This is a genomic window from Streptomyces fuscichromogenes (genome assembly GCF_014645815.1).
Lineage (GTDB): Bacteria > Actinomycetota > Actinomycetes > Streptomycetales > Streptomycetaceae > Streptomyces > Streptomyces fuscichromogenes.
Genome location: NZ_BMML01000024.1, coordinates 1 through 202769 on the forward strand (window position 1 = coordinate 1; position 202769 = coordinate 202769).

176 protein-coding genes, 2 tRNA genes, 1 pseudogene and 1 riboswitch are annotated in these 202769 nt (G+C 71.1%); of the genes and pseudogenes, 64 read left to right on the forward strand and 115 right to left on the reverse strand.

What is annotated here, in order from left to right:
• Positions 1 to 114 precede the first annotated feature (114 nt).
• Entirely contained in the window at positions 115 to 651 is a 537-nt protein-coding gene (locus IEZ11_RS38085; RefSeq protein ID WP_189267595.1) for a GNAT family N-acetyltransferase, read from the forward strand.
• A 36-nt stretch (positions 652 to 687) separates the two neighbouring features.
• Here IEZ11_RS38085 and IEZ11_RS38090 read toward each other — a convergent pair whose 3' ends face one another.
• From IEZ11_RS38090 to IEZ11_RS38105, 4 genes are all read right to left on the reverse strand, one after another.
• Positions 688 to 2178 (reverse strand): glycoside hydrolase family 3 protein, encoded by a 1491-nt coding sequence (locus IEZ11_RS38090; RefSeq protein WP_189267596.1) that lies wholly within the window; start codon positions 2176 to 2178, stop codon positions 688 to 690.
• A 9-nt stretch (positions 2179 to 2187) separates the two neighbouring features.
• On the reverse strand, positions 2188 to 3030 hold the full coding sequence (locus tag IEZ11_RS38095; RefSeq protein ID WP_189267597.1) for a carbohydrate ABC transporter permease: 843 nt from the start codon (positions 3028 to 3030) through the stop codon (positions 2188 to 2190).
• Positions 3027 to 4001, reverse strand: coding sequence for a carbohydrate ABC transporter permease (locus tag IEZ11_RS38100; protein ID WP_189267598.1), 975 nt, complete (start codon positions 3999 to 4001; stop codon positions 3027 to 3029). Before IEZ11_RS38100 ends, IEZ11_RS38095 begins: the two co-directional genes overlap by 4 nt.
• A gap of 173 nt (positions 4002 to 4174) precedes the next feature.
• Positions 4175 to 5461, reverse strand: coding sequence for an extracellular solute-binding protein (locus tag IEZ11_RS38105; protein ID WP_189267599.1), 1287 nt, complete (start codon positions 5459 to 5461; stop codon positions 4175 to 4177).
• Between the two features lie 359 nt (positions 5462 to 5820).
• Between IEZ11_RS38105 and IEZ11_RS38110 the strand changes: the two genes are divergently transcribed.
• From IEZ11_RS38110 to IEZ11_RS38135, 6 genes are all read left to right on the forward strand, one after another.
• The gene (locus IEZ11_RS38110; protein WP_089098851.1) at positions 5821 to 6585 is read left to right on the forward strand and encodes a GntR family transcriptional regulator; all 765 of its coding nucleotides are present in this window, start codon (positions 5821 to 5823) and stop codon (positions 6583 to 6585) included.
• A 174-nt stretch (positions 6586 to 6759) separates the two neighbouring features.
• Entirely contained in the window at positions 6760 to 7035 is a 276-nt protein-coding gene (locus IEZ11_RS38115) for a DUF3311 domain-containing protein (protein WP_189267600.1), read from the forward strand.
• A complete protein-coding gene (gene mctP / locus IEZ11_RS38120; RefSeq protein ID WP_189267601.1) occupies positions 7032 to 8654 on the forward strand; it encodes a monocarboxylate uptake permease MctP in 1623 nt (540 codons plus the stop codon). The genes IEZ11_RS38115 and mctP overlap by 4 nt, the downstream gene beginning before the upstream one ends.
• A 95-nt stretch (positions 8655 to 8749) precedes the next feature.
• On the forward strand, positions 8750 to 9256 hold the full coding sequence (locus IEZ11_RS38125; RefSeq protein WP_189267602.1) for a GNAT family N-acetyltransferase: 507 nt from the start codon (positions 8750 to 8752) through the stop codon (positions 9254 to 9256).
• Between the two features lie 52 nt (positions 9257 to 9308).
• Positions 9309 to 9433: riboswitch (cobalamin riboswitch) on the forward strand.
• A 125-nt stretch (positions 9434 to 9558) separates the two neighbouring features.
• A complete protein-coding gene (locus IEZ11_RS38130; RefSeq protein WP_189267603.1) occupies positions 9559 to 11913 on the forward strand; it encodes a ribonucleoside-diphosphate reductase subunit alpha in 2355 nt (784 codons plus the stop codon).
• On the forward strand, positions 11913 to 12926 hold the full coding sequence (locus tag IEZ11_RS38135; RefSeq protein WP_189267604.1) for a ribonucleotide-diphosphate reductase subunit beta: 1014 nt from the start codon (positions 11913 to 11915) through the stop codon (positions 12924 to 12926). The genes IEZ11_RS38130 and IEZ11_RS38135 overlap by 1 nt, the downstream gene beginning before the upstream one ends.
• Before the next feature lie 15 nt (positions 12927 to 12941).
• On the opposite strand, the gene IEZ11_RS38140 is transcribed toward IEZ11_RS38135, so the two are convergent.
• Both IEZ11_RS38140 and IEZ11_RS38145 read right to left on the reverse strand, forming a co-directional pair.
• Positions 12942 to 13721 (reverse strand): hypothetical protein, encoded by a 780-nt coding sequence (locus IEZ11_RS38140; RefSeq protein WP_189267605.1) that lies wholly within the window; start codon positions 13719 to 13721, stop codon positions 12942 to 12944.
• 34 nt (positions 13722 to 13755) lie between these two features.
• A complete protein-coding gene (locus IEZ11_RS38145; RefSeq protein ID WP_229713615.1) occupies positions 13756 to 13950 on the reverse strand; it encodes a hypothetical protein in 195 nt (64 codons plus the stop codon).
• A gap of 93 nt (positions 13951 to 14043) precedes the next feature.
• Between IEZ11_RS38145 and IEZ11_RS38150 the strand changes: the two genes are divergently transcribed.
• Positions 14044 to 15009 (forward strand): helix-turn-helix domain-containing protein, encoded by a 966-nt coding sequence (locus IEZ11_RS38150; RefSeq protein ID WP_189267607.1) that lies wholly within the window; start codon positions 14044 to 14046, stop codon positions 15007 to 15009.
• A 39-nt stretch (positions 15010 to 15048) separates the two neighbouring features.
• Here IEZ11_RS38150 and IEZ11_RS38155 read toward each other — a convergent pair whose 3' ends face one another.
• From IEZ11_RS38155 to IEZ11_RS38200, 10 genes and pseudogenes are all read right to left on the reverse strand, one after another.
• Positions 15049 to 16428: a bifunctional albaflavenone monooxygenase/terpene synthase gene (locus IEZ11_RS38155; RefSeq protein WP_189267608.1), complete on the reverse strand. Its 1380-nt coding sequence runs from the start codon at positions 16426 to 16428 to the stop codon at positions 15049 to 15051.
• Positions 16425 to 17510: an epi-isozizaene synthase gene (cyc1, locus tag IEZ11_RS38160; protein ID WP_189267609.1), complete on the reverse strand. Its 1086-nt coding sequence runs from the start codon at positions 17508 to 17510 to the stop codon at positions 16425 to 16427. The genes IEZ11_RS38155 and cyc1 overlap by 4 nt, the downstream gene beginning before the upstream one ends.
• Before the next feature lie 295 nt (positions 17511 to 17805).
• Positions 17806 to 18456: a peptide deformylase gene (def, locus tag IEZ11_RS38165; RefSeq protein ID WP_189267610.1), complete on the reverse strand. Its 651-nt coding sequence runs from the start codon at positions 18454 to 18456 to the stop codon at positions 17806 to 17808.
• 125 nt (positions 18457 to 18581) lie between these two features.
• On the reverse strand, positions 18582 to 19562 hold the full coding sequence (locus IEZ11_RS38170) for a hypothetical protein (RefSeq protein ID WP_189267749.1): 981 nt from the start codon (positions 19560 to 19562) through the stop codon (positions 18582 to 18584).
• A gap of 103 nt (positions 19563 to 19665) precedes the next feature.
• Positions 19666 to 20940 carry an HD-GYP domain-containing protein gene (locus IEZ11_RS38175; protein ID WP_189267750.1) on the reverse strand — a complete coding sequence of 425 codons (1275 nt, stop codon included), beginning with the start codon at positions 20938 to 20940 and terminating at the stop codon, positions 19666 to 19668.
• A gap of 377 nt (positions 20941 to 21317) precedes the next feature.
• Positions 21318 to 22601 (reverse strand): annotated as a pseudogene (locus IEZ11_RS38180) (HD-GYP domain-containing protein); the annotation flags it as partial.
• Between the two features lie 158 nt (positions 22602 to 22759).
• Positions 22760 to 23095 (reverse strand): mycothiol system anti-sigma-R factor, encoded by a 336-nt coding sequence (rsrA, locus tag IEZ11_RS38185; RefSeq protein ID WP_189267611.1) that lies wholly within the window; start codon positions 23093 to 23095, stop codon positions 22760 to 22762.
• The gene (sigR, locus tag IEZ11_RS38190) at positions 23092 to 23775 is read right to left on the reverse strand and encodes an RNA polymerase sigma factor SigR (protein WP_189267612.1); all 684 of its coding nucleotides are present in this window, start codon (positions 23773 to 23775) and stop codon (positions 23092 to 23094) included. The genes rsrA and sigR overlap by 4 nt, the downstream gene beginning before the upstream one ends.
• Positions 23776 to 24031: 256 nt before the next feature.
• Positions 24032 to 24700, reverse strand: a complete 669-nt coding sequence (locus IEZ11_RS38195; RefSeq protein WP_189267613.1) for an alpha/beta hydrolase family protein — start codon at positions 24698 to 24700, stop codon at positions 24032 to 24034.
• Positions 24701 to 24883: 183 nt separating this feature from the next.
• Entirely contained in the window at positions 24884 to 25699 is an 816-nt protein-coding gene (locus tag IEZ11_RS38200) for an SOS response-associated peptidase (protein WP_189267614.1), read from the reverse strand.
• Between the two features lie 51 nt (positions 25700 to 25750).
• Between IEZ11_RS38200 and IEZ11_RS38205 the strand changes: the two genes are divergently transcribed.
• From IEZ11_RS38205 to IEZ11_RS38220, 4 genes are all read left to right on the forward strand, one after another.
• Positions 25751 to 26473 (forward strand): M50 family metallopeptidase, encoded by a 723-nt coding sequence (locus IEZ11_RS38205; RefSeq protein ID WP_189267615.1) that lies wholly within the window; start codon positions 25751 to 25753, stop codon positions 26471 to 26473.
• 187 nt (positions 26474 to 26660) lie between these two features.
• Positions 26661 to 27989, forward strand: a complete 1329-nt coding sequence (aroA, locus tag IEZ11_RS38210; protein ID WP_189267616.1) for a 3-phosphoshikimate 1-carboxyvinyltransferase — start codon at positions 26661 to 26663, stop codon at positions 27987 to 27989.
• Between the two features lie 12 nt (positions 27990 to 28001).
• Positions 28002 to 29012 (forward strand): ribosome small subunit-dependent GTPase A, encoded by a 1011-nt coding sequence (gene rsgA, locus IEZ11_RS38215; RefSeq protein ID WP_189267617.1) that lies wholly within the window; start codon positions 28002 to 28004, stop codon positions 29010 to 29012.
• Positions 29013 to 29088: 76 nt separating this feature from the next.
• A complete protein-coding gene (locus IEZ11_RS38220; RefSeq protein ID WP_189267618.1) occupies positions 29089 to 29412 on the forward strand; it encodes a DMT family transporter in 324 nt (107 codons plus the stop codon).
• 107 nt (positions 29413 to 29519) lie between these two features.
• On the opposite strand, the gene IEZ11_RS38225 is transcribed toward IEZ11_RS38220, so the two are convergent.
• Positions 29520 to 30125: a TetR/AcrR family transcriptional regulator gene (locus IEZ11_RS38225; RefSeq protein WP_229713617.1), complete on the reverse strand. Its 606-nt coding sequence runs from the start codon at positions 30123 to 30125 to the stop codon at positions 29520 to 29522.
• A gap of 206 nt (positions 30126 to 30331) precedes the next feature.
• Here IEZ11_RS38225 and hisN point away from each other — a divergent pair, with 206 nt between their 5' ends.
• The 3 genes from hisN (at position 30332) to IEZ11_RS38240 (ending at position 32302) form a co-directional block, all read left to right on the forward strand.
• Positions 30332 to 31132 (forward strand): histidinol-phosphatase, encoded by an 801-nt coding sequence (hisN, locus tag IEZ11_RS38230; RefSeq protein ID WP_189267620.1) that lies wholly within the window; start codon positions 30332 to 30334, stop codon positions 31130 to 31132.
• Between the two features lie 192 nt (positions 31133 to 31324).
• A complete protein-coding gene (locus tag IEZ11_RS38235) occupies positions 31325 to 31717 on the forward strand; it encodes a CBS domain-containing protein (RefSeq protein ID WP_189267621.1) in 393 nt (130 codons plus the stop codon).
• A gap of 165 nt (positions 31718 to 31882) precedes the next feature.
• Complete coding sequence (locus IEZ11_RS38240; RefSeq protein ID WP_189267622.1) at positions 31883 to 32302, forward strand: Fur family transcriptional regulator; 420 nt, start codon at positions 31883 to 31885, stop codon at positions 32300 to 32302.
• 142 nt (positions 32303 to 32444) lie between these two features.
• On the opposite strand, the gene IEZ11_RS38245 is transcribed toward IEZ11_RS38240, so the two are convergent.
• The 4 genes from IEZ11_RS38245 to IEZ11_RS38260 form a co-directional block, all read right to left on the reverse strand.
• Positions 32445 to 32518, reverse strand: a tRNA-Met gene (locus tag IEZ11_RS38245).
• 95 nt (positions 32519 to 32613) lie between these two features.
• On the reverse strand, positions 32614 to 34455 hold the full coding sequence (locus IEZ11_RS38250) for a tetratricopeptide repeat protein (protein WP_189267623.1): 1842 nt from the start codon (positions 34453 to 34455) through the stop codon (positions 32614 to 32616).
• 258 nt (positions 34456 to 34713) lie between these two features.
• Positions 34714 to 34787: transfer RNA gene (locus IEZ11_RS38255), tRNA-Met, on the reverse strand.
• A gap of 122 nt (positions 34788 to 34909) precedes the next feature.
• Positions 34910 to 37876, reverse strand: a complete 2967-nt coding sequence (locus tag IEZ11_RS38260; RefSeq protein ID WP_189267751.1) for a UPF0182 family membrane protein — start codon at positions 37874 to 37876, stop codon at positions 34910 to 34912.
• Between the two features lie 206 nt (positions 37877 to 38082).
• On the opposite strand from IEZ11_RS38260, the gene IEZ11_RS38265 reads away from it, so the two are divergent.
• Entirely contained in the window at positions 38083 to 38625 is a 543-nt protein-coding gene (locus IEZ11_RS38265) for a PPA1309 family protein (protein ID WP_268239950.1), read from the forward strand.
• Positions 38626 to 38684: 59 nt separating this feature from the next.
• Here the strand turns inward: IEZ11_RS38265 and IEZ11_RS38270 are convergent, their stop codons facing one another.
• From IEZ11_RS38270 to IEZ11_RS38285, 4 genes are all read right to left on the reverse strand, one after another.
• Positions 38685 to 39782 (reverse strand): YlbL family protein, encoded by a 1098-nt coding sequence (locus IEZ11_RS38270; RefSeq protein ID WP_189267625.1) that lies wholly within the window; start codon positions 39780 to 39782, stop codon positions 38685 to 38687.
• A 60-nt stretch (positions 39783 to 39842) separates the two neighbouring features.
• Positions 39843 to 40061, reverse strand: coding sequence for a hypothetical protein (locus tag IEZ11_RS38275; RefSeq protein WP_189267761.1), 219 nt, complete (start codon positions 40059 to 40061; stop codon positions 39843 to 39845).
• A 62-nt stretch (positions 40062 to 40123) separates the two neighbouring features.
• A complete protein-coding gene (locus IEZ11_RS38280; protein WP_189267626.1) occupies positions 40124 to 40585 on the reverse strand; it encodes a molybdenum cofactor biosynthesis protein MoaE in 462 nt (153 codons plus the stop codon).
• 253 nt (positions 40586 to 40838) lie between these two features.
• Positions 40839 to 41951 (reverse strand): SDR family oxidoreductase, encoded by a 1113-nt coding sequence (locus tag IEZ11_RS38285; RefSeq protein WP_189267627.1) that lies wholly within the window; start codon positions 41949 to 41951, stop codon positions 40839 to 40841.
• Between the two features lie 192 nt (positions 41952 to 42143).
• On the opposite strand from IEZ11_RS38285, the gene IEZ11_RS38290 reads away from it, so the two are divergent.
• Positions 42144 to 43580, forward strand: coding sequence for a zinc-dependent metalloprotease (locus IEZ11_RS38290; RefSeq protein WP_189267628.1), 1437 nt, complete (start codon positions 42144 to 42146; stop codon positions 43578 to 43580).
• Complete coding sequence (locus tag IEZ11_RS38295) at positions 43577 to 44098, forward strand: NUDIX hydrolase (RefSeq protein WP_189267629.1); 522 nt, start codon at positions 43577 to 43579, stop codon at positions 44096 to 44098. Before IEZ11_RS38290 ends, IEZ11_RS38295 begins: the two co-directional genes overlap by 4 nt.
• Positions 44099 to 44173: 75 nt before the next feature.
• On the opposite strand, the gene IEZ11_RS38300 is transcribed toward IEZ11_RS38295, so the two are convergent.
• The 4 genes from IEZ11_RS38300 to IEZ11_RS38315 all read right to left on the reverse strand — a co-directional run bounded on the left by IEZ11_RS38300 (position 44174) and on the right by IEZ11_RS38315 (position 48025).
• Positions 44174 to 44929 carry an AIM24 family protein gene (locus tag IEZ11_RS38300; protein ID WP_189267630.1) on the reverse strand — a complete coding sequence of 252 codons (756 nt, stop codon included), beginning with the start codon at positions 44927 to 44929 and terminating at the stop codon, positions 44174 to 44176.
• Positions 44930 to 44946: 17 nt separating this feature from the next.
• Positions 44947 to 45627: an AIM24 family protein gene (locus tag IEZ11_RS38305; protein WP_067248146.1), complete on the reverse strand. Its 681-nt coding sequence runs from the start codon at positions 45625 to 45627 to the stop codon at positions 44947 to 44949.
• Between the two features lie 11 nt (positions 45628 to 45638).
• A complete protein-coding gene (locus IEZ11_RS38310) occupies positions 45639 to 47291 on the reverse strand; it encodes a TerD family protein (protein WP_189267631.1) in 1653 nt (550 codons plus the stop codon).
• A gap of 137 nt (positions 47292 to 47428) precedes the next feature.
• Complete coding sequence (locus IEZ11_RS38315; protein WP_189267632.1) at positions 47429 to 48025, reverse strand: M48 metallopeptidase family protein; 597 nt, start codon at positions 48023 to 48025, stop codon at positions 47429 to 47431.
• A gap of 226 nt (positions 48026 to 48251) precedes the next feature.
• On the opposite strand from IEZ11_RS38315, the gene IEZ11_RS38320 reads away from it, so the two are divergent.
• Entirely contained in the window at positions 48252 to 49457 is a 1206-nt protein-coding gene (locus IEZ11_RS38320) for a TOMM precursor leader peptide-binding protein (RefSeq protein WP_189267633.1), read from the forward strand.
• Positions 49450 to 50829, forward strand: coding sequence for an ABC1 kinase family protein (locus tag IEZ11_RS38325; RefSeq protein ID WP_189267634.1), 1380 nt, complete (start codon positions 49450 to 49452; stop codon positions 50827 to 50829). Before IEZ11_RS38320 ends, IEZ11_RS38325 begins: the two co-directional genes overlap by 8 nt.
• A 204-nt stretch (positions 50830 to 51033) precedes the next feature.
• On the opposite strand, the gene IEZ11_RS38330 is transcribed toward IEZ11_RS38325, so the two are convergent.
• From IEZ11_RS38330 to IEZ11_RS38345, 4 genes are all read right to left on the reverse strand, one after another.
• Positions 51034 to 51360 carry a putative WhiB-interacting protein gene (locus IEZ11_RS38330; RefSeq protein ID WP_189267635.1) on the reverse strand — a complete coding sequence of 109 codons (327 nt, stop codon included), beginning with the start codon at positions 51358 to 51360 and terminating at the stop codon, positions 51034 to 51036.
• Positions 51357 to 51725, reverse strand: a complete 369-nt coding sequence (locus tag IEZ11_RS38335; protein ID WP_020119791.1) for a WhiB family transcriptional regulator — start codon at positions 51723 to 51725, stop codon at positions 51357 to 51359. Before IEZ11_RS38335 ends, IEZ11_RS38330 begins: the two co-directional genes overlap by 4 nt.
• A 172-nt stretch (positions 51726 to 51897) precedes the next feature.
• On the reverse strand, positions 51898 to 52215 hold the full coding sequence (locus IEZ11_RS38340) for a hypothetical protein (protein ID WP_189267636.1): 318 nt from the start codon (positions 52213 to 52215) through the stop codon (positions 51898 to 51900).
• Between the two features lie 164 nt (positions 52216 to 52379).
• On the reverse strand, positions 52380 to 54575 hold the full coding sequence (locus tag IEZ11_RS38345) for an ATP-dependent DNA helicase UvrD2 (protein WP_189267637.1): 2196 nt from the start codon (positions 54573 to 54575) through the stop codon (positions 52380 to 52382).
• A gap of 207 nt (positions 54576 to 54782) precedes the next feature.
• Here IEZ11_RS38345 and IEZ11_RS38350 point away from each other — a divergent pair, with 207 nt between their 5' ends.
• The gene (locus IEZ11_RS38350) at positions 54783 to 55025 is read left to right on the forward strand and encodes a mycoredoxin (RefSeq protein WP_189267638.1); all 243 of its coding nucleotides are present in this window, start codon (positions 54783 to 54785) and stop codon (positions 55023 to 55025) included.
• Positions 55026 to 55058: 33 nt separating this feature from the next.
• Here IEZ11_RS38350 and IEZ11_RS38355 read toward each other — a convergent pair whose 3' ends face one another.
• The 6 genes from IEZ11_RS38355 to IEZ11_RS38380 all read right to left on the reverse strand — a co-directional run bounded on the left by IEZ11_RS38355 (position 55059) and on the right by IEZ11_RS38380 (position 65762).
• Positions 55059 to 55682 (reverse strand): class I SAM-dependent methyltransferase, encoded by a 624-nt coding sequence (locus IEZ11_RS38355; protein ID WP_189267639.1) that lies wholly within the window; start codon positions 55680 to 55682, stop codon positions 55059 to 55061.
• Positions 55683 to 55695: 13 nt separating this feature from the next.
• Positions 55696 to 56640, reverse strand: coding sequence for an NAD(+) diphosphatase (nudC, locus tag IEZ11_RS38360; protein ID WP_189267640.1), 945 nt, complete (start codon positions 56638 to 56640; stop codon positions 55696 to 55698).
• A 155-nt stretch (positions 56641 to 56795) separates the two neighbouring features.
• Positions 56796 to 58199 (reverse strand): dipeptidase, encoded by a 1404-nt coding sequence (locus tag IEZ11_RS38365; protein WP_189267641.1) that lies wholly within the window; start codon positions 58197 to 58199, stop codon positions 56796 to 56798.
• 10 nt (positions 58200 to 58209) lie between these two features.
• Entirely contained in the window at positions 58210 to 61746 is a 3537-nt protein-coding gene (locus tag IEZ11_RS38370; protein WP_189267642.1) for an ATP-dependent helicase, read from the reverse strand.
• A gap of 63 nt (positions 61747 to 61809) precedes the next feature.
• Positions 61810 to 65109, reverse strand: a complete 3300-nt coding sequence (locus tag IEZ11_RS38375; protein WP_189267643.1) for an ATP-dependent helicase — start codon at positions 65107 to 65109, stop codon at positions 61810 to 61812.
• Positions 65110 to 65375: 266 nt separating this feature from the next.
• Positions 65376 to 65762 carry an MGMT family protein gene (locus tag IEZ11_RS38380; RefSeq protein WP_189267644.1) on the reverse strand — a complete coding sequence of 129 codons (387 nt, stop codon included), beginning with the start codon at positions 65760 to 65762 and terminating at the stop codon, positions 65376 to 65378.
• A 161-nt stretch (positions 65763 to 65923) separates the two neighbouring features.
• Between IEZ11_RS38380 and IEZ11_RS38385 the strand changes: the two genes are divergently transcribed.
• The 3 genes from IEZ11_RS38385 (at position 65924) to IEZ11_RS38395 (ending at position 72079) form a co-directional block, all read left to right on the forward strand.
• On the forward strand, positions 65924 to 68713 hold the full coding sequence (locus IEZ11_RS38385) for a lysylphosphatidylglycerol synthase domain-containing protein (RefSeq protein WP_189267645.1): 2790 nt from the start codon (positions 65924 to 65926) through the stop codon (positions 68711 to 68713).
• A gap of 62 nt (positions 68714 to 68775) precedes the next feature.
• Positions 68776 to 70317 (forward strand): alpha/beta hydrolase, encoded by a 1542-nt coding sequence (locus IEZ11_RS38390; protein WP_189267646.1) that lies wholly within the window; start codon positions 68776 to 68778, stop codon positions 70315 to 70317.
• 205 nt (positions 70318 to 70522) lie between these two features.
• Complete coding sequence (locus IEZ11_RS38395) at positions 70523 to 72079, forward strand: alpha/beta hydrolase (protein ID WP_189267647.1); 1557 nt, start codon at positions 70523 to 70525, stop codon at positions 72077 to 72079.
• A 65-nt stretch (positions 72080 to 72144) separates the two neighbouring features.
• Here IEZ11_RS38395 and moeZ read toward each other — a convergent pair whose 3' ends face one another.
• From moeZ to IEZ11_RS38450, 12 genes are all read right to left on the reverse strand, one after another.
• The gene (gene moeZ, locus IEZ11_RS38400) at positions 72145 to 73323 is read right to left on the reverse strand and encodes an adenylyltransferase/sulfurtransferase MoeZ (protein ID WP_189267648.1); all 1179 of its coding nucleotides are present in this window, start codon (positions 73321 to 73323) and stop codon (positions 72145 to 72147) included.
• Positions 73324 to 73386: 63 nt separating this feature from the next.
• Positions 73387 to 74136 carry a spherulation-specific family 4 protein gene (locus tag IEZ11_RS38405; RefSeq protein ID WP_189267649.1) on the reverse strand — a complete coding sequence of 250 codons (750 nt, stop codon included), beginning with the start codon at positions 74134 to 74136 and terminating at the stop codon, positions 73387 to 73389.
• Entirely contained in the window at positions 74124 to 75083 is a 960-nt protein-coding gene (locus IEZ11_RS38410) for an NAD-dependent epimerase/dehydratase family protein (RefSeq protein WP_189267650.1), read from the reverse strand. The genes IEZ11_RS38405 and IEZ11_RS38410 overlap by 13 nt, the downstream gene beginning before the upstream one ends.
• A 199-nt stretch (positions 75084 to 75282) precedes the next feature.
• On the reverse strand, positions 75283 to 76611 hold the full coding sequence (locus IEZ11_RS38415) for a hypothetical protein (RefSeq protein ID WP_229713619.1): 1329 nt from the start codon (positions 76609 to 76611) through the stop codon (positions 75283 to 75285).
• The gene (locus IEZ11_RS38420) at positions 76608 to 78407 is read right to left on the reverse strand and encodes a glycosyltransferase (protein ID WP_229713620.1); all 1800 of its coding nucleotides are present in this window, start codon (positions 78405 to 78407) and stop codon (positions 76608 to 76610) included. Before IEZ11_RS38420 ends, IEZ11_RS38415 begins: the two co-directional genes overlap by 4 nt.
• Before the next feature lie 266 nt (positions 78408 to 78673).
• Entirely contained in the window at positions 78674 to 80266 is a 1593-nt protein-coding gene (locus IEZ11_RS38425; protein WP_189267652.1) for a dipeptide ABC transporter ATP-binding protein, read from the reverse strand.
• The gene (locus tag IEZ11_RS38430; RefSeq protein ID WP_189267653.1) at positions 80263 to 81261 is read right to left on the reverse strand and encodes an ABC transporter permease; all 999 of its coding nucleotides are present in this window, start codon (positions 81259 to 81261) and stop codon (positions 80263 to 80265) included. Before IEZ11_RS38430 ends, IEZ11_RS38425 begins: the two co-directional genes overlap by 4 nt.
• Positions 81258 to 82319, reverse strand: a complete 1062-nt coding sequence (locus IEZ11_RS38435) for an ABC transporter permease (RefSeq protein ID WP_189267654.1) — start codon at positions 82317 to 82319, stop codon at positions 81258 to 81260. The genes IEZ11_RS38430 and IEZ11_RS38435 overlap by 4 nt, the downstream gene beginning before the upstream one ends.
• Positions 82320 to 82323: 4 nt before the next feature.
• The gene (locus IEZ11_RS38440) at positions 82324 to 84042 is read right to left on the reverse strand and encodes an ABC transporter substrate-binding protein (protein WP_189267655.1); all 1719 of its coding nucleotides are present in this window, start codon (positions 84040 to 84042) and stop codon (positions 82324 to 82326) included.
• A 166-nt stretch (positions 84043 to 84208) separates the two neighbouring features.
• Entirely contained in the window at positions 84209 to 84301 is a 93-nt protein-coding gene (locus tag IEZ11_RS52610; protein ID WP_351321593.1) for an Ms4533A family Cys-rich leader peptide, read from the reverse strand.
• A 56-nt stretch (positions 84302 to 84357) separates the two neighbouring features.
• Complete coding sequence (locus IEZ11_RS38445) at positions 84358 to 85869, reverse strand: DUF3152 domain-containing protein (RefSeq protein WP_189267656.1); 1512 nt, start codon at positions 85867 to 85869, stop codon at positions 84358 to 84360.
• A 7-nt stretch (positions 85870 to 85876) separates the two neighbouring features.
• Complete coding sequence (locus tag IEZ11_RS38450) at positions 85877 to 86869, reverse strand: alpha/beta fold hydrolase (protein WP_189267657.1); 993 nt, start codon at positions 86867 to 86869, stop codon at positions 85877 to 85879.
• A gap of 228 nt (positions 86870 to 87097) precedes the next feature.
• Between IEZ11_RS38450 and IEZ11_RS38455 the strand changes: the two genes are divergently transcribed.
• The 4 genes from IEZ11_RS38455 to IEZ11_RS38470 all read left to right on the forward strand — a co-directional run bounded on the left by IEZ11_RS38455 (position 87098) and on the right by IEZ11_RS38470 (position 88973).
• Positions 87098 to 87322 (forward strand): Rv3202a family protein, encoded by a 225-nt coding sequence (locus IEZ11_RS38455; RefSeq protein WP_189267658.1) that lies wholly within the window; start codon positions 87098 to 87100, stop codon positions 87320 to 87322.
• Between the two features lie 170 nt (positions 87323 to 87492).
• Positions 87493 to 88137, forward strand: coding sequence for a TetR/AcrR family transcriptional regulator (locus IEZ11_RS38460; RefSeq protein WP_189267659.1), 645 nt, complete (start codon positions 87493 to 87495; stop codon positions 88135 to 88137).
• 139 nt (positions 88138 to 88276) lie between these two features.
• Positions 88277 to 88504, forward strand: a complete 228-nt coding sequence (locus tag IEZ11_RS38465; protein WP_046730492.1) for a DUF3107 domain-containing protein — start codon at positions 88277 to 88279, stop codon at positions 88502 to 88504.
• 196 nt (positions 88505 to 88700) lie between these two features.
• On the forward strand, positions 88701 to 88973 hold the full coding sequence (locus tag IEZ11_RS38470; RefSeq protein ID WP_189267660.1) for a hypothetical protein: 273 nt from the start codon (positions 88701 to 88703) through the stop codon (positions 88971 to 88973).
• Positions 88974 to 89102: 129 nt separating this feature from the next.
• Here IEZ11_RS38470 and IEZ11_RS38475 read toward each other — a convergent pair whose 3' ends face one another.
• Positions 89103 to 89849, reverse strand: coding sequence for a ferritin-like fold-containing protein (locus IEZ11_RS38475; protein ID WP_189267661.1), 747 nt, complete (start codon positions 89847 to 89849; stop codon positions 89103 to 89105).
• Positions 89850 to 90618: 769 nt separating this feature from the next.
• Here IEZ11_RS38475 and IEZ11_RS38480 point away from each other — a divergent pair.
• Both IEZ11_RS38480 and IEZ11_RS38485 read left to right on the forward strand, forming a co-directional pair.
• Positions 90619 to 93387 (forward strand): DEAD/DEAH box helicase, encoded by a 2769-nt coding sequence (locus IEZ11_RS38480; RefSeq protein WP_189267662.1) that lies wholly within the window; start codon positions 90619 to 90621, stop codon positions 93385 to 93387.
• Between the two features lie 242 nt (positions 93388 to 93629).
• Positions 93630 to 94508 carry an alpha/beta fold hydrolase gene (locus IEZ11_RS38485; protein ID WP_189267663.1) on the forward strand — a complete coding sequence of 293 codons (879 nt, stop codon included), beginning with the start codon at positions 93630 to 93632 and terminating at the stop codon, positions 94506 to 94508.
• On the opposite strand, the gene IEZ11_RS38490 is transcribed toward IEZ11_RS38485, so the two are convergent.
• Complete coding sequence (locus tag IEZ11_RS38490; RefSeq protein ID WP_229713621.1) at positions 94505 to 95398, reverse strand: NYN domain-containing protein; 894 nt, start codon at positions 95396 to 95398, stop codon at positions 94505 to 94507. The two genes, IEZ11_RS38485 and IEZ11_RS38490, sit on opposite strands and share 4 nt — an antisense overlap.
• A 170-nt stretch (positions 95399 to 95568) precedes the next feature.
• On the opposite strand from IEZ11_RS38490, the gene IEZ11_RS38495 reads away from it, so the two are divergent.
• Positions 95569 to 95721, forward strand: coding sequence for a DUF8834 family protein (locus tag IEZ11_RS38495; RefSeq protein ID WP_089098921.1), 153 nt, complete (start codon positions 95569 to 95571; stop codon positions 95719 to 95721).
• Between the two features lie 174 nt (positions 95722 to 95895).
• Here IEZ11_RS38495 and IEZ11_RS38500 read toward each other — a convergent pair whose 3' ends face one another.
• The 4 genes from IEZ11_RS38500 to IEZ11_RS38515 form a co-directional block, all read right to left on the reverse strand.
• Positions 95896 to 96501 carry a MarC family protein gene (locus tag IEZ11_RS38500; RefSeq protein ID WP_189267664.1) on the reverse strand — a complete coding sequence of 202 codons (606 nt, stop codon included), beginning with the start codon at positions 96499 to 96501 and terminating at the stop codon, positions 95896 to 95898.
• Positions 96502 to 96557: 56 nt separating this feature from the next.
• Positions 96558 to 97415, reverse strand: coding sequence for a PHP domain-containing protein (locus IEZ11_RS38505; RefSeq protein WP_189267665.1), 858 nt, complete (start codon positions 97413 to 97415; stop codon positions 96558 to 96560).
• Between the two features lie 196 nt (positions 97416 to 97611).
• Positions 97612 to 98253: a DUF6758 family protein gene (locus tag IEZ11_RS38510; protein ID WP_189267666.1), complete on the reverse strand. Its 642-nt coding sequence runs from the start codon at positions 98251 to 98253 to the stop codon at positions 97612 to 97614.
• A gap of 265 nt (positions 98254 to 98518) precedes the next feature.
• Positions 98519 to 99115 (reverse strand): suppressor of fused domain protein, encoded by a 597-nt coding sequence (locus tag IEZ11_RS38515; protein WP_189267667.1) that lies wholly within the window; start codon positions 99113 to 99115, stop codon positions 98519 to 98521.
• 487 nt (positions 99116 to 99602) lie between these two features.
• Here IEZ11_RS38515 and IEZ11_RS38520 point away from each other — a divergent pair, with 487 nt between their 5' ends.
• Both IEZ11_RS38520 and IEZ11_RS38525 read left to right on the forward strand, forming a co-directional pair.
• Positions 99603 to 100733 (forward strand): magnesium and cobalt transport protein CorA, encoded by a 1131-nt coding sequence (locus IEZ11_RS38520; protein WP_189267668.1) that lies wholly within the window; start codon positions 99603 to 99605, stop codon positions 100731 to 100733.
• A gap of 10 nt (positions 100734 to 100743) precedes the next feature.
• Entirely contained in the window at positions 100744 to 101256 is a 513-nt protein-coding gene (locus IEZ11_RS38525; RefSeq protein ID WP_189267669.1) for a hypothetical protein, read from the forward strand.
• Between the two features lie 426 nt (positions 101257 to 101682).
• Here the strand turns inward: IEZ11_RS38525 and IEZ11_RS38530 are convergent, their stop codons facing one another.
• Positions 101683 to 102408 carry a hypothetical protein gene (locus IEZ11_RS38530; protein ID WP_189267670.1) on the reverse strand — a complete coding sequence of 242 codons (726 nt, stop codon included), beginning with the start codon at positions 102406 to 102408 and terminating at the stop codon, positions 101683 to 101685.
• A 199-nt stretch (positions 102409 to 102607) separates the two neighbouring features.
• Here IEZ11_RS38530 and IEZ11_RS38535 point away from each other — a divergent pair, with 199 nt between their 5' ends.
• The 3 genes from IEZ11_RS38535 to IEZ11_RS38545 are packed head-to-tail and all read left to right on the forward strand — an operon-like array spanning position 102608 to position 105669.
• Complete coding sequence (locus IEZ11_RS38535; protein ID WP_189267671.1) at positions 102608 to 103912, forward strand: magnesium transporter MgtE N-terminal domain-containing protein; 1305 nt, start codon at positions 102608 to 102610, stop codon at positions 103910 to 103912.
• Entirely contained in the window at positions 103902 to 104492 is a 591-nt protein-coding gene (locus IEZ11_RS38540; protein WP_189267672.1) for a DUF1003 domain-containing protein, read from the forward strand. Before IEZ11_RS38535 ends, IEZ11_RS38540 begins: the two co-directional genes overlap by 11 nt.
• 43 nt (positions 104493 to 104535) lie before the next feature.
• On the forward strand, positions 104536 to 105669 hold the full coding sequence (locus IEZ11_RS38545) for an Mrp/NBP35 family ATP-binding protein (protein WP_189267673.1): 1134 nt from the start codon (positions 104536 to 104538) through the stop codon (positions 105667 to 105669).
• 129 nt (positions 105670 to 105798) lie between these two features.
• Here IEZ11_RS38545 and IEZ11_RS38550 read toward each other — a convergent pair whose 3' ends face one another.
• The 5 genes from IEZ11_RS38550 to sigE all read right to left on the reverse strand — a co-directional run bounded on the left by IEZ11_RS38550 (position 105799) and on the right by sigE (position 109714).
• Complete coding sequence (locus tag IEZ11_RS38550) at positions 105799 to 106470, reverse strand: hypothetical protein (RefSeq protein ID WP_189267674.1); 672 nt, start codon at positions 106468 to 106470, stop codon at positions 105799 to 105801.
• Positions 106471 to 106708: 238 nt separating this feature from the next.
• Positions 106709 to 107155 carry a sec-independent translocase gene (locus IEZ11_RS38555; protein WP_189267675.1) on the reverse strand — a complete coding sequence of 149 codons (447 nt, stop codon included), beginning with the start codon at positions 107153 to 107155 and terminating at the stop codon, positions 106709 to 106711.
• A 200-nt stretch (positions 107156 to 107355) separates the two neighbouring features.
• Positions 107356 to 107856: a trypsin-like peptidase domain-containing protein gene (locus tag IEZ11_RS38560; RefSeq protein ID WP_308426576.1), complete on the reverse strand. Its 501-nt coding sequence runs from the start codon at positions 107854 to 107856 to the stop codon at positions 107356 to 107358.
• Positions 107857 to 108026: 170 nt separating this feature from the next.
• Positions 108027 to 109001, reverse strand: a complete 975-nt coding sequence (locus tag IEZ11_RS38565; RefSeq protein WP_189267677.1) for a zf-HC2 domain-containing protein — start codon at positions 108999 to 109001, stop codon at positions 108027 to 108029.
• Positions 108998 to 109714, reverse strand: a complete 717-nt coding sequence (gene sigE / locus IEZ11_RS38570) for an RNA polymerase sigma factor SigE (protein ID WP_189267678.1) — start codon at positions 109712 to 109714, stop codon at positions 108998 to 109000. The genes IEZ11_RS38565 and sigE overlap by 4 nt, the downstream gene beginning before the upstream one ends.
• A 250-nt stretch (positions 109715 to 109964) precedes the next feature.
• On the opposite strand from sigE, the gene IEZ11_RS38575 reads away from it, so the two are divergent.
• Positions 109965 to 110648, forward strand: a complete 684-nt coding sequence (locus IEZ11_RS38575) for an O-methyltransferase (protein ID WP_308426577.1) — start codon at positions 109965 to 109967, stop codon at positions 110646 to 110648.
• Between the two features lie 129 nt (positions 110649 to 110777).
• Here the strand turns inward: IEZ11_RS38575 and IEZ11_RS38580 are convergent, their stop codons facing one another.
• The gene (locus IEZ11_RS38580; RefSeq protein WP_069751535.1) at positions 110778 to 110945 is read right to left on the reverse strand and encodes a DUF3117 domain-containing protein; all 168 of its coding nucleotides are present in this window, start codon (positions 110943 to 110945) and stop codon (positions 110778 to 110780) included.
• A 380-nt stretch (positions 110946 to 111325) separates the two neighbouring features.
• Between IEZ11_RS38580 and chcB the strand changes: the two genes are divergently transcribed.
• Positions 111326 to 112129 (forward strand): 2-cyclohexenylcarbonyl CoA isomerase, encoded by an 804-nt coding sequence (gene chcB / locus IEZ11_RS38585; protein ID WP_189267679.1) that lies wholly within the window; start codon positions 111326 to 111328, stop codon positions 112127 to 112129.
• A 55-nt stretch (positions 112130 to 112184) separates the two neighbouring features.
• On the opposite strand, the gene IEZ11_RS38590 is transcribed toward chcB, so the two are convergent.
• Both IEZ11_RS38590 and IEZ11_RS38595 read right to left on the reverse strand, forming a co-directional pair.
• Positions 112185 to 112790, reverse strand: a complete 606-nt coding sequence (locus tag IEZ11_RS38590; protein WP_189267680.1) for a DNA-3-methyladenine glycosylase I — start codon at positions 112788 to 112790, stop codon at positions 112185 to 112187.
• Positions 112787 to 113146 carry a DivIVA domain-containing protein gene (locus IEZ11_RS38595; protein WP_189267681.1) on the reverse strand — a complete coding sequence of 120 codons (360 nt, stop codon included), beginning with the start codon at positions 113144 to 113146 and terminating at the stop codon, positions 112787 to 112789. Before IEZ11_RS38595 ends, IEZ11_RS38590 begins: the two co-directional genes overlap by 4 nt.
• Positions 113147 to 113307: 161 nt before the next feature.
• Between IEZ11_RS38595 and folP the strand changes: the two genes are divergently transcribed.
• Positions 113308 to 114168 carry a dihydropteroate synthase gene (gene folP / locus IEZ11_RS38600; protein WP_189267682.1) on the forward strand — a complete coding sequence of 287 codons (861 nt, stop codon included), beginning with the start codon at positions 113308 to 113310 and terminating at the stop codon, positions 114166 to 114168.
• 272 nt (positions 114169 to 114440) lie between these two features.
• Here the strand turns inward: folP and IEZ11_RS38605 are convergent, their stop codons facing one another.
• On the reverse strand, positions 114441 to 115199 hold the full coding sequence (locus IEZ11_RS38605) for an LOG family protein (protein WP_189267683.1): 759 nt from the start codon (positions 115197 to 115199) through the stop codon (positions 114441 to 114443).
• Between the two features lie 104 nt (positions 115200 to 115303).
• Positions 115304 to 116383: a succinyl-diaminopimelate desuccinylase gene (gene dapE, locus IEZ11_RS38610; RefSeq protein ID WP_189267684.1), complete on the reverse strand. Its 1080-nt coding sequence runs from the start codon at positions 116381 to 116383 to the stop codon at positions 115304 to 115306.
• A 93-nt stretch (positions 116384 to 116476) separates the two neighbouring features.
• Here dapE and IEZ11_RS38615 point away from each other — a divergent pair, with 93 nt between their 5' ends.
• Entirely contained in the window at positions 116477 to 117505 is a 1029-nt protein-coding gene (locus tag IEZ11_RS38615; protein WP_189267685.1) for a heavy metal transporter, read from the forward strand.
• Positions 117506 to 117776: 271 nt separating this feature from the next.
• Positions 117777 to 118163, forward strand: a complete 387-nt coding sequence (locus tag IEZ11_RS38620) for an ATP-binding protein (RefSeq protein WP_189267686.1) — start codon at positions 117777 to 117779, stop codon at positions 118161 to 118163.
• Positions 118164 to 118291: 128 nt separating this feature from the next.
• On the opposite strand, the gene IEZ11_RS38625 is transcribed toward IEZ11_RS38620, so the two are convergent.
• Both IEZ11_RS38625 and fdxA read right to left on the reverse strand, forming a co-directional pair.
• Positions 118292 to 119386 (reverse strand): bifunctional succinyldiaminopimelate transaminase/glutamate-prephenate aminotransferase, encoded by a 1095-nt coding sequence (locus tag IEZ11_RS38625; protein WP_189267687.1) that lies wholly within the window; start codon positions 119384 to 119386, stop codon positions 118292 to 118294.
• 160 nt (positions 119387 to 119546) lie between these two features.
• Positions 119547 to 119873 carry a ferredoxin gene (gene fdxA / locus IEZ11_RS38630; RefSeq protein ID WP_046730523.1) on the reverse strand — a complete coding sequence of 109 codons (327 nt, stop codon included), beginning with the start codon at positions 119871 to 119873 and terminating at the stop codon, positions 119547 to 119549.
• A gap of 140 nt (positions 119874 to 120013) precedes the next feature.
• Between fdxA and IEZ11_RS38635 the strand changes: the two genes are divergently transcribed.
• Together IEZ11_RS38635 and IEZ11_RS38640 are read left to right on the forward strand one after the other, a co-directional pair.
• On the forward strand, positions 120014 to 121072 hold the full coding sequence (locus IEZ11_RS38635; protein ID WP_189267688.1) for a GNAT family N-acetyltransferase: 1059 nt from the start codon (positions 120014 to 120016) through the stop codon (positions 121070 to 121072).
• A 50-nt stretch (positions 121073 to 121122) separates the two neighbouring features.
• A complete protein-coding gene (locus tag IEZ11_RS38640; RefSeq protein WP_189267689.1) occupies positions 121123 to 121992 on the forward strand; it encodes a transglutaminase-like and tetratricopeptide repeat-containing protein in 870 nt (289 codons plus the stop codon).
• 286 nt (positions 121993 to 122278) lie between these two features.
• On the opposite strand, the gene IEZ11_RS38645 is transcribed toward IEZ11_RS38640, so the two are convergent.
• The 11 genes from IEZ11_RS38645 to IEZ11_RS38695 form a co-directional block, all read right to left on the reverse strand.
• Positions 122279 to 122893: a response regulator transcription factor gene (locus IEZ11_RS38645; RefSeq protein WP_189267690.1), complete on the reverse strand. Its 615-nt coding sequence runs from the start codon at positions 122891 to 122893 to the stop codon at positions 122279 to 122281.
• A complete protein-coding gene (locus IEZ11_RS38650) occupies positions 122890 to 124089 on the reverse strand; it encodes a sensor histidine kinase (RefSeq protein WP_189267755.1) in 1200 nt (399 codons plus the stop codon). Before IEZ11_RS38650 ends, IEZ11_RS38645 begins: the two co-directional genes overlap by 4 nt.
• A 5-nt stretch (positions 124090 to 124094) precedes the next feature.
• Positions 124095 to 124835: an ABC transporter permease gene (locus IEZ11_RS38655; protein ID WP_189267691.1), complete on the reverse strand. Its 741-nt coding sequence runs from the start codon at positions 124833 to 124835 to the stop codon at positions 124095 to 124097.
• On the reverse strand, positions 124832 to 125776 hold the full coding sequence (locus IEZ11_RS38660) for an ABC transporter ATP-binding protein (protein WP_189267692.1): 945 nt from the start codon (positions 125774 to 125776) through the stop codon (positions 124832 to 124834). The genes IEZ11_RS38655 and IEZ11_RS38660 overlap by 4 nt, the downstream gene beginning before the upstream one ends.
• 135 nt (positions 125777 to 125911) lie before the next feature.
• Positions 125912 to 128272 carry a peptidoglycan binding domain-containing protein gene (locus tag IEZ11_RS38665; RefSeq protein ID WP_189267693.1) on the reverse strand — a complete coding sequence of 787 codons (2361 nt, stop codon included), beginning with the start codon at positions 128270 to 128272 and terminating at the stop codon, positions 125912 to 125914.
• 156 nt (positions 128273 to 128428) lie between these two features.
• Positions 128429 to 128845, reverse strand: a complete 417-nt coding sequence (locus IEZ11_RS38670; protein WP_189267694.1) for a DUF6113 family protein — start codon at positions 128843 to 128845, stop codon at positions 128429 to 128431.
• Positions 128842 to 129708 carry an N-acetyl-1-D-myo-inositol-2-amino-2-deoxy-alpha-D-glucopyranoside deacetylase gene (mshB, locus tag IEZ11_RS38675; protein ID WP_189267695.1) on the reverse strand — a complete coding sequence of 289 codons (867 nt, stop codon included), beginning with the start codon at positions 129706 to 129708 and terminating at the stop codon, positions 128842 to 128844. Before mshB ends, IEZ11_RS38670 begins: the two co-directional genes overlap by 4 nt.
• Before the next feature lie 53 nt (positions 129709 to 129761).
• Positions 129762 to 130424, reverse strand: coding sequence for a hypothetical protein (locus IEZ11_RS38680; RefSeq protein WP_189267696.1), 663 nt, complete (start codon positions 130422 to 130424; stop codon positions 129762 to 129764).
• Between the two features lie 155 nt (positions 130425 to 130579).
• Positions 130580 to 130837 carry a hypothetical protein gene (locus IEZ11_RS38685; RefSeq protein ID WP_189267697.1) on the reverse strand — a complete coding sequence of 86 codons (258 nt, stop codon included), beginning with the start codon at positions 130835 to 130837 and terminating at the stop codon, positions 130580 to 130582.
• Positions 130834 to 131181 (reverse strand): hypothetical protein, encoded by a 348-nt coding sequence (locus tag IEZ11_RS38690; protein WP_189267698.1) that lies wholly within the window; start codon positions 131179 to 131181, stop codon positions 130834 to 130836. The genes IEZ11_RS38685 and IEZ11_RS38690 overlap by 4 nt, the downstream gene beginning before the upstream one ends.
• Before the next feature lie 76 nt (positions 131182 to 131257).
• Positions 131258 to 132226: a helix-turn-helix domain-containing protein gene (locus IEZ11_RS38695; RefSeq protein WP_189267699.1), complete on the reverse strand. Its 969-nt coding sequence runs from the start codon at positions 132224 to 132226 to the stop codon at positions 131258 to 131260.
• A 330-nt stretch (positions 132227 to 132556) separates the two neighbouring features.
• On the opposite strand from IEZ11_RS38695, the gene IEZ11_RS38700 reads away from it, so the two are divergent.
• Positions 132557 to 132856 carry an NIPSNAP family protein gene (locus IEZ11_RS38700; RefSeq protein ID WP_189267700.1) on the forward strand — a complete coding sequence of 100 codons (300 nt, stop codon included), beginning with the start codon at positions 132557 to 132559 and terminating at the stop codon, positions 132854 to 132856.
• 8 nt (positions 132857 to 132864) lie between these two features.
• Here IEZ11_RS38700 and IEZ11_RS38705 read toward each other — a convergent pair whose 3' ends face one another.
• Together IEZ11_RS38705 and IEZ11_RS38710 are read right to left on the reverse strand one after the other, a co-directional pair.
• A complete protein-coding gene (locus tag IEZ11_RS38705) occupies positions 132865 to 136410 on the reverse strand; it encodes an nSTAND1 domain-containing NTPase (RefSeq protein WP_189267701.1) in 3546 nt (1181 codons plus the stop codon).
• A gap of 133 nt (positions 136411 to 136543) precedes the next feature.
• The gene (locus tag IEZ11_RS38710; RefSeq protein ID WP_189267702.1) at positions 136544 to 136972 is read right to left on the reverse strand and encodes an ATP-binding protein; all 429 of its coding nucleotides are present in this window, start codon (positions 136970 to 136972) and stop codon (positions 136544 to 136546) included.
• Positions 136973 to 137124: 152 nt separating this feature from the next.
• On the opposite strand from IEZ11_RS38710, the gene IEZ11_RS38715 reads away from it, so the two are divergent.
• Both IEZ11_RS38715 and IEZ11_RS38720 read left to right on the forward strand, forming a co-directional pair.
• On the forward strand, positions 137125 to 137991 hold the full coding sequence (locus IEZ11_RS38715; protein ID WP_189267703.1) for a helix-turn-helix domain-containing protein: 867 nt from the start codon (positions 137125 to 137127) through the stop codon (positions 137989 to 137991).
• Positions 137988 to 138200, forward strand: coding sequence for a DUF397 domain-containing protein (locus tag IEZ11_RS38720; RefSeq protein ID WP_189267704.1), 213 nt, complete (start codon positions 137988 to 137990; stop codon positions 138198 to 138200). Before IEZ11_RS38715 ends, IEZ11_RS38720 begins: the two co-directional genes overlap by 4 nt.
• Before the next feature lie 6 nt (positions 138201 to 138206).
• Here IEZ11_RS38720 and IEZ11_RS38725 read toward each other — a convergent pair whose 3' ends face one another.
• The 4 genes from IEZ11_RS38725 to IEZ11_RS38740 all read right to left on the reverse strand — a co-directional run bounded on the left by IEZ11_RS38725 (position 138207) and on the right by IEZ11_RS38740 (position 145237).
• Positions 138207 to 139808, reverse strand: coding sequence for a type I restriction-modification system subunit M (locus IEZ11_RS38725; protein ID WP_189267705.1), 1602 nt, complete (start codon positions 139806 to 139808; stop codon positions 138207 to 138209).
• Entirely contained in the window at positions 139805 to 141208 is a 1404-nt protein-coding gene (locus IEZ11_RS38730) for a restriction endonuclease subunit S (protein WP_189267706.1), read from the reverse strand. Before IEZ11_RS38730 ends, IEZ11_RS38725 begins: the two co-directional genes overlap by 4 nt.
• A gap of 47 nt (positions 141209 to 141255) precedes the next feature.
• The gene (locus IEZ11_RS38735; RefSeq protein ID WP_229713623.1) at positions 141256 to 144909 is read right to left on the reverse strand and encodes a type I restriction endonuclease subunit R; all 3654 of its coding nucleotides are present in this window, start codon (positions 144907 to 144909) and stop codon (positions 141256 to 141258) included.
• A gap of 133 nt (positions 144910 to 145042) precedes the next feature.
• Positions 145043 to 145237, reverse strand: a complete 195-nt coding sequence (locus tag IEZ11_RS38740; protein WP_046733847.1) for a hypothetical protein — start codon at positions 145235 to 145237, stop codon at positions 145043 to 145045.
• 200 nt (positions 145238 to 145437) lie between these two features.
• Here IEZ11_RS38740 and IEZ11_RS38745 point away from each other — a divergent pair, with 200 nt between their 5' ends.
• Positions 145438 to 147558 carry a S9 family peptidase gene (locus IEZ11_RS38745; protein WP_189267707.1) on the forward strand — a complete coding sequence of 707 codons (2121 nt, stop codon included), beginning with the start codon at positions 145438 to 145440 and terminating at the stop codon, positions 147556 to 147558.
• A gap of 229 nt (positions 147559 to 147787) precedes the next feature.
• On the opposite strand, the gene IEZ11_RS38750 is transcribed toward IEZ11_RS38745, so the two are convergent.
• The 5 genes from IEZ11_RS38750 to IEZ11_RS38770 are packed head-to-tail and all read right to left on the reverse strand — an operon-like array spanning position 147788 to position 153359.
• The gene (locus tag IEZ11_RS38750) at positions 147788 to 148849 is read right to left on the reverse strand and encodes an ABC transporter ATP-binding protein (protein ID WP_189267708.1); all 1062 of its coding nucleotides are present in this window, start codon (positions 148847 to 148849) and stop codon (positions 147788 to 147790) included.
• Positions 148842 to 149816, reverse strand: a complete 975-nt coding sequence (locus tag IEZ11_RS38755; protein WP_189267709.1) for an ABC transporter ATP-binding protein — start codon at positions 149814 to 149816, stop codon at positions 148842 to 148844. The genes IEZ11_RS38750 and IEZ11_RS38755 overlap by 8 nt, the downstream gene beginning before the upstream one ends.
• A gap of 8 nt (positions 149817 to 149824) precedes the next feature.
• Positions 149825 to 150805, reverse strand: a complete 981-nt coding sequence (locus IEZ11_RS38760) for an ABC transporter permease (protein ID WP_189267710.1) — start codon at positions 150803 to 150805, stop codon at positions 149825 to 149827.
• A complete protein-coding gene (locus IEZ11_RS38765) occupies positions 150798 to 151721 on the reverse strand; it encodes an ABC transporter permease (protein ID WP_189267711.1) in 924 nt (307 codons plus the stop codon). Before IEZ11_RS38765 ends, IEZ11_RS38760 begins: the two co-directional genes overlap by 8 nt.
• A 6-nt stretch (positions 151722 to 151727) precedes the next feature.
• Complete coding sequence (locus tag IEZ11_RS38770; RefSeq protein WP_189267712.1) at positions 151728 to 153359, reverse strand: peptide ABC transporter substrate-binding protein; 1632 nt, start codon at positions 153357 to 153359, stop codon at positions 151728 to 151730.
• Positions 153360 to 153929: 570 nt separating this feature from the next.
• Here IEZ11_RS38770 and IEZ11_RS38775 point away from each other — a divergent pair.
• The 5 genes from IEZ11_RS38775 (at position 153930) to IEZ11_RS38795 (ending at position 160020) form a co-directional block, all read left to right on the forward strand.
• The gene (locus IEZ11_RS38775; RefSeq protein ID WP_229713624.1) at positions 153930 to 154919 is read left to right on the forward strand and encodes an ABC transporter permease; all 990 of its coding nucleotides are present in this window, start codon (positions 153930 to 153932) and stop codon (positions 154917 to 154919) included.
• A 77-nt stretch (positions 154920 to 154996) separates the two neighbouring features.
• A complete protein-coding gene (locus IEZ11_RS38780) occupies positions 154997 to 156760 on the forward strand; it encodes an ABC transporter substrate-binding protein (protein ID WP_189267714.1) in 1764 nt (587 codons plus the stop codon).
• A gap of 120 nt (positions 156761 to 156880) precedes the next feature.
• Positions 156881 to 157861 (forward strand): ABC transporter permease, encoded by a 981-nt coding sequence (locus tag IEZ11_RS38785; protein WP_189267715.1) that lies wholly within the window; start codon positions 156881 to 156883, stop codon positions 157859 to 157861.
• Between the two features lie 51 nt (positions 157862 to 157912).
• Positions 157913 to 158950, forward strand: coding sequence for an ABC transporter ATP-binding protein (locus tag IEZ11_RS38790; protein ID WP_189267716.1), 1038 nt, complete (start codon positions 157913 to 157915; stop codon positions 158948 to 158950).
• A gap of 26 nt (positions 158951 to 158976) precedes the next feature.
• A complete protein-coding gene (locus IEZ11_RS38795) occupies positions 158977 to 160020 on the forward strand; it encodes an ABC transporter ATP-binding protein (RefSeq protein ID WP_189267717.1) in 1044 nt (347 codons plus the stop codon).
• Positions 160021 to 160343: 323 nt separating this feature from the next.
• On the opposite strand, the gene IEZ11_RS38800 is transcribed toward IEZ11_RS38795, so the two are convergent.
• Positions 160344 to 161288: a hypothetical protein gene (locus tag IEZ11_RS38800; protein ID WP_189267757.1), complete on the reverse strand. Its 945-nt coding sequence runs from the start codon at positions 161286 to 161288 to the stop codon at positions 160344 to 160346.
• Positions 161288 to 161695: an ATP-binding protein gene (locus IEZ11_RS38805; RefSeq protein ID WP_189267718.1), complete on the reverse strand. Its 408-nt coding sequence runs from the start codon at positions 161693 to 161695 to the stop codon at positions 161288 to 161290. Before IEZ11_RS38805 ends, IEZ11_RS38800 begins: the two co-directional genes overlap by 1 nt.
• 198 nt (positions 161696 to 161893) lie before the next feature.
• Between IEZ11_RS38805 and IEZ11_RS38810 the strand changes: the two genes are divergently transcribed.
• From IEZ11_RS38810 to IEZ11_RS38820, 3 genes are all read left to right on the forward strand, one after another.
• Entirely contained in the window at positions 161894 to 162745 is an 852-nt protein-coding gene (locus IEZ11_RS38810) for a helix-turn-helix domain-containing protein (protein WP_189267719.1), read from the forward strand.
• A gap of 8 nt (positions 162746 to 162753) precedes the next feature.
• A complete protein-coding gene (locus IEZ11_RS38815; RefSeq protein WP_373295025.1) occupies positions 162754 to 162951 on the forward strand; it encodes a DUF397 domain-containing protein in 198 nt (65 codons plus the stop codon).
• Positions 162952 to 163014: 63 nt separating this feature from the next.
• Positions 163015 to 163755, forward strand: coding sequence for a class I SAM-dependent methyltransferase (locus tag IEZ11_RS38820; protein WP_189267721.1), 741 nt, complete (start codon positions 163015 to 163017; stop codon positions 163753 to 163755).
• A gap of 6 nt (positions 163756 to 163761) precedes the next feature.
• Here IEZ11_RS38820 and IEZ11_RS38825 read toward each other — a convergent pair whose 3' ends face one another.
• Positions 163762 to 164724: a helix-turn-helix transcriptional regulator gene (locus tag IEZ11_RS38825; protein ID WP_189267722.1), complete on the reverse strand. Its 963-nt coding sequence runs from the start codon at positions 164722 to 164724 to the stop codon at positions 163762 to 163764.
• A 233-nt stretch (positions 164725 to 164957) separates the two neighbouring features.
• On the opposite strand from IEZ11_RS38825, the gene IEZ11_RS38830 reads away from it, so the two are divergent.
• Positions 164958 to 165674, forward strand: a complete 717-nt coding sequence (locus IEZ11_RS38830) for an alpha/beta fold hydrolase (protein WP_189267723.1) — start codon at positions 164958 to 164960, stop codon at positions 165672 to 165674.
• A gap of 188 nt (positions 165675 to 165862) precedes the next feature.
• Here IEZ11_RS38830 and IEZ11_RS38835 read toward each other — a convergent pair whose 3' ends face one another.
• The 7 genes from IEZ11_RS38835 to IEZ11_RS38865 all read right to left on the reverse strand — a co-directional run bounded on the left by IEZ11_RS38835 (position 165863) and on the right by IEZ11_RS38865 (position 177133).
• Positions 165863 to 166975, reverse strand: coding sequence for an ABC transporter ATP-binding protein (locus IEZ11_RS38835; protein ID WP_189267724.1), 1113 nt, complete (start codon positions 166973 to 166975; stop codon positions 165863 to 165865).
• 17 nt (positions 166976 to 166992) lie between these two features.
• Entirely contained in the window at positions 166993 to 168057 is a 1065-nt protein-coding gene (locus IEZ11_RS38840) for an ABC transporter ATP-binding protein (RefSeq protein WP_189267725.1), read from the reverse strand.
• A 21-nt stretch (positions 168058 to 168078) separates the two neighbouring features.
• A complete protein-coding gene (locus IEZ11_RS38845; protein WP_189267726.1) occupies positions 168079 to 169059 on the reverse strand; it encodes an ABC transporter permease in 981 nt (326 codons plus the stop codon).
• A 93-nt stretch (positions 169060 to 169152) separates the two neighbouring features.
• The gene (locus IEZ11_RS38850; protein WP_189267727.1) at positions 169153 to 170964 is read right to left on the reverse strand and encodes an ABC transporter substrate-binding protein; all 1812 of its coding nucleotides are present in this window, start codon (positions 170962 to 170964) and stop codon (positions 169153 to 169155) included.
• Positions 170965 to 171051: 87 nt separating this feature from the next.
• Positions 171052 to 172086 carry an ABC transporter permease gene (locus IEZ11_RS38855; RefSeq protein ID WP_189267728.1) on the reverse strand — a complete coding sequence of 345 codons (1035 nt, stop codon included), beginning with the start codon at positions 172084 to 172086 and terminating at the stop codon, positions 171052 to 171054.
• A 695-nt stretch (positions 172087 to 172781) separates the two neighbouring features.
• Positions 172782 to 174689 carry a translational GTPase TypA gene (gene typA, locus IEZ11_RS38860; protein WP_189267729.1) on the reverse strand — a complete coding sequence of 636 codons (1908 nt, stop codon included), beginning with the start codon at positions 174687 to 174689 and terminating at the stop codon, positions 172782 to 172784.
• A 200-nt stretch (positions 174690 to 174889) separates the two neighbouring features.
• Positions 174890 to 177133 (reverse strand): ABC transporter family substrate-binding protein, encoded by a 2244-nt coding sequence (locus tag IEZ11_RS38865; RefSeq protein WP_189267730.1) that lies wholly within the window; start codon positions 177131 to 177133, stop codon positions 174890 to 174892.
• Between the two features lie 332 nt (positions 177134 to 177465).
• On the opposite strand from IEZ11_RS38865, the gene IEZ11_RS38870 reads away from it, so the two are divergent.
• From IEZ11_RS38870 to IEZ11_RS38885, 4 genes are read left to right on the forward strand one after another with little or no spacing between them, the layout of a single operon-like run.
• The gene (locus tag IEZ11_RS38870) at positions 177466 to 177756 is read left to right on the forward strand and encodes an Rv0250c family protein (protein ID WP_189267731.1); all 291 of its coding nucleotides are present in this window, start codon (positions 177466 to 177468) and stop codon (positions 177754 to 177756) included.
• 48 nt (positions 177757 to 177804) lie between these two features.
• The gene (sdhC, locus tag IEZ11_RS38875; RefSeq protein WP_189267732.1) at positions 177805 to 178626 is read left to right on the forward strand and encodes a succinate dehydrogenase subunit SdhC; all 822 of its coding nucleotides are present in this window, start codon (positions 177805 to 177807) and stop codon (positions 178624 to 178626) included.
• Positions 178627 to 178643: 17 nt separating this feature from the next.
• On the forward strand, positions 178644 to 180575 hold the full coding sequence (locus tag IEZ11_RS38880; RefSeq protein ID WP_189267733.1) for a fumarate reductase/succinate dehydrogenase flavoprotein subunit: 1932 nt from the start codon (positions 178644 to 178646) through the stop codon (positions 180573 to 180575).
• Positions 180572 to 181348: a succinate dehydrogenase/fumarate reductase iron-sulfur subunit gene (locus IEZ11_RS38885; RefSeq protein WP_189267734.1), complete on the forward strand. Its 777-nt coding sequence runs from the start codon at positions 180572 to 180574 to the stop codon at positions 181346 to 181348. Before IEZ11_RS38880 ends, IEZ11_RS38885 begins: the two co-directional genes overlap by 4 nt.
• Here IEZ11_RS38885 and IEZ11_RS38890 read toward each other — a convergent pair.
• Together IEZ11_RS38890 and IEZ11_RS38895 are read right to left on the reverse strand one after the other, a co-directional pair.
• Positions 181323 to 182312, reverse strand: coding sequence for a phosphotransferase family protein (locus tag IEZ11_RS38890; protein WP_189267735.1), 990 nt, complete (start codon positions 182310 to 182312; stop codon positions 181323 to 181325). The two genes, IEZ11_RS38885 and IEZ11_RS38890, sit on opposite strands and share 26 nt — an antisense overlap.
• Entirely contained in the window at positions 182309 to 183757 is a 1449-nt protein-coding gene (locus IEZ11_RS38895; RefSeq protein WP_373295026.1) for a glycoside hydrolase family 18 protein, read from the reverse strand. Before IEZ11_RS38895 ends, IEZ11_RS38890 begins: the two co-directional genes overlap by 4 nt.
• A 142-nt stretch (positions 183758 to 183899) precedes the next feature.
• Between IEZ11_RS38895 and IEZ11_RS38900 the strand changes: the two genes are divergently transcribed.
• On the forward strand, positions 183900 to 185321 hold the full coding sequence (locus IEZ11_RS38900; RefSeq protein WP_308426578.1) for a hypothetical protein: 1422 nt from the start codon (positions 183900 to 183902) through the stop codon (positions 185319 to 185321).
• A 138-nt stretch (positions 185322 to 185459) separates the two neighbouring features.
• Here IEZ11_RS38900 and IEZ11_RS38905 read toward each other — a convergent pair whose 3' ends face one another.
• From IEZ11_RS38905 to IEZ11_RS38930, 6 genes are all read right to left on the reverse strand, one after another.
• Entirely contained in the window at positions 185460 to 188054 is a 2595-nt protein-coding gene (locus IEZ11_RS38905) for a SpoIIE family protein phosphatase (protein WP_189267736.1), read from the reverse strand.
• A gap of 259 nt (positions 188055 to 188313) precedes the next feature.
• Positions 188314 to 188721 (reverse strand): ATP-binding protein, encoded by a 408-nt coding sequence (locus IEZ11_RS38910; protein ID WP_189267760.1) that lies wholly within the window; start codon positions 188719 to 188721, stop codon positions 188314 to 188316.
• Positions 188722 to 188942: 221 nt separating this feature from the next.
• Complete coding sequence (locus IEZ11_RS38915; protein WP_189267737.1) at positions 188943 to 189350, reverse strand: (deoxy)nucleoside triphosphate pyrophosphohydrolase; 408 nt, start codon at positions 189348 to 189350, stop codon at positions 188943 to 188945.
• 21 nt (positions 189351 to 189371) lie between these two features.
• Positions 189372 to 189575, reverse strand: coding sequence for an SPOR domain-containing protein (locus IEZ11_RS38920; protein ID WP_189267738.1), 204 nt, complete (start codon positions 189573 to 189575; stop codon positions 189372 to 189374).
• Between the two features lie 330 nt (positions 189576 to 189905).
• Positions 189906 to 190658: a GntR family transcriptional regulator gene (locus IEZ11_RS38925; RefSeq protein WP_189267739.1), complete on the reverse strand. Its 753-nt coding sequence runs from the start codon at positions 190656 to 190658 to the stop codon at positions 189906 to 189908.
• A 147-nt stretch (positions 190659 to 190805) separates the two neighbouring features.
• The gene (locus tag IEZ11_RS38930) at positions 190806 to 192023 is read right to left on the reverse strand and encodes a DUF4190 domain-containing protein (RefSeq protein ID WP_189267740.1); all 1218 of its coding nucleotides are present in this window, start codon (positions 192021 to 192023) and stop codon (positions 190806 to 190808) included.
• 100 nt (positions 192024 to 192123) lie between these two features.
• Here IEZ11_RS38930 and IEZ11_RS38935 point away from each other — a divergent pair, with 100 nt between their 5' ends.
• A complete protein-coding gene (locus IEZ11_RS38935) occupies positions 192124 to 193329 on the forward strand; it encodes a serpin family protein (RefSeq protein WP_189267741.1) in 1206 nt (401 codons plus the stop codon).
• Positions 193326 to 194498 carry a serpin family protein gene (locus IEZ11_RS38940; RefSeq protein WP_189267742.1) on the forward strand — a complete coding sequence of 391 codons (1173 nt, stop codon included), beginning with the start codon at positions 193326 to 193328 and terminating at the stop codon, positions 194496 to 194498. The genes IEZ11_RS38935 and IEZ11_RS38940 overlap by 4 nt, the downstream gene beginning before the upstream one ends.
• 228 nt (positions 194499 to 194726) lie before the next feature.
• Here the strand turns inward: IEZ11_RS38940 and IEZ11_RS52085 are convergent, their stop codons facing one another.
• The 3 genes from IEZ11_RS52085 to IEZ11_RS38955 form a co-directional block, all read right to left on the reverse strand.
• Positions 194727 to 196202 carry a sensor histidine kinase gene (locus IEZ11_RS52085; RefSeq protein ID WP_268239951.1) on the reverse strand — a complete coding sequence of 492 codons (1476 nt, stop codon included), beginning with the start codon at positions 196200 to 196202 and terminating at the stop codon, positions 194727 to 194729.
• Positions 196203 to 196240: 38 nt separating this feature from the next.
• Positions 196241 to 196948: a response regulator transcription factor gene (locus IEZ11_RS38950; RefSeq protein WP_189267744.1), complete on the reverse strand. Its 708-nt coding sequence runs from the start codon at positions 196946 to 196948 to the stop codon at positions 196241 to 196243.
• 97 nt (positions 196949 to 197045) lie between these two features.
• On the reverse strand, positions 197046 to 200024 hold the full coding sequence (locus IEZ11_RS38955) for a glycoside hydrolase family 2 TIM barrel-domain containing protein (RefSeq protein WP_189267745.1): 2979 nt from the start codon (positions 200022 to 200024) through the stop codon (positions 197046 to 197048).
• Positions 200025 to 200237: 213 nt separating this feature from the next.
• On the opposite strand from IEZ11_RS38955, the gene IEZ11_RS38960 reads away from it, so the two are divergent.
• Entirely contained in the window at positions 200238 to 201239 is a 1002-nt protein-coding gene (locus IEZ11_RS38960; RefSeq protein WP_189267746.1) for a LacI family DNA-binding transcriptional regulator, read from the forward strand.
• Positions 201240 to 201509: 270 nt separating this feature from the next.
• Here the strand turns inward: IEZ11_RS38960 and IEZ11_RS38965 are convergent, their stop codons facing one another.
• Positions 201510 to 201713, reverse strand: a complete 204-nt coding sequence (locus IEZ11_RS38965; RefSeq protein ID WP_189267747.1) for a hypothetical protein — start codon at positions 201711 to 201713, stop codon at positions 201510 to 201512.
• Positions 201710 to 202696 (reverse strand): carbohydrate kinase family protein, encoded by a 987-nt coding sequence (locus IEZ11_RS38970; protein WP_189267748.1) that lies wholly within the window; start codon positions 202694 to 202696, stop codon positions 201710 to 201712. The genes IEZ11_RS38965 and IEZ11_RS38970 overlap by 4 nt, the downstream gene beginning before the upstream one ends.
• Positions 202697 to 202769: the final 73 nt, after the last annotated feature.

Genomic DNA, 202769 nt, shown 5'->3' on the forward strand with positions numbered 1-202769 from the left:
TGCCTGGTCCGGTTCGATGCGGACTGACCGTCGTGGTGGGTTGCTCGCGCAGTTCCCCGCGCCCCGTTGGGGCGCGGGGCGTCAGGGCGTGGGGTGTCGGATAGGTTGCCCGGCATGACTGTGTTGGGAACCGACAGCTGGCCACCCGCCCCGATCAAGACCGAGCGGCTCGTCCTGCGCGAGTGCGAGGCACGGGACCGCGACGTGGTCATCGAGCTGGACGCCTCGCCGGAGGTGGGCACCTACCTCGGCGGCCCCCGGCCGCGTGCCGAGCTCGAACGCAGGGTGCCCGCGGTGCCCGGGCAGCGCCCCGGTTTCTTCGTGGTCGAGCTCGACGGAGCGGCGATCGGCACCCTCCAGCTCGACCCGCACGACCCCGAGCGGGCGCCCCGCCGCCGGGAGGCCGGGGAGACCGAGCTGGGCTACCTGTTCCTGCCGGAGGCATGGGGACACGGGTACGCCACCGAGGCGTGCGCGGCGGCACTCGGCTGGTTCTCCGGTGTGCTGCCGGGTGAGCCGGTGGTGCTCTACACCCAGACCGCCAACCTGCGCTCCATGCGCCTGGCGGCCAGACTCGGGTTCACCGAGCTGGAGCGATTCGAGGCCTACGACGCCGAGCAGTGGTTCGGCGTGTGGTCCCCGGCCCGGTGAGAACGCCGGGCCGGGGACCAGGCCCTCGGCACGTTCCTACGCGCTCACGCCCGCGATGAACTCGGCCGCCGCCGCTCCGCACACCCGCGCCGCGCCGTGCGTCGCGATGTGGACGGCGCCTCGCGGCGGGGCCTGGGGTACGCCCATCTCCACGACGATCGTGTCCGGGCGGGCCGTGAGCAGGACGTCCAGGGCCCTGGTCATCCAGGGATGGCGGTGTTCGTCGCGGACCACCGCGACGATGCGGCGCTCCCCCGCCGCCACGATCGCCGCGTGGCCGGCGTCCTCGCCCGCGAAGCTGCCGCTCTCGGTGCCGGGCAGGAGGCGGTTCAGTTCGGCGGACATGCCCCAGGGGGTCTCCGTGCCCACCGCGATGTTGGTCTCGGGGGTGAGGGAGGCCACGAAGGGGGGCTCGGCCGGTGGTGTGTAAGGGTCGACGCGCGTCACATGAAGCGCGCGGCGGGCGGCGACGAGGCCGATGTCGGCCAGGGCGGGGTCCGGCTGCACCGCCGGGGCCGTGGACGTCCAGTGCGCCAGCGCCCGCACCCGCTGTGCCGCGTCCGCCAGGCGCTCCTCGGGGAGTTCCCCGGAGCGGACCGCCGCGACCAGGGCGTCGCGCAGCCGTCGTACCGTCTCGTCGTCCGAGAGGCCGCCGCCCACGCAGATCGCGTCGGCTCCGGCGGCGAGCGCCAGGACGCTGCCGTGTTCGATGCCGTAGGTCCCGGCGATGGCCCGCATCTCCATGCCGTCGGTGACGATCAGGCCGTCGTAGCCGAGTTCGCCGCGGAGCAGTTCGGTGAGGACGCGGTGGGACAGTGTCCCGGGCCGGGTCCGGTCCAGGGCGGGGACCAGGATGTGCGCGCTCATCACGGCACGGGTGCCGGCGGCGATGGCGGCGCGGAAGGGCGCCAGCTCGCGGGCGTGCAGGAGCTCGGCGCTCGCGTCGATGCGGGGCAGGGCGAGGTGGGAGTCGACGGCGGTGTCGCCGTGGCCCGGGAAGTGCTTGGTGCAGGCCGCCACCCCGGCCGTCTGGAGGCCGGTGACGTAGGCCGCGGTGTGGCGGGCGACCAGGTCCTGGTCGGCGCCGAAGGAGCGGACTCCGATGACCGGGTTGGCTGAGTTGGAGTTGACGTCGGCGACCGGGGCCCAGCTGAAGTTCACCCCGCAGGCCGCGAGGCGGCGGCCCAGTTCGAGGGCGACCCGCCGGGTCAGCTCCGGGTCGTCGACGGCGCCGAGGGCGTGGTTGCCGGGGAAGGAGGAACCGGTGCGTACCTCAAGGCGGGTGACGTCACCGCCCTCCTCGTCGATCGCCACCAGGACGTCGTCGCGCTCGGCGCGCAGCTGGGCGGTGAGCGCCGAGAGCTGCTCGGCGGAGATGATGTTGCGGCCGAACACACCGACGGAGGCGAGGCCTTCGCCGAGGCGGCGGAGCAGCCAGTCGGGGGCGGTGGTGCCGGTGAAGCCCGGCTGGAGGACCGTCAGCGCGTCGCGCGTGAGTGTGTCCGTACCGCTGGCGAATGTCGTCATCGGATGGGGTTATCCCTTCACGGCGCCCGCGGTGAGGCCCGCGGCCATCTTGCGCTGGACGAGGAGGAACAGGACGACGATGGGCACGGCGAGCATGGTGGCGCCGGCCATCATCGGGGCGTATTCGGTGCCGTGCTGCGTGGTGAAGTTGGCCAGCCAGACGGTCGCCGTCTGGTGGTCCTGGCTGAGCAGCATCAGGGCGTAGAGGTACTCGTTCCAGGCCTGGATGAAGCCGTAGACCGAGGTGGCGACCAGACCGGGGGCGAGCAGCGGGAAGACCACCCGGACGAAGGCACCGGTGCGGGAGCAGCCGTCGACCATGGCGGCCTCCTCCAGCTCCTTGGGGATGTTGACGATGAAACCGCGCAGGGTCCACACCGTGAACGGCAGGATGAAGGTCAGATAGGTGATGATCAGGCCGCTGAGCTTGTCGTACTGGTCCAGGTCGTTGAGGAGCAGGAAGACCGGGATGATCATGGCGACCAGCGGGATCATCTGGACCGCGAGGATGCCGACGATCACGACCTTGCGGCCGCGGAAGGCGAACCGGGAGATGGCCAGGGCGGCCAGCAGTCCGATGACCATGCCGATCACCACGACGGAGAGGGACACGATCAGGCTGCGGCCGACCGGGCCCCAGAAGTCGGCGATGTCGAGCGCGCGGCTGAAGTTGGACAGGGTGATGCCGGTGGGCAGCAGGCTGGGGTCCGGGTCGATGGCGTCCTTCGCCGGCTTGAACGCCGTGTTCAGCATCCAGTAGACGGGGAAGCCGGAGACGACGAAGACGAGGAGGCCGAGCAGGTTCCAGCCGGCCTTCGACTTCCTGCGGCCGGGGGTGGCGACGGTACTCATTCGACCTCTCCGATCTTCAGCATCTGACGCATGTACACGGCGACGACGCCGAGCAGGAGGACCACGGTGAGCAGGGCGATCGCGGAGCCCTGCCCGTAGTCGTTGACCACGAAGGCGCGGTCGTAGGACCAGGTGGTCAGCAGTTGGAAGTCGGCCTCGGGGTGGCCGCCGCGCATCACGAAGACCTGCGGGAAGACGCCCATGTCCCAGATGACCGAGAGGGTCGTGAGCATCACGATGACCGGCTTGAGGATGGGCAGCGTGACGTAGCGGAAGACGCCCCAGGGACCGGCGCCGTCGAGCCGGGCGGCCTCCTCCAGTTCCTGCGGGACCTGGGTGAGTCCGGCGCTGAGCGTGATGACCACGAAGGGGACCGCTCCCCAGACCACCAGGAGCATGATCACCGCGAGTCCCTCGGGTCCGCTGGCGAACCAGTTGTGGCCGACCATCTCGACCCCGGGGAGCTTGCTGAGCACGGCGTTGAGGACGCCGTAGTCGGAGTCGAAGAGCCACTTGAAGACCGTGGTGGCGACGATGACCGGCATGCCCCAGCTGGCCACCAGCGCGATGTTGACCAGGGTCTTGACCCAGCCGGAGACGCGCTGGAGCAGGAGGGCGACGAGCATGCCGACGACCATGGTGAAGATGACGCAGCCGGCCGCGAAGATGATCGTGCGCAGCACGACCTGCCAGAACTCGCTGTCGTCGAGCACCTTGGAGAAGTTCCCGAACCCGGTCCACTCGGCCGGCTTGAACCCCCACAGCTGGGACTGCCCGAAGTCCTGGAAGGAGAGGGTGACCAGCCGGTAGAGGGGGTATCCGAGGACGAGTCCCAGGATCAGCAGGCAGGGGGCGAGCAGCAGCCAGGGAACGGCGGGCCCGCCCGAGCGCCGGTTCGCACGCGGTCTTTGCGGGGAGTCCGGTGGAGGTGCCGGCACCTTGGCGGGTGTGGTCGTGTCAACGGCACTCATCGTGCGCTCCTAAGCAGTTCAAGAAACGTCAGGTGCCGCGCCCCCGAAGGGGCGCGGGGAACGGCGCGACCAGCCACAACGCACCCGCAGCGGCCCCGCGACCCGACGCGGCACTGTCTTCTGAAATCCACCGGCCGGACCCGCCCCCGTCGGTCAGGCCCGGCCGCGGACCGTCACGGGGTGTTGATGACCTTGTCGATCGCCGCGTCGGCCTCCTTGGCCGCCGCCTGGACCGACTCCTTGCCGGTGCCGATGTTCTGCAGCATCGTCTGGAGCACCTGCGCCTTCTCCACCTGGCCCCAGCCCGGCGCCATCGGCACGAACCAGTTGGACTCGGCCGCCTCGGCGGGCACCGCGGTCGCCGGGTCGCTCTTCAGCGTGGCGAGGTCGGTCTTGTTGTTGGGCAGGTTGCCCTTGGCCATCAGGCCCTTCTGGCCGGAAGGGCCGGTGAACGCGTTGATCCACTCGGCGGCGACGGCCTGCGCCTTGGACTTCACCGGGATGGCGAGGTCGGAGCCGCCCAGGAACACCGGCATGTTCTTGCCGGACGGGCCGGGCATCACGAAGTTGACGAGGTTGTTCTTCAGCTTGCCGCCGGTCTTGTCGTTCTTCGGGTCGGCCGCGGTCGCGCCCTCCCAGGCGGCACCGAAGATCATGGCCGACTTGCCCTGGCCGTAGACGATGTAGCGGTCGGACTCGTCCTTGGTCTTGTCACCGTGCATGTACTTGTCGATGACGCTCTTGAACTCGGTGAGGCCCTTGATGGACTCGGCCGACTCGAGGTTGCCCTGCCACTTGCCGCCGTTCTCCACGGCGATGGAGCCGCCCGCGTCGTAGACGAAGGACATGGCCGCGTACCAGTCGCGGGTGGGCTGGTACCAGGCGCTGAACTTGTCGCCCTCCTTCTTCTGGATCTTGTTCAGGTCGGCGGTCAGCTCGGTGTAGGTCTTCGGGGTGGTCTTGATGCCGGCCGAGGCGGCGATGTCCTTGCGCCAGTTGGCGACGCGGCCACCGGCGTAGTAGGGCACGCCGTAGGTCTTGCCCTGGTAGGTGACGGAGGCCTTGAGGCCGTCGAGCCACTGGTCGGAGCTGCTGAACTGGGAGGCGTCGACGGGGGCGAAGGCACCCTTGACCATGTAGCTCAGCATCTCGGTGTTGCCCATCTCGACCACGTCGGGGGCCTTGTCCGTGGCGAGGACGGCGTCCAGCTTGGTGTTCTTGTCCGGCCAGCCGTAGTACTCGTGCTTGATCTTGATGCCGGGGTGCTTCTTCTGCACCGCGGCGTCGGCGGCCTTCACCAGGTCGGGCCAGTTGTTCTGCGCGTCCACCGTGAGCCAGACGGTCAGCGCCTTGGCGTCCGACCCCTGCGACTTGTTGTCGTCCTTGTTGTCGCTGCCACACGCCGCGATGGAGAAGACCATGCCCGCGATACCAATCGCGGCTATCAGCTTGCGCTTCACGCCACCCTCCTCAGGGATGCCACAAACCCCCCTGCCTCCCCGCACGAGCGTTGGGCCGGGACCTGGACCAATGGTGTAGACCAGTGCCGGAAGCTTGGCCCAGACCAGCAGGCCTGTCAAGGGTGGCCGAATAGGCCCCGACCAGCTGTTATGCGACCTACATATGCAGGAACCTTTAAGTAAGAACCCCTCGAAAATCGACGGCGCGGACGAGACAATTCCGGTAGACCACTCCAGCTATGGACTAGACCAGAAGAGCCGACGACGGTATACAGAAGGGATCACGCAGCGTGCAGGGGAAATCCCGGTACGCTGCCGAGCCGCGGGGCGAGCAGGACCAGAAGCCGGGAAGGCGGAGCATGAGCACCGACGTCAGCAGTGCGGAGAACGAGAGCGGGACAGCCGTCCGTACCGCGCGCGTGCCCAAGTACTACCGCCTGAAGAAGCACCTGCTCGAAATGACCGAGACACAGGCCCCCGGCACCCCGGTCCCGCCCGAGCGCACCCTGGCCGCCGAGTTCGACACCTCCCGCACCACCGTCCGCCAGGCCCTCCAGGAGCTGGTCGTCGAGGGCCGTCTGGAGCGCATCCAGGGCAAGGGCACCTTCGTCGCGAAGCCCAAGGTCTCGCAGGCGCTCCAGCTCACCTCGTACACCGAGGACATGCGCGCCCAGGGCCTGGAGCCGACCTCGCAGCTGCTGGACATCGGCTACATCACCGCCGACGACCGGCTGGCCGGCCTCCTCGACATAACGGCGGGCGGGCGCGTGCTGCGCATCGAGCGGCTGCGCATGGCCAACGGCGAGCCGATGGCGATCGAGACCACGCACCTCAGCGCGAAGCGCTTCCCGGCCCTGCGCCGCTCCCTCGTCAAGTACACGTCCCTCTACACCGCCCTCGCAGAGGTGTACGACGTGCATCTCGCCGAGGCCGAGGAGACCATCGAGACCTCCCTCGCGACCCCGCGCGAGGCCGGCCTGCTCGGCACCGACGTGGGCCTGCCGATGCTGATGCTCTCCCGGCACTCCCTGGACCGCGAGGGCCAGCCGGTGGAGTGGGTCCGCTCGGTGTACCGCGGCGACCGCTACAAGTTCGTCGCCCGGCTCAAGCGGCCCCAGGACTGAGGCTGTTCACGCCCCGTGCCGTCTGACGGTCCGTCACCCTTCTCCACGAAATCGACATGCCGATATGCGGATGAGGTCTTCCACTGACCTCACGGGTTCGCCATGATTGCCTGCGCATTACACAGGTGAACAACGGTGATCGCCGTGCGGTCAGTGAGGGGACGGAGCCGCGAGATGTCAGATGCGTCCGAAGTGACCAAAGCGGCGGTGGTGACGCCTCTGCGCGTCGCCATCGCCCTCTGCCTGATAGCGCCCTTCGTGGCGATGCTGTGGGTGGGCTCGTACGCCAAGACGGACCCGGTGTTCATCGGGATCCCGTTCTTCTACTGGTACCAGATGCTGTGGGTGCTGCTCTCCACCGCGCTCACCATGACCGCGTACCAGCTGTGGCAGCGTGACCAGCGCGGCCGCAAGGCCGCCGGCGGCACGGACGGGGGTGCGGCGAAGTGAAGGACGGTGTGAACGGCGTCGCGCTCGGCGTCTTCGTCTTCTTCTTCCTGGCCGTCACGGCCATCGGCTTCTGGGCCGCGCGCTGGCGCAAGGCCGAGAACGAGCACTCCCTGGACGAATGGGGCCTCGGCGGCCGGTCGTTCGGAACCTGGATCACCTGGTTCCTGCTCGGCGGCGACCTGTACACGGCCTACACCTTCGTCGCCGTACCGGCGGCGGTCTACGCGGCCGGCGCGGCCGGCTTCTTCGCGGTTCCGTACACGATCCTGGTCTACCCGCTGATCTTCACGTTCCTGCCCCGCCTGTGGTCGGTCTCGCACAAGCACGGCTATGTGACGACCTCGGACTTCGTGCGCGGCCGCTTCGGCTCCAAGGGGCTCTCGCTCGCCGTCGCCGTGACCGGCATCCTGGCAACGATGCCGTACATCGCGCTCCAGCTCGTGGGCATCCAGGCGGTGCTCGACGTGATGGGCGTCGGCGGCGGCGACGGCACCAACTGGTTCGTCAAGGACCTGCCGTTGCTCATCGCCTTCGGTGTGCTGGCGGCCTACACCTACTCCTCGGGCCTGCGTGCCCCCGCCCTGATCGCGTTCGTGAAGGACGCGCTGATCTACATCGTCATCGCGGTGGCGATCATCTACATCCCGATCAAGCTGGGCGGCTTCGACGACGTCTTCGCCAAGGCGGGCGCCGCGTTCACCCAGACCAACCCGGCGACCGGCAAACCGCGCGGCGCGCTGGTCCCGGCCCAGGCCGGTCAGTGGACGTACGCCACCCTGGCGCTGGGCTCCGCACTCGCCCTGTTCATGTACCCGCACTCGATCACCGCGACGCTCTCCTCCAAGAGCCGTGACGTGATCCGCCGCAACACCACGATCCTGCCGCTGTACTCCCTGATGCTGGGCCTGCTCGCCCTGCTGGGCTTCATGGCCATCGCGGCCGGCGTCAAGGTCACCAACGGCCAGCTGGCCATCCCGCAACTGTTCGAGAACATGTTCCCGGACTGGTTCGCGGGCGTCGCCTTCGCGGCGATCGGCATCGGCGCCCTGGTCCCGGCGGCCATCATGTCCATCGCGGCCGCGAACCTCTTCACCCGCAACATCTACCGGGACTTCATCAAGCCGGACGCCACGCCGAAGCAGGAGGCCCAGGTCTCCAAGCTCGTCTCCCTGCTGGTGAAGGTCGGCGCGCTGGTCTTCGTCCTCACCATGGACAAGACGGTCGCCATCAACTTCCAGCTCCTGGGCGGCATCTGGATCCTGCAGACCTTCCCGGCCCTGGTCGGCGGCCTGTTCACCCGCTGGTTCCACCGCTGGGCCCTGCTGGCGGGCTGGGCGGTCGGCATGGTCTACGGCACGGCCGCGGCGTACGGGGTGGCCTCCCCCACCCAGGCGCACTTCGGCGGCTCCTCGAAGGAGATCCCCGGCATCGGCGAGATCGGCTACATCGGCCTGACGGCGTTCGTGCTGAACGTGGTGGTCGCGGTGCTCCTGACCTTCGCTCTCAAGGCCCTGAAGGCCCCCGAGGGCATCGACCAGACCAGCCCGGAGGACTACACGGCAGACGCCGGCGACCCGGACGTCGAGGTGGAACTGCCCCCGGCCGTAGCGCCCCTTTAGGGCGCGGGGAACTGCACGAGCAACCCACCACAACCCGCAGCGGGCCGCCGAAAATCAAGCACAACGGCGGCCCGCTGTCGTACACACTCACCCGCATGGACATCGTCATCCGGGAAGCGAAGCCCGCCGAATACGATCCGCTCGGCGACATAACCGCGCTGGCCTACCTCCAGGACGGCCTCCTCGACTTCGGCGAGAGCGACTCATATCTCACCGAACTCAAGGACGTGGCAAAACGGGCAGCCGCGGCCACCGTTCTCGTCGCCGTCCGGGGCACCGCCCTCCTCGGCGGCGTCACCTTCGTCCCCGGCCCCGGCCCGATGGCCGACCTCGCCGCCCCCGGAGAGGCCGAGATCCGTATGCTCGCCGTCGGCCGGGCCGCCCGCGGCCACGGCACCGGCGAAGCCCTCGTCCGCGCCTGTATCGACCGCGCACGGGCCACGCAGGGCTGCACGGCCGTCGTCCTGTCGAGCCAGCGCAGCATGCACACCGCCCACCGCATCTACGAACGTCTGGGCTTCGTCCGCACACCCGACCGGGACTGGAGTCCCCTGCCGGAGCTGGCCGACATCACTCTCCTCACCTACGAGTTGACGCTCTGACACCGCCACGACACAACATCTGGGGGTGACGCGACAACCCGGCACTAGATGTATGCTCATGCTCGCTGTCGCCACAGGGGAATCCGGTGCGAATCCGGAACTGTCCCGCAACGGTGTACTTGTGCATGTTCGTGCACAGGAGTCAGTCCGAGGACCTGCCGACAGCACGCCCAGCCACCCGGCGAGGGCGTTCTGACGTCCGGGCCTCGTGGAGTGGGCCAGGGTCTCGACGCGTGCCCACGTGCACCCGCGCTGCCCGCTGCCCTCCGCCAGGCCCCGAGCCCAGCGAGGGAGAGCCCCACGTGACCATCGCGCCAGCCGACCCGGCCTCAGCGACCATCTCCGTGGCAGAGGACGGTCCCGGTACCGCGCTGCTGCGGACCCTGACCGAGCTGACCGCCGACCTCCCCGACGCCGACCCCGGCCGGGTCGCCGCCGCCGCGCTGCGCGGCCGGTCCGCGCGGGCCGACGAGTCGGAGTTGCGCGAACTGGCCACCGAGGCCGCCGCCGGCCTCATCTCCGAGGACCCCGCCTACTCCAGGCTCGCCGCCCGGCTGCTGACGGTCTCCGTCCGCGCCGAGGCCGCCTCGCAGGGCGTGACCACCTTCACCGAGTCCGTCGCCGTGGGGCACCGGGAGGGGCTGATCGCCGACCGGACCGCCGAGTTCGTACGGCTGCACGCCCACCGCCTCGACGCCCTCGTCGACCCGGCCGCCGACGACCGCTTCGGCTACTTCGGCCTGCGCACCCTGCACAGCCGCTACCTGCTCCGGCACCCGATCACCCGCAAGGTCATCGAGACCCCCCAGCACTTCATGCTCCGGGTCGCCGCCGGTCTCGCCGAGGACGACACCGCGCGGTCGGTGGACGAGGTCGCCGCGCTCCACGGGCTGATGAGCCGCCTGGACTACCTCCCGTCCTCCCCCACCCTCTTCAACTCCGGCACCCGGCACCCCCAGATGTCGTCCTGCTACCTCCTGGACTCCCCCAAGGACGAGCTGGACTCGCTCTACGACCGCTACCACCAGGTGGCCCGGCTCTCCAAGCACGCCGGCGGCATCGGACTGTCGTACTCCCGGATCCGCGGCCGGGGTTCGCTGATCCGCGGCACCAACGGGCACTCCAACGGCATCGTGCCGTTCTTGAAGACGCTGGACGCCTCGGTCGCCGCCGTGAACCAGGGCGGCCGGCGCAAGGGCGCGGCCGCGGTCTACCTGGAGACCTGGCACTCCGACATCGAGGAGTTCCTGGAGCTGCGCGACAACACCGGCGAGGACGCCCGCCGAACCCACAACCTGAACCTCGCGCACTGGATCCCGGACGAGTTCATGCGCCGGGTGAACGCGGACGCGCAGTGGTCGCTGTTCTCCCCCTCCGACGTGCCCGAACTGGTCGACCTGTGGGGCGAGGAGTTCGACGCCGCCTACCGCGAGGCCGAGGCGGCCGGGCTCGCGCGCAGGACCATCCCGGCCCGGGACCTGTACGGCCGGATGATGCGCACCCTCGCGCAGACCGGCAACGGCTGGATGACCTTCAAGGACGCGGCCAACCGCACCGCCAACCAGACGGCCGTGCCCGGCCATGTCGTCCACTCCTCCAACCTCTGCACGGAGATCCTGGAGGTCACGGACGACGGCGAGACGGCGGTCTGCAACCTCGGCTCGGTCAACCTCGGCGCGTTCGTCGACACCGCTACCGGCGACATCGACTGGGAGCGGCTGGACGAGACCGTCCGCATCGCCGTCACCTTCCTCGACCGGGTCGTGGACATCAACTTCTACCCGACCGAGCAGGCGGGCCGGTCGAACGCGAAGTGGCGGCCGGTCGGCCTCGGCGCGATGGGCCTCCAGGACGTCTTCTTCAAGCTGCGGCTGCCCTTCGACTCCCCGGAGGCCAGGGCGCTCTCCACCCGGATCGCCGAGCGGATCATGCTCGCCGCGTACGAGGCGTCCGCCGACCTCGCCGAGCGCGGCGGCCCGCTGCCCGCCTGGGAGAAGACCCGCACCGCGCAGGGCGTACTGCACCCCGACCACTACGGCGTGGAGTTCACCTGGCCGGAGCGCTGGGCGGCGCTGCGCGCGCGGATCGCGACCACCGGCCTGCGCAACAGCCTCCTGCTCGCCATCGCGCCCACCGCCACCATCGCGTCCATCGCGGGCGTGTACGAGTGCATCGAGCCGCAGGTCTCGAACCTCTTCAAGCGCGAGACGCTGTCCGGTGAGTTCCTCCAGGTCAACTCCTACCTGGTGCAGGACCTCAAGGACCTCGGCGTCTGGGACGCCCGCACCCGCGAGGCGCTGCGCGACGCGAGCGGCTCGGTGCAGGACTTCGTCTGGATCCCGGAGGACGTGCGGCGGCTCTACCGCACGGCGTGGGAGATCCCGCAGCGCGGCCTGATCGACATGGCCGCGGCCCGCACCCCGTACCTGGACCAGGCCCAGTCCCTGAACCTGTTCCTGGAGACGCCGACCATCGGCAAGCTCTCCTCGATGTACGCGTACGCCTGGAAGTCGGGCCTGAAGACGACGTACTACCTGCGCTCGCGCCCGGCGACCCGGATCGCCCGCGCCGCGCAGGCGACCCTGCCCGTACAGCAGACGACCGACGCCGTCGCCTGCTCCCTTGAGAACCCCGAGTCCTGCGAGGCCTGCCAGTGATGACCAGCGTGAACAAGAACCTGCTCGACCCGGGCTTCGAGCTGACCCTGCGCCCCATGCGCTACCCGGACTTCTACGAGCGCTACCGGGACGCCATCAAGAACACCTGGACCGTGGAGGAGGTCGACCTCCACTCGGACGTCGCCGACCTCGCCAAGCTCACGCCCGCCGAGCAGCACCTGATCGGCCGGCTGGTCGCGTTCTTCGCGACGGGCGACTCGATCGTGGCGAACAACCTGGTGCTGACGCTGTACAAGCACATCAACTCCCCCGAGGCGCGGCTCTACCTGAGCCGGCAGCTGTTCGAGGAGGCCGTGCACGTCCAGTTCTACCTGACCCTCCTGGACACCTACCTCCCCGACCCGGAGGACCGCGCCGCCGCGTTCGCCGCCGTGGAGAACATCCCCTCCATCCGTGAGAAGGCCGAGTTCTGCTTCAGGTGGATGGACTCGGTGGAGAACCTGGACCGGCTGGAGTCCAAGGCCGACCGCCGCCGCTTCCTGCTCAACCTGATCTGCTTCGCCGCGTGCATCGAGGGCCTGTTCTTCTACGGCGCCTTCGCGTACGTCTACTGGCTGCGCAGCCGGGGTCTGCTGCACGGTCTCGCCACCGGCACCAACTGGGTGTTCCGTGACGAGACGATGCACATGAGCTTCGCGTTCGACGTCGTGGACACCGTACGCAAGGAGGAGCCGGAGCTCTTCGACGACGAGCTCCGGCAGCAGGTCACCGACATGCTGCGGGAGGCCGTCGAGGCGGAGCTGCAGTTCGCCCGGGACCTGTGCGGTGACGGGCTGCCGGGCATGAACACGGACTCGATGCGCCAGTACCTGGAGTGCGTCGCCGACCAGCGGCTCGGCCGGCTGGGCTTCGCCCCGGTGTACGGCTCGGAGAACCCGTTCTCCTTCATGGAGCTGCAGGGCGTCCAGGAGCTGACGAACTTCTTCGAGCGGCGGCCGTCCGCGTACCAGGTGGCGGTGGAGGGCACCGTCGACCTGGACGAGGACTTCTGAGCCGCCGTCCGCCGGCTACTTCAGGCCGAGTGGTTCCCCGGCCGACACCTTCCGCGAGGTGGTCGTCGTGCCGGGGAAGTACCAGCGCCAGCTGCCCGCCGCGGTGACGGTCACCTTGGTGCTCAGCTTTCCGGCGTCGCCCGTCACCACGGTCCTGACCGTGCCGTAGTGGGCGGCGCCCTTCTTCCTGAACTGGAGCTTGACCTGCTGCCCGGTGAACCCGTGGTACTTCAGGTCCTCCCAGTCGGCCCGCGACAGCTTGCCGGTGACGGTCGCCGTGGCCCCCTTGGCGACCTTCTCGGGCGCGATCACCGTGGGGAGCTGGACGGCCCGCTTGACCTTGTAGTCGGCGATGTCGTCGGAGATCCAGTAGTCGCCGTCGTTCGCCTGGACGGTGGCGTCGACCCGCCAGACACCGGCGACCCGGTTGCTGTCGATGTCGTCGCTGTCGGCGATCCAGGCGGGGTCGATGGTCATCGTGGCCCGGCACACCGAGGTGGTCGCGCTCTTCTTCGTGCAGGACGAGTCGCCGTCCCAGGTCGCGAAGGTGTACGCGTTCGTCTTGTTGAAGGTGGAGACGTGCGTGAGCTTCTTCACCCCCGAGTCGTCCTTGACGGTGATGTCGACCGGGTACCGGATCGTCTTCGACGTCCCCACGATGACGTTGCCGCCGTTGTTGACGACCGTCTTCACCACCCGGATGTCGCCCCGTCCCTCCGCGTGCGCTCCGGTCGCCGTCGTCAGCACCAGGGCCGCCGCACCGCCGGCCGCGGCCCAGGCCGTTCTGCCTCTCATGTTCCTCCCCTTGTCGTGCGCATACCAGGAGAGGCTAAGCGATCAGGGACCTCCCGCCGGAGCGGGTTTCCCGGCCGCGCCCGGCTCCCTCGACCCGTCGCGCCTCCCTGATCTGCCGGTCGATGCGCCGGTCGCGCAGCACGCCGAGCGCGGACGGGAGAGCCATGAGGACCAGGATGCCGAGGACCAGGACCATTCCGATGAGACCTTCGAGCTGGTTTCCGTTCATGGACACCACTCTCGCGCCGGACGCCCCTTACCGTGAGTGGCAGCACTGCCATACACCCTCGAATTACTGCCAGCTCCGAGGCACACTGGCAGCATGCTGACGAACGTGGCCGCGGTGCTTCTCGACGGTGTGCATCCCTTCGAACTCGGGGTGGTCTGCGAGGTCTTCGGCCTGGACCGCTCCGACGAGGGGCTGCCGGTGTACGACTTCGCGGTGGTCTCGGCGGAGGGTCCGGCACTCGGCACCCATGTGCCCGGCCTCACCGTCTCCACGCCGTACGGCATCGACCGCCTGGAGGAGGCGGACCTGGTCGCGGTGCCGGCCTCGGACGCCAATGTCGCCCGGGACTATCCGCCCGAGCTGCTCGACGCGCTTCGCCGGGCGGTGGACCGGGGTGCCAGGGTGCTCAGCGTCTGTTCCGGCGTCTTCGTGCTCGGCGCGGCCGGGCTGCTGGACGGGCGCCGGTGCGCCGTCCACTGGCGGCACGCGGACCTGCTGGCCCGCCGCTTCCCGCGGACCCGGGTCGAGCCGGACGTGCTGTACATCGACGAGGACCCGGTGTTCACCTCGGCGGGCACCGCGGCCGGTATCGACGCCTGTCTGCACATCGTCCGCAAGGAGCAGGGCCCGGAGGTGGCCCGGAAGATCGCCCGGCGGATGGTGGTGCCCCCGCACCGGGACGGCGGCCAGGCCCAGTTCATCGAGCGGCCTCTGCCGGAGGGCCGCTGTGACACGGTGGGCGGGGTGCTGGCCTGGATGACGGAGCACCTGGACGAGGAGGTCACCGTCGAGCAGCTGGCCGCCCGCGCGCTGATGGCCCCGCGCACCTTCGCCCGCCGTTTCCAGCAGGAGACCGGCACCACGCCGTACCGCTGGATCCTGCGGCAGCGGGTGCTGCTCGCACAGGAGTTGCTGGAGGGGACGGACGAGACCATGGATTCCATCGCGGGCCGGGCCGGCTTCGGGACGGCGGCCGCGCTGCGGCACCAGTTCGTGAAGTCGCTGGGGACCACGCCGAACGCCTACCGGCGCGCGTTCCGGGGCCCTGAGGCCGCCTGAGCGCGCGCCGGTATCAGGCGTGACCCGCCGGTCGGCGGGTCACCAGGGCACGGGTGTGAGCAGCAGCCGGTGCGGGCGCAGGGTGATGCCCACCCGGGTGGTGTCGTTCGACCCGGCGACCTGTTCGAAGCGGTACCGGGCGCACAGGGCCGCGGTGATCAGGCTGAGCTGGGCCATGGAGAAGTGGTCGCTGGGGCACTTGCGGTTGCCGACGCTGAAGGGGCTCATGGCGTACTTGGGCACGTCCCTGGCCCGCTCCGGCAGCCAGCGGTCCGGGTCGAAGTCCAGGTGCCCCGGGTACGAGTCCGGGTCGCGCTGGACGGCGTAGGGGCTGTAGACGATGTCGGCCCCGGCCGGAATGCGATAGCCGCCGAGCTCGGTGTCGGCCTTGGCGCGCCGCGTCAATATCCATACGGCGGGCCGCAAACGCATCGCCTCGACGACGACATTGTTGGTGTGCGTGAGCCGCCGAACGTGGTCGAAACCAACCGGCTGACCGCCCGTCACCGATTCGACCTCGGTCCGTACCTTCTCGGCGTGTTCCGGGTGTTCGGCGAGCACCTGGAGCAGCCACATGATCGTGGAGGCGACTGTTTCGCTGCCGGGGGTGAGTATCGCGACCACCTGGTCGTGGATCTCCTGTTCCCCGATGGGCTCGTCATTCTCGTCCTTCGCCGCGAGCAATGCCGTCAGCAAATCGTCCGGCTTTTGACCAGATGACCGGCGCTCGGCGACGATCTCGTCGACGAGGAGATGCAAATCGGCCAGCGCCCGGTTGAATTCACGGTTGGCCGGCAACGGCAGCCGGTAGAGCGGGCCGAGTGGTATGACCATCCGCCGGTACATACCGCGGAAGACGCTGGCGAGGTCGACGCTGAGCCGCTCGGCGCGCTCGTCCATGTACTCACCGCGCAGCAGGCAGCGGGCGGCGATGCGGACCGCGACCCGGAAGGACTCCGCGGTGCAGTCGACCGTGGCGCCGGGCCGCCAGCGCTCGGTCAGCGCATGCGCCTCCTCCGCCATGACCGGCCCGTACTCCGGGATCGCGGAGAGGTTGAACGCGGGCTGGATGGTGCGGCGCTGGCGGCGGTGGCGGGGTCCGTTGGCGGTGGCCACCCCCTCCTTGCCGAGCAGCCCCTCCAGCGACTCCCACAGCGGACCGGCGATGATGAAGTCGGGGTTCAGGGCGAGGGCGCCGGTGAGCTCCGGGGTGGTGACGGCGTACACCTCCTTGGGGCCGAGCCTCAGGCGCACCATGTCGCCGTGGGCGCGCAGCCGGGACATGAAGGCCAGCGGGTCGCGGACCAGCCGCCAGCCGTGCCCCAGGACCGGCACCCCGCCGCCGGCGAGGGGCGGTTCGCGCAGTTCACCGTGTGCGGAAGCCTCCGCGGTCGCGGGCTTCACGGACTCGACGGTCATTTCTCACCTGCCGCTTCGTTGTTGACGTACGGGGGCGTGGACCGGTCGTCCCAGCTGTCGACCATGTAACGGCCGGATTCGTGGTGGAACCAGTAGACGGAACTGAACCAGTTCCGCATATTGCCGACGCAGGCCGTGACGGCGGCGCCGAGTTCTTTTCCGTGCACGGTGCCGTCGTCGAGTTCCCCGGCGAACCGCAGTGCGTTCCGCTCGGCGGCCGGGAATTCACTGACGCATTCCTCGACGCGTCGCCTGACTTCCTCGACCGCCTGTTCCAGACTCATCCCCTCATGGGTGACGAGGCTGATTCCGAGATTGTGCACCTCGTCGCCCGCTATTTCCTTCGGAAGCGAGCAGAGGTCGTTGTACCAGGCGGCGAACTCCTGACTCAGCAGGGCCGGCCTGCGGTACGCCGGGTCTTTCCTTACGGCGTCCGGGAGTTCGGCCCCGGCGCTCGCCTCCAGCAGGTCCGTCCATATCCAGTGGGCGAAGGTGAGGCGCCGCAGGGCCAGGTATTCCTCGACCCGGGGAACATATCCCGAGGTGCGGTTGCGGAACTCCCGGTCGTACGCCTCGACCACCTCGTGGAAGTGCCGGGCGAACCGCTGGTTCCAGGTCTGGGGCAGGAAGGAGTACAGCCGCGCGACACTGTCCGCGAACCCCGCGACCAGGGTGTCCGGATGGTGAAGATGGTGCAGGGGCGCGTCGAGGGCCGCGTGCAGCCGGAGCCTCAGTCGCCGCCAGTCGCCCGGCCTGCGGTGCACGACGTCCCGGTCGTGCCGGTCGTCCCAGACGAAGAACCAGGCGCTGTAGTCGCAGATCGCCTGGATGACCTCGTCGGACGCGCCCAGGTAGTACCCCGCCATGAGGTCGGTGTAGCAAAGGCCGTCGGCATATTCCTGTACCTTGTCCGCCGGCATCAGTCGCTTTTCCAGCAGCCAGAGGCGGGTCTTCTCCTGTAGCCGCGGCCAATACGGATGCAGTTGCCGGGGAAACTCGGCCTCGACCACCGGGAGCGCGAGTTGCGGTGGAACCCCGACCGCCGTCGGCGTCGATGCGGTGCTGCGTGAGAAAGCATGCACGAACAAACCCCTCTCAGCCGAGCCAGGTGCGCACGCCCCTCCCGCTGTGCCGGGCGTGCGCCGTTGCGTATCCCCGCAGTCCCCATTCAGCACCACAACTGACCAGTCTGGGAACGGATTTGCTTCACTCACTACCCCACAGTGCCGAGAATCTCCCCTTGTGTGACTGATTAAGGATCGCTAGGGGTGCACAAAGGATCGAATGTGCGACGCACAGATGAGCGAGTCTGACCGAATACGACGAACGCCTGGTCGGAAGGTTCCCGACCAGGCGTCACACCCGTGCTTCTGCGTCTCAGTCGTTGGCGACCACGGGGTAGCGTGGCTCGTTCTCGGCCATCTGTCGCAGCGCGTCCTTGCGCTCGCGCTTGGAGAGCCGGTCGATGTACAGATAGCCGTACAGGTGGTCGGTCTCGTGCTGCAAACACCGAGCGAAGTAGCCGGTGCCGCGCACCTTGACCGGGTTGCCCTTCTCGTCCTGCCCGGTGACCTCGGCGTAGTCGGGCCGCGCGAGCGGGGCGTAGGCGGTCGGCACTGACAGGCACCCCTCGTTGCTGTCGTCCAGCCGCCGCTTGTCCGCCGGCAGGTCGACCAGCTTCGGGTTGCAGACGACACCCACGTGCCGGGCGCCCGCGTCGTCCTGGCAGTCGTAGACGAAGACCTTCAGGTCGACGCCGATCTGGTTGGCGGCGAGCCCGACGCCCTCCGCGGTCCGCTGACTCGCGAACATGTCGGCGACGAGCTGGTCCAGCTCCGCGCCGAACTCGGTGACGTCCTTGCACTCCTTGTGCAGCACCGGGTTCCCGACGACGGTGATGGGCCGCGAGGTCCCCCGCTCACGCCAGGCGTTCTCGCGCTCCTCGGCCCCTTCGGTGTCGACGACGAACCCCTCGTCGTCCACGGGGAGCACGCCCGCGTGCTGCTGATCGGTGTCCTGCTGCGCCATGACCGCGGTAAGCCTTCCTAGGTAAAACAAGGGGTGATGTTGCAGGTACAGGGTACGTGTCGGTTTTTGGGGGCGCGGGGAACTGCGCGATCAGCCCCCACCGGCCCGCACCCGACGAACGACGCTCAGCAGACCTCTTCCAGATCACGCCAATCCCGAGAATCAGGGCTGTCCGCAACCCACCCGTCCAGCAACCCCCTGACCAGCGCGGCCGGCGCAGCCACCCCGCACTCCCGCTCCGGCACCCACAGCTGCCCGTCGGTCCGGTGCCCGAGCGGCCCGGGATGCCCCGGCTCACTGTGGTCGTGGGGATCGAGGTGCACCCCGTCCCCCTCGTCGGACGGCATCCGCGACTCTGAGCACATCCGGCACAGCAACCGCACCGAGGAGGACCAGTCCTCCGCCGCGAACCCGGCGTCCCCGGCCAGCTGCTCCAACGCGTCCCGGTCGGCTTCCGTCGCCGCCTCCAGGAGCACCACCCACGTCGGCACCGGCGACGGCGCCCACAGCTCGATCTCGTCGAAGACGGGGTACGCGTGCCCGGTCGCCGTGGTCCGCTCACCGTGCGGCACCCCGTCGTGCAGGACGACCTCGCCCCAGCGCCGCCCGGACGACGGCAGCGGAATGGACTGCACCTCGATCCGGGCCGGGTCCAGCCGTCGCCCCCACACCACCTCGGCCTCCCCCTCCGGAGACAGCCGTACCGCGGCACTGCCCAGGTCCATGCCGTCCGGTTCACCGGACACGGTGGCACCGCCCGGCACCCGCAGCCCGTACGCCTGCCAGGCCCGCCGGGCCAGCGGCCAGTCCTGCAGCGCGGTCGCGGCGATGCCCACGTTCCACCAGTCGGGCGCCCCGGTCTCCCGGTCCAGCAGGGCCACCGCCCGCAGCCCGGCCGCCCGCGCCTGCTCCCAGTCGTGCCGGAACTTGTGCAGCAGGGCGAGGTTGAACCAGGACTCCGACAGCCAGGGTTCCAGGTCGGCGGCGCGGGTCAGCAGTTCGCCCGCGTCCTCGTACCGGCCGTCGCCGATCAGCGTGAACGCGCGGTCGGTGGCCTGCCGCCAGGAGGCGGAGGGCCGGTGCCGTCCTTTGCCGAAGATCCTCACGATTCCCGCCTGCCAGTTCCATTTCCGCACAGTGGGCTGGCTTGTGCCCCCGGACATCACCCTCTCCTTCGCATCCAACCACGTACGCCGGGAGGGCCGCTCATTACCCATGGGTTACCCAGCCGCGCGCAAGGTCAGACAGTCCCGCCCGTCGGCCGTCACCACCCTGCCCGAGGCGCTCCGTGCCACACCCCTGGTTCCAGAGCACGCGTGCCAGCGACTCCACGACGTCGGGAGCGTAGTCCCCGGCAGTGGCCAGGCGTAACTCCTCGAGCGCGGTCAGCGGCCCGCCGGGCCCGGAATCCCGGGCCTTCTCCTCGTACGCGTTGACGGCCCGCACGATCCGGGCGGCGAGCGGCTGCTCCCGGTACGGGTCGGCCTGCCGTTCCACCACCACGGCGACCGCCGGGTCCACCCCGGTCTGCCGTACGACGGCCCCGCCGAGCAGCGCTATCCGGCGCTGCTCGGCCGCCGGCAGTCCGGCGGTGGCACCGGAGGGCACCGGGTCGACGAGGCTGAGCTGGCCGATGTCGTGCATGAGCGCCGCGTACTCCAGCACGGTGAGCTCCGCCTGGGACAGCCCCAGGTCCCGCCCGACGGCCTGGCTCAGCGTGGCCACCCGGCGGGCGTGCCCGGCCGGGGTGTACCCCGCTATCTCGGTGGCGCGGGCGAGCGAGGCGATGGTCTGCCGGTAGGTGGCCCGGACGGCGGCGTACCGGCGCAGGGACAGCTGGGTGAGGAGCAGGGGCAGGCAGAAGACGGGCAGCGCCCACAGGCCGGCCACGGCGACGGCCAGCGCCATCACCGCGCCGGTGGCGCAGACGGCGGACCCGATGCCGAGCAGCCCGCGCAGCTCGTCCCGCAGCAGCGGTCCGAACGGCCACCCGGTCCGCGCGTGGGCCTGCGCGGCGGCCAGCACGGCGTCGCACAGCGCGGTGAGCACGAGCAGCGCGACCAGCAGCAGCGCGTACGCCGATCCACCCCACCGTTCCAACACGCCCCTGCTGTAGAGGGGTTGGAAGCAGACGGCGGCGAAACCGACGGTCAGGACGCGGCGGGCGAGGTGGTCGAGGGTGGGCCGCCGCCCGGCGGCTATGTGCGGGACACTGCCGAGCAGCGAGGCCGCGCAGACGACGGTGACGACCTGGCAGGCCCCGTCGTGCGTGGCGGCCCCCGCGTCGGCGCCGAGCAGGGCGTAGGCGAGCCCGCCGGCGGCCCCGAGCGGGGCGGCCTCCCGTACCTCGGCGCCGGTCCACCGGGCCCACTCCCCGATGCCGACGAGCACTCCGAAGGCGAGGGCGGTGCCGCGGTCGTCGAGGCCCGCCCAGAGAGTGCCGGCGAGACAGCCGAGGGCGAGCAGCAGGGCCGCGAGGCGGATGCACCCGAGCGCGGCGGCGCGGCGGGAGCGAGGTGCCGGCGACGGGCCCGCGGAGCCACGGCCGGCCGGTCCCGCGGCGAACGCCGACGCGCCGAAGGTCACCGAGCACCCCGCCCGACGCTTTCACGCCCACCACCCGACGGCCCGGGAGCGGCGGGATCAGCGGGGCCAGCCGGGTCGACGGGACCCGCCGGACCGGCCAGGTCGACGGGACCCGCGGGACCGGCAGGACCTGCAAGGTCGGCCGAGTCGACGGAACCCGCGGGACCGGGCAGGACGGCAGGACCCACGGGACCGGCCAGGTCGACGGGACCCACGGAACCGGAAGGACCCGCAAGGTCGGCCAGGTGGGCGTGGTCGGCCAGGTGGGCGTGGTCGGCCGGGGCAGTCGCCGCGGCCAGGACGGCGGGCGGGTCGTCCGCGGTGACCGCGGGGTGCCAGCCGTGCCGGGTCAGGGCGCTCGCCAGGGCGTCGACCACCCCCGCGTCGAAGTGCCGGCCCGCGCACCGTCGTAGCTCCTCGACCGCGGCGGACACCGGCCGGGCCCGGCTGTAGGAGCGCGTCGACGTCATCGCGTCGAACGCGTCGGCGACGGCCACCACGCGGGCGGACTCCGGGATCTGACTGCCCGCCAGTCCGTAGGGGTAGCCGCTGCCGTCGATGCGCTCGTGGTGGTGGAGGATCGCCGCACGGGCCTCCCCGAGGAAGGAGATCCCGCGCACCATCTCGTGGCCGTACTCGGGGTGCAGTTCGATGATCCGCCGCTCCTCCGGGGTGAGCGGCCCGTTCTTGCGGAGCAGTCGCGTGGGCACACCGAGCTTTCCCACGTCGTGGAGGATGCCGGCGAAGCGCAGGACCTCCACCCGGTCGTCGTCCATGCCCAGCTCGCGCGCGATCATCACGGAGGCCTGTCCGACCCGCTCGCTGTGTCCGCGGGTGTACCCGTCCTTGATGTCGACGGCCTGGACGAGCGCGCGGATGGTGGCCTGGTGGGCGGCGCGCTCCCGGTGGTACTGGGCGAACACCCACCCGGACACGCACATCGGCAGCAGGACGAGCAGCCCGGCGACGGGACCGTAGGGGCTGCGCCAGAGCACGGCCATCATCAGCCCGGCCAGCCCGTGCACCCCGACCGGGGCGAGCGAGCGGGACAGCAGGCCCCGCCAGGCCCGTCGTACCGGAACACGTTCCGCGACCGCGAGGATCCCGCCGTCGAGGACGGCGAGAACCGCGCAGAAGGCCAGCACGGCCGCGGCGCAGGGCAGCAGCGCGTACGGGAAGTCGGAGTCCACCACCGCGTCCCGGCCGCCCAGCGCCCAGTGCACGCGTCCCGCGGCCCACACGGCGAGCGCCAGCTCGGCGGCCCGCCAGGTCCGGCGCAGCGCCTGCGGCCGCTGCTCGGCGCGTGAGAGCAGCGCGCCCGGCAGCGGTACGAGCGCCGCGGCCGGCGGCGGCAGCAGGAAGGCGCCCGCGAGCAGCACCGGGTAGAAGGTGCCGCCGAGACGGCGCCGTACGACGTGCTCGCAGGCCGCGTACAGCGCGGCCAGGAGGGCGACGGCCCACCAGGGTGTCCGCAGGCCGGGCAGCGGCAGCAGGCAGAGCAGCGCGGCGAGGGCGACACAGGTCACATACGCGCGCACCCGTGCCGGAACCGCATCCATCTCGCCCTCCCCCGACCATGCCTGTCCAGGCTCCGGAGCCTAGGGCGGAAACCGGAGGGTCTGAGGCTTATGACCGGAGGATTAGCACGTTCGGGTGACGGGGCACCGGGGCGGGAACCACTCGGCACCGAAGCGGGAACCGCTCGGCGCCGCCGCGGTCAGCTCTCCGGCGCGGCCGGTGCGACCGGTGCCGCCGAAGCGGTCTGGGCGGCCGTGACGTCGTGGTCCGGGACGACCTGCCCGGAGCGGATCAGATCCAGCCGCCCCAGCACCTTGGACCGCAGGTCGCTGGGCACGTCGTCATGCCCGCAGCACCGCTTGACCAGCTTCTTCACGGCCTGCTCCAGCCCGTACTTCTCCAGGCAGGGGGAGCACTCGTCGAAGTGCTGCTTGAACTTGACGCGATCGACGTCCGGCATCTCACTGTCGAGGAACTCGTACAGATGATCGAGTACCTCACTGCAGTCCGTCTCGTGCGGCTCTCCGCAGCTCATGAGCCCGAGCCTTTCGCTTCGTTCGACTCTCCGGCGCCCGCCGGGACGAGCCCGCGCTCACGCGCGTAGTCCTCCAGCATGCCGCGCAGCTGACGGCGGCCCCGGTGCAGCCGGGACATCACCGTGCCGATGGGTGTCCCCATGATGTCCGCGATCTCCTTGTAGGCAAAGCCCTCTACGTCGGCGAGGTAGACGGCGATGCGGAATTCCTCGGGGATCGCCTGCAGCGCTTCCTTCACGTCCGAGTCGGGCAGGTGGTCGAGCGCCTGCGACTCCGCGGAGCGCAGACCGGTCGACATGTGCGACTCGGCACGGGCGAGCTGCCAGTCCTCGATCTCCTCGGCCGCGGAGCGCTGGGGTTCGCGCTGCTTCTTGCGGTACGAGTTGATGAAGGTGTTCGTGAGAATGCGGTACAGCCACGCCTTGAGGTTGGTGCCCTCACGGAACTGGTGGAAGGACGCGTACGCCTTGGCGTAGGTCTCCTGCACCAGGTCCTCGGCGTCGGCCGGGTTGCGGGTCATGCGCAGCGCGGCCGAGTACATCTGGTCGAGGAATTCGAGCGCGTCCCGCTCGAAGCGCGCGGTGCGCTCCGAGGTCGACTCCGCGCTGACGCCCTGGCCCTCGGGCAGCTCCGCCTGGCCGTTGTCGGTCCCTGCGTCGGTACCGGTGACCGGACCCACCTCCTCAAGATCCCGGGCAGGACCGAAACCGATCCCACTCGTCTCGGAGGATAGAACACGACCCGTGCCTGCCGCCGCTCGAATAGGAGCGGTCTTGGCCGCGTGCAGCACTGCCCAGTCCAGGTCAGCACTGCTGCTGCGACTCGGGCAGATGGTCGAACCCATGCGGCGGACTTCCTCTCCTTCGGCGTCGGCGCTGGTGCCCCAGCACTTCTGTCCGCCACAACAGTGGTCGGTCGCGCGGCATTCCCGGGCGTCACCCGAGTGACGCGGTCCATGCGAGGACCGCGTCCGTGATGAGTCTCACTGCCTGTTCCGGGCCGGTCTCCGCCCTCGCCCCCGCCCGGCTTCGCTCCCGCGGGGGGACCCTCATGGGCACCGCGAACCCGTGATCGCCGCCCGGTACCTCGACGAGTTGGTACTCGCCCGCCGGGAACTCGGCCGGCTTCCCGAACGGGTCGTTCCCGCCCTGTACGACGAGCGTGGGCACCCCGGCGCCCAGCAGTTCCCCGGCCCGCGACTTCTCCGGCCTGCCGGGCGGGTGCAGCGGGAAGCTCAGAGCGAGGACGGCGGCGGCGCCCAGCTCCGTCGCCGTACGGCAGGCGACCCGGGCTCCGGCGCTGCGCCCGCCCGACACCACCGGCGGCCCCGGCGCGGTGAGCGCGGGCCACACGCCCCGCCAGCCGGTGTCCAGGGTCTTCGGCGCCGGCGCGATCTTCTTCCCGGCGACCCGCCAGGGCTGCTCGACGAGGGCGACGGTCACGCCGTGCTCCGGCAGGACCGCGGCGAGCGCCTGGAGGTCCCGCGCCTCGATGCCACCGCCCGCTCCGTGGCCGACGGCGAGCACCAGCCGCGCCTTCTCCGCCTCGTACCAGGTGATGCGGGCGTCCCCCGCCTCCGTACCGACGATCTTCGCTGTGGTCACGGGAGAAGACTAGAAAACGGCGCCCGCAGGGGCGCGGGGAACCGCGCGACCGGCCACGACGGCGCCACGGCCGGGAGACGACAGACCGCGGCACTTCAGATCACTGCACTCCAAGTCGCGACACTCCGGATCGCGGCACTCCACGTCGCGACACTCCGGATCACGGCAGGTCCGGCGGAGCGCTCAGAAGAGCGTGCCCTCCTCGGGCCCCTCCAGCTCCTTCAGCAGCTCCGGGCCGTTGTTGCGGACGTTGCTGACGGCCGTGGAGACCGGATAGGCCCGCATCAGGCCCTCCGGCGGCGGGGCGAGCAGCGACCGCAGGTCCTCGACGTCCGTCCGGGCCGGGTCGAGCCAGGCGTCCCAGCGGTCCGGCGTCAGCATCAGCGGCATCCGGGGGTGGATGTCGGACAGCGAGCCCGGCCCCTCGGCGGGCGCCACCGCCAGCGGCGCGGTCTCCGCCTCCGTGGTGATCACCGAGCAGGTCGCCCACCAGGCCAGCGGATGGTCGTCGGGCAGCGTGCGGTCCCGCCAGAACTCGTACAGCCCGGCCATCGCGAACACCGAGCCGTCGGCCGGGAGCACGAAGTACGGCTGCTTGCGCGGCCGCTTCTTCTTCCCCTCGACCTCCAGGTCCCGCTCCTCCTTGGCGGTGACCCACTCGTAGTAGCCGTCGGCGGGCACGATGCAGCGGCGGGCGGCGAAGGCGCGGCGGTACGACGCCTTCTCGTGCACGGTCTCGGCGCGCGCGTTGATCAACCGGGCGGCGCCCTCGGGCGACTTGGCCCAGGAGGGCACCAGCCCCCACTTGAGCCTGCGCAGCTGGCGAACCGGACGGCGGTCGTCGGCGTCCTTCAAGGGACGGTCCAGAACGGCGTAGACCTCCTTGGTCGGAGCCACGTTGTAGTCGGCCTCCAGGGTCTCCTCGGGCTCCCACTTCTCTATTTCAAAGACTCCTGCGAGATCCTCGGGCCCACGACTGGATGCATACCGTCCGCACATACGTGCAACACTGCCAGACTCCACGCCACCAGAGGGAGCAACCGCCGCACCATGGACAGCATCGCCGCCCTCGCGCTGCCCGACCTCTGGGACCGTCTGACGGGCACCCAGTCCGACCCCGACCTGTGGGTGGTCCTCGCGACTCTGGTCGCCGCGCTCGCGGTGATCGTCCCGCACGGCCTGTGGCGGATATCCCGCAACGCCATCACGATCGCCCACGAGGGCGGCCACGGTCTGGTCGCCCTGCTCACCGGCCGCCAGCTCACCGGCATCCGGCTGCACTCCGACACCAGCGGCCTCACGCTCAGCCGGGGCAAGCCGCACGGCATCGGCATGATCCTCACGGCGGCGGCGGGCTACACGGCTCCCCCGCTGCTCGGCCTGGGCGGCGCGGCCCTGCTCGGCGCCGGCCGCATCACCCTCCTGCTGTGGGCCGCCACGGCGCTGCTCGTCGTGATGCTGGTGATGATCCGCAACGCCTACGGCGTCCTGACGGTGTTCCTGACCGGCGGCACCTTCCTGCTGGTGTCGTGGCTGGCCGGACCCCAGGTACAGGCGGCGTTCGCGTACGCCGTGGTCTGGTTCCTGCTGCTGGGCGGGGTCCGCCCGGCCTTCGAACTCCAGGCGAAGCGCTCCCGCGGCGGCGCCGGCGACTCGGACGCCGACCAGCTGTCGAGGCTGACACATCTCCCGGCGGGCGTATGGCTGTTCCTGTTCCACACGGTGTCGCTGTGCTCGCTGATCGGCGGCGGCCGCTGGCTGCTCGGCATGTGATGCCCGCCCCGAAGGGGCGGCATCACAGGGGCGCGGGGCTGTACCGATATGCGGCTCCGCCGCGCGGGCGCGACAAGCCCCCACGGCGCCGCACCCGCCCACCGGCCCATCCTCGAAGCGGCACCGCACCCGCCCACCGGCCGCCCGTCCACCGGCTCACACCGCCCCCTGCCACTAAAGTGACCCCATGGCCGCAAACCCCACCGCACCAACCGCCCTCTGGCCCGCCCCCTACGCGCGCGGAGCCGTCGACGCCACGGTTCACGTGCCGGGGTCCAAGTCGGTCACCAACCGCGCCCTCGTCCTCGCCGCCCTCGCCTCCGAGCCGGGCTGGCTGCGCCGCCCCCTGCGCTCCCGCGACACCCTGCTGATGGCCGGTGCCCTGCGCACGATGGGCGTCGGCATCGAGGAGGGCGTGGGCCCGGACGGCTCCGGCGAGGCCTGGCGGGTCATCCCCGCCGGGTTCCGCGGCCCCGCCACCGTCGACGTCGGCAACGCCGGCACCGTGATGCGCTTCCTCCCGCCCGTCGCCACCCTCGCCGCCGGTGACATCCGCTTCGACGGCGACCCGCGCTCCTACGAGCGCCCCCTGCACGGCGTGATCGACGCGCTGCGCACCCTCGGCGCCCGCATCGACGACGACGGCCGGGGCGCGCTCCCGCTGACCGTGCACGGCGGCGGTGCCCTGGACGGCGGCCCGGTGTCGATCGACGCCTCGTCCTCCTCCCAGTTCGTGTCGGCCCTCCTGCTCTCCGGCCCGCGCTTCAACCAGGGCGTCGAGGTCCGTCACACCGGCGCGAGCCTCCCCTCGCTCCCGCACATCCGGATGACCGTCGACATGCTGCGCGCGGTCGGCGCCCAGGTGGACACCCCCGAGTCGGGCGGCGAGCCGAACGTCTGGCGGGTCACCCCGGGGGCCCTGCTGGGCCGGGACCTCACGGTCGAACCGGACCTCTCGAACGCCCAGCCGTTCCTCGCCGCGGCCCTGGTGACCGGCGGCAAGGTGCTGATCCCGGACTGGCCGTCCCGCACCACCCAGCCGGGCGACCGGCTGCGCGAGATCTTCACCGAGATGGGCGGTTCCTGCGAACTGACCGAGTACGGCCTGGAGTTCACCGGCTCGGGCCGGATCCACGGCATCGACGTCGACCTGGGTGACGTCGGCGAGCTCACCCCCGGCATCGCGGCGGTCGCCGCCCTCGCGGACACCCCCTCCACCCTGCGCGGGGTGTCCCATCTCCGACTGCACGAGACGGACCGGCTGGCCGCGCTCACCAAGGAGATCAACGAGCTCGGCGGTGACGTCACCGAGACCGCCGACGGGCTGCGCATCCGCCCGCGCGCGCTGCACGGCGGTGTCTTCCACACCTACGAGGACCACCGCATGGCGACCTCCGGTGCGATCATCGGCCTGGCGGTTGACGGCGTGCAGATCGAGAACGTGGCGACGACGGCGAAGACCCTGCCGGACTTCCCCGACCTGTGGACCGGGATGCTCGGGAGCGACGGAGCGTAGGGGCGTACGACGATGCGCCGCTACGGCAAGCACACCGACGAGGACGACATCCGCGCCCGCCCGAACCGCAAGGGCAACCGGCCGCGGACGCACATCCGCCCGAAGCACGAGGACGCGGCCGAGGGGATGGTCCTCACCGTCGACCGGGGCCGTCTGACCTGTCTGGTCGAGGACCGCACGATCCTCGCGATGAAGGCCCGCGAGCTGGGCCGCAAGGCGGCGGTGGTCGGCGACCGGGTGGCCCTGGTCGGCGATCTGTCCGGCCGGAAGGACACCCTCGCCCGGATCGTGCGCATCGAGGACCGCACGTCCGTGCTCCGCCGGACCGCCGACGACGACGATCCGTTCGAGCGGGTGGTCGTCGCCAACGCCGACCAGCTGGCGATCGTCACGGCCCTGGCCGATCCCGAGCCCCGCCCCCGCCTGATCGACCGCTGCCTGGTCGCCGCCTACGACGGCGGCCTCACCCCGCTCCTGGTCATGACCAAGTCGGACCTGGCCCCACCGGACAAGCTCCTGGAGCTGTACGGCGACCTGGAGATCCCGTACGTGGTCACGAGCCGCGAGGAACTGGCGGCGGGCGACGCGGCCCACCGGGTCCGGGAACAGCTCGACGGCAGGGTCACCGCGTTCGTCGGCCACTCCGGCGTCGGCAAGACCACGCTGGTGAACGCCTTGGTCCCCGAGGACCTCCGGCGTACGACCGGGCACGTGAACGCGGTGACCGGCCGCGGCCGCCACACCACGACCTCCGCGCTCGCCCTCCCGCTCTCCGGCGACGAGGGCTGGGTCATCGACACCCCGGGCGTCCGCTCCTTCGGTCTGGCCCACATCGACCCGTCCCGGGTGATCCACGCGTTCCCCGACCTGGAGCCCGGCACGGAGAACTGCCCGCGCGCGTGCAGCCACGACGAGCCGGACTGCGCGTTGGACGAGTGGGTCGCCGAGGGGCACGCGGACCCGGCCCGCCTCTATTCGCTGCGCCGGCTGCTGGCGACGCGGGAGCGCACGGAGGGCGACTGACCACCGGGGTGTTTGTCATGACCCGAGTTCGGTAAGTGCATAATCGCACCGAGCTGGACATACGGGAGGACAGCACATGGCGTGGCTGCTGGTGATCGTGGCCGGGATCCTGGAGACCGGGTTCGCCGTGTGCCTCAAGCTCTCCCACGGCTTCACCCGGCTATGGCCGACGGTGGCCTTCGCCTCCTTCGCCCTCGGCAGCTTCGGCCTCCTGACCCTCTCCCTGAAGAAGCTGGACGTGGGCCCGGCGTACGCGGTCTGGACCGGCATCGGCGCGGCCGGCACGGCCATCTACGGCATGGTCTTCCTGGGCGACCTGGTCTCGACCCTGAAGATCGTCTCCATCAGCCTGGTGATCGCAGGCGTGATCGGCCTCCAACTCTCGGGTTCCGCCCACTGAAGCGCCCCGTACTCAAGGAAGCGCCCGTACTCAAGCGCCCCAAAGGGGCGCGGGGAACTGCGCGACCAGCCCCCACCCACCCGCGGCCGGCACACAGCCCGCACCCCTCACACCGGCTGCCGATACAGCGCCCCGCGCACCAGCTCCGCCACCCCGCCCTCCCCCGGCGGTGCCGCGACACAGGACAGCGCGAGCCGTACCACCAGCTCGCACGACCGGGCCAGCTCACCGTTCCCCTTCCCGGCCCCCGCCCCGGACAGCACCGCCACCGCCCGGTCCCGCACGATCTGCACGAAGTCCCCGGGAGAGGGCAACGGCCCGTCCGCCCTCCGCTGGGCCGGCACCGCCGAGGAGGACGGCACCGCGGACAGCGTCGGCGACGGCAGCCGCTCGCTCCAGCACCCCGTGAGCATCGCCCGCACCAGCACGTTCTCCCGGCCCGCCACCGCCATCCACTCGGCGGTCGCGGTGAGCCGCTCGCGCGCCTCGGCATGGCTGCCCAACGCCCGCTCGACCCCCGCGAGATACCCGTCGGCCTCCCTGCGCACCAGCGCCCTCGCCAGGCCTTCCTTGCTGCCGAACTCGTTGTACAGCGTCTGCCGGGACACCCCGGCCGCCGCCGCCACGTCGACCATCCGCACGGCAGCCCACGGCCTGCGCGCAAGTGCCGCGTACGCGGCGTCCAGTAGGGACTCCCGGGCTGCCGGCATCATCGCCTCCCTGGGGCGAGCGACTCTGCGCCCAGATTTGACGCGCACGAATCGACTGTCAAGGGTTCGCGAAGGCATCGGGGGGCGCCCTTCGGCCAACACGCGCGGGCGCGCCACGGTCGTGCCGAGGTCACCGCCCGATCACTTACCGGCATCACCCGCCCTCCCCCGGTAGCCCCGCGCCCGCCCCTGCAGATACCGTTCGTCACATGCCGGACTACCTTGATGACCTGCGTCTCGCCCATGTGCTCGCGGACGCGGCCGACGCCGCGACCATGGGCCGCTTCAAGGCCCTCGACCTCAAGGTCGAGACCAAGCCGGACATGACCCCGGTGAGCGAGGCGGACAAGGCCGCCGAGGAACTGATCCGCGGCCAGTTGCAGCGTGCGCGCCCGCGGGACGCGGTCCTCGGCGAGGAGTACGGCATCGAGGGCACCGGCCCGCGCCGCTGGGTGATCGACCCGATCGACGGCACCAAGAACTACGTGCGCGGCGTCCCGGTCTGGGCGACCCTGATCTCCCTGATGGAGGCGGCCGAGGGCGGCTACCAGCCGGTCGTCGGCTTGGTCTCCGCGCCCGCGCTGGGCCGGCGCTGGTGGGCCGCGAAGGGACACGGCGCCTTCACCGGCCGCAGTCTGTCCTCGGCGAGCCGGCTGCGTGTCTCCAAGGTCTCGAAGCTGGCCGACGCGTCCTTCGCGTACTCCTCGCTGGGCGGCTGGGAGGAGCGGGGGCACCTGAACGGGTTCCTGGACCTCACCCGCGACGTGTGGCGCACGCGCGCGTACGGCGACTTCTGGCCGTACATGATGGTCGCCGAGGGGTCCGTGGACATCTGTGCCGAGCCGGAGCTGTCCCTGTGGGACATGGCGGCCAACGCCATCGTGGTGACGGAGGCCGGCGGCACCTTCACCGGCCTCGACGGCCGTCCGGGTCCGCACAGCGGCAACGCGGCCGCGTCCAACGGCCTGCTCCACGACGAGCTGCTGTCGTACCTCGCCCAGCGTTACTGAAACGGCCTTCTGGGGCGCGACGGGGCTGAGCGGGGTCACCGACCCCAGCACATATGAGCGCGTGCGCCCTCAATTGGATACGCGCACCCCCTTGTTGACCCTCGCTTTACCTGCCACCCTGAGAGAACCCTCACTTGTGCGTTTGTGAATCGTCGAACTATCCCGGCGATCTCCCAGGAGGTGGCACCTTCCATGCTCGTCCGTGACGCCATGAGCACGGTCGTCCTCACCGTCGGCCCCGCCCACACCCTCCGCCAGGCAGCCGCCCTGATGTCCGCGCGCCGCGTGGGCGCGGCGATCGTCCACGACCCGGACGCCGGCGGCATCGGCATCCTCACCGAACGCGACATCCTCAACTCCGTGGGCCTCGGCCAGAACCCGGACACCGAGCCCATCCACGCCCACACCACCAACGACGTCGTGTTCGCCACCCCGACCTGGACGCTGGAGGAGGCGGCCCGGGCGATGGCCCACGGCGGCTTCCGCCATCTGATCGTCCTGGACGGCGGCGAGCCGGCCGGCATCGTCTCGGTCCGCGACATCATCCGCTGCTGGGCCCCGGCCCGCGCACCGCAGCCCGCGTAACGGCCCGCACCGACCTGCCGAACGGGCCGGACCCCGCCCTCCCGGGGATCCGGCTCACTTCACCGGCCCCGAACTCGATCCCAAATTGGATTACGTCCAAGTCAAGCAGGGCTCCAAAGTCACACCTGTTCGGAAAAAGGTGCCCCGGCTGTTAGGCTGAATTCCATGAGTGACCTTCTGGAGCGGCTGCGTGGACGCGGATGGCGGATGACCGCGCAGCGTCGCGTCGTGGCCGAGGTACTCGACGGCGAACACGTCCATCTGACGGCCGACGAGGTGCACTCCAGGGCCGTCGTCAAGCTGCCCGAGATCTCCCGGGCGACCGTCTACAACACGCTGGGTGAGCTGGTCTCGCTCGGCGAGGTCCTAGAGGTCTCGACGGACAAGCGCGCCAAGCGGTACGACCCGAACGCGCACCGGCCGCACCACCACCTGGTCTGCGCCCGCTGCGGCTCGATCCGCGACGTCCACCCGACCGGCAACCCGCTGGCCGACCTCCCCAGCTCGGAGCGGTTCGGCTTCACGGTCTCCGACGTCGAGGTGACCTACCGCGGCCTGTGCCCGGACTGCGCGGCGGCCGCCTGACGAACGTCCCGAAGGCCCCGGCGCTCCTCACCCGCGAGGAGCGCCGGGGCCTTCGTCGTGCCCCGCGGGCCTCCACGGCGGACCCCGGAAACAAAAACCGAGGGCCGGAACCCGTTTCCGGATTCCGGCCCTCGGCCTTCAGTAGCGGGGACAGGATTTGAACCTGCGACCTCTGGGTTATGAGCCCAGCGAGCTACCGAGCTGCTCCACCCCGCGTCGATGAACAGAACACTACGTGAGGGACCCGGACGGAAGCAAATCAATACCCGGCAACCCACCTGACCTGCGGGAACGCATCGACCGGCAGCGGCTTACGCCGACAGCTCCTCGTGCAGCGCGTCCCGGAGCCGGCCCGCCCGCTCGCTCACCTCCGCCGGCCCCAGCGCCACCGCCCGGTCGGCCCACCGCTGCCCCTCCGCCAGCTCACCACGACGCGCGTAGACCAGGGCGAGCCGCAACGCCGCCCGCCCGTGCCCGGCGTCGGCGGCCCGCTCCCACCACACCGCCGCCTCCGGCTCGCTCCCCTCCCGGGCCAGCAGCAGCCCGAGGTTGAACGCGCCGTTGCGCGACCCGGCCTCGGCGGCCGCCCGGTACCAGCGCGCCGCCTCCACCACGTCCCCGCGCGCCGCGGCCAGCATCCCGACCCGGACCTGGGCGCGCCGGTGCCCCTGCGACGCGGCCCGCTCGTACCACTCCTCGCACTCGGTCTTCACGTTCAGGGACGACTCCCCGAGCTCGTGCTCGGACACCGCGGGCCGACGTGCGTCGAGGACGGCGGCGAGCCGGTAGGCGGCCTCGGCGCTGCCCCCGCCCGCCGCGCACCGCAGATGGCGCTCGGCGGCGGCCTCGTCGCCCTCGCGCAGCCGGGCGATGCCGACCTGGAGGGCCGCCTCCGTGTGCCCGGCGGCGGCCGCCCGCTCGTAGCACTGCAGCGCGACCCGGTCCTCGCCGCGCCCGGCGTAGAGGATCCCGAGGTTGAACGCGGCGTCCACGCTGCCCGCCTCCGCCGCCTTGGAGAACCACGGCTCGGCCCCGCTCGTGTCGCCGACCTGGAGCAGCAGGATGGCGAGCGCGTTCGCGGCCTCGCGGTGCCCCGCGTAGGCGGCCCGCCGGTACCACTGCTCGGCCTGCGCGGTCCGCCCCTGCTCGACGCAGAGCAGGGCGAGGTTGTACGCCCCGTTGTCGTCACCGGCGTCCATCGCCGCCCGGTACCAGCGCTCGGCGGTCTGTGTCTCACCGCGCTCGGCGTGCAGCGCGCCGAGCGCGTTCGCCGCGTTGCCGTCGCCGTCCTGGGCGGCCCGCAGCCACCACACCGCGGCGCTCTCGGTGTCCCCGGCGTCGCGCAGCAGGAAGCCGAGCGCGCAGGCGGCCCGGGCCTCGCCGTCCCTGGCGGAGGTCAGGTACCAGCGCCCGGCCTCCTTGAGCTCGCCGCGCTTCTCCAGGATCGCGCCGAGGTGCAGCGCGGCGCGCCGGTGCCCGCGCGCGGCGGCCTGCCGATACCACTGCTCGGCCTCGTCGGCGTCCTGGGCCCCGGCCGGGGTCTCCGTGTCGACGCCGGGGTCGGGCCCGATCTCGCCCTCGCCCACGGCGGCCCTGCGGTCGAGCGCGCGCGCCAGCCGGTACGCCGCCTCCCGGTGGCCGCGCTCGGCGGCGGCCCGCATCCACGGTGCGGCGTCCGCGTCGCCCCGGTGCTCCAGCAGGTCGGCCAGCGCGTAGGCGCCGAGCGCGTGACCCTGTTCGGCGGACTGGCACAGCCAGTACTCGGCGGCGGGTTCGTCGCCGCGTTCGCGGTGGTGGCGGCCGAGCGCATGGGCGGCGGCCGCGGATCCGGCGACAGCGGCGATCCGCCACCAGCCGGCGGCCTCCTCGGGGTAGCCGCGCTGGTGCAGCAGGACACCCAGGTTGTTGGCGGCCGCCCGGTCTCCGGCGGCGGTGGCCGCGCGCAGTTGCGGCTCGGCTCCGTCGAGGTCGCCACGGCGCAGCAGCATGGCGCCGAGCACACTCATCGACTCGACGTCACCGGCCTCGGCCCGGAGTCGACGGCGTGCCTCCTCAGCGGCCTCGGCGGCCTCGTCGCGGGTCGGCTCCTCGCCCGAAGGCTGCACAAATCGCCCTGTCTCGAACAGAGTTGCCTTGTCCCCCATAACGTTCATCGTCGCACCACCTGCAACCTGGGTACACCACGTATACCGCAGACCGTGAGGTCACTTCAGCGTTTTGTCGACATGCCCACAGAACGACAAGTCAAACACATCTCCGCCAACTCCCCACAGCGGCACGGCGACCCAGCTACCGGTACATGCGTTCGCCGCCCGTCCGGACACCGGGAGCCGTCCGGAGGGGCACCGCCGTCCGGCCGCGGACATGCGCGAAGGCCCGGATCCCAAGAGGATCCGGGCCTTCGACTTCAGTAGCGGGGACAGGATTTGAACCTGCGACCTCTGGGTTATGAGCCCAGCGAGCTACCGAGCTGCTCCACCCCGCGCCGTTGTGATGCAACCTTATCACGGGGCGGGGCGGCTTGATCACCAGTGCGGGATCACCCGTGCGGCATCACCGGCTCGGGACCACCCTGATCGGGGTCATCCCGCTCCGGCCGTGCCCCGGTCATCCGCTCGGACTGGCACTCGCGCCGGGGCTCGGGCTGCCGCTGGGACTCGGACTGCTGCTGGCGGCAGGGCTCGGGCTGCTGCTCGCCGTCGTGCCGCCGCCGGCCTTCCCCGCCTTGGACTGCGCCTCCTCGGCCCGCTTGAGCGCGTCCTGAAGCTCGTCCTGCGCCTTGCCGTACGCCGTCCAGTCGCCCTTCTTCAGGGCCTCCTGGCCCGCCTCGAAGGCCTTCTGGGCGTCGTCCAGCGCCTGTTGGACGGTGGGGTTCGCGGACGTCGGCGGTGTGGTGGTCCCGGTGTCCGAGGATCCGGTGTCCGTGCCGTCCGAGCCGAAGATCTTGTCGAGTGCCTGGTCGAGGGTGTTCTCGAACGCGGTCTTGCCCTCGTAGGTCACCAACACCTTGCGCAGCAAGGGGTACTTGACACCGGCACCGCGTACGTAGACGGGCTCCGCGTACAGCAGGCCGCCGTCCAGTGGCACGGTCAGCAGGTTCCCGTACTCCACCTCGGAGTCGCCGCCCTTGAGGAGTTTGATGGCGGCGGCGATCTCCTGTTCGGAGTTGAACTTGCTCTGGACCTGTTTGGGTCCGTCGACGGTCGTACTGGTCGGCAGTTTCAGGATTCTGATCTTGCCGTAGTCCTTGGAACCGGCCTCGGAGTCGACCGACATGAACGCGCTGAGGTTGTCCCGGCCGTTGGGGGTGAACGTCGTCGACAGCGAGAACGCCTGCGCGCTCTGGTCGGGCATCTTCATGCTCAGGTAGTACGGCGGCACCGCGTCGCCCGAGTTGTTGGTCGGGTCGTCCGGCACCTGCCACACCTCGCTGCCGGTCAGGAACGTCTGGGCGTCCGTCACGTGGTAGCGGGTGAGCAGCTCGCGCTGGACCTTGAACAGGTCCTGCGGATACCGGAGATGGTCCATCAGGTCCTGCGAGATCGCGCTCTTCGGCTGCACCGTGCCGGGGAAGGCCTTCATCCAGGTCTTCAGCACCGGGTCCTCGGTGTCCCACTGGTAGAGCTTGACCGCGCCGGTGTACGCGTCGACGGTCGCCTTCACCGAGTTGCGGATGTAGTTGACCTGGTTCTGCTGGGCGACCACCGCACGGGAGTTGTTGGTCGCGGTCAGCGAGTCGGCCGTCGTGTCACCGAGGGTCGTACGGGAGGCGTAGGGGTAGCCGTTCGACGTCGTGTAGGCGTCGACGATCCACTGGATACGGCCCTGCACCACGGCCGGGTAGGCGTCGCCGTCGATGGTCAGCCAGGGGGCGACCGCCTCCACGCGCTCTTTGGGCGTGCGGTTGTACAGGATCCGCGAACCCTCGCCGATCGCGCCGGAGTACAGGATCTGCGGCTCGTTGAACGCCACCGCGTACGCGGCCCGGTTGATCGGGCTGGAGAGGCTGACCCCGCTCTTGCCCTGGTAGCTGGTGGTCTTCTCGCCGTTGTCGTCGGAGTAGTCGATCTCCTTCTGGGGACCGCCGACGATCGAGTACGTGGTCGTCTTCTCGCCGTAGTAGACACGCTGCTGGAACGTGCCCAGGGAGCCCGTGGACGGCAGGTCGGACTCGGTGAAGACCGGCTGGCCCTGGTCGTCGGCCTCGGTGCCCTTGGCGGCGACCACGCCGTAGCCGTGGGTGTAGCGGAAGTGGTCGTTGATCCAGTTGTTCTTCGGGATGCCGGCCAGGTTCAGCTCGCGCAGCCCGAGGACGGTGTCCTGGACCTTCCCGTCCTTGGTGTAGCGGTCCACGTCCAGGTTGGTCGGGAACGCGTAGTAGTTCCGCATCTGCTGGAGCTGCTGGAACGTGGGCGACACGATGTTGGGGTCCATGATCCGGATGCTCGCCGTGTCGTCGACGTCGTCCCGGAGCTTGGTCTTGTCCGTGGTGGTGCTCTTGCCCGTGTACTCGCTGACCTGGGTGTCGTCGATGCCGTACGCCTCGCGGGTCGCCTTGAGGTTCTTCTGGACGTACGGGGCTTCCTTGGCCTGCTCGTTGGGCTGGACCTGGAACTTCTGGACGATCGCCGGATACAGGCCGCCGATGAGGATCGCGGACAGGACCATCAGGCCGAAGCCGATCACGGGCAGCTGCCAGGTGCGCCGCCACAGGGTGGCGAAGAACAGCAGCGCGCAGATGACGGCGATGCAGAACAGGATCGTCTTGGCCGGCAGGTACGCGTTCGCGTCGACGTACCTCAGGCCGGTCCAGTTGTCGGTGGCCTTGAAGTCGCTGGACTTCACCGCCAGTCCGTAACGGTCGAGCCAGTAGGCGACCGCCTTGAGCGCGACGAAGAGGCCGAGCAGCACCGAGAGGTGTCCGGTCGCGGCACCGGTGGCGCGCGCGCCGGGGCTGGTGACGCGCAGCCCGCCGTACAGGTAGTGGGTGAGCGCGGCGGCGATCAGGGAGAGGATCGCGGTGGCGAAGCCGAAGCCCAGCAGGAAGCGGTACCAGGGCAGGTCGAAGGCGTAGAAGGAGACGTCGAGGTGGAACTGCGGGTCCTGCTGGTGGAAGGGCACGCCGTTGACCCACATCAGCCAGGTACGCCACTGGCCGGCCGCGGACGCGCCGGCGATCAGCCCGACCAGCGCGGTGACCGCGAGCAGCAGCCACTTCTTGTACGGCGCGATGCCCATCCGGTAGCGGTCGAGGCTCTGCTGCTCCATGGACATGGCGCTCAGCGGGGGCCGCAACCGGTGCGCGAGCCAGATGTTGAAGCCCACAGCGGCCGCCATCAGCAGGCCGAAGACGGAGAACAGCCCGATCTTGGTCCACAGGGTGGTGGTGAACACCGAGGAGTAGTGCACCGACCGGTACCAGAGCCAGTCCGTCCAGAAGCCCGCGAACATGGTGAACGCCATGCCGAGCACGGCAAGGACGCCCAGTGTCAGGAGCAGGGTCCGGACACGCCGGGACGGTCGGCCCGCCGCTCTGATCCGTGGCCCCGTCGGGCCTCCGCCGCGGTCCGGCATCTGGAAAGCCAAGGTGCGCACCTCGAAGTCGCTGTTGTCGCCGTAGATCTGCTCACAGATCGGCTGTTGATCCGCTTTTGTTCCATCAGAACCCCGGGTCCCGGGGCCCTCCGTGGCCCCCCGTGATCGCGGGGCCACACCTATGCAACTTACTCACGGTTTACTCGGTTCCCGATTCCGGCCATGAACGAGGCAGGATTGTGACCATGTCCAACACTCCCATGGCAGCGAACCCGCTCACCCGGGCCGTACTCGAGATCGACGAGTACGCCTCCGGCCTCGGCTGGGACCAGCCCGCTCGCCTCTTCGCCCTCGTCGACACCGCGCGGCTGCGCACTCAGGAACCGGCTCTCGCCGCCCAGCTCGGTCTGGACGAGGAGTCCACGACCACCGGGCTCACTCCGATCGAGCAGGACGAAGTGCCAACGGACAAAGCGCTGGACGAGTTCCTGGGCACCATCGCCTGGCCGGACGCGGTGGTCGGCTGCGCGCTCACGGTGGAACGCCTGATGCTGCCGCCGTCCGCCGAGTCCCAGGTCCCCGAGGGACTGAGCGACGCCAGGCTGGCCAAGTGGGTGGCGAGCCACCCCGACCGCCAGGAGGTCCGGATGACGGTCGCGGTGCTGCGCGACGGCAGCCGCGACTCGGCGGTTCGCCTGCGCGAGAAGGACTCGCCGACGGAGGTCCTCACCGGCCCCGAGCTGGTCCCGGGCCTGGCGGACGCCCTGAAGGCGACGTTCGAGGACTGAGACCGCCGCCGCGGGCGTCCCTCGTCAGGAAGGGCGCCCCCGGCCTCGTACCCGCCCTCTCAGCCCTTGGTGGTGCACTTCGGCAGGGCGCCGGTGTCTCCGCTGCGGATGTCCTTGAGGGCACCGAGAGCGTCGTCGATGGTCTTGACCTTGATCAGGGTGAGCCCGCTCGGGGTGTCCTTGGCGGCCTCGGCGCAGTTGTCGGCCGGGGTGAGGAAGTACTGGGCGCCCTTGCTGCGCGCACCGATGGTCTTCAGCGAGATGCCGCCGATCGGACCGACGGTGCCGTCGTCGTCGATCGTGCCGGTACCCGCGACGAACTTGCCGCCGGTGAGGCTGCCCGGGGTGAGCTTGTCGTAGATCCCGAGCGAGAACATCAGCCCGGCGCTCGGCCCGCCGACGTCGGCGAGCTTGATGTCGATGGAGAACGGGAACGTGTGATCGGTCCCGGCGGAGATCCCGACGATGGCGCGCTTCGTGCCGCTGTCGTCCGACGTGGCCGTGGTGATGGTGACGTTCTGGGTCTTGGTGGCCGTCTTGTTCGCCTTCTCGGCGGCGGCCTGCTCCTTGGCCGGGACGACGGTGAAGACGACCTTCTCGCCGGGCTTGTGCTTGGTCACCAGGGTGGCGACGTCGGCCGGCTCCTTGATCGCCGTGCCGTCGACGGCCTTGATCACGTCACCGGCGTGCAGCCTGCCCTCGGACGGCGAGCCCTTGAGGACCGTGGAGACGATCACCCAGGACTTCACCGGGACGCCCAGCTCCTTCAGGGCGGCGACCTTCGCGCTCTCCTGGGACTCGCTGAATTCCTCGGCGTTCTCCTGGGTGGACTGCTGCTCCGTCTTGCCGTCCGGGTAGAGCGTGTCGTGCGGCACGACCTTGTTGTCGTGCGAGAGCCACCCGTAGACCGCCTCGACGAGGTTCATCTTGTAGTCGGCGCTGGTGACCCGCACCGTGGTCATGTTCAGATGCCCGGAGGTCGCGTAGGTCTTGTGACCGGAGATCTGCAGCACCGGCTCGCCGTCGTGGTCCCCGAGCGTGTTCACGGTCGGGCCGGGAGACATCTCCGAGTACGGCACGTTGATGAGCACTCCGGCGCACAGGAGCGCGATCAGCATCAGAGTGGAGGCGAGCATCGTCGCGGTGCGGCGTGGCATGCGAAGACAGTACGGGACGGGTCTGTCAGCGCACCGTCAGGGCCACCCCCCACACGCGGCTCAGCTGCCGGAGCGGGACTTCTCCATGGCCTCGCGGAAGCGCGCGTAGCCGTCGAGTTCCGGCCCGTCGCTGCGCGCTCTCCTGGTCCGGTTGGCCCAGCTGCCCCACAGACCGGCACCGACCGCCGCCAAAAGCGGAATCAGCAACCAGACGAGCGCTGCCATGCCGACCTCCAACCCCATGAGCATCCGCGACTGACCGATCAGCAGATTAATCACCCGCACTGACAACGCTCACGCGAGGGGTACGGTTACGCAAGCGGAGGCCGGACAGGGGTCATTCAGCAGGCCCCGACCCATTCCTCCGTCCCGTCCGAGAACTTCTGATGCTTCCAGATGGGCACCTCGTGCTTGAGGTCGTCGATCAGCTTCCGACAGGCTTCGAAGGCGTCGCCCCGATGCGGACACGACACGCCGACGACCACGGCGAGATCACCCACCCGCAGGTCGCCCACCCGATGCACGGCGGCCAGCGCCCGCACCGGGTACTCGGCGACGACCTTCTCGGCGATCCGCCGCATCTCGCTCTCGGCACTGGGATGGCACGAGTACCCGAGCGCGTCCACGTCGGCGCCGCCGTCATGGTTCCGCACGGTCCCCACGAACAGCGCGATCCCGCCCGCCGCGTCGTCCCCCACGGCCGCGAAGACCTCGTCCACGGAGAGCGCACCCTCCCGAATCCCGACCAACTTCACGGGATCGTCAGCGCCCCGCTCCCCAGGATGATCACTCACAGCAGCCATACCCCCATGGTGCCGCAAGCCCCCTTTGAGGACGACAGCCGGTCCGCACCGCTCTCCAGCCCGTCCGCCGTTCGAGGCTGTCTTTCAGCCCGTCCGGCGTTCGATGACATCTGTCAGCCCGTCCGGCGTTTGAGGACGAGGCCGAAGGCCGATGCGGGGGTCCGGGGGCGGCAGCCCCCGAATCGGGCGGTCGAAGGGGGCCCACCCCCTGGAGGACGGGACGGGTAGGGGCGGCGGGGGCGAGAACCCGCCCTCAGATCCGCCGCCGCGCCTTCCGAGCCCGCCGCACCACAGCCGCCGCCCCCAACAACGCCACCGTCGCCCCCGCCGCCCCCGCCGCCGTCGCGTCCTTCCGCCCCAGCCGCCGCCCGACCACCGTGTGCCGCCCCGCCACCTCCTCCAGCAACTCGGCCAGCACCTCCTCGTTCGTCCACCCCGGCCGCCACCCGGCGTCGTGCAACCGGCTCCCGCTCACCACCCACGGATACATCGTGTACGCGAGATCCCCGGCCGGCGACGGCGTCAGCCCGATCCGGTGCAGCCGAGCCGCGGCCCCCAGCGCCACCGCCGACGGCAGCTCCATCCGCCGGATCCCGCTGAGCTCCTCGACCTCCTCCTGCTCCAGCCACCCGTCGCACCCGACCGCGAGCTCCCCGTCGACCTTCTCCAGGACGGCGTACTCCAGCGCACTGCACAGATCCTCGACGTGACAGAACTGCCAGGCCGGCCGCGACCCGGCCACGACAAGGAGCCGAGGCGACTCGAAGTACCTGGTCAGCGCGGTGTCGGTACCCCCGACCAGCACCGCGGGGCGCACGACGGTGACATTGAGCCCAGGGTGCGCGCGAGGCGCCCGGCGCGCGAGCCGCTCGATCTCCAGCAGGTCGCCGACCCCGGTGGCCTCCGCCGTCGCCCGCAACTCCGCGTCCTCGGACAGCGGCAGCTCGTTCTCCGGAAGCGCGCCGTAGACCATCGCCGAGGTGCACAGCACCACGCGGTGCACACCGGCCGCGGCCGCCGCCGTCAGCACGGTCTGCGTCCCCCGCACGTTGTACGCCGTCCGGGCGGCCGAATCGGTCTCCAGATCCAGGTCGAGCGCGAGATGCACCACCACGTCGGCCCCGCGGAGCTTGTCCGCGATGGCCGGATCCCGCACGTCGAGGATGTGCCACTGGGCATCCGGGCACTCCCCGCGCCGCTCGTCGATGGCGATGACCTGCCTGATCTCCTCGGACGCGGCCAGCCGCTCGGTGAGCAGCGCGCCGACCCCGGTCGCGGCGCCGGTCACGGCGACGACGGGCCCGCGCACGGCGGCAGGGGTTGACGGGTTTCGCGCTGCGCGAACCTGCGGATCTGGGGAACTCACCGGGCGTCTCCAGCGGTTGTCTTCAGTACGAGCGTGAGTGACGCGTACGTACCAGGTGGCATCCATCCTGCCGCAGGCCGACTGTCGGCGAAGCACCGAGGCCCGATCGGGTCAGGGTGTCTACGCTGGGTGGTGTTGTCGGTCAGCCGCGCCGCCGGAGAGAACCGGTGGCCTTACCAGCCGAGGATTCCCGTGAGTGACACCCCATTCGGTTTCGGCCTTCCGCCGGAGGAGCCGGAAGACGGCGACGAGGGCAAGAAGAAGGACCAGCAGAGCGGTGGTGGGCAGGGACCGGCCAACCCGTTCGGTTTCGGCACACCCGGGGCCGGCGGCTTCGGCGGTCCCGGCGCCGACAATCCGTTCGCTGCCATGTTCGGTTCACTGAACCCCACCGACCTGGGCGCGGCGTTCCAGCAGCTGGGCCAGATGCTCTCGTACGAGGGCGGCCCGGTGAACTGGGACATGGCCAAGCAGATCGCCCGCCAGACGGTCTCCCAGGGCACTTCGGACGGCGTCAAGGACGCGAGCGTCGGTCCCGCCGAGCGCACCGCGGTCCAGGAGGCCGTCCGGCTGGCCGACCTGTGGCTGGACGACGCGACGTCGCTGCCGTCCGGTTCCGGCTCGGCCGTGGCCTGGTCGCGCGCGGAGTGGGTCGAGGCGACGCTGCCCGCCTGGCAGGAGCTGGTCGACCCGGTGGCCGAGCGGGTCGGCGCCGCGATGGGCGACGTCCTGCCGGAGGAGATGCAGGCCATGGCGGGCCCGCTGATCGGCATGATGCGCTCGATGGGCGGCGCCATGTTCGGCACCCAGATCGGGCAGGCCGTGGGCGTGCTCGCGGGCGAGGTCGTCGGTTCGACCGACATCGGCCTGCCGCTGACCCCGGCCGGCAAGGCCGCGCTGCTGCCGGTGAACATCGAGGCGTTCGGCAAGGACCTCGGCGTGCCCAAGGAGGAGGTGCGGCTCTACCTCGCGCTGCGCGAGGCGGCCCACCAGCGCCTCTTCTCGCACGTGCCGTGGCTGCGCTCGCACCTGTTCGGCGCGGTCGACGGGTACGCGCGCGGCATCAAGGTCGACACCGCCAAGCTGGAGGACGTGGTCGGCCAGTTCGACCCGCAGAACCCCGAGCAGCTCCAGGACGCCCTTCAGCAGGGCATGTTCCAGCCGGAGGACACGCCCGAGCAGAAGGCCGCCCTGGCCCGTCTGGAGACCGCTCTGGCGCTCGTCGAGGGCTGGGTCGACGCGGTGGTCCACGCGGCCGCGAAACCGCGTCTGGCGACCGCCGACGCGCTGCGCGAGACCCTGCGCCGCCGCCGTGCCACGGGCGGCCCCGCGGAGCAGACCTTCGCCACGCTGATCGGCCTGGAGCTGCGCCCGCGCCGGCTGCGCGACGCCTCCCGCCTGTGGGCCTCGCTCACGGACGCGCGCGGTGTCGACGGCCGTGACGCCCTCTGGGCGCACCCGGACATGCTGCCGACGGCCGGCGACCTGGACGACCCGGACGGCTTCGTGCACCGCGAGCAGCTGGACTTCTCCGAGCTGGACAAGATGCTCGGCGAGGCCGCGCAGAGGCCCGACCTGCACAAGAAGGACGGCCAGGAGGACCAGGCAAAGGGCGACGACACCGAGTGAGCCTGTACGACGACGTGGTCCTCGTCCTCAAGGGGCACGAGGGCCAGGACGAGCTGCGCCAGGCCTACCTGGACCACCTCGCGGAGCACTCGGACGGCGTCTGGAAGGCCTGTCACGCAGGTCATGTCACGGCGAGCGCGCTGGTCGTCGACCCCGAGCACGGCCGGGTGCTGCTGACCCTCCACAGGAAGCTGCGGATGTGGCTGCAGATGGGCGGCCACTGCGAGCCCGGCGACGCCACCCTGGCGGCAGCGGCCCTGCGGGAGGCGACCGAGGAGTCCGGCATCTCCGGGCTGACGCTGCTGCCGGGCGGCCCCGTCCGCCTGGACCGGCACGCGATCCCGGCGCCGTGCCACTGGCACTTCGACGTCCAGTACGCGGCCCTCGCCCCGCGGGGCGCCGCCCACGCGATCAGCGACGAGTCCCTCGACCTGCGCTGGTTCGGCTACGACGAGGTACCGAAGGTCGCCGACGACTCGGTCGTACGGTTGCTGGAAGGGACCCGCGCACGGATCTGACCTGCGGTTTCCAAGAATCTCCGCGCATGTGTAAGGGGCGCCCGCACGGGCAGGCGCCCCTTACCGCTCGGCCGGTCAGCTCCAGACGTTGCCCTGGTTCATCCCACGCGCGCCCTGCTGGCCCATGCCGAACTGGGCGGCGACGCCCTGGCCGATCTGGGCGTGCTGCGGCGGCAGCAGTTCACTCGGCTGGACCAACGCGAAGCCACTTCCCATGAAACTCAGCTCCCAGCCCTCCCCGGTGTTGCCCCGGCGCCGCCACACGCCCGAGGAGTGCGTCTGGGCCTGCATCTGGACCCGCAGCCCGGTGGACCAGGCGACGATCGCGTCCGCGTCGCAGTTGACGTACTTGTCGGGCGTGACCTGCATCAGCAGCGGCGCGCCCGAGGTCATCAGGGCGACCTTGCCGTGTCCGGTGATGTTCAGCTGGTACTTCCCGGACCCGGAGATGCCGTAGAGGCTGTCCACGGCGACGACCTCGTGGTGCAGCGACGAGTCCATGGCGAGGACGTAGCTGCTGTCCACGGTCAGGCCGTCCTGGTCGACGTCCAGGACGTGGATGTGCTGGGCGAGGTTGGCGAAGTAGACCGTGCCCTGCCCGTGGCAGCGCATCAGGTCCAGGCCCTCGCCGGTGTAGGCACGCGCGCGTGCCTGGTTGCCGCCCTGGTACTCGGCGTCGAACTCTACGAGCCCCTGGTAGGCGACCATGGTGCCCTTGCGGGCGAGGATGTCGTCGTGGCCCTCCAGGACGACCCGCAGCATCTGCTTGTTCTGGAGGCTGTAGCGGCCTGGGGCCTGGGAGTCGTTGAAGGCGAAAAGCGGGCTCTGCATGATTTCCTGACTCCCCCTCAGCCCCGGAACCGGAGGCGGTCGGTGCTGTCCTCGCTGGGCTGGACGACGACGATGCCCTGCCCGGAGAAGGCCATCTGGAAGGCCTCTCCGCTGCCCCGGCCGATCAGCGACTGCGCCTTGAAGCTGCGCTTGCCCTTCACCTTGAGGTTCGGGGACCAGGCGACCAGGGCGTCCGGGTCGACGTACGTCTCGTCCTCGCCGCCGCCGCAGTCGACGACGATCGGCTTGCCCCGGGAGGTCAGCGCGACCCAGCCCTGCCCGGAGATCTTGGTGTTCCACAGGCCCTGCCCGGCGAACTTGGCAAGACCCTTCACCCGCTCCACACCCCACGTGAGGTGGGCGTCGAAGGCGAGCAGGTTGGTGGCGTTGACGGAGATGCCGTCGCCGTTGAGGTTGATGACGACGACGTTCGCGCCGTAGTCGGCGAGGTACAGCAGTCCGTCCCCGGAGCACTTCATCAGCGGGGCGCCCTCGCCGGTCATCCAGTCCCGGGCGATCTGGCGGACGGCCGGCGGGTTGGGCTCGTACTGCACGAAGCCCTCGTAGGCGACCATCGACCCCACGCGCGCGAGGAGGTCGTTCCCGGTCTGCATGGCGACCTTCAGCATGTGGTCGCCGTGGTTCTCCATACGGGCGGTGACGGGTGCGGGGGCATAGCCCGCGAGCGGCTGGTTCATGACGGGCTCCCTCAGACCTCGTACGGCTGGACGACGATGAAGTTGCCGGGCGCGCCCCGGAACTGGAGGTTGACGCTCTCGCCGGTGTCGCCGGGGTAGGCGTTGCGCCGCATCCGGACCTGGCTGGAGACGATCACCTGCGAGGCCGCCGACCAGGCGACGATCGCGTTGCAGTCGGCGAAGGTCGTCGGGGTCACGGGCAGCACCACGGGGGTGCCGTGTGTCTTGACCACGATCGTGCCGGTGCCCTGGAACTGCATCGTGAACAGCGCGCCGCCGGGGATGCCGTGCCCCTCGATGCGGCGGACCTCGTACTGAAGGCTCTCGTCGAAGGCGAGGACGCTCTCGGCGGAGACGCAGATCGCGTCGCCCTGGAGTTCGACGGGGTGCAGGTTCGCGGAGTTCTCGGCGAAGAACACCTGGCCGTTGCCGGTGCAGCGCATCAGCTGCATCTCCTGGCCGGTGGCGTTGCCGACGATCCGGCCGGCGAATCCGGCGCCCTTGTAGCTGAAGTCGACCTTGCCCTGGTAGAGCACCATGCTGCCCTGCCGGGCCAGCACCGGCTGGCCGCCGACACCGAGGTCGGCGCGGATCAGCTTGCTGTTCTGCGGTGTCCAGCGCTGCCCGGTGGGCGTCTCCTTGAACTTCTGGAGCGCGGCGCCGACTCCGGCACCACCTTGGGGAGCACCCTGCGGAACCGCGTAGCTCTGCTGGCCGGGGACCTGCCCGAACGGCGGCTGCTGGCCGTAGCCCGGGGGCGGGGGTGGAGCCTGGGGGTATCCGGGCGGCGAGCCCGGGGCCTGGGGAGGCGCCGGGGGCTGGCCGTAGCCGGGGGGCATGGGCGCGCCCGGGGCGGGCGGCTGGCCGTAGGGCGCGGGCGCCGGGCCCGGGGGCGGCACGGTACCGGCGGCGGGCGGGGTCATCGGGGCGATGAGGGTGGGCGCGGCATGCACGTTCGGAGCCGACCCGGGACCGGGGGCCGGGGGCGGGGTGAAGCCTTGGGAGGCCGGCACGGGCGCGGGAGCTGCCGGGGCGGCAGGGGCCGGCGCGGACGGGGCGGCGAAGGCGGGCGGCGCGAATCCGGGCGCGGCCCCGGTCTGCGGCTGCTGAGGCGTGGGCGCGGCGGGCGCCTCCTCCTCGGCCACCTCGCCGCCGAAGTTCTTCAGCAGCGCCTCCAGACCACCGTCGAAGCCCTGGCCGACGGCGGCGAAGCGCCACACGTCCTTCAGGTAGAAGTCGCCGAGCATCACAGCGCGCTCGGTGGAGAACTCCGAGCCGTTGAAGGAGTACCGGGCCACCTCCTCGCCGCCCGCGACGATCCGGATGTATCCGGGCGCGACCTGCGACATCTGCCCGGCGCCGTCGACGGTCGCCGTGAACGCCAGCTTCTGGATCTGCGGCGGGATCCGGTCCAGCGTGACCCGGAAGGACTCCGTGTCGCCCGCCTGCTCACCCAGCAGCTGGATGGACTCCTCGGGCGACTTCGGCTGGTTGAAGAAGACGAAGTACCGGTCGTCCGACAGCCGCTCGTCGGCGTCGAGGCCGAAGCAGCTGATGTCGAAGGTCAGTCCGGGGCCGGTGATCTGCACACCTACGTACAGATCCGTGCCCGCCGTGAGGTCACTGATCCTGGCCTTGTGGCCGCGTTGGAATTCCCTGGCCATGCGTTACGACCGTCCCCCATCCCGAATGCGAGTGCGTCGCGCCAGGCTAACGGCTAACTCGGACATCGGAAGAAGTCGGTACAGACCCGGTACACAACGGCGCTCAGCGGTCCCGGAGGGAGCGCTCCCGGAGTGTGTCACTCATCACGCGCGCCGGGGGCGTGGGGCAACCGGTCTGCCGCGACCACCCCTTCGAGGTAGCCGCGGGCCCGCTCGGTCCGCGGATACGCCTCCAGCAGCCGCCAGAACCGGGGGCCGTGCCCCGGCACCAGCAGATGCGCCAGTTCATGGCAGAGCACATAGTCGACGACGTACTCGGGCATACCCTGGAGCCGGTGCGAGAGGCGGATGCTGCCCTCGGACGGGGTGCACGAGCCCCATCGGGTGTTCTGGTTGGTGACCCAGCGCACCGAGGCGGGGCGCGCCCGGCCGCCGAAGTACTGGGCCGACAGCCGCTCGGCGCGCTCGGCCAGTTCGGCGTCGCCCAGCACTCGCTTGCTCTCCTGGGCGGCGAGTTTGTTGAGCATGACGGTCACCCAGCGTTTCTCCTCCGCCTCGGACATCCGGGCAGGGATCAGCACGACGGTGCGATCGCCCTCGCGGTACGCGGAAACGGTCCGGCGGCGCCGGGCGCTTCTGCGAACCTCGATCGCGCTCGCCCCCGAGCCGCTGGGCGGCTGGCTCGTCGTGCTGCGCTGTGGCTTTCCGGCGCGGTGCAGTGGGTCGGCGGGCACGCCCCGACGTTACCCGCTGCACATGCGGGAAGTCCCGGGTCCGGGACGGTTCGGTGCCGATCCCCCACCATGCGTTTGATTTGTACGACGAATACCCACTGCCTGTGGACAACTTTCGGCGCCCGCCGGGCAGGCCGGGCATGCTGGCACTCGTCGGCGGAGCGTGACCGGCTCCACCGGCACACGGGGACGTTGTGTGACCTTTCGACAGCTACGGGGGCCCGTCATGCATCCGTTGGTGAAGCCCGCGCTGCGGCGCGGCTGGCGCGATCTCAACACCGTTCAGTTCGGGATGACTCCCGCGCACGCGATGACACTGGGACCGATGGACACGGCGACCGGGAGCTTCCTGGACCTGCTCAACGGCACCCGGGGCCTCGCGCTGCTGCGTGAGGAGGCGCGCCGCATGGACCTGCCGGACGGGCATGTCGACGCGCTGGTGGAGCGGCTGTCCCGCGCCGGGCTCGTCGACGACGCACGCGGCGGCGGGCCACCGGCGCAGGCGCTGCGCGAGAAGCAGGAGGTGCTGGAGCGGCTGCGCCCCGATCTCGCCTCGCTCTCCCTGATCACTCCGGAGCCGGGCGGCGCGATCGGCCGGCTGGCGGCCCGGCGTGCGCTGCGGGTGCGGGTGCAGGGCGCGGGCCGGGTCGGTGTCACGCTGGCCGCGCTGCTGTCGGGCGCGGGCGTCGGCGAGGTCGACGTACGGGACGTGGGCCGCGTTCAGCCATGGGACGTGGCGCCGGGCGGGCTGACCACGGAGGCGATCGGCGAGCGCCGCGACGAGGCCGCGCGCAGAGTCGTCCGCCGGGCGGCCCCGGACCGTCCGCCCCGCCGCCCGGACCCTTCGGCGCAGGAGCCCGGCCTCGCACTGGTGATCATCGCCCCGCGCGACGACGTGCTGGTGCACGCCCCGGACGCGCGCGCCGCCGAACCGCTCATGGCCTCGGGGACCCCGCATCTCTACACGGGTGTCGTGGAGGGGACGGGAGTGGTCGGCCCCCTCGTCCTGCCGGGCGGGACGGGCTGCGCCCGCTGTCTGCACGAGCACCGCACGGACCGGGATCCGGCCTGGCCGCGCCTGATCGCCCAGTGGCGGTCCGGGCAGGCCCGTCGGGTGGGCGCCTGCGATCTGACACTGGCGGCGGCCGTGGCCGGGCTGGCCGCCGCGCACGCCCTGGCCTTTCTCGACGGGGAGTCGCCGGCCGGTGCGGGAGTGCGCTGGGAGGCGTCCGTGCCGGTTCTGCACTGGCACGCGCGGCCGGTCTGGCCGCACCCCGCATGCCCGTGCGGAGCGGCGGAGAAAGCTGAGAGGGAACACTCCTCAACCAACGGGGATCCACACGCGACAATGGTGGTGCAACGGCCGTCGGCGGAGCGACGAGAGCACGCGGACGCGGCACGGCCGACTGGGACTTGGAGGGCGCATGTCTGATCTTCCCCGGAAGGCGGTCACCCGTACCGCCAAGCTCGCCGCGCTCCCGCTCGGCTTCGCCGGCCGGGCGACCTGGGGTCTGGGCAAGCGCATCGTGGGCGAGTCCGCGGAGATCGTCGGCCGGGAGTTGCAACAGCGCACGGCGGAGCAACTGTTCAAGGTCCTCGGCGAGCTGAAGGGAGGGGCGATGAAGTTCGGGCAGGCGCTGTCCGTCTTCGAGTCGGCCCTCCCCGAGGAGGTCGCCGGCCCCTACCGGGCGGCTCTCACCAAGCTCCAGGACGCCGCGCCGCCGATGCCGACCCGCACCGTGCACTCGGTGCTCGCCGCGCGCCTCGGGGAGAACTGGCGTGAGCTGTTCACGGAGTTCGAGGACAAGCCCTCGGCGGCGGCCTCGATCGGCCAGGTGCACCGGGCGGTGTGGCAGGACGGCCGGGTGGTGGCAGTCAAGGTGCAGTACCCGGGAGCGGGCGAGGCCCTGCTGTCCGACCTGGGGCAACTGAGCCGTTTCGCACGCCTCTTGGGGCCGCTGATCCCCGGTATGGACATCAAGCCGCTGATCGCTGAGCTGCGCGACCGGGTCTCCGAGGAGCTGGACTACTCCCTGGAGGCGCAGGCCCAGGCGGCACACGCGGAGGAGTTCGCGGACGATCCCGATGTGGTGGTGCCCGCGGTGGTGCACCAGTGCGACCAGGTCCTGGTCACGGAGTGGATCGACGGGATACCGCTCTCCGAGATCATCTCGGGAGGTACCCAGGAGCAGCGCGACCGGGCCGGTCAGCTCCTGGCCCGGTTCCTGTTCTCGGGCCCGGCCCGCACCGGCCTGCTGCACGCCGACCCGCACCCCGGCAATTTCCGTCTGCTGCCCGGTGCGCCGGAGGACGAGGAGGAGTGGCGCCTGGGCGTGCTGGACTTCGGCACCGTCGACCGTCTCTCCGGTGGCCTGCCCGGTCCGATCGGTGACTCCCTGCGGATGACGCTGGACGGTGACGCCGAGGCGGTCTACGAGCTGCTGTGCACGGAGGGGTTCGTCAAGGAGTCCATAGAGCTGGACCCCGACGCCGTCCTGGACTATCTGCTGCCGATCATCGAACCGGCCCAGGTCGACGAGTTCACGTTCACCCGCAACTGGATGCGCAGCCAGGCGGCCCGCATCGCCGACCCCCGCAACCCCGCCCACCAGCTGGGCAAGCAGCTCAACCTGCCGCCGTCCTACCTCCTGATACACCGGGTGACCCTGAGCACCATCGGGGTGCTGTGCCAGCTGGGCGCGACGGTACGGCTGCGGGAGGAACTGGAGGCATGGCTGCCCGGGTTCGTGCCCGAGGAGGTCGAAGAGGCCGAAGAGGTCGAAGAGGCTGTCGAGGCTCAGTAGGGGGCGTGTCGCAGCGGCTGGGGCTCCTTGCCGGAGCCGCCGTGATCACTGCCTCCGGGAGGACTCGTCACGGCCGACGACAACTCCACGGCGCGGATCCGACGGTACAACGCACCGCGGGGACCGGTCCGTTCGGCCGGACCGGCCCCCGCGGGGAGCTTTCGCCTCCCAGGGTCGGGAGGCCACCGCTTCAGGTGTACTGGGTTACTGCATCACGGCCATGGCGAGTGCACGGCGGGCACGCATCGAGGCGCGCTCGGCCCTGCGCTGCATCCGGCGGGCGGTCGCCAGGCGCATGGCCCGGCGTTCCCGCTCGGCCTCGTGCAGTCGGTCGTGCATATGCGCACGAGCCAAGGCTTCTGGGATGAGTTGCATCTCTCGGGTCCTGTTCTGACGCACGCCGGTGGCGGTACCGGCGGTGGTGAAGTCTGGGATCGCGGAGCCCACTGGCTCGCTGGTGGTCGGCTTCATCGGGGCCTGCTTCTTGGGATCGTGCGTGAGGGGGCGGTCGATCGTTCCGTGGATGTTCATGCCGTGACCGGGTTCTTGCGCGGGCGGCCACGCGGCCGCTTGCGGGCGACGACGACACCCTGGACGAAGAGCTCCCCACCCCAGACGCCCCAGGGCTCACGGCGCTCCTTGGCGCCGGCGAGGCAGGCCTCCATCAGCGGGCAGGTGCGGCAGAGGGACTTGGCGTACTCGACGTCGGCCGGCGACTCGGCGAAGAAGACCTCCGGGTCGTAGGAGCGGCAGGGGACGGGTACGCCGAGGTTCTCGATGGCGTCGTCGAGCGCGGTGAGCGCGGTGAGCGGGATCAAGGTGGAGTCCTCCGTGAGGCCGGGCGGGGGGATCGTTTCGGAAGGCGGTACGGACGGGGCGTGCGCTTCGAGTTGCACGGTTGGTCTTCCTCGTCTGGTCGTGCCGGTCGGGTTGGACCGGTTGGCGGCTGGTACCGGGTTCTGCTCTTGCCCCGAGGCCCCTTCGCTCCGCTCTCCCTGTCGAGGGAAAACAGAAGGGCCGCGGATCCCGGATGGGGTTCCGCGGCCCTGAAGGCGCCGGCCTGATCAATCAGGCTGGATCACTCCAGGGTTCTGGCCCACGGAAGGCCCACATCAGGTGGTGCTGCGTCGTCTGCTGCCGGTTTCCGGCACCGGTCGCGGTAAAGGCATAGGCCTTGGCCTCTGCTGCTACTGCTTCCAGTGCCTTCGTCGGTCGCTCATTGCGCTCACGGACAGGAAGACCCGCGAGAGAAACGGAGGACGCCGGACGCACGGCGGAAATGCCGGACAGACCGGTGCCCAGGTTCGAGACGCCGAGCAGGCACACGGAGACGGCCGAGAGATCGGTCATTTTGGCCGCGCTGATGTTGGTCTTGATGCTGATCACTGGACTCGCCTCCTCTCGGCGTCTAGGGGACCGGTGTTGAGCCGATCCGCTTGGATATGCAAGTACAACACGGAACCGGGCCTTCGAGAAGGCCGCCGCTTCCGTGCCTAGAACCTATGGGGATTGCTGGGGCATGCGCAAACTATTTTTTCGACGAGTTCGCCTCAGTCCCCCTTTTCTTCTCCCTCGGGGTGCTGGCCTGCGCAGATGGCCAGAACATCGGCTCCGTAACGGTTGAGCTTGCGCATCCCGACACCGGGGATGCGGGCCAGCTCGCGGTCGTCGCCCGGGGCGCTCTCGGCGATGGCCATCAGCGTCCTGTCGGTGAAGACGCAGAAGGCGGGCTGACCGCTGAGCCGGGCCTGGTCCGCACGCCACTCGCGTAGCCGTTCGTAGAGTCCCTCGTCCATGTCGGACGGGCAGCCGTCACAGCGCATCAGTTTCATCTCGCCGGCGTCGGTCAGCGTGCGCCCGCAGACCCGGCAGCGGGCGGGGGTGCGCTGGGTGCGCCGGGGCGCGGCCGCGGGGCCGCCGGTGAAGCCGCGTTCGACGCCTCCGCCACCGGCGTTGCCGGCCCGGCCGACGGTGCCGGTGGAACCGGGGCGCAGACCGTCCAGGAAGCGGCTGGGTCTGCGGCCGGGTCTGCCGCCGGGGGTGCGGGAGAGGGACCAGGAGACATGGAGCCGTTCCCTGGCGCGGGTCACGCCCACATAGAGGAGACGGCGCTCCTCCTCGATCTGTTCGTCGGTCTTCGCATAGGTGATCGGCATCATGCCCTCGGCGACGCCGACCAGGAAGACGACGTCCCACTCCAGGCCCTTCGCCGAGTGCAGGGAGGCGAGGGTGACGCCCTGGACGGTCGGGGCGTGCTGGGCCCCCGCGCGCTCGTCGAGTTCGGCGACGAAGTCGGCGAGGGTGGCGGCGGGTCGGCCCACGGCGACGTCATGGGCCAGGTTGACCAGAGCGGCCAGCGACTCCCAGCGTTCCCGGACCGCTCCGGAGCCGGCCGGGGGCTCGGTGGTCCAGCCCTCCCCGGAGAGGACCGCGCGTACCTGGGAGGGCAGGTCCACGGTGTCGTCGAGCAGCGCGTCGTTGCCGCCGAAGCGGGCGGCGGCGCGCAGGGCGACGCCCGCCTTGCGGACCTCGGGCCGGTCGAAGAACCGCTCGGCACCGCGCAGCTGGTAGGGCACTCCGGCGTCGGCGAGGGCCTGCTCGTACGTCTCTGACTGGGCGTTGGTGCGGAACAGCACGGCGATCTCGGCGGCCGGCACCCCGGCGCCGACCAGCTCCCGGATGCGGCGGGCGGCGCCCTCGGCCTCGGCGGGCTCGTCGGTGAACTCGGTGTACACGGGCTCGGGTCCGGCGGGGCGTTGGGAGACCAGCTCCAGACGGTGGTCCGCGGCGCGGCCGCTGGCCTGGGCCAGCAGACCGTTGGCGAGGCGGACGACCTGGGGTGTGGAGCGGTAGTCGCGGACCAGCTTGACGACGGTGGCCCCGGGGTGGCGGGTGCGGAAGTCCAGCAGATGGTCGGGGGTTGCTCCCGTGAACGAGTAGATGGTCTGGCTGGCGTCGCCGACGACGCACAGGCTGTCGCGGTCGCCGAGCCACAGCTCCAGCAGCCGCTGCTGGAGCGGGCTGACGTCCTGGTACTCGTCGACGACGAAGTGCTGGTACTGGGCGCGGACCTGTTCGGCGATGTCGTGCCGGTCCTGGAGGATGCCGACGGTCAGCAGCAGGACGTCCTCGAAGTCGATCACGGAGCGGTCGCGCTTGAGATCCTCGTAGACCGAGTAGAGCTGGGCGATCTCTGCGGGGTCGCGGGGGGCCTCCCGGCCGGCCTTCACGGCTGCGAGGGGATAGTCGGCGGGGACGGTCCGGGTGACCTTGGACCACTCGATCTCGGCGGTGACGTCCCGCAGCTCGCCCCGGTCGAGGCGGATGCGGCAGGCGGCGGCCGCGTCGGCGACGAGCTGGATCTTGCGGTCGACGAGCCGAGGCAGGGATCCACCGATCGCTTTCGGCCAGAAGAACTGGAGCTGGCGCAGCGCGGCCGAGTGGAAGGTACGGGCCTGCACGCCCTGGGCGCCGAGCTGGCGCAGCCGGCCGCGCATCTCCCCGGCGGCGCGGTTGGTGAAGGTGACGGCGAGCACGCTGGACGGCTGGAGGATGCCTGCCCGCACCCCGTAGGCGATCCGGTGGGTGATCGCCCGGGTCTTGCCGGTACCGGCTCCGGCCAGCACGCACACGGGACCGCGCAGGGCGGTCGCCACCGCGCGCTGCTCGGGGTCGAGCCCTTCGAGCACCGCGTCGGCAGAGTCCGGTACCGGCGGGAAGAGGGAGGAGTGCGTTGCTGCTGTCACATGGCCATGCTGCCAGGTCGCCGGAGACGGCTGCGCCGGTTGTCCACAGGCAGCCCCACGCAGTCGTACTTATGCGGCAGGCGTCCCTCGGGGCCGGCTTGCGCGGCAGGCGTCCCTCGGGGCCGGTGCCGCGGGAATGGCGGACGGGTCCGCTACGTTCCCTTCCTGGACGACCTTCCCCCGACCTGCCGAAGGAGTGCGAGCGAGATGCAGGGCACTGTGACGATGTACAGCACCACGTGGTGCGGCTACTGCCGCCGGCTGAAGAGCCAGATGGACCGCGAGGGCATCGCGTACACCGAGATCAACATCGAGCAGGACCCGGAGTCGGCCGCGTTCGTGGAGAAGGCGAATGGCGGAAACCAGACGGTCCCCACGGTGCTCTTCGCCGACGGCTCGACGCTGACGAACCCGTCGCTGGCCCAGGTGAAGCAGAAGGTCAGCGCGTAGGTCTCGCTCGCACGAGGCGGTTCCTGATCCTGTTCAGGGACCGCCTTCGCGCGTTCCGCCCGGCTTGTCCCACACCAGGGTGTAGCGCCACAGCAGCCGGCGCCGGAACCGGCGGCCGGGGAGCAGGTGCGCGGTGGCCCGCCGGACCTCTCCCCAGTGCATGGCGGAGTCCTCGACGGGCATCCCCCGCGGAGCCCGCTTGCCGCCCCGCAGACGTGTGTTCCACCGGCTCGCGGGGACTCCGCAGCCGCTGATCACCCAGTCCAGCGGGGTGTGGTTGTAGGCCATGCCGACGACGACCAGCCGGCCGCCGGGCGCGAGCAGCGCCACCAGTCGGTCGATCGCGTCGTCGAAGGGGGCGTGGTGGATGACGGCGACCGCGCTGACGAAGTCGTAGCCCTCCTGGTCGAGGGCGGTGCCGTCGAGGTAGTCGGCCTCCAGGAAGGTGACGCTCCCGGCGGCCCGCCTGCGTGCCTGCCTGATCATCTCCGCCGACCGGTCCACGCCGGTCACCGACTCCGCCCTGGTCGCGAGCTTGGCGGCCAGCACGCCGTCGCCGCAGCCGACGTCCAGGGCGGTGCGGCAGCCTTCCGGTACCGCGTCCAGCACCACGGGGTGGTAGTGGACGTTGTGGTTCCAGTACTCCTCCGCGGTCATGACGGCCGTCTTCTCAGACGAAGCTCCTCGTCGGCAGCGGCTTGCCGTACCACATCTCGATCAGCCGGGCCGCGATCGAGATGCCGTACGGCGGCAGGACGTCGCCGGACTCGAAGGCGGCACCCAGCTCGTCGCGGGAGAACCAGCGGGCCTCGTGGATCTCGTCGCCGTCGACGTCGATCTCGGTCGAGGTCGCGCGGGCCATGAAGCCGAGCATCAGGCTGGACGGGAACGGCCAGGGCTGGCTGGCGACGTACTCGACCGGGCCGACGGTGATCCCGGCCTCCTCGAAGACCTCGCGGCGCACCGCCTGCTCGATGGACTCTCCGGGCTCCACGAAACCGGCGAGCGTGGAGAAGCGGCCTTCGGGCCAGTGCACCTGGCGGCCGAGCAGGATGCGGTCGTCCTCGTCGGTGACGGCCATGATCACGGCGGGGTCGGTGCGCGGGTAGTGCTCGGCGCCGCAGGCCGGGCAGCGGCGGATGTGGCCGGCGGCGGCGATGACCGTGCGCTCGCCGCAGCGGGAGCAGAAGCGGTGGGTGCGCTGCCAGTTCTCCAGGCCGACCGCGTGCACCATGAGGCCCACGTCGCGCGGTGACAGCAGCAGTCCGGCCTCGCGCAGGCCCGCGGGGCGTGCGGACTGGTCGATGCGGCCGGGCAGGGCGTCCTTCTGGAGCGCGAAGTAGCTGACTCCGTCCTCGTCGGTGCCGAGGAAGTAGCGGTGTGCCTCGGTGAGGGGGGCCTCGAACGAGGGCGTCATGACGAGTTCGGTGCGGCCGTCGGGCGTCTCGTCGATGAGGACCTGGCCGCCGGAGACCACGAAACAGCGGGTGTCGGGGTGGCTCCACGCCGCCGCGAGCCAGGCCTCGTCGAGCCGGTGGTGGGCGGCGCGGTCGATGCCGCTCGGGGCGGTGAGCGAAATCGGGCGGTCGGCGGTGTGGTCGGTCCAGGTGGTCACGGGTGCTTCCAACTCCCCCAGTGCAACGGATGTTTCAACGGGCGGTTCAGCGGGACGTAGGGCGGCAGGAGACCGGGTCGGACGGGGGCGGGGCGGACGGGGCGGTCCTTCCAGTGTGCCCCGTCGGCGATGGCGCCCCGGACGACGTCGGTGGCTCAGGGCGCACGGCGCCAGTTCTCGGCGAGGTCGCCCCACAGGTAGGCGCTGGTCTCGACGCCTTTGAGGAGGAGGTCCAGCTCGACCTTCTCGTTCGGGGCGTGCCAGCCGTCGGAGGGGACGGAGATGCCCAGGAAGAGGACGGGTGCGCCCAGGACGTCCTGGAGGTCCGCGGCGGGCCCCGAGCCACCCGAACGGGTGAACCGGACCGGTCCCTCGAAGGCCCGGCCCATGGCTCGGGCCAGCGACTGGAGACCTGGGTGGTCGAGCGGGGTCAGGCACGGGCGGGTGGCCGGCAGGAAGGTGATCTCGGCGCGGATCCCGGCGGGGATCCGCTCGGCGGCCCAGGCGCGGACGATCTTCTCCACGTGGTCGGGGTCCTGCCCGGCGACCAGCCGGAACGACAGCTTCAGCAGCGCCGAGGACGGAATGATCGTCTTGCTGCCGGGGCCCTGGTAGCCGCCGCCGATGCCGTTGACCTCGGCGGTGGGGCGGGCCCAGACGCGCTCCAGGGTGGTGTGCCCGGCCTCGCCCTCGGTGGCGTACGAGTGCGCTTCGCGCAGCCAGCTCTCCTCGTCGAAGGGCAGCTCGGCCCAGAGCTGCCGCTCGCGGTCGCTCAGCTCCACGATGCCGTCGTAGAAGCCGGGGATCGCCACGCGCGCGTGCTCGTCGTGCAGCGCGGCGACGAGACGGGCGGCGACGGTGGCCGGGTTGGGGACGGCGCCGCCGAAGGCACCGGAGTGGATGTCCTGGTCGGGGCCGTGCAGGACGATCTGGCACTCGGCGAGCCCGCGCATGCCGGTGCACACCGTGGGGGTGTCCTCGGACCACATACCGGTGTCGGAGACGATCACGGCGTCGGCGGCGAGCCGGTCCGCGCGGTCCTCGACGAGGGCACGGAAGTGCGGGGAGCCGGACTCCTCCTCGCCCTCGATCAGCAGCTTCAGGTTGACCGCGGGGGCGGTGCGGCCGGTGGCGGCGAGGTGGGCGCGGACGCCGAGTGTGTGGAAGAACACCTGGCCCTTGTCGTCGGCCGCCCCGCGCGCGTAGAGGCGGTTCTCCCGGACGACGGGCTCGAAGGGGTCGGTGTCCCAGCCGTCCTCGCGGGCGGCGGGCTGGACGTCGTGGTGGCCGTAGACGAGGACCGTGGGTGCCTCGGGGTCGTCGGCGGGCCACTCGGCGAAGACGGCCGGGGCGCCCGGTGTCTCCCAGACCTCGGCGGTCGGGAAGCCGGTCTCCGTGAGTCTGGCGGCGAGCCAGTCGGCGCTGCGGCGTACATCGGCGGCGTGGTCGGGCTGGGCCGACACGGAGGGGATGCGCAGCCATTCGGCGAGGTCGTCGAGGAAGGCGGCGCGATGCTGCTCGATGTACGTACGGACGGCGCTGTCCGGGGTCTGGCTCATGGTCACGAGCCTATCGGCCCGGACCGACATCCTCGGCGGGCGATTCGTCACACTCGGTTTGTCCGACGATCAGTCTTTCCAGGCCGGCCCGGTCCGGCAGACTGTCGGGTCGTTCGACCTCGCCGGTGCGCACGTGCACGAACGCGACCGTGACCGACTCGGGCGGCACGCCCTGCTGCTCGGCCCAGCCGATCCGGTAGATCGCCAGCTGGAGCGGGTCCGCGGCGCGGGTGCGGCTGGTCTTCCAGTCGACGATCTCGTAGGTCGCGCCGTCCTCGTGGTCCGTCCGGTAGACGGCGTCGATACGGCCTCTGACGACCCGGCCCGCGAGGGCGAGCTGGAAGGGGGCCTCGACACGGTAGGGCGTGCGGTGCGCGTACTCGGTGCGTTCGAAGGCCTCCTTGAGTGCTTCGAGGTCGCGTTCGTCGGCGATCTCGGCGTCACTGCCGGGCAGTTCGTCGGGCTCCAGCATGGGCAGCATGAGTTCCTCGAAGCGCGCCTCGACCCAGGCGTGGAACCGGGTGCCCCGGCGCGCGGCCGGTTGCGGAGGGCGTGGCATGGGGCGCGCGAGTTCCTGTGCGAGCCCGTCCGGGTCCTCGGCCAGCCGCATCAGCTGGGTGGCGGAGAGGGTGGCCGGCAGCGGGACGTCGGTGACGTTCCGGCGGGCGCGCAGCAGTTCGCCGGTGAGCGCGTCGAGGTCGCGGTCCCAGGACGCGACCGCGCGGGCCTCCTCGGGGGTGAGGAGGGTGCCCTCGGCGTCCGGCACGCGCGCGCGTCCGGGTCCGGGTACGGATTCGGCGTCGGGTTCCGGGATGTGCTCGTGCGCCGGCGTGCGTGGGGGCGTGCGCTCGGCGGGCGTGAGCTGGTGCGGGACCGTGGGGCGGTCGCTGCTCCAGGAGTCCCAGTCGGCGGAGTCCGTGTCCGGCAGGGCGTCCTCGTAGGGGTCGGGTTCCTCGTCCTCGGGCGGCGGGGGCCAGTCCGGGTCCTCGACGACGGCCGGGTCGTGTGCGGCGGGAGCGTCTCCCCCGGTTCCGGCCGTGAGCGCGTCCAGGTGGGCGAGCACGGTCTCGGCGGCCGCGCGGCGGCGGGCCAGGGCGGCCGCGTCCAGGGGCAGCGGCCACACCTGGTCGGCGCCCGCCGTGTGCAGGGCGGGGTTCTCCTCGCCGTCCTCCGGTTCGTCGGCCCAGGCCTCGATCTCGCCGTAGCCGGCGGCACAGTGGCCGTACAGGTCCTTGAGGAAGTCGGACGGGCCGCGCGGCTTCTTCTGGTTGGGGCCCCACCAGTGACCGGAGCCGAGGAGCAGCGAGCGGGGGCGGGTGAAGGTGACGTAGCCGAGGCGGAGTTCCTCGGTGTGCTGGTGGTCCTTCATGGCCTCGTGGAAGGCCTTCATGCCGCGCGAGTCCCAGGCCTCGACGTCGGGCAGGGTGGCGGTGTCGCCGCGCAGGGCGTGCGGGAGCACCTTGGCCTGGGCGGTCCACTTCTCGCGCCCCTGGCTGCTCGGGAAGGTGCCCTTGACCAGTCCGGGGACGGCGACGACGTCCCACTCCAGGCCCTTGGACTTGTGCGCGGTGAGGACCTTGACGGTGTTCTCGCCGCCGGGCAGGGCGTTGTCGAGGCCCTTCTCGTACTGGGCGGCGGTGCGCAGGAAGCCGAGGAAGGCGAGCAGCGTCGCCTCCTGGTCGCCGGCCGCGAAGGAGGCGGCGACGTCCAGGAAGTTGGACAGGGTCTCGCGGCGGCGGGCGGCCAGCGCGTGCGGGGAGGCCGACAGCTCCACCTCCAGGCCGGTGACCGCGAGGACCCGGTGCAGGACGTCCATCAGCGGGTCGGACAGGGAGCGGCGCAGCTCGCGCAGCTCGGTGGCGAGGCGGGCGAACCGCACGCGCGCGTCCGGGGAGAACGGCAGCCCGTCGTCCCCCTGTCCGAGCCGGTCGCCGTCGAACGGCAGCTCCAGGAACGTGTCCAGGGCGTCCGCGAGGGATATCACCTCGGCGGGGTCGACCCCTTCGACGGCCTCGGCGAGCCTGCGGTCCGGGGCGTCGGCGTCGCCCACGCGCGCGTGGGTCACCAGCAGCCGGGCGCGGCGGCCGAGGAGGGCGAGGTCACGCGGGCCGATGCGCCAGCGCGGGCCGGTCAGCAGCCGGACCAGGGAGGCGTTGGCGCCCGGGTCCTGGAGCACCTCGCAGACGGCGACGAGGTCGGCGACCTCTGGCAGGTGCAGCAGCCCGGAGAGGCCGACCACCTCGACCGGGACGTCACGGGCGACGAGGGCGCCCTGGATCTCCGCGAAGTCGGTCGCCGTACGGCACAGGACCGCGATCTCGGCGGGCGCCGTGCCGGTGCGGACGAGGTGGGCGACCGAGTCGGCGATCCACTCCATCTCCTCGGCGTGGGTGCGCAGCAGGGCGCAGCGGACCATGCCGTCGCGTTCCGCGCCCGGGGCGGGGCGGAGGGCCTCCACGCCCGCGTGCATGGCGCGCAGCGGCTCGGCGAGGCCGTTGGCGAGGTCGAGGAGGCGGCCGCCGCTGCGGCGGTTCTCGCTGAGCGCCTGGCGGGTGGCCGGGCGCCCGTCGGCGTGCGCGAAGTGCTCGGGGAAGTCGTCCAGGTTGGCGACGGAGGCGCCGCGCCAGCCGTAGATGGCCTGGCAGGGGTCGCCGACCGCGGTCACCGGGTGCCCGGTGCCGGCGCCGAACAGGCCCGCCAGCAGCACCCGCTGGGCCACCGAGGTGTCCTGGTACTCGTCGAGGAGCACGACCCGGAACTCGTCGCGCAGCAGCCGGCCCACCTCGGCGATGCCGGCCAGCGCCGCGGACAGCGCGATCTGGTCGCCGAAGTCGAGCAGGTCCCGCTCGCGCTTGGCGGCCCGGTAACGGACGACGAGTTCGGCCAGTTCGCGGCGGGCGGCGGCCGCCTCGGGGACCTTGCGCAGGTCGGCGTTGCCGAGCTTGACCGCTGCCAGGGTGTTCAGCAGACCGGCGTCCCAGGCCCGCAGGTCCTCGGGGCTCACCAGGTGTTCGGCGAGCTCGGAGTCGAGAGTGAGCAGGTCGCTGACCAGGTCGGCGAAGGAGCGGGTGAGGGCCGGGTAGGGGCCGGGGGCCTCGCGCAGCACGCGCGCGGCGAGCTGGTAGCGGGTGGCGTCGGCGAGCAGCCGGGAGGTCGGCTCCAGGCCGATGCGCAGGCCGTGGTCGGTCAGCAGCCGCCCCGCGAAGGCGTGGTAGGTGGAGATGACCGGCTCGCCGGGCGGGTTGTCCGGATCGATGACGTCGGGGTCGGTGACACCGGCCCTGACGAGCGCCTTGCGGACGCGTTCGGCCAGCTCACCGGCCGCCTTGTTGGTGAAGGTCAGGCCGAGGACCTGTTCCGGGGCCACCTGTCCGGTGCCGACCAGCCAGACCACGCGGGCCGCCATCACCGTCGTCTTGCCCGATCCGGCCCCGGCCACGATCACCTGCGGGGCGGGCGGCGCGGTGATGCAGGCCGTCTGCTCCGGGGTGAACGGGATGCCCAGGAGCTCCTTGAGCTGCTCGGGGTCGGTGATACGGGCGGACATGAGGAGAGAGGCTAGCGGCGGGCACTGACAATCGGCGAAACGGCGCAATCGATGACACAGCGCTCACTCCACCACGTGCCGCCCCTCCGGCCGCGCGCTGCACGAGGCGCGGAAGGCGCAGTGGGTGCAGTGCTGGCCGGTGGTCGGCGCGAAGCGTTCGTCGAGGACCTTGCCGGCGGCGTCGGCCAGCAGTTCTCCGACCCACTCCCCCTCCAGCGGCTCCTGTGCCTGCACCTTGGGCAGGGTCTCGCCGCCGTCGCGCTGGGCGGCGCCCTGTCTGAGGTGGACCAGTTCGGCGCCGCCGGGCTCGGGCCGTACGCCGTCGAAGGCTTCGTCGACGGCGCCCTCGCGGACCGCGAGCTGGTAGACGGCGAGCTGGGGGTGGCGGGCCACCTCGGCCGCGCTGGGCGCCTGTTTGCCGGTCTTGAAGTCGACGACGTACGCGCGGCCCTCGCCGTCCGCCTCCACACGGTCCATCTGGCCGCGGATGCGTACCTCGTAGTCGCCTGCTTCGAGGGTGACGTCGAAGTCCTGCTCGCTGGCCACCGGGGTGCGTGCGGTGCCGTCCAGGACGTGCCACTTCAGGAAGCGTTCGAGCGCCACGCGCGCGTTGTCCTTCTCCTGCGCCGACTTCCAGGGCGCGTCGAAGGCGAGCGCGTTCCACACCGACTCCAGCCGCTCCATGAGGACGGCGAGGTCGGCGGGGGTGCGTCCGGAGGCGACCTCGTCGGCGAGGACGTGCACCACGTTTCCGAAACCCTGGGCGGTGGTGGCGGGCGCGTCGGCCTTCACCTCGCGGCCCAGGAACCACTGGAGTGAGCAGGTGTTGGCGAGCTGGTCGAGGGCGCTGCCGGAGAGCACCACGGGCTGGTCGCGGTCGCGCAGCGGCACCTTGCTCTCGGTCGGTTCGAACATGCCCCACCAGCGGTAGGGGTGGGCGGACGGCACCAGGGGGCGGCCGTCCTCGTCGGCGAGCGCGGCCAGCCGGGCCAGGCGGCGGGCGGCGGCCTCCCGCAGCGCGTCGGACGCGCGCGGGTCGACGGTGGTCGCGCGCAGCTCGGCGACCAGGGCGGCCACCGCGAGCGGGCGGCGGGGCCGGCCGGTGACGTCCTGGGGTTCGACGCCCAGTTCGTTGAGGAACCGGGAGGGCTGGTCGCCGTCGTCCGCGGGGGCCTTCACGGCGGTGACGACGAGGCGTTCACGCGCGCGCGTGGCGGCGACGTAGAACAGGCGGCGCTCCTCGGCGAGCAGCGCGCCCGGGGTGAGCGGTTCGGCCAGTCCGTCGCGGCCGATGCGGTCGGCCTCCAGGAGCGAGCCGCGGCGGCGCAGGTCCGGCCACCGGCCCTCCTGGACGCCCGCCACGACGACCAGCCGCCACTCCAGCCCCTTGGCGCGGTGCGCGGTCAGCAGACGGACGGCGTCGGGGCGTACCGCGCGGCCGGCGAGGGTGTCGGCGGCGATGTCCTCGGCCTCGATCTCCGCCAGGAAGTTCAGCGCGCCCCGGCCGCCGCTGCGCTCCTCCGCGCGGGCGGCGGTGGCGAACAGGGCGCACACGGCGTCCAGGTCACGGTCGGCGTTGCGGCCGGCCGCGCCGCCGCGGCGGGCCGCCCGCTCCAGGCGCGAGGGCCAGGGCGTGCCGTTCCACAGGACCCACAGCGCCTCCTCGGCCGTACCGCCGTCCGTCAGGCGCTCCCGGGCCCGGCCGAGCAGCGCGCCGAGCCGCTGCGCCCCGCGCGCGTACCCGGGGTCGTGGACGGCCAGGCGCTCGGGCTCGGCGAGCGCCCGCGCGAGCAGTTCGTCGGACGGGGGCGGGAGCGCGTTGCCGGCCGTCCGCTCCTCGTCGCGCAGGGCGCGGCCCAGGCGGCGCAGATCGGCCGCGTCCATGCCGGCGAGGGGGGAGCCGAGCAGGGTGAGCGCGGTCTCGGTGCCGAGCCAGCAGGCACCCTCCGCCGCGTCCCCGTCGCGCGCGGCTTCCGCCTCCGCGACCGCCCGCAGCGCGGTCAGCAGGGGCGCGACCGCCGGTTCGTGGCGCAGCGGCATGTCGTCGCCGTCGATGTCCAGGGGCACGCCGGCCGCGGTGAGGGCACGGCGGACCGTCGGGATGGTGTGGGACCCGGCGCGCACCAGGACGGCCATGTCGCTCCAGCGGACGCCGTCCTCCAGGTGCGCCCGGCGCAGGATGTCGGCGATGTTGTCCAGCTCGGTGCCGGACGTCGGGTACGTGTACGCCTCGACACGGCCGCCGTCCCGCGCGGCGGTCAGCTCGCGGTGCGCGCGCACCTTGTCGGCGGGCAGCCGGGTCAGCGGCATCCGCTGGGTCAGCAGGCGGGTCGCGGCCAGCAGGCCGGCCCCGGAGCGGCGGGCCGTACGCAGCACCTGCACCGGGGCCGGGCGGCCGTCCACGCGCGCGAAGGCCGACGGGAAGTCCAGGATGCCGTTCAGGTCGGCCCCCCGGAACGTGTAGATCGACTGGTCCGGGTCGCCGAACGCGACCAGCGTGCGGCCGCCGCCGGCCAGGGCATGCAGCAGACGTACCTGGGCCGGGTCGGTGTCCTGGTACTCGTCGACGTACACGGCGTCGTAGCGGCCCGCCAGGTCAAGGGCGACCTCGGGGCGGTGGGCGAGCAGCACCGCGCGGTGGACGAGTTCGGCGTAGTCGAGGACGCCCTGGAGGTCGAGGACGTCGAGGTACTCGGCGAGGAAGGCGGCCGCCGCCCGCCAGTCGGGGCGGCCGATACGGCGGGCGAAGGCGTCCAGGGCGGCCGGGTCCAGGCCCAGTTCACGGCTGCGGGCGAGGACCGCGCGGACCTCGTCGGCGAAGCCGCGGGTGGTGAGGCAGGCGCGCAGGTCGTCGGGCCAGCGCAGGTGGTCCAGCCCGAGCCGCTCCAGGTCGGGCTGACCGGCCAGCAGGTCGCGGACGGCCACGTCCTGCTCGGGGCCGGACAGCAGCCGCAGCGGGTCCACGAACAGCCCGCTGTCCTGGTGGGCGCGGACCAGGGCGTAGCAGTACGAGTGGAAGGTGGTCGCGCGCGGCGCGCGGGCCGCGCCCACCCGCAGGGCCATCCGGTCGCGCAGTTCGACGGCGGCCTTGCGGCTGAACGTCAGCACCAGGATCCGCTCGGGGTCCTCGCCGCGGGCGATCCTCGCGGCCACGGACTCCACCAGAGTGGTGGTCTTGCCGGTGCCGGGGCCCGCGAGGACGAGCAGCGGGCCGGATCCGTGGTCAACCACGGCGCGCTGTGCGGCGTCCAGACGAGGGGGATCCACGTCGGCCGGCGGGGTACGGACCAGGCGGTAAGCGCCACGGGTCCCCTGCCGCACCTGGGGGTGCGGCAGGCGCCTGGTGGAGGAAGAGGAGCTCACGTGGTTCGCCGGTCCTGGTGGGTGTGCTGGTCGGTTCGCGGTCGCGCGTGCGCAGAGGTGGCCACGGGGTGAGCGGGACACGCGCAGCCGACGCTACGCCCACGAACCGGACGGAAGCAGGGCTTCCGATTCTTCCCGTCCGCCCCTGGCGGCACGTGCGGCACGCGCACCGCACATCTCACGAACGTACGTCATGCCACGGACGTCCCCGATGTCGCTCGTACGGGCCACAGGTTCCCCCCGAGGGCCTCCGATGGCGGAAGCTGTCAGGTGTGAGCCCCCGCGTCCGCGTCGCCGTCCCACCGCGCCCGCCTCATGTCGAGCCGCGGCAGATGGCCCTCCGCGGCCCTGCTCGCCTCCTTCAGCGGGGTGCCCTCGGCGCGGTAGTGCTCCAGCGCGCCCAGCTCGTGCCCCGGGAGCAGCGCCCCGTCGGCGCGCACCACCCGCCACCACGGGACCGCACCGCCGTAGAGGGACATCACCCGCCCGACCTGGCGCGGCCCTCCCTCCTCCAGCCACTCCGCGACGTCGCCGTACGTCATCACGCGACCGGGCGGGATCCGCTCGGCGACCTCCAGGACCCGCTCGGCGTACTCGGGCAACTCGTCCGCGTACCCCTCTCGGGTGTCCTCGGGAAGGCTCTGCTCGCTCATTCGCCTCATCCTGCCGCACCTCACCGACAGTCCGCGCGGTCCGCGGCAGGGCTCCGCCTCGCCCTCTCGCGGTGCTTGGGGCAGACTGTGCGCCCCCGCATCTGCACCCTGATGCCCCCGGGTGTCGGTGGGGCATGCCACCATCGTGCGGGCGGTGACTGGTGATACGAGATCAAGAAGAGACGACCGAGCAGCAGGGCGTGCCCCCCGAGAGCGGGGCGGGCACCTCTGGCGCCGCCGCACGCCCGGACCCGCCCGAGTCCGACACCGCACGCCCGGAAACCGGACGCACGGACACCCCGCAGCCGGCCGTCGCCGCCCCTGACGCCGTCGAAGCGGAAGCGGAGCCGGAGACCGAGGCAGAACACGTGTGCGACGAAACGCACACCGACGAGGTGGAGGGCGACGAACCGCTGCTCCCCGCGCGCGTGCACCGCCCCTCCGACCTCATGCGGCTCCTGGTCGGGGTGCTCGGCATCGCCGTGCTGCTCGGCATCGCCGCGTTCGCGCACGGCACCACCTCCGGACTCGAACAGGACATCAACAAGGGCACCGGACAGGCCCCCGACCTGCTGATCAGGTTCGCGGGACTGGCCTCCAGCATCGCGATCCTGCTGGTCCCGGTGGCGTTCGCGATCGAGCGGCTGATCAAGCGGGACGGACTGCGCATCGCCGACGGCGTGCTCGCGGCCGTCCTCGCGCACGGCGTGACCCTCGCCACCGACCTGTGGGTGGCCAGAGCCGCCCCGGGCTCCATCCAGGAGGCGCTGACCCAGCCCTCCCCCGGCGACATCCACGCCCTCACCGACCCGGTGCACGGCTATCTCGCGCCCGTCATCGCCTACATGACGGCCGTCGGCATGTCCCGGCGGCCGAGATGGCGCTCGGTGCTGTGGATCGTGCTGCTGCTCGACGCGTTCTCCATGCTCGTCACCGGCTACACGACACCGTTCTCGATCATCCTCACGGTGCTGATCGGCTGGACCGTCGCCTACGGCACCCTGTACGCCGTCGGCTCCCCCAACGTCCGCCCCACCGGACGGACCCTGCTGGCCGGCCTCAGGCACGTCGGCTTCCACCCGGTCGGCGCGGCCCGCGAGGAGGCCCTGGACACCGAGAACGGCGACCGGGGCCGACGCTACTTCGTCACCCTGGAGGACGGCCCGCCGCTGGACGTCACGGTCGTCGACCGGGAACAGCAGGCCCAGGGCTTCTTCTACCGCGCGTGGCGCAACCTGACCCTGCGCGGCTTCGCCACCCGCTCCAGCCTGCAGTCCCTGCGCCAGGCCCTGGAGCAGGAGGCACTGCTGGCGTACGCGGCGATCGCGGCCGGCGCCAACGCGCCCAAGCTGATCGCCACCTCCGAGCTGGGCCCCGACGCCGTGATGCTCGTCTACGAGCACACCGGTGGCCGCACGCTCGACTCGCTGGCCGACGAGGAGATCACCGACGAACTGCTGCGCCACACCTGGCACCAGGTGCAGGCGCTGCAGTCGCGCCGGATCGCGCACCGAAGGCTCGCGGGCGACGCCATCCTGGTGGATCGTTCCGGCACGGTGATCCTCACCGACCTGCGCGGCGGCGAGATCGCGGCCGGTGAACTGCTGCTGCGCATGGACATCGCCCAGCTGGTCACCACGCTCGGTCTGCGGGTGGGCGCCGAGCGGGCGGTGGCCTCGGCGGTCGGCGTCCTCGGACCCGACGCCGTCGCCGACTGTCTGCCGATGCTCCAGCCGATCGCGCTGACCCGCTCCACGCGCGCGACACTGCGCAGACTGGCCAGGGAGCGTGCCCAGCGCGAGCGGGACGCGGTCCTGGAGGCGTCCCGGCAGGCCAAGCAGGCCCGCGCGGAGGAGGCCGAGAAGCCCGACAAGAAGACGGTGCGCGCCGAGCAGCGGGCCGAGAAGCGCGCCCTGGACGACGCGCTGGAGGAAGCCCGCGAGGAGGACCTGCTCACCCAGATCCGGCACCAGGTGCTGCGGATCAGACCGCAGGCGCCCGTCGAGCCGGCCCGGCTGGAGCGGGTGCGACCGCGCACGCTGATCAGCGTCTTCGCCGGCGCGATCGGCGGGTACTACCTGCTGACCCAGCTCACCCACATCGAGTTCGGCCCCCTGGTCGCGAACGCCCAGTGGGGCTGGGTGATCGCCGCGGTGCTGTTCTCGGCGCTCAGCTACGTCGCCGCGGCGATGGCGCTACTCGGGTTCGTGCCCGAGCGGGTGCCCTTCGTACGGACCGTGGCGGCGCAGGTCGCCGGGTCGTTCGTGAAGATCGTGGCACCCGCCGCGGTCGGCGGGGTGGCCCTCAACACGCGCTTCCTGCAACGCGCGGGCGTGCGCCCCGGGCTCGCGGTGGCGAGCGTCGGCGCCTCACAGCTGTTCGGGCTGGGCTGTCACATCCTCATGCTGCTGTCGTTCGGCTATCTGACGGGCACCGAGAAGACGCCTTCGCTGTCGCCGTCCCGCACGGTCATCGCGGGCCTGCTGACCGTCGCCGTCCTGGTCCTCGTGGTGACCTCGGTGCCGTTCCTGCGGAAGTTCGTCAGCACGCGCGTGCGGTCGCTCTTCGCGGGTGTCGTGCCGCGCATGCTGGACGTGCTCCAGCGGCCGCAGAAGCTCGTCACCGGCATCGGCGGCATGCTGCTGCTGACCGCCTGCTTCGTGATGTGCCTGGACGCCTCCATCCGCGCGTTCGGCGACCAGTCGACCTCGCTCAGCATCGCCAGCGTCGCCGTCGTCTTCCTCGCCGGCAACGCGCTCGGCTCCGCGGCGCCGACCCCGGGCGGCGTCGGCGCGGTCGAGGCGACCCTGACCGTCGGCCTGATCGCCATCGGCCTCCCCAAGGAGGTCGCGGCGCCCGCCGTCCTGCTGTACCGGCTGCTGACCCTGTGGCTGCCGGTCCTGCCGGGCTGGCTGGCCTTCAACCACCTCTCCCGCAAGGGCGCGCTCTAGAGCCGTACCTCGGACGGCTCGCGCCCCGCGCGCGTGACCGTGCGCGACCTCAGGATGGGATCATGCCGAACCCCTTCCGGATCCGTTTCGCAGCCCTGGCCGCCGCTCTGGCACTGTCCTGCCTGCCGACCGGGTGCGGCGACGGCTCCAAGGACGGGGATCTGACGGCGCAGAAGCTGGACTGGAAGAACTGCCCGGCGCCCGACGAGGCCGAGGGCGGCGGCGACTCGCCGTCACCGCTGCCCGGTGGCGCCACCTGGCAGTGCGCGACCATGAGGGCGCCCCTGGACTGGTCGAAGCCGAAGGGCGCCACCATCGGCCTCGCCCTGATCCGGGCCAGGGCCAGCGGCGACGCGAGCAGGCGGATCGGCTCGCTGATCTTCAACTTCGGCGGGCCCGGCGGCAGCGGCGTCACCACGCTCCCCGCGTTCGGCGACGACTACGCGGCCCTGCGCACCCGCTACGACCTGGTCAGCTTCGACCCACGCGGTGTCGGCCGCAGCGATCCGGTGGAGTGCGAGAACGACACCCAGCTCGACGACTACTTCCAGCAGGACGCGACGCCCGAGACCAGCGCCGAGCGCACCCAGCTGATCAACCGCACCAAGCAGTTCAACGCCGCCTGCGAGAAGAACTCCAGGACGATCCTGCCGCACGTCCGCACCACCGACGCGGCCCGCGACATGGACCTGATGCGCCAGGTCCTCGGCGACAGCAAGATGCACTACTTCGGCATCTCCTACGGCACCGAACTCGGCGGCGTCTACGCCCACCTGTTCCCGAAGAACGTGGGCCGGGCCGTCTTCGACGGCGTCGTCGACCCCACCCAGGACCCGGAGCAGAGCTCGCTCGGGCAGGCGAAGGGCTTCCAGCTCGCGCTCGACAACTTCGCCGAGGACTGCACGTCGAAGACGACGGAGTGCCCGATCGGCGACACCCCGCAGGACGTGAAGGACCGTATCGCCAAGCTCCTCGCGGACCTCGGCAAGAAGCCGATCCCGGGCATCCTGCCCCGCCAGCTCACCGAGTCCGCCGCCACCAACGGCATCGCGCAGTCCCTGTACTCCAAGGACTTCTGGGAGTACCTCACCGAGGGGCTCGAAGAGGCGTACGACGGCGACGGGAAGATCCTGATGCTGCTGTCCGACTCGATGAACGGCCGCAGCCAGAACGGCGAGTACAGCAACATCACGGCGGCGAACATCGCCATCAACTGCGCCGACGAGAAGCAGCGGTACACCGCCGACTACGTCCAGCAGAAACTGCCCGAGTTCCGCGCCGCCTCCCCGCTGTTCGGCGACTACCTCGCCTGGTCCATGGTCAGCTGCACGGACTGGGCGGTGCCGGGCGCCGCCGACCATCCCGACGTCAGCGCGCCCGGGTCGGCGCCGATCCTGGTCGTGGGCAACACGGGTGATCCGGCCACGCCGTACGAGGGCGCGCAGAAGATGGTGGAGGCGCTCGGGAACGGCGTCGGGGTCGAGCTGACGTACAAGGGCCAGGGGCATGGGGCGTACGACAGCAAGGACAAGTGCGTGCAGGGTGCCGTGAACGGCTATCTGCTGGAGGGGACGGTGCCGAAGGCGGGGACGGTCTGTGCGTAGTCGCCTGCGGCTTCGTCGTAGCTGGTCGCGCCCCGCGGCGGAGCCGCATGTCGAACACAGCCCCGCGCCCCTGACGGGGCACTGTAAACACGCAGGTCAGCAGGTTATCCACAGGCTGAAACGGCCTCGGCCCGATCCGCCTACTATGGCCTGACCGCTCTCCCGCAACGAATGCGCGGAGAGCCTGTGTGGGGGGTGTGCGCGCATGTCGCGATATGTACGGTGGGCGGCCGCTGTTGCCGCGGGGCTGCTCGTGGCCGGGTGCAGCAGCGGTTCGTCGGGCGGGGGCCAGGACGAGGGGAAGGCCTCGGCCGGGCAGCCCTCGGCCGCCACGTCCACCGCGACGGGCTCGGCGGCCCTGCCGGCCTCCCTCACCTCCCAGAAGCTCGACTGGAGCCGCTGCAAGGCCACTTCGGACTCCGCCGCGCCCGGGGACGAGTGGCGCTGCGCGACGCTCAGGGTGCCGTTGGACTGGTCGAAGCCGGACGGGCGGACGATCGGGCTGGCGCTGATCCGGGAGCAGGCGAGCGGGGGTTCGGGAAAGCGGATCGGCTCACTGCTGTTCAACTTCGGCGGACCGGGCGGCTCCGGCGTCTCGACGATGCCGTACTACGCCTCCACCGTCTCCGCACTGCGCGAGCGGTACGACCTGGTGAGCTGGGACCCGCGCGGGGTGGGGGCCAGCGAGGGGATCCGCTGCCGCAGCGACAAGGACATCCAGAGCGCCGAGTCGATCGACGCGACACCGGACACCGCGGCCGAGGAGACGGCGTACCTCCAGGACGCCGCCGACTTCGGCAAGGGCTGCGAGAAGGCCGCCGGCACACTCATCGCGCATGTCTCGACGACCGACACGGCCCGCGACATGGACCTGATGCGCCAGGTCCTCGGCGACAGCAGGATGCACTACTTCGGCATCTCCTACGGCACCGAACTCGGCGGCGTCTACGCCCACCTGTTCCCGAAGAACGTGGGGCGGCTGATCCTGGACGCGGTGGTGGACCCCACGGCCGACTCGGTCGGCCAGGAGAAGAACCAGGCCGCCGGCTTCCAGCGGGCCCTGGACGACTACCTCAAGTCCACCGGCCAGGACCCGGAGCAGGGCTCGCAGAAGATCGTCGACCTGCTGACCCGGCTCGACGCCACGCCGCTGCCCACGTCGTCCGGGCGGAAGCTGACCCAGACCCTCGCCATCACCGGCATCGTCCTGCCGCTGTACAGCCAGGACAGCTGGCCGACGCTGACCAGCGCGCTCAAGGCGGCCGAGGAGGGCGACGGCTCGGAGCTGCTGTCACTCGCCGACCAGTACAACGAGCGGGACTCCTCGGGGCACTACGGCACGACCACGCACTCCCAACGGGTCATATCGTGCCTCGACGACAAGGAGCGGCCGACGCTCGCGCAGACGAAGAAGCGGCTGGCGGAATTCGAGAAGATCTCGCCCGTCTTCGGGGACTTCCTCGGCTGGGACTCGGCGGGCTGGTGCCACGACTGGCCGGTGGCGGGGCAGTGGGACACCCCGGACGCGAGCGCACCGGGCGCGGCCCCGATCCTGCTGGTCGGCAACACCGGCGACCCGGCCACCCCGTACGAGGGCGCCCGGAAGATGGCCGACGAACTGGGCAAGGGGGTCGGCGTCGAGCTGACCTGGAAGGGCGAGGGCCACGGCGCGTACGGCAGCGGCAGCGACTGCGTGGACTCGACGGTGAACGCGTACCTGTTGGACGGCACGGTCCCGAAGGACGGCAAGGTCTGCTCATGACGCAGGGCGGGGGTCCGGGCGCGTGTCGTGCCGCCCGGAGCCCCCGCCCTGCGCGGAGCCTGTGCTCAGTAGACCGGCTTCTCGGGCTCGATCTGGTTGACCCAGCCGATCACGCCGCCGCCGACGTGAACCGCGTCCGCGAAGCCCGCGGACTTCAGGACCGCGAGGACCTCCGCGCTGCGGACACCCGTCTTGCAGTGCAGGACGATCTTCTTGTCCTGGGGCAGGCCCTCCAGGGCGGTGCCGAGCAGGAACTCGTTCTTCGGGATCAGCTTGGCGCCGGGGATGGAGACGATCTCGTACTCGTTCGGCTCGCGGACGTCGATGATCTCGATGTTCTCGCCCTCGTCGATCCACTCCTTGAGCTGCTTGGGAGTGATCGTCGAGCCGGCGGCCGCCTGCTGGGCCTCCTCGGAGACGACGCCGCAGAAGGCCTCGTAGTCGATGAGCTCGGTGACGGTCGGGTTCTCGCCGCACACCGCGCAGTTCGGGTCCTTGCGGACCTTGACCTGGCGGTACTGCATCTCCAGGGCGTCGTAGATCATCAGACGGCCGACGAGGGGCTCACCGGTGCCGGTGAGGACCTTGATGGCCTCGGTGACCTGGATGGAGCCGATGGACGCGCACAGCACGCCCAGGACGCCGCCCTCGGCACAGGAGGGGACCATGCCCGGCGGCGGGGGCTCCGGGTAGAGGCAGCGGTAGCAGGGGCCGTACTCGGACCAGAAGACCGAGGCCTGGCCGTCGAAGCGGTAGATGGAGCCCCAGACGTACGGCTTGTTCAGCAGCACGCAGGCGTCGTTCACCAGGTAGCGGGTGGCGAAGTTGTCCGTGCCGTCGACGATCAGGTCGTACTGGCTGAAGATGTCCATCACGTTCTCGGCCTCGAGCCGCTCTTCGTGCAGGATCACGTTCACGTACGGGTTGATGCCGAGGACGGAGTCGCGGGCGGACTCGGCCTTGGAGCGGCCGATGTCGGCCTGGCTGTGGATGATCTGGCGTTGCAGGTTCGACTCGTCGACCTCGTCGAACTCCACGATGCCAAGGGTGCCGACGCCCGCGGCGGCCAGGTACATCAGCGCCGGCGAGCCCAGGCCGCCGGCGCCCACACAGAGCACCTTGGCGTTCTTCAGCCGCTTCTGCCCGTCCATCCCCACGTCGGGGATGATCAGGTGGCGGGAGTACCTGCGGACCTCGTCTACGGTGAGCTCAGCAGCTGGCTCGACCAGGGGTGGCAGCGACACGGGGACTCCGTTGATCGGTCAATCACTACAGTCTTTCTTCCCGTAACACTGCCACGCGCTTCTTCATTCCGAGACACCTGTTCCGATCCGCGAGACGATCTCGTCCCAGTAGCCGGGCATGGTCTCCCAGGGGTTCGCCCGGCCCCAGCGATCGGTCCGGTCGGTGAAGTAGATCGTGGCCGCGCCCTGCCAGCGGGCGGTGCGCAGCGCCTCGTCGAGGTGGCCGAGGGGCACTCCGTGCACGAAGTGGCAGAAGCGGTCGGGCGGGTAGTCGGCGGTCCACTCGGCGGCCTGCGACCAGCGGTAGTCGCTCCAGGGCCCGGCGAAGGTCACCAGCTGATCGGCGTTCTCGGCATAGCCCGGATGGGGGTGGGTGCCATGGCCGAGGACGATGTGGGGGTCGTCGCCGATGGTGCGGAGCGCGGCGACCGCGCGGCGGATCTCGGGCAGCGCGGTGCGCTCGGTGGGGCAGCGGTCCAGCAGGAAGCCGTCGACGCGGTACCAGTCGTGGAAGTGGCGGGCGTCCGTGACCAGGTCGCCGTGAGAGCGGGCGCCGTAGGTGGTGTCCAGGTGGCCGAGGACGCGGACGCCCGCGTTGCGGAGCCGCCCGGCCGCCTCCAGGCAGTGCGGGTCGGGGCGGCTGCCGGGGCCGTTCGCCACGTCGAGGACGACCCAGTGCAGGGGGGTGCCGGGGCGGGTGAGTTCGGCCCACTGGGCGGGGGCGAGCAGCGGGTGGACATAGCCGGGGACGCCGACGGCGGTGCGGACGCCGGTGGTCGCGGCGCCCGCCCGGCTGCTGGTCAGATGCGGCACGCCGCCTCCATCCAGATGTCCGCGAGGGACTCTTCGAGGTTGATGCGCGGCCGCCAGCCGAGCCGGTCGCGGGCGCAGCGCACGTCGGCCTGCTGCCAGCTGCCGCAGCCGTCCGGGTACGGGTACGCGACCGGTCCGGTGTGCTCGCCGTCGATCCGGGGGTGGCCGATGGCGCCGCGCAGCGGGCCGGGCGGGCCGTCCAGTTCGTGCAGGGCGCCGCCGTATCCGGCGACCCGGGCGAGGACGCCGGCGGCGTCGCGGAGCCGGACGGCGCGGCCGGAGCCGATGTTGATGACGCCCTGGGCAGCGGAGAGCGAGGCCGCGTGGACGGCGCGGGCGACGTCGCGTACGTCGACGAAGTCGCGCTGGGCGCCGAGGCCGCCGAGTTTGAGTTCGCCGTCGCCGGACTGCATGGCGCGGCGCATCGCCTCGGCGAGGCGGCCGAGCGGTGAGCCGGCCGGGGTGCCCGGTCCGGCGGGCGAGAAGACGCGCAGGACGACGGCGTCCAGGCCGGAGCCGAGGACGAGTTCGGTGGCGGCGAGCTTGCTGACGCCGTACGGGCCGCCGGGGCGCGGCACGGCGTCCTCGGCGGTGGAGGAGCCGGGCTGGCTCGGGCCGTACTCGGCGCTGCACCCGACCTGTACCAGGCGGGCGCCGCAGCCGCTGCGGCGCAGGGCCTCGCAGACGGTGGCGACGGCGACGGTGTTGTGCCGGGTGAGTTCCCGGGCGCCGCCGCGGGTGGCGCCGGCGCAGTTCACGATGACGCCCGGGTGGACCGCGTCGAGGAAGCGGGTGAGCGCGCCCGGGCTGCCGGTGGCGAGGTCGAAGCGGACGTCGGCGTCGTCGCCGCGGCCGAGCGCGGTGAGCTGGACGGCCGGGTCGGCGAGCAGCCGGTCGGCGACGAAGCGGCCGAGGTATCCGTTGGCTCCGATCAGCAGGACCCTCATCGCGCGGCTCCCGGGGTGTGCGCTCCGGCGACTCCGGCGGTTCCGGCGCTTCCGGTGGTTCCGGACGCTCCGGGTCCGGGTCGGGAGGTGGTCATCTGGTGGTCTCCTTCGGGGAATCGTGCGGTTGCCTCCGGCGGGGTGCCGGGCGCCTGCCGCCGGGACGGCTCGGCGAGGTAGGCGAGGACATCGGCGGTTCTGCTCACTGCGGGTCTCCGGGCGGCGCGTGGGCCGAGGCCCGGGTGAGGGTGCGGGTGGCCCGGAACAGCAGCGCCAGGGCTGCGGCGGCGCAGCCGAGGGCCGGGACGCTGCTCGCGCCCCAGGCGTCGACCAGGGCGTCGACGGGGGCGGCGAGGACGGCGCAGCCGGGCAGTCGGCCCGCCAGGACGAGGGCCGTGGCCGCCGCTTCGGTGAGGGCCGCGGCGGCGAGGGCGGGTCCCTGCGGGACGTGGTGGACGGCGAGGAGGCGGGCGAGCAGAAGGAGGGCGCCGAGGGTGAGGGCCGCCGGGTAGCCGACGGGCTCGCCGAGGGCCGCGCCGCACAGGGCGAGCAGGGCGGTGAGGGCGCCGAGAAAGAGGGCGAGCGTGCCGAGCAGCAACGGCCGCAGGGCGCCGGTGAACTCCTCCAGCGCCCTGCTGCCCACGAGCCTGCGGCGGGCGCCGACCGTGAGGAGGTGGGCGCTCCAGGCCGCCGGGGCGAAGGCCAGGGTGAGGGCGAGGACGGGGACGGTGGTCACCGGCCAGGGGCCGTGGGCGGCGCCGGTCGGGGGGCCGTCGGGGCCGCCGGCCACGACGGCCCGCAGCAGGCCGTCGCCGAGCACGGCGTAGCCGAGGAGCCAGCAGGTCCACGCGCGCGTGCCGGAGGCGGGGCGCCGGCCGGGCGTACGGGCCGGCATGGCCAGGGGGCCGTGGTGCAGGGCCGGGCGGGCGGCCAGGGCGACGGCGAGCACGCCGACGGCTGCCACCACGAGGCGTGGGCGGCCCTCGGTGAGCCGTACGCCGGTCACGACCGCCGCGCACACGGCTCCCGGGAGGAGCGTGAGCAGCGCTCGGTCGGCGCGCATGCGGGGCGCGGGCGCCGGTTCGGCGGGCGGGTGCCGGTCGCCGTCGCGGGGCACGCGCGCATAGAGCTCTTCGGCGAGGGAGAAGACGTCACGGTGCCGGAAGCGGGCGGCGGTGCGGTCGGTGACGCCGTGCGCTTCGAGGCCGGCCGCGATCTCCAGCGGATCCACGGCCTGCTCGCAGAGCGCGCGGTGGCGGTGCATCAGCGCTTTCACGGGGTCGGCGGCGCCCCGGCGGGGGGCGGATCCGGGCCGGCCCGCGGTGTCCCCGGCGGCGGTCCGGGCGCCCGGCGAGGCCCCGCCCGATGTCGTCGGCCCGTCTTCGGGGAAGACGTCTGCCGCACCGGGCTCGTCCGTTCCCAGGAGCCACTCCTGCGACCGCGTGTCCCAGGCGTCGGCCGCGCCGGGCCGGCCGGGCCGGTCCAGCTCCCCCAGGCCGCCGTTCACCGGGCCGCCCTCGTCGCTGTTCACCGCGCCCCCTCGGGGGCGGCGAGCGGGGTGGCGCGTACCGGGGTGGGTCGCGTCGAGCCGCCCGGGGCCCAGCCGGGCCCGGCGCGATGCGCGACGCGGGCCGCGGGGCCGGTCCAGCGGCCGGGCATATGGGCCTCGGCCGGGACGGCGAACGGCAGGGGCTCGCCCGCCTGGTCGAGGACAACCCTGCGTACCGGGCAGTGCGAGACGATCTCCAGGTAAATGGAGTCAAACGCCGCGACGTTCTGCTCGACGGTGAACAGTTCGAGTGCCCGGGCGCGCGCCGCGGCCCCGAGGCGCTCACGGCGCTCGGGGTCGCGCAGCAGCGTCACGCACGCCTGCGCGAGCGCCCGCGGATTGCGCGGGGGTACGACCAGTCCGGTGCCGCCGATGACCTCCACCACGGCGCCGACGTCCGTGGAGACGGTCGCCCGGCCGCAGAACATCGCCTCGACGAGTCCCACCGGGAAGCCCTCGACGACGCTGGAGAGGACGACTACCGCGCCGGACGCGTAGGCGTCGGCGAGGGTCGGTGCCTCCGGGCCGCCTATCTCCTCGAAGGCGACCGGGTTGTCACCGACCGCGTGCACGCCCTCGGCCTCGTCCGGGAAGAGCTGTGCGGCGAGCGCCCGGCAGTGCCCCAGGTAGGCCGCGCCCTCCGGCCCCGCCGGGGCGCCCACGATCCGCAGTCGCGCCTTGGGCTCCTCCTTGCGGATCTCGGCGAAGGCGTGCAGCAAGGACATCAGGTCCTTGGTCGGCTCGATTCGGCCGACCCACACGAGCATGTCCGGGTCGGCACGGTCCGGGGCCTCGCCCACCTCGGTGAAACGGTCCGCCGCCATGCCGGGGTGCACGGTGCGGATACGGGCCCGGTCGGCGCCGCAGCGCTCCTGCCAGCGGCGGGCGTGCGCGTTGCCCGGGGTGATGATCGCGGCGCGGCGGTAGACCTCGGCGGCCAGCCGGCCGTGGAAGGCGGCCAGCGGCGCACGCACCGCCGGGTTGGCGACGTCGGGGCCGGAGGCGAGGTAGTGCGAGCGCAGCTGCACGCCGTACTCGGTGACCAGCAGCGGCACGCCGAAGAAGTGCCCGGCGAGCAGGCCGGCCAGGGCCGCCGGGCCGCCGGCGGTGGCGTGGCAGAGGTCGGCCGCACCGAGGCCGTCGCCCCCGTACCAGTCCAGGGAGAGGGGGCGCAGGGCGCGTTCGAGGTGTGCGGCGACGACGAGCAGATCGGGTACGCGCGCCCCGCGCGCCGTAGCGAGCGCGCCGGGTGCGCGACAGGCGCGCTCCAGTGCGCGTACGGCGGTGTCGGAGCGGAGTGCGCCGACCAGGCCGCCCTCGTCACGGGCGAGTTCGGCGAGTGCGCGGAGGGCGGTGCCGAAACGGTCCGCCAGAGATCCGGACCCGGCACCGGAGCCGCCCGCGGCTTCTTCACCGCCCGCACCGGTCGGGCCGCCCACGCCGTCAGCTCCCCCGGCACCGGTCGAGCGGTGCGGGCCCTCCGCGCCGGTCGCGCCGGTCGAGCCCTCCGCGCCGGTCGCGCCCGGACCGGCGTACAGCACCGCCGCGAGCTCGCCGTAGCTCTCGGCGAAGCGCCGGCGCGCGCGCCGTCCGTACGTGGTCCCGTTCTCCTCGGCGGTCCACAGGGGAGCCGTCCGTACCCGGCTGACGTGGGGCGGCAGCGGCAGCAGGCCCTCGTCCTCCTGGCGCCGGGTGCGGCTGAGCGCGTAGAGGTCGAACTCATGCTGCCCGAGCCCGCGCACGAGCCGGTCGCACCAGAGTCTGGCGTCACCGCTCACATACGGATAACCACCCTCCGTAAGCAGTCCGATGCGCACGCGTGCACCCCCGATCGATCTCCCGTATGGGAGCCACCGTGGCTCGGTGGCTCGCAGCGGGACGAACGTATGCGGACAAGGCGGTGGCGCGATGGACGGTTGTCCATCGCGCCACCAAAAGGGGTGAACGGTCGTAACTTTCCCGTGCAGGACGCGTTCGGTCGCGCTAGGCAATCATGTGACGGCGGAACGTCACGCCCGGATCGGCGCGCAGATCTGCGGAAACGTCACGCCGACGCCAGTTCCCGGCGCGCCGCCCGCCGCCGGGCCGCGGCCTCGGGGTCGAGGGCGGGTACGGCGGCCAGGAGTTGCCTGGTGTACGGGTCCCGCGGATGGTCGTAGACCTCGTCGGCGGGCCCGGTCTCGATGATCCGGCCGCGGCGCATGACCGCGACCCGGTCGCTGACCTGGCGTACGACGGCGAGGTCGTGGGCGACGAAGACGAGCGCGAGCCCGAGTTCACGCTGGAGTTCGCCGAGCAGGGCGACGACCTGGGCCTGGGTGGTGACGTCCAGCGCGGAGACCGGCTCGTCGCAGACGATGACGCGCGGGTCGGCCGCGAGCGCCCGCGCGATGCCCACGCGCTGGCGCTGGCCACCACTGAACTCGTGCGGATAGCGCTGGTAGTGCGCCCCTTCGAGCCCCACGCGCTCCAGCAGTTCTGTCACGCGCTCCCGGATGCGCCCCTCGTCGCGTTCACCCCGCGCGCGCAGCGGGTCGGCGATCGACTCGCCGACGCTGCGCCGCGGGTTGAGGGAGGACACCGGGTCCTGGAAGACCATCTGGACGGCCGGGTTCACGCCCACGCGCGCGTGTCCGTCGTGACGGACCTCCCCCGCCGTCGGCTCCAGCAGTCCGACCAGCATCCGGCCGAGGGTGGTCTTGCCGCTGCCGCTCTCGCCGACGACACCGAGGGTCTCGCCCCGGTGCACGGTCAGCGTCACGTCGTCCACGGCCGTGACCGCGCGCTTCCCGCGCCCGAACTCGCGGCGCAGGCCGGACGCCTCCAGGACGACCTCGTCGGACACCTGTGAGGGCGCGCGCACCGCGTCCACGCGCGGGACGGCGGAGAGCAGTTCCCGGGTGTACGGCTGCGCGGGCGCGCCGAGCACGCCGACGACCGGCCCCTGTTCGACCACGCGCCCGTGCCGCATGACGAGCACATCGTCGACGCTCTCGGCGGCGACGCCCACGTCGTGGGTGACGAGCAGCAGGCCCATGCCGGTCTCCTCGCGCAGGGTGTGCAGCAGGTCGAGGATCTGGGCCTGGACGGTCACGTCGAGAGCGGTGGTGGGCTCGTCGGCGATGAGCAGCTCGGGCTCGCAGGCGAGCGCCATGGCGATCAGCGCGCGCTGGCGCATGCCGCCGCTGAACTCGTGCGGGCGGGACCGGGACCGGCGCGGGGAATCCGGGATGCCGACCCGGTCGAGCACCTCCACGGCACGCGCGCGTGCGGCTCTGCGCGACCCGCGCGTGTGCACGCGGTACACCTCGGCGATCTGGTCGCCGATCGCGTAGTACGGGTCGAGGGACGACAGCGGGTCCTGGAAGACCATCGCCGCCTTCGCGCCGCGCAGCCGCCGCAGTTCGCCGTCGGAGGCGGCCTGTACGTCGGTGCCGGCGACCTCGATCGAGCCGCCGACCCGCGCCCCGGTGCCGTGGTGCAGGCCCAGCAGCGCCGAGGCGACCGTGGACTTGCCGGAGCCGGACTCACCGACCAGCGCGAGGGCGGCGCCGCGCTCCAGGGTGAACGACAGCCCGTCCACGGCCCGCAGGCCGCCGAACTCGACGGTCAGATCAGTGACTCGGACGAGACTCACGTCAGTACCACCCGTCGGTCGGCCACCGCGTACAGCACGTCGGCGACGGCGTTGGCGAGGACCACGAAGAACCCGATGACCAGGACCATGCCGACGACGACGGGCAGGTCGACCACGCTGACGGCGTGGACGAGTTCCTGGCCGAGGCCGGGCAGTCCGAACAGCGTCTCGGTGAGCACGGCACCGCCGACGGCCGAGCCGAAGTTGTTGGCGTTCAGCGCGATGACCGGCGCGAGCGCCCCGCGCAGGGCGTGCCGCCCGACGATCGAACGCTCGCCGACGCCATAGGCGCGGAAGGTGCGGATGTGGTCCTCGGCCAGGGTCTCCAGCATCGACGCGCGGGTCATCCGGGCGAACGAGGCGGACTCGATGAGGGCGAGGGAGAGCCAGGGCAGCAGCAGGTTCCACGCCCACTGTTCGGGGTCGTCGGTGAACTTCACGTACTGCGGGAAGGGCAGCAGTTGCAGTTCGCCGCAGACGACGATCATCAGGACCAGGCCGATGACGAAGACCGGCGTGGCCCAGCCGGCCAGCGTGAGGCCGGTCAGCACCCGCTCGGTGAGCCGGCCGCGCCGCCAGACGGAGAGCACGCCCGTGCCGACGCCCAGGACCAGCCACAGCACCATCGCGCCGAACACCAGCGAGAGGCTGACCGGAAGCCTGGTCAGGATGATGCTCAGGACCTGCTGGTCGGTCTGGTAGGAGAGGCCGAGGCAGGGCGCCGAGCAGTGCTCGACGGAGGTGCCGGTGGAGTAGTCCTGGCCGGCGACCAGGCCCTGGAGGAAGTGCCAGTAGCGCACGTACAGGGGGTCGTCGAGGTGCAGTTGCTGGGCCACCTGGTGCACCTGCTCCGGGGAGCAGCGCGGGCCGCAGGTGATCTGGGCGACGTTGCCCGGGGTGACGTAGAAGACGACGTAGACGATGACCGAGATGGCCAGCAGGGTCGCGAGGGTGCCGATGGTGCGGCGCATCAGGAAGCCGCCGAAGCCGTTCACTCGGACTCCTCCTTGGCCGCCGCGGTCGCCGTCGCCGTCGATGTCGACGTCGCGGTCGACGTCGCGGTCGACGTCGTCACGGCCGCGCGCGTGCGGCCGGTGCCGACGCCGAGCCGGGAGGCGGCGCGCGGGTCCAGGGCGGTGCGGACGCCGTCGCCGAGGACGGTCAGCGCGAGCACGGTCACGAACAGCGCGCCGGCCGGCAGCAGCAGGTACTGCGGGGCCGCCTGGTACCAGACGTCGGCGGCGGTGAGCATCTGGCCCCAGGAGGGCGTCGGCGGCTTCACCCCGATGCCGAGGAAGGACAGGGCCGCCTCGACGCTGATGTTGACCGGGATGAGGATCGAGGCGTACGTGATGACCGGCGCGGCCAGCCCGGGCAGCAGTTCACGGCGGGCGATGCGCCAGGCACCCCAGCCGCTGAGCCGCGCGGCGGCGACGTAGTCGAGCCCCTTCAGGGTGAGCGTCTGGGCGCGCACGATCTTCGCGATGTTGCCCCAGGAGATGAGTCCGATGACGAGGGTGACCAGGACGGGCCGGGGGAAGCTCTGCGGCACGATCGCGAGCAGCGCCAGCGACATGATCATCAGGGGCAGCGCGACGAAGATGTCCGTGATCCGGCTCAACACTTGATCAATCCATCCACCACCGAGCGCGGCCGCCACCCCGACGACCAACCCGATGACGACCTGGAGCACGGTCGCCGAGAACGCGACGCCCAGGGAGACCCGCGCGCCGTACACCAGCCGCGCGAACAGGTCACGCCCGGTCTGCGGCTCCACGCCCAGCCAGTGCCGGCCGGAGATGCCGCCGAGGGAGCCCGTCGGCACACCGCCGCGCGCGGAGTCGATGAGCGACGGGTGGTACGTGGTCGGGTCCTGGCCCTCGAGGGTGGTGAGCAGGGGCGCGGCGAGCGCGACCAGGACGAGCAGCGCGACGATGCCCGCTGCGACCGTGGCGGCCCGCTGCGTGCGCAGCCGGCGCCAGAACCGACGAGCCCCCGAAGCCCCCGAGGCGGACGCCTCGGGGGCCTGGGTGGCGACAAGTGCCTCGCTCACGGCGCTACTTCACCGCGACCTGGGAGATGTCCAGGACACCGGTCCAGTCGCTGATCACGACGTTCTTGATGTCCTTGCCGACGAGCCGCTTGTAGACCGGGTGGAACAGCGGCACGGTCAGGGCCTGCGCGCCGATCTTCCTGTCCAGCGCGCCCCACCGCTTGGCGGCCGCGTCAAGGTCGGTCAACTTGTTGATCGCGTCAATCTCGGAGTTGACCGAAGCATCGTTGAGCTGGGAGGCGTTGAAGTTGGCGCCGTCCTTGACGATCTGCCGGCCGTCGAAGATCGGGGCGAGGAAGGGACCGCCGGAGGGCCAGTCGGCACCCCACGCGGCGAGGAAGAAGCCCGGCTCGGTCTTCACGCTGTGGACCGTGTCGGAGTAGTTGTTGTCCTCCAGGCCCTGGAGCTTGACCGTGATGCCGGCCTTCTTCAGAGCGTCCTGGATCGCGGTGGCGATCTCGGGGCTCGTCTTGAAGTTCTGCGCGTTGTCGTGGGTCAGCGTGACGGTGAGCCCGTTCGGGTAACCGGCCTCCTTCAGCAGCTCCTTGGCCTTGGCCGCGTTGCCGGTGGCACCCGCCGGGAAGAGGTCGTACGGCGTGTAGCCGAAGGACTTCTGGTCGGGCAGGAAGGTGGTCGCGGCCTCGGCGAGGGCGCTGCCGCCCGCCGCGTTGATCACGGACGACCGGTCGACGGCGTACGAGATCGCCTGCCGCACCTTGGGGTTGTCGAACGGCTTGACCTTCGGGTTGAACGCTATGTAGTTCGTGTAGCCGAAGTGGCCGGTGCCGACGCGTGCGGCGAGTTCCTTGTCGCCGGTGACCTTGGCGAGCTCGGCCGGACCGAGGTTGGTGTCCGTCGTCACCGCGGCGGCGTCCGTGCCCTGGGACGCCGACAACCGCTGGTTGATGACGGACGAGTCGAGACCGGACTGCACGTCGATCTTGTCGGGGTACGCCTTGCGCTGGTCGTCGACGGAGGCGGACCAGTACTTGTTGCGCTCCAGGACCAGGTGCTCGCCGTCGTTCTCGTTCTTCACGACCTTGTAGGGGCCGGACGAGACCGGGTGCTCCTCGTACTTGGTGCCGGTGTCCTTGGCCTGCGGGACCGGCGTGAACTGCGTCTGCGTGGCCAGGAACGGGAACTCGCCCTCGGGCTTGTTCAGGTGGAAGACGATGGTGCGGTCGTCCGGCGTCTCGATCGCCGACAGGCCCTTCTTGTCCTTGTACGGCCCCTGGTAGTCGGCGGCGCCGACCAGCCAGTCCCGCAGGTAGGGCGCGCCGCCGGAGAGCTCGGGGGCGAAGGAACGCTCGATGCCGTACTTGATGTCGGCGGACGTGATCGGCGTCCCGTCCTCGTACTTGAGGCCCGTCTTCAAGGTGTACGTCCACACGGTCGCGTTCTTGCTGGCCCGCCCGGTGTCGGTGGCCAGGTCGGGGACGACCTTGGTGCCGGCGGCGCCGTCCGCGCGGTTGCGGGTGGTGAGCGTACGGAAGACCAGGGAGGGCACGTTGCCGCCGCCGGAGGTGTACAGGCGGGCCGGGTCGAAGTCCGTCTGGGGGTCGGAGTTCAGGACGGTGAGCGTGCCGCCCTTGTGCGGCGTGGAGTCGCCACTGGAGCCGTTGGCATCGTTGTCCTTCGGCCCGCAGGCGGCGGCGCCCGCCGCCACGACCAGGGCGAGCGAAACGTACGCCGCGCGGGCGCTGTTCACGGACGGGTGACGCATCGGAATGACGACCTCTCGGAAGGCAAGTCTCGACTGATGAGACAGATTGACGAGGAGTGAGACGAAAGTGAACAGACGTCTGCCCTGGCGTCAGGTCGTCGAAAGAGCCGTGACCCAAGTCACGGCAACAGAAGGAGATCGCGACGCGAACGCCTGAGGGCGGGCGTCAGCGACAGTGGATGTCGGCCACGCAGAGCGCGGTCACGCCGATGAGCGCCAGCTCGATGGCGGCGCGCGCGGAGGCGTGAAGGGACGACATGCCCAGAAATATGTACGAACTTTCTGCCCATGTCAATGTGATGTATGAGCCACCTGTCAACTCTTGGGGTAGGGCCACGGGTTGGGCAGACAGTGGATTCCGTCGTGGTCGAGGAACTTCGTCTGCTGCTGCATGACCGGCGCCAGCTCGCCGTCCTTGTCGCAGGTCACATGGCCGTAGCCGAGCCGGTGGCCGACCTCGTGGTTGATCAGCATCTGCCGGTAGGCGTGGATCTTGTCACCGTAGGTCTTGCTGCCCTGGGCCCACCGGTACGCGTTGATCATGACGCGTTCCGTGGACGCCGAGTCGCAGGACACGTTGTCCTCGGTCGTGTCGAGACCGGACTTGGCGCACCACTTCGCGGTGGTGCCGGGGCTGGCGAGCGTGATCACGAAGTCGGGCTTGCCGGAGGAGACGCGTTCGAAGGTACGGGCGCCGTCGTGGGCCCAGCTGCGCTCGTCGTTGAGCGTCTTCTGCACGGCTTCGGCGAACAGTTTCCCGTCCAGTCCGAGCCCCTGCTCCACGTCGACGCGGTAGGTGTACTTGCGCCCCTTGCCCGGCGCCTTCGCGCTCCCTGGCACGGTGGTGAACTTCCCGGATCCGGCCAGCTTGGCGCTGAGCGGGTACTTCTCGCCCATCGCCTGCTCGTACGACAGCGTGGCCACGCTCGGCGAGGCGGCGGCGGAGGAGGCGGACGGTGTCGTCCGGCTGTTTCCGCGGGAGGCGGCGCCCTCGGTGGCCCGGGTCCCGCCCGCGGCGGACTGCGACCCCGCGGCGCCGCCGTCACGGCCGTCGACGACCTGCCCGGCGACGATCACCGCGAGCACGGTGGTGACGGCGGCGGCCGCGATCCCGGCGAAGGTCCGGCCCTTGCCGCCCTTGGGCTGCGCGGGCCCGCCGACGGGCGCGGCGGCGCCGTCGGCAGTACCGCCGACGGCGCCGGACGCGAGCGCGGACGTGTGCGGACCAGGGCCGGGCGGATACGTTTCCGCCCGCTGGGCGCCGATACCGGGGCGCGGCGCGAAGACGTCGACGTCCTCGTCGAAGGCGTCGACGTAGTCCTGTCGCGGCCTTCCGGGCCCACCCTGCCGCTGCCGCGGTACGGCAGGACCGGCAGCCCCGTCCGACCCACCCAGGCCGCCCCAGCCACCGCCCGCTTCACGCTGCTGGGGGTGCCCGCCACGAACTCGGGGAACGCCGTGCGCGGGGGTCCCGTCGGGGAGGCGGGGGACGCCGTGGGCAGGGGTTCCGTCCGGGAGGCGGGGGACGCCGTGGGCAGGGGTTCCGTCCGCGAAACGGGGAGCGCCGTGCGCAGAGGTCCCGTCCGGGAAACGGGGAACGCCGTGCGCAGGGGTTCCGTCCGGGTGGTGAGGTACGCCGCGGGCCGGTGTGTCGTTCGTGAGCCGCGGGGACCCGCCCGTGGGTGTCCCGTCGGCCGGACGCGGCACCGCGGGCACCGCAGGCCCGCGCTGCGCGTCTCCCGGGGCCCGCTGCCGGGCCGCGGGCACGTTGGCTATGTCCGCGGGGTCGTCCTTGGGTGCCGGACCGCGGCGGCTGTGACGCCCCACCCGCCCCTCAGCTCCCCGCGCCCGGTACGACCGGGCCGCCGCCCGACGCGTCGGCAGACGCGAGGAGTTCACGGAACGCCCCGGCCACCGCCTCCGGGTACTCCATCATCGCCACGTGCCCGGCGTCCGGCATCGACAGCAGCCGGGAGTGGCGGAAGCTGCGCGCGGCCTTGTGGGCCATGCGGTAGCCGACGAGCTGGTCGCGGCCGCCGTAGATCAGCAGGGTCGGGGCGAGGACGCGCTCGGCCTGGCGCCAGAGCCCGTGCTGGCCGCCCAGCGTGTACGCGTTGACGATCCCGCGCGCGGAGCGCGCCATCGCGTCCCAGAAGTACGGCAGTCGCAGCCGCCGTTCCAGCTCCTCCACGGCGTGCTCGAACGCCTCGGGCGTCACCCGGCCGGGATCTCCGTAGCAGAGGGCCAGCACGCCCCGTACCCGCTGTTCGGCGGTCCACTTGCCGGTCGTGCGGGTGAGGAGCCCGGCGATGCCGGGGACGCCGAGGATGACCGTCGGCACGGCAGTGCGCTGGACGCGCAGCTCCGGCAGGGCCGGCGAGACCAGCGTCAGGGTGCGGACCAGATCCGGGCGGACGGCGGCGACGCGGGTGGCGACGGCACCGCCGAGGGAGTTGCCGAAGAGGTGGACGGGTCCGCGGCCGGCCGCGTCGAGATAGCGGATCACCGCGCGCGCGTGCCCGGTGACGGAGTAGTCGCCGTCGTCCGGCGGCGGCGAGTCGCCGAAGCCCGGCAGGTCGACCGCCTCGCCGTCCACGACGCCTTCGAGCCGTTCCATCAGCTGCGACCAGTTCTGGGAGGAACCGCCGAGCCCGTGGATGAACAGCGCGGGCGGCAGGCCCGCGCGCGCGGGCGGCCGCGAACGGACCGAGAGAGTGACGCCGGGCAGTCCCACCGACCGCAGCCGCTCGCCCTCCGCGACTCTGACTGCCGCCGCCTCGGGGAGCACGCTGGTGGGCGGCACGGCGGGCAGCTCGGTCGAAGACATGCGCCAATGTTACGAGACGATCACACAGTGATTCATGTGTTCGCCATCACAGGATCGCCCGGCGAGCCGCGGCTGAGCGAGCCGAAGGGCGGGGCGAGGGGCGGGGCGAAGGGTGGACCGCGCCGGACGGCATAGCGTCCGCTTCCGGTGTCTCCTACGCTCGTAGGCAGGGCACCCGTTTGTGGCCCCCCGCTTCCGCCGGGGATGTTCGAAGGAAGGGAGCCCACCATGAGCCATGACCCCACCGACCCCGACGTACTCGGCTATCTGGAGGCGGAGGACGCCCCGGAGATCGGTGTCGAGGCCCCTGAGGGCGACGCGGCCGAGCAGCACACGGACGTCACGCCGTCCCACGACGACCCGCTCACCGGGGTGGACGCGGACCGCGCGAACGAGGCCGATCTCATCGAACAGGCACGGGTGGTCTCCCTCGACGAGGACGACTACCGCTGACCGCGACGGCCTCCGGCGGGCCCACCTGGCCTGTCCGCGTTTACCGGTGCGGCTTTCGCCGTCGTCCGGTACGTGAAATTCTGCGCTCGCACCGCGCACAGCACGGTTACCGAAAAGTACGATGGCCGCGCGGAGCGATCCGCACGTGGACAAACTTTGGGAGGCGCGGCGTGACAGCCATCGAGCAGACAGAGGCGGCACGCCCGCGGGGCACTCGCCTGCCGCGCCGTGCCCGACGGAACCAGTTGCTGGGCGCTGCCCAGGAGGTGTTCGTCGCGCAGGGGTACCACGCGGCGGCGATGGACGACATCGCCGAGCGGGCCGGCGTCAGCAAGCCGGTCCTCTACCAGCACTTCCCGGGCAAGCTCGACCTCTACCTGGCCCTGCTGGACCAGCACTGCGAGGCGCTGATCCAGGCGGTGCGCGGCGCGCTCGCGTCGACGACGGACAACAAGCAGCGGGTGCGGGCCACCATGGACGCGTACTTCGCGTACGTCGAGGACGACGGCGGGGCGTTCCGCCTGGTCTTCGAGTCCGACCTGACGAACGAGCCCGCGGTGCGCGAGCGCGTCGACAAGGTCACCAACGAGTGCGCCGAGGCGATCTGCGAGGTGATCGCCGAGGACACCGGCCTGCCGAGCGCCGAGTCGATGCTGCTGGCCTCCGGCCTCGGCGGCCTCGCCCAGGTGGTGGCCCGTTCCTGGCTGCACAGCGACCGCACCGTCCCGCGCGACCAGGCGGTACAGCTGCTGACCTCGCTGGCGTGGCGCGGCATCGCGGGCTTCCCGCTGCACGCGCTCGACTCCTCGCACTGACGGCACCGCGGGGAATTCCCGTTCGCTGTTCGCTCCTGGCGTGCACGCGCGCAGCGTGTACGTCCCCTCACCGGGCTAATGTGTGCAGCGTACGGCGCGGAAGGTCGCGCACTTCAATGACCGTCGGAGGGACATAGCCGTGGAGGTCAAGATCGGCGTGCAGCACGCGCCCCGCGAGATCGTTCTGGAGAGCGGTCTGAACGCCGAGGAGGTCGAGCGCCTCGTCGCCGACGCGCTGGCCGGCAAGTCACAGGTGCTGTCCCTGGAGGACGAGCGCGGCCGCAAGGTCCTGGTCCCGACGGACCGCCTGGCGTACATCGAGCTCGGTGAGCCGACGGTGCGCAAGGTCGGCTTCAGCGCGGTCTGACCGCAGCGGCGCAGCAGCACGGAGGGGCCGGGTGGACATGTGTCCGCCCGGCCCCTCCGGCTTGCCGGGCCCGCCGGAGGGGCCCTCCACATGTGGCCCACAAGTCGTCCACAGAGGAGGATTGCATTCCGCAGGTCACGGGTATGACGGGCTACGACCGTGAAGCACCGGCAGGCCGTGGGAGGGACCCCTCGTGATGCTCCTGGAAGTACTCGGATCCGCCCTGCTCGGCGTGGTCCTGTCGTGGGCCGCGACCAGTCGCCTGTCCCACCGGCTCCCGGCCCGCCCCCTGGTGTTCTCCACGGGCGTCGCGGGAGCCCTCTTCGGCGACTTCGTCACCCACAGCGCACTCGGCCCCGGCGCGGTCCTGGTCACTCTGCTGGGCGCGGCGATCGTCTCGGCGGCGTCGCTCTCCCTGCTGCTCCGCCCGGCGGGCCGCCGACTCCGGCGACGATCGATCCCGGCGTAGTCGGTCAGGCGCCTTCGAATTTTGCGAGACCCCGGCTGAAGCGCCCCGTAAGGGGCGCGGGGAACTGCGCGACCAGCCCCACCGGCCTGAAACCGCGCAGCGCAACTCCCGAACCGCCCCCGCAGAGCGCTACGCCGCCAGCCCCAGCGCAGCCATCCGCTTGGTGTGCGCCTCGGTGATCCGCGAGAACATCCGCCCCACCTCGGCGAGGTCGAACCCGTCGGCCACGCCTCCGACCAGCATGGTCGACAGCGCGTCCCGGTCCGCGACCACCCGCTGCGACTGCGACAGCGCCTCGCCCATCAACCGCCGCGCCCACAGGGCCAGTCGGCCTCCCACCCGCGGGTCGGCGTCGATGGCCGCCCGCACCTTCTCCACCGCGAACCCGGCATGCCCGGTGTCGTCGAGGACGGCCAGCACCAGTTCGCGTGTGTCGGAGTCGAGGCGGGCCGCGACCTCCCGGTAGAAGTCACTGGCGATCGAGTCGCCGACGTACGCCTTGACCAGGCCCTCCAGCCAGTCCGACGGCGCCGTCTGCCGGTGGAAGCCGTCGAGGGCCGCGACGAACGGCTCCATCGCCTGCGTCGCGTCCTCGCCGATCTCCGTCAGCCGGCCCCGCAGCCGCTCGAAGTGGTGGAACTCCGCCGACGCCATCTTCGCCAGCTCGGCCTTGTCCACCAGTGAGGGCGCCAGCTTGGCGTCCTCCGCGAGCCGCTCGAACGCCGCGAGCTCGCCGTACGCGAGCGCGCCGAGCAGGTCCACGACCGCGGCACGGTAGTGCGGGTCGGCGGCCGCCTGCGCCCAGTCCTGGGCGGCGACACCGGTCGGTTCGGCGGAGGCGGTCTCAGGCTTGTCAGAGCTCGTCATGAAGCGCACAATAGCCCGCCCGCCGTCCCGGGGAAGCCCTGGGCAACCCCTGGGGCATACCCTGAGCAGACCCTGAGCAGACACTGGAGGAGCGCAGGGAAAGCCCGAGGGATTCCGGGAGAAACCCCGCAGAAGCTCTCCGAAACCCCGCGGAAGCCCTCGGAAACCCCGGGGGAGCCCTCCGAAACCCTGGGGAAAGTCCCGCCGGAGCCTCGCCTGGGCCCCGCCGACGCCCGACCGGAGCCCCGCCAGAGCCCACCGGAGCCTTGAGAAGTCCCGGAGAAGCCGAGGGAAGTCTCCGCGAAGCCCCTGGTCAACCACTGTGACTACCACGACGTGACCAAATCGGCCATCGCATGTGCACGATTCCGGGGTATGGTGGTAATGCGCCTGCTGGTACGCCGTCGATTTTCGACGTACCTCGACAGGCTGCACGTATGAGGATGCCCGGTCGGTGGCCCGATCGGCTCCGACCCGACAGCCCTCCCGGCTCGTACGGCACTGTGCGTACGACGACCGGAGGGACACACCCTCAGCGGTACGAGCGCTAGAGCGTCGGCAGAGGTCCCGTGCACTACGGCGTGCCCCCCACGGCCCGCACGTAAGGCAGCCGACGTCCCCCGGCACGGTCCGTCAAAGACCCCCGCGCTCGCCTCGCGCCGCGACACACAGAAGAGGCAGCACCCTGACTACGACGTTTCGTGAACTCGGAATCCTTCCCGAGACCGCCGAGGCCCTGGAAGCCGTCGGCATCATCAACCCCTTCCCCATCCAGGAGATGACGCTCCCGGTCGCCCTGTCCGGCACCGACGTCATCGGCCAGGCCAAGACCGGCACCGGCAAGACCCTCGGTTTCGGTCTGCCGCTCCTGGAGCGCGTCACCGTCCCCGCCGACGTGGAGGCCGGCCGCGCCGCCCCCGAGGCCCTCACCGAGGCCCCGCAGGCGCTCGTCGTCGTCCCCACGCGCGAGCTCTGCACGCAGGTCACCAACGACCTGCTGACGGCCGGCAAGGTCCGTAACGTACGCGTTCTCGCCATCTACGGCGGCCGCGCCTACGAGCCGCAGGTCGAGGCCCTGAAGAAGGGCGTCGACGTGGTCGTCGGCACCCCGGGCCGCCTGCTCGACCTCGCGGGCCAGAAGAAGCTCAACCTCAAGCACATCAAGTCGCTCGTCCTCGACGAGGCCGACGAGATGCTCGACCTGGGCTTCCTGCCCGACGTCGAGAAGATCATCGGCATGCTTCCGGCCAAGCGCCAGACCATGCTGTTCTCGGCGACCATGCCGGGCGCGGTCATCGGTCTCGCGCGCCGGTACATGAGCCAGCCCACCCACATCCGCGCCACCGCGCCGGACGACGAGGGCGCGACCGTCGCGAACATCGCGCAGTTCGTCTACCGCGCGCACTCCATGGACAAGCCGGAGATGATCGCGCGCATACTGCAGGCCGAGGGCCGCGGGCTCGCGATGATCTTCTGCCGCACCAAGCGCACCGCCGCCGACATCGCCGAGCAGCTCGAACGCCGCGGCTTCGCCTCCGGGGCCGTCCACGGCGACCTGGGCCAGGGCGCCCGCGAGCAGGCGCTGCGCGCGTTCCGCAACGGCAAGGTGGACGTCCTCGTCTGCACCGACGTCGCCGCGCGCGGCATCGACGTCGAGGGCGTCACGCACGTCATCAACTACCAGTCCCCCGAGGACGAGAAGACGTACCTGCACCGGGTCGGCCGTACCGGCCGCGCCGGCGCGTCGGGTACGGCGATCACCTTCGTCGACTGGGACGACATCCCGCGCTGGCAGCTCATCAACAAGGCGCTGGACCTGAAGTTCCCGGACCCGGTGGAGACTTACTCGACCTCCCCGCACTTCTTCGAGGACCTCAAGATCCCCGCGGGCACCAAGGGTGTCCTGCCGCGCTCGGAGCGCACCCGCGCCGGGCTGGAGGCGGAGGAGCTGGAGGACCTGGGCGAGACCGGTGGCCGCGGTGGCCGCGGTCGCGGTGGCCGGGGCGGTCGCCCCGAGCCCCGCGCCGAGGCCCGTTCCGAGGAGCGCGAGCGCCCGGCCCGCACCCCGCGCCGCCGCCGTCGCACGCGCGGCGGTACGGCCCTGGAGCAGGCGTCCGGTACGGCGTCCACGGCGCCGTCCGCCGGATCCGCGGCGCCCGTCTCCGCCGACGACGCGGTCGCGGCGTCGGAGCCGACGGCCACCAGGACCCCGCGCCGCCGTCGCCGTACGCGCAACGGGGCGTCCCAGGAGCCGGTGGCGGCCGCCGCCCCGGTGACCGTGACGCCGCAGGCCGTCGTCGAGACGGTCGAGGCCGTGATCGAACCGGCCGCGCCGGAGCAGCCGCGCCGTCGTCGCACCCGCGGGTCCGCGGAGACCGCGCCGGTGGCGGAGGTGGCCGCGCCGGTGGTCGAGGCCCCGGTGGCCGAGGAGGCACCGGCGGCCCCGGCCCGCCGTCGCACCCGTAAGACGGCCGCTGCTCCCGAGGCGGCAGCCGTCGAGGCGGTCGTCGAAGCGGTCGTCGAGACCGTGGCCGAGCCGAAGCCGCGCCGCACGCGGAAGACGGCGGCAGCCACAGCCGCCGAGGCCGCGCTGGACACCGTCGAGGCCGTCGAGGCCCCGGTGGCGCCGACCCGCCGCCGCACCCGCAAGACGGCCGAGCCGGTGACCGAAGCCGCGGAGGCCACCGCCGAGACCGCCGAAGCCCCGGTGGCGCCGGCCCGCCGCCGCACCCGCAAGACAGCCGAGCCGGTGACCGAGGCGGCCGCCCCCGCGGCGGTCGTCGAAGCGGTCGTCGAGACCGTGGCCGAGCCGAAGCCGCGCCGCACGCGGAAGACGGCGGCAGCCACAGCCGCCGAGGCCGCGCTGGACACCGTCGAAGCCGTCGAAGCCGTCGAGGCCCCGGTGGCGCCGACCCGCCGCCGCACCCGCAAGACAGCCGAGCCGGTGACCGAGGCGGCCGCCCCCGCGGCGGTCGTCGAAGCGGTCGTCGAGACCGTGGCCGAGCCGAAGCCGCGCCGCACGCGGAAGACGGCGGCAGCCACAGCCGCCGAGGCCGCGCTGGACACCGTCGAGGCGGTCGAGGCCAAACCGCGCCGCACCCGCAAGACGGCAGCCGCCGCCGAGACGGAGGCGACCGAGGCAGTGGCCGAGGCGAAGCCCCGCCGGACCCGGAAGACGGCAGCCGCCGCCCCCGAGGCCGACGAGACCGAGGCCACGCCCAAGCCCCGCCGGACCCGGAAGACGGCTGCGGCCGCTCCGGAGGCCGCCGAGGCCGAGGCCGCGCCCAAGCCGCGCCGGACCCGGAAGGTGGCCGAGGCCGCCGTCGACACCGCCGAGGGCACCGAGGCCAAGCCCCGCCGCACCCGCAAGACGGCGGCCGCCGTCACCGCGGAGATCCCGGCGCAGGCCACCGAGGAGCCGGAGGCCAAGCCGAGGCGTCGTACCACCCGCAAGGCGGCCGAGTCCGTCGAGACGGCGGCCGACGCGGAGGCGAAGCCGAAGACCCGCCGCACCCGGAAGGCGACCGCCGCGGCCCCCGAGGCCTGAGCACGCCACGCCGACGGCCCGGACCACCTCGTGTGGTCCGGGCCGTCGGCGTTTCCGCGGGGCTCCCCCCGTCGCCCGCCGTCGCACCGCCCGTCGTCTCGCCCTCCCGGCAGCCCCGCCGCGCCCCTCCCCACCTGGCACAACCCGAGCCGACGCCCCTGGGCGGCGCTCGGCTCGTCCCGGTGCCGGGATTCACCCACCGGCTCCCGGTCGGTCACCTCGCTGCGGATACCCTCTCCCCCATGAGCAGGCCTCGTACCTTCGTCCCGCCCGCCGGTGCCCGTGCGTATGCGCTCGCCACCGACCGGGGTGAGTTCGCCGTCGTCGACGCGCCCGTGGCCGACGGGGTCGGGTCCAGGGGCGTCGCGCTGCTGCTGCCCGGGTTCACCGGGAGCAAGGAGGACTTCAACCCGCTGCACGAGGCGCTGGGCCGGCGCGGGTACCGGACGGTGGCCGTGGACGGCCGCGGGCAGTTCGAGTCGGACGGGCCCGCGGACGACGAATCGGCGTACGCCCAGGAGGAGTTGGCGCGGGACGTGCTCGCACAGGCGGCGGTGGTCGGCGCGGGCCGTCCGGTGCACCTGCTGGGGCACTCCCTCGGCGGCCAGATCGCGCGCGCGGCCGTGCTCCTGGACCGCACACCGTTCCGCTCACTGACGCTGATGTCCTCAGGCCCGGCGCAGATCTCCTCCTCGCAGCAGCAGCGCGTGAAGCTGCTGCGGGACGGGCTCGCCGTGATGTCGATGGCCGAGGTGTGGGAGGCCATACAGGCCATGGAGGCGCCGGAGGAGTTGGAGGAGCCCGACGCGCCGGACGGGGGCGCGGAGGACGGCGAGGATCTGCGGCGCCGCTGGCTGGGCAACAAGCCGGCCCAACTCATCGCCACCGGCCGCCAGTTGTGCACCGAGCCGGACCGGGTCGCGGAACTCGCCGCCGTACCGCTGCCGTTCCACGTCCTGTCGGGCGCCCGGGACGACACCTGGCCGGTACCGCTGCTGGACGACATGGCGTCGCGGCTGCGGGCCCGCCGGACCGTCATCGAGGGGGCGGAGCACTCGCCCAACACCGACCGGCCGGCCCCCACCGCCGAGGCGATCGCCACCTTCTGGGACAGTCACTAGTACTGCGTCTGAAGGTGCTCCCAGAAGCCGTCCCGCAGGGCGCGGCGCAGGTCGGCCTGGCCGCGCAGGGAGTACTGGAGCATCCCCTCGGCCTCGACGAGGAGGTCCTGGTCGACGGGTCCCGGCAGGTAGGGGTGGCCGGGCAGCAGTTCGACGAGCGCCTCGCGGCCCCGTGCGGACAGCCATTTCGCCGCGATCTGCGCGCCGATGAAACGGACGTCCTCGCGGGTGGGTCTGGTGGTGCCGGCCTCGTAGGCGGGGGCGGCGCGCCTGGAGACGTACGGCTTGAAGAACTCGAGGTCGAGGGTGCGCTGGCTGTCGACCTCCCAGAGCAGCGGCTCGGCCTGGTTGCGGCCTTCGGGGGCCTCGATGCCCCACAGGTGGACGCGGGCGCCGTAGCCCTGGGCGGCCTCGACCGCCGAGACCAGGTCCTCGTCGCCGCCGAGCAGGGCCGCGTCGCTGATGGCGCGGTGCCGGGCGAGTGACTCCAGGTCCGTGCGGATCAGGGAGTCGACGCCCTTCTGCTGGTTGTTGGCGTTGAGGTTGCCGAGGCGGACCTTGACGTCGGGGAGTTCGGCGATGGTCTGCTGCTCGGCGGTGTGGATGCGGCGGCGGGCGCCGTCGTACCAGTAGACGCGCAGCAGCCGGCTGTCGGCGAAGATCTGGCGCGCCTTGTCGATGAGCGCCTCGATCAGTCCCTCGGCGTCGAGGTCGAAGGCACGGCGGTCCTCCGTCCCGGCGACGAGCCGGCCCGTGGCCGCGTAGAGGTAGCCCGCGTCGACGAAGATCGCATGGGTCGAGGGCGTCTTCGCCACTTCGGCGAGCATGCGGGTGAGCAGCTCGTTCGTGCGGTCGATACGGGCTTGGAGGGGAGCGAGGTCGTCGTTCATCGCCTCCATTGTCCCGGCGGTCACGCTGCGAACACAACCGGTCCCGGTCAGTCTCCCTGAGACTGGTACCAGTCGGTAATTAGACGTTCGAAAAATTTCTTTAGCGTAGGGAATGTTTGTAACACGCAAGTCGTTGACTCAGACGGAACACGACGACGAAGGGAGAGGCCATGCGCTTCGAAATCATGCGACTCGACGAGGTCGACGGCACCACCGTGGACAGCACTGTCGTGGACGCCGCCTCCGTCAGCAGGATCGTCCAGCAGGCCGCCGCCGTGGGGCAGCGCCTGTGGATCCGACCGGCCGAGACCCAGGCTTCGTGACGAGAGCCGCGTGACGCGGGCTTCACGAGGCTTCGCAACAGGACGACGCGACACGAGAAGACGGACAGCAACCACGACGACATGACACGCGGAGCACCGCACAGTCTTCAGAGCCCCCGTACGGCACCGATGCCGTACGGGGGCTCTGCGTTGCGGGACCCGCGCCCGCGCCCGTCACGTGCCCTTGATCACCTGGGTGACACCGTTGATGATCTGCTGCACGGCGATCGCGGAGAGCATCATGCCCGCGAGTCGTGTCACCAGGACCACGCCGCCGTCCTTGATGACCCGGATGATCAGCAGCGAGTAGCGCATCACCAGCCACAGCACGGCGTGGATGGCGAGGATCGCGGTCCACACGGACACCTGCATGGCCACGCTGTCGGCCTTCTGCACGGCGAGGATGACCGACACGATCGCGCCGGGACCGGCCAGCAGCGGCATGCCCAGCGGCACCAGCGCCACGTTGACGTCCTTGGTCTGCTTCGGCTCGTCGTTCTTGCCGGTGAGCAGGTCAAGGGCGATGAGCAGGAGCAGCAGCCCGCCCGCGATCATCAGCGCGGGCACGGAGACGTGCAGGTAGTCGAGGATCTGGTGGCCGAGGAGCCCGAAGACCGTGATCACACCGGCCGCCACGCACACGGCCTGGAAGGCCATCCGCTTCTGCACCTTGCCGGGCCGGCCGGCGGTGAGGGCGAGGAAGATCGGGGTGATCCCGGGGGGATCCATGATGACGAAGAGGGTCAGGAAGAGGGAGCCGAAGACGGCGAGATCGAACATGGGTGTGCTACTGGCCTTGCGGGAGAAAGCGGAGGTGGGCGTGCGAGGTCGGAGCCTCAGATCCCGCCGGTCCCCGGCACCGGGAACGCGCCCGTCGCCCGGCGCGTGATCTCGCCGTACACCTCGGGGTCGGTGGTGTACTCGCCCAGCGTCACCGTCTTGCGGCTGCCGTGGTAGTCGGACGAGCCCGTGACCAGCAGCCCCAGGTCCCCGGCGAGCCCCCGCAGCCGTACCCGGGTGTCCTCGTCGTGGTCCATGTGGTCGACCTCGATGCCGTCGAGCCCGGCCGCGGCCAGCTCGGCGATCGCCGACTCGGGCACCGTACGCCCGCGCTTGGCGGCCGCGGGGTGCGCGAACACGCACACTCCACCGGCGGCCTTGACCAGCCGGATCGCCTCGAAGGGATCGGTCTCGTGCTTCTCCACGAAGGCCCGGCCGCCGTCGGCCAGCCACTCCTCGGTGAAGGCGTCGCTCACGGTCGGCACGACGCCGAGCTCGACGAGCGCGGAGGCGACATGCGGCCGCCCGACCGAACCGTCCCCGGCGATCCGCTTCACCTGCTCCCAGGTGACCGGCACCCCCAGCGCGTCCAGCTTGGCGATCATGCCCTGGGCGCGCGGCACCCGGTCGTCCCGGACCAGCTCGCGCTCGGCGAGCAGAGCGGGCTCCTCGGGGTCGAAGAGGTAGGCCAGCATGTGCATGGAGACACCGTCGACACGGCAGGACAGCTCGGCCCCGGTGACCAGGGTGAGCCCCTCGGGCAGCGCGGCGACGGCCTCGGCGTACCCCCGGGTGGTGTCGTGGTCGGTCAGCGCGACGACGTCAAGACCGGCGGCGGCGGCGTTGCGCACCAGCTCGGCCGGGGTGTCCGTACCGTCGGAGGCGGTGGAGTGGCAGTGCAGATCGATGCGCACGACACGGACTCCAGCGGGACGCGACGGAAGGGGACGCGTCAAGGATAACGGCCGGCAGGGGGTGCCCTTGTCACACCCCAAAGCGGGGGGTGCCCCATACAGGCACAGCACAGGTCCCACCCAGGTGCGCGGGGAACTGCGCGACCAGCCCCCACGGCGCCGCAGCCGCCCAAGCCGCCCACGTACGGCACACCCCCTACGGCTCCAGCAGACGCGGCGACAGCGCCCCGCAGGGCACCAGGTCCACCTCGGCCCCCGCGTCCCGCAGATCCGTCAGCACCAGTTCGTCGTACATCAGCAAGCCGGTCTGCTCGGGCCAGACCACCGCCCACAGCCACAGCCCCCGGGCCTCGCCCGCGAAGACGGCCCGGTCGTCGGGCGCACCGGAGACATGCCACAGCGGTGTGGGCCGCCCGGCGGCCAGCACCTTCGCCTGCGGCGGCTTCTCCACGCTCATGTACGGTCCCGGATCCGGCCCGTCGATCCCCGCGTACCGGGCCCCGAGTCCGACCCCCAGCTCCTCGGCGACCAGGATCATCTCCCCTATGCCGCCGAGCGGCGCGGGTCCGGAGCAGGCGACGGCGGTCGCGCGCCCCCCGCTGCGGTCGTCACCGGCGCACGCCACACCCGTGAACAGCCAGCCGACCGGCAACGGCCAGGGCATCCACACCGGGACCTGGGTGCGGTGCACCACCACACCGAGGGCCTCGACGCTGGGCGGGATCACGGGCTGTACCGGATGCACGGTCCCGTGCACGTCGCACTGCCAGGTGTCGGCGAAGAGTCCGGGAGCCCTGACCCGGCCACCACACTTCGGGCAACTGGGTTCGCCCCTCATAGAGCCCCACGGTCCTACCCTGAATCGCCCACGTCAAGGACGATCACCCGTCCAGCGCACGTGATCTCCCGGATGCACAGCCATCCGTGCGAGACCTTCCGCGCCGGCGGGCGCCCCTCCCGCACGGATCCCGTACGGGTCCCGCACGGATCCCGTACGCGGGCGCCGCCACCGCCCACGTTCCGCCGGTGCGACGCCCGCCCCGGGGGACTTTGCCAACTGACGTCCTCCGCGCGGCGCTTGGTGAGCTTGCTCACCTGCCCGGTCAGTCCAGCGGGACGGAACCGCGGTGCGGGTCCCGGAGGTCCGTCCCGTTCACGAGCCAGCGCTCCTGGAGCGCCCCGGCGCCGTGCACCCGCTTCCAGGCGGCCTCGTTCGGCGTCATCGGCAGCAGCGGCAGGAACCGCACGGGATCGAGGGGCTCGTCCAGTTGCAGATCCTCGACGAGACCGCCCGGCTCGCCGACCAGGACCGAGGTGAAGGGCGCGCCCGGCCACAGCGGGCCGCCGACGTCCAGCGACCCGCCCGGCGTCACGACCAGGCCCTCCACCTGCGGGGACGCGGCGAGTACGGCGAGCGCGCGGAGCACCTTGTCGGTCTCGGCGAGCCCGGCCCGGACCGACAGGACCAGTTCGGCACGCGGTCCCTCGACGGGGTCCGCGACCATCGCGGTGGGGTCGGCCATGGGGTGCGCGGACATGCCGAGCGTCGCGTAGCGGACGACGTTCTCGCCCTGGAGGTCCTCGTGGAACCGGAGCACCTCGATGCGGTCCGTACCGAGGAAGGTGACCGCCGCGCGCGCGTCCGGTTCACCCAGTGCGGTGGTCAACCGGGCCTCGACCAGAGGAAGAACTTCAGCCATGTCGTGAGCATAGAACTCGTCAGTACCGGGCAAAGCGGCGCCTTGACACTGAGGGCTACTGCTACTCTGGCCGCGGCGGTTCGGGGCAGCACGCAGTGCGTCGCGGTCAGACCCCGACGCCGACAGGACTCCCTTACGAGGGACCGGCTGGAGGAGGTGGGGCTGTCATGGATCGAAGTCACCCGTGCAGTACCACTCGCTCTTCCGGCCTCTGAAATTTCTTCTCTGGCTGGCTGCCGCCTTCTTGTGCGCGTTGTCGTTCGGAAGAGCACTTCGTTTCGCTTGCCTGATCCCTTTGACCGGTCCGTTCCGGATCTGTCGGGATCCGTTCGTCTGATCTGAATCAGTAGCGAAGTCACCACCGCAACGGTGCGGTGCTCCCCGCTTTGTGGACGTGCCAAACATCCGCAGTCAGGACGTCCCCATTCCGGGTAGTTCCACCCGTTCGCCCGCGGTCTTCCGCTGCCTGTCGCGAAGGAGCCTGCCCATGTCGATGATCCGCGACCTCCGTGCCGTGGTCCGCCCCTCCCGCCCCTCGCTGCGCAAGAGCCTGCGTCCGGACAACGGCGCGTACGACACCACTCGCGACCCCGGTACGCCGTCGGCCGTCGTCGACTGCGCCGTCTACCGCGACGGCGCCCGGATCCAGACCGGCAAGCCGCTCACCCCGCACGAGGCGATGCGGCTGGTGCGCCGGGACGGCGGCTTCGTGTGGATCGGCCTGCACGAGCCGACCGAGGCCGAATTCGCCGGTATCGCGAGCGAGTTCGGGCTCCACCCGCTGGCCGTGGAGGACGCGGTCCAGGCCCACCAGCGCCCCAAGCTGGAGCGGTACGACGACTCCCTCTTCACCGTCTTCAAGACCATCCACTACGTGGAGCACGACCAGCTCACCGCCAACAGCGAGGTCGTGGAGACCGGCGAGGTCATGTGCTTCACCGGCCGGGACTTCTTCATCACCGTCCGGCACGGCGGACAGGGTTCGCTGCGGGCGCTGCGGCACCGGCTCCAGGACGACCCCGAGCTGCTCGCCAAGGGCCCCTCGGCCGTGCTGCACGCCATCGCCGACCACGTCGTGGACGGTTACGTCGCGGTCGCCGACGCGGTGCAGGACGACATCGACGAGGTGGAGACCGAGGTCTTCACGCCGGGCCGCAGGGGCGGCGTCTCCCGAGGCGTCGACTCGGCACGGATCTACCAACTCAAGCGCGAGGTGCTGGAGTTCAAGCGCGCGGTCTCTCCGCTCCTGCGCCCCATGCAGCTGTTGAGCGAACGCCCCATGCGGCTGGTCGACCCCGACATCCAGAAGTACTTCCGGGACGTCGCCGACCACCTCGCCCGGGTCCAGGAGCAGGTCGTCGGCTTCGACGAACTCCTCAACTCCATCCTCCAGGCCAACCTCGCGCAGGCGTCCGTCGCGCAGAACGAGGACATGCGGAAGATCACGGCATGGGCCGCGATCATCGCCGTACCGACGATGGTCTGCGGTGTGTACGGGATGAACTTCAGGTACATGCCGGAGCTGCACTGGAAGTACGGCTACCCGGTGATCATGGGCATCACGGTCTGCATCTGCCTCGGCATCCACCGCACCCTGAAGCGCAACGGCTGGCTCTAGGGTGGGCGCCATGACAAGCGAGCTGCTCGACCAGGCCCTCGTCGAGGAGGCCACGAAGAAGTCCGGCCTCATCTGGGTGCGGGGCGCTGGGGCGGCGACCGCGCGTGCGGTGTGGCACGCGTGGGCCGACGGAGGCGTGTGCCTGGTCGGCGACGGCGCCGAGCAGCCGTTGGGCGGCCTGGCCGACGGGGGGTCGGCGGAGGTCACCGTCCGCAGCAAGGACAAGGGCGGCCGGCTGGTCACCTGGACGGCGACGGTCGCGGAACTGGCCGCCGGCACCCCGGAGTGGGACGCGGCGGTGGCGGAACTGAAGGGCAAACGCCTCAACGCCCCCGACGGCGAGGCGATGACGGCCCGCTGGGCGAGGGAGTCCAGAGTGCTGCGCCTGACCCCGACGGGAGTGACATCGCCGTTGCCGGAGGAGAACCTGGCAGCGGCCCCGCTCCCCTCCCCGGCAACGACCCGGCGCCCGGTCCCGGCCGCCCTGCCACGGTTGCTTTCGAGACGCCGGAAGCACAAGTAGCGGACAGCCGGGCCAGGTTCGGCACCGCCGGGCAGGACCGTCATGGCGGATCACCGTTGCGGCGGAATCGGGGATCACCGGTCGGCTTCCCGAACGGCCGGTTCGCTGAGCCCGCTGCCGGAGGTCCGACGGATCCGTGAGACCGACAAGCCCCGCGGGATCGGTGGATCGATCCATCGGATCTGCGGGCTCGCCGGAACCGACAGACCGATCGGGTCGGTGCGCGCCTGTGGGCCGGTGGCCTCGCAGGCTACCCACTGGACCTCCGGACCCGCCGGACCTCCGGACCCGCCGGACCTCTGGACCGACCGGGCCTCCAAGACCCGCCGGGCCTCCGAATCGGCCGAACAACGGTGTTAGGCCGTCGCGGCGCTCGTCGGGGGTGCCGAACTCGCCGAAGGCGTCACGACCCCACCCCGCCGACTCCTACGACGTCGGCAGCTGCTTCCCGTAGTCCACCGTCTCGTTCTTCTCCGGTTCGGCGACCGAGAAGCCCTTGCCCCAGTCGGAGAACGTGAGGGTGCCGGCGCCGCCGCCGCGTTCCAGGCGGAGGGGGTACGGCTTGCCTTCGAGGGAGACGTCGAGGGTGCCGCCCGAGCCGTCGTCGCCGGTGATGCGGATCGTGCGGGTGCCCGACTGCTCGTGGTGCCCGTCCGCCGAGAGCGTGCCGTGCAGGGTCAGCAGGCCCGACAGAAGGAGGTCCTTGTCCGTGAAGCCGCTGAACTTCTTGTACGCGGGGTCCGTCCGCGGCACCTTGACGTACTTGCCGTCGAGCGTGGTCGCGGCGCTCGTGTCACTGCCGTCGGCGTGGTTCCAGAACCCCGCGTCGGCCTGCAGATACAGCGTGCCGCCGACCCGGACGAGCTGGAACGTCGAGCCCTTCGACGTCACCGACCCGGTCCCGCCGTCCTTGTTCAGGCGCATGTCCAGCTGGTACGTACGCCCGCTCGTGACCACGGTCCCCTCCATCCGCACGGTCGCCACGGACGACGCCGCCGTCCGCGTCCTCGACTGGATCTCGGCCGGCGAGAGCTTGCCCACCCCGTTCGTGCCGGCGTCCGGATCCTCACTGCATCCGGTGAGAACGGCCAGTGCGCACACGGTGGTGACCAGTGCGGCGCGGCGAGTACGGCCCGGCGCGATCAAGGTCACGGACAGAGCCACCTTTCTGACGGGTCCGGCACGGCGTACCGCAGCGTACCGGTGCCCCGGCCGCCCGGCGGAGCCGGTCCGTCCGGACCGCTCACCAGGGCGTATCCGATCGGTACGGGCTAGCCTGAAGCCCACCGAGCGGGCAAAAGGGACCGAGAACCACGCAAGCAGCACTTCGGCAGGCAAAGGAAGCAACCCCATGGCAGCCGGCGCTCCCCGCATCTTCGTCTCGCACCTCGCCGGTGTCCCCGTCTTCGATCCCAACGGCGACCAGGTGGGCCGCGTCCGGGACCTCGTCGTCATGCTGCGCGTCGGCCGCAAACCCCCGCGGCTGCTCGGCCTGGTCGTCGAACTGTCCACCCGGCGCCGGATCTTCCTGCCCATGACCCGGGTGACCGGCATCGAGTCCGGCCAGGTCATCACCACCGGCGTGGTCAACGTCCGGCGTTTCGAGCAGCGCCCCACCGAGCGCCTGGTCTTCGGCGAACTCCTCGACCGCCGGGTCCAGCTGGTCGAGACCGACGAGGAGGTCACCGTCCTGGACCTGGCCGTGCAGCAGCTGCCGGCCCGCCGGGACTGGGAGGTCGACCGGGTCTTCGTCCGCAAGGGCCGCACCGGCACCTTCCGACGGACCAGGGGCGAGACGCTCACCGTCGAGTGGTCCCAGGTCACCGGGTTCTCCCTGGAGGAGCACGGCCAGGGTGCCGAGAGCCTGCTCGCCACCTTCGAGCAGCTGCGCCCCGCCGACCTCGCCAACGTGCTGCACCACCTCTCCCCCAAGCGCCGCGCCGAGGTGGCCGCGGCCCTCGACGACGACCGCCTGGCCGACGTGCTGGAGGAACTCCCCGAGGACGACCAGATCGAGATCCTCGGCAAGCTGAAGGAGGAGCGGGCGGCGGACATCCTGGAGGCGATGGACCCGGACGACGCGGCCGACCTGCTCGCCGAACTCCCCGAACAGGACAAGGAACGGCTGCTGAGCCTGATGCAGCCGGCGGACGCGGCCGAGATGCGGCGCCTGATGTCGTACGAGGAACACACGGCGGGCGGTCTGATGACCACCGAGCCGATCGTCCTGCGTCCCGACGCCACCGTCGCCGACGCCCTCGCCCGGGTCCGCAACGCCGACCTCTCCCCGGCCCTCGCCGCCCAGGTCTACGTCTGCCGGCCGCCCGACGAGACCCCGACCGGCAAGTACCTGGGCACCGTCCACTTCCAGCGGCTGCTCCGCGATCCCCCGTACACCCTGGTCAGTTCGCTGGTCGCCGACGACGATCTGCAGCCCCTCGACCCGGACGCCACGCTCCCGGTCATCGCCGGGTTCTTCGCGACCTACGACATGGTCGCGGCGCCCGTGGTGGACGAGGCGGGATCGCTCCTCGGCGCGGTGACCGTGGACGACGTGCTCGACCACATGCTGCCGGAGGACTGGCGGGAGACCGAGTTCCACCTGGACGACGAGGAGCAGGCGGAGAAGAAGGGGGCGGGGACCCATGGCGCCTGAACGTGAGAGCGGCCGTGAGCGGACGCCGTCGGGCGCCACCGCGGCCACCCGGTCCCGGAGCACCCGGCTGGACCAGCCGCGCCCGCCCCGGCGGCGGATCGTGCCCGAGTGGGACCCGGAGGCCTTCGGACGGCTGTCCGAGCGCATCGCCCGCTTCCTGGGCACCGGACGGTTCATCGTCTGGATGACGTTCGTGATCATCCTCTGGGTGATCTGGAACATCGCGGTACCCGGCAGGTTCCGCTTCGACGAGTACCCGTTCATCTTCCTGACCCTGGCCCTGTCCCTCCAGGCCTCCTACGCGGCCCCGCTGATCCTGCTCGCCCAGAACAGGCAGGACGACCGTGACCGGGTCAACCTCGAACAGGACCGCAAGCAGAACGAGCGGTCCATCGCCGACACCGAGTACCTGACCCGGGAGATCGCCGCCCTGCGCATGGGCCTGGGCGAGGTGGCGACCCGGGACTGGATCCGCTCCGAGCTCCAGGACCTGCTCAGGGAGATGACGGACGAGCGGCGGGACGGTCAGGTCGTATTCCCGGCAGAACGGTCGGCCCGGCGTGACGTAGACGACCGCTGAGGGGCGTTATAGGGGGCCTGTGCCTCGCCGTACCATCGTCTGTATGGCTAGCGAAGACGCGGTGCGCGAGGCACTGGCGACGGTGAACGACCCCGAGATCAACCGGCCCATCACCGAGCTCGGGATGGTCAAATCGGTGGAGATCGGTGCGGACGGGGCGGTCGCGGTCACCGTGTACCTGACCGTCTCCGGCTGCCCCATGCGGGACACGATCACCCAGCGGGTCACCGATGCGGTCTCCCGGGTCGAGGGTGTCACCCGCGTCGACGTCACCCTGGACGTGATGAGCGACGAGCAGCGCAAGGAGCTGGCCTCCACGCTGCGCGGCGGCCAGACCGAGCGGGAGGTGCCGTTCGCCAAGCCCGGCAGCCTCACCCGCGTCTACGCCGTCGCCTCGGGCAAGGGCGGCGTCGGCAAGTCGTCGGTGACGGTGAACCTCGCCGCCGCGATGGCCGCCGACGGCCTCAAGGTGGGCGTGGTCGACGCGGACATCTACGGCCACTCCGTCCCGCGCATGCTCGGCGCGGACGGCCTCCCCACCCAGGTCGAGAACATGATCATGCCGCCGTCGGCGAACGGCGTGAAGGTCATCTCCATCGGCATGTTCACCCCGGGCAACACCCCGGTCGTCTGGCGCGGCCCGATGCTGCACCGCGCCCTCCAGCAGTTCCTCTCGGACGTCTACTGGGGCGACCTGGACGTCCTGCTCATGGACCTTCCGCCGGGCACCGGTGACATCGCGATCTCGGTCGCCCAGCTGGTCCCGAACGCCGAGATCCTGGTCGTGACGACGCCCCAGCAGGCGGCGGCCGAGGTCGCCGAACGGGCGGGTTCCATCGCGGTCCAGACCCACCAGAAGATCGTGGGCGTGGTCGAGAACATGTCCGGGCTGCCCTGCCCGCACTGCGGCGAGATGGTCGACGTCTTCGGCACCGGCGGCGGCCAGACGGTCGCGGACGGCCTGACCCGTACGACGGGTGCGACGGTCCCCGTCCTCGGCTCCATCCCCATCGACGTCCGCCTGCGCGAGGGCGGCGACGAGGGCAAGCCGATCGTCCTGACCGACCCGGACAGCCCGGCGGGCGCGGCCCTGCGCGGCATCGCCGGCAAGCTGGGCGGCAGGCAGCGGGGCCTCTCGGGAATGTCGTTGGGCATCACGCCGCGCAACAAGTTCTAGAGGGGATCCACAGCGCACCGAAAGGGGCGCGGGGAACCGCGCGACAAGCCACGAAGCACCCGCAGCCGCGCCCCAACCGCAACCCCTACGGCGAAGGGGCGCCAAAACCACCGGCGCCCCTTTTTCCTGTCACGCGTACGCGGCGATGTCCTTGATCATCGCGAACCCCAGCCCGTAGGCCGACATCCCCCGGCCGTACGCACCGAGGTGCACCCCCTCCTCGGTCGACCCCGCGAGCACCCACCCGAACTCCGACTCCCGGTAGTGGAACGGCGTCGACACCCCGTCCACCGGCAGCGACAGCGTCGACCACTCCGGCCCGGCCAGCTCGTCGGCCAGCTCCCACGCCGTCTCGGTCTGCTGCTCCAGCCAGTCGTCCCGCAGGCTGTGGTCCATCTGCCCCGGCCAGGTGAAGGACAGCAGCCCGACCCCGGCCAGCCACGCGGCGGACGACACCGACGTGGCCTCCAGCAGCCCCGTCCCGTCGGCGCTCCGCCGGGACGGACTCGCCGCGACGGTCACGACCACCGCGAACTTCTCCCGCGGCTCACCGACCGCCGAGGCGAGATGCTCGTTGCGCACCGACGGCTCGTCGCCGTGCCCGATCGACCCGTGCTCCACCGCACCGTCGGCCGCCGAACCCACCTGCATCAGCCAGCGCGGCCCCGTGAACGCCTCGTCGAGGCCGTACCAGGGGAAGGGCGCCTCCAGGTATCCGTCGACCGTGCGGCGGGCAGCGAGGAGCTGCTGTTCGCCCGCCACGACCGGCGCCTGTCCGTCCACCCGACTTGTCGTCTCCATCTGCCCGGACGCCTCCTAGTTCCAGTCGGTCCGGGGCGGCCCGCCCCCCTTCGGGCGCACTCGTCCGGTCCGCACAACAACTCGGCAGCATATCGACACCGCCGCGAACAGCAGCGAAACCGCCCGGTGCGTGGGTCGCACGGGCGGCGGGTTCGGGCTGTAAAAGACGTATGAGCGGCGCACACGCGGTATGAAACGCGTCACGTGCGCCGCTCATGCGCGGGTCGGCGATCCCGACTCAGGTGGCGTCCGCGTCGAAGGGCGGACGGTCCTCCTTGCCCGGGTCCTCCGGCTTCTTGCTCATGTCGATCCGGCCGCTCCCCGCGGAACCGCTCCCGGAGGACGAGGTCGAGGAGTCGGACTCACGGCTGTTCACCGCGTCCGTGACCTCGGCCATCTCCTTCTTCAGGTCGAAGCCGTTGCGGATCTCCTTCAGCCCCAGCTCGTCGCTGTCCAGGTGCTTGCGGATGAAGGTCTTGGGGTTGAGGTCCTCCAGCTCGAAGTCCTTGAACTCCGGGCCGAGTTCCTGCCGGATGTCCTCTTTGGCGCTCTCCGAGAACTCCCGGATCTTGCGGATGGTCCGCATGACGTCCTGGATGACCTTCGGGAGCTTGTCCGGACCGAAGACGAGCACGGCGAGGACGACGATCGTCACCAGCTCTAGTGGTCCTATGTCATTGAACACCTGAAGCTCCTTGCGATGTCCTCGGTCCTCGGCCCTCCGGTCGCTGTTGCGGGTGTTCCGTGGTCCGGGCCGGGTCCACGGTACCCGGCGGACCTGTCCGACCGGTACTGCCCGCGGTGTCCGACTGCGTGTGTACGACCGGTTTTCCGGGTTGTTTGCCTAGTCGGGGCACGAGTGGGGTCCCAGCTGTGAGGTTTCTGTCAGTTCCTGTCCGAAGGGCCGAGCGGCAGCGGGGTGAGGCCCTGCACGCCGTGCACCTGGACGACGGCGAGGTCGTATCCGGTGTCCCGGCCGACGACGGTCGCCCGGGCGGTGGCTCCGCTGTTGAACGTCACGGTGATCCGGCCGCCCGCGGAGACCGCGGGGGCGACGACGCGGCTGTCGGTCAGGATGCGCCCGCGGGTGTCGAGGACGAGGCCGGTGCCGGTGATCTCTTCGCCGGTGCCGGTGACCTGGAGGGTGACGACGCTGGGCAGCGCCCGTGCCGCGGTCCCGGCGACGTCGCCGGGCGGCGGACCGGGCGGCGGGCCCGGCTGGGCCAGCTGTACGGTCTCCACGCCGCCGGTGCGCTCCAGATAGCCGCCGAGCAGCGCGCCGGCCGCACCGGAGACCACGGTGAGCGCCAGAGCCCCCGCGACGAGCGTGCGCCGGCTCCGCGACCGCCGCCGGGCGTCGGGTGACGTCGGTATCCCCTCGTCCATGGTCTCCTCGCGGGCTCGCCGCGGCCCGTGCACGGGCGGGCTCGCGGAAGGTCGGCTCCCTGCCCGGAGCGGTGTCACGGGCATGGCTGGCTCACAGGATTCAACCAGGTTCGCGAGGCGCCGCGCAGGGTCGTTCAGCAGGTGGGCAGCGCCCGGCCGACGGGGCCCGGTCAGCGGGGTGCGCGGGAGGAGCGGGACGGGGACGGGGAGGAGGGCGCGGAGGTCGCGTCGGGGACGGGTGCGGCGAGCAGGCCGGGGCCGGTCACCTCGGGGGCGGTGGTCCACGAGGTGAGGGCGAACGGTGGGTTGGTGCTCAGCGGCCGTATCAAGGGGGAGACCGCGGCCGCGCCGGCCATCACCGGTGCGGTCAGTTCGCGCAGCATCTGCTGTCCGGCGGCCGGGGAGGGCACTCCCGGCAGCAGCGGCGCGGACACCGAGGTGGGCACGGCAGGGGCGCCGCCGAACAGCGCCCCGGACGACAGCAGCGGGCTGAGCAGACGGCGACGCTGGGTGTCGGCGGCTCCGGTCGTGCCCGAGCCCGCCGTGCCGGCCGGGGCGACGCTGCCGCCGCCGGTACCGCTGCGGGCGTCGGCGGCCGGGGCGCCGGGCAGGCCTGCGGTGACCCCGCCGAGGGCGACGGCGGCCAGCGAGACCGCGCCGGCGGCGACGAACGCGAACCGCATGCTGCGGGAGGCGGAGCGGTCGGTGTCCGGACGGCCGACGGGGTGGATGCGGAAGCCGCGGCCGGCGACCGCGGCCGGGTCGTGCGGGCGGGCGGGGACGTAGCCGAACTCGAAGCGGTCGTCCCGGCTCACGCCGAAGACCCCGCTGTCGGATCCGTGTCCCGAGGGGTCTCCCCCGGCGAACGGCGAGCCACCGCCGTCCGGGTCACCACCCGCGGGCAGCCCCTGGAGACGGGCCAGGAAGCTTTCCGAGGGCGGGGGCGGGGCGGCCGCCGCGAAGACGCTCTTCAGCGCGCGCTGCGCCTCCGCCTCGGCCTTGCACCGGGCGCAGGTCGCCAGGTGGGCCAGGACGCGCTCACGCGTCTCGTGACCGAGCTCTCCGTCCACCAGAGCGGAGAGCCGGTCTCCCAGGTGCTGCTCGGCCAGCTGTCGCTCGGCCGGTTTCGGTCGTGATCCACTCACGCGGTCGCGCCCCCTCCTCCCAGTGCGGGAACACGGGGCACGAAGGAACGGCGCTCGGCCTTGCGGGCCTCCGGGGAGCGGTGCGCGAGGGCCTTGCGCAGCTGGGAGCGGCCGCGGTGGATACGGGAGCGGACGGTGCCGAGCTTGACGCCGAGGGTCGCGGCGATCTCCTCGTACGACAGTCCCTCGATGTCGCAGAGCACCACGGCGGCGCGGAACTCGGGCGCCAGGGTGTCCAGGGCCTGCTGGACGTCGGCGTCGAAGTGCGCGTCGTTGAAGGCCTGCGAGGGGGTGGGCTCGCGGCTGGGCAGGCGCTCGGCCGCGTCGTCGCCGAGGGCGTCGAAGCGGATGCGCTGCTTGCGGCGGACCATGTCGAGGAACAGGTTGGTGGTGATGCGGTGCAGCCAGCCCTCGAAGGTGCCCGGGGAGTAGGTCGACAGGGAACGGAAGACGCGGACGAAGACCTCCTGGGTGAGGTCCTCGGCATCGTGCTGGTTACCGGTGAGACGGTAGGCCAGGCGGTAGACGCGGCCGCTGTGCGTGCTGACGATCTCCTCCCACGTGGGCGGAGTCCATGCCTGCCCGTCCACGTCGGTGGAGAAGGTCGCGGTCCGGTCCTCGCCCGTGGCGAGGACGTCGGCGTGGCTCGGGTCAGCAACGGTGTCGTTCACGGATTTCGGCCTGCCTGCCGATCCGAGAAAGCGCCGTAGCACTCCTCCCCGGTCCTCAGGCGCGGCCGCACCTCCCCTGTCGGCTCTGGTGGTGTCCAGTGGAGCCCCTACCATAACCACCTCGCCCGTTAGCACCGGATAAGCGGTTTTACGAGAATTTGATCTCTGCTGATACTGCTCACGCGGCCGCAACAGCAGGTGACCGACCGCCGTCTCGTCATCGTGATCCATTCGTGTCCCCCCGTGTCGTCCCACACCCCTCTAAACGCCCGGTCCCATCTGCGGGTTCCCGGTGCCAACGGATACAGTCACGCCCAGGCAACCGCGGGGACAGGAGAGGGTCATTACCGGCAACCGGCAGACGAGCTGGGCGTTCGCCGACGCCTTTGTCGCCGAGGACGAAGCACTGCGCTGGGCCCGCGACCGGGCCCGCGAGGCAGGGCTGCGCTCGGTGTCGCCCGGCGCGGGCGCCGCGCTGCGCATGCTCGCCGCCTCCGTGGACGCCAAGGCGGTCGCCGAGATCGGCACCGGGTGCGGGGTCTCCGGGATGTATCTGCTGCACGGCATGCGCCCGGACGGCGTGCTGACCACCGTGGATCCCGAGCCGGATCACCAGCAGTTCGCCCGGCAGGCCTTCCGCGCCTGCGGCTTCGCCAGCAACCGGGCCCGCTTCATCCCCGGCCGCGCCCTCGACGTGCTGCCCCGTCTCGCCGACGCCGGCTACGACCTGGTCTTCTGCGACGGTGACCGGCAGGAGTACTCCGACTATCTCGCTGAATCGTTGCGCCTGCTGCGCCCCGGTGGCCTGGTGGTCTTCGAGGGCGTCTTCGCCAACGGCCGCACCGTCGACTCGGGGCCGCAGCCGACCGAGGTGCTGCGGCTGCGCGAACTGCTGCGCACGGTCCGGGAGAGCCCGGAGCTGGTGCCCTCGCTGCTGCCGGTGGGCGACGGGCTGCTGTGCGCGGTCAAGCGCTAGCTGTCGCGGGCCGGGGCCGGGCCCTCGCGGGCAGGAGCCGCGCCCTCGTGGAGAGGTGTCCGGGAGACGGCAGCGCCCCGGCACCGCTCAGGGTGCCGGGGCCGCCGAAAGGGTATGGTCGCTGACGCCTCAGCCGACGACGTTCTTGAGGGCGTCGGCAAGCGCCGCGGCCTCGTCAGGGGTCAGCTCGACGACGAGCCGACCGCCGCCTTCGAGCGGAACGCGCATGACGATGCCCCGCCCCTCCTTGGTCACCTCGAGCGGGCCATCACCCGTCCGCGGCTTCATGGCCGCCATGCTCGTTCCCCTTCCTGAAAACAGCTCATCGTCTACCGACGGCCCTGGAGGGCACGCGTGATCCTCACGGGGACACGCGACACCGGCATCGAACACATTGCTTCCAGGCCATTATCCCGCATCTCAGGACCCGATGACCAACATCAGTCGGCATCGCTTGGGCAACGCACGCGAGCAAAACCACTCAATTCGGCGATGTGGCTGCGATACTTCGCCACCGCGCGTGCTTACGCCGACCGAGTCGGCTCCGGATTTCTTTGACGCAGGTCACACGCCGGGTCCGGTCGCCCGACGGCGATCTCCGCCATGCTGTCCTTCGGACAGCTACGTACTGAGCGGTACGTCAGCCGCGAGGGCAGAGACGACGGAGGGGACGCACCATGACCGACACCGTGCGCTACGAGGTGAGCGACGGGCTCGCGACGATCACGCTGAACCGCCCCGAGGCGATGAACGCGCTGAACATCGCGACGAAGGTGGCCCTTCGGGAGGTCACGCAGGAAGCGGCGGCGGACACCGCCGTCCGGGCGATCCTGCTGACCGCCGCCGGGGACCGGGCGTTCTGCGTGGGCCAGGACCTCAAGGAGCACATCACGCTGCTCGCGTCCGACCGGGAGACCGGGGCGGGGCAGACGATGACGACGGTCCGGGAGCACTACAACCCGATCGTGCGGGCGCTGGTGTCGGCGCCGAAGCCGGTTGTCGCCGCCGTGAACGGGGTGGCGGCCGGCGCCGGTCTCGGGTTCGCGCTCGCCGCGGACTACCGGGTGGTCGCCGACACGGCCGCTTTCAACACGTCGTTCGCGGGGGTGGCGCTGACCGCGGACTCGGGCGTCTCCTGGACGCTGCCTCGGGTGGTGGGACCCGGGCGCGCCGCTGACCTGCTGCTCTTCCCGCGGAGCATCAGTGCGCAGGACGCGTACGAGTGGGGCATCGCCAACAAGGTCGTGCCGGCGGCGGAGCTGCGGGCCGAGGCCGAGAAGGTGGCCCGGGTGCTGGCCGACGGGCCGACGGTTGCCTATGCGGCGCTGAAGGAGGCGGTGGCCTACGGGCTCACGCACTCCCTCGACGAGACGCTGGACAAGGAGGACGAGCTGCAGGCTCGGGCCGGGGCCTCCGAGGATCACGGGATCGCCGTGCAGGCTTTCGTGAACAAGGAGAAGCCGAAGTACCTGGGGCGGTGACGCGCCGCGGGGAACTGCGGGTGCGTTGTGGCCGGTCGCGCAGTTCCCCGCGCCCCTAGAGGGCGCTTCTCGACACGCATGTTTCCAAGTGGTCGTTCACCAGACCGCAGGCCTGCATCAGGGCGTATGCCGTCGTGGGGCCGACGAAGCGCAGACCGCGCTTCTTCAGGGCCTTGGACAGGGCCGTCGACTCCGCTGTCACCGGCGGGACGTCGGCGAGGGTCTTCGGGACCGGATACGTGCCCGGCTCCGGGGCGTACGACCAGATCAGCTGGTCCAGCTCGCCCGGGGCCCAGTCCGCGAGGACCCGCGCGTTGGCCGTCGTGGCGTCGATCTTCGCCCTGTTGCGGATGATGCCGGGGTCGGCCAGCAGGCGTTCACGGTCCTCGTCCGTGAACGCGGCCACCTTCTCGATACGGAAGCCGGCGAAGGCGGCCCGGAAGCCGGTGCGGCGGCGCAGGATCGTGATCCAGGAGAGGCCGGACTGGAAGGCCTCCAGGGTCAGACGCTCGTAGAGGGCGTCGTCGCCGTGGACCGGGCGGCCCCACTCCTCGTCGTGGTACGACACGTAGTCCTCGGTGGACAGCGCCCAGGGGCAGCGCAGCCGGCCGTCCGGCCCGGCCAGCGCCGCCCCCTCGACGACGTCGGGCGTCTCGGTCACGGCCGGTCCTCCGGCTCGGGCCTGGCCGGCGCGGTGTGCGGGGCGTGCGGCGCGGCCTGGGCGCCGGCCAGCGCGGACTCCAGGTCGGTGATGCGGGCGTCGCGCTCCGCGAGCTCGGCGCCGAGGCGGCTGAGCGCGTCGTCGACGTCCGCCATGCGGTAGCCGCGCGGGACCTGCGGGAAGCGGAGGCTCTCCACGTCCGCGCGGTTCACCGGGCGGTCCGGGGGCAGCGGGTCCTGGAGCCGCTCGGGCGCCACCTCGGGCAGCGGTCCGCTCTCGCCGCCGCTCACCACGGAGAGGGTGACCGCGGCGACCACGATCGCGAGCGCGACGACCAGGAACAGGAACATAACCATCGCGGTGGGCCCCCAGGCTCGATGAAGCTCGGTGCAGCAGCACTCGTCGTGCTCAGTGTGCTCGGTGTCGAATGTGTCTGCGTCCGATCGTGCCATGCGCGTCCGACAGTTAGGGTCGCAGGCGGTCTTACCGAGGGAATTACTACGAGAGGTCACAGGCGATGCTCAGGCTGGGCAGGCGGGAATTCGCGCCGGACGAACCGGTGATCATGGCCATCGTGAACCGGACGCCGGACTCCTTCTACGACCAGGGAGCCACGTTCCGCGACGAGCCCGCCCTCGCGCGCGTGGAGCAGGCGGTCGCCGAAGGAGCGGCGATCATCGACATCGGCGGGGTGAAGGCCGGGCCCGGCGAGGAGGTCACCGCCGAGGAGGAGGCGCGGCGCGTCCTCGGGTTCGTCTCGGAGGTGCGCAGGCGTTTCCCGGACGTCGTGATCAGCGTGGACACCTGGCGGGCGACAGTCGGGGAGGCCGCCTGCGAGGCCGGGGCGGATCTGCTGAACGACGCGTGGGGCGGGGTCGACCCGGGGCTGGCGGAGGTCGCGGCGCGGTACCGGGTGGGGCTGGTGTGCACCCATGCGGGCGGGGCCGAGCCCCGGACGCGGCCGCACCGGGTGACGTACGACGATGTGGTCGCCGACATTCTGCGGGTGACCCTGGGGCTGGCCGAGCGGGCCGTCGCGCTGGGGGTGCCTCGGGAGTCGGTGCTGATCGATCCCGGGCACGACTTCGGCAAGAACACCCGGCACAGCCTGGAGGCGACGCGGCGGCTCGGGGAGATGGTCGAGACGGGGTGGCCGGTGCTGGTCTCCCTGTCCAACAAGGACTTCGTGGGCGAGACCCTGGACCGGCCGCTGAAGGAACGGGTGATCGGGACGCTGGCGACGACGGCGGTGTCGGCCTGGCTGGGGGCGCAGGTGTACCGGGTCCATGAGGTCGCCGAGACGCGGCAGGTACTGGACATGGTGGCGTCGATCGCCGGGCACCGGCCTCCGGCGGTGGCCCGGCGGGGGCTGGCGTAGCACCCCGGGGGCTCCGCCCCCGGACCCCCGACTCCCTCGCCCACCCACCACCCGACTCGGTCAGCCGAAAGGCGCACGGCGCACGGACCGCCCCGGTCAGTCGAGAAGTGCATGGATCGGATCGGCAGGACGGGAGCCGGAAAGTGTGCGGACCGGCTCGGTGGGTCGAGGAGTGCATGGGCCGGCCCGGTCGGGCGGGCGCGGTCACAGGAGCCCTCGACCCCCGCCTCTCGGCAGAGCGAGTTGGGTGGGCGGGCGGGAAACTGCCGGTCCTAGCGGGCCGCTTCCTTCGAGACCAGGCCCACGGCCTCCTCCACGTCGTCCGTGACGTGGAAGAGCAGGAGGTCCTTCTCGGCCGCCTTGCCCTGGGCGACCAGCGTGTTGTGCAGCCAGTCGACCAGGCCGCCCCAGTACGCGCTGCCGAACAGGACGATCGGGAAGCGGGTGACCTTCTGGGTCTGGACGAGGGTGAGCGCCTCGAAGAGTTCGTCGAGGGTGCCGAGGCCGCCGGGCAGGACCACGAAGCCCTGTGCGTACTTGACGAACATCATCTTCCGCACGAAGAAGTAACGGAAGTTGAGGCCGATGTCGACGTACGGGTTGAGGCCCTGTTCGAAGGGGAGCTCGATGCCGAGGCCGACCGAGACCCCGCCCGCTTCGAGGGCGCCCTTGTTCGCCGCCTCCATGGCGCCGGGCCCGCCGCCCGTGATGACCGCCCAGCCGGCCTCCACCAGGCCGCGGCCCAGCTTCACGCCGGCGTCGTACTCGGCCGAGTCGACCGGCGTCCGTGCGGAGCCGAACACGCTGATCGCGGGCGGCAGTTCGGCGAGCGTGCCGAAGCCCTCGATGAACTCCGACTGGATGCGCAGCACCCGCCAGGGGTCGGTGTGGACCCAGTCGGAGGGGCCGCCCGCGTCCAGGAGGCGCTGGTCCGTCGTGCTCGCGGTCACCTGGCCGCGCCGTCGGAGGACCGGTCCCAGGCGCTGCTCGTCCGGCGGCACCTTCTTCCCCTCGGGATTCCCGGTAGCCATATGTGCGCTCCCTCCGCTTGCAGGTGTATCCGCCCCAGCGTAGATCCGCGTGGGTTACAGGCGCGGGACGTCGGCATGTCCGGTGCGAAGCGCCGCCGTGCGGCTCAGGCGGTCAGCCAGCTGCGCAGCCGCTCCTCACCCGCCAGGATCTTTGCGGTTTCCACCCTTTCGTCCCGCTTGTGCGCCAAGTGCGGGTTGCCGGGGCCGTAGTTCACCGCGGGGACCCCGAGGGACGAGAAGCGGGAGACGTCGGTCCAGCCGTACTTGGGCATCGGCGTGCCGCCGACCGCCTCGATGAAGGCGGCCGCGGCCGGGTGGGACAGGCCGGGCAGCGCGCCGGGACTGTGGTCGTCGACCACGAACTCCTCGACCCCGCAGTCGGCGAAGACCTCGCGCACGTGGGCGACGGCCTCGGCCTCGGAACGGTCGGGGGCGTACCGGAAGTTGACGGTGACCACGCACGCGTCGGGGATGACGTTGCCCGCCACCCCGCCCGCGATGCCGACCGCGTTGAGGCCCTCGCGGTACTCCAGGCCGTCGATGACCGGGTAGCGCGGTTCGTAGGCGGCGAGGCGGGCCAGGATCGGGGCGGCCGCGTGGACGGCGTTGGCGCCCATCCAGGAGCGCGCCGAGTGGGCCCGCTCCCCGGAGGTCTTCAGCAGGACCCGCAGGGTGCCCTGGCAGCCGCCCTCGACCTCGCCGTTCGACGGCTCCAGCAGGACCGCGAAGTCGCCCGCCAGCCACTCGGGACGGGCCTCGGCGATGTGCTTGAGGCCGTTGAGGTCGGCGGCGACCTCCTCGTTGTCGTAGAAGACGAAGGTCAGGTCGCGGTTGGGGGCCGGGACGGTGGCCGCGATGCGCAGCTGCACCGCGACGCCCGACTTCATGTCACAGGTGCCGCAGCCCCACAGCACACCGTCCTCGTCGAGGCGGGAGGGCACGTTCTCCGCGATGGGGACGGTGTCGATGTGGCCGGCCAGGATCACGCGCTCGGGGCGGCCGAGGTCGGTCCGGGCGATCACGTTGTTGCCGTACCGGTCGACCGTCAGGTGCGGCAGGGCGCGCAGCGCGCTCTCGATCGCGTCCGCGAGCGGCTTCTCGGTGCCGCTCTCGGAGGGGAGGTCGACGAGCCGCGCGGTGAGCGCGGCGGCGTCCAGCGTGAGGTCAATCGAGGTGTCGGCCATGCGCTCGACCCTAGCGCGCGCCATCCCGCGGTCGGGTTCACAGGCTTGTGGACCCGGGGGTGATCGACTCGTACTCTCCAGTATGTTGTACGCGTGCCAGAGCCGTCCCCCATCCGCCCCAAGCGTCGCGGCCGCATCCTGCGTTTCGTGTCGGGCTTGGTCATCCTGTGCGCCGTCGCGGCCTACCTCGTCGTCCAGTACGTCACCGGCGGCGGTGGCGCCGAGGGCTGCAAGGTCGTCTCGGGCAGAGACGACGGCGAGTCGTACGAGTTCACGCCCCAGCAGGCGGTGAACGCGGCGACGATCGCCGCCGTCGGTACCGGCCGCGGCATGTCCGAGCGGGCGGTGGCCATCGCCCTGGCCACCGCGATCCAGGAGTCGGGGCTGCTCAACATCGAGCACGGCGACCGGGACTCGCTGGGCCTGTTCCAGCAGCGGTCCTCGCAGGGCTGGGGCACCCCGAAGCAGATCCTGGACCCGGCGTACGCGGCGGGCATGTTCTACGCCCACCTGGCCAAGGTGCCGCACTACGAGACCCTGCCGCTGACGGTGGCCGCGCAGCGCGTGCAGCGCAGCGGCTACCCGGAGGCGTACGCCAAGCACGAGACCGACGCCACACTGCTCGCGGCGGCCCTGACCGGGCAGGCGGCGGCCACGCTGACCTGCGACGGGCGTCCGGCCGCCACCACCGCGGGCACGGGCACGCAGGCGGCCACGACGGTGACGGGCACCGGTACGGACGCGGTACGGACCGCGCTCGTACGGGACTTCGGGCGGGACGCGGTCGAGGAGGCCGCCGCGGAGGTGAGCGGCTCGTCCGCGAGCTCGCCGGCACCGACGCCGAGCGTGACCGCCACGGCACACGGGCGGACCGTGACGGTGCCGGTGCCGGAGGGGAAGAAGAAGGACAAGTCGGGCCGCACCGAGAGCGAGCGGGGCTGGCAGCTGGCGCACTGGGCGGTGGCCAACTCGTCGGCGCTGCACATCCAGCGGGTGTCGTACGCGGGCCGGGAGTGGGCCGCCGGGAGCACGGACAGCCAGTGGGAGACGGCGTCCGGCACGCAGAGCACGGGCGGGGCGGAGAAGTCCGCGGGCTCGGTACGGATCGTGACCGGGCAGTAGTTCGGAGGTTCCCTCCGGCGGGTCAGCCGGGGCGCGACGCATCCGTGCCGTGCGCAGGTTTTCGCACGGCCGCTCGCGCATGCGGGAAATCCCTTGGGGGCACCGGGCCGTAAGGATTCTGCGGGAGCTTCGGCAGGGCACCGTTCGCCCGCTTTTCTCCACACCCGATAATGCGATGCGTTATCAATTCTTTACCTTGCGTCTCCGCAACCTTCGCGGGCTTCGAGCGGTAGTCACGGCGATCACGTTCCCTCCCGTCGAATGGAGCATCATGTCCCTCCCTCTGACCCGCCGGATCGCCCGTGCCGCGCTGCTCGTCGCAGCGGGAGCGGCTGCCGGGGTCGGTGCGGCCGGCTCCGCCGGCGCGGCCCCGACTCTGCCGGCCACCCCGAACCTGGGCGGTCTGACCGCGCTGGACGGGGCGACCGTCGGCCATACCGCCGAGGGTGCGGCGCAGAACGTCACCGGGGTGGTCGGCCACACCGGCGGCAAGGCGGTCAAGAAGGCGACGCCGGCGGTGCAGCGCACCGCGGGCGAGGCGGCGGGCTCCGCCGGTGGGCTGCTGGGTGACACGGCGTCCACCGCGACGAAGGGCGGGCTGCCGACGGAGGGGCTCGCCAAGGGTGGGCTGCCGGTCAAGGGGCTGCCGCTGGGGTGAGTCGCCCAGCCGCCGCTCGGAAGGGACCCGGGGTTCTCCCCGGGTCCCTTCCGTTGTGCTTCGGCTGCGGGCCGGTGGGGGCTGGTCGCGCAGTTCCCCGCGCCCCTTGCGGGGCGCTTCGCGGGGCCCTACGAAAGCCGCTGCACCGCCGCCCGGACGCGTTCGTCCGTCGCCGTCAGGGCGACGCGTACGAAGTTCTGGCCGGCCTCGCCGTAGAAGTCGCCGGGGGCCACCAGGATGCCCAGGTCCGCCAGGTGGGACACCGTCTGCCAGCAGGACTCGCCCCTGGTCGCCCACAGGTAGAGGCTCGCCTCGCTGTGTTCGATGCGGAAGCCGTGGCCGAGGAGGGCCTCGCGCAGCAGGCCCCGGCGGGCGGCGTAGCGCTCCCGCTGCTCGTGGACATGGGTGTCGTCGGACAGGGCCGCCACCACCGCCGCCTGGGTCGGGGCCGACGTCATCATGCCGCCGTGCTTGCGGATCTCCAGGAGGGGGCCGAGGACCGCCGGGTCACCGGCCAGGAAGGCCGCGCGGTAGCCGGCGAGGTTGGAGCGCTTGGAGAGGGAGTGGACGGCGACGATGCCGTCGTACGAGCCGCCGTTGACGTCCGGGTGCAGGACCGAGACCGGGTCGGCCTCCCAGCCCAGTTCGAGGTAGCACTCGTCGGAGAAGAGCAGCACGCCGTGCGCGCGGGCCCAGGCGACGATCTCCGTGAGCTCCTGCCGGGACAGGACCTTGCCCGTCGGGTTGGACGGGGAGTTGAGCCAGAGCAGCTTCAGGCCGGCCGGGTCGAGGTCGCGCGGGTCGTCGTAGACCTCGTACCCGGCGCGGGCGAGGCGGGCGCCGACCTCGTAGGTGGGGTACGCGAGGCGCGGGTGGGCCACCCTGTCGCCGGGGCCGAGACCCAGCTGGGTGGGGAGCCAGGCGACGAGTTCCTTGGAGCCGACGATCGGCAGCACATGGCGGTGGGTGACGTCGCGGGCGCCGAGGCGGCGGGTGAGCCAGCCGGTGATCGCGTCGCGCAGCGCCGGGGTGCCCCAGACCGTGGGGTAGCCGGGCGAGTCGGCCGCGTCGATCAGGGCCTTCTGGATCAGGTCGGGGACCGGGTCCACCGGGGTGCCGACCGACAGGTCGACGATGCCGTCCGGGTGTGCCGCAGCCGTCTTCTTGTACGGTTCCAGCTTGTCCCAGGGGAAGGTGGGCAGACGGTCGGAGACTGCGGACACGGTTCCTTGCTCACTTTCTTCGGTACGACCGGTACGACTGGTACGTCCGGTGCATCCGGTACGGCAAACGCCTCGGTCCCGCAGGCGCTGATCGGGCGTGATCAGGCCGTACGGGACCGAGGCGGCACGGTCTTGCGGCGGGGCCGCGCCGGTGCGGGTGTTACTCGGCCTCGGCCTGCGGGGGCAGCGCGGCGATGAAGGGGTGGTCGCGCTCGATGAGACCCAGCTTGCTGGCGCCGCCCGGGGAGCCGAGGTCGTCGAAGAACTCGACGTTGGCCTTGTAGTAGTCCTTCCACTCCTCCGGAGTGTCGTCCTCGTAGAAGATCGCCTCGACCGGGCAGACCGGCTCACAGGCGCCACAGTCGACGCATTCGTCCGGGTGGATGTACAAGGACCGCTGGCCCTCGTAGATGCAGTCGACCGGGCACTCCTCGATGCACGCCTTGTCCTTCACGTCGACACAAGGCTGCGCGATGACGTAGGTCACGCTGTCGTTCCTCCTCGATTGGGCGCCGGCGGGCCTCCGTAGGCTCCGCCGCCTGGCGCGCGGGAGCGCGGCGTCGTCGATGCCCGCCCCTAGTATCTCCGTTCCGGGGCATGATCCGAACAGGAGGGGTGAACTGACCAGTGGAAATCTCTGCCACAGGACGCTTCGAGGTCCGTATCACCGCTGCTGACGTGGGCAAACGGGTCTCTGTGCGCCGTTTGACCGGAAATGGCGTCACCACGGAGAAGTTCACCGACACGGTGGGTGTTCTCACATCATGGGACGACGACGGCATGCTGACGATCACCCGGCGGGACGGGGAGACAGTCCGGATGGCGGAGTCCGCACTGGTGGCGGCGAAGGTGGTGCCGGCCGCTCCGGCCCGCCGCCGGGGACCCGCGGCGACCTACCGGGAACTCGCGCGTGTCGCCGCGCGCGGCTGGCGGCCGGTGGAGAGCGAGCCGCTCGGCGAGTGGGAGCTGCGGGCCGCCGCGGGGTTCACGCGGCGGGCCAACAGCGTGCTGCCGCTCGGTGATCCCGGGCTGCCGCTGGACGCGGCGCTGGCGGCGGTACGGCGGTGGTACGGCGAGCGGGGGCTGCCCGCGTACGTGCAGACCGCGACCGGCGCCGAGGGCACCCAGGAGCTGCTCTGCGCGGAGCTGGAGCGGCGCGGCTGGGTGCGCGAGGTGAGCGCCGAGCTGTGGACCGGGGCGCTGGCGCCGGTGGCGGACCGGGCCGAGGGAGCCGGTGTGCTGCTCTCCCGGGAGGCCGGCGAGAACTGGCTGGCGCGGTACCAGCGCAAGGGCGTGAGCGAGGTGGCGGCGAAGGTGCTGGGAGGGGGGTCCCAACGCTCGGGCGAAGCCGAGAGCGGGGCAGGGCCGTCCGTGTGGTTCGCGACCGTGCCCGCCGACCCCGGCGAGGCCTCCGGAGCCGTCCCCGCGGCCATCGGGCGGCTGGTGGTGGACGGACGCTGGGCCGGGTTCGCCGCCGTGGAGGTGGATCCGGGGCTACGGCGGCGGGGGCTGGCCACCGAGGTCATGGCCGCGCTCGCGCGCCGGGCGCTGGCGGAGGGCGCGTCGGCGGCCTGGCTCCAGGTGGAGACGGACAACGAGGGGGCGCGGGCGCTGTACGGGCGGCTGGGCTTCACGGCGCATCACACGTACCACCACTACCGGGCGCCGGAGGCGGACGGCTCCTGAATCCCGGAGACGAGACGGTACCGATCATTCCGAAGGGGCACGAGAGAGCTATGGCTTCCGGTCAGCCGCATCCCCAGCCGCGTCCGCCGTCGTCGGGACGGGCCGCCGAGGTACGACGGCGGTTCGCCGAGGAGGTGCGGTCCGAGCAGCCCGATCTGGCGACGTTGTGTCTGCTGCTGGGCGCGGCGGCCGACGGGTCGCTGGACGAGGCCGGGATCGACGCGGCGCAGATGGAACTGGACCGGCTGGCCGGGCAGCTCCCGTACCGGCCGGGCGGGCCGCACGCCTGGGCCACGGCGGCGCACCGGGTGCTGGGCGAGCGGTTCGGTTTCCGGGGCACCGCTCCCGACTACCAGCGGCTGGAGTCCTCGCTGCTGCACGAGGTGCTGCGGTGGCGGCGCGGGCTGCCGATCCTGCTGTCCGTGGTGTGGCTGGAGGTCACCCGGCGGGCCGGGGCGCCGGTGTACGGGGTCGCGCTGCCGGGGCACTTCGTGGTGGGGTTCGGGGCCGCCGAGGAGCAGGTGCTGGCCGATCCGTTCGACGGCGGGCGGGTGCTGACCGGGACGGACGCGGAGCTGCTGGTGGCGGGGGCGGCGGGGGTGCCGCTGGAGCCGGGGATGCTGGAGCCGGCCGGCGCCCTGGATGTCGTACGGCGGATCCTGAACAACGTGCGGGCGTGGGCCGCGGCCCGTCCCGAGCGGTCGGAGGTGGGCCTGTGGGGGGTGGACCTCTCGCTGCTGATGCCGTCGCATCCGGCGCGACTGCGGTACGAGCGGGCGCGGTTGCTGGTGGAGCGGGGCGAATTCGTGGACGGGGCGGAGGAGTTGGAGGAGTACGCGGGGTTGATCGACGTGGTCGACGAGGGGGCGGCGGAGAAGGTGCGCGGGGAGGCGCGGGCGGCGCGGGCTCGTCTCAACTGAGCCGGATCGGGGGCCTGTTCGCCTTCGCCGTAAGGGCGGGTGCGCTCGCGGGTGCGGGCGCGGGCGCGGGCACGAGTGAGAGCGCGAGTGCGGGCGCGGGCGCGAGTGAGAGCGCGGGCGCGAGTGCGGGCGCGAGTGCGGGCGCGAGTGCGGGCGCGTGGGGGCTGGACGCGCAGTTCCCCGCGCCCCTTGGCAGGCCGCTCCGCCCGGCGCCGACACGGCACCGCTCCCTCGCCGACCGCCGCCGAGCCGCCGGTGTCCGGTCGGCCGCGACCCGTGAACCGGCCTACAGCCAGCCCTTCTCCCGCGCGATCCGGACCGCTTCCGCTCTGTTGCGCACCGCCAGTTTCTGGATGGCCGTCGAGAGGTAGTTCCGCACCGTCCCCTGGGAGAGGTGCAGCGCGGCTGCCAGTTCCGCGTTGGTCGAGCCGTCGGCCGCCGCGCGCAGGACCTCCCGCTCGCGGTCGGTCAGGGGGTTGGCGCCCTCGGCGAGGGCCGCTGCCGCCAGCGTGGGGTCGATGACCCGTTCGCCGGCGAGGACCTTGCGGACCGCCTCGGCGAGCTGGGCGGCGGGGGCGTCCTTGACGAGGAACGCGTCGGCGCCCGCCTCCATCGCGCTGCGGAGGTAGCCGGGGCGGCCGAACGTGGTGAGGACGACCAGCTTCACCGCCGGCAGCGCCTTGTGGAGCCGGGCCGCCGCCTCGATGCCCGTGCAGCCCGGCATCTCGATGTCGAGCAGGGCGACGTCGATGTCGTGCTGCCGGGCCGTCGGCAGCACCTCGTCGCCGCGGGCGACCTGGGCCACGACCTCGATGTCGTCCTCCAGGCCCAGCAGGGCGGCCAGTGCCTCACGGACCATCGACTGGTCCTCGGCGAGGAGGACCTTGATCGTGCTGCTCATGCACCGGATCCTACGGCCACGCCGGCGGCCAGCGGGACCCGGGCGACCAGCTGGAAGCCGTGCTTCAGACGGCCCGCCTCCAGCGTGCCGCCCGCCTTCTCCAGCCGCTCGGTGAGCCCGGTGAGGCCGTTGCCCGGACCCTTGCCGGAGCCGCCCGAACCGTCGTCCTCGACGGCGAGTTCGAGGACCGGGCCGTCCAGGGTCTGGCGGCGCAGCAGTTCGACCGTGCAGCGGGTCGCGCCACTGTGCCGGACGACGTTGGTGACGGCCTCCCGCAACGCCCACGCGAGGGCGGCCTCGCCGTCCTCGGGTACGTCGGTGAGGTCGGGGTCGGCGGGGACCTCGGCGGTGACCGCGGCCGCGGTCAGGGCGACCTGGGCGCCCGCGAGTTCGGCGGCGAGCCGGGGCCGCCGGTAGCCGGTGACCGCCTCGCGGACGTCCACCAGGGCCTGCCGGCTGACCTGTTCGATGTCGGAGACCTGCTGGGCCGCCTTGGCGGGGTGGTCGGGGAGCATCCGGCCGGCCAGCTCGCTCTTCAGGGTGATCAGGGAGAGCGAATGTCCCAGCAGGTCGTGCAGGTCCCGGGCGAGGCGCAACCGCTCCTCGTTGGCGGCCAGTTGGGCGACAGTGGCACGGGCCTTGCGCAACTCCACGGTGGTGGCGACGAGTTGTCGGATGCCGGTCATGGAGTAGCCGACCAGGAGCACCACCAGGAACAGGCCCCAGGCCTCGTCCAGGTCGTGGGCGTGCCAGCCGGCCAGCATCATCGCGGCGGTGGTGGCCGGGATCGTCCAGTAGGCGACGCGGAGCGGGAAGGTGACCCCGCACATCACGGAGACGTACACGAACAGGCCGAGCCAGGAGCCGCCGAGGCTGAAGGCGAGGACGACCGCGAGTACCCACTGCACGGCGACCGCGGCGCTGACGATCCCGCCGCGGAACGTCCGGCCCATCTGGCGGAAGACGATGGTCAGGTAGATCGTGACGAAGGCCGCCAGGCCGGCCCAGCCGGCCACCGTGGCACCCAGGGTGTGGTGCCCGGCGGCCAGGTCGCTCACCGGGGAGGCCAGGAAGACCAGCCACGGCAGGACCCACACCAGCTTGCGCATCGCCTCGCCCCGGCTGCGGGGCGGCTGGCCGATACGCACCAGCCGGTCCGCGCGGGCTTCCTCGTCGGGCCGCAGGTCTTCCGTCATCGTGCTCACGCCTTCAGCGTGTCCTTCCGGTACAGCCAGGCCGCGCCGCCGACGAAGAGGGCGAAGAAGACGACGAGGATGGCGATGTCCTGGGCTTTCGGGGCCTGGCTCTGCTCGATGGCCCGTCCCAGTGCAGCGTACGCGTGCGTGGGCAGCCACTTCGCGATGTCCTGGAGCCAGGTCGGGAAGGAGGAGGACGGCCACCACAGGCCGCCGAGGATCGACAGGCCGAAGTAGGTGATCATCGTGATCGGGCGGACCGCGTCCCCGGAGGCGAGATAGCCGATGGCCACGCCGAGCGCGGCGAAGACCAGGCTGCCGGCCCAGATCGCGCCGGTGAGGGCCAACCACTGCCAGGCGTCGAGGCGTACGTGCTTCACGGACGCGGCGATCAGGAAGACGACCACGATGGACGGCAGGCTGACCACGGCGGCGCTGGCGGTCTTGGCGAGGACGTAGCCGCGGCCGGGCAGGGTGGTCAGCCGCAGCTGCCGTACCCAGCCGCTCTCGCGCTCCTTGGCGATGCGCTCGCTGTTGCCCATCAGCACGGCGGTGAGGGCGCCGAAGGAGGCCATGGACACCATGACGTAGGCGGCGACGGAGAGGCCGGAGTTGTCGACGGTCTCGCCGGTGCCGCCCTGGCTGGCGACCAGCAGGAAGATGATCGAGGGGTAGATCACCGAGAAGAACAGGAACTTGCGGTTGCGCAGGGCGCGGGCGAGCTCCAGCTTGATCAGGGCGTTCATGACTGCGGGGCCTCCTTGGCCTCTTCGGCCTCCGTGATGGCGACGAACGCCTGCTCCAGGCCGAGCCCGGCGACTTCGAGGTTGCGGGGGTAGACGCCCAGGCCGTAGAGCGCGTGGACGGTGGCGTCGGCGTCGGAGGACTGGATGCGGATCGTCTGGCCGGACACGTCCACGGCCGTCAGGAAGGGCAGCGCGCGCAGCGGCGCCTCGTCGATCTCGCCCTCCAGGTCGAAGGAGATCCTTCGCGCCCCGGCCTTCGCCTTGATCTCGGCGGCCGTCCCGTCGGCGAGCAGCCGGCCGCGGTGCAGCACCAGCACCCGGTCGGCGATGGCGTCGGCCTCCTCCAGGTAGTGCGTGGCGAACAGCACCGTCCGTCCCTGGTCGGCCTGTTCCCGCATGGTGGCCCAGAAGGCCTGGCGGGCGGAGACGTCCATGCCGGTGGTGGGCTCGTCCAGGACGATCAGGTCGCTGTCACCGGCGGTGGCGAGGGCGAAGCGGACGCGCTGGGACTGGCCGCCGGAGAGCTTGTTGACCTTGCGGTCGGCGATCTGCGAGATGCCCGCGCGGGCGAGCACGTCGGTGACCTTGTAGGGCTTCGGGTGCAGGTCGCAGGCCAGCTTGACCAGTTCCCGGACGGTGACCTCGTCCATCAGGCCGCCGCTCTGGAGCATCGCGCCCACGCGTCCGGCGACGATGGCCTCGCGCGGGTTCAGCCCGAACACGCTCACCGTGCCGGCGTCGGCCTGCTTGAGGCCGAGCAGCAGGTCGAGCGTGGTCGACTTGCCCGCGCCGTTGGGCCCGAGCAGGGCCACGGTCTCCCCCGGGTGCAGCCGCAGCGAGAGCCCGTCGACGGCCCGCACGTTCCCGTAGGTCTTGCTCACTTGGTCGAACCCGACCACCACCGGGGTTCCGGTGGCCGTCGTCGCCGCTGTCGTCGTCATGCCTCCATGCTGACGGCGAGCCCCCGACCGACGGCAGTGTCGGGCGTCCGGAGAGCCGCATGACAGATGTCATGCACAGCGCCTGACAAACGCGAAAGGGCGCCCGGTGCACACCGGACGCCCCTTCGCCACGGGTCAGCTCGGGTTGGTGTCGATGACTCCGATGCGCTGCGCCGCCGTCTTGCCCACCAGGGCCTTGCGCAGTGCGGAGGCGACGTCCTGTGGCGTGACGGCCGTCTTCTGTCCGGTGCCCCGGGTGATCAGGACGCCGTTGAAGGTGCTGCCGTACGCCTCCTTGAGCGCGCTGAGGTTGTAGGTCTCCACCAGCTTTCCGTCCACGGCCTTGAAGCCGAGGATCTTCGGCAGGGAGAGCGAGCCGAACTGGATGCTGTGCGTCGCGTCGGTCTGGATGGTGACCCGTTCCGACATCGCCGGCTGCGCGAACGCCTTCATCTCGCGGTCGACCTCCGCGTTGGAGACCGTCGGCTGCACCGTGGTCGTCGGCACGTTCACCGCGGCGGCGGTGCCGGTCTCGACCATCGTCTCGTACGCCTGCTCGACCGCCTTCGTGGAGCCGGCCGCGTCGATGCCCTTGCCGGCCTTGCCGTAGACCGCGACGGCCTTGCCGGAGGTGAACTTGATCGTGCCCTCGGTGACCGTGCCGGAGCTGGCGCCGAGGCCCTTGAGGGCCGCCTGGAGCTTCTCCTCGTCGACCGGCATGACGGGGGCGACGACCCGCTTCTGGCCGAACAGGGAGCCGATCACGGAGACCGGGTTGTAGTCGCTCTTGGCGGCCGCCTCGACGGTGTTCTGCATGTCGAACTGCAGGCCCGCCTGGTCCGGCGGCAGCGAGACGGTCTTGCCGTCGACGGACAGCTTCAGCGGCTTGTTCACCCGCGTGCCGAACGCGCCGTCGAGCTTCCTGAGGGCGTCGTCGCGGGTGCCGCCGCCGATGTCGACGCCGAGCACGGTGGTGCCCTTGGGCACGTCGGAGTGGCTCATGAGCAGCCCGGCGCCGTAGACCCCGGCGCCGGCCACCACCACGACACCGACGAGCAGCGGCAGCTTGCCGCGCTTCTTCTTGGCCTTCGCCTTGCCCTTGCCCTTGGCCTCGGCGGGGGGCGGCGAGACCGGTTCGGGCAGCTTCGGGGGCGTGTGCGGCAGCGGTCCGTCGGGGGACCCGCCCGGCGCGAACCGGGAGTTGGCGCCCGGCGGGACGACCGGGATGCCGCTGGTGACGGTGTGTCCGGAGACGTTGTCCGCCGGGGCGCCGTAGCCGGGCATGCCCGGTTCGGGGGCGAACTTCTGCGGGGTGAGGATCGCGGTGTCGTCGCTCAGGCCGCCGCCGGGGAGGCCGGGGCCGCCCGGGGCGGTGCGTGCGCCGGGGCGGGCCTGCGCGGCACGGGCACGGGGGCCACCGGGACCGCCGGGGCCACCGGGACCGCTCGGGGCGCCGAACGACTCACTGCCGTTGAAGGCCTGGCCGCCGGGGCCGCCGAACGGCTCGCCGCCGTTGACCGGCGGGACGAACGGGCCGTCGCCGGTGACCGGACCTCCGGTGGGGCCGGCCGGGCCCTGCGGGCCGCCGGGGCCGCCGGCACCGCCCGGCCCGTTGAAGCCGCTGGGGCCGCCGGGACCGGCCGGGCCGCCGCCGGGCGCGCCGGGACCACCCTGGGCGCCGTTCTGGCCGCCGTTGTCGGAGAAGTAGGGCAGGTCGTCACGCCGGGCGTCGCCGCCGCCCTTCGCGCCGCCCCGGGAGCCGCCGAGCGGACCCGCGGCGAGCGCCTCGGTCACGTCGAAGGAGCCGGTGCCGCCGCCGTGCCCGGGAGCCACCGGGCCGCCGGTCGCGCCCGTGGGCAGCCCCGCGCCGTTGGTGGCGCCGGGCCGGGGCGTGCCGGGCACGCTCATGGAGCCGACGACACCGCCGGGACGGCCGCCGCCTCGCGCACCGCCCTGGGTCGCCGGGCCGTTCGGCGTGTTGGGCGTGTTCGGCGCCGCGGCGGGCGAACCGCCGGGTGTCCCGTTGCCGTTGGCGGCGCCGCCGCGCGGACCGCCCTTGGCCGGGCCGGACTTGCGCGGCGCGAACCAGTCGCTGGACTTCTCCCCCGCGGCGGGCGCGGGCGCCTGCTCGGCGGCGGACGGCTCGACGGTGCCGGTGGACATGGCGGCGCCCGCCGGCATCGCGTGCGAGCCCGTCTCCTCACCCGTGCCGCCCAGGCCGGGCACACCGGCCACGCCCGCGGCACCGCCCTCGACGTCGGCGACGGGAGTGCGGACGACCACGGGGGGAATCGGCCGGGAACCGGGGATGTTGATCCGGATCCGGGTCGTCAGCGTGGTCTCGGTCTTGCGTTCCTCCGGCTGGGCGGCCGAACGGGCCGCGTCCGTACCGTCGTCGGAAGCCATGGGGGTCCCGTACGGCGGCGTGCCCGAGGGGTATGCGGATCCTCCGCGCCCGTTGGGCCCGGAGGACGGAGTGTCAGTTTCACGACTCAAGGCAGGTTCTCCCGGTTGGCTCCACCGCCGGTGACGACCTTGCTGGGGCGGCTCGGCGGCGCGCACCACCATACTGGCCACTTCTGACGCTTATCCCACGACCGCCGGGGAAACCCACACCGGACTCGCACGGGCGCCCCATGGCGAAGTAGTACGTCACTTGCCAAGTCGGGCACCGTCCGCGTCAGGTTGCCGCCCCAAACCCATTGTGGCGCAGATCACAGCCAGCGCCATGCCGCCGAGCAGGAAGAGGTACGAGCCGGTTCCCGCGCCGAACAGGAAGTCTCCTTCCGGCCTGCTGGCGGTGAGGAAGATGACGGCGACGACCCAGCCGAACGCGGGCGCGAGGGCCCCGGAGCGGCTCGTCATGGCCCGGGCCCCGCCGAGGAAGAGCCCGGCGGCACCGGCCAGGGCGAGCAGCAGCCCGCCCGGGAACCAGCCGGCCTGCACCAGGGCCCCGGCGGCGCCGACCACGGCTCCGAGCACGACCAGCCCGAGGAGAGCCACGGCCCGTCCGGCCGAGGGTGCTTGCAGCGGTTGCGCGAGCATCGACCCACGTCCACCGGAACTCATGACGCCTCCCCGAGGCCCGCGAAGAGATCGGTCTCGCGGGCCGCGCCCGGCTCGCCGCCGGGCAACTCGTAGTACTCCGTGGTGAACACGGGCTGCGCCAGCTCGTTGGAGAGCGCGAAGTAGCGGGCGCCGTGCGGTGCCACCTCGATCTGGGTGGCGTGGGCGGCCATCGCGGCGGTCTTCGCACCGGCGTACGCGGCGCCGTCGATCTCGGCGGTGACCCGGCGGTCGTCGACCACGCCCGGCACGTCGTCGACGGCGGCGGACTCGGCGAAGGGCAGCCCGGACAGGTCGTCCCGCAGCCGGGCGAAGGCGGCCTCGGCGACCGTGCGCGGGACGCGGTTCCAGTAGACCTTGGGGATGCGGTGGCCGGCCTCGGCGGCCAGTTCGACCGCTCTCATGGCGACGCGGTGGGCCTGGATGTGGTCCGGGTGGCCGTACCCGCCGTTGTCGTCGTAGGTGACGAGGACCTGGGGGCGGGTCTCCAGGACGACCTCGGCCAGGTGCCCGGCGGCCTCGTCGACGTCGGCCCGCCAGAAGCAGTCGGGCGCGTCGTTCTCGGGCAGGCCCATCATCCCGGAGTCGCGGTAGCGGCCGGGGCCGCCGAGCAGCCGGAAGTCGGCCACGCCGAGCTCGCGCATGGCGGCGGTGAGCTCGCCCAGCCGGTACTCGCCCAGGGCGGGGCCGGTGAGATGCCGCAGCGCGGGCGGGATGACCTCGCCGCCCTCGCCGAGGGTGCAGGTGACCAGCGTCACATGGACGCCCTGGGCCGCGTAGCGGGCCATGGTGGCGCCGTTGTTGATCGACTCGTCGTCCGGGTGCGCGTGCACGAGCAGCATCCGTCGGGCGGGCAGTTCCGTCATACCCACACCCTACGAAACGGCACCGACAGCCGTGCCACCTCCCCGCAGGGGCGTCACCCTTCCTCGTCGAGCACATGAGCGATGGCAAGCGCGATGCGCTCGATCCAGTCGATGGCGTCGTTCACGGACGCCTCGTCGATGGGGCGGCGCTGCTTGAGATCCCCGTCGATCAGGTCGGCATCGTGCGCGATCTTGTTGCGCCGCTGCGTGATCTCCAGATAGCGACTGCGAAGCGTCTTCTCGTTCAGGGAGGTGCGCCCCTGGAAGAACGTCTTGTTGATCCATCCGGCGGACAGATACCAGACCTTCCTGTCCGTGACGAGCTTGAGGACCTCGGAGATCTTTCCGGGGTGCTGGAGGGACTGGGCCGCGAGCTTGTCCCGCAGATGCTCGACCACGGCGTCGGACAGGGTGACGTCACCCTTCTGAACCGCCTCCACGGTGTGCAGCGGCAATTCATAGACACGGAGCTGGTAGGGCATGTCGGGGCTGTCCTTGGCCGCCAGCTCGGCGACCCGGCGCAGCACCTCCTCGTGCAGCCAGTGGTCGATAGCGGCGACCGCCTGCACCCAGGCCGCGCGGTAGAAGTCGTCGATGTCGATCGTCGGCGAGTTGAACGGCGTCAGCATGCGGCCCGCTTCGACCATGCGCCGGGCGTACGACAGGTTCGTCATGAACGCCTCGAACTGACGCGTCTGCGGTCTGGGAACGGCCATGGGTAACCCCCGTCGAACTCTCCGTCACGATCTCAGGGATCACGTTTCCCAAGCCCGGCCGGGTCGAGTCAAGCCGAACCCAACCAGCCCCGCACAAGGTGACCGGTTCCGGCCGCTCCGTTTCCGGATCGCGCCCCTCTGGCCTTCCTCGTACGTCAGTAGCCCAGCCAAGTGATCTGGACGACATAGACGCGTTCGCTGCGTACGACGACCTGGTAGGTGAACATGCCCCCAGCGACGTCCACATTGCCACCCTTCGGGTCGACCCCCTCGTGGGCCCGGCCATGGACGTGGCGAGTTTCTGCCGCCCTGACCAGTTCATCGGCCTTGCGTGCCACGGCGGCGAGGAAGTCTGCGGGAGCAGTACGGGCAGCTTCTTCGGCGCCGAAGGCGTACTCCCACTTCCAACTCACTCCTGAACTGCCTTCATCGCCTTGTCGAGTACCGCACTCAACTCGCGAAGCGCTTCCCACGCGAGGGCCGGATCCTCGTGTTCCAGGTGGTCCTGCGCCCAGGCGTAACGGGCGGACAGGTCCGGCCGACGGGCGATCTCGATGTCCCTGGCCCAGATCAGAACCCAGCTCTGCACCGGACTCAGAGACCGCCATTCGACAGCTTTGGCGAAGGCCTCGTCCTTCCTGGCCTGCATCTCGTCAAGACGCTCCGGAGCGACGACAGCGAGGGCCGCGCGGAGAGCATCCGGCGTCAGCCCGGGACGGGGAATCAACTCGTTTCCGTGCTCGGCCTGAGTGCTCATGACGTCCTCCAGAGGGTGCCCGGACCAGAGTATCCGGGCCGGGGACAGCGAACCGGGCACACGGGACCCAACGGATTCAGGCGGCAACGGGAGTACGGCAGTCATGGCAACGTCCTGGGGCGGGAGAGCGGAAGGCGCGGTCACAGCCGTCGCAGTTCCGGAGGGGATGACGGGCGGCCGATGACGGTGACGCCTGCGCCCGGAACGGCGGTGGCGGGGGCAGCTGGGCAGCGAGCCGGTGCGCCAGAAGAGCCGCCGGACGGCACAGGGGCGCGTCCGGCAGGTGAGCGGTCAGCGCATGCCGTACAGCCGCAGGGCTCACTTCGCGCTCCAGCCAGGCCGCGACTCCGGGAGCGAGGTGAGCGGTGTCGCAGGTCGAGAGCAGGAGGCGGGGGTCGTGGCGGTGAAGGGCGGCGAGGAGGTCCGCGGCCTGCCGGAGGAGGAGCGGGGCGGGGCATGCGGGCTGTGGGACCTCGGGGAGTGACTTCTTCCGGGCTGCCTGCCGTTTCGCGGGGGCGGCTACCGGCTCGGCTCCCGGTACCGGGGCGATCGCCGGTGCGAATTCGGCCGCCGATACCGGGGCAGTCGCCGGTACCGGGGCGGTTCCGTGTCCTGGGCGCGCCGATCGTGCGGGAGCGTGGCCGGCGGTCGGCCGACGGCTTCCCGGCTGGTTGCAGGAGATGGTGCGGGTGACGATACGGCCGCTGGAGACACGTTCGCGTTCGCGGCGCAGGTACCCGTGGGTCTCCAGCTCGCGCAGGCCGGCGGCGATGCGGGTGGCGCCCTCCTGGAAGCGGGCGGTGAGGGACTTGATGTCGACGCGGGCGCCCCTGGGCAGGGACTGGATGTGGCAGCCGAGGCCGATCGCGAGGAGGGACAGTTCCGGGTGCTGGGTGAGGTGGTTGCCGATCACCACGAAGCGCTCAGTGTGGCGGGTGTTCTCGTGAATGAGCCCGCCACCGGTGTGGAGCCGTCGATTCGGGTGGTTGTCGGCGGCAAGCCGGGACTGGGCGCGCGGAGGCGCGCTAGGGTGCTGCGTATCCATCGGGAAGCTCCTACTTCCTCGGTGGTCAGGCCCTCGCACTGGGATTGCCGTCCCGGCGGGGGCCGTCGCATGTCTGCGGTTGTGTTGGGCTGAGCGTAGGGCAGGCAAGGGGCCACGAATCCAGCGGAGTTCACGATGTTCACCCGCGCGGGTGAGAGCGGGTGAACGTGCGCGGCGGGCGGGAGGGGTGGGGCTTGGAGGGGTGCTTTTCCCGCCGTCATGGTCCTTGGAAAAGAAGGCGCCCCTGCTACCGGAGCATGGGCTATCGAGTTCCGGCGAGCTGAAGCAATCCGGCCCTCTTCAACCGCGGGCTCGGAGAGGATGTCTGCCATGCCGAAGACGACACAGTTACGCACGTACACCGTCCGAGACGGCCTGCTCGACGAGTGGGTGGAGCGGTGGCGGGAGGAGATCGTTCCGTTGCGACTGAAACTGGGGTTCGCGATCGGGCATGCCTGGACGGACCGGGAGCACAACCAGTTCATCTGGCTGATCTCGTACGACGGCCCGGAGACCTTCGCCGAGCGCAACGCGCTGTACTGGTCGTCGCCCGAGCGATCGGCCATGGGACTGAACCCGGACGACTACCTCGTTACCACGGAGGAACGCACGGTTGAGTCCGTCCGCTGATCATCCGGTCACGCGGGGTCGAGCGGCAACAGGTGCTGCCGCCGTTCCTGGCGCGTCAGGGTGCGGAAGACCCTTCCCCGGGCGGTCGCCTCCAACCGGTCGTAGTCCGGCTCGGCCTGCCACACGCGAGCCGTCCCGTCGGCCGATCCCGTGAGCAGCCGTGCGCTGTCCGGGGACCATGCCACGGAGTTCACCTTGTCCTGGTGCACAGCGACGACGGCGACCTCCTCGAAGGTGGCGGCGGACCAGACCCGTACGGTCCGGTCGTCACCGCCCGTGGCGATGCGCCGGCCATCAGGTGACCAGGCGACGGCGCGCAGCCGCCCCTCATGCCCCTTCAGCACCTCGATGCGCCGCCCCGTGGCGACGTCCCATACGGCAGCCGTCCAGTCACCGGAAGCGGTGACGATCCGCGTCTCGTCCGGCGACCAGGACGCGTCCTCCACGTAGTTGTCGTGTCCGCGCAGCACGGTGAGCTGCTGTGCCTCCACGATGTCCCAGAGTCGGCACGTACGGTCGTCCGAGCAACTGGCGAGCAGCCGTCCGCTCGGCGACCAGGCCACGCGCCCCACCCAGTCCTGATGTCCCGCGAGTTTGATCAGCTCGGTCCCGTCCGGCGCGGACAGAACAGTCACGGCGCCGTCATGGCCGCCGGTAGCGATCCGCCCGCCGTTCGGCGCCCAAGCACACCCCTCCAATACCTCTCCCTGTTTTTCGAACAGTGTGTCTCCGCGCCCGTCGACCACGCGGAACAGACCGTCGTTCGTGCCACATGCGAGCCGTTCTCCCTGCGGAGCCCAAGCCACGGTCCAGGCCCGGTCCCCCAACTCGGTCACCGGTCCGGCGGGCACGCCGGTGGCCGCGTCCCACACTCGCACGGTGCCGTCGTCCGAGGCCGTGGCGAAACGGCTGCCGTCGCCGGACCAAGCGGCCTGGTTCACCGGGCCCCGGTGCCCGTCTGCCATGACGACCTCGGCACCCCGGGGACGCAGATCCCATACTCTTCCGGTGCCGTCGGTGGAGCTGCTGGCGAGCATCGTCCCGCAAGGTGACCAAGCAACGCCCCACACGGTGTCCGCGTGGCCGCGCAGCACAGTCAGAACCTCGGCGTTCACAGCGTCGACGATCCGGACGGTGCGGTCGGACGAGGCACTGGCCAGCATCCGCCCGTCCGGCGACCAGGACAGGTTCCACACGTAGTCCGTGTGCCCTCTCAGCAACAGACGCAGGTCTCCGGTCCTGGAGTCCCAGATACGGGCGGTGCGGTCACCCGACCCGGTGGCGATCCGCCGGCCGTCAGGCGACCAGGCGATGCCCTCGACGAAGTCGGAGTGCCCGGCGAGCGTGGTGGCCGCCGTCCCCGTCGTCAGATCCCACACGATCGCGGTCTGATCGTGGGACGCGGAGGCGAGGCGATCGCCGTCCGGCGCCCAGGCCACGCCCCACACGTCCTCGGTGTGGCCGCGCAGTTCGTGCAGGAGCGATCCGGTACCGGCCTCCCACACCCGCACGGTCCGGTCCTTTGAGCTTGCCGCGATGTACCGGCCGTCCGGGGACCAAGCCACCTGTCTGTTGATGTCTTCCGCGCCGCTCAGCAGGTGGACCGTCTCCCCCGAGGCCGCGTCCCAGATCCGTACGACACGGTCACGACCGGTGGTCGCAAGCCTGGCCGAGTCCGGTGACCAGGCGACGGACTCGACCATGACGCCATCGCACGGCAACACCAGCAGCGGGCGTCCGGACCGCGCGTCGTACACCCGGCTCGTACCGTCCCTGGACGCCGTGGCCAGCATGCGCCCGTCCGGGGACCATGCGATGTGTCGCACCGAGTCCGTGTGCCCGTCGAGTCGTGAACGGAGGTGACTCGCTGCCAGTGCGGCCATCAGCCCGCGGCGAGCCGAGGCCGTGGGGGCGCACTCGCCCAGCGCGGCAAGCGAAAGCAGAAGGGAAAGTTCGGGCTCGCTTTCCGCACTCCCGACAACCTGCCGACCGATGCTGTCCGAGACCTGCCTCAAGAAGGTCAGGTCACGGCGCTGCGACGATTCGACGAGTGCGCGAGCGGGCTCCGACGCCTGGCCCGTCTCCTCCAGCGCTTCCAGCCAGCGCCGGGCCGCGGTAAGACGTTCTCCGGTGAGGAGATAGTCGTCGCTGCGTCCGGCCCGCTCCCAGTCGACGGCCCACCGCTCCAGTTCGGCACGCTCGCGAAGCCGCTCCGCGCGCGCCTCGACCTCCTGCCGCAGCGGGGCCCACTGACGGAAGAGTGCCTCATGCGTCACCTGCGCACAGGGCTCACCGCCGTCCGCCGCCAGTCCGCCTCCCGTGACATCGGTACGCAGCAACCGCGCCTCGACGAAAGCGTCGACGACCTGGCGGCCCCGCTCGTCGAGTTCGGACAGCGGCACCCGACGCCGGGCCACCTCCTGGCCCTCGACGGTGACGAACCGGAGCAGCACACGAAGGACGGAATCGATTCCCACGCCCGCCCCAAGCGCGGTCACGGTGTTGTCGGCCTGGCGCGCCAGCGCACCGGGGACACCACCAAGCCGCCGGTACAGCTCCTCAGTCACCGTGCCGCCGGGACCGGAGGCGAAGTACAGCTCCTGGAGGAGATAGGCGAGTAGCGGCAAGGCGTCGTCCGCGCCGGTCTCGCTCACGACCGAATCCACGACCCCGGGCTCGAAACGGAGGCCGACAACGGCGCCCGGACGCTCTACGACTTCGACGAGTTGCTCCCTGCCCAATGTGCCGAGGGCCACAGGATGTTGGAGAAGGTCCGCATGACCAGTGGAGAGCAGCCTGCCGAACAGGTCTACCCGGAGTGTGGCCAGTACGCGGACCGCCGGTTCCTGTTCCACGCAGGTACGCAACGCATCCAGAAACTGGGCGCGTTCCCGCTCCCCCGCGAGGGTGACGATCTCCTCGAACTGGTCAACGACGAGGAGTAGTCGTCGGAACCGGCCACCCCGCAGCTTCGACAACTCGGCTCGCAGCGCGCCCGGCCCCTGGCGCAGCCTGCGCAGTAGAGCGCTCGCGGGCTCCTGTCCTCCGCCGGCGGCCACCAGCGCACCCGCTAACGCGCCCATCGGACTGGCGCCGGGAGCGAAGGCCGGTACGACGGTCCAGCGACGTTCCCGGAGCCGCGGCATCACCCCGGCCCTGACCAGCGAGGACTTACCGCTCCCGGAAGCCCCGACCAGCACGAGGAACCGGTCTGCCGGTCGGGGGGCGCTCGCGTGCAGTCTGCGGGTCAGCTCGACTGCCTGCGCCTCCCGGCCGAAATACACAGCGGCCTCGTCCTCACCGAAGGCATCGAGACCCGGGTACGGCACGCGATCCCGCGGCCACTCGATCCGGGGCGGTAGCGGGTTCTCCAGCCGGTGGGCGACGACCTGCCCGGCCACGAGGGCCACGATCAGCACGGCGATGGCCGGAACGGAGAAACGGCGAATCACCTCAAGCACCCAGGGAGCCCGGTCGGTGCTGGTCGCGTAGTTGGTGGCGATCCCGAGCAGACAGGCGACCAGCGCCAGCAGGATCTGGAGCACGACCTGCATACGGTTCCTCATCGAGTACCGCCCACCCCCGTCGCCCCGGACTCGTCCATGACCATCTTCCGGGGCCCGGCAGAAGCGTTCAACGGGGTGTGAGGGTTTCAGCCATGTGGGGCGGCTCAGGCGCGCCTCGGAGTCACGGTGAGACCGTCACTTCGGACCAGACGGTCTTGCGCGGGTAGGGGCCATGAGCAACGCCCCAGCGGCTGGCGAGTGCGTCGACCAGGAGGAGGCCTCGGCCGGATTCGGTGTCGGGATCTGGATGTCGGACGTGGGGAAGCCGGTCACCGCACGTGTCGGTGACCTCGATACGGAGGGTGTCGCCGACGACGTAGAGGGCGAGCCGGAAGTCTCGTCCCGGTACGCGGCCGTGGTGCGCGGCGTTGGCCGCCAGTTCACCCACGAGGTGCGCAGCCGGATCCAAGGGAAGACCCCAGGAGCGAAGTTGTTCGGTGGCGAGCAGCCTGGCAAGACGCGCGCCGCGGGGTGTGGGTGACAGCAGCACGCTGAAGTTGCGGACCGGGGTGGCGGGGCGGGCCTCGGTGGGGGCGGTTTCTCGAATCACGTCACTCAGCGTGGCGACACTCGCCTACCGTGAACAGTGACGACGCTGTTGCGTAGGGTCACTGTCCAGCGGCTGTCCAGTGGTGTCCACGCTGTCGCCCGGAACCGTACGGGTAAGGCGTCGTTGCAAGTTCGTACGACGGAGGGTGCGGGATGGCGACGGACGTCGAGGTCGTGAGCGAGGCCGACGAACCGGGGTGGGAGGTGGACCCGGACGACGAGTGGGGACTCGCGGTCATCGCAACGGTGGGGCGGCAGTTGCGGCTGCGGCGGGAGGCAAGGGGGATGCGAGTCCCCGACTTCGCCAAGGCGGTCGGGTACGGCGAGGACCTGATCTACAAAATCGAGTCGGGGAAGCGAATTCCCAGGCCGGAGTTCCTGGACAAGGCCGAGCAGGTGTTGAGGGCCGACGGGTTGATCGTCGCGATGAAGGAGGACGTGGAGAAGGTCCGGTATCCGAAGAAGGTTCGGGATCTGGCGAAGTTGGAGGGGCAGGCGGTTGAGATCGGGGTCTACGTAGGTCTCAGTGTCCACGGGCTTCTGCAGACAGAGGAACATGCTTGTGCCCTCTTCGAGGCACGCCAGCCGCCGTACTCGCAGGAGGAGGTTGAACGTCTGGTGACGGCCAGGATGGCTCGCAAGGCGATCTTCGAGAAGTCACCGGCCGTAGCACTCAGTTTTGTCCAGGAGGAGGCATCCCTACGCCGCCGAGTCGGAGGCACAATGGTCCGGCGCCGACAGCTGGAACACCTTCTGGAAGTGGCGCAGTTGCGCAACGTGACGTTCCAGGTGATGCTCACAGACACCGTGGCTCATCCTGGCGTCGATGGCAAGATCGAGCTGCTGAAGTTCGCAGATGGCACGGCAGTGGGACGGTCCGACGGTGCTTTCAACGGCCGTCCGACTTCGGACCCGAAGGAACTTCGCATCCTCGAACTGCGGTATGGGACCATTCGGGCCCAGGCTCTCACTCCAGGGGAGTCGGTTGCCTTCATCGAGCAGGTGCTGGGAGAAACATGATCCGCAAGACGTCGGTTGGGGATGCTCACGAGCTGTCGTGGTTCAAGAGCAGCTATAGCGACGGCACCGAGGGCGACTCCTGCGTGGAGATTGCCGCCGCCCCCACCACCATCCACGTCCGCGACTCCAAGCACGCCGAAGTCAGCCCCCGCCTCGCGCTCTCGCTCAAGGCCTGGGCCGACTTCGTACCGTACGCGTCCGGTAACTGACGGCCGTTACTCGACCTCGGCCTCAGGTACGTCGACCTCGCCACCCAGTGAGCGGGCGATGGCGGTGAACTCGTTCAGGGCGGCCTGGAGGTCGCGGACGATCTCCTCGGCGATGACCTCGGGCGGCAGGCCGCTGTCGGCGTCGTCGAGGGCGGGGTCCTTCATCCAGGTGATGTCGAGGTTGACCTTGTCGCGGGCGATCAGGTCGTCGTAACTGAACTTCTTGAAGGGCCCGTTGTCGTCCTCGGACTCGATGCGGGAAGAGCGGGGCTCTCCGGGCCGGTAGGCCGTCACGAAGTCGTCGAGGTGGGCTCGGGTCAGCGGACGCTGCTTGAGGGTGAAGTGCTGGCCGGTCCGGAAGTCGTAGACCCAGGTCTCGGTGGTGTGGGGCTTGCCGTCCGCGCGTGGGGGCTTCTTGTCGAAGAAGAGGACGTTGGCCTTGACGCCACCGGCGTAGAAGATGCCGGTGGGCAGTCGCAGGACGGTGTGGAGGTCGAACTCGTCCAGCAGCTTGCGCCGCACCTTCTCGCCGGCGCCGCCCTCGAAGAGCACGTTGTCGGGAAGGACAACCGCGGCCCGGCCGCCAACTGCCGTGAGCGACATGATGTGTTGCAGGAAGTTCAGCTGCTTGTTGGTGGTCGTGGCGGTGAAGTCGTCGCGGTCGTACTGGATGTCCTCCTTCTCGACCTCGCCGTCCTGACCGATGACCGTGATCGCCGACTTACGGCCGAAGGGCGGGTTCGCGAGAACGAGCGTGGCGTGCTTACCGCTGGGCTTGTCGGCGAGGGCGTCACCGACGTGGATGAGGCTCGGTCCGTCGCTCTTGCCGATGCCGTGGAGAAGCATGTTCATGGCGGCGAGACGGGCGGTGCCGGTGACGAGTTCGTTGCCCCAGATCTTGCGACCCTCGTCGTAGGCCTTGCGCTCCTCCAGCGACATCTTCTTCATGTGGTGGTCGCGGATGTACGCGTGAGCGGCGATGAGGAAGCCGCCGGTACCGCAGGCCGGGTCGGTGATGGTGTCATCAGGGCTGGGCCGGGTGACGTCGACCATGGCGTCGATGAGAGCGCGGGGGGTGAAGTACTGACCGGCGCCGGTCTTGGTGTCGGAGGCACCCTTGTTGAGCAGTCCCTCGTAGGCGTCGCCCTTGAGGTCGGTGCCGGTCATGTTCCAGTCTTGGCGACCGATTAGTTCGACGACCAGCTTCTCCAAAAGAGCCGGTTTGGTGATCCGGTTCTGGGCGTCGGCGAAAATGGTGCCGATGGTGGTGTTGGGGTGCTGGCCAAGGTGTTCGAGGATGTCGCGGTAGTGCGACTCCAGAGGGGCGCCTCGCTTACCGACGAGCGACTTCCAGTTGTAGTCAGCGGGCACGATCGCGCTGAGGTCCTGCCCGTCCCACGGGTCGTTCTCGATCTCGTCGACCATCTTGAGGAAGAGCAGGTAGGAGAGCTGCTCAACGTACTCGATGGTGGACATGCCGTTGTCGCGGAGGACGTTGCAGTAGTTCCAGAGTTTGGCAACGAGCGTGTTCGTCTGCGCGACGGCCTTGGCGGTCTTCTCGGCCGACTCGTTCGCGGGCTGCTGCGCGTCTGCGGAGGCGGCGGTCACAGTTCGAACTCCTGCTGTACGGCTAGGGCGGGGGCGGCGGTCGGTTCGGGAGCGGGATCGGAGGGAGAGGCAGCTCTGGGGATGGCAGGCTTCTTGGCGGTGACCTTGCGGGGGCGCTTCGCTTTCAGTTGTGCGGACCGCTCGGCCGCGATGCGAGTCAGTGCGACCTGAGCAGGCTCGTCGTTCGGGTTCTGCGGTACGAGTTCACCGGTGAAAGCCTTGTGTAGGAGAGCGTTACGCAGGCCAGTCGCCCTCTTTCGAGCACGGTCGAGTTCGAAGGAGACTCGGGAAACCCGATCCAGCTCGTCACGCAGCTCAGCGACGATACGCTCCTGCACATCGACTTCCGGTACAGGAACCGTGAAATCCTCAATCGCGGCCTGGTCAATCTTCGGCATTGATCCAGCAAGACCCTTGGCGCGCGACTTGAAATACTCACGACCCCGACGGCTCTGCAATACCAGCGTCACAAATTCGGGGAGCACCTCGTCGTTCACCCGGACCCGAATCAACAGGTCCGGGAAAATCGCCCAGCCATCCGACCCCTCATACATCGCGGTCGTACCGACGAGTTCGGGGGTGTTTGAGCGTTGGACGAGGATGTCTCCCTTAGTGAGCCAAAGGTCCCGCACTCGATAGGGATCAGCGACTGTCAGCTTGGTGTTGTCATCACTGAAGTTGCCCTGCGTGACAGCCGTCAGGTTGAGCGTTCGGATACCGGTCAGATCTGTGGTCGCCTTGGCAGAGTGCCCGTTACGCAACGGCTCGCCTAGAAGATTACCAAGACGCTTCGTCGGAACATTTCCGACCTTTTTCAAGATAGCGGCCAGTGTCGCCGATCCGAGCCCGCGCGCACGCCGCTGTCCAGTGATCAAATTATCGACAGCTGCGTCGAGCCTCGACAACTGTTCTTCGAGAGCCTCGACGGTACGATACTGCTCCGCGAGCGGCGGCAGCGGCACCGGCATCCTCCGCAGTGCCTCTTGAGAAAGGTTACGCATCGCGTCCTTCGTACCGCTCGCATTGCCTTCGACATGCACTCGGGCCTGCGGAGAGCGCAGGAAGTGGACCAGCCAACGCTTGCTGACGAAGTCTCGCGGAATAAGCCGCAGGCTCTTGTCCGAGAGGAGAAGCCGTGGCCGACATGCTCCCACTAGCACGGGAGCACCAACGTAGGCCTTCGTGTTCGCCCTGCTCAATAGAACGTCGCCCTGATGAATCTCGTGAGCGAGATCGAATTTTCGGCCCTCGGGAACCGCCTTGTTCTCATTAGCGTCAAATTCGCCCCACGTCATGGCGCTCACTTTGACGATGCCCCACTCTTCAGGCCCAGCAGGCCGAGGTTCGCAAGTGAACGACTTACCGGCTTCGATCCGGTGCAGCAAGTCCCCCAGCGCCACCCAAACCCACCCCGCCGGAAGCTCCCTCTCCCCATCCACACCCACGCTCAACCCAGTTCCCGATTCAGCTCATCCAGCAATTCCAGCGCCGCGTCCTTGTCCCCGAACGCCTGCATGAAGCCCCGTCCGCCGCCCCGCTCGGTGAACGGTGCGACTCCGAAGTCTCCCGGCTCGATGCCGACGTCGACGGCAATGGCGTCCTTTATCCGCTCCAGCCACCACAGCTGGTCGTCGGTGAACTCCACGCCCGCCTGCTCCTGCCGAAGCAGCCAGCCCTCGAAGCGCTCCTCGACCACCGTACGGTACGGACGCAGCTCGTCGTCGGCGCCGAGCTCGAAGCGGATGAGCCGGACCAGGTCGCCGAGGCCCGCCTCCTTGCCAGGGCTGGACGCGGCCCGGCCCAGTTGCTCGTAGTGGTCCCACAGGACGCCCGTCGTCCATGCCCGGTTCGTCGCGCGGATGCGGCCCGCCAGCTCCTTCAGCGCGTCGCGTGCCTCGCGCGGGCTGACGCGGGCCCCGCTGCCCAGCGCCACGCGGATCGCCACGTTCTTGTCGCGCTGCTCCTTCGTGAGGAGCGAGTTCCACTCGGCCAGTTCCTTCGTCGCCCGTTCCGTGCGCGGTATCTCGCGTATGTCGGTGACGCGGACCTCGGTCGTCTCGTCGTACGTCAGGTCCTGCTGGTGTCTGATCTCCAGGATCAGCTTTCGCAGCTCGGGGCGTGTGGTCAGCGGTGCCACCGCGTCCTGGACCAGCTTCTTCGCCAGTTCGGGGCCGCCGTCGTGCCGTGCCTGGTCCTGGGTGTCGACGTCCACCGCGTCCGTGATCCGGCGGGCGATGCCCGCCAGGCTCATGCCGCCGGACGTCTGGGACAGCAGCTTTCGGTCCTCCGTGTCCAGTTGCCGGTCGATACGGGCCAGCCGACGTGCCAGCGTCTCCGCCTCGTCCGCCGTGAGTGACTGCGTGCCGGCCTTGTCCATCAGCTTCGCCAGCGAGATGCCCTTCTCCCCCGCCGGGATCAGCGGGCGGGCGTCCACCAGAGGCGAGTCGGTCACCCCCACCGCATCGATCATGACGAAGTGGTCCTTCGCCAGGTCGGGCGCCGCTTCCGGAGTGACCGCCTTCAGTTCGTCCGCGTCGATGGAACGGGCGCCGCGTCCCTTCATCTGCTCGAAGAGGACCGGGCTCTTGATCGACCGCAGGAAGATCACGCACTCCAGTGCCTTCACGTCCGTACCCGTGGCGATCATGTCGACCGTGACCGCCACCCTCAGCCTGTGTGAGTTGCGCAGATCGTTGATCAGTTCGTCGGGGTCGTCGCCGTTCTGGCGTGAGCGGTAGGTGATCTTCTTCGCGAACTCGTCGCCCCTGCCGAAGACTTCCTTGACCTGTTTCAGCACTTCCTCGGCGTGGTCGTCGCTCGCCGCGAAGACAAGAGTCTTCGGCAGCTCCGCGCGACCCGGGAACCAGCGCTTCCAGTTGTTGCGGTACGTCGACAGGACCGCACGGATCTCGTCGGGGTTGATCACCGAGCGGCCGAGCTGCGCGACGGTGTACTCGAAGTCCTCGTCCAGCTGCTCGTAGCGCTGGGCGCGTGTCTGGCGGTCGCGGATGCGGACGGTCGTACCCTTCTCGATCTTCGCGCCGCCGTCCTCGCGGATCGTGGTGTTGAGGCGCACGATGTCGAAGTCGACGTTGACGCCGTCGGCGACGGCCTGCTCGTACGTGTACTGGGCCACCATGTTGTGGTCGAAGAAGCCCTGGGTCTGGCGGGTGGGTGTCGCCGTCAGGCCGACCAGGTGGGCGTCGAAGTAGTCCAGGACGCCGCGCCAGAGGCCGTAGATGGAGCGGTGGCACTCGTCGATCACGATCACGTCGAACGACTCGATCGGGACGTCCGCGTTGTACTCGACCGTGATCGGCTCGTCCGCCGTGTAGGTCTCGTCCAGGTTCGAGGCGTTCGGACGGGTCTCACCTTCCTGCGCGGCTGCCTCCGCGGACGCCTCCTCAGGCGTCTCCTTCGGCTCCGGTTCGTCCCCGTCCTGGCCGTCCTGGCCATCCTGGAGTTCCTCGCCCTTGAGGAGGGCGTACATCCGCTGGATCGTGGAGATCACCACCGCCGACGTGTCCTGGAGCCCGCTGCGGCCCAGCATGTCGACGTTGTAGAGGTCGGTGAGCTTACGGTTCTCGTCGGGTGTGCGGTACTTGTCGAACTCGGCGTGGGCCTGGCGGCCGAGGTTGTTGCGGTCGACGAGGAAGAGGACCCGGCGGGCGCCCGCGTGACGGAGGAGGCGGTAGGTCTCTGTGACGGCTGTGAAGGTCTTTCCGGCGCCCGTGGCCATCTGGATGAGGGCGCGGGGCCGGTCGGTCGCCAGGGAGCCTTCCAGGCCCGTGATGGCGTCCACCTGGGCCATGCGCAGGCCGTGGGTCTCCAGGAGCGGCATGCTCGTGCGGAGTGCCGCGCGGAAGGTGGGGACGTCCGGTTCCTCGTCGGCGCGCTTCATCCAGGCGGCGATGGTCTCGGGGCGGTGGAAGGTGAAGACCTCTCGGGAGCGGGCGTGGGGGTCGACGCGGTTGAGGAAGTACGTTTCGGCGCCGGTGCTGGCGTAGCGGAACGCGAAGGGCTCGTCGCGGCGCCATACCGCCATCGCGTGTTCCTTGAGGACGCCGGCCGCGTATCGCTCGTTCTGGGCGAGGGCGCCGGAGAGCGCGGTGCCTTCGCGCTTCGCCTCGATGACTCCGACGATCTTTCCGTCGACGTAGAGGACGTAGTCGGCACGCCCGGTGGCGAGCGTGAACTCCTCGATGGCGACGCCCTTGCCCGCGAGGGGGTTCGCTTCCGCCTTGCTCTGGATCAGCCAGCCCGACTTCCTCAGCATCGCGTCGATCTTCTTGCGTGCCTGCACCTCGTTGAGCGGCGCGGGGCTCTGCGCGCGCTCGACGATCGCCTCGCGGGCCGCGGAGGCGATCCTGCGGGGCTGGACGCGCTCACGGTCGTACCGCTGCTGGTGCGCTGTGCGCAGCTCGGCGACCTGGGCCCTCAGGTCCTCGATCTGGGCGGCGTAGGCCGACTTCGCCCGCTGCGCGCTGGCGATCAGCTCCTCCGCCTCGGCGCGGGCCCGGCGCTCGGCCTCAAGGCGGTCGCTGGTCTCGGACAGCTTGACGCGGGACTCCGCCAGGGCGCGCCGGTGCCCGTCCAGCGCCTCCTGGAGTTCCGCGATCTCCTCCGGATCGACCGGCTGCGCGTCCGCCACGAGCGTCGGCGGGACGAACGCGGACACCGTCCGCTTGCCACCGAACACGCGGTCGAAGTGGTCGCCCAACTGCCAGCACAACTCAAGCGCTTCGAGCGCCTTCGTCGTGTCGAAGAGGTGGTTGTGCGCGGCATGGTTGCGTCCCCGGCGAAGCTTGTCGAACGCCTCACGGCTCCAGCCGACGAGCACGCCCGCCCGCGTGAGCGCGTTGAGGCGGTCGAACTGGGTCGTGCCCTGGACGCGTGTGCCGGTGCGGGTGACGAACTCCTCGGCCAGCACCTCGCCGAACTGGCCGGCGCTCACGTAGGCGGCGTTCGGGTTGGTGAAGACGGTCAGCTCCGCCTGCGAACCGTAGATGGCCAGCAGCGGCTGATAGCTGTACAGACGGCCGAAGTTGGGTGATGCCTTCGCCAGCTGCCGAAGCCGGTCGTCCATGTTCTGCCCGTCCACGCGCCCCCGCCTCAGCCATCGCTCGTCCCAGGTTCGACAAGCTTACGGAGAAGGAGACGGGGAAGCAGCGGAACAGGACAGGGCGAAGGGCGTCTCCGGCCGCCTGCGGGCGCCGGAGACGCGGTCGCGCCCGTCAGAACTTGATACTGCCGATCATGCTGGCGACGTTGGTCGTCAGGTCGCTGATCGTCGGCGCGACGGTGGAGGAGGCGAGATAGAAACCGAGCAGCATGCACACCACGGCATGACCGCCCTTCAGACCCGACTTCTTGATCAACAAGAAGACGATGATCGCCAGCAGCACCACCGCCGAAATCGAGAGTGCCACGGCGGCTCACCTCCAAAGGTCCCAGGGACGAGGGGGGTTCGGACTATGGGAGTTGTAGATCAGTACAGCCGAGTACAGCAATGACATGCCCCAGCCAGCAGGTTCATACCCACCCAGCGGTAGTGATCATAACTATGCGTGCTCGCGCATCGCTCGGCGCACGGCCGCACAAGGGGGCGCATGGCCAATATGGTCGGGGCATGACGACCGAGGCTGTCTCATTCCCCCGCCGGCACGCCCGCACCCGGCGTTTCACGCTCGGCGCGCCGCGCGCGTTCACCGTGGCCCCCGACGGCTCCCGCGTGGCGTTTCTGCGCTCCGCTTCCGGCACGGACGGCGCCAACTCCCTGTGGATTCTCGATGTGCCGAGCGGTGAGGAGCGCCTCGCGGCGGACCCGGGCGTCCTGCTCGGCGGCGCCGAGGAGCACCTCTCGCCCCAGGAGCGGGCCCGCCGCGAACGCAGCCGCGAGAGCGGCGCCGGCATCGTCGGCTATGCCACCGACGCGACCGTGGAGTTGGCGTCTTTCGCGTTGTCAGGGCGGCTTTTCAGTGCCGAGCTCAGGGCCGGCACCACCCGCGAACTCCCGGTTCCCGGACCGGTGATCGACCCGCGCCCGGCCCCCGACGGCCGCCATGTCGCGTACGTCACGGAGGGCGCCCTGCGGGTGGTGGGCGCCGAGGGCGACGGCGACCGGGCGCTCGCGGAGCCGGAGTCGGAACAGGTCACCTATGGATTGGCCGAGTTCATCGCGGCCGAGGAGATGGGCCGTTCGCGCGGCTTCTGGTGGTCGCCGCGGTCCGACCGGCTGCTCGTGGCGCGCGTGGACGACACGCCGGTACCGCGGTGGTGGATCGCCGACCCGGCACACCCGGAGCGTGAGCCACATCATGTCGCCTACCCGGCGGCGGGCACCGAGAACGCGGACGTGCGCCTGTTCGTGCACGACCTCGACGGCGGGCGCACGGAGGTCTCCTGGGACCGGGCGCGCTACCCGTACTTGGCGCATGTGCACTGGTCAGAGGCGGGCGCCCCACTGCTGCTCGTACAGGCGCGCGACCAGCGCAGCCAGCTGTTCCTGGCCGTGGACCCGGAGTCGGGGGCGACCCGGATGGTGCACGCGGACGAAGATCCAACATGGCTTGAACTGTTCGGTGGAGTGCCCTGCTGGAGCCCCTCCGGACAGCTGGTGCGGATCGCCGACGAGGGCGGCGCCCGGGTGCTCGCGGTGGGTGAACGACCGCTCACGGGAGCCCAGTTGCACATCCGTGCGGTTCTCGACGTGACCGCCGATGACGTGCTGGTTTCCGCGTCCGCCGGCGAGGAGGCCGACTCCTCCGAGACCGGCGAGGTGCACGTCTACCGGGTGAACGAGCTCGGCGTGGAGCGCGTGTCGCAGGAGCCCGGCGTGCACACGGCGGTGCGCGCCGGGGGCGTGACCGTACTGGTCTCCGCCACGCTGGACACCCCGGGCGCCCGGGTCCAGGTGCTGCGCGACGGAAAGCACCTGACGACTGTCACGTCGTACGCCGAAGACCCCGGTTTGTCCCCGCGCGTGACGCTTACCGAGGGGGGCGCACGCCGAATTCCGTGCGCCGTGCTTATGCCACGGGACTACCACGGGGACACTCCCCTGCCGGTTCTGCTCGACCCCTACGGGGGTCCGCACGGCCAGCGGGTGGTCGCCGCGCACAACGCCCACCTGACCTCGCAGTGGTTCGCCGACCAGGGCTTCGCGGTGATCGTCGCCGACGGCCGGGGCACACCGGGCCGCTCCCCCGCCTGGGAGAAGGCCGTCAAGGACGACCTGGCGGCGGTCGTCCTCCAGGACCAGGTAGACGCGCTCCAGGCGCTCGCCGCCGACTTCCCCCTCGACCTGACCAGGGTGGCGATCCGCGGCTGGTCCTTCGGCGGCTACCTCGCCGCCCTCGCGGCCCTGCGCCGCCCGGACGTCTTCCACGCGGCGGTGGTGGGCGCCCCGGTGACCGACCTGCGCCTGTACGACACCCATTACCAGGAGCGCTACCTCGGCCACCCCGGCGAGCGGCCGGAGGTCTACCGCCGCAACTCGCTGATCGACGACACCGGCCTGGTCGACGCGGCCGGCCCGCACCGCCCGATGATGATCATCCACGGCCTGGCGGACGACAACGTGGTGGTAGCCCACTCCCTGCGCCTGTCCAGCGCCCTGCTGGCAGCGGGCCGCCCGCACGAGGTGCTCCCCCTGTCGGGCGTGACCCACATGACCCCGCAGGAGCAGGTGGCGGAGAACCTGCTGCTGCTCCAGCTGGAGTTCCTGAAGAGGTCACTGGGCCTGGCGTAACGCGCCACGAAGGGGCGCGGGGAATGCGCGATCAGCCCCCACCGGCCCGCAGGTCCCTTGCGGCCGCACCCGGCGGAGCGCACGGCAACGGGCCGGAGCGACATGGCGCGCTCCGGCCCGTTTACGGCACCCGCACGGCCGTACGCTGAAAAGAGTGCCGCGTCCGTATATCGAGACCGGGTCAGCGAAGTTGCCTGCATGTTAACGCGATTGATGCACATTCGCCCCGTTATGCACCCCGGTTTCCAAGATCGTCCGGCGGCACCACCCGCTTCTCCTCCGCGAAGTGGCAGGCGGAGTCATGCGCCGCGGGCCCCGGCGCCAGCCGGAACTCCGCGGGCACCGCGAGCATCGGCACCTCCAGCGCGCAGCGCTCCTGCGCCTTCCAGCACCGCGTGCGGAACCGGCACCCCGACGGGATGTTCGTCGGCGACGGGACGTCCCCGCTCAGGATGATCCGCTCCCGGCGCTCGCGCGCCTCCGGGTCCGGTACCGGCACTGCGGAGAGCAGCGCCTGGGTGTAGGGATGGGTCGGATGGTCGTAGATCTCCTCGTCCTTGCCGATCTCCACGATCCGCCCGAGGTACATCACCCCGACCCGGTCCGAGATGTGCCGCACGATCGACAGGTCGTGGGCGATGAAGACGTACGACAGGTCGAAGTCGTTCTGGAGCCGGTCCAGCAGGTTGATCACCTGGGCCTGCACGGAGACGTCGAGCGCGGACACCGGTTCGTCGGCGACGATCACCTCGGGGCGCAGTGCCAGCCCCCGTGCGATGCCGATGCGCTGCCGCTGGCCGCCGGAGAACTGGTGCGGATAGCGGTTGATGTACTCGGGGTTGAGCCCGACGACGTCCAGCAGCTCCTGGACCCGCCGGCGCCGGTCGCCCTTGGGGGCCGCCTCGGGGTGGATCTCGTACGGCTCCCCGATGATGTCCCCGACGGTCATCCGGGGGTTGAGGGACGTGTACGGGTCCTGGAAGACCATCTGGATGTTGCGGCGGACCGCCTTGAGCGCACGGCCGCCCAGCCGGGTGATGTCCTCGCCCTTGTACTTGATCGACCCGGCCGTCGGCCGCTCAAGGTTGACGAGCATCTTGGCGACGGTCGACTTGCCGCAGCCGGACTCCCCGACGATGCCGAGGGTCTCTCCTTTGTCGAGTGTGAAGTCAACACCGTCAACAGCCTTGACCGCACCGATCTGTTTCTTGATCAGGATTCCCTGGGTCAGGGGGTAGTGCTTGACCAGTCCACTCACTTCCAGGATCGGCTCAACCACCGCGTCAACCATTGAGGCACTCCCTCCAGAAGTGACAGGCACTGCCCCGGTGCCGGTCCACCTCGTACAGCGGGGGTTCGTCGGTGCGGCACACGTCCTGGGCCATCGGGCAGCGCGGGCTGAAGGCGCACCCCGGCGGGATGTCCATGAGGTTGGGCGGCAGACCCTTGATGGCGTAGAGCTCCTGGCCCTTCTGGTCGAGGCGTGGGATGGAGTCGAGAAGCCCGCGCGTGTAGGGGTGCGCCGGCGCCTTGTAGATGTCGTGCACGGGCGCGGACTCGACGATCCGTCCCGCGTACATGACGGCGATCCGGTCGGCGACGTCCGCGACCACGCCCAGGTCGTGGGTGATCAGGATCAGTCCCATGCGGTACTCGCGCTGCAACTCCGCGAGCAGGTCCATGACCTGGGCCTGCACGGTCACGTCCAGGGCGGTCGTCGGCTCGTCGGCGATGATGAGCGCGGGTTCCAGGGCCAGCGCCATGGCGATCATGATGCGCTGGCGCATGCCTCCGGAGAACTGGTGCGGGTAGTCCCGCACCCGCTGGGCGGCGGCCGGGATCCGCACCCGGTCCATCAGCTCGACCGCCTTCGCCCGCGCGTCCTTCTTCGACGCACCCCGGTGCACGACGAACATCTCGGCGAGCTGGTCGCCCACGCTCAGCACCGGGTTGAGCGCCGACAGCGCGTCCTGGAAGATCATCGCCATCTCGGCGCCCCGGACCTTGCGTCGCTCCTCTTCCTTCAGTTTCAGCAGATCGCGCCCCCGGAAGAGGATCTCGCCCCCGCCGATCCGCCCCGGCGGCATGTCGAGGATCCCCATCACGGCCTGGGCGGTCACCGACTTGCCGGACCCCGACTCGCCCAGCACGGCCAGCGTCTCCCCCTCGTCGACGGCGTAGGAGACGCCGTTGACCGCCTTCGCGACGCCGTCCCTGGTCCGGAACTCCACGTGCAGGCCACGCACTTCGAGCAGCACGGCGGCGCTCACCTCAGCTTCGGGTCGAGGGCGTCGCGCACCGCGTCGCCGAGCATGATGAAGGCCAGGACGGTGAGCGCGAGCGCCCCTGAGGGCCACAGCAGCGCGTGCGGGGCGTTGCGGATGTAGGGCGAGGCGGCGGAGATGTCGATGCCCCAGGAGACGCTGGGCGGCTTCAGCCCGACGCCGAGGTACGACAGGGTCGCCTCAAGGGCGATGTAGGTGCCGAGCGCGATGGTCGCCACGACGATCACGGGGGCCACCGCGTTCGGCGCGATGTGCCGCAGCAGGATGCGGGAGTCGGAGGCGCCGAGGGCGCGGGCGGCCTGGACGTAGTCGTTCTGCTTGGCGGTGATCACCGAGCCGCGGGCGATCCGGGAGATCTGGGGCCAGCCGAGCAGCACCATGAACCCGATGACCGGCCAGACCGTATTGCTGGTCACCACCGAGAGGAGGACGAGACCGCCGAGGACGACCGGGATCGCGAAGAAGACGTCGGTGATCCGGGAGAGCACCGAGTCCCAGAACCCGCCGAAGAACCCGGCGAGGCCGCCGAGCACCGACCCGAGCAGCGCGACCCCGAGCGTGGCGCAGACGCCCACCGTGACGGACGTACGGGCCCCGTAGACGGTCCGCGTGTAGACGTTGCAGCCCTGTCCGTCGTAGCCGAAGGGAGCGCCCGGCTGGGAGCCCTCCTGGGCCTTGGCCAGGTTGCACTGGAGGGGGCTGCCGGAGGCGATCAGGGACGGCCACAGGGAGATGACGACGAGGAAGAGGATGACCAGCGCGGAGATGACGAAGACCGGGTTGCGCCGCAGGTCCCGCCACGCGTCGGACCAGAGGGAGCGCGGCCTGGCCGCCGGCCCCGTGCCCAGCGGTCCGCCCGGTGTCCTCTCCAGCGTCTGCGCCTCGCTCGTCGCGAGGTCCATCGCCCCGCCCGCCCCGGTCCCCGCGATCACCCGGTCGGGCTCGAACGGCTGCTCAGGCATAGCGGATCCTCGGGTCGAGTACGGCGTAGAGAAGGTCGACGAGGAGATTGGCGACGAGGAAGACGAGGACGAGGACGGTCACGAAGCCGACCACCGTCTGCGTGTTCTGCCGCAGGATCCCCTGGTAGAGCTGGTAGCCGACGCCGTGGATGTTGAAGATCCGCTCGGTGACGATCGCGCCGCCCATGAGCGCGCCGATGTCGGTGCCGATGAAGGTGACGACGGGGATGAGGGAGTTGCGCAGCAGGTGCCGGGTGATGACCCGGCGCCGGGGCAGCCCCTTGGCGACGGCCGTACGGACGTAGTCGCTCCGTTTGTTCTCGGCGATGGAGGTCCGGGTCAGCCGGGTGACATAGGCGAGCGACACGGAGGCGAGCACCAGCCCCGGCACGATCAGCTGGCCGAAGGGGGCGTCCGGGGACACGGACGGTTTGATCCAGCCCCACTCCACGCCCAGGAGCAGTTGGAGCAGCAGACCGGTCACGAAGGTCGGTACGGAGATGACGACCAGGGTGGCGAGCAGCACGCCGGTGTCGACGGGCCGTCCGCGCCGCAGGCCGGTCACCACGCCCAGCGTGATGCCGATGACGATCTCGAAGAGGATCGCCACGACGGTCAGCCGGATGGTGACGGGGAACGCGGTCGACATCAGTTCGGTGACCGGCTGTCCGTTGAACGCCGTACCGAAGTCCCCGGTGAAGACGTTCCCCATATAGGTGAGGTATTGCTGCCACACCGGCTTGTCGAGACCGAACTCCTTCTTCAGCTGGGCGGCGGTCGCCGGATCGCAGGCCCGCTCACCGCACAGCCCCGCGATCGGGTCGCCCATGACATTGACCATGAGGAAGATCAGCAGCGTGGCCCCGACGAACACCGGGATCATCTGGAGCAGCCGCCGGACGACATAGCGCCCCATGCCGGTTCAGCTGACCTTGATCTCGTTGTAGACGGGGACGCTGAACGGATTGAGGGCCACGTTCGACAACCGCTCGGAGTAGCCGGCGCTGCCGTTCTGGTACCAGAGCGGAATGGCGGCCATGTTGTCGCGGACGACTCCCTCGGCCTGCTGGAAGGTCGACACGGCCTTGGCGGTGTCGGTCTCGGCGTTGGCCTGGTCGACGAGTCCGTCGAAGTCCTTGTTCGACCACTTGCCGTCGTTGGAGGAGGCGTTCGTGTAGTAGAGCGGCTGGAGGAAGTTCTGGATGAGCGGGTAGTCCATCTGCCAGCCCGCGCGGAACGGCCCGGTCATCTTGTGCTGGCCGATCTGGTTCCGGAAGTCGGCGAAGGTGCCGACCGGATTCCCCACGCACGCCTTGTCGTTGCCGAGCGCGTTGTTGATGGAGTTGCACACGGCGTCCACCCACATCCTGTGCGAGCCGGTGTCGGCGTTGTACGTGATCTTGAGCTGTCCGCCGGGCAGTCCCCCGCCCTCCTGGATGAGCTTCTTGGCCTGGGCGGGGTCGTAGTCGCAGGCGCTCCCGCACAGCCCTTCCTTGAAACCGCCGTCCGCGCCGAGCACCGGCGAGGTCCAGTCGGTGGCCGGGGTGCGGGTGTTCTGGAAGATGGTGTCGGTGATCTGCTTCCGGTTGATGGCCATGGAGAGGCCGGTGCGGACCTTCTCCGATCCGCTCTTGTTCCAGGCGCTGTCGTAATAGGGGAAGGCCAGCGTCTGGATGATGCCGGCCGGGGTGTTGATGTAGCGGTCACCGAGGTCGCTCTTGACGTTCTTCAGCTGCGCGGCGGGAACGTCGTCGACGAGGTCCAGGTTGCCGGCGATGAGGTCGGTGTAGGCGGTGTCGTTGTCCGTGTAGACCTTGAGGGTCACTCCGCCGTTCTGCGCCTTGTCGGCGCCGGGATAGGCGTCCCACTTCTTCAGGGCCATCTGCGAGCCCTTGGTGTAGGAGTCGATGCGGTACGGCCCGTCGCCGACCGGTTGCTCCAGCCAGCCGGCGTGGTCGGTGAAGAATGACTGCGGCAGCGGGGCGAAGGCCGCGTAGCCGAGGGTGTCGGGGAAACTGGAGAACTTCTGGTTGAGCGCCACGGTGAAGGTCCTGTCATCGACGGCCTTCAGACCGGAGAGCTTGTCGGCGGTCTGTGAGCCGGTGTCCGGGTGGACCTTGTCGTAGCCCTGGATGTAGCCGAAGAAGTAGGCGTTCTTCTGGTTGTTCCTGAGGCTCGCCCCGTAGTTCCAGGCGTCGACGAACGACTTGGCGGTCACCTTCTCCCCGTTGGAGAAGGTCCAGCCGTCCTTGAGGGTGATCGTGAAGTTCTGCGAGTCGCTCGTGTCGATCTTGTCGGCGAGCATGTTCTCGGCCTTGCCGGTCTTCGGGTCGTACTTCTTCAGTCCCCGGAAGATCATGTCGAGGACCTTGCCGCCCTGGACCTCGTTGGTGTTGGACGGCTCCAGGGGGTTCTGCGGGTCGCCCCAGGAGGAGCTGAGCACGCCGCTCTCGCCTCCGCCGCCACCGCTGCTGCCGCCGCCCCCGCAGGCCGTGGCGGCGAGCGCCACCACCACCGCGCAGGCCGCCCCTCGGGCGTGCATGGCTGAACGCATGGCGTGCCTCCTCCGTGAAGGGTGATCCGTCGACCCGCCGATCGGTCGACCGATAAATGAACTGCTATCGGTCAATATCGACGAAACAGGTCGATATCGCTCACCCACTGCCCCGAACGGAGGCCCCCGAGGGGCCCATGACGACCTTTAGAGGGACACGTCACCCGATTGCGCCCGACCCTCCAGAAGCCCCTCGGGGATCTTGTGAAGGCCATGCAACGGATCTCCGCGTAACGATGCCGAAACGTTGGATTGCGACCCGTCGATGTACGCATTTCGGCACCCACGCGTCCGCATAACGAACTCCTTGCCCGTTTCGCCCAGTTCGCCCGAACTAAAGCACGGTGCGATTACGAGGCGCTACCCGCGTAGCTACGGAACGGTCAAGCCCAGGCAAAGAAAGTAAAGAGACTCCCAAGTCGCCCGAGAATTTATTGACCTTGAATGAATTGCGTTGAAAAAGTCCGGCGTAGCCCGTAGGGGAGTGTGCCCTTGCGGAGTCATCAGACCCTCCCTTGGGCCAGGAGCACCATGACCCCCCCAACTCCATCCGCGGCTGCCCCGCTCGAGGTGACCGACGAGACCGAGAAGAAGTCGATCACTTCGGACGGCTCGAAGGGCAGCGAGAGCAGGTCGCCCGGACAGCTCGCGTGGCGCCGCTTCAAGCGGGACCGCACGGGCGTCATATCGGCGATCATCGTGATCTTCTTCTTCGTGATCGCGCTGGCCGCTCCGCTCATCGCCAAGCTGTACGGGAAGGACCCCTACACGACGTACGGGCTGAACACGCCCGGCCTGCTCGGGGACAACGGCTTCCCGGTCAGGCCCAACGGCGGCATGAGCCCGGACTTCTGGTTCGGCATCGACCCGCAGCTCGGCCGTGACGTCTTCACCTTCCTGCTCTACGCGATCCGCAACTCCCTGCTGATCTCCGTCGCCATCACGCTCTTCGTCGTGGTCCTCGGTGTGGTGGTCGGTGTGACCGCCGGTTACATGGGCGGCAAGACGGACTGGTTCTTCGGCCGGGTCATCGACATCCTGCTCGCCTTCCCGCAGCAGCTGTTCTTCGTGGCCTTCACCCCCGTGGTCGTCTCCCTGTTCGTGCCGGACAACGAGAACACCCCGACCTGGCTCGTCGTCGTCTGCCTCGTCGGCCTCCTGACGGCCTTCGGCTGGGCCTCCATCGCCCGACTGCTGCGCGGTCAGGTACTGGCGCTGCGCGAACGCGAGTTCGTCGAGGCCGCCAAGGTCACGGGTGCGTCTCCCGCGCGGATCATCTTCAAGGAACTGCTGCCCAACCTGTGGACACCGATCTTGATCCAGGGGACTCTGACCCTCCCGGCGATGGTCACCACGGAGGCAGGTCTCGCGTTCCTCGGTGTCGGTCTTCAGGACCCGACGCCCGACTGGGGCGTCATGATCGGATACGCCGCCAAGTTCTACCAGGACGACATCACCTTCCTGCTCTTCCCGGGCGTGGCCATGGTGATCTTCGTGTTGGCGTTCAACCTTCTCGGTGACTCGATGCGTGACGCGCTCGACCCGAAGACCAAGCGCTGATCTCCGGCTTCTTCAGGACCACGGCAAAGGCGCCGGGTGCCGGATTTCTCTCATCAACCCACTCAAGGCAGGATGCGATGTCTTTCTCGCGCAGAAACTTCCTGATAGCCACCGGTGTCGCCGCCGCGGCGGGCTCCGTGCTGACCGCGTGCAGCAGCGGTGACTCCAGCGGTGGCTCCAGCGGGGGCAAGCAGGAGGCCGCCAAGGCCCAGACCACCACGGTCAAGATCGGCACGGCGGAGGACTCCAAGGGCCCGGCTCCCGAGGTCTCCGGCGCGAAGAAGGGCGGCAAGGTCTACCTTCTGAACGACGACGACTTCTCGCACCTGGACCCGCAGCGCGTCTACTACGCCTGGAACTCCCTCGCGGTCGTCGTCATCAACCGCGCCCTGACCGGTTACAAGGTCGCGGACGACGGTTCCCAGACCCTGGTCGGCGACCTCGCCACCGACACGGGCACGATGAAGGACGGCGGCAAGACCTGGTCCTTCACCCTGAAGGACGGCGTCAAGTGGGAGGACGGCTCCGACGTCACCGTCGATGACGTCCGCCACGGTTTCGAGCGTGCCTTCGCCAGCTACATCACCGAGGGCGCCATGTACGTCCAGTCGTGGCTGACGGGCTCCACCGACTACCGCAAGTCCTACTCGGGTCCGTACTCGGGCAAGCACCTGAAGTCGATCACGACGAGCGGGAAGACCATCACCTTCCACCTCTCCGAGGCTCGCCCCGACTTCAACTACGTCGTCGCGATGCAGTCGTACGCGCCGACCCCGGTCAAGCACGACACCAAGCAGAACTACGACAAGAAGCCGTTCTCGAACGGCCCCTACAAGGTCAAGTCGCACGACACGGACAAGTCGATGGTGCTCGTCCGCAACGAGCACTGGGACGCGAGCACGGACCCGATCCGCAACGCCTACCCGGACGAGTTCGACTTCTCCTTCGGCATCGAGCAGCTCACGGCGATCGACCGGCTGCTGGCCGACTCCGGCAACGACCAGTACGCCGTCTCGTGGCGCACCATCCCGCAGGAGCGCGTCCAGAAGGCCCAGTCCGAGGCCAAGGACCGCATCTTCCAGGGTCTGAGCAGCGGCGTCAGCGTCTACTGGATCAACACCACCCGGGTCGACGACAAGGACGTCCGCGAGGCCATCATCAAGGCCTGGCCGACCGCCGCGATCCGTCAGCTCCAGGGTGGCTCGGTCCGCGGTGACTACGCGACCGGCATCATGAGCCCGCTCGTCGCCGGCTACAAGTCGCAGGACGTCTGGGGCAAGCTGAAGAACCCGGCGGGCGACCCGGCGGCCGCGAAGAAGATCCTGCAGAAGGCCGGCAAGACCGGCGCCAAGATCGTCTACGCGTACCAGCAGGACCCGACCCAGGCGAAGATCAAGGTCGTCGTGGAGAACGCCCTCAAGGCGGCCGGCTTCGACGTCGTCTCCAAGGGCATCGACTCCACCACCTGGTACGACCAGACCGGCAAGGTCGCCAACCCGTACGACATCTACTGGGGTGGCTGGTCCTCCGACTGGCCGACCGGTTACTCGGTCTTCCAGCCGCTGTTCGACAGCAAGGCGATCGCCGACGGCGGCTCGAACTACTCGCACCTCAAGGACCCGGCTGTCGACGCCGCCATCAAGGCTGCCACCGCCGAGACCGACAACGACAAGGCGAACGCCATGTGGGCCGCCCTGGACAAGCAGGTCACCGAGGACGCCGCGTTCATCCCGGACGTCTACATGCGCCGTCTGTACCTGCACGGTTCCAAGCTCGGGAACGTGAAGATGGACCCGAACTTCGACGGCTGCATGCTCTACAAGCTGTACGTCAAGGCCTGATCCATCACCTGAGAGGTGGGGCGGTCACCGGCCGCCCCACCCTCGGCTCGTCCACCGGACCTCCGGTCACCCCGGCACGGCCCGATCCGCACGACGGCCCTCCCAGGAAAGCCACTCCCCATGTTTCGCTTCCTCGTCCGCCGAGTCCTCGGCGCCGTGATCACGCTGTTCATCATCAGCGCGATCACCTTCATGCTCTTCTATGCGGTGCCTCGTGACCCGGCGCGGATGGCGTGCGGCAAGCTCTGCACGCCGGAGACGCTCCAGCTGATCCGCCACAACATGGGAATCGACGAGGCCCTGCCGGTCCAGTACTGGCACTGGATCACGGGCATCTTCCTGGGGCGCGAATACCCGGGCTTCGGGCACTGCAACGCCCCGTGCCTGGGCTACTCCTTCGTCAACCGCGAGCCCGTGCTCTCCACGATCGCGGACCGCTTCCCGACGACGGTCTCGCTCGCTCTCGGCTCCGCCGTGGTGTTCCTCATCTTCGGTATCGGCGCCGGCATGCTCGCCGCGGTCAAGCAGGGCAAGGCTCTCGACAAGATCGCCAGCAGCGCGTCCCTGATCGCCTCGTCGATGCAGATCTACTTCGTCGGCCCGCTGGCCCTGTACTTCCTCGTGTACCAGTTCCACATCCTCGACCAGCCGTCGTACAACGGCTTCCTCGACGACCCGCTCTCCTGGGCCAACGGTCTCCTGGTGCCGTGGCTGGTGCTGGCCCTGATCTGGACCGCCAACTACACGCGTATGACGCGCTCCCAGCTGGTCGAGACACTCACCGAGGACTACGTGCGCACCGCCCGGGCCAAGGGCATGTCGCGGCGCAACGTCTTCTTCCGCTTCGCCTGGCGCGGCGCGATGGCCCCGATCATCACGATCTTCGGCATCGACCTGGGCACGCTGCTCGGCGGCGCGATGATCACCGAGTACACCTTCAGCCTCCAGGGCATCGGCCTGCTGTCCGTGAAGTCGGTACAGACCAACGACCTGCCCATGCTGCTCGGCATCATGGTGATCACGTCGTCCTTCGTGGTGATCGCCAACATCGTGGTGGACGCCATCTACGGCCTCATCGACCCGCGTATCCGGCTCGCCTGACGCCGCCCGCCCCTACCAGCTACCCCGCATCACCCCCTCTGGAGCGTCCCCGTGACGAGCACCGATCAGCAGCCCTTCCTGTCCGTCAAGGACCTGAAGGTGCACTTCTCGACCGAGGACGGCGTCGTCAAGGCCGTCGACGGCCTCTCCTTCGACCTCATGCGCGGCAAGACGCTGGGCATCGTGGGTGAGTCGGGGTCCGGCAAGTCGGTCACCAACCTGACCATCCTGGGCCTGCACAACCCGGACAGCACCTCGGTCGAGGGCTCCATCGAGCTGGACGGCCAGGAGCTGAACGGCGCCCCGGAGAAGACGCTGGAGCACCTCCGCGGCAACAAGATGGCGATGATCTTCCAGGACGCCCTGGCCTCGCTGTCGCCGTACCACACCATCGGCGCGCAGATCGGCGAGGTGTACCGCAAGCACAAGGGCGCCTCCAAGAAGGAGGCCCGGGAGCGGGCCGTCGAGATGCTCCGGCGGGTCGGTATCCCGCAGCCGGAGAGCCGGGTGGACAACTACCCGCACGAGTTCTCCGGCGGTATGCGCCAGCGCGCGATGATCGCCATGGCCCTGGTCTGCGACCCCGAGCTGCTGATCGCCGACGAGCCGACCACCGCGCTCGACGTGACGGTCCAGGCCCAGATCATGGACCTGCTCAAGGACCTCCAGCGGGAGTTCGGCACCGCGATCATCTTCATCACCCACGACCTGGGCGTGATCGCCGACATCGCCGACGAGGTCCTGGTCATGTACGGCGGCCGGTGCGTGGAGCGCGGCACGAAGAAAGAGGTGCTGAGCAGCCCGCGGCACCCGTACACGTGGGGCCTGCTGAGCTCCATGCCGAGCCTGGACGGCCCGGTGGACGTCCCGCTCAACCCGATCCCCGGTTCCCCGCCCTCGCTCCTCAACCCGCCCTCCGGCTGCCGTTTCCACCCGCGCTGCGCCTTCGCCGAGAAGGTCGACGGCAACCGGTGTGCCAAGGAGAGCCCGGTCCTGGAGATCACGAACGGCCGGGGCAGTGCCTGCCATCTGACCGACGAGCAGCGGACCGAGTACCTCGCCGACCTGACCGCGGCCAAGCACCACTGACGTACAAGAGACGGGATTTCACCACCATGAGCAGCACCACTCCCCTCCTGGACGTCTCCGGGCTGACCAAACACTTCCCGATCAAGGGCGGCTTCCCGATCCGGCGCACGGTCGGCGCGGTCCAGGCCGTCGACGGCCTGGACTTCCAGGTCGCCGAGGGCGAGAGCCTGGGCCTGGTCGGCGAGTCCGGCTGCGGCAAGTCGACGACCGGCCGGCTGATCACCCGCCTGCTGGAACCGACCGCCGGCAAGGTCAGCTACCGCGGCCAGGACATCACGCACGCCAGCCGCAAGGAACTGGCGCCGATCCGGTCCGAGATCCAGATGATCTTCCAGGACCCGTACGCCTCGCTGAACCCCCGGCACACGGTCGGCAAGATCATCTCCGGCCCGATGGAGATCAACGACGTCAACCCGCCCGGCGGCCGCGAGAACCGCGTGCGCGAACTGCTGGAGATCGTCGGCCTGAACCCGGAGCACTACAACCGGTTCCCGCACGAGTTCTCCGGCGGCCAGCGCCAGCGCATCGGCGTGGCCCGCGCCCTGGCCCTGGAACCGAAGCTGATCGTCGCCGACGAGCCGGTCTCGGCCCTGGACGTCTCCATCCAGGCCCAGGTCGTGAACCTGCTGCAGAAGGTCCAGAAGGAACTGGGCATCGCGTTCGTGTTCATCGCCCACGACCTCGCGATCGTGCGGCACTTCTCACAGCGCGTCGCGGTCATGTACCTGGGTAAGATCGTCGAGATCGCCGACCGCGAGGACCTGTACGACAACCCGCGCCACCCCTATACGCGGGCCCTGCTGTCCGCCGTGCCCGAGGCGACGGTGGACGCGGCGCCGCGCGAGCGGATCCGCCTCGTCGGGGACGTGCCGTCACCGATCAACCCGCCGTCCGGCTGCCGCTTCCGCACCCGTTGCTGGAAGGCGACCGAGAAGTGCGCGACGGAGGCCCCGCCGCTGGTCCAGGCCGACGGCAACAAGCCCGGCCACCTGACCGCCTGCCACTACCCCGAGATGCGGGACACGGTTCCCGCCCCGCGCCTCTCCAAGGACCCCGAGGCAGCGGCCTGACACACCCCTTTCCGTCAGCCGCCGCCCGCGGACGGACTTTCACCGGCCCATTGACCCGAGCCCTGAACGTCCGCTCCAGGGGAGCAGGGGCCCGCACCTTCCCGGGTGCGGGCCCTTCTCTTGCCGGCGCTCACCCGCGCACGAACATCGGCAGCAACCGAGATGCCGCGCCGTTCCAAGACGTTCACGACCATCTGGTGACGCTCCCGAAGGCGCCCCTGTCAGGATCCTGCTTCCCAGCCCTCGCTCTGGGCCTCTCGCCCGCTCGCCTTCCCGTGTGGCAGTGAGTCATGTCAGGGCTGAGAGGCAGGCGGCCCCGATGCTCACTCTCCGGCGAACAGCTCCGCAGCATCCGCAACGTGCATCGCACGCTGGGCCCAGGCCTCAAGCTGGTCCGGGTCCGTACAGGCCCTCACCCGCTCGCGAACGCTGAAGCCGACCGAAATGCCACGCCACTGCAAGATCAGGAGAACCGCCTCGGCCTTGGCCTCGACCCGCCCTTCCGCACGACCTTCCTGACGACCTTCCTGACGACCTTCCTCGCGACCTTCCTCACGACCTTCCTCGCGACCTTCCTCACGCACCTGTTCCGCGAGCGGGTGCCGCCAGAAGTACTGGATCGCCGTCATCAGGTCCCTCCACATCTGCTTCGCCCGGGGATCGACCAGGCACGAATCGACGAACTGCACGAGGATCGCGGCGCTGTCCGCATCGATGGTCTTCAAGGCGGCCGCCAGCGATTCCAGTATGGCCGCAGCGTTCGGCCCTCGCCCGTGTGTCATGGCCGACAGCACCGCAAGAGGTACGTCCGCCTCCGCCTGCCGCTCGTCCGCGATCACCGGAACGTTGTCCGGGCCCAGCACCAGGGGCCGCACCGTCAACGACTCCCACCCCGGGATTCCGAGCCGAATCGGTTCCGATGCCCACTTCGCCGTCGTCCTGCTCTGCGTGATCACGATCAGTACCGGTTCACACCGGTACTTCTCGTAGAGATACGACAGGTAGTAGGGCCAGCTCCCCCGCTTCCGCCCGTCCATCTTCCCCTGCGACTCCACAACCAGGAGATACGTCCCCTCCTCCGTCTCCGCCCGCAGCAACGTGTCCACCCGACGCTCGACCGGTTCGACCTCCGTCAGGTCCACGTTCAGCGCCACGACCTCCCGAGGCTCCGGAAACGGCAGACACAGCACCTTCCGTAAGGCCCTGGTCAGCAGCGCCGGATCCTTCTGGAAGATCCGATGCAACGCCTCATGCGACGACCCCACCATCACGCCACCTCCAGCTCACACCACACGAACTTGCCCCGCTCCCCGAACCGGGCCGACGGCTGCCACCCCCAGCCGTCCGCACACGCCACCACCAACCCCAGCCCCCGCCCCGCCTCTTCGAGCTCCGTCACCCCTCCCAACGATCCCGGCGGCTCCGGAGGCACGGGATCCGCGTCCCACGCCCCGATCCACACCACGCCCCCAGGGGAACGCCGCACCCTCAACGCGGCCGGACCCTTCGTATGACGTACGGCATTCGAGACCAACTCCGCGGCGAGGAGCTCTGCGGTGTCCACCAGACCGATCAGGCCGTGCATCGTCAGGATCAGACGCAGGGTGCGACGGGAGATCGTCACCGCTCTCAGGTCGTTGGGCACGTAGAGCGTGTAGTCCCAGGTCTCGGACATGCGTCATCAACTCCGGTCAGGTGAGGGGGATTTCACGCACGGTGGCATCGCCGCACGAGGAAGGTGCGGTGCACTTCCGCTGCGTGTCCGTTACGTCACCGACGGTAGAGTCACAATTTGGGACGGCGCAAGTCGCTGCCGTAATCTTCCCCTCGAACGAGGCTCTGCCGCGCCGCAGTTCCCAGCGAGGAGGAAGACATGACGCGCAGGAAGCAACCCACCGCACGCCAGGCGCGGCTGGGTTCCGAGCTGCGCAAACTCCGCGAGGCCGCAGGGCTCAAGGGACTGGAGGCCGCCGTACTGCTGGGGACGGACTCGGCTCAGATCAGCCAGATCGAGTTCGGTACGGCAGGCGTGAGCGAGGAGCGGGTACGCCGCCTCGCCGCCCATTACTGCTGTACGGACGTGGAGTTGGTCGAGGCGTTGGTGGCAGTGGCGACCGACCGCACCCGGGGGTGGTGGGAGGAGTACCGGGGTCTACTGCCGACGTCGTTCCTCGACCTCGCCGAACTGGAACACCACTCCTCGTATCGGCTCGACGCGGAGTTCCTGCACATCCCCGGCCTGTTTCAGACGGAGGACTACGCCCGCGCCGTCTTCTCGTACCGAGTGCCCGAACTACCGGCGAGCGACCTTGAGCTGCGCGTCCGTCACCGCATGGCACGCAAGGCGGTCATCGATGAGCCGGCCCGCGTTCCCTACGAGGCCGTGATCCACGAGGCAGCACTGCGCATCAGGGTCTGCGACCGGGCAGCCTCACGTGCCCAGCTCGACCGCGTCCTGGAGTTCTCCGAAGCACCCCGCATCTCCGTACGGGTGATCCCGTTCGACTTGGACGGCTTCGCCGGAGCGACGAACGCCATGATGTACGCGGGTGGCGCCGTTCCCAAGCTGGACACGGCGGTACGCGACGCGCCACAGGGTGCGGGGTTCATCGACTCCGAAGCTCAACTCGCCGCGTTTCGAACACTCTTCCGTAAGGTGGAGTCAGCGTCCCTCAGTCCCGAGCGGTCGCGCGACTTCATCCACAACCTGACGAAAGAGCTGTGAGGCACACCGTGGCCCCTGACAACTGGCGCAGGTCGTCCTACTCGGGAAGCGGCGACGGCAACAACTGCGTCGAGGTCGCCCACCGTCCCACCTGCATATCCCTCCGCGACTCGAAAGCCCCCAGCGCAGCCACCCTCACCTTCCCCTCCGTCGCCTTCGCGTCCTTTCTCCGGGCGATCAAAGGTGCCCGCTCCACAGCCAGTTGATAGAAGTTCAAGAAGGAGCCCGTTCCCGACCCCCCGTTCAACATCGTGTGGCACACTGCCGCGGTGGTCGATCATTCGTACGCGGATCTCTCGCTCGCCGCGCTCTACGACAGCCTCAACCCGTGGGGGCCGGGTGACGACTTCTACCTGGACCTGATGATGTCCGCCGGGTCCGTGCTCGATGTCGGCTGCGGTACCGGGCGGTTGCTGCGCGGGGCGCGGACCGGGGGGCACGACGGGCGGCTGACGGGGCTGGAGCCGGCCGCGGCGATGCTCGTACAGGCGCGTCGCGCCGAACCCGGTGTCGAGTGGGTGCTCGGCGATCTGCGCAGCCGCCGCTGGGACACCGCCGACTTCGACCTCGTCGTCATGACCGGCCACGCCTTCCAGGAACTGCTCAGGGACGAGGAGTTGAGGGCGGCGCTGACCGCCGTGCGCAGTGCGCTGTCCGCGACCGGGCGCTTCGTGTTCGAGACCCGTAACCCCGCCGCTCGGGCCTGGGAGGGCTGGACCCCCGACCGCGTACGGCATGTCACCGGCCCGGACGGCCGCGCCGTCCGGGTCTGGCACGAGGTCGAAGCGCCGCCGAGCGGGGAGCGGGTGACGTTCACCGAGACCTACGAGGGCGGGGCCTGGGCGCAGCCCCAGGTGTGCCGCTCCACCCTCCGCTTCCTCGGCCCCGACGCCCTCGCCGGTTTCCTGGGCGCCGCCGGCCTGGAGGTAGTCGAGCAGTACGGCGACTGGGCACGCGGCCCGGTCGGCTCCGCCAGCCCCGAGATCATCACCGTCGCACGGCAGGTCTAGGAGCCGTCACGACGGCCCCGCCGCCGCGGTGAAGCGCGCCCCGAGCGACGCGACCGCGGCACGCAGTTCCGCCCCGCCCTCCACGCGGAAGGCGAACGGGACCCTCGCCAGCCACTCCTGCGCGTACATGTCGGGGTTGCGGGTGCTGCCGACGAGCACGCACCGGTCCTCCCCGAGCGGCTCGGCCCGTCCCATGGGCGGGCGGATCCACGGAGCCACCTCGGCCAGGGCGGCGTCGAACCGTACCCGGGTGGGAAACTCCCAGCCGAGGCCCAGGTTCTCCTCCAGCACCGTGACCGGGTCCAGACCCCCGGGCGGATCGAAGCCGCGTCCGGTCGGCCGGACCGTGCGGACCCGGTCGACCCGGTAGGTGCGGATCGCGTCCACCCGATGGGAATGGCAGAGCAGGTACCAGCGGCCGTGGCGGACGACCAGGGACCAGGGATCCACCTCCTCCTCCCACTCGTCGCCGGCCTCGCTGCGGTACGTGACCGCGATCCGGCGCCGGGCCGCGACGGCGTCGACCAGGTCGCCGGTGACGGCCGGGTCCGGGCGCGTCGAGTACGGGTCGGGTGCGGCCGACGCGTGCTCGCGCAGCATGGCCGCCTGCTGGCCGACGCTCTCCGGCAACGCCCTGACGACCTTGTCCAGGGCGGTGCCGACCAGGTCGTCGGCGTCGGTCCCGGCCGACTGGCGGCCGAGCACCGCCATCACCAGGCCGAGCGCCTCGGCCTGGGTGAAATGCACCGGGGGCAGCCGCGTGCCGCGCCCCAGCCGGTACCCGCCGTGCGGCCCGCGGGCCGACTCCACCGGGATGCCGGCCTCGCGCAGGATCCCGACGTACCGGCGGGCAGCCCGTTCCGTGACGCCCAGCCGTACGGCGAGTTCACCGGCCGTCGTACCGGGGCGGGCCCGGAGTATCTCCAGGGTGCGGATGGCTCGCGCGGTGGGGCTGAGATCGTTCGGCACGGCAGCAGGCTAAGCGCTCCGCTGGAAGTGCCGCGATGGGCCGCCGTGGTTCGCCTGCGGGTCCGTGGGCGCTGCTCGCGCAGTTCCTCCCCCAGCCTTCGGCCGGGGGTACCCCCAGCGCCCCTTCGGAGCGCTGCCGGGGCACTGTCGAGGGCCATTGGACAATCCGGCAGCGGATCGTCCGGATCTCCTCCTACGGTGAGGCGCGTGAAGCCGGAGAAGGGGAAGTAATCATGGACATACTGCTCATCGGCGGCCTGTGGCTCAGCGGATCCGTGTGGGACGACGTCGCGGCCGCGCTGGAGCCGCTGGGGCATCGTGCCGTGCCGCTCACGCTGCCGGGCCAGGGGGACGGGGCCGCGGCCGCCACGCTCGACGACCAGGTGGCCGCGGTGCTCGCCGCGGTGGACTCGGCGAGCGGGAGGCCCGTGGTGGTGGGGCACTCCGCCGCCTGCACCCTGGCCTGGCTGGCCGCCGACCGGCGGCCGGAGCGGCTGGCCGCGGCCGTGCTCGTCGGCGGTTTCCCGTCCGCCGACGGCCGGCCGTACGCCGACTTCTTCGAGGTGCGGGACGGGGTCATGCCCTTCCCGGGCTGGGAGCCCTTCGAGGGGCCGGACGCCGCGGACCTCGACGAGGCCGCCCGGCGGTCGCTGGCGGCTGCCGCGATCCCGGTGCCCGAGGGCGTCGCCAAGGGGGTGGTGCGGCTGACCGACGAACGGCGGTTCGACGTCCCGGTCGTCGTCGTGTGCCCGGAGTTCACGCCCGCGCAGGCACGGAAGTGGATCGCCGACGGGGAGGTTCCGGAGCTCGCGCGGGCCGAGCACGTCGACTTCACCGACCTCGACTCGGGCCACTGGCCCATGCTCACCCGGCCCGCCGAACTCGCCAGGATCCTGGCCGAGGCGGCGGGCGCGGCGGACAGCAGGGCTCAGGCTCACCGCGCGCCCTGACCGGGCCGGCCGGCCGCCGGCGCCCCCGAAGGGGCGCTGGGGGTACCCCCGGCCGAAGGCTGGGGGAGGAACTGCGCGACCAGCCACGACGGCGCCGCAGACGGGAATCGGCAGACAGCGGCAGACGGCGGCAGCCAGCGGCAGCCAGCGGCAGCCAGCAGATCGCCGCACCTCCGGCGGAGCGCCGCCTACCCCTCCTCCTCCAGCGCCGCCAGCGCCGGGTCCAGGACGATGTCCTCGTCGCGGGCCTGCGTCGTCGGGTCCTCCGGGAAGTGGCAGGCCGTCAGGTGGCCCTCGTGGTTGCCGGAGATCCGGAGCAGCGGGGGCTCCTGCGTCGCGCACTTGTCCTGGGCCTTCCAGCAGCGGGTGCGGAAGCGGCAGCCGGAGGGCGGGGAGATGGGGGACGGAACGTCGCCGGCCAGGCGGATGCGTTCGCGGCCCGCCGAGTCGCCGTCGTCCGTGAGGCTGACCTCGGGGACCGCGGACAGAAGCGCGTGGGTGTAGGGGTGGCGGGGGCGGGTGTAGATCGCCTCCCGGTCGCCGACCTCGATGATCTTGCCGAGGTACATCACCGCGACGCGCTGCGAGAAGTGCCGTACCACCGCGAGGTCGTGGGCGATGAAGAGGAACGCGATGCCCAGTTCCCGCTGCACCTCCTGGAGGAGGTTGACCACCTGGGCCTGGATGGAGACGTCCAGGGCCGAGACCGGCTCGTCGGCGACGATCAGCTTCGGTTCCAGGGCCAGGGCGCGGGCCACGCCGATGCGCTGGCGCTGGCCGCCGGAGAACTCGTGCGGGAAGCGGTTGTAGTGCTCCGGGTTCAGGCCGACGATTTCGAGGAGTTCCCGGACGCGCTTCTCGCGGCCGCCCTCCGGCTCCACCCCGTTGATCTCCATCGGACCCGAGATGATCTTTCCGACCGTCTGCCGCGGGTTCAGCGACGAGTACGGGTCCTGGAAGATCATCTGGATCTCGGACCGGATCGGCGCCAGTTCCCTGCGGGAGGCGTGGGTGATGTCCTGGCCGCGGTAGCTGACCTTGCCGGCGGTCGGTTCCAGCAGGCGGGTGATCAGCCGGCCGGTCGTGGACTTGCCGCAGCCGGACTCGCCGACCAGGCCGAAGCTCTCCCCCACCCGTACGGTCAGGTCGATGCCGTCCACGGCCTGGACCTGACCGACCGTGCGCCGGACCGGGAAACCCCCCTTGACCGGGAAGTACTTGGTCAGCCCGGAGACCTCCAGGAGAGGCTCCCCCACGGTGACCGGTTGGTGCTGTGCCGGGAGGACCATGTCCTCTGTCATGACGTGTCCTCCAGGACCTAGGCCAGTCGGGGTTTGATCTCTTCGAGGAAGATGGTGCGTTTCTGGTCCGCCGTGAGGTGGCATGCCGAGGCCCGGTCGGGGGCCAGGAGCGGGCGTTCGCCGACGCAGCGGCCGGCGCCCGTCACCCGGTCCTGGAAGGTGCAGCGCGGGTGGAAGCGGCAGCCGGAGGGCGGGGTCAGCAGGGAGGGCGGGGCGCCGGGGATCGGGTGCAGCGGCGTGTCCAGGTCGGAGTCCAGGCGCGGCATCGAGTTCAGCAGACCCCAGGTGTACGGGTGCTGGGGGGCGCGCAGGACCTCGTCCGTCGTACCGCGCTCCACCGCGCTGCCCGCGTACATCACCATGATGTCGTCGGCCATGTCGGCGATCACCCCCAGGTCGTGGGTGATGAAGATGATGCCGGTTCCGAACTCCTGCTGGAGGTCCTTGAGCAGGTCCAGGATCTGTGCCTGGACGGTCACGTCCAGGGCGGTGGTCGGCTCGTCGGCGATGAGCAGGTCGGGGTCGCAGACCAGGGCCATGGCGATCATCGCGCGCTGGCGCATACCGCCGGAGAACTGGTGCGGGTAGTCCTTCGCCCGCTCCTTCGGGTTGGGGATGCCGACCTTGGCGAGCATCTCGACCGCCCGGTCCCAGGCCGCCCGCTTGGAGGCGCCCCGGTGTTTCATGAAGGGCTCGGCGATCTGGCGGCCGACCGTGTAGTACGGGGAGAGCGCGGTCAGCGGGTCCTGGAAGATCATGGCGGCCTTGTTGCCGCGCACCTTCTCCAGCTCGGACTCACGGGCGGTGATCAACTCCTGGCCGTCCAGGAGGATCTCGCCCTCGACCGTGGTGAACTGGGGGTTGTGCAGGCCGAGGACGGTCAGGTTGGTGACCGACTTCCCGGAGCCCGACTCGCCCACGATCCCGAGGGTCCTGCCCCGCTCCACGTCGAAGGACAGCCCGTCCACGGCCCGCACCACGCCGTCCTCGGTCCTGAAACTGACGTGCAGGTCCCGGACCGAGAGGAAGGCACCCGCGTCGGCCGGTGCGGGGGTGCCGGCGTCCTTGGTCAGAGTGGTCACGACGGTTCTCCTCCTGCCGGCCTAGGCGAGCCGGACGCGCGGGTCGATGAACGCGTAGGTCGCGTCGACGAGGATGTTGAACAGCAGGATCATGCTGGCGGAGAACAACATGACGCCGAGCAGCAGCGGCAGATCGCTGAACTGCACGGATTCCACCGCGAGGCGCCCCAGGCCGGGCAGTCCGAAGGTGTACTCCGTGATGATGGCGCCGCCGAGCAGCGAGCCGAGGTCGATACCGAAGATGGTGACGATCGGGATGAGCGAGCCGCGCCAGGCGTAACGGAAGAAGACGTATCTGCGGGACATGCCCTTGGCGCGGGCGGTGCGGACGTGCTCCTCCTGGAGCTGTTCGATCATCGACGAGCGCGCCATACGGGTGTACTGCGAGGCGAAGATCGTGGAGAGCACCACCCACGGGATGATCAGCCCGGTGAACCAGGTGACGGGGTCCGCGGTGAAGTCGTTGTACGCGGGCTTGTCGAAGATGTGCGACTGGTAGACCAGGGCGGCCAGTGCCAGCGGGCCCAGGAAGTAGATCTGCATCGAACTGATCACCATCGAGCCGGCGGTGACCGTCTTGTCGAGCATGGTGCCGCGCTTCCACGCGGCGAGCATGCCGGTGCCCAGACCCACGAAGAGGAAGACCACCGCGGCACCGAGGGTGAGCGAGACGGTGGTGGGCAGCCGGTCCATCATGGTCGACCACACCGGGTCGTTGGTGTGGTACGAGTACCCGAAGCAGGGGGCGGGGCAGGGGCCCTGGGCGAACTGGTTGCTGCCCAGGATCAGGTTGTGCAGGAAGATCCAGTACTGCTCGGGGATCGACTTGTCGAGGCCGAGCACGTGGTGGATGTTGGCGAGGCTGGTCGGATTGCAGGTCTTGCCGCACATCAGCAGAGCCGGGTCGCGTGGCATCCCGAAGAAAAGCAAGAACGTCACGATGCTCAACAGGAAGAGGATGACGACGGCACCGAGGATCCGGCGGACGAGGAAGCGCAGCATGCGAGGGGCTTTCTGACGTCGGCGGGCCGGGCGGTACCCGGTGCGGTGTCGCCCCGAGGGGCGCACGCACCGGGTACCGGGCGGGCGAGGGGGTTACTTGATGTAGAGACGACGCGGGTCGATGCCGCCGATCACGTCGTCGTAGACCAGGCCGCCGACCTTGGAACCGGCGATCTGGACCTGCTTGTAGTCGATGGTGGGAACGGCGTTGATGACGTCCTTGACCAGGTACTGGTCGAGCTTCTCCCACGCGGCGGCCGACTTGACCGGGTCGCTGATCGCGTTGGCCGCGTCGATGTCGGAGTTGGCCTTGGAGTCGTTGACGTGCGAGTAGTTCGGCGAGCCGTCGGCGATCGCGCGGCCGTCGAACAGCGGCGGGATCACGGTCGAGGCGGACGGCCAGTCGGCGCCCCAGGCGGAGGCGTAGATGTCGTAGTTGTTGTCGACCTTGCCGACCTGGTCGTAGTACGTCTCGGCCGGGATGTCCTGGCGCTGCACGTTGAAGCCGGCCTTCTCCAGGGCCGCGGCGATGGCGGTGGAGTACTGCTGGCCCTCGGGGGTGTTCTGGTAGCCGTAGGTCAGCTTCAGACCGACCTTGCCGGCCTTCTTCAGCAGCGCCTTGGCCTTGGCCGCGTCACCGCCCGGGTTCTTCTTCTTGCCCCACGGGTCGAAGGAGGCGTCGTAGCCGCTGACGGTCGGGCTGATGAAGCCGCCGGCCACCTCGGCGGCCGAACTGCCGCCGAAGGCGCGGATGATCGGGGTGATCGGCAGGGCGTAGGCGATGGCCTCGCGGACCGTCTTGTCCTGCAGCGCCGAGTGCTTCATGTTGATGTTGATCTGGCCGACGTAGGGCTGGTAGCCGGCCACCGTGCGGGCCTTGAGGGCCGCGTCGCCGCCGAGGACCTGGGAGATGTTGCCCGCGTCCACCGAGTTGTTGAAGCTGATGCCGGCCTGGTCGGCGCCGCTGTTGGCGAGCAGCTGCTTGGTGGAGTCCTCGTACTGCACGTTGAACGTGAAGTCCATCTGGTCCACGTACTGGTTGCGGATCGGGTCCGTCTTCGGGTCCCAGTCGGGGTTCTTGACCAGCACCATCGACTTGCCGGACTTGAACGACTGGATCTTGTACGGGCCGGTCGTCAGCGGGGCCTTGTCGTACTTCTCCTTGGTGTCGCCCTTCTTGGAGACGACGGCGTAGCCCGCCATGGCGAGGGCGTACGGCAGGTCCGGGTGCGCGGTCTTGAAGTGGAAGATGATGGTCTTGCTGTCGGGCGTCTCCAGGATGCTGTTCGGCAGGTGCTTGCCCTTGTAGGGGCCGTCCGGGAGCAGCTTGCGGTAGTCGGCGCCGTTGGTGTCGGCCAGCCACTGCTGGAGGTACGTGGGGCCCTGGTTGATGAAGGAGGCGAAGAGCCGCTCGTAGGTCTGGCGGAAGTCCGCGGACGTGATCGGCGTCCCGTCGGAGAACTTGATGCCGTCCTTGAGCGTGTACTTCCAGGTCTTGCCGCCGTCCGTGGTGGTACCGGAGTCGGTGGCCAGGTCGCCGACGACCTCGTGCCCGCTGCCCTTGTTGTTGGTGGACTTGTAGCCGGTGAGGCCTCTGTGGATCAGCGTGGCGAGCGAGCCCTCGTCGGAGACGTAGATCTGCCCGGGGTCGAGGTGCGCGTAGGAGTCGCGCTGCAGCACTTCCAGGGTGCCGCCGGTCTTCGCGCCCGGCACGGCGGCCGCGGGTCCTGTCGAGTCCTTCGCATCGCCGAACTTGATCGACGCCTGCTGCCGTTTGGCGTTCTGCTGGTCCTTCTTCTCGTTGTCGCTGGCGTTGCTGCCGCCTTTGCTGCAACCGCTGAGCACGAGTGCCCCGGCCGCGAATACTGACAAAGCGGCGTATGCATGGCGTCCGCCCCTACTCATCACTGAAGTCTCCACCCATCTGTGTGTACGCCGGTGCGAAGGAAATGGCCGTGCGGTATCCGGGCGAGGACGCCCACAAGCTCCCGGTCAGCGCGCCGTCTTGGGATCGAAGGCGTCCCGGACCGAGTCCCCGAGCAGGTTGAAGGCGACGACGAAGACGACCATCGAGACGCCGGGGAAGAACATGTACGTGATGTCGTTCTGGAGGACGAGCTCGGTGGAGGCCTTGGAGAACATCTGGCCCCAGTCGGGCGTGGGCTCGACGATGCCGACCCCGAGGAACGACAGACCCGCCTCGATCGTCACGAAGCTGGGCAGGATGTACGTGGCCTGCACCAGCAGCGGTGTCACCACGTTCGGCAGGATCTCCCTGCGGATGATCCGCCAGGGCGAGGCGCCGCTCACCTTGGCCGCTTCGATGAACTCCCGTTCCCGCAGGGCGAGTGTGGTGCCGCGCAGGATGCGGGCGAGGCTCATCCAGCCGAGCACCCACTGGACGACGATCAGTGCGACGACGCGCACATAGGTCGGCGTCTCGTCGCGCGGGGAGACGAACAGCGAGACCACGACCGGCATGCTGGCGATGAAGAACAGCTGCGAGGGGAAGGCGAGCAGGAAGTCGATGAGCCGGCCGATGAAGAAGTCGGTCTTGCCGCCGAGGTAGCCCGCCGTGACGCCGAGGAGGATTCCGGTGAGGACGACCGCGACGGTGACCGCCAGGGAGATCAGCAGCGAGGTACGGATGCCGTAGATCAGCTTGGTGAACACGTCGTAGCCGTTGCCGGGTTCGAGACCGAACCAGAACTCGCTGCTGATGCCGCCGTTGGGCTGCACCGGCACACCCGCGCTGTCGAAGAGTTCGGGACGTTCGTCGGCGTAGACGGTGTACGGGTTCTTGCCGTACAGCTTCGAGATCAGCGGGGCCGCCGCCGCGACGACGAAGAAGAAGGCCACGACGAACGCCGAGATGACGCCGGTGCGATCGCGCTTGAAGCGGATCCACATCAGCTGGCCCGGCGACCGGCCTTCGACCTTCACCGTCGCGGTGTTCGGGTCGGGCTGCGGTCCGCCGTCCACGACGGCAGACCTTCCGCCACCCTCAATGTCCGTAGGACTTGTCACAGTTCGTCCAATTCACAGGTGTGGGTGTGCCGAACCGGCGGCCGACGCGGGTGCGCGGTCGCTGCGGCATGATCCGATGAGGCATGATCCGACGAAGCGTCAGGACATCCCCGGGGTGAGCGGGAATGCCGCAGCCGGACGCGCGTAGGCGAGCGACGGCGCTACGCGGCCGACCGCTGCTTCAGGACCAACCGCCGGACGAACAAGGGCAGTCGGACCGAACGGCCGGTAGAGCCGGAACAGCCGGTGGAACCCACCTGGTGCCTGTGACACTGCACATGGGACTTCTCCTCATGACTTCACGTGTTCATCAGCAGGAGGTTTCCGTCCATACCCTCCGACACCCCTGACGGAGGGTCAGACACCCCCTGATGCTCGTGAGTCGGGCGCTGTCCCCACAGCGCGAGACCCATTGACCCGAGCGCTACGCGGCTAACTATCTGCCATGAGCCAGGTGCCGACCACTGTCTTTAAATCTCAATTCAGTCACAGCTGGCGCGTAGTTCTTCCGAAAAATGGACAAAGCGTTCGACGGGAGAAGGCCGCGAAACGGACTTGTTACATGGGTATCGGGCGAGGATCTCCGCATTTCGGACACGGTGGCGAAAGTGGCCGACATCCGTCCGCTCTAAAAAGGGTTGCAAAAAACCCGGGCACCCCCATCATGGGGGTGCCCGGGTCGGGATGTCCTGGGATCAGCCGTGCTTGGCGCGGCTGGCGGCGCGGGCCCGCTCGCGGGCGTCCAGGTTCACCTTGCGGATGCGAACGGCCTCCGGGGTCACCTCGACGCACTCGTCGTCACGGCAGAACTCCAGCGACTGCTCCAGGGAGAGCTTGCGCGGCGGGACGATCGCCTCGAACGAGTCGGCCGAGGACGACCGCATGTTCGTGAGCTTCTTCTCCTTGGTGATGTTCACGTCCATGTCGTCGGAGCGCGAGTTCTCGCCGACGATCATGCCCTCGTACACCTCGGTGCCGGGGTCGGTGAACAGCACACCGCGCTCCTGGAGGTTCGTCATCGCGAACGCGGTGACGGCACCGGAGCGGTCGGCGACCAGCGAGCCGTTGTTACGGGTCTGCAGGGCACCGAACCAGGGCTCGTGGCCCTCGTGGATGGAGTGGCCGATACCCGTACCACGGGTCTGCGTGAGGAACTCGGTACGGAAGCCGATGAGACCGCGGGACGGCACCACGAACTCCATGCGGACCCAGCCCGAGCCGTGGTTGGACATGTTGTCCATCCGGCCCTTGCGGACGCCCATGAGCTGCGTGACCGCGCCCATGTGCTCCTCGGGCACGTCGATCGTCATGCGCTCGACGGGCTCGTACGTCTTGCCGTCGACCTGCTTGGTGACGACCTGCGGCTTGCCGATGGTCAGCTCGAAGCCCTCGCGGCGCATCTGCTCGACCAGGATGGCGAGCGCCAGCTCACCACGGCCCTGGACCTCCCAGGCGTCCGGACGCTCGGTGTCGAGCACCCGGAGGGAGACGTTACCGATCAGCTCGCGGTCGAGACGGTCCTTGACCTGGCGGGCGGTGACCTTGCGGTCCTTGACCGCGGCCTTGTTGTCGGCACCCTTGCCGGTGCCGCCGCGGCCGACCAGCGGCGAGGTGTTCGTGCCGATGGTCATCGAGATCGCCGGCTCGTCGACCGTGATCAGCGGCAGCGGGATCGGGTTCTCGGTGTCGGCGAGGGTCTCGCCGATCATGATGTCCGAGATACCGGCGACGGCGCAGATGTCACCCGGGCCGGCCATCTCGGCGGGCTTGCGGGTGAGCGCCTCGGTCATCAGCAGCTCGGTGATGCGCACGTTGGACATCGTGCCGTCACGCTTGATCCAGGTGACGGTCTGGCCCTTGCGCAGCTCGCCCTGCTCGACGCGGAGCAGCGCGATACGGCCGAGGAAGTTGTCGGCGTCCAGGTTGGTGACGTGCGCCTGGAGCGGGGCCGACTCGTCGTACTCGGGGGCCGGGACGTGCGACAGGATGGTGGAGAAGAACGGCTCCAGGCTGTCGCTGTCGGCGGGGACGGTGCCGTCCTCCGGCTTGGTCAGCGAGGCCACACCGTCACGCGCACACGCGTAGACGATCGGGAACTCGATCTGGTCCTCGTCGGCGTCCAGGTCGAGGAAGAGGTCGTAGGTCTCGTTGACGACCTCGTCGATCCGGGAGTCCGGACGGTCCGTCTTGTTGATGCACAGGATGACGGGCAGGCGCTGCTGGAGGGCCTTGCGCAGCACGAAGCGGGTCTGCGGCAGCGGGCCCTCGGAGGCGTCCACCAGCAGGACCACCGCGTCCACCATCGACAGACCGCGCTCGACCTCGCCACCGAAGTCGGCGTGGCCCGGGGTGTCGATGATGTTGATGGTGATGACGTCGCCGCCATCCTTGGGGTGGTACTTCACGGCCGTGTTCTTGGCCAGGATCGTGATGCCCTTCTCACGCTCCAGATCGTTCGAGTCCATCATTCGGTCGTCGAGCGACTCGGCGGCGTGCGCGGCGAAGGCACCGGCCTGCTTCAGCATGGCGTCGACGAGGGTCGTCTTGCCGTGGTCGACGTGGGCGACGATGGCGACGTTGCGGATGTCGTGGCGCGTGGCCATGGTGCGGCGTACTCCCGGGGTGTTGAGAAGGCCCTGTGCGTACGTCCGTGTGACGCGGGCCTGCCGGGCTTGACACGCCACGGCCTCACCCCATGTTACGTGGCCTTTGTAACTGAGGCTCGCCGGGCCGCCTCCATGGGGCGCGGGCAACTGCGTGACCAGCCACAATGCACCCGCACCCGGCAGCGAATCCGCTCCCTCTACCCCTTGCTCGGGCTCGGAGACACCTTCGCGCCCTTCTTCAGGAAGCCCATGTCCTGGTAGACCGGCGTCTGGAAGCCGAAGGCGCCGACGTTCACCAGACTCTTCAGGGCGCCCACGATCTGCGGCCGCTGGTACAGCGGCAGCGACCCGGCCGACGCCCAGATCCTGGAGTCCGCCTTGCGCAGCAGCCCGTCCGCCTCGTCCTCGTCCAGCGTGCCCAGCGCCTGGTCGAAGAGCTGGTCCACCTGGTCGGTGCCGACCCGCGTGTAGTTCTGCTCGACGTTCAGCGACCCGTCGGCCGCCACCACCGGCTTCGCGTAGATCGGCCGCGCGTCCGTCGCCGGGAACGCGGACGACGGCCACGAGTACAGCGCGAGGTCGTACTGTCCGGACGCGATGTGGTCCTTGAAGTAGCTGTCGTCCGGGACCTTGTGGATCTCGGTCGCGATGCCGACCTTGTCCAGCATCGCCGAGATCTGGCCGGCGACCGTCTGGAGCGTCTCCGAGCCCGGCCCCGAGGGCAGCACGAACCGCAGCGAGAGCGCCTTCCCGTCCTTGGCCAGTGGTCCGGCCGGCGCCCCGGCGCCCCTGGGTGCCGCCGTGCCCTTGGGCGCGTACGCCCCCGGCGCCCCGTGGGCGTGGTCCTTCTGGTGGTCGCGGGTGTCCTTGTCGTTCGAGCCCTTGTCGTCCTCGCCGACGATGTACTGCCCGTCGTGCCCGCCGTCCGACTCGTCGCCCTGCTCCCCCTTGTCTCCCTTGACCCCCTTGTCTCCCTTGTCGCCCTTCTTCTCGTCCTCGGCGCCGGCCGCCTTGCCGCCGGCCTTGACCGGCCCGCCGGCCACCCAGCCGGCGTCGGCGAGCAGCGCCTGCGCCTCGTGGGTGTCGAGGCCGCCGATGGCGCCGCTGCCGTCGGTGTAGGCGGCCTGCCCGGACAGCGCCACATGGCTGCCGACCGGCACCGCGGGCAGCCCCAGCGGGGTGAGCACCAGCCTGGCGAGCGCCTGGCGGTCCAGGGCGCGGGCGACGGCCCGGCGCACCCGCTCGTCGGCGAGCGGGCCCTCGGAGCCGTTGAGGGCGAGCTGGGTGTAGGCGGGCTCCAGCGACTTGCGGACGTCGAAGTCGCGCAGCTCGTGCTGCTGCTCCAGCCACTTGGCGATGGACCGGCGGAGCTTCTTGGGCCCGTCGGGCAGCTTCTCCTCGTCCATGCCGAGGGTCAGTGCCCAGGACCGCAGCTTCTTGGCGGAGGTCTTCCCGGCGCCCTGCAGCGGCAGGCCGGTGCCCTTCTCGCGGCCCGCGATGGTGATCCGCTCGGCCTCGGAGGCGTCGATGTCGGCGACGTCGACCGTGCCGGCGGCGAGCGCGGCGGCCCGCTTCGCGCGGTCCACGGCGTGCAGGTCGATCTCGTCGAGCTTGGCCGGGCGGCCCCACCAGCGCGGGTTGCGGGTGAGGATCACGTCCTTCTTGGCGGTGTCGACCCTGTCGACCCGGAAGGGGCCCGCGGTGACGGTGAGCTTGCGGCGGGCACCGTCGTTGAAGGCGTCCGGGGTGCCCATGACGTCCTTCGGGTACAGCGGGGAGAACAGCGACTGCCAGTCGGCGTAGGGCCGGTCGAAGGTGACCCGGACCTCCAGGTCGTTGGCGCCGCGCTCGATCTGGGCGATGCGGTCGTAGCCGGCGTTGCGGGCGGTCCAGTACGCCGAGTCCTTGCCGGACAGGGCGCGCCACTGGGCGGCGAAGTCGGCGGCGCCGATCTCCCGGCCGTCGCTCCAGACGGCCTGCTGGTTGAGCTTGTAGAGGACGACCTGGCGGGGCTCGGTCTCGATGACCTTGGCGGACTCCAGGTAGTCCGGGTTGCGGACCGGTCGGCCCTCGGCGTCGGTGGTGAACATCGACGGCAGGACGGCCTGGGCGACCCGGGTGGTGCCGGCGTCGGCGTCGGCCTGGAAGGTGTTGAGGGTCTCCGGTACGGCGTCCACGGCCATCCTGAGCGTGCCGCCCTCGGCGACCGAGGCCCGGGCGACCGCCGCGATGTCCTGTGCGGCGAGCGGCTTGCTGCCCTCGTCGTCGGAGCCGCAGCCGGCGAGCAGGGGCACGGCGAGGGCGCCCGCGGCGAGGAAGGCGAGGGCGCTCCGCTGGTGGCGCCGCGATGGGCCGCACTTCGGCTGCGGCTCCGTCGTGGTTGCTCGCGCAGTTCCCCGCGCCCCTGAGGGGGCGCTACGGCTGACGCCCTGGTGAGACATCTCTGCTTACCTCCGGGAGGCCCCGTGACACGGGTGCGGTCTGTTCACGTTTGGGGGTATTTTGGAGTTGATCACATGTACGTCAGAAGTACGGACCCCACTGAAATGGACGGGGTCCGCCCGCCGGGGACGACACGGCGGCGGGGGCTGCCAAACCCCACCCGTGCGGCGCAATCCCGGCGCACACAGAGCGCGTGCGGGCGTGCGACGGAGGCATGCAATCCGCCAATCGCTGCACATGGCTTCACATCGGCAGGTGTGACGCGCAACACTCGCAGGCGCATGAACGTTGCCGCCTTGGACCATGAAGTCCGCGGAAGTGAGGTCACGTCATGTCCGTGCACGACGACCTGACGTCAGTCCAGCGTTGCCTAGAAGACCTGAACCGGTCCGTCGGCCGCCTGGAGCAGCAGCTCGGGAGCGGCGGACTGGAGATGCGCCGCGTCCGATCCGACGCCGATCACCTGCGCGAGAGCGTGGCACTGCTGCGGGAGGCGGCCAACACCGGCACCCCGGGCAAACGCCCCGAACTCGTCACCATCTCCGACGACCCGTACGACATCAACCTGTGGACGGACACGGACGACGAGGGTCTCGGCGCCCGCGACCGGCACGCCCCCTAGGAGCGCCGCCCGCAGGCCCCCGACCCCCGACCCGACCGGAGTCATCCGTTGGCCACTGGTACGGAACCACATCAGAACAGCGGCGGCGTACGCGCCCGTACGCGCGCCGCGATCTCCGCCCCGCACCTGCGGACCGACCGCTGGTGGCTGGCGCCCGCCGTCACCGCGGCCGGTCTGTTCGCGTTCGTCGTCTACTCGACGTGGCGGGCCTTCTCGAACGCGCACTACTACTCGGCGCCGTACGTCTCGCCGTTCTACTCGCCGTGTCTGGCCGAGAACTGCAAGGCCATGCCGTCCGGCCCGAACGCCGACCTCTTCGGCAGCTGGTGGGCGATCTCCCCGGCGATCATCATCCTGATCTTCCCGCTGGGCTTCCGCCTGACCTGCTACTACTACCGCAAGGCGTACTACCGCAGCTTCTGGGCCTCCCCGCCGGCCTGCGCGGTGGCCGAGCCGCACGCGAAGTACACCGGTGAGACCCGCTTCCCGCTGATCCTGCAGAACGTCCACCGGTACTTCTTCTACTTCGCCCTGCTGGTCGCCGGCGTCCTGACCTACGACACGGTCCTGTCGTTCCGGGACACGCACGAGAACTGGGGCCACATGGGCCTCGGCACCCTCGTCTTCCTGGTCAACATCGTGCTGATCTGGGCGTACACGCTGTCCTGCCACTCCTGCCGGCACATCGTCGGCGGCAAGCTCAAGCACTTCTCCAAACACCCCGTGCGCTACAAGGCCTGGCAGTTCGTGGGCCGGCTCAACGCCCGCCACATGCAGCTCGCCTGGGCGTCGTTGGTGAGCGTGGCGCTCGCCGACTTCTACGTCTATCTGCTCGCGTCCGGTGTCTTCGACGATCCGCGATTCTTTTAAATGACTGGGGCCATCTGATGACAGCGGTGGAGCGGCAGCAGTGGGACGTCGTGGTCGTCGGCGCCGGCGGCGCCGGACTGCGCGCCGCGATCGAGGCGCGCGAGCGGGGCGCCCGTACGGCGGTGATCTGCAAGTCGCTGTTCGGCAAGGCGCACACGGTGATGGCCGAGGGCGGTATCGCGGCGGCCATGGCCAACGTCAACGAGCACGACAACTGGCAGGTCCACTTCCGCGACACCCTGCGCGGCGGCAAGTTCCTCAACCAGTGGCGGATGGCCGAGCTGCACGCCAAGGAGGCACCGGACCGGGTCTGGGAGCTGGAGACCTGGGGCGCCCTCTTCGACCGCACCAAGGACGGCAAGATCTCCCAGCGCAACTTCGGCGGCCACGAGTACCCGCGCCTGGCGCACGTCGGCGACCGTACCGGCCTCGAACTGATCCGGACGCTGCAACAGAAGATCGTCTCGCTCCAGCAGGAGGACGAGAAGGAGACCGGCGACTACGAGTCCCGGCTCAAGGTCTTCCAGGAGTGCACGGTCACCCGGATCCTGAAGGACGGCACACGCGTCTGCGGGGTCTTCGCCTACGAGCGGGAGACCGGCCGCTTCTTCGTCCTGGAGGCGCCCTCCGTCGTCATCGCCACCGGTGGCATCGGCAAGTCCTTCAAGGTGACGTCGAACTCGTGGGAGTACACGGGTGACGGGCACGCGCTCGCCCTGCTGGCCGGGGCGCCCCTGCTCAACATGGAGTTCGTGCAGTTCCACCCGACCGGCATGGTCTGGCCGCCGTCCGTGAAGGGCATCCTGGTCACCGAGTCGGTGCGCGGCGACGGCGGGGTGCTCAGGAACTCCGAGGGCAAGCGGTTCATGTTCGACTACATCCCGGACGTCTTCAAGGAGAAGTACGCCGAGTCCGAGGAGGAGGGCGACCGCTGGTACGAGGACCCGGACCACAACCGGCGTCCCCCGGAGCTGCTCCCCCGCGACGAGGTGGCCCGCGCGATCAACTCCGAGGTGAAGGCCGGCCGCGGCTCCCCGCACGGCGGGGTCTTCCTGGACGTGTCGACGCGGATGCCCGCGGAGGTCATCCGGCGCCGGCTGCCCTCCATGTACCACCAGTTCAAGGAGCTGGCCGACGTCGACATCACGGCGGAGGCCATGGAGGTCGGGCCGACCTGCCACTACGTGATGGGCGGGGTCGCGGTGGACTCCGACACCGCAGCCGCCCGTGGCGTGCCGGGGCTGTTCGCGGCCGGCGAGGTGGCCGGCGGCATGCACGGCTCCAACCGGCTGGGCGGCAACTCCCTCTCCGACCTGCTGGTGTTCGGACGCCGGGCGGGCTGGCACGCCGCCGACCACGCGGCGGACTCGGAGGCCCGGCCGGAGGTGGACGACGCGCAGATCGACGCGGCGGCGGCCGAGGCGCTGCGGCCCTTCTCCGCGGAGGGCCAGGAACCGGACTCCGGCCCGCCGGAGAACCCGTACACCCTGCACCAGGCGCTCCAGCAGTCCATGAACGACCTGGTCGGCATCATCCGCCGGGAGGGCGAGATGGAGCAGGCCCTGGAGAAGCTCGCCGAGCTGCGGGTGCGGGCGCGCCGGGCCGGGGTGGAGGGGCACCGGCAGTTCAACCCGGGCTGGCACCTCGCCCTGGACCTCAGGAACATGCTGCTGGTCAGCGAGTGCGTGGCCCGGGCGGCGCTGGAGCGCACCGAGTCGCGCGGCGGCCACACCCGCGAGGACCATCCGGTCATGGACCGCAGGTGGCGCCCCGTCAACCTGCTCTGCCGGCTGGCCGACCCCACCGGCGGCCTGGCGGCCACCGACCCGGAGCGCGGCCAGATCGACCTCACCCGTGAGAGCACCGACCCCATCCGAGCCGACCTGCTCGCCCTCTTCGAGAAGGAGGAGCTGGTCAAGTACCTCGCCGAAGAGGAGCTGTACGAATGAGCGGCTACACGGCCCACTTCCGGGTGTGGCGGGGCGACGCCGAGGGCGGCGGCCTGGAGGACTTCAAGGTCGAGGTGAACGAGGGCGAGGTGGTCCTGGACATCATCCACCGCATCCAGGCCACCCAGGCCTCCGACCTGGCCGTCCGCTGGAACTGCAAGGCGGGCAAGTGCGGTTCGTGCTCGGCGGAGATCAACGGCCGCCCGCGCCTGATGTGCATGACCCGGATGTCCGTCTTCGAACAGGACGAGACCATCACGGTCACCCCGCTGCGCGCCTTCCCGGTCGTCCGCGACCTGGTCACGGACGTCGGCTTCAACTACCAGAAGGCCAGGGAGGTCCCGGCCTTCGTACCGCCCGCCGACCTCGGCCCCGGCGAGTACCGGATGTTCCAGGAGGACGTGGACCGCTCGCAGGAGTTCCGCAAGTGCATCGAGTGCTTCCTGTGCCAGGACACCTGCCATGTGGTGCGCGACCACGAGGAGAACAAGACGGCCTTCGCCGGACCGCGGTTCCTCATGCGGGTCGCCGAACTCGACATGCACCCGCTGGACGCGGCGGAGACGTCCGGCCTGGACCGCAAGCGCACGGCCCAGGACGAACACGGCCTCGGCTACTGCAACATCACCAAGTGCTGCACGGAGGTCTGCCCGGAGGGCATCCACATCACGGACAACGCCCTGATCCCCCTGAAGGAGCGGGCGGTCGACCGCAAGTACGACCCGCTCGTGTGGCTCGGCTCGAAGATCAGGAGGCGCCCCGCAGGAGGCTGAGCACCCGCCGGAGGTTGGACTCGGCGATGTCCCGCATCTGTTCGCGCTCCGGGAAGTCGCCGTCCAGCAGCCGCAGCGGGCCGGCGACGAGGTTGAGGTGCATCGCGAGCCGGTACAGCGCCGTCCGGTCCTCGTCGAGGTCGGCGGTGCGCAGTACGTCGTAGGCGGGCCCGAAGCGGAGCTGGAGGAAGACGTGCTCCCATTCGGCGTCGAAGTACATCAGGCCTTCGATGTCGATGAGCGCGGGATCCCCCTCCTCGGTCACCAGGACGTGGTCCGGACCGAGTTCGCCGTGCACGAGGGAGGCGTGGTCGCGTGGCTCGACCGCGTCGTAGAGCTCGTGCACCCGCTCGGCCAGCGCCCGCCGTACCGCGCGCACCCGGGGATCCCGCTCGGCCACCTCCGCGATGTCGCGCATCGCGCGGTCGGCGACGACCTGCTCGCAGGAGCTGCCGCGCGGTTTCCCGCCCTCCTCCACGAGGGCGGCCTTGCCGTACCCGGTGGAGACGCACTCACGGAGCACGCCGAGCGTTCCCGCCAGCCGGGCCAGCGGCACCCGTGCGGCGCCCGGGTCGCTGCGCAGCAGCACCTCCAGGCTGCCGCCGCGGACGTCCTCGACGACCGCGGCGTAGGCGGGCAGGTGTTCGGCGTCCTCGTCGGCGAACAGCAGGCGCGGGGTGCGCACGCCGAGTTCGGTCAGCAGGTCGTGGGCGGACAGGAAGAGGCCGAGACCCGAGGCGTGTGCGAAGGGGTCGCGGATGTCGGCGTCGGCGGGCCCCCAGTAGTCCTCCTCCGGGGACCAGACGTACGCGATCGCGCTGCGGCCGTTGTCGAGGGCGAGCCGGTAGACGCCTTTCTTGCTTCCTCCGCGCAGCCGGGTGACGGCGGCGGGGGCACGGCCGAGGGCCTCGCGGGCGAGCGGTGCGAGGTCGTCACGGGTGAGGTGGGCACGAGCGGTTGTCATGACGTACGGACCCAGTCCTTCCGATAAGAGGTCCAGTCAGCCTCGGTGGCGGCGAAGTCGACGTACAGGGCGACGCCGAAGTTAGCGCGATCGGGGTCCGTCCGTGACAGTCCCAGCCGAACCCCGCGCACGGCCGCCGGTACGGTCTCGGCGTGCGCCCAGTGCCCGAACCGGTTCTCGTGGTAGAAGGGCAGCCCCATCAGGAGGTCGGTCGACCTGGGCGTGACCTCCAGCGCGAGGCTCGTCTGCTGGGCGACGTACCCGCCGTACAGGCTCTGCAGTGGCTGCATGGTGTCGTAGGACATCACCGCGATCTGGTCCACCCGACGGGCGACTTGTCCGAAGTACTCCTGTGACCACCATTTGGGGTGACCGGTGGCAGTACCCCAGAAGGAGTGAAAGGCCGGGAGCGGATCGATCTGGTGTGCGGCGACGGAGAGCAGCGGGGTCGCGGGGCGCAGGGCGTCGAGCAGGGCGAGGTAGTTCCGGTCGCCGGAGTGCAGGGGCTCCAGGTCGAAGTGCACACCGTCGAAGCCGGCCCCGACGACCTGCCGGGCGGACGCGACGACGGCGTCCCGCGTCGCCTTCTTCTCCAGGTGCATGGCGTTCGGCTTCTCGGGCGCGAGTTCGTCGCCCAGCCAGGCCTGCACCCGGACGCCGGGGAGTTTTCGATGCACGGCTGTTATCAGCCAACGGGCCTTGGGATAGGCCGATTTGGGCAGCGTGCCGTTGTGCTCCAGTGGTCCGGCATGCACGTAGAGGTCGCGTATGCCGGTGTCCGCGAGCCGGGCGGCGAGGGCGGTGACGTCGGCGTCGGTCCTACGGCCGTCGACCCAGGCGTGCCCGAGCCAGAGGGCGTCCCGGCTCCGGCTGTAGGTACCGGCCTTCGGGTCGCCGGTGTAGTTGACGCGGAGGGCGGTCTCGGCGATGAGGAGGGGCACCAGCAGCAGCACCACGACCCCGAGCCCCAGCCGCCGGCCCCATCTCGGGATCTTCTTCCCACCCGCCCGTCCCGTGCGCCTTGCACCGTCGGGTGCGGGTGGCCCCTGCGGGGGTGCGGACGCGTCGGCGACCGCGGGTGAGAGCCGCGTGGGGTCGGGTCCGTCGGTGGAGGAGAGTGCGGAGTCGGGTCCGCCGGAGGGGGCGGGAGCGGAATCGGGTCCGCCGACCGGGGCGGGTGGCGCTTGCCCGGAGGCGGGACCGGCCGCGGGCGCGGAGGCCGGTTCGGCGACGGGTGCCGGCGACTCGGATGCGGAGGCCGGTTCGGCGACGGGTTCGGGGGACGCCTGCGCAGGGTCAAGGGCGTCGGGAGGGGCGGCGGACGGGGGCGTGGTGTCCGGGCCGACGGTGGAGGCGGGTGGCGTCTGTGCAGGAGGTCCGCCGTCGGTGGGGTTCGGGTTGTCGCGGCCTGTGGGGCGGGGTCCTGGGTCTGGGCTCCGTTTTATGTTCTGTCCCCCTCTTCCTGTCGTCCCCCGGCCGCCCCCGCCCCGGTCGCGAAGCCGACCAGTTGCCCATACGCTCCGAAATGTGACGTCATCCTTGATCCGGGGTCGGCCGAGACATGCCACCGGGCACATAGGTGTGCGGGTGGGGCACGCGGTGCTGGGCGGGGTGGCCGGGGTGGTCTGGCTGGTGTTGCCGGTGATGACGAGCACAGCTCAGGAGCCGGTTCCCGTGGCGCGGGGCGAGACGGTCGCCGCGGCCCCGACGGCGGACGGGGGTTCGGCCACGGACTACGTCCTGCCGCTCGTCGCCGTCGCCGCGGCCGGCGCCCTCGGCGGCTACGGATACGTACGCCGGACACGGCGGGCCCGCTCCCGCACCACGCCGGCGATCCTCTCTCCCGCCCCGCCGACTCCGTCGCCCGTCGACGTCGAGCGGCAGGCCCGCGCCTCCCTGGTCCTCGCCGACGACTGCGTGCGTACCAGCCGGGAGGCCCTCGGAGACGTCGACGGGGGTGAGCCCGTCGTACGGGCCCTGCGGGCGGCCGAGACCGAGCTGGCGGCCGCGTTCGCGATATGGCGGCGGTACGAGGAGGGGGCACCGGGGGACGACGCCGGCCGGCGTCAGGCACTGGTGGGGGTGGTCGGGCGGTGCGCCGAGGCGGGGCGGCAACTGGACGCGGGGGCCGCCGAGTTCGACGCCGAGTGGCACGCGGGGGATGCGCTGGGGGTGGCCGAGGGGCGGTTCCGGCGGCTGGCGGGGCGGACCGGAGGGGTGGCGGGCGCACTGGCCGGGGCGGGTGAGCGGTACGGCGTGACCGCGGTCGCCTCCGTCGTCGGATACGTCGAACAGGCCAAGGACCGGCTGGTGTTCGCGACCGGACGGCTCAACCAGGCCCGCCAGGACGCCGATTCGGGCGACGATGACCGGTCCTGGCGGGAAGTGCGGGCCGCCGAGGGGGCAGTGGCACAGGCCGGGGTGCTGCTGGGCGGGGCGGAACGGCTGGTGCGGGAGCTGACCACGGCCGCGGGGCTGGTGCCGGCCGCCCTCACGGGTGCGGAGGCGGAACTGACGGGTCTGCGGGCGAGGGCGCTGCCGGCGCGGCTGGGACATGCGGACGCCGTGCTGGCCGGCGTCCGGGAGGAGCTGACCGGGGGGCCGTACGACCCGTTGGACGCGCTGCGCCGGGTCGTGCGGGCGGTGGAGGGGACGGGGGGCGGCCGGTCCGGGGTGATCGCGGCGGGGGCGGAGCTGGTGGCGCGGAGTGCGGTGGGGGCGGCGGACGACTTCGTCGGGACGCATCGGGCGGCGGTGGGGGCGGAGGCGCGGGCGTTGCTGGCGGGGGCGAGGCGGGCTGCGCCCGCCGACGCCGACAGGCTCGCGCGGAAGGCTCGGGAGCTGGCGGAGCGGGATGTGCGGGCGCACGGGAATCCGTTCGCCGGGGAGGCCGCGCAGGGGATCGGCGTGGCGGGGGCGGTGCTCGGCGGTGTGCTGCTGGGGGAGGAGGCCGACGGGGGGCCGGTGGTGGCGTTCGGGGGGCCGGAGAGCAGGGGGAGGCTGGGGTAGCGCGTCAGGGGGTGCCGGGTCGGGTCGCCGGGCGGCTGCGGGCCGGTGGGGCTTCTCGCGCAGTTCCCCGCGCCCCTGAAGGGGCGCGGGGAACTGCGCGAGCAACCCCCGCGGCGCCGCACCGTACAACGGCGGCCCTCAGAACAGGCTGAGCAGCGCCTCCGCAGGGTCGGTCAGCCCCGTCTCGCCGTCCGGGAGCGGGAGTTCGAACCACACCGTCTTGCCCCGCGGTGTCCGGCGTGAGCCCCACGCCGCGCTGAGCAGACCGACCAGTTGCAGTCCGCGCCCGCCCTCGTCGGTGTCCCGCGCCCGGCGGCGCCTCGGCTGGACCAGGCCCGAGTCCCACACCTCGCAGACCAGGGTCCGGTCGAGCAGGAGGCGGAGCCTTATCTCGCCCTCGCCGTACCGCAGGGCGTTCGTGACCAGCTCGCTGACCAGCAGCTCCGTCGTGTCGACCAGCGGCTCCAGACCCCAGGTGACCAGCTGGCCGCGCGCGTACTCACGGGCGCGGCCCACGCTGCGCGGCTCGCGCGGCAGCGCCCAGTCGCCGACCGACTCGGCCGGCAGCCCCTGGACACGTGCCATCAGCAACGCGATGTCGTCCTCGCCGTGGTGCGTGTCGAGGGTGTTGAGGACGTGGTCGCAGACGTCCTCCAGGGGCTGGGAGGGGTCGGTGAGGGCGCCGACGAAGGCTTGCAGGCCCTCGTCGAGGGGATGGTCGCGGGACTCGACCAGGCCGTCGGTGTAGAGGGCGAGGAGAGAGCCCTCGGGGAGGTCCACCTCGACCTCCTCGAAGGGCTCGCCGCCGACGCCGAGCGGCATGCCGGGCGGGACGTCGAGCATCAGGGCGTCCTCGCCGGGTTCGACCAGGACCGGCGGCAGATGGCCGGCGTTGGCGAAGGTGATGCGCCTGGTGACGGAGTCGTAGACGGCGTACACGCAGGTCGCGAGGTAGACCTCGGAGAGGTCGGCGTCGCGGGGCTGGCGGGCCGTGCGGGTGGCCTGCTGGACCCCGCCGGGGGTGCCGAGACCGCGGGCGATCTCGTCCAGCGCGGAGAGGACCTCGGCGGGTTCGAGGTCGAGCAGGGCCAGCGTGCGGACCGCCGTGCGGAGTTCGCCCATCGCGACCGCCGCGCGCAGTCCCCGGCCCATCACGTCGCCGACGACCAGCGCCGTGCGGTGGCCGGGGAGTTCGATGACGTCGAACCAGTCGCCGCCGACCTCGGTCGCCGCGTTGCCGGGCAGGTAGCGGCAGGCGATGTCCAGCCCGGAGGCCTCCGGGTCGCCGGGCGGCAGCAGGGACCGTTGCAGTATCAACGCGCGTTCGTGTTCGCGGCGGTACAGGCGCGCGTTGTCGATGCAGACGGCCGCGCGGGCCGCCAGCTCGACCGCCAGCTCCCGGTCCCGCTCGCCGAACGGCTCGCTGCCCTTGGTGCGGGCGAACTGGGCGAGGCCGACGACCGTGTCGTGGGCGACCATCGGCACGGCCAGGGTGGACTGGACGAGGCCGCCGCCCTCCGCGGCCGGCACGTACTGCGGGCGGGCGGTGCGCAGGGCGTCCGCGCACGGGGAGTTGAAGGGGTAGTGGTGGACGGCGCCGACGGCGACCGGCACGCCGCCGCCCACGAAGGGGGCGTCGGAGACCGCGCTGGCGAAGGCGACCCGGCGCAGTTCGGCGCTGCCGTCGGCGAGTCCGGGCGGGGTCTCGTCGCCGGCCAGCAGGCCCTGGTAGAGGTCGACGGTGGCCAGGTCGCAGAAGCCGGGCACGACCACGTCGAGGAGTTCGCGGGCGGTGGTCTCCAGGTCGAGGGAGTTGCCGATGCGGGCACCGGCCTCGTTGAGGAGGGCGAGGTTGCGCCGGGCTGCGGCGGCCTCGCGGGCGGCGGCGCGGCGGGCGGTGATGTCGAGGCCGAGCCAGGCGATGCCGATGGGCCGGCCGGTGCCGCTGTGCACCCGGTACAGGTTGATGGACCAGTGCCGGCGCTCCTCGGAGCCCGGCACGAAGCCGGTGACGTGCATGTCCGTGATGGAGTTGCCGGTCTCCAGGACCCGGCGCAGGGTGGCCGCGACCCGCTCGGCCTCGGAGCGCGGCAGATAGTCGTGAACGTCCTTGCCGCGGTGGTCGTCGGGGGTGCCGCCGAAGATGGAGGAGAAGCGCACGTTGGCGCGGCGGATCCGCAGGTCGGTGTCGATCAGCAGGAACCCGAAGGGAGATTGACCGAATATCGACTGCGAGGCCGCGAGGTCGGTCTCGATGCTGCGCAGGGTACGGACGTCGACCACGATGCACACGGCCGCGTTCTCGCCCTCGGCGGTGCGGGTGGGCATGACGTAGACCTCGGCGATGCCCTCCTCGCCGCGCCCGCCGTCCGCCGGGCCGGGCATCCGGAACGGCACCACGCCGGTCCACTCCCGCCCGTCCAGGATCTCGGCCATCTTCCGCTGGCCGCGCTCGCGCAGGTCCGGGTCTATGAACGCCTCGATGGGGTCCATGCCGACGGCGCGCTCGGCGGGGACGCCGAAGATCTGCTCGGCACGCAGGCTCCACTGCTCCACCAGGCCGCCGGCGCCGATGGCGAACGAGGCGACCTTGATGTAGTCGTAGATCGAGCCGGGCGGGCTGCTCTGCCACATGGCGTCGCCAGGGGCCGCCGCGGCTGGCTCCGCGGTCCCCGCCCTCGCGCCGTCCGACGGGTCCTCGGACTCCGTGGCCTTAGCTGGTATCTCGCTCACGCGAACCGTCCCCTCCAGCTCACCGCGCCCGGCACCGGTCACCGGATGCGGCTGCCCGCAGTATCCAGCACTACGGCGCCGCCTGACACGGTGTTCACGATCACAGCACGGTCCCGACGATTTCCGGACCGCACCGTGACAACACTTCCAGTCTTCTAACCAGGGAACACGCCGTCGAATCACGTACTCCGGCACGTGTTGATCAGCCACTCCCGCGGGTGGACGGCGCAGCACCGCGTGTACACCCCCCGTATCCCGCTCACCCGGGTACGGCGAGTTCGAACCAGACCGTCTTGCCGTTGTCCCCGGGCCGGGTGCCCCAGCTGCGCGAGGAGCCCGCGACGAGTTGCAGACCGCGGCCGTTCTCGTCGTCGGGGCCGACGGCGCGTTCGCGGGGCGGGTCCGGAAGCGGGTCGGAGACCTCGACGCGGAGCGTGTCGCCGAGGCCGGCGGGCCGCACCAGGCGGACGCCGATGGGGCCCGTGGCATGCCGCAGCGAGTTGGTGACCAGCTCGCTGACCAGCAGGGCGGTGATGTCGGCGAGGGTGTCGAGGCCCCACCCGCGCAGTTGGTCACGGACCGCGGTACGGGCGGTGCGCACGGCGCCCGGTTCCGCGGGAAAGGTCCACTCGGCGGTGTCACCTTCGGTGTCGATCACACCGATCACTTCCCAGTCGTTCACCTGGCTGCCGGCCGACCCCTGTCCGGTTTCGCGGGGTTAATGGGCACATACCCGATTACCAGGGGGCAGTACCGCGGAAGAAGGCGCACTGTGGTGCGAACGGCTTACGCCGGGGGCCGTGCGCCTACGAGCTCGGGAGGTGCGGTTGTGGGGCGGCTGCGGATGCGTGGTGGCTTGTCGCGCCCCCGCGCCCCTGTTCGCCGGGGCTACGCCCCGTGTCCCACCAGGGCGGCCACCGCGCGCACCGCCGGTACGTCCTGGTCCAGCCAGGGGACCGTCCAGAGCTCCGCCGGTGCCAGCCAGCGCAGTTCGTCGTGGTCCTGGAGCGGCTCGGGGGCGGGCGAGGCGGGGTGCAGGCGGGCGGTCCAGACGTGCAGGACGTACGGCTCCTTCAGCGGCCACTCCCCCGGCACCCGCGTCAGCGTCCGCGTCTCGACGCCCAACTCCTCGCGCAGTTCGCGCACCAGGGCGCGCTCGGGGGTCTCGCCGGGCTCGACCTTGCCGCCCGGGAGCTCCCAGCGGCCGGCCAGGTCGGGGGGTGCGCTGCGGCGGGCCGCGAGGAGGCGGCCGGCGTCGAGCAGGGCGGCTCCGACCACCACGATCCGTTCGCTCATGGGCCGGAGCCTACGGGAGGCTCAGTTACGGGTACCGCCGTCCCCGTTGCCGTTGGCGTGGCCGATGCGCTCGACCCAGTAGAGCTGCTTGTGGCCGCGGTCGTCGAGACTGTCGGCGATCTTCTGCGCCTCGGCCCGGGTCGCGTACCGGCCGACGCGGTAGCGATTGCCGTTGTCGTCCTGCCGTATGACGAGCCAGGGGAGAGAGACCGTGCCTTCCGTCATCGCGCCCCTCCGCATCTCCCGGCTCCCGTCCATCCCCGCCCCGCTAAGGAAACCGCACTCCGCATATGCCCGAGCGTACGCCTAACCTTTACGCAGCGAATACGCCTTTTCACAAAGAGGTACGCAACCAGCCAGAACGGTGGGGGCGCACGATAACGAACGCGCCGCTCGCGCGCCCCGCACTTCGGGTCGCGGGCATACCGGGGAGAGCCGGGTCCACCTGGGAGAACGGCCGGATTCCGGCGTTCGGCCACAGGTCCGGACCGGGGTGGTGGAGACGTCAACCACCGCAAGGGTGTGCGCTACTTCACGGCGAGGTGGTACCCCGCGCTACTTCACCGGCAGATGGTAGGACGCCCGGTAGCGGTCGGCCGGGATGACGACGTCCGCCGTCTCCACCGGGCGGCCCGAGGCGTAGTACGTCCGCTGGATCACCAGGACGACATGGCCCGGGACCCCGCCCAGGGTGAGCAACTCCTCGGCGAGGCCGGGGCGGGCGCCCACCTCCTCGGTGACGTTGTCCACGACGACGTCGATGGCGCGCATCCGCTCGACCACGCCCATCCCGCCGAGCGGGCCCTCCTCGGGCAGCATCACGGGGGTGCGGCCGGTAACGGCGAGGGGCTCCCAGGAGGTGGAGAGCATCATCGGATCGCCCGCGTCCCGGAACAGGTACCGGGTGCGCATCACGCGGTCGCCGAGGTGGATGCCGAGCCGGTCGGCGATCGCGGCGCCGGCCTCGGCCTGCTCGCTGCTGGACTCCCAGGTGCCGCGCGCGGCCGCGTCGGACTGCTCCTGCCGGAACGGGGTGGCGCCGCCGACCGGGCGGAACCCGGAGCGGGCCACCCGCCGGGGCACGGGCCGCTCGCGCACATAGGTCCCGGAGCCGGAGCGGCCCTCGACCAGCCCCTCGGCCATCAGCACCTTGCGGGCCTCCAGGGCGACGGTGTCCGAGACGCCGTACTCCTGGCGGATGCGGGCCTGGGAGGGCAGCCGGGTGTGAGGCGGCAGCGAACCGTCGACGATCTTCTTGCGGAGATCACCCGCGACACGCAGATACGCCGGCTGCTCACCGAAAGTCACTGGCCGCTCCCATCAGGTTGTACAGACAGCAACAGCGTGGCAACCGTGGGTTGAGCGGTGCAAGCAAAGGCCAGAGAATCACTCGATGTGATGACATACGGCGCAGGGAGGCTTTACGCAGGCACTTTCTCCCCGTTATAGCCGCGATCACACCTCGACGCCGGAGCCGCTTCCTCCGCGGCCGGAGCCGCCGCCCTCGTCGCCGTCCCCGGGCGGGGTCGTGGCGAGGCCCAGAGCCTTGCGCGTGGTGACGGACCGCTGCGGGTCGAGCAGCGCCCAGCCCTTTTCGTAGTGGGTGTAGTACGTGTCCGCGTCCGTGGCCTTGGCGGCCTTCGCCCACTCCGCCCTAGCCCGGCCGAGCCCCGCGACCAGGTCGTTGACCGGCTTCTCGGTGTCCGGGTCCCAGCCGTGCGCGCGCAGCATCGTGGTCTGCCTGCCGAGGGCGGTGGTCATCCGGCCCGCCCACCGCCGGTAGCCGGGCAGGTCGTCCTCGACGTACTGCGCGTCGGGGGCGGTGCCGAGGGCCGAGTCGAGGACGTGCGCGGCGTCGAGGTAGGCGACCTGGTCGGCGTCGAGCACGCTCTCGTCGTTGCGCAGCGAGCCCGACAGGGTCCGGCCCTCGGTCGTGTTGCCGAAGACGCAGGCGACCTCCCGGTCGCCGTACCGCCAGCTGTCCTCGCTGGGCGTGAAGTAGTACACGTCGACGTCGCCGGGGATCGCCCAACCGTCCATCGCGTAGCCGTCCTCCAGGGCGTAGCAGCGCTGGTCCGCGGAGTCGCCGACACCGTTGTCGCCCGGGTAGGACGAGCCCTTGAGCCGGTAGGTGGCGAAGACCTCGCCGTCGTGCGCCTTCCCGCAGTCCACGACGGTGACGTCGGAGACCAGGTCGCCGGTGAGCTCGCCGTCCGGGGTGTCGAAGCAGTCGCCGGTGGACAGCGAGAGACTGGAGCTCTCGTTCACGCCCTCCTTGACGCCGTCCCAGAACTCGCCCGCCCCGCCGGAGGCCAGCAGCAGCACCCACAGGGCCAGCCCGAGCCCGGAGAACACCGACCCGGTGACCGCCATGGCCTTGCCGCGCTCGCCCCGCCTGCGGATCTGGCCGAGCCCGACCAGCCCCAGCACCAGGCCCGCCCCCGGCAGACAGCACAGCAGCCCGAGCACGAGGGAGGCGATCGCGAGCCCGTTGACGGGCGGCTGGGCGGGGTAGGGGCCGTAGCCCTGCCCCCAGGGCTGGTAGGGCCCGGGGTACGGCGGCTGCTGCCCGTACGGTCCCTGCGGGTACTGCGGGTACTGCGGCTGGCCCGACTGGGGTGGCGGGTAGGGCCCTTGCGGCTGGTGCGGGCCGGGGGGCGGAGGTATGGACACCGGTACCGTGCTCCTGAGGGGGCGTCGGGCCGCGCGGAAACGGACGGCTGGACTGACGTACGACTGCGCGCATCGTAAGCGCGCCGTGAACGGGGGCGGAATGAGGGTGGAGAAGGCGACCGTGCGCGCGGTGAACGGGCTGACCGCGCGCTGGGCGGCCGCTGCGGACGGCGGCACGGTCTTCTCGGCGGCCGGGGTGTGGCCGCTGCTGGCCTTCCTGGCGGACGGGGCGGAGGGCGCGGCGCGGGACGAGCTGGCGGCGGCCCTCGGTCTGCCGGCGGAGGAAGCGGCGGGTGCGGCACGGGAGTTGCTCGCCGGGATGGCCGGGACCGGCGGTCTGGACACCGCCGTCGGGGTGTGGACCGGGCGGACCGTGACGCTGCGGGAGGCCTGGGCGGCGGGGCTGCCCGCCGACGCGCACGGGACACTGACCGGTGACGCGGCGGCGGACCGCAGGGCGCTGGACGCCTGGGCGGCGGACCGCACCGGCGGGCTCGTCGACCGGATGCCGGTCCGGCTCACCGAGGACACCGAACTGGTCCTCGCGAGCGCGCTGGCGATGCGCACCCGCTGGCTCGCGCCCTTCGAGGAGTGGCCGCTGGCGACCGCGTACGAGCCCTGGACCGGAGTCGAACGGCTCGGTCTGCGCCGCACCAGCGCGCTGCTGGACCGGATCGGCGTCGCGGACACCCCGGACGGCTTCGTCACCGAACTGAAGGTGCTGGGCGGCGACGCCCTGGACGTCCATCTGCTGCTCGGCGAGGAGCGGATGACACCGGGGCAGGTGCTGGGAGCCGGCATCGGCGCCCTGGACGGCGCGCACCGGGTGGTGCCGGGCGACCGGCTCCCCTTCGGGGCGCCCGGACCGGGGCTGGCCGTGGAGAAGGTGCGGTGCGAGAGACCGCGGCCGCCGCGGCTAGACGTGACGACGGCGGCGTACGACATCACGGCGAGCCACGATCTGCTGGAGCTGCACCGGCTGTTCGGGCTCACCACGGCGAGCGACGTCACCCGGAGCCACTTCCCCGGGGTCGGCGACTTCCCGCTCGCCGTCGGCTCGGCCGAGCAGGCCACGACGGCGAGGTTCGGCGCGCTGGGCTTCGAGGCGGCGGCGGTGACGGCGTTCGGCATGGTCGGGGCCGGCCCCCGGCCCGCACGCCGGCATGTCACCACCGAGATCAGGGCCGCCTTCGACCGGCCCTTCGGCTTCCTCGCCCTGCACCGGCACTCCCGGCTCGTCCTCGCGGCGGGCTGGGTCACGGATCCCCTGCCCTTCCCCGAGTACCCATGGGAGGACGACGAATGAACGACACCGTCAGCGCCGTCAACGCGCTCACCGCACGCTGGGCCCGGCAGACCAGACAGGGCACGGTCTTCTCGGCCGCCGGCGTGTGGCCGCTGCTGGCCTTCCTCGCCGACGGCGCCGCGGGCCCGGCCCGGGACGAACTGACCCGGGCCGTGGGGATGCAAGCCGACCAAGCCACCGCCGGTGCCCGGGAGTTACTCACGGGGCTCGGCTCGATGCCGGGCGTCGGGGCGGCTCTGGGGCTGTGGACCGACCGGGCGCTGGAACTGCGCGAGCCGTGGGCGGCGGGACTGCCCGCCGACGCGCTCGGGGTGCTCGGCGACGATCTCGCGGCCTCCCGGGAGGCGCTGGACGCGTGGGCGGCGAAGCGTACCGAGGGGCTGGTGGAGCGGATGCCGGTCCAGCCGGCCGAGGGCGCCCGGATGCTGCTGGCGACCGCGCTGGCGCTGCGCACGGACTGGCAGCACCCGTTCCGGGAGACCGTGCTGCGGCCCGGCTCCGGGCCCTGGCAGGGCCGTACGCTGGCCGGTCTGCGGCGCAGCAGCGTCCGCCTGGACCGGATAGGCGTGGCGGCGGGACCGGACGGCTCCGTCACCACGCTCAAGGTCCTCGGGGACAACGGGCTCGACGTGCACCTGGTGCTCGGCACGGAGGGGATGGCTCCCGGGCAGGTGCTGCACACGGGCATCGGCGTCCTGGAGCGCGCCCTGCCGGTGACGACCGGCGGACAGCTCCCCTACGGGCCCGCCGGGCCGGGTGTGGTCGTGGAACGGCAGCCGTGTGAGGCCCCGGACCCGATCCGGCTCGATGTGACCACCCCCGGCTTCACGGTCCGCGCCGACCACGATCTGCTCCAGCTCCACGGGCTGTTCGGGCTCTCCACGGCCGCGGACGCCCGCGAGGGGCACTTCCCCGGGATCAGCGCCGCGCCGCTCGCCATCGGGGCGGCCGGGCAGTCCGCGGTCGCCGAGTTCGGTCCGCTGGGATTCCGGGCCGCCGCGGTGACGGCGGTGGTGGCGGCGCCGGGCGGCGGCCCGCCGCAGCACCGCCACGAGTCCACGGTGGTGCGGGCGACCTTCGACCGGCCGTTCGGCTTCCTCGCCGTGCACCGCGAGACGCGGCTGATCCTGGCGGCGGGGTGGGTGACGGAGCCGACGGTGGCGGGCTGAGCTCTGCCGGAGGGGCCGTGGTCGTTCGACCGCGGGTGCGTGGGGGCTGGTCGCGCAGTTCCCCGCGCCCCTGACGGGACGCTCCGGTGAGACCCCCGTCTGCCCGCGGGGGCTTCGCGGGGTGGGCTCGATCGCCGCCGGGGGCGGTGACGGCCAGGTGCGCCGGTCCGCCAGACCTCGCTCGTACGACGTCCTCCCGTCCCTCGTGACTGGCTCGGCCAACCTCCGCTACCCGAAGGGGAGTTCACGTCTCATGGGTTTCCGGGGCGGGTTCACCTCGCCGGCGTAGGCGGTGCAGAGCGGTAGTCGTACGGTGAAGACCGTGCGGCCCGGTTGGCTGCTGGCCTCGGCGGAGCCGCCGTGGGCGGCGGTGACGGCGGCGACGATCGCGAGGCCGAGGCCGCTGCTGCCGGTGGCGCGGGAGCGGGAGGCGTCGCCGCGGGCGAACCGTTCGAAGATGCGGGGCAGCAGGTCGGGCGGGATGCCGGGACCGTCGTCGGCGACGCGGATCAGCGCCTGGTCGTCCGTGGTCCGGACGGTGACGGTGACCTTGGTGCCGGCCGGGGTGTGGGCGCGGGCGTTGGCCAGGAGGTTGGCGACGACCTGGTGGAGGCGGTCCGGGTCGCCCTCGACCAGCACCAGGTTGCCCGGCATCAGGAACTCCCAGCGGTGGTCCGGCCCGGCGGCGCGGGCGTCGGCCACCGCCTCGGCGAGCAGCGGGCCGAGCCCCACCTCCTCGTGGGCCAGCGGTCGGCCGGTGTCCAGACGGGCGAGGAGCAGCAGGTCGTCGACGAGGGTGCGCATCCGGCCGATGCCCGACTCCATGCGGCCCAGCGCGTACTCGGCCTGCGGGGCCGCCGACTTCGGTGCGCGGCGCACCAGTTGGAGGTGGCCGGCGACGGAGGCGAGCGGCGTGCGCAGTTCGTGGCCGGCGTCGGCGAGGAAGTCCCGCATGCGCAGTTCGGTGGCGTAGCGGTCGGCGAGGGCGTCCTCGACATGGCCGAGCAGCCGGTTGACGGCCTCGGCGAGCCGGCCGGTCTCGGTGGCGCAGTCGGCCTCCGGGACGCGTTCCAGGGCGCGGACCGCGCCGTGGCCGAGGGGTTCGCGGGAGATGCGGGTGGCGGTGGCGGCGACCCGTTGCAGGGGCCGCAGCTGACGGCCGATCACGGTGGCCGCGGTCAGCGCGGCGACGGCGAGGGCGGCGGCCGCGATCGCCGACTCGGCGGCCAGCAGCCGGCCGAGCATCTGGTTCACCGGCCGCACCGACAGCGCGGTGACGACGGTGATCTCGGTGTTCGGGGTGTCGGCGCGCACGGCCTTGACCCGGTAGGTGCCGCGGCCGGGCAGGTCCAGGGTGTGGCGGTGGCCGTCGGCCTCGACCGTGGCGAGGATCCGGCGCTGCCCGGCGGTCGGGGCGGTCAGCCTCCCGGTCCCGTCCGCGACCGCCGCGTGGCGGACCGTGGCCGCGTCGTGCCGGCCGGCCACGGAGACGCCGATGGTGCCGGCCGGGACCCCGAACGCCCTGAGGTAGGGCAGTCCGCTGGTCGGGGCGCCGATCTGGCCGCGGGCGGCCGACGAGTGCTCGGCGAGGGCGTCCAGGCGCTGGTCCAGGCCGGTCATCAGGTAGGTGCGCATGGTCAGCCCGGTGATGGCGATGATCACGACGGAGAGCGCGGCCAGCAGCAGACTGCTGGAGATGATCATCCGGGAGCGCAGGCTGCGCGGCCTGCGCGGGCCGCGTCTCATCGCTTCGGCGCGGCGGGCTTCATCAGGTAGCCGACGCCGCGCACTGTGTGGATGAGGACGGAACGGTCGCGCTCGATCTTGCGGCGCAGATAGCTGACGTAGCTCTCGACGATGTTCAGGTGCCGGTCGGCCTCGTCGGCCCAGACGTTGTCGAGGAGCTCCGCCCGGCCGAGGACCCGGCCGGTGTGCCGCATCAGGTAGCGCAGCAGCTCGAACTCCCGGGCGGTGAGGCGGACCTGGGCGCCTCCCCGGTGCACCTGCCGGGTCTCCTCGTCGAGTGTCAGGTCGCCGACGGCCAGCAGCGAACCGCCCGCCCCTGCCGCGTCGCAGCGGCGCAGCAGGGCACGCAGCCGCACCACGACCTCGTCGAGGTCGAACGGCTTGGGCACGTAGTCGTCGGCGCCCGCGCACAGGCCGGCGACCCGGTCCTCGACGCTCTCCCGGGCGGTGAGGAACAGCACGGGCAGGTCCGGCCGGTAGGCCCGGAGCCGCCGCAGCACCTCCAGGCCCTCCAGGTCGGGCAGCCCGCGGTCCAGGACCACGGCGTCGGGCCGGAAGCCGCGGACCGCGCGCAGAGCCGTCGTGCCGTCCGGTGCCGGCTCGGTCCGCCAGCCCTCCGCCCGCAACACCGTGACCAGCAGGTCGGTCAGGTCCTTCTCGTCGTCCACGACCAGGATCCGTGGGGTACCGGTGGATAACTTCATGGCCGGTGACCGTCCACCTCCCGGCCGTGAGACGCGTGGGTGCGGACTGTGAAAGAGCTGTCGGACTGTCGGATCCGGTCGTCCGGCGCCTTGTCGCTCAGTCGCCGGCCGTGATGCGCAGCCTGATCGTGCGGGCCTCGGGGCGCAGCGCGAACTCCGGCCACACGTCCGGTCCGCAGGCGCGGGAGCCGAGGCCGTGCTGGGCGGCGTCGACGAAGAGGTGGCTCGTGGTGGACTCCGGGAGTTCGAAGGGGTGGGCGGCGCGGGCGAGTTGCTGCGGGGTGTGGCGGGCGAGGGTGAAGCCGGGGCGCCGTCCCCGGGTGTCGGGGAGGGCGTCGATGCGCAGGGCCCCGGTGCCGCCGCTGGTCAGGGTGAGGCGGCGGAACCGGGAGCGGTGCCCGGTCTCCTGGGGGCGCGCGTAGTCGACCGACAGGTCGTTCACGGTGGCCGAGAAGCGGCTGGTGCGGGCCGCCCGGAGGCTGTCGGGGTAGGACTCCAGCGGGCCCGTTCCGAACCAGTCGGCGCCGTCCACGGGGGCCGCCCCGTCGGGGAGTCCGAAGTGCACCCCGATCCGCGGCCACACCGTCGGCCAGCCGCGCGCGGGCTCGATCTCGACGCGCAGTTCCAGCTCGCCGTCCTCGATCGACCAGACCGACTCCACGGTCACCGAGAGCGCGGAGTCCGCGGCGGAGACCCGGTCGACGGTGCGCAGGGCGTCCGTCGCGTGCTCCACGCCGATCCGCCGTGCGACGAGGCGGTCGAGTCCGTCCCGGCGCCACAGCTCGGCGCTGGAGATCCCCTCGGCGCTGGCGTCGCTGCCCTCCAGCCGGTCGGCCGTGCCCTCGTCGTTGTCGGTCGGGGCGCGGAACAGCTCCAGCCGCGGGCCGGTCACGGCCCGCCCGGCGAGCCGGGTGAGGGAGCCGCCGGTGAACTCGGCGATGCCGAGGGTGAGTGTCCCCTCGCCCGGCCGCCAGCCGGAGCGGGGCCGGACGGGGGGCACCGGCCGCCGTACCGAGCGGTCCAGCTGGGCGGTGGCGACCTGGTGGCCCGCGGGGGCCCAGGCGGTGTCCGTGGCCAGCACCGCCTCGACCGTCAGCCAGGTCTCGGCGTCCGCGGCCACCGCGATCGCGGGCAGCGGCACCCGTCCCGACTCGCCCGCCGCGAGCGGCGGGGTGTCCAGCTCCCCCGCCTCCACGGGGACGCCGTCGAACTCGACGCGCCAGCAAAAGCGCAGGTCGGAGGTGTCGGCCGAGTGCCGCAGGTTGGTGATGTCGAGCTGGTCGCCGTCGAAGGCGAACCTGACCGGCTGGACGACCGCCTTGAACTCGTACAGGCCGGGCGTCGGCACGTCGTCGCTGAGCACCATGCCGTCCATCACGAAGTTGCCGTCGTGCACGACCTCCCCGAAGTCGCCGCCGTAGGCGTGGTACGGCGTCCCGTCGGGGGCGGTGGCCAGGATGCCGTGGTCGCGCCACTCCCAGACGAAGCCGCCGTGCAGCCGCGGGTGGCGGTGGACGAGTTCCTCGTACTGGTCGAGGGCGCCGGGGCCGTTGCCCATGGCGTGGGCGTACTCGCAGAGCAGGAACGGCCTGGTGCGCTGCCGGGCGCCCTGGGCGGGGGTGCAGCCCAGCAGCGGGGCGGTGGAGCCGTCGGTGCCGATCTGCTCGGTCTCCGGCACGGTCGAGTACATCCGGGAGTACACGTCGGTGTAGTCGCCGGTGTGGTCGCCCTCGTAGTGGACGGGGCGCTCGGGGTCGCGGGCGTGCACCCAGGCGGACATGGCGGCGAGGTTGGCCCCGGTGCCGGCCTCGTTGCCGAGCGACCACATGACGACGCCGGGGTGGTTCTTGTCCCGCTCCACGGTGCGCTCGATGCGGTCCAGGCAGGCCGCGCGCCAGGCCGGGTCGTCGGTCGGGTTGCCCGCCCAGCCGACCTTGTCGAAGCCGTGGGTCTCCAGGTCGCACTCCAGGACGACCCAGAAGCCGAGCTCGTCGGCGAGGTCGAGCAGCCGGGGGTGCGGCGGGTAGTGGCTGGTGCGGATGGCGTTCACGTTGAACCGCTTCATCCGGGCCAGGTCCGCGCGGGCGTGCGCCTCGTCGAAGACCCGGCCGCGCTCGGGGTGTGCCTCGTGCCGGTTCATGCCGTGGAAGACGACCCGGCGGCCGTTGACGAGGAACCGGTCGCCGCGGATCTCGACGGTGCGGAAACCGATGCGCAGGGCGATGCTCTCGGCGGCCGACGAGACGGTCACGTCGTACAGCCGGGGCTGCTCGGCCGACCACGGCGCCACCTCCGGGACGTCGACGGGCGCCACGTCGGCGGCCGTCTCCCAGACCCGCTCCACGCCCAGTTCGGGGATGCGCAGGGTGACCGGGAAGGCGGCCGCGCCGGCGGTGACCTCGGTCTCGACGCGGCCGCGCCCGCCGTCGTAGCCGGTGCGCAGCCAGACGTCCTCGATGCCCCCGGCCGGCCGGGCGAGCAGGGTGACGTCCCGGAAGATGCCGGGCAGCCACCACTGGTCCTGGTCCTCCAGGTAGCTGGCCGCCGACCACTGGTGCACCCGTACGGCGACGACGTTGTCCCCGGGGCGGACCGCGGCGGTCACGTCGAACTCGTGGGCCAGCCGGCTGCCGCTCGCGGTGCCGATCTCGACGCCGTTCACCCAGACCCGGAACAGCGACTCGACGCCGTCGAACCGCAGCACGACCCGCTCGGCGTCCGACCACTCGGCGGGGACATCGAAGTGGCGGCGGTAGTCACCGGTGGGGTTCTCGTCGGGGACGTGCGGGGGGTCGATCGGGAACGGGAACTGGATGTTCGTGTAGGCCGGCCGGCCGTGGGCGCCGTCGCCCTCCAGCACCCAGTGGGCGGGCACCGGGATGCTGTCCCAGCCCCGGTCGTCGAAGTCCTCGGCGCTGAACTCCGCGGCGACGGCCGCCGTGGGCGACAGCCGGAAGCGCCAGGAGCCGTTCAGCGAGCGGGACGGGGCGTCGGAGTGCAGCCAGGAGCGTGCCGGACGCAGGGCGCCGTGCCAGGGGGTGGGGTCCGATACGTACGCGGAGAGAGCGGAGGGCACAGCGTCACAACTTTCTCGAAGAGGGGGTGGCAGCGCCCCCGCTGGTTGGAATCAGGGTTCCGTGAGCGATACCGTGAGCGCTCACGGGAGCGGTAACGGCAAGCGATTGGGAGTGTGTGCTTCCGAACCCCGGAGTGTCAAGGTTTCTACGCATCGGGGCATACTCGGTGTCCCTGCGACGCTGGCGCGTCGGCAATTGCGCGGAGGTGAGTGATGGCGTCGTCGGGGACCGGACCCCGCAGGGTCACGATCGACGATGTGGCCGAGGCCGCGGGCGTGTCCCGGCAGACCGTGTCACGGGCGCTCAACGACAAGGGCGAGATCGGCGCCTCCACCAAGCAGCGCGTGCTGGACACCGCCCAGGCGCTCGGTTACCGGCCCAGCCGGTTCGCCCGGGGACTGGTCCGGCAGGACACCGTCAGCGTCGGACTGGTGATCCCCGACCTGCTCAACCCGTTCTTCACCGAGGTCGCCGCGGCCGCGCTGGAGGCGGCCCGGGACCGTGGCTGGCACGTCGTCGTGTACGACACCGGCGACCGGACCGAGGAGGAGCGGGGCACGCTGGAGGTGATCGCCTCCCAGGTCGACGCCGTCGTGGGCTACCTCAGCCTGCCCGAGGACGAGATCGACAAGCTGACCCGGGGACTGCCCGTGGTGCTCATCGACCGCGAGCACCGCACCCAGCGGTTCAGCTCGATCCGGATCGACGGCGAGAGCGGCGTGCACGCGGCGATCCGGCATCTGACCGCGGCGGGACACCGGCACATCGGCATGCTCGACCACGCCGAACGGTCCGAACCCAGCATCCGGCACCGCTGGTTCGACGCCGCGATGTCCGCGTGCGGACTGGACTCCGGCTCCGTGGCCCACGCCGACCAGAGCGTCGAGGGCGGCGAGAGCGCGCTGCGCGAACTCCTCGGCCGGCATCCCGAGACCACCGCCGTGTTCACGTTCAACGACATCATCGCCATAGGAGCACTGCGCGCCGCCCGCCGGTCCGGCCGGCAGGTCCCCCGGGACCTCGCCGTGATCGGCTTCGACGGTCTGCAGCTGGGCACGCTCGTCGACCCCCCGCTGACCACGGTGGCCCTCGACACCCGCCGCCTCGGCGCGCTCACCGTGGAACAGGCGGCCCGCCTGCTGACCGGCAGCGGCCCGCTGCACACCGACGAACTGACGGTGGGAGCGGAACTACGACTCCGCGAGTCGGGGTGACGACCGGGCGCCGTCCACCGGTACCGAGGGCCACCGGGTACGGGAACCTCTGAACGCCGGTGACGGTCAGGCCCGCGGCGGCGGACACCCGGGGCGGGCGCCGGGGGCGCGGTCACGCCGGGCGATCGCGCAGGGCAGTCACGCCGAGCGGTCACGCCAGGCAGTCGCGCAGCGCGGTCACACCGGGCGATCGCGCAGGGCCGTTACGTCGAGCGGTAACGCCGGGCGGTCACGCCGGGTGCGCGGTGCCGCCGCGCCGCCGCAACGTCGTCACCGGCGTGTCAGCGTCATGAGCGGAGATGCCATGGAGATGCCACGGAGCCCCCCTTCGCGGCCGGCGCCTGGGGCGGCGAGTTCCACCCGGGCTTCCGGCCCGGCGGCACCCGACCAGCCGTCGCCGCGCCGCGTCCGGCCGTAGGTGCGGCGCGCGCGGCCGAGGCGGGCCCGTGCGGTGGACACGGCGGCGGTGGTCATGGGCAGCCCGCCTCGGAAGGCGGGCGAACCGGGGCGGCCGCGTCCTGGCCGGGAGCCGCCGCGCGCAGCGCGGGCAAGTCGCCCGGGGTGACCTGGTACGTCTGGGTGCCCACCACCGCCAGGGCCCGTACGGCCAGAGCAGCGCCCTGCCGTGCACATCGCTCCGGGTCCAGGCCGTCCGCCAGGGCCATGAGATAGCCCGCGCGGAAGGCGTCCCCCACCCCGGTGGGGTCCACCACCCGGGTGGCCGTCACCGCGGGGACGCGCAGGCACGGGCGGCCGGCCCGGTCGATACGGCAGCCCTTCTCGCCCAGGGTGGTCACCCAGGTACCGGTCCGGCGCAGCACCTCCGCCTCGGTCCAGCCCGTCTTGGCGAGCAGGAGCCCGCGTTCGTACTCGTTGGTGAACAAGTGGTCCGCGCCTGCCACCAGTTCCCCGATGGCGGCGCCGTCCAGCCGGGCCAGTTGCTGGGAGGGGTCGGCGGCGAAGGGGATGCCCCGTTCGCGGCAGGCCCGTGTGTGCCGGAGCATCGCCGCCGGGTCGTCGGCTCCGACGAGCACCAAGTCGGCTCCGCCGTGGCGACGGACGACCGCCACGAGGTCGATGGCGGACGCCTCGGTCATCGCACCGGGGTAGAACGAGGCGAGCTGGTTGCCGTGCGGGTCGCTGGTGCACAGGAAGCGGGCGGTGTGACGGGTGGCGGAGACATGTACGCCGGAGATGTCGACACCGAGGCCCGCCAGCCGGGCCCCGTTGTCGTGGAAGTCCGCACCCACCGCTCCCACGAGCAGGGGCCGGTGCCCGAGGCGGGCGAGCCCGTAGGCGATGTTGGCGGCCACCCCGCCGTCCCTGATCTCCAGGGTGTCGACCAGGAAGGACAGCGAGACGCGGTCCAGACGGTCGGCGAGCAGCTGGTCGGCGATGCGCCCGGGAAAGGTCATCAGGTGGTCGGTGGCGATGGAACCCGCGACGGCGATCCGCATGTCAGGCCCCCGCGGCCTTGCGCAGGGCGTCCACGCGGTCCGTCTTCTCCCAGGTGAAGTCCGGGAGCTCACG

What these genes read in the sequence shown, in the direction of transcription:
- IEZ11_RS38085 (WP_189267595.1), top strand. Translation starts at nt 115, where the DNA reads ATGACTGTGTTGGGAACCGACAGCTGGCCACCCGCCCCGATCAAGACC.
- IEZ11_RS38090 (WP_189267596.1), bottom strand. Translation starts at nt 2,178, where the DNA reads ATGACGACATTCGCCAGCGGTACGGACACACTCACGCGCGACGCGCTG.
- IEZ11_RS38095 (WP_189267597.1), bottom strand. Translation starts at nt 3,030, where the DNA reads ATGAGTACCGTCGCCACCCCCGGCCGCAGGAAGTCGAAGGCCGGCTGG.
- IEZ11_RS38100 (WP_189267598.1), bottom strand. Translation starts at nt 4,001, where the DNA reads ATGAGTGCCGTTGACACGACCACACCCGCCAAGGTGCCGGCACCTCCA.
- IEZ11_RS38110 (WP_089098851.1), top strand. Translation starts at nt 5,821, where the DNA reads ATGAGCACCGACGTCAGCAGTGCGGAGAACGAGAGCGGGACAGCCGTC.
- IEZ11_RS38115 (WP_189267600.1), top strand. Translation starts at nt 6,760, where the DNA reads ATGTCAGATGCGTCCGAAGTGACCAAAGCGGCGGTGGTGACGCCTCTG.
- IEZ11_RS38125 (WP_189267602.1), top strand. Translation starts at nt 8,750, where the DNA reads ATGGACATCGTCATCCGGGAAGCGAAGCCCGCCGAATACGATCCGCTC.
- IEZ11_RS38135 (WP_189267604.1), top strand. Translation starts at nt 11,913, where the DNA reads ATGACCAGCGTGAACAAGAACCTGCTCGACCCGGGCTTCGAGCTGACC.
- IEZ11_RS38140 (WP_189267605.1), bottom strand. Translation starts at nt 13,721, where the DNA reads ATGAGAGGCAGAACGGCCTGGGCCGCGGCCGGCGGTGCGGCGGCCCTG.
- IEZ11_RS38145 (WP_229713615.1), bottom strand. Translation starts at nt 13,950, where the DNA reads ATGAACGGAAACCAGCTCGAAGGTCTCATCGGAATGGTCCTGGTCCTC.
- IEZ11_RS38150 (WP_189267607.1), top strand. Translation starts at nt 14,044, where the DNA reads ATGCTGACGAACGTGGCCGCGGTGCTTCTCGACGGTGTGCATCCCTTC.
- IEZ11_RS38155 (WP_189267608.1), bottom strand. Translation starts at nt 16,428, where the DNA reads ATGACCGTCGAGTCCGTGAAGCCCGCGACCGCGGAGGCTTCCGCACAC.
- def (WP_189267610.1), bottom strand. Translation starts at nt 18,456, where the DNA reads ATGGCGCAGCAGGACACCGATCAGCAGCACGCGGGCGTGCTCCCCGTG.
- rsrA (WP_189267611.1), bottom strand. Translation starts at nt 23,095, where the DNA reads ATGAGCTGCGGAGAGCCGCACGAGACGGACTGCAGTGAGGTACTCGAT.
- IEZ11_RS38200 (WP_189267614.1), bottom strand. Translation starts at nt 25,699, where the DNA reads ATGTGCGGACGGTATGCATCCAGTCGTGGGCCCGAGGATCTCGCAGGA.
- IEZ11_RS38205 (WP_189267615.1), top strand. Translation starts at nt 25,751, where the DNA reads ATGGACAGCATCGCCGCCCTCGCGCTGCCCGACCTCTGGGACCGTCTG.
- aroA (WP_189267616.1), top strand. Translation starts at nt 26,661, where the DNA reads ATGGCCGCAAACCCCACCGCACCAACCGCCCTCTGGCCCGCCCCCTAC.
- rsgA (WP_189267617.1), top strand. Translation starts at nt 28,002, where the DNA reads ATGCGCCGCTACGGCAAGCACACCGACGAGGACGACATCCGCGCCCGC.
- IEZ11_RS38220 (WP_189267618.1), top strand. Translation starts at nt 29,089, where the DNA reads ATGGCGTGGCTGCTGGTGATCGTGGCCGGGATCCTGGAGACCGGGTTC.
- IEZ11_RS38225 (WP_229713617.1), bottom strand. Translation starts at nt 30,125, where the DNA reads ATGATGCCGGCAGCCCGGGAGTCCCTACTGGACGCCGCGTACGCGGCA.
- hisN (WP_189267620.1), top strand. Translation starts at nt 30,332, where the DNA reads ATGCCGGACTACCTTGATGACCTGCGTCTCGCCCATGTGCTCGCGGAC.
- IEZ11_RS38235 (WP_189267621.1), top strand. Translation starts at nt 31,325, where the DNA reads ATGCTCGTCCGTGACGCCATGAGCACGGTCGTCCTCACCGTCGGCCCC.
- IEZ11_RS38240 (WP_189267622.1), top strand. Translation starts at nt 31,883, where the DNA reads ATGAGTGACCTTCTGGAGCGGCTGCGTGGACGCGGATGGCGGATGACC.
- IEZ11_RS38250 (WP_189267623.1), bottom strand. Translation starts at nt 34,455, where the DNA reads ATGAACGTTATGGGGGACAAGGCAACTCTGTTCGAGACAGGGCGATTT.
- IEZ11_RS38260 (WP_189267751.1), bottom strand. Translation starts at nt 37,876, where the DNA reads ATGCCGGACCGCGGCGGAGGCCCGACGGGGCCACGGATCAGAGCGGCG.
- IEZ11_RS38265 (WP_268239950.1), top strand. Translation starts at nt 38,083, where the DNA reads ATGTCCAACACTCCCATGGCAGCGAACCCGCTCACCCGGGCCGTACTC.
- IEZ11_RS38270 (WP_189267625.1), bottom strand. Translation starts at nt 39,782, where the DNA reads ATGCCACGCCGCACCGCGACGATGCTCGCCTCCACTCTGATGCTGATC.
- IEZ11_RS38280 (WP_189267626.1), bottom strand. Translation starts at nt 40,585, where the DNA reads ATGGCTGCTGTGAGTGATCATCCTGGGGAGCGGGGCGCTGACGATCCC.
- IEZ11_RS38300 (WP_189267630.1), bottom strand. Translation starts at nt 44,929, where the DNA reads ATGCAGAGCCCGCTTTTCGCCTTCAACGACTCCCAGGCCCCAGGCCGC.
- IEZ11_RS38305 (WP_067248146.1), bottom strand. Translation starts at nt 45,627, where the DNA reads ATGAACCAGCCGCTCGCGGGCTATGCCCCCGCACCCGTCACCGCCCGT.
- IEZ11_RS38310 (WP_189267631.1), bottom strand. Translation starts at nt 47,291, where the DNA reads ATGGCCAGGGAATTCCAACGCGGCCACAAGGCCAGGATCAGTGACCTC.
- IEZ11_RS38320 (WP_189267633.1), top strand. Translation starts at nt 48,252, where the DNA reads ATGCATCCGTTGGTGAAGCCCGCGCTGCGGCGCGGCTGGCGCGATCTC.
- IEZ11_RS38325 (WP_189267634.1), top strand. Translation starts at nt 49,450, where the DNA reads ATGTCTGATCTTCCCCGGAAGGCGGTCACCCGTACCGCCAAGCTCGCC.
- IEZ11_RS38330 (WP_189267635.1), bottom strand. Translation starts at nt 51,360, where the DNA reads ATGAACATCCACGGAACGATCGACCGCCCCCTCACGCACGATCCCAAG.
- IEZ11_RS38350 (WP_189267638.1), top strand. Translation starts at nt 54,783, where the DNA reads ATGCAGGGCACTGTGACGATGTACAGCACCACGTGGTGCGGCTACTGC.
- IEZ11_RS38355 (WP_189267639.1), bottom strand. Translation starts at nt 55,682, where the DNA reads ATGACCGCGGAGGAGTACTGGAACCACAACGTCCACTACCACCCCGTG.
- IEZ11_RS38365 (WP_189267641.1), bottom strand. Translation starts at nt 58,199, where the DNA reads ATGAGCCAGACCCCGGACAGCGCCGTCCGTACGTACATCGAGCAGCAT.
- IEZ11_RS38370 (WP_189267642.1), bottom strand. Translation starts at nt 61,746, where the DNA reads ATGTCCGCCCGTATCACCGACCCCGAGCAGCTCAAGGAGCTCCTGGGC.
- IEZ11_RS38380 (WP_189267644.1), bottom strand. Translation starts at nt 65,762, where the DNA reads ATGAGCGAGCAGAGCCTTCCCGAGGACACCCGAGAGGGGTACGCGGAC.
- IEZ11_RS38390 (WP_189267646.1), top strand. Translation starts at nt 68,776, where the DNA reads ATGCCGAACCCCTTCCGGATCCGTTTCGCAGCCCTGGCCGCCGCTCTG.
- IEZ11_RS38395 (WP_189267647.1), top strand. Translation starts at nt 70,523, where the DNA reads ATGTCGCGATATGTACGGTGGGCGGCCGCTGTTGCCGCGGGGCTGCTC.
- IEZ11_RS38410 (WP_189267650.1), bottom strand. Translation starts at nt 75,083, where the DNA reads ATGAGGGTCCTGCTGATCGGAGCCAACGGATACCTCGGCCGCTTCGTC.
- IEZ11_RS38440 (WP_189267655.1), bottom strand. Translation starts at nt 84,042, where the DNA reads ATGCGTCACCCGTCCGTGAACAGCGCCCGCGCGGCGTACGTTTCGCTC.
- IEZ11_RS52610 (WP_351321593.1), bottom strand. Translation starts at nt 84,301, where the DNA reads ATGTCGTCCCTTCACGCCTCCGCGCGCGCCGCCATCGAGCTGGCGCTC.
- IEZ11_RS38450 (WP_189267657.1), bottom strand. Translation starts at nt 86,869, where the DNA reads ATGTCTTCGACCGAGCTGCCCGCCGTGCCGCCCACCAGCGTGCTCCCC.
- IEZ11_RS38455 (WP_189267658.1), top strand. Translation starts at nt 87,098, where the DNA reads ATGAGCCATGACCCCACCGACCCCGACGTACTCGGCTATCTGGAGGCG.
- IEZ11_RS38470 (WP_189267660.1), top strand. Translation starts at nt 88,701, where the DNA reads ATGCTCCTGGAAGTACTCGGATCCGCCCTGCTCGGCGTGGTCCTGTCG.
- IEZ11_RS38480 (WP_189267662.1), top strand. Translation starts at nt 90,619, where the DNA reads ATGACGCTCCCGGTCGCCCTGTCCGGCACCGACGTCATCGGCCAGGCC.
- IEZ11_RS38485 (WP_189267663.1), top strand. Translation starts at nt 93,630, where the DNA reads ATGAGCAGGCCTCGTACCTTCGTCCCGCCCGCCGGTGCCCGTGCGTAT.
- IEZ11_RS38490 (WP_229713621.1), bottom strand. Translation starts at nt 95,398, where the DNA reads ATGAACGACGACCTCGCTCCCCTCCAAGCCCGTATCGACCGCACGAAC.
- IEZ11_RS38495 (WP_089098921.1), top strand. Translation starts at nt 95,569, where the DNA reads ATGCGCTTCGAAATCATGCGACTCGACGAGGTCGACGGCACCACCGTG.
- IEZ11_RS38500 (WP_189267664.1), bottom strand. Translation starts at nt 96,501, where the DNA reads ATGTTCGATCTCGCCGTCTTCGGCTCCCTCTTCCTGACCCTCTTCGTC.
- IEZ11_RS38510 (WP_189267666.1), bottom strand. Translation starts at nt 98,253, where the DNA reads ATGAGGGGCGAACCCAGTTGCCCGAAGTGTGGTGGCCGGGTCAGGGCT.
- IEZ11_RS38515 (WP_189267667.1), bottom strand. Translation starts at nt 99,115, where the DNA reads ATGGCTGAAGTTCTTCCTCTGGTCGAGGCCCGGTTGACCACCGCACTG.
- IEZ11_RS38520 (WP_189267668.1), top strand. Translation starts at nt 99,603, where the DNA reads ATGTCGATGATCCGCGACCTCCGTGCCGTGGTCCGCCCCTCCCGCCCC.
- IEZ11_RS38525 (WP_189267669.1), top strand. Translation starts at nt 100,744, where the DNA reads ATGACAAGCGAGCTGCTCGACCAGGCCCTCGTCGAGGAGGCCACGAAG.
- IEZ11_RS38535 (WP_189267671.1), top strand. Translation starts at nt 102,608, where the DNA reads ATGGCAGCCGGCGCTCCCCGCATCTTCGTCTCGCACCTCGCCGGTGTC.
- IEZ11_RS38540 (WP_189267672.1), top strand. Translation starts at nt 103,902, where the DNA reads ATGGCGCCTGAACGTGAGAGCGGCCGTGAGCGGACGCCGTCGGGCGCC.
- IEZ11_RS38545 (WP_189267673.1), top strand. Translation starts at nt 104,536, where the DNA reads ATGGCTAGCGAAGACGCGGTGCGCGAGGCACTGGCGACGGTGAACGAC.
- IEZ11_RS38550 (WP_189267674.1), bottom strand. Translation starts at nt 106,470, where the DNA reads ATGGAGACGACAAGTCGGGTGGACGGACAGGCGCCGGTCGTGGCGGGC.
- IEZ11_RS38560 (WP_308426576.1), bottom strand. Translation starts at nt 107,856, where the DNA reads ATGGACGAGGGGATACCGACGTCACCCGACGCCCGGCGGCGGTCGCGG.
- IEZ11_RS38580 (WP_069751535.1), bottom strand. Translation starts at nt 110,945, where the DNA reads ATGGCGGCCATGAAGCCGCGGACGGGTGATGGCCCGCTCGAGGTGACC.
- chcB (WP_189267679.1), top strand. Translation starts at nt 111,326, where the DNA reads ATGACCGACACCGTGCGCTACGAGGTGAGCGACGGGCTCGCGACGATC.
- IEZ11_RS38595 (WP_189267681.1), bottom strand. Translation starts at nt 113,146, where the DNA reads ATGGTTATGTTCCTGTTCCTGGTCGTCGCGCTCGCGATCGTGGTCGCC.
- folP (WP_189267682.1), top strand. Translation starts at nt 113,308, where the DNA reads ATGCTCAGGCTGGGCAGGCGGGAATTCGCGCCGGACGAACCGGTGATC.
- IEZ11_RS38605 (WP_189267683.1), bottom strand. Translation starts at nt 115,199, where the DNA reads ATGGCTACCGGGAATCCCGAGGGGAAGAAGGTGCCGCCGGACGAGCAG.
- dapE (WP_189267684.1), bottom strand. Translation starts at nt 116,383, where the DNA reads ATGGCCGACACCTCGATTGACCTCACGCTGGACGCCGCCGCGCTCACC.
- IEZ11_RS38620 (WP_189267686.1), top strand. Translation starts at nt 117,777, where the DNA reads ATGTCCCTCCCTCTGACCCGCCGGATCGCCCGTGCCGCGCTGCTCGTC.
- IEZ11_RS38640 (WP_189267689.1), top strand. Translation starts at nt 121,123, where the DNA reads ATGGCTTCCGGTCAGCCGCATCCCCAGCCGCGTCCGCCGTCGTCGGGA.
- IEZ11_RS38645 (WP_189267690.1), bottom strand. Translation starts at nt 122,893, where the DNA reads ATGAGCAGCACGATCAAGGTCCTCCTCGCCGAGGACCAGTCGATGGTC.
- IEZ11_RS38650 (WP_189267755.1), bottom strand. Translation starts at nt 124,089, where the DNA reads ATGACGGAAGACCTGCGGCCCGACGAGGAAGCCCGCGCGGACCGGCTG.
- IEZ11_RS38655 (WP_189267691.1), bottom strand. Translation starts at nt 124,835, where the DNA reads ATGAACGCCCTGATCAAGCTGGAGCTCGCCCGCGCCCTGCGCAACCGC.
- IEZ11_RS38660 (WP_189267692.1), bottom strand. Translation starts at nt 125,776, where the DNA reads ATGACGACGACAGCGGCGACGACGGCCACCGGAACCCCGGTGGTGGTC.
- IEZ11_RS38670 (WP_189267694.1), bottom strand. Translation starts at nt 128,845, where the DNA reads ATGAGTTCCGGTGGACGTGGGTCGATGCTCGCGCAACCGCTGCAAGCA.
- mshB (WP_189267695.1), bottom strand. Translation starts at nt 129,708, where the DNA reads ATGACGGAACTGCCCGCCCGACGGATGCTGCTCGTGCACGCGCACCCG.
- IEZ11_RS38680 (WP_189267696.1), bottom strand. Translation starts at nt 130,424, where the DNA reads ATGGCCGTTCCCAGACCGCAGACGCGTCAGTTCGAGGCGTTCATGACG.
- IEZ11_RS38690 (WP_189267698.1), bottom strand. Translation starts at nt 131,181, where the DNA reads ATGAGCACTCAGGCCGAGCACGGAAACGAGTTGATTCCCCGTCCCGGG.
- IEZ11_RS38695 (WP_189267699.1), bottom strand. Translation starts at nt 132,226, where the DNA reads ATGGATACGCAGCACCCTAGCGCGCCTCCGCGCGCCCAGTCCCGGCTT.
- IEZ11_RS38700 (WP_189267700.1), top strand. Translation starts at nt 132,557, where the DNA reads ATGCCGAAGACGACACAGTTACGCACGTACACCGTCCGAGACGGCCTG.
- IEZ11_RS38705 (WP_189267701.1), bottom strand. Translation starts at nt 136,410, where the DNA reads ATGCAGGTCGTGCTCCAGATCCTGCTGGCGCTGGTCGCCTGTCTGCTC.
- IEZ11_RS38715 (WP_189267703.1), top strand. Translation starts at nt 137,125, where the DNA reads ATGGCGACGGACGTCGAGGTCGTGAGCGAGGCCGACGAACCGGGGTGG.
- IEZ11_RS38720 (WP_189267704.1), top strand. Translation starts at nt 137,988, where the DNA reads ATGATCCGCAAGACGTCGGTTGGGGATGCTCACGAGCTGTCGTGGTTC.
- IEZ11_RS38745 (WP_189267707.1), top strand. Translation starts at nt 145,438, where the DNA reads ATGACGACCGAGGCTGTCTCATTCCCCCGCCGGCACGCCCGCACCCGG.
- IEZ11_RS38750 (WP_189267708.1), bottom strand. Translation starts at nt 148,849, where the DNA reads ATGGTTGACGCGGTGGTTGAGCCGATCCTGGAAGTGAGTGGACTGGTC.
- IEZ11_RS38760 (WP_189267710.1), bottom strand. Translation starts at nt 150,805, where the DNA reads ATGCCTGAGCAGCCGTTCGAGCCCGACCGGGTGATCGCGGGGACCGGG.
- IEZ11_RS38765 (WP_189267711.1), bottom strand. Translation starts at nt 151,721, where the DNA reads ATGGGGCGCTATGTCGTCCGGCGGCTGCTCCAGATGATCCCGGTGTTC.
- IEZ11_RS38770 (WP_189267712.1), bottom strand. Translation starts at nt 153,359, where the DNA reads ATGCGTTCAGCCATGCACGCCCGAGGGGCGGCCTGCGCGGTGGTGGTG.
- IEZ11_RS38780 (WP_189267714.1), top strand. Translation starts at nt 154,997, where the DNA reads ATGTCTTTCTCGCGCAGAAACTTCCTGATAGCCACCGGTGTCGCCGCC.
- IEZ11_RS38785 (WP_189267715.1), top strand. Translation starts at nt 156,881, where the DNA reads ATGTTTCGCTTCCTCGTCCGCCGAGTCCTCGGCGCCGTGATCACGCTG.
- IEZ11_RS38795 (WP_189267717.1), top strand. Translation starts at nt 158,977, where the DNA reads ATGAGCAGCACCACTCCCCTCCTGGACGTCTCCGGGCTGACCAAACAC.
- IEZ11_RS38800 (WP_189267757.1), bottom strand. Translation starts at nt 161,288, where the DNA reads ATGGTGGGGTCGTCGCATGAGGCGTTGCATCGGATCTTCCAGAAGGAT.
- IEZ11_RS38805 (WP_189267718.1), bottom strand. Translation starts at nt 161,695, where the DNA reads ATGTCCGAGACCTGGGACTACACGCTCTACGTGCCCAACGACCTGAGA.
- IEZ11_RS38810 (WP_189267719.1), top strand. Translation starts at nt 161,894, where the DNA reads ATGACGCGCAGGAAGCAACCCACCGCACGCCAGGCGCGGCTGGGTTCC.
- IEZ11_RS38830 (WP_189267723.1), top strand. Translation starts at nt 164,958, where the DNA reads ATGGACATACTGCTCATCGGCGGCCTGTGGCTCAGCGGATCCGTGTGG.
- IEZ11_RS38835 (WP_189267724.1), bottom strand. Translation starts at nt 166,975, where the DNA reads ATGACAGAGGACATGGTCCTCCCGGCACAGCACCAACCGGTCACCGTG.
- IEZ11_RS38845 (WP_189267726.1), bottom strand. Translation starts at nt 169,059, where the DNA reads ATGCTGCGCTTCCTCGTCCGCCGGATCCTCGGTGCCGTCGTCATCCTC.
- IEZ11_RS38850 (WP_189267727.1), bottom strand. Translation starts at nt 170,964, where the DNA reads ATGAGTAGGGGCGGACGCCATGCATACGCCGCTTTGTCAGTATTCGCG.
- typA (WP_189267729.1), bottom strand. Translation starts at nt 174,689, where the DNA reads ATGGCCACGCGCCACGACATCCGCAACGTCGCCATCGTCGCCCACGTC.
- IEZ11_RS38865 (WP_189267730.1), bottom strand. Translation starts at nt 177,133, where the DNA reads ATGTCTCACCAGGGCGTCAGCCGTAGCGCCCCCTCAGGGGCGCGGGGA.
- IEZ11_RS38870 (WP_189267731.1), top strand. Translation starts at nt 177,466, where the DNA reads ATGTCCGTGCACGACGACCTGACGTCAGTCCAGCGTTGCCTAGAAGAC.
- IEZ11_RS38880 (WP_189267733.1), top strand. Translation starts at nt 178,644, where the DNA reads ATGACAGCGGTGGAGCGGCAGCAGTGGGACGTCGTGGTCGTCGGCGCC.
- IEZ11_RS38885 (WP_189267734.1), top strand. Translation starts at nt 180,572, where the DNA reads ATGAGCGGCTACACGGCCCACTTCCGGGTGTGGCGGGGCGACGCCGAG.
- IEZ11_RS38890 (WP_189267735.1), bottom strand. Translation starts at nt 182,312, where the DNA reads ATGACAACCGCTCGTGCCCACCTCACCCGTGACGACCTCGCACCGCTC.
- IEZ11_RS38915 (WP_189267737.1), bottom strand. Translation starts at nt 189,350, where the DNA reads ATGAGCGAACGGATCGTGGTGGTCGGAGCCGCCCTGCTCGACGCCGGC.
- IEZ11_RS38920 (WP_189267738.1), bottom strand. Translation starts at nt 189,575, where the DNA reads ATGACGGAAGGCACGGTCTCTCTCCCCTGGCTCGTCATACGGCAGGAC.
- IEZ11_RS38935 (WP_189267741.1), top strand. Translation starts at nt 192,124, where the DNA reads ATGAGGGTGGAGAAGGCGACCGTGCGCGCGGTGAACGGGCTGACCGCG.
- IEZ11_RS38940 (WP_189267742.1), top strand. Translation starts at nt 193,326, where the DNA reads ATGAACGACACCGTCAGCGCCGTCAACGCGCTCACCGCACGCTGGGCC.
- IEZ11_RS52085 (WP_268239951.1), bottom strand. Translation starts at nt 196,202, where the DNA reads ATGATCATCTCCAGCAGTCTGCTGCTGGCCGCGCTCTCCGTCGTGATC.
- IEZ11_RS38950 (WP_189267744.1), bottom strand. Translation starts at nt 196,948, where the DNA reads ATGAAGTTATCCACCGGTACCCCACGGATCCTGGTCGTGGACGACGAG.
- IEZ11_RS38960 (WP_189267746.1), top strand. Translation starts at nt 200,238, where the DNA reads ATGGCGTCGTCGGGGACCGGACCCCGCAGGGTCACGATCGACGATGTG.
- IEZ11_RS38965 (WP_189267747.1), bottom strand. Translation starts at nt 201,713, where the DNA reads ATGACCACCGCCGCCGTGTCCACCGCACGGGCCCGCCTCGGCCGCGCG.
- IEZ11_RS38970 (WP_189267748.1), bottom strand. Translation starts at nt 202,696, where the DNA reads ATGCGGATCGCCGTCGCGGGTTCCATCGCCACCGACCACCTGATGACC.